We start from the raw sequence: 218,539 nt of genomic DNA, 5'->3' as shown, positions 1-218,539 counted from the left end.
CTCAACCTTGAAAAATACTATGGAAGTACCGCAGAATGAATATTCTGTGGTATTTCCATAATTTGGCTGACCGCAGAATGAATAGTCTGTGGTAACCAAAATCAAATGTCGTGTCCGATTAAATATAAGGAATCCCAGGCGGTTCTGAGTATAGAAAGGAAGATGTATGGACGCGGGAATGCTTGAAGACTACATCATTGCGGAAGACGATATCCCAAGGGACGGCGGAAAATATCCCGAATATACAGCCACCATGTTTATTGTGATCGAATGTTATTACAACAGTATAGCAAAAGGCTATCTGCAGACGTTTTACCAGGAGCAGCCGTTCCCCTTCTTTGGCCTTGACAATATGCTGATACAGCTTGAGCGCATTATGGACATGGCAGGTGTGCCGAGCAAGTGTAATGAATACAGGCATATGGTGAATATTTCTTCTGCAAGAAAAACAAAAAAAGATTTACCACACATGGAATCTGATCAAAAATTTCAGCCTGTTAAATTCAATCCCAACAACATATGCGCGGCCAAACATCTTTTTTCCATCAGAGTATATTCCAGGCGGAACGCAAGTATTCAGGGCATACTGAGAAATGCTAAAAAGCAGATGAGTTTCAGAAGCGGGATCGATGTGATCCGAGGGATCCATGAATGCATGAGCGAGGTGCTGGAGGAAGGAAATCATGTTGAATAAAGGATGGATCGATATACATGCCCATGTATTGCCTGGAGTGGATGACGGGGCGCGGGACTGGGAGGAATCCAGGGCATTGTTAAAGCTGGCATATGACCAGGGGATACGGCACATCATAGCTACCCCTCATTATACATATAAGCAGGATGTGGAAAAACTTCAGGATTTAGGCTCACGCCTGGATCTGGAAGCAAAATCCATTGCACAGGATTATGGGATCAGCCTTGGGCAGGAGATCATGTATTTTGAAAGCCTTACAGCTTATCTGGACCAGAATAAAGCACTTACCCTGGCCGGAAGCAGATATGTGCTGGTGGAATTTGAACCATCGGACAGCCTGGGCAGGATCCAAAGGGCAGTGCGCCAGTTGATACAGGCTTCCTATTTTCCTGTAATCGCCCATGTGGAGCGTTATACATCCCTTAACCATCTGGAGGATTTGGCGGAATTGGTTGAATGCGGGGCATATCTTCAGATGAATTCCCGGAGTCTGGATGGCGGATGGACGGATCAACGTGCCAGGAGGTGTAAGCGATGCTTAAGAAAAGGGATCATTCATTTCATTGCCACTGATATGCATAATCCATGGAACCGACCACCGGACATCAAAAACGCAATTTCATGGATTGAACGCAATATAGGGGGGAACACAGCGCTTCAGGTGACCATGGTAAATCCTGAATTCATTCTTCTGGACAGAATGATATAGCAAAAGAAAGTATGGAAAAGGTAACAGCAATGGAAAACAACATATATGAAGATCGGAACGAGAACGAAATTGAAATTGATGTATTGGAGTTATTGTTTGTATTTAAGAAAAAAGCATGGGTGATCATTTTGGCCGCGTTGGCGGGATGCCTCGGATCCGGTATATACAGCAAAATGATTTTAAAACCAGTGTATACGTCCACCTCCATGGTGTATGTACTGTCAAAGGAGACAACTTTGACCTCCCTGGCCGATCTGCAGATAGGAAGCCAGCTCACAAAGGATTACAGTGTAATGATCACCAGCAGGCCTGTTTTGGAACAGGTGATTGAAAATCAGGGGCTGAATCTATCATACACCCAATTAAAAAATATGATACGCATCTCCAACCCTGCCGATACAAGGATCCTAAACATGTCAGTATCAGACACTGATCCGGTAAGAGCCAAGGCCATTGTAGATGCGGTGGCCAAGGCGTCCTCAGATTATATTGGGGATATTATGGAAATGATCCCGCCTAAGATCATAGAGAACGGTGTGGTTCCCTCTGTCCCTACATCCCCTAATATAAAGAAAAACGCGGCGCTGGGAGGGCTGGCCATGATCGTGGCAGCCTGCGGTATCATATCCCTTCAGGTTATTATGAACGATACCATACGCTCTGAGGAAGATGTGTCCCGGTATCTGGGAATCAGTGTTCTGGCCGCCATACCTGAAAATGGGGAAACGGAAAATAATCCGTTGGTCCAAAAAAACAAGCGAAAGAAAAGCCGGAAAAAACAGAAGCCCATATCAAAAAATGGCTGAGAGGAGAGAGACGAGGTATGGATCAAATATTAAATCTGAAAAATACAGGGGAGAAGAATTATCATTTTGAAGAGTCCATCAAAACGCTCCGGACCAATATGCAGTTTTGCGGAAGCAGCCTGAAAACCATCATGTTCACAAGTTCACTGCCCAATGAGGGGAAAAGTGAGATTACATTTTCAGTGGCCGCCTCCCTTGGCAGCATAGGAAAAAAGGTATTGATGATCGATGCGGATATACGCAAATCTGTACTGATAAAAAGGTATGAGATCAAGGGCAATCCCAATGGGCTCTCCCAGTATCTCAGCGGACAAAAATCCCTGGATGAGATCTGTTATGCCACTGACGTGGAAAATCTTGACATCATCCTTGCTGGTCCCTATTCCCCAAATCCGGCTGAACTGTTGGAAGACTCATTGTTCCGGGAATTGTTGGAAAAAGCCAAGGAAAGGTATGACTACATCATCATTGACACACCGCCAATGGCAAATCTCATTGACGGGGCCATTATTGCTAATCAATGTGACGGGGCAGTCATTGTAATAGAGAGCGGTACTATCAGCTATCATTTGGTCCAGAAAGTAAAAGGTCAATTAGAAAAGAGCGGGTGCCGTATTTTGGGAGCTGTGTTGAACCGGGTAGACAAGGAATATGAGAATGGATATTACAAAAAATATTATGGGAAATACTATGGGAAATATTACAGAAATACTGGGGGAGGGGGTATAGAGGCATAAGTCTATGGACAGAAATGGGTAATAACATATATGAAGCAAACAGAAAACAGGAAGAATCCAAACCATAAGAATTGGAAGAAGGCGGTTGTTGCATTCCTCTCTCTGCTGACTCTGTTTTTTATTCACAACACAAGCCGGTTGTATGCTGAGAAGATGACATCGGCGGAAGATGTGGCTCAGTGGCGCCGGGAACAGGCTGAAGACAACCTGGAAAGCGAATCGCAAAAGATTGAATACCAGGGAAAAATATACCGCCGAAACGCCCATGTAAAAGCCATACTGTGTATGGGTATAGACAGGCCCCAAAACCTGAAGGAACCCACAGTTGCCGGCTCAGGAGGACAGGCTGATGCAATTTTCCTTGTTGCCCAGGACATTGCCAGGGATAAGGTGAGGATCCTTATGATACCAAGGGATACCATGACGGAGATTACGCTGACTGATTTAAGCGGAAATATTCTGGGACGGGATATTCAGCACCTGACCTTAGCCTATGCTTATGGAGACGGCCGGGAAAAGAGCTGCCGGTACATGGCGGAAGCGGTCAGCAATCTGTTGGGAGGGCTGTCCATTGACGGATACATGGCAGTCAGCATGTCCGCCCTGCCGGTGATCAATGACGGGGTTGGGGGCGTTGCCGTAACCATAGAGAATCAGGGAATGGAACAGATTGACCCTGAATTTATCTGCGGAAATACAGTCACTCTCATGGGCAGGCAGGCGGAAGCATACATCCGTTACAGGGATACCGGGAAAGCCCAAAGCGCACTGGACCGTGCGGAACGGCAGAAATCTTATATACAAGGATTCCTGCGGGCTGCCGTGGAAAAGGCTGGAAAGGGTGACAGCTTTGTGCCGGGAATCATGAACGAAATATCACCCTATATGGTAACGGATATGTCAAAAGACAGATACATGGATATGGCGCTGGCCTTTTTAGGCAGCGGGCAGGATGTGGGAGCCGCAGATATGATCACACTTCCCGGCCAGGCAAAGGAGACTCCGATCTATGACGAGTACCATCCTGATCAGGCAGGGATACAGTCTGTTATTTTGGATATGTTTTACCGGCAGGAATGAATACTAATCTGAATACTAAGCTTGTATACACCGGTAAAAAAAGATGAAAATAGGTATGTAATAAATACTTATTATAAATAGCTGATGTTAGAAAGGAAGGGAAGAAATGATGAAAAAAAGGATTGCAGCCATGGCATTAATTGCTGCACTTGCAGCGTCACAGACAGTATGCTCCTATGGAGCCAACAGCCCGGGTACAGGCCCGGTGATCGGGGATAACAGCGGAGATAGTGAGTATGACATCGGGGAGCGGGTGGATAGCGCTACGGGCGGTGGTTCCACATCAGGCAGTTCTTCTGTAACCGGATCCGGGCAGGGAGCCAATGCGGTTGAAATTGGCGTTGGGCAGACTGCAGGCGAGACAGCGGTTACCACAAACAGCAGAGGTCAGGCCGTTGTGGGAAATACGGCACTTGAGTTTGTACAGGGAGGGGGCGGCGCTGTAGCAGGTCTTCCCGAAATTGCCGTAAACGCAATCAATGGTATTAATAATGGCCAGCCTTTAAACCAGGTGGTTCCAGGTGTGGATTTGACCGGGTATAACGCACTTGTGGGAACACATGCCATCGTCACAAAGGATGCAGCAACCAATACGGAAAAGGCCGGTCTGGTGGAAGTCCCGCTGTATGTTCCAAACCTGGTTGACGGACTGGGAGAGGTGCAGGTTCTTTTTTACAATAACCTGACAGGTACCTGGACTTTGATCCAGCCAAACAGGATCGATACCGCATCCAAGATGCTTTGGTTTAATATTCCCAATTCAGGCACTCTTTCCGTAATCTACAAACGTTAAGGCCCTGTACAACGGCACAAAAGGGGATTATGAAAGTGAAAGGTAAAAATAAACTGGATTTAGAAGCGTACCTGCCCCACAGCAAGCGTGTGAGGATGAGGATACTTTGGGTATATGACATGGCAATGGTCTGGATCTGTACATGCCTTGCCCTTGGACTGCGATTTGACTTGAGTTTGTCTTTAATTCCCATTGAGTATGCCAGGGAAGTGTGGAAATACGGCTTACTTCAAATGGCAGTGGTATCCCTTGTTTTTTATGCAGGGCATCTTTATGCCATTATGTGGGGTGTATCAGGAATCCGTGAAATGCTGCAGGTGGTTTTGGCTTGTCTGGCTGCTGCCCTGGCACAGTCTGTTGGGATCCTTATGTTTGAAGTGCGCATGCCAAAAAGTTATTACATTTTGTGGTTTGTTCTGATAACATTTGCAGCCATGAGCGGACGTGCCAGTTTTCAGGTGCTTCAAAAGATAATAAACCGGATCAACCGCTTTCTTGAAAAAAACAGGCCTGCGCGGGTGATGATCGTTGGAGCAGGGCAGGCAGGGGCATTAATATTAAAGGAAATGAAAACCAGTGAAAAATTCCATGGATATCCTGTTTGCATGGTAGATGACGACAAGGACAAACTTGGACGTGTCATAGATGGCATATCCATTGCAGGCAGCCGTGAGGATATAGGAAAACTTGTCCGGGATAAGGCAATTGACGAAATCTATGTGGCGATTCCCACGGCTTCCCCGGAGGATATAAGGGATATTTTAAAGATCTGCCAGGAAACAGGATGTCAGGTTAAAATGCTTCCCGGCGTATATCAGCTTATCAATGGGGAAATTACGATTTCAAGATTTCGTAAGGTGGAGATAGAGGATCTGCTGGGCAGGGAGCCTGTCCAAACCAATCTGGATGAGATCATGGGTTATGTAAAAGGTAAGGTGGTCCTGGTCACCGGCGGCGGAGGCTCCATTGGAAGCGAACTGTGCAGACAGCTGGCAGGACATCAGGTAAAACAGCTTATCATATTTGACATATATGAAAACAATGCCTATGAGATCCAGCAGGAACTCCGGCGCATATACCCTCAGCTGGACCTGGTGGTTTTGATCGGATCTGTACGCAATACAAACAGGCTGGAAGGTCTGTTCCGTACATACAGACCTGACATTGTATATCATGCAGCTGCCCACAAGCACGTGCCTCTCATGGAGGACAGCCCCTGTGAAGCCGTTAAAAACAATGTGATGGGAACCTATAAGACGACCAGGGCCGCCATCAAATATGGAGTCAGGCGCTTTATCCTGATCTCCACAGATAAAGCGGTAAACCCCACAAATATCATGGGAGCAAGCAAACGTCTCTGCGAGATGATTATACAGATGAGCAATCAAAAGAGCAGGACCGAGTTTGTTGCAGTGCGCTTTGGAAATGTTCTGGGAAGCAACGGAAGCGTGATCCCATTATTCAAACAGCAGATAGAAAACGGCGGCCCAGTGACAGTTACCCATAAGGATATCATACGCTATTTCATGACGATTCCGGAAGCCGTAAGCCTGGTGATACAGGCCGGTGCCTACGCAAAGGGCGGGGAGATCTTTGTACTGAACATGGGGAAGCCGGTAAAAATTCTGGACATGGCTGAGAACCTGATCCGTTTATCCGGCTACGAACCGTACAAGGATATAGACATCTGCTTTACAGGGCTAAGGCCAGGTGAAAAGCTGTATGAAGAACTTCTCATGGATGAGGAAGGACTTCAGAAAACAGAAAATGAGCGGATATTGATAGGAACACCCATCCAGATGGATTATGAGCGGTTTGAAAAAGCGCTTAACCGCCTGGGGGAAGCTGCCCAGAATGAAACAGGGAATATACGGCAGATGGTTTGTGATCTGGTGCCGGAATACCATTATAAAGGTTCGGATGCGGATATTGCTGCGTCAGAAGCCGCAGCTGGTTTGGAACCCGGTGTTGCAGTGTTAAATGCGGACAGGCCTTTTATTCACAAAAGAATCGCAATGTATAACATGGGAGGCAAGTAGAGGGGAGAAAAAGGGTATGGACGCAGAATTGTCGCTTTGCCGCATTCTGGGATCATACCTGTTATATTGTTAAGCTATATCTGTGGAAAGAACATTACCTGCTTTGGTTGATCCAAGGCATCGTAATCCTGTCCATGGAATGGCGAAGCCTGCCCTATTTAATCAATGCTGTCTAATCCAGATTGAGATTTCTCAATTAGATCATGGAACATATTTGGAGGATTGGAGATGGAAAACTGGTATGCAGTACAAGTTAGAGCCGGAAGGGAAGAAGCAGTACTGCAGTTAAGTAAAAAGATAATAGATGAATCTGCTTTGAAGGAGTGTTTCATTCCATACTACGAACGTATGAAGCGCTTTCAAGGGGAATGGCATAAGGAACAATATATTTTATTTCCGGGATATATCTTTCTTGTTACAGAACAGGTGGATGTACTGTTCTGGGAATTGAAAAAAGTACCGGGATTAACAAGAATTCTTGGAGATGGAATGGAATTTGTTCCTATAAAAGAGGAAGAAAAGGTGTTTTTGCAGAAGATGGGAGGCAGTTCCCATTTAGCTGAAATGTCCAAGGGAATTATTAAAGGTGACAAGGTTATCATAATGTCTGGGCCTTTGTCAAAATTTAAAGGTAAGATTACATCTATTGACAGGCATAAAAGGCTTGCAGTGATTCAGATTGAGATGTTTGGCAGATGGATGGATGTGAAGGTAGGGTTGGAGATTGTGCATAGGGAGTAGTTAAAAATACCATATCAATCAAGAACTGGAGAGGAAACAAAATGGATACAACAAAGTGTTATGAAAAGTTTGCCAATAAGGTTTGGCTTAGTTCACCGACCATGCACGGTCCGGAATTAAAATATGTGATGGAAGCCTATGAGTCCAACTGGATGTCTACAGTAGGAGCCAACATTAATGAAGTGGAACACCTTACCTGCGAGAAGATAGGATGTAAGTATTCTGTAGCTCTTTCCACCGGAACAGCGGCATTACATATGGCGGTGAAGCTTGCAGGAGTCAAATGCGGGGATAAGGTTTTTTGTTCCGACCTAACCTTTGGCGCCACTGTAAATCCAGTTGTCTATGAAGGGGGAATTCCGGTTTTTGTTGACACAGAGTATGATACCTGGAATATGGATCCTGCTGCATTAGAGAGGGCATTTGAAATTTATCCAGATGTAAAGGTAGTGGTAGTAGCACATTTATATGGTACACCAGGCAAAATAGATGAGATCAAGTCAATATGTGACAAACATGGAGCTGTGATTGTAGAGGATGCTGCTGAATCACTTGGCGCGACATATAAAGGCATTCAAACAGGAAACTTTGGTATGTATAATTGTATTTCGTATAACGGAAATAAAATCATTACTGGTTCATCAGGGGGCATGCTGCTGACAGATGACCTTGATGCGGCAAATAGGGTGCGCAAATGGTCTACGCAGGCTAGAGAAAATGCTCCTTGGTACCAACATGAGGAATTAGGTTACAATTATCGTATGAGTAATTTAATAGCAGGCGTTGTACGTGGGCAATATCCATATTTAGAGGAACACATTAAGCAGAAAAGGGAAATTTATGAGCGGTATAAAAAGGGATTGTCAGGATTACCGGTTCGGATGAATCCGTATAATAGTGATAAATCGGAACCTAACTTCTGGCTGAGCTGTATGTTAATTGATGAGGTGGCAATGTGTAAGCAGGTCAGAGGAGAAAAAGAGGCTTTATATATCAGTCAATCCGGTAAAAGCTGTCCGACAGAGATCTTGGAAAATTTATCAAAATATAATGCCGAAGGCCGTCCAATCTGGAAACCCATGCACATGCAGCCCATATATAGAATGAATGGCTTTATCACCCGTGATGGGAACGCAAGAGCGAATACAAATGCATATATTGAAGGTAGAGACAAAGGAAAGGATGGTATGCCGTTAGATGTAGGCATGGATATCTTCCATCGGGGATTGTGTCTGCCGAGTGATAATAAGATGACGGCCCAGCAGCAGGAAACAATTATTGAGATAATTAAGAATTGTTTTGAATGAGGATTAAAAGGTGGAAAAGATAATGCATATAAAAAATAAGTATTATATCCCTCATCAAAAAGGATTCTATGAGAAATATATAAAACGTCCACAGGATTTTATCTGTGCATTATTAGCTTTAATCGTTTTATCCCCAATCCTGCTAATAATCATGATTCTTGTGCGGATTAAATTGGGAACACCTGTGTTATTCAAACAAAAGCGTCCGGGACTGAATGGGGAGATATTTACTTTATATAAGTTCCGTACAATGACGGATGAAAGGGATGCTGATGGTAATCTTTTACCGGATGAGGAACGTCTTACACCATTTGGAATGCAAATCAGACGGCTTAGTATCGATGAACTTCCAGAGATATGGAATATTCTTAATGGAACACTTAGTGTGGTTGGACCACGGCCATTGTTAGTGTCCTATCTGTCTCTTTATAATGAACAGCAGGCAAGAAGGCACGAAGTCAGGCCGGGCCTTACTGGCTATGCACAGGTGCATGGGCGAAATTCTATTACATGGGAAGATAAGTTTGATAAAGATGTCTATTATGTAGACCATATTACCTTTATAGGAGATTGGAAAATCGTATTTCAGACAGTGAAGACGGTTCTAAAACGTGAAGGAATCCATTCACAAACAGCAGCGACAATGGAGTTTTTTACAGGTACACCTAATCATATATCCGAAAAAGAAGCAAATGACTAAAAGTTTGTTCAGCAGGTGAAATACAGAAGGAGAGCAGGATGAAAATACTTTTTACCAGTGTTGGACGCCGTGTGGAATTGATGCAGGCCTTTCGCTGTGCAGCAGAGAAGTTAAAGGTTGATTTAATAATCATGGGAACAGATATAACAGAAGATGCCCCGGCATTGTATTTCTGTGATAAAACACAAATCGTATGCCGGATTGAAGATAGACAGTATATTCCAATGCTTCTTAAGCTTTGTAAAGAAGAAAAGGTAGATTGTCTGATACCGATGATTGACACAGACTTGTTGGTTTTGGCAGGGAATAAGGAACAATTTGAGGCAATTGGGACAAAAGTGTTAATTAGCGCAGCAGATAAAGTAAAACTCTGCAGAGACAAGAATTATACTGCTGATTATCTTATTTCATTAGGATTAAAATCTCCGTTACCATTTAATGATTTGGCAAAATACGAAGCTGCCTTTAAGGCTGGAGAACAGCATTTTCCCGCTTTTATAAAACCCAAGGATGGCAGTTCAAGCATGAATGCTTACAGGGTGAATAATTTAAAAGATTTAAAACGGTATGCAGAAAAGATTGAAGATTACATTATCCAGCCATTCATAAGCGGCAGGGAATATACGATTGATGTATTCTGTGATTATTATGGAAACCCGGTATATATTACTCCCAGGGAGAGATTGGCAGTCCGTGCAGGGGAAGTCCTTAAAACAAAGATTATTCAAGATGATACCATGATAGATGAAATATTGATGTTAATCAAAGATTTTAAACCTTGTGGGCAGATTACGGTACAGCTTATCCGTGATGGAGATACAGGGGAGGACTATTATATAGAGATCAATCCACGTTTTGGCGGCGGCGCACCTCTTAGTATGAAGGCAGGAGCTGACAGTGCGGAAGCAGTTATTAAAATGCTCACAGGCGGGAGAATGGAGTATGTGGAAAAAGCAGCGAGGGACGGAGAAATATATAGCCGTTTTGACCAGAGTATCTGTGTGAAAAAGGGAAAAGCCAGGATAGGTAACAGATGATTGAGATAAATCAAATAGCAGATGTACTGAACTATACAGAAGGGCTGAAAGCTGTAGTATTTGACCTGGATGATACGCTTTATGGAGAAAAGGAATATATACGAAGCGGATATCGTGCGGTAGCAAAGGTCATTCCCCAGGTGAAAAATGCAGAAAGGAAGTTGTGGCGTTTTTTTTTGGAAAAGAAGCCTGCCATAGATGAAGTCCTTTCCATGGAAGGTATATATACAGAGGAAATCCGTCAGAGATGTCTGGGGGTATATCGTTTACATGAGCCGGATATTCATTTGTATGATGGGGTCATGGAACTATTGACAAAACTAAGATGTAATGGATATAAGCTAGGTGTCATTACAGATGGCAGACCAGAAGGTCAGAGGGCGAAAATCCGGGTTTTAGGATTAGGGAAATATATGGACCATATTATTGTTACGGACGAACTTGGCGGTGTTAAATATAGAAAACCAAATGAAGCAGCATTCATTCAGATGGCAGATAAGCTAAATGTGGCTTTTACCCAGATGTGTTACGTTGGGGATAATATTAAAAAGGATTTTAGTGCCCCCCTAAAACTTGGGATGAGAGCGGTATGGTTTAGAAATCAGGATGGTTTGTATTGAGAACAGTGGTAGAAACAAAGGAAAAGCAGGTAGTCAGATGGCGTTGAAGAAACAAGTATTAATTGTATCCCAAGTGATACCGCAGTGGTATGTGGATGTATTGGCTGAGGCATTGGGAGAAGGGGTACATATAGATATCATTACTGGCAGCAATGTCAGAGGGAATGTTATTAAATCTCCCAAACATGAAGCAGACAGTTTGAAATCCAGGCTTGTATGTTGGTATAGACATTTCCGTTTTGTAAACCAGTGGATGAAAGAAAATCAAAGCGTGCACTACGATTTAATATTTGCAGTATCAAATCCACCAATCAATGCATATTTAGGTTTAAAACTTAAAAAGAAGTTTCATGTCCCTTTTATTTATATGAATTGGGACATATATCCGCAAGTGATTGAAAGTACCATAAGGAATCCGGCAGTAAAAGTTATCTGCAGACTCTGGCATGAATGGAACTCTGTAAACTATCCCAAAGTTAATCAAATGTTAACCATAGGGGAGCAGATGGCGGTATCCATAAATAATAGCCTTAGAGAAAAGATAAAGATTACCTGTATCCCGATTGCTGCGGATATAGGGCTATTACAGCCAATGGAAAAACAGGAAAATCCATTCTGCCAGGAATACGGACTATGCGATAAGTTTATTGTTCTTTATTCCGGAAAAATGGGTATGGGTCATAATATAGAGGTTATATTAGAAGCTGCAAGGGTACTTCAAAATCAGAGGAAGATTTGCTTTGTGTTTATAGGAAATGGTCCCAAATATCCAATAGTGGAACAGTTTATTAAGGAAAACCAATCGGAAAACATAAAGCTATTTCCATTGCAGCCAGATGATATATTTCCGTATTCAATGGCCTGTGGCGACATAGGGATTGTGACACAGGAAGCGAGCATGTCCCATTTGTTCATGCCGAGTAAAGTTTATAGCATGATGGCCTGTGGGGAAGCAATTGTTGGTATTTGTACTAAAAAGGATGATTTGCATTCTTTGCTGGAAAACAACCCGATAGGTATTGCGGTTACAGATGGATCAGCAGATACCCTTGCCAGGGAAATTTTACATTTATATATGGACAAAGTAACTCTTGAACGTTATAAGAAATGTGCCAGAATAACGGCGGAAGAGAAATTTAGCAGTATAACAGTTACGAAACAGTATAAAGAATTATTTAAGAGGTACATGCTGCAGGGGGAGATTGGATGAATATTAAGTTTGCCTTGGATGTTACCTGGGTTCGTCATAAAATTGTTGGAGGCACAGAATCTTTTACCCATAACCTGCTTCAGGGCTTTATGGAGACAAAGGATACGTTTTCATTGTATATTATTGCTGCGTTGGATAATGAGCAGTATTTCAGAAAATATGAAGAGGATGAAAGAATACATCTGATTATTGCGCCTGTGAATGCAGGGTCTGTACCTAAGAGGATTATATGGCAGAATTTATGCCTGAGCCGCTTTCTAAAAAAGAACAGAATAGGGCTTTGTTTGGAACCCGTTTATGCGAAACCATTTTTCAATATTAGCAGAATAAAATTTGTTACAGTTATTCATGACTTGGAAGCACTGCATTTTCCAGAAAATCATTCCTGGATGACTAATATTTGGCTTCGTTTAAGCTGGTTTAACACAGTAAGGACATCGGAGCAGGTTGTTTGTATTTCAAATTTTGTCCGTCAGGATATTTTAGATACATATCAAATATCCGGAGATAACCTGACAACCATTTATGATCCAATTACGATTGATGTATCTGATAAATGTGATTTTGCCAGAATGAGGATGCAATATGGAATTAATCCAGAGGAATATTATTATACGGTTTCCAAGTTAAATCCGCATAAGAATCTTGTGACCCTTGTTAAGGTGTTTGGGGAGATTAAGAAACAGAATATTCAGGATATTCCCTGCAAGCTGGTAATCAGTGGCGTGAATGGCGGTATGGAGGAGGAATTGCGTCAAGTGGCAAAATCCTATTCACTTGCAGATGAACTCGTTTTAACTGGCTTTGTGGAAAATAACGTCCGAAACTGTCTGTATAGCAATTGTAAGGCATTCTTGTTCCCAAGCGTTTTTGAAGGTTTTGGAATGCCCTTAGTAGAAGCAATCAGTTCAGGTGTGCCTGTTATTACTACGAACATGGTATGTATTCCGGAAATCACACAAAATGCGGCTAGCTATGTGGAGGATCCTTATTCGGTAGATGAATGGATAGGAACAATAAAAAGTGCCCATATATCAGAAATAAAGTTTGATGAAGGTATCTATAAGCCGGATTACATAGCGCGTCAATATCTGGTCGTTTTAGAAAAATGTAAAACGAAAAGGCGGGGAAGAAGATGATTTCAATAAGCGGTATCGATTGTTGTGGTAAATCAACGCAAATTGAACTTTTATGTGAAGAACTAAAAAGCAAAGGGCAAAAATGTGAGGTAATATGGAGCCGTGGCGGATATACCCCGGGAATCCAGGCGGTAAAAAGATTTTTCAGGAAAGAAAAAAATATAAGTAAAGAAGATCGCATTAAGTTTTCCGAGGAGGTAAATGGTAGCCCGATAAAGAGGAGGCTACTTTTTATTGCATCATTGATAGATTTGTGGTTGTATTATACCCTGGTTTTGCGATTAAAAGAGATTTTTGGAACAACAGTAATCTGTGATCGTTATATTTGGGATACATATATTGATTTTAAATTGAAATACCCAGAATATGATTTTGAGCATGGCTTTTGGTGGAGATTAACATTGAAAACCATGCTGAAACCAAATCCGTCAATTGTCATGTTTATACCAGCAGAGGAATCCATGCGCAGAAGTGGTTTGAAGGATGAACCATTTCCCGAGCCCATTGATGTGAGGCGGAAACGGATTGAAATGTACGATTTTTTAGCCGGGAGAAATGTGTGGCAGTGGCGTATTGAGGCAACCAATACGATTGATAAAGTCTTCGATGACATCAGAAAGGCTTGTATATGAAAATCAGTCAGATGCTTTTAAGAGAAGATTTCTATAGGATAAACGATGAAACGCTGGACAGATATTACACTGAAAAAACACAGAATACGAGGTTATATATATATCCCCAGTTAAATGCAATTGTAACTGCTAAGCCAAGCAGGAAGGTGTTGGAATATCTTTTGTGTGAGTATAGTGTCCGGAATAATGCTTTGAAAAGAATTCTTACGGGTGCATATGTGGGACTGTGTTTAAGCAGCTACGGATGTATGAGTTCAAAGAGGATAACGGTACATGCTGCGATTGACGATAATACATTAATATATCCGTGTAATAGAAAATACAGGATTTTCAACTTTTCAAAAAATACAGTAGAGGTCATACCCAAATATGGATTTCCACAAGACGATTTACAAAGAGAAATCTTTTTTCGGACCCAAAATGGATTACCAGATTTTGTGCCGCAGCTGATTTCATTTACCTCTAACCGTTATATGGAGAAAATTATAGATGGAAGGCCCCTGGCCCGTATCTCTGATGATTATGATATATATGTCAATCGGGCCTATAATATGTTTTATGAGTATGCAAAGGATAGAAAGCGTATAATCAGCGGTTCAAAATATGCAGAAGAGTTATATGCTTTGGTATGTAAACAGATAAGTGTTAAGGTGAGAAGACAAGAGACAGTGAGATGTATTGCAAGTAAGTTGGCATCAGTGGTAAGAATGGCAGACGAAATTATGCTGCTTTTTTCCCACGGGGATTTACAGACAGGAAATATTTGGGTTGAGAATAAGACAGGAAAAATTTTTATTATAGACTGGGAATCCTGGGGAGAACGAAGTATTTGGTATGATAAAGCTGTTCTGATGGAAGGACTTAGGCCAAATGGTATTGGGAGTTACTGTAAGAATGAAATATCAAAAGAGAAAGAAGCCTGTGTTCTTTTGGAAGACCTGATATTCCAGCTTAATGAACTGGAAACTTTGCCAGGTGATTTTGGATCTGACAAATTTGATGAATACCTGGCCTGTTTAGAAATGCATATGAGAGGTAAGAAGTATGGATTGTCTTGTGTATAGAATTATGGGTCAAAATGGGATTTGTGCATATCCCATTGAAAATTTTGTTTCGTTGTAAAAACAATATACAAAACGCTGTTTCCAGATTGTTTGTGGATAAACAGGAAGTATCATAGAGACAGTTATCTAAAGAATTGGCTGAAGCATGTGACATGTTTATTACGTGGTACAGGATAGGCCATGAAGCAGAAAGGATATAAAACTAAGTGGAAAAGCTGTTCAATTTTTTGGACGATGACATTTATCGGCTCATGCTCGACATGTCAAGAGAAAAACACTCTGAAGAGGAAAATCAGGATATAAAAGAACGATACGGAAAAGTAAATCAAAAGAAGCTGTTTGTGGTTTGCCGCGAACATGAACTGCATGGTGTGACTGGTGCATATGCAAAATCTATGGGACTGCCCATTCCTGATGAGTGGGAGAAAGCGTTTCTTTTAGAAAAAAGGCGGCTGGATTTTTTGAAAAACACAGCAATCCAGGTTTGTCAGCTTATGTCGGATCACGGAATACCAATGGTTATCCTAAAAAATGGCGGGATTATGATGGATATGATTCCAGAAACAGTTAAGTGTCCAATGGAGGATATTGATTCATTAATAAGAAAAACTGATTTTTATCAAGCGCATAAGCTCTTAATAGAAAATGGTTTTACCTTTAAATTTAGAAGCGAGTATGAAGCAGAGAAATTGGAAGAAGCATACAGGGATGGTTCTGCGGAGTATTTCATTACAATGCCCACCGGTGAAAAGATATGGTTTGAATTAGCATGGAGAGCAGTTGCAGGCCGTTGGATCCGTCCTGACTTAGAGCCGGATACGAATGGTTTTATTGGACGCTCCCATACAGTAGGCGATACACAGGTGCGTGTTCTTTCTCCAGAGGATAATTTGCTGCAGGTATGCATTCATACGGCAAAACATTCCTATGTCCGTGCACCGGGCATGCGGCTGCATATGGATGTGGACCGTATTGTTGCACATACGGATATTGATTGGGGGTTATTTTTGAAAAAGGTTAAGGAGGCGCATGTATGCACATCCACATACCTTTCTTTGTATATACCGTCAGTTATTCTGCATACGCAGATACCACAATGGGTGTTGGATGAATTGAGGCCCCAAAATATTAAAAAATTAGTGAAATTACTCTCAGACGCTGGACTGCCTCATCCTCATGAAAAGAAATTTTCCAAAATAGGTTTTCTGCTATTTCAGACAGCATTGTATGATAAGAAAAAGGATTTGGTTCGTGTAATTTATCCGAGTAAAGTATGGATGCAGCATCGGTACGAATATAAAGGTCATTTTGGATTGATGATGTGTATCTTTATTCGACTGTTAGATTTAGTTGGGATTAGGAAGCGGACCCCAAAAAATATTTAACTTTGAAAGAGAAAGGGATTTATATGCGTGGTAGATATGCTGAGAGCGAGAAACCTATTGGATATAAACTATACACAGTGATAATCACAATATTACCCGCAATAAATACCTACAAAAGTCCGATTCCTAATGTGGAACTCGGAACATTTTTATTATTGATACTGTTTCTGTTTATGTTTTTGAATGATAGAAAAATCTATGCGGATAATTTAATCTGGAAATGGCTTGTCATGTTATATGCGTTTTTACTTTTTACGATAATCGCATCCTTTAATCCAGGAATATTGGAGACTTCATTGTTTTCAATAACATTTAGATTTTTAAAGATATGTGCAGTTGTGCTGATTGTAATCGTTCAAGGAAGAAAGTGGTTTGATTATACGATTGCAATAAAGACATTGCGGATATTCAGTTTACTATGCGTAGCATTTATAATATTGCAAAGTATATTATATTATGGGGCAGGTATCATACTTCATGGTATTTATATTCCATTAGCTTCGGCAGAAGGATACTCAGATTACAATTTTGAATTTATGTATAGTATATTATTTAGGCCAACAAGTTTCTTCTTTGAACCATCACATTTTTGTGCGTATGCATTAGTATATTTTACTTATTTATTATCTGCTAACACTGAAAAATATAGAAGATTTCAATTAGCAGTAATGACTTTGGGAGTTGTCATGTCGACTTCTGGCACAGGTATTGTATTGATACCAATAACCGTATTAATTACTGCCATGCTTATGCTATTTAAACATAATATATCAACCACACGAAATAGTCTGCTGCTTGGTGCGATTGTTGCCATCGTAATTATTATCGCACTTAATGTTTATATAAATTCAGATGTTGGGCAGACTGTGCTACAAAGGTATATCAAGTCAGATGGATCATTGGGAACAGCTGTTTTAGGAAGATTAGATAGCGGAGCCGGTGAACTATATAAGGAATTGCCTATATTTTATAAAATAATCGGTACAGGTTTTGGAAACAGACCATCAACTGTTTATTTTTCATCTTTATATTCTATTTTATATGGTGATGGATTGGTAGGACTTATATTGTTGCTTTGGATTATAATATCTTCTTACAGAAAATGTGGGGTATTTGGTAAGCTGCTCTGTGTTGTATATATGGTTCTGATGATTGGAACAGGAGTGTTTAATTTTGCAAGTATCGGATTATATTTTTCATTCATTCATCAAGATATTTATGAGCCTATGCCGCATATAGACAAAAAGTATTATTCTTGTAAGAGGTAAATGGAATGATTTTATTTATAAGTAATTTTGTTAGTCCACATACAATACCACTGTGCAACGAGATTGTTAAACAGTATAAAGGGGATTTTTATTTCATTGAAACCAGAAAAATGACAAGTGAGAGAAGCGGACTTGGGTATGACAAATACAGGGATTTATCTTTTGTTGTTTCACATGAAGAATTCTGCTTGAAACGAACTTACTATCAAAGTTTAATTGATGAGGCAGAAGCTGTAATTGTAAGTTTTGGTTCAATTGATATAAATCTGTTAAATGAGCGGATAAACAAAAATAGACTATGTTTATTAATGTCTGAACGCCTTTTTAAAAAGGGTATTGCTAAAATTGTTGACTATAGGCTATGGAAGAATATACTTTTTTTCAAATCCGTGTACCATAGGAATGTCCATTTATTGTGTATGGGCGCATATGTTGCTAAGGACTTCCGTTTATGTGGGTTTAATCATAAACATATGTGGAAGTTTGGATATATAACGGAAACAAAAAAAGAAAGCTTGGAGGAAATCCTTTCATTAAAAGTACATGATGAAAAGCGTATTTTGTGGGTTGGACGAATGATTTGGTGGAAACGTCCTATGCAAATAATAAAAGCCACAGAAAAACTGCATAGAATGGGATACAGTTTTTCTCTGGACATTGTTGGAGATGGTAAAAAATTTAAAAAGATAAAGAGGTACGTTGAGAATAATCATATAAGACAAATTAAGGTTCACGGACTGATGAGGAATGAGGAAGTCCTCAATTTGATGATGAATGCAAATATATTTGTTGCTACAAGTAATCGGTTAGAAGGATGGGGAGCAGTTATTAATGAAGCAGAAAATTGTGCATGTGCCATTATAGCAAGCAAAGCAATGGGAGCGACAGAATATTTGGTTGAAAATGATCTAAATGGTTATTGGTATGATAATACACAGAGAGGGTTGACACGAACATTAGAAAAAGCACTTAATGATTCTAGTTTATTGGAAAAAGGTGTAACAGGATATCATTTTATTACTACGGAGTGGAGCCCTCAAAATGCTGCCTGTCGCTTACTTGAGCTTATTCGAGAACTTCTTTTAAATGATGTAGTAGAAGTGGGAAAATGCGGGCGGATACAGATATGTGAAAGGGCGTAATTACATGAGTAATAATTTAGAAATAAATAAAGCAGTTAGATGGTCTTCAACAGCAGAGTTAATGTCAAAATTGGTATCTCCTATCACCAGTATGTTATTGGCCAGACTTTTGACACCAGAAGCATTTGGCTTGATTGCATCAATTACAATGGTGACCAGTTTTTCTGATTTATTTACAGATGGTGGATGTAATAAATTTATTATTCAGCATACCTTCACAGACGAGCAAGACCTTAAACGCCATGCAACCGTTGGGTTTTGGCTTAATCTGACGATTTCTACAATAATTTGGCTGGTTATAGTTTGCTTTCGTGCGAATATTGCTACAATTATTGGCATATCAGGTTTTGAAAACGCTCTTGTGGTTGCAGCACTGGCATTGTTTATGACTGCGTTCTCAAGCATGCATATGGCATTGTTAAGAAAAAAATTGGACTTTAAGCATCTGTTTAAAATACGAACTGCTGCAACAGTGATAAATCTGGTTGTGTCAGTTGCACTGGCATTTTGGGGAGCAGGAGTTTGGGCAGTTATTTTTGGAACATTATGCAGGGACTTTACTTATGCTCTCTTATTTAATTTGAGGCCAATATGGAAACCTGCTTTCTTTTTTGATTTTTTCATACTTAAGAATATGTTTTCTTTTAGTGGCTTTACTTTGTTGGAAACTCTTATGACTTGGTTTAAATCCAATGCTGCCATTTTGATTTTATCGGGTGTATTTACTCCATTCTATTTAGGGTTGTATAAAACACCAATAACTATAGACAATTCAATAATCGGGTTATTATATTCAGCACTTATTCCTGTACTTTACTCGGGACTGTCCCGGGTAAAAAACCAAAAAAAGGAGTTTGAAAATTTATTATTCAGGATACAGCGGTTAATGGCGATGATAGCATTCCCCATGGCGATGGTTATGTTGGTGTATAGTGATATTGTTACGGGTATTCTGCTTGGTTCACAATGGTTAGAAGTATCTTGGTTTGTCGGTTTATATGGTTGTGCTATAGTTGTTGAAAATGTATTTTGTATTTTTTGCGTGGAAGCATATAGGGCCAAAGAGAAACCGCTTGTTTCAGCGTTATCTATTGCAGTCAACAATTGTATTTTATGCATTAGCATTTACACTTGTGCTGTGTACGGCTTCAAAATAGTCTGCTATGTTACGGTAATTAATTCTCTTATCTATTATATTGTTCAGATGGGAATTATGCGATTTGTACTCAAAATTTCTCCATGGGGAATGCTGAAGAATGTTTTTCCATATTTTGGACTCTCATTTTTAGTTGGAATTGTTAGTCATACAATCAAACGGTCGATGGTTAGCATGGATTTAATGCTAACATTATTATTAATGTCTGCATCAATAATTACATATACAGGAATTATACTATTAGGAACTAAATCGCGTAATGAAATTGTAGCCTTCGTAAAAAATTGAGGAGATATGGTATAGTGGAAAAAAGTCGGATAAAAAGGATTAGGAGAAAGTTTTTTCTTCCAATATTTAATTTTTTGTTTTCTAGAAAGACCCGTATGTGGGGATTAAAGCGTTTTGTTTTGAAATTAGCAAACGTTAATATTGCATCCACTACTAAAGTAGTAGGGCCATTAATTCTAGGGGATGCTGTAAATTTGACAGTTGGAGAAGGTACATGGCTAGGAACGGATTTTTCTGTTTATGGAAGTGGGACCTGTATTATAGGAGATAAATGTGATATAGGGCCTGATGTTAGTGTACTTTCCGGTTCGCATGATATTGGAGGGACAGATAGAAGGGCAGGTCAAGGAAAACACTATACAATTGTAATTGGTAATGGTGTATGGATTGGAGGAAGAAGTACGCTTTATGAGGATATTGCGGTGGGAGATTCATCAATAATTGCTGCTGGATCATTAGTAAACAAAAATGTGGTTCCCAATTGTATAGTAGGAGGTGTGCCTGCAAAAATAATACGTACACTTACAGAATAGTATTTAAAAAAACATACTATTCAGTCAATATAAAAAAATGAAAACTATAGCCAGAGGACGTTTGCATGATGCATTATGTCCTGCGGCAATTTTTTAATATGAACCTGCGGATTTAATTATCCGTAGGCTTTTTGTTTTGTGAAAAAACCAATATTATGCTAATTGCAGTTTTTAGCGTTACTTGAATGATGAAATAAATGGAGGAAAACATTATGAAAAAAGCACTTATTACAGGAATAACAGGCCAGGATGGATCCTATCTGGCGGAGTTTCTTTTAGAAAAGGGATATGACGTACATGGTATGATACGCCGTTCCAGTGTGGATTTTAGGGAACGGATTATTCACTTGGAAGGGAAAGGAAATTTCCATCTCCATTATGGGGATTTGAGTGATTCCATGAGTCTTATTGGTATCATAAACAAGGTAATGCCAGACGAATTGTATAATCTGGCGGCGCAAAGCCATGTACAGGTTTCATTTGATGTTCCTGAATATTCCGGAGAGGTAGATGCAATTGGCGTTACCCGTATTCTTGAAGCGGTACGACAGTGTGGATTAGCAGATACCTGCAGGATTTATCAGGCATCCACTTCTGAGCTTTATGGAAAGGTCGAGGAGGTTCCCCAAAACGAGAAAACTCCGTTTCATCCATATTCTCCTTATGCAGTGGCTAAACAGTATGGTTTTTGGATTACAAAAGAATATAGGGAAGCATATAACATGTTTTGCTGTTCAGGCATTCTGTTTAATCATGAGAGTGAGAGACGTGGGGAAACATTTGTCACAAGGAAAATTACGCTTGCTGCTGCAAGAATCAAGCAGGGAAAGCAGGATAAGCTGTACCTTGGCAATTTATCGAGTCTAAGGGACTGGGGCTATGCCAAGGACTATGTAGAGTGTATGTGGCTGATTCTTCAGAATAATAGACCTGAAGATTTTGTTATAGCTACCGGAACCCAGCATTCCGTTCGGGAATTCTGTCAGCTGGCATTCCATTATGTTGGTATAGAACTTCGATGGGAAGGTGAGGGGCTTGATGAGAAGGGAATTGATCAGGAAAGCGGAAAGATCCTTATTGAAGTAAGCCCGGATTTTTACAGACCAACAGACGTAGTGAATCTATGGGGGGACCCGACAAAAGCAAGGACGGAGTTAGGTTGGAATCCCACAAAAACAAGCTTTGAACAGCTTGTAAAGCTTATGGTTGACCATGATATGGAGAAAGTGGCTGTGGAGAGGGCGGAGGAACATATCTGCTGCAATTTGGCCGAGTATCTGGAAAAGGGTGTTGTTAAGTAGGGGGATAAACATACTATGATGGAAAAATATGAAAAAATATATGTGGCTGGACATAGAGGCATGGTTGGTTCAGCAATTGTAAGGGAACTTCAGCGCCAGGGGTATACAAATATTATTACGAGGACTCATCAGGAACTTAATTTGTGCCGGCAGGAAGCCGTAGAAAATTTTTTTGCAGAGGAAAAACCTGAATATGTTTTCCTTGCAGCGGCAAGAGTCGGGGGAATTGTTGCAAATGAAAGCTCTCTTGCGGATTTTATGTATGACAATATGATTCTTGAAATGAATGTGATTCATTCTGCATGGAAGAATGGCTGCAGGAAGTTGGAATTTCTGGGATCGTCCTGCATCTATCCCAGAATGGCTCCGCAGCCTATGAAGGAGAGCTGCCTGTTGACTTCTGAATTGGAAAAGACAAACGAGGCATACGCCCTTGCGAAGATTTCAGGGCTTAAATATTGTGAATTTCTGAACAGACAGTATGGCACGGATTATATAAGTGTGATGCCGACAAACTTATACGGTCCGAATGATAACTATCATCCTACCCATAGCCATGTACTCCCTGCACTGATTCGCCGTTTCCATGAGGCAAAAGCAGAGGGTAGGGAATCTGTTACCTGCTGGGGGGATGGGAGTCCATTGCGGGAATTCCTGTATGTGGATGACTTAGCAGACCTTTGTGTATTCCTTATGAATAATTATAGCGGAAACGAGACGGTTAACGCGGGCACTGGTAAAGAGCTGACCATTAAGGAATTAACTGAATTGGTAGCAAAGGTGGTGGGATACACCGGAGAAATCCTCTGGGATACTTCACGGCCCAATGGGCCCCCGAGAAAACTTTTGGATGTTAGTAAGGCGGAAGCGCTTGGCTGGAGATATAAGACCGGACTTGAGGATGGTATCCGCCTGGCTTATAAAGACTTCTTAAATAATCCTATGAGGGCTGAACGATAAAATAGAGGCTGCAAAGCTAACCGTATACCGGTTTTCTTTATTTAGGAACAGAAAGGGAGATTGGATGAATATTATCTTGTTGTCCGGTGGTTCAGGAAAAAGACTATGGCCGCTGTCTAATGATGTGCGCTCAAAACAGTTTATTAAGATATTTAGGGACGAAGAGGGAGGATACGAGTCTATGGTACAGCGTGTCTACCGCCAGATAAAAAGGATGGATGCCAAAGCTACAGTGACCATTGCAACATCCAGGTCACAGGTGTCTGCAATACATAATCAATTGGAAGGAAGTGTGGGAATCAGTGTAGAGCCCTGCCGCCGTGACACCTTCCCGGCTATTGCACTGGCAACTTCATATTTACATGACGTACAGGGCGTAAGTGAAGAGGAAACGGTTGTTGTCTGCCCAGTAGACCCTTATGTGGATGATTCTTATTTTGAAGCACTGAAACAGTTGGCAGATCAGGCGCAGAAGGGAGAAGCAAATCTCGTCCTGATGGGCATTGAACCGACTTACCCCAGTGAAAAATATGGTTATATCATCCCAATAGATGGAGACCAGACCAGTACGGTATCCATGTTTAAGGAGAAACCGGATGTAGAGACAGCAAAAGAATATATAACACAGGGGGCATTGTGGAATGGCGGTGTTTTTGCATATAAGTTGGGTTATGTACTAAAAATGACCCATGAGCGGATTGACTTCACAGACTATGATGATTTATTTTCCAAATATGACACGCTGGACAAAATCAGCTTTGACTATGCTGTAGTAGAGAAAGAAAATAAAATCCAGGTACAGCGTTTTGCCGGACAGTGGAAGGATCTTGGTACTTGGAATACGCTTACTGAGGCAATGGCGGATTCAGTTGTGGGGAATGCGATGCTTAATGATATATGTGAGAATGTCCATGTTGTTAATGAACTGGATGTTCCTGTCGTCTGCATGGGACTTAAAGACATAGTGGTATCTGCCTCTCCAGAGGGCATCCTGGTGTCTGACAAGGAACAGTCCAGTTATATCAAGCCTTTTGTAGACCAAATCAGCCAACAGATTATGTTTGCGGAGAAATCCTGGGGGAACTACAGGGTCCTTGATGTGGAGGCGGGCAGCCTGACAATCAAGGTTACATTGAATCCAGGACATCGGATGAACTATCACAGCCATGCAAGACGGGATGAGGTTTGGAATATTATCTCCGGAGAGGGGAGTGTGATTGTGGATGGAAAGGAATGGCCGGTCAAGGCCGGGGATGTGGTCTCGATGCAGGCAGGCTGCCGTCACACAATCATTGCTAGAACAGAAGTAAAAGTGATTGAGGTACAGATGGGTATGGAGATTAGTGTACACGACAAGCAGAAATTTGAACTGGAAGAGTTGGCATGAAGTGAGGGAGTGGCACATGGAAATAGAAAAAATCACGGAACAATACCAAAGGTGGTGTAAAAATGTCACATTAGATAAGGATTTGGTTCAGGAATTAAGGAATATGGCCCATACCCCAGCCCAAATAGAGGATGCTTTCTATTGTGACCTGGAATTTGGCACAGGGGGATTGCGGGGAGTGATTGGTGCAGGAACAAACCGGATGAATACATATACCGTTGCAAAAGCCTCCCAGGGAATTGCTGACTATATAAAGAAAAACTTTGCACCGGTGAAATGGAGGATTGCAATTTCATATGACAGCCGCATTAAATCAGATGTTTTTTCAAAAAAAGCCGCAGAAGTTTTTTCAGCAAATGGAATTTACGTATCAATTTATAATGAATTGATGCCTACACCGTGTTTGTCCTATGCTGTGCGAAGGCTGGGATGTGCTGCAGGAATTATGGTCACTGCCTCTCACAATCCGTCCAAATATAATGGCTATAAAGTATATGGCGCTGATGGGTGTCAGATTACGACAAAAGCCGCAGAGGATATCTTTGCGGAAATCCAGAAGCTGGATATTTTTAATGACGTTAAGGTAATAGACTTTAACAGAGGCATGAATATAGGGCTGATTTCGTGGATCGGTGAGGAAGTCTATATAGATTTTATTGAGGCAGTAAAAAAGCAGTCAGTACTATTTGGGGATGAAGTGGATAAAAGTGTTTCAATTGTATATTCTCCTTTAAATGGCACTGGTTTGAAACCTGTCCTGCACATCCTGAAAGAAAGTGGGTATTCCAATATTTGTGTAGTTAGCGAGCAGGAACAGCCGGATGGCCATTTCCCTACGTGCCCTTATCCGAATCCTGAAATGAGGGAGGCAATGTCATTGGGAATGGAATACGCTTCCCGGTGTGGCGCTGAACTGCTATTGGCAACTGACCCGGATTGTGACCGTGTTGGAATTGCGGTTAAGGATGCTGGTGGTGAAATGATTTTACTTTCTGGAAATGAGACTGGTATACTGCTTTTGGATTTTATCTGCAGCCAACGCTTAAAGCATCACGCCATGCCGGATAATCCTGTCATGGTGAAAACGATTGTTACCATTGATATGGCGGAACGCATTGCAAAAAAATACGGTGTAAGGACAATCAATGTCTTGACAGGTTTCAAATTTATTGGCGAACAGATTGGAAAATTAGAAAACAGGGGAAAAGAAAGTTCCTTTATTTTTGGTTTTGAGGAGAGTTATGGCTATTTATCTGGGGAATATGTACGTGATAAGGATGCTGTGGGGGGAGCATTTTTAATTTGTGAGATGTTTGCTTATTATAAATCCCGGGGTATCAGTCTTTTGGATAGACTAAATGCAATCTATTCAGAGTATGGCTACTGCTTGAATACGCTTCATAGTTATGAGTTTGAGGGGAGTATCGGATTTGAAAGGATGCGGAGTATTATGGCAGGGTTCCGCAGCGGCATCACTCATATTGGGTTCAGTAAAGTCGAGGAAGAATGTGACTACTTGAAAGGGCTTGATGACCTGCCGGCATCGAATGTACTGAAGTTTCTGTTGGATGGAAATTGTTCAGTTATAATACGGCCAAGCGGAACTGAACCAAAGCTAAAAGTATATATTTCCGTAAACGCAGATAGCCGGGCGGAAGCTATGAGGATAGAAGCAGAAATTTCAGAGGCAATGTGCAGATGTATAGGAGATGATGGGAAATAGACTGTATCGGCAGTTTAAGAGCGGGAAACAGGAATGCACTTAAGTGTCTTAAAGGAAAAGAGGAAGAAGTATTTGGATTTATATCAAATTATCATTAAACACAATAGGACATGGACGGTTCGTGAACTAATCTTTTTTTTGATTTCCTTCATTATAATCGTGATATATGTCTGTAACCTGTTATCGAAAAAACGTATTATGCTATCACAGGCTGTAGCTGGCCTGCTTCTTTTTTTATTTCTGGGAGTCGTATTTGGTTCCACTGTATTTACCCGGATACCAGGCGAACGACAGTATAAGCTGGAGCTGTTCTGGTCGTGGAAAAGGATTCTGAATGGAGACAGTGGACTGCTGAAAGAAAACTTATTAAATTGTATCCTCTTGATACCTATGGGGATGCTGCTGCCGATTACGTTAAGTCACAACGTAAGATGGTGGAAAGCACTGCTGATTGGAATTGCCACATCTGCAGTAATTGAAACATGTCAGTTAGTATTCTGCAGAGGTTTATTTGAATGGGATGATATGATCCACAATGGAGTAGGATGCATGATTGGGTGTGTGATAATGGAAATATGGAGATTCTCTGTATTACCAAGAACAAGAACAGCCCAAAGCAGTAAGGGATACCCTGAACCCCAGGATCAAAGACAATCAGAACACACTGGCTGATTTAGAAATGAAGAATGAGGAAATTCAAGGCTTAAGGAAGGATCCGGATGGTTGAATGCGGTTCCGCCTATCATGTGCGTATGAGTGCAAAATACATTTTTGAACAGGAAGATACAATATGATTTTTATTCAGACATTTTGCGGATTTGATGTTTTTATTAATAATCAGATGATATACTTTCCCAGCAAAAAAGCAAAGGAGCTTCTGGCTATCCTTGTGGATAAACGAGGGGGCAGTGTAACCATTTCCCAGCTTGCATATATGTTGTATGAAGAAGTTCCGGAGATCACAGCCAAAAAGAATATACGGGTACTTGCCCACCGCCTGCGGAAAACATTAAAAGAGCATGAATGCGAGGAACTTCTGATTCACCGGCGCGGCATATATTCAGTCAATACCCAATCATTTACCTGTGATCTATACGAATTGTTAAGTGGGAATAAAACATATATGGCGGCTTACACAGGAAACTATATGTCGGAATATGTATGGGCAGCTCAAACAGTTCCCTATTTAAATGTGGTATACGGCAATTATTATGACAAGGAGACGCCTCCTGGGAATCAATAAAATGGTGTTTCATTTGCTGGGGTATCTATTACAAAAATATATGGAGCGCTTTCATAAGGAGCATAATCAATGAAAAGAGAAAAACTCATAAGAATTATCACGTGCACGGCCGCCTTTTTTGCCGTTTCAACCATCCCGGTATTGGGAGCAGACGGATGGCAGCAGGACTCTGTCCATCAGTGGGTTTACATGGAAAATGATAAAAAATTAGTGAACCAGTGGCTTCCATGGACGGATGGAACCATGAGATATGTGGGAGGAAATGGACAGATTGTAACAGACAATTGGGTAACAATAGGTGAAAACCGCTTTCGTGTCCGGTCGGATGGATCCAGGTATGAAAATGAGTGGTTCAGCCTTACATCCAAACCATCATTGCCATCCGGTAATCCTGGTACCACCTGGTATTACGCAGGGGTTGATGGGAATATACTAAAAAATGGCTGGTATGATTTGAATGGAAAATTGTATTATTTTTACCCGGGAGGAAATTCACCCAGAAATTCTTTTTTTAACCTGGAGGATAAACGATATTATGTAGATGAGATGGGGGCCAGAAAGAATCCCGGATGGTTCTCTATTGATAACGTAAACAGTAAGGGGATCTCCTACACCACTTGGTATTATGTTACGGAAGATGGCTTCCTCTTGCGGGATGGCTGGCATGAACTGGAAGGTATAACCTGTTATTTTGACACCAATGGCAGCGCCTACCGCAACAGATGGTTTAACTTGAATGATGACCGATACTATGTGGACGAGAACGGAAATCGGCAAAATGGTTGGTTCTCTGTTACAAGTACCAATGCCAATGGTCAGGAATATACCAACTGGTATCGTGCGGATTCAAATGGTGTATTATGGCGCAATGGGTGGAGGGAGTCAGATGGAAACTGGTACTTCTTTGATGCCAATGGTTTGAATTACAGGAAGCGCTGGTACACAGATGAATCCGGGAACCGATACTATCTGGATGAGAATGGAATCCTTCAGGATGATGGCTGGTTTAAGATTGAAAATATTAACAGCAACACCGGTATTGTGTCTGAAAGTTGGTATTATGCATCTGAATCCGGTGCAGTGCTCAAAGGCGGTTTTAGGGAGCTGGAGGGAAAAAAATACTACTTTGACGCCAATGGCCTTAATTACCGGAAACGATGGCTGACCGAGGAAAACGGTAAAAAGCGTTACATAGGGGATGAGGGATATTTATATCAGAGCCAGTGGTTTGTCATCAGTGGTCTGGATTCCAGGAATTCAGATTACAACAACTGGTATTATGGTGATAGTAACGGATATGTGCGTATGGATGGATGGTACAAAATCGATGGGAAATATTATTGTTTTAACTCTTCCGGTGTCATGCGGACAGGCTGGCTGACCGAAACAGCGGATGATGAGGAAGACGAGAATGCCTATTATTACTGCGGGCAAGACGGAGCCAGGGTTACAGGATGGCAGTGGCTGGAAATCCCGCAGAGCTGGATGGATAACTCTGATGTGGTGGATTATGTACAGGAGCATGGAGAATATGCCTACTTTTATTTCAGCAAATCTTCAGGAAATAAAAAACGTTCTTCGGGAGGCAAAAAAGAAGTTAATGTGGATGGTATAACCTACTGCATTGATGGTAATGGAATTATGTATCCCGGCTGGGTAAAACTTAGCAGCACCACACCGGAGATCAAAGGCTATCGTTACTTTTATCAGCCGACATCAGATCAGGATAAGACTCTCGCCGAAGGGGAGCGGGTCGAAGGAATGTGGTTAAAGCTGGACGGCCCTCCAGACCTTAACAGTTCAGGACAAAAAGAATGGTATTATTTCGACCGGTCTGGAAAACCTAAATTTGGAGAAGAAAACAGCTATCATGTGGAAAAAATTCATGACAGCTATTATGTTTTTGATATGTATGGAGTTGCACAATACGGTCTGATTGAATTGAACGGTGAATTTTATTACTGTAAAGGACCAGACGATGACAGAAAATGTGTTACTGGTAAAACAATGCTAAATGATGGTATAGGCTCATCCCGGGCTCAATATTGCTTTGATCTTAAAGGAAAAGGAATCACAGGCATAAAAGACGGAAATTTTTATTATAAAGGTAAACTCCAAAAGGCAGATTCTGCTGCCCGATACGAAGTATTTGATATTCCGGAAGAAGGAAAGCGTTTGATCAATTCCAGCGGGAAAATCATGAAGAATACAAAAGTAACAGACGGAAACGATCAAAAATGGACGTTAGGCTCAGGAGGTAAGATCTTAACTTATGGTTCAAATGAAGTGGCGGAAATTCTTGCGCCAGAGGCTACGGTTTCCTATTAACAGTTCAAGGAATTATAAACTTTCTATAAATTCCAACCCCCATTCTTGACATCCATCTGCTTGTGTGTTATATTACATATAGAACATAGATAACAAAACATACAAAGCAATTAATGATGGAAAAGGAGAGATGACCTATGTTAATGCCTAGTATATTCAGAGACAACTTATTGGATGACTTTTTTGATTTCCCATTTGACAGGTACGGCACCGGCAGCCTTATGAACACGGACATTAAGGATACGGATAACGGCTATGAAGTTACCATCAACATGCCCGGGGTAAAGAAGGAGGATGTAAAGGCTGAACTGAGGGACGGGTATCTGACCATCCAGGCATCCACTGATTCTAACAAGGAAGAGAAGGATTCCAATGGCAGGTATATCCGCAGGGAACGTTACAGCGGTTCCTGCAGCAGAAGCTTTTATGTAGGAGATGCCGTAACCCAGGAGGATATCAAGGCTAAATTTGAGGACGGCACCCTGAAACTGCTGATTCCTAAAAAGGAAGCAGTGCCGGAAGTGGAAGAGAGGAAGTACATTGCCATTGAGGGATAATCCCCCGTGGCTATCCTGACCATAATGAATAATATCCATACCCCGAAAGCCCCTGAGCACAGTCTCAGGGGCTTTTTAAGTTGAGAAGTTGGATCTTTCGTGGTAAACTAGACGGGAAAGCAACGTAAAACCATAATCCTATCCTGAGTGAGGTATCATATGCCGCATAATCCTTTGCTGTTTAGCTCGCCTTTGCTTGTCATGATCACAGATACAATGGGGAGGATCATCTTTATACATGAAAATATGAAACAATTCCTGGGACATCCTGTGTCTGATTACATGGGAATGGATATAGAGTCTGTTGTCGGTGAGATTACAAAAAAGAATCCATTTACAACATCCCGGTATCCCGACCTGAAAATGATTTTTCCGTTCCGGGGAGATAATTACTGCCTTTCTTTCCAAAAAGTACTGCTGGATGAACATGTGGAGGTAACCATGGCCCTTTTGCAGCGAAGCGGGGACATGGAACGGCAGACGGTTTACCATTTTGCATCCATTCTCAACAGCGGTATCTGCATTTTACAGTACACGGAGACCCTTACGATCGTCAGCGCCAATGAGGCCTGCTATCGTGTATATGGTTATACTCCAAAACAGTTTGCCGAAGAGAAGAACAACAGCCCAGTCTCTTTGATCCACCCGGACGACCGCATGGGTATCCGGGAAAAGCTGAACCAATCCATTGCAAGGGGCGAACACTATGTGAGCTTTGAGATGCGCTGCTTTTGCAGGGATGGTTCCATGATATGGGTGGAGGTCAAATCCACCCTTTTAAGGGAAAATGATATGGATATCCTGGTCTGCCTGATCTGGGATATCACGGAAAAGAAACAGCTGGAACACGAGATCTCCCTGAATGTCCAGCGCTATAAGATCGCCCTTTCCAAAAGCCATAATCTCATTTGGGAATATCACATGGACGAAGACTGGGCCTGTATTGAGAATACCACGGATTCGCCCTTCCGGGAAGCTGAGATCATCCGTGATTTTAGTAAACAGACCTTTGAGAGTGCCCGTCTGGACCAGGAATACCTGCCCGCCTTTCGCCAGATGTTCCGGGACCTTAAAGACGGCAGGACTATGACCAGTGCCGTCATACGTGCGACCCCGGGGAACGGAGAAGAAAAATGGTACAGGATCACCCATACGCTCCTGAGCCACGGCAGCCGGCCGGGCAATGTTGCCATCGGTGTTGCCGAGGATATAAGCAGGGAGCATCAGGAACAGGAACGGTACCAACAGGAGGAGAAATACCGTCAGGCCCTGGTTGGCGGTGCCCTGGCCAGTTATGAGATCGATATTGATGATGATCGGATCATGGAGATGATTACTGAGAAAAATAAGGACATGCTGGCATCTGTGGGCCTGTCTGAAAATTGCAGCTACAGCCGTTTTTTAGACCGATGGTCTGAGCAGAATGTGCATCCCCAAGACCGGGGCCTATTCCTGCGGGAACTGAATCCCCAATACCTGCGCAGACAGTATGAAAACGGCCGCCAGGAAGTGGTTTGTGAATACCGCAGCCTGAACGCGGATGAGAAGATGGTCTGGTGCAACACTACGATCTATCTGATCCTGTCAGGCGGACATCTCAGCGGTTTTGTCTATGTCCGCAACATTGAAGAGAAAAAGCATAAGGAACTTGAACTTCTGCGCCAGTCACGGATCGATCCCCTGACAGGCCTTTTAAACCGTGCGGCCTGTCTTCAGGAGATCAACCGTATGCTGAAGGATCAAGCAGGCGCCTTAAGCGCGCTGCTGATGATTGATGTGGATAATTTTAAGGCGGTCAATGACAATTACGGCCACATGTACGGAGACAAAGTACTGGCAGGAATTGCCTATAAATTAAAAAGTATATTTGAAGATAACGCCGTCCTGGGCCGGCTGGGCGGAGATGAGTTTGTTGCCTTCATGCCTGATATCCCCAATGATGCCGCCGCATGTAACAAGGCACAGATCATTGCCAGGGAACTTCAGAGTGCCCAGGAGCAGGGAGAGGATCAGATGGGAATCAGCAACTCCATTGGAATCGCCTTCTGCCCCAGACATGGGAATAAGTTTGATGAACTTTACATCAAGGCTGATGCCGCACTGCGGTACGCAAAACAGGCAGGGAAATCCTGTTACAGTGTATTTGGGAGCAAAACCTCCCAGGTTGCACCGCTGCAGTATGTAAACCGGGAGTGGCTGATCGATGAGCTGGAGGAGATTGTCTATATCAGCGATATCCAGGACCATTCCCTGATCTATCTCAACAGGGCGGGACGGGAGCTCACCGGTCTTAAGATGGAGGAGTTTGAGACTTGTAAATGTTATGAGGTGCTTCAGGGAAGGGACAGCCCATGCCCCTTTTGTACCAATACAAAGCTCAGCACAGAAGAGTATTATGTGTGGGAATATGAGAATCCTTATTTAAGGAAGAATTTCATTGTAAAGGACAAGCTGGTGGAGTGGAACGGCCGCCTGGTACGCATGGAGATTGCGGTGGATGTGGGGAGCAAGGTGCTCATTGATTCCAATATAACCTCCAAATACCATATGGAGACCGTTATGCTGGAAAGTCTCCGTGCCCTGAATTCAGCCGGCAGCCTGGAGGAGGCCATTGACAGGGTACTGTCCCTTATCGCTGATTTTTATGATGGGGAGCGCGCCTATATTGCGGAGATCGACCGGAAGCGCGGGGTTATAAGCAATACGTATGAGTGGTGCCGCAAGGGCATTTCGCCGCAGAAATCCATGCTTCAGAATGTGCCTGTGGAAAAGATCCCATATATCTATGAAACCATTCATAACAAACAGCATCTGATCATTGCCCGCGCAGATGAGCTGAAGCATACCTATCCAAGTGAGTATCAATATCTGTCTTCCAGAGGAGCGCACAGCTTGTTTGCCGTACCGTTTGAGGATGAGGCCATGGTCAGCGGATATATCGGGGTGGATAATCCCACCATTAATCAGGATACCATCCGGCTGTTGGATTCCATAGCCCTGAACATATCCGGTGAGATGAAAAAGCGGCGCCTGTACCACCGCCTGGAATATGAAGCCTCCCACGATGCACTGAGCGGGCTTCTGAACCGCGGAAGCTTTGTCCAGTACCAGGAAAAACTGGACAGGTCCATGGACCGTTCCTGCGGGATCGTGGCTGCGGATATCAATGGCTTAAAACAGCTGAACCGGGATTATGGCCACAGCCTGGGGGATCAGGTCATTGTGACTGCAAGCGCTGTTATGAGAGCCTGTTTCCCGGAGAGCCGGATTTTCCGGCTCAGCGGAGATGAGTTTGTGATCATTGTCCTGGGAATGGATTATGACGGGTTTATGGAACAGGTAAAGCAGATGGGCAATGATCTGGACATGGAGACACCCAACGGTGTTTCCCTGGGATGTACCTGGGTGGAGCATCTGACTGACTTTAACACCACCCTTCACCATGCGGAAGAATTGATGATCGTCAATAAACAGATCTATTACAAGATCAGCGATGATGTGCGGAAACATTATTCACCGGAAAACGCAAAAAAGCTATTTTCCGATATGGAACACGGGTACTACAAAATCTATCTGCAGCCCAAGCTGGATTCAGCCACCGGCGGACTGCGCTCCGTGGAGGCTCTGGCCCGGTATCATGACCCCGGGCAGGAGGTGAAGCCGCCCGGCAAGTTCGTGCCCCTTCTTGAAAAGGTAAAGCTGATCCGGTATCTGGATTTTTACATGCTGGAGCAGGTACTGAAGCTCCTTTGCGGATGGAAAGAAAAGGGCAGGCCCCTGGTGCCTGTTTCCGTGAACTTTTCAAGGATTACTCTGCTGGAAAGCGATCTGTTCCGGATCCTGAGGGAAATAAAAAGCAGGTATGATATACCCAGCGGCCTGGTTATGATAGAGATAACAGAGAGCATTGGAGACATTGAACATAAAGTCATAGAATCCATCGGCTCCCGGCTTAGGCAAGCCGGATTTAAGCTTTCACTGGATGATTTCGGCTCCAATTACGCCAATATGTCCATTCTTTCCATCATACATTTTGATGAGGTAAAGCTGGACAAATCCCTGATCGACAACCTGGCGGAAAATGAGACCAACCAGACAGTTGTAAAATGCATTGTCAATATGTGCCGCAGCCTGGATGTGGAATGTGTGGCTGAGGGAGTGGAGACCAGGGAACAGCTGGAGCTTCTCAAATCTTTTGGGTGCAGGACCATCCAGGGATACTATTTCAGCAAACCGGTGGAAGCTGGACAATTTGAAACAAACGACTATAAGGAGGTCCTGACATGAAACAATGTATGGATTCTGAAAATTTACACCGCCGCCTGAAGAAGATCATCGGACAGGTCCAGGCCATTGACAGGATGGTGGATGAGGATGTTCCCTGCGAGGATGTCCTTGCACAGATCAATGCGGCCAAGTCCGCTCTTCACAAGGTGGGCCAGGTGGTGTTGGAAGGCCACATCAAACACTGTGTGCGGGACGGGATCGAACACGGGGATGCGGATCAGACCATTGCCAGCTTTACAAAGGCAGTGGAGCGCTTTGCCAATATGATCTAGGTCAGGACAGGAGATATGACCCATGCATGAGATCAGCGTAAAATCCATTTTATCAGCCAAAATCGGTATGAACCCGTACCGCGGCTGGATCCCTACACACCGCCGGAGCAGGAACTTTGCATTATTTCCCCGGCGGCCTGGAGACAGATATCGGCCGCCTTTTTTCCTTTATGAATGAATTTGAAGATAAGCAGGAAGGAGAGCAGATGAGCATGACGGATCTCCTTTCCTGAATAAAACTATTCCCACCTGAAGAAGCGAAGGCTGATACAGCTGCAAAGAAGGAACACGCCCGTGATGACAGCCATGGGAATCCAGACGGTAACCGGCTCCTGATCCAATGAGACTGCCTTTAGCAGCTTGATCCCCTGTGTAAGGGGCATCAGGCCGGCTGCCTTTTGCATGGGCTCAGGCATCACCTCATAGGGCAGGGTGGCCCCGGAAAAGATCAGCATTGGGAAATACAGGACAGATGCCGCCACACTGGCTGATTTCATATCAGGCGCAATGCCTCCCACCATCATGCCTATGCTGAACATGGACAGCATAACCAGAATATAGCACAAAAGGAAGGCTGCCGGAGAGCCCTGCATGCGGTAACCGAACAAAAGGGCTGCGCTTGCGTAGACCAGTACCAGGGACACAAGGGAATAGGCTGCATAGATGGTGACATGCACGGCCAATATCATGGCCGGGCTTACAGGTGTTACCTGAAAACGTTTCAGGATGTGTTTCTGCCTGTAATCAGACACCAGAAGGGGCAGACCCATGACACCGCCTGCGCAGACTGCAATGGTGGAAAGCGCTCCAAAGGACTGTTCTAAAAATGTATAGGGCGCTCCCTGGTATGCGGGCCTGTCCCCGAATATGATACCCAGGATAAAAACCATGACCACCGGCATGCACAGGGCAAAGATCACCATGTCCATTCCCCGGACAGAGAGCCTGGATTCGATCTTAAGCATTGTCTTAAATGTTCTCATTTTCTTCCTCCTCTGTAAACCACAGATATGCTTCCTCCAGTGTACAATATGGGCTGGCATCCACAGCCTCCTGTACCGTACCGCAAAAGACGGTCCTGCCTCTTTTTAATATGGCGACCCGGTCGCACAGGGCATTTACCTCATCCATGAAGTGGGAGGTGAGAAGGATCGTCATGCCTTCCTTTTTAAGATGCTCCAGATACCTCCATACCTCCCTTCTGGCCTTTACATCAAGCCCGGTGGTCAGCTCGTCCAGGAACATCACTTCCGGTCCGGGGATCAGAGCTAATACAATAAACAGGCGCTGTCTCTGTCCGCCGGACAGATCGCTGACCGGACTGTGAGATTTTTCCTCCAGTCCGAATTGGCGCAGCAGCTTTTTATAATCCTCCGGTTCCCTGTAAAGGGACATGGTTTCCTCACAGAGCTCGCCCACCCGTATTTTATCCGGATAGCTGGATTCCTGGAACTGCACCCCTGCTTTTTGGAACAGCTGCCTGCGCCCGGATATGGGATCCATACCCAGAACGGACGCGGTGCCGCTGTCCGCCTGCCTGGTCCCCAGGATACACTCTATGGATGTGCTTTTGCCCGCTCCGTTAGCGCCCAGAAGCCCAAAGACTTCCCCTCGTTGCACCTCAAAGGTTAAACCGCAAATTGCCGGACGGCCATGATAGGACTTGCTCAGTCCCCTTACCTGAATCACTGCGTTCATGATAATTACCTCCTTTTCCACTAAAGGATAACACCAGTCAAAAGACTGGTGTGAAAGTGGAGGGTTATTAATTTTTTATGAATATTTTTCCTTCATGCAGCACAGCCGTTTATGGATAAGGGCGGCATTCTTTCCGGCATGGGAAAGGGAGGAGAGCAGGCTGTCACAAGCCGTGATGATCTCATCATCCGGGGTGTCGATGGCTGTCCGTAGATCCGCATCCGGGTCAAGAGATACGGCCCGGAGCATTCTCAAGATGGACGCCAGGGAATAATTGGCGCAGCGCAGGGCCCGTATGATCTTCAGCCGTTTGATATCCGCGTCCCGGTAAACGCGGTAACCGTTTTGTCTGCGTTTTATTTTCATCAGTCCGTTCATTTCCCAATTGCGCAGCGTGTCAATGGTAATTCCCAGATAATCAGCCGCCTGGTTCCTGGTAAGCTGCAGATCCCCGTCCTCCTCATCCATTCCGGACAGAAGGGCCTTTGTGATCCTGATCGCTTCCTCGGCCCCGGCCATCTCAGTCTCTACCCGGGCCATATACTGGTTGACCAGCCGGATAGCCCGGGTGAAATCCTGATCCGCAGCCGCCCTGATCACATCAACGGCCAGGCTTCGCAGTCCGTTTTGAAGGATCTCCACCTGAAAGGCAAGGCGCGCATTGATAAACTGGTCTACCTGCAGTTCTGTAAAGACCCTGTAGCCGTTATCCTTTCGCTTCGGGGGAGTGATCAGATGCAGCTCCTCATACAAACGCACGGTGTTTGGATGGATCCCTATGATCCCGGCAATCTCCGATGTGGAATATGTTCGTCCCAATTTGATACCTCCTGCTTTGACCGCAACATAATTTGATCGTAATATAAGTATTACCTTCTGCTTTGATTGTAACATAAGTTTCAAGCCTGGTGTTATAGTGGAGGCTTGACATACCCGCAGCTGTGTGATAATATGGGGCTGCATTTGTAAAAGGAGAATCATCATGAGCTTTTATTTGTCGGACCAGTTTAAAAAGAAACTCAACTCTGTACAATCCATACCGGTGAAACATTGTGCAGAGTATAGCGTATAGAACCACGCTTTAAGATTTCACCGGGAAATGAAGCGGATAACCGTAACGTCATACCGTCCTGTTTTTTACAGGGCGTATTCGGTTCATGCACATTTCCCGGGATTTTAAGCAGTCAAAGGCTATGGACAATGTTTTGTCCGTGGCCTTTTGTTGTTTAAAGAAATCAGAAAAAGTGAGGATATACGATTATGAGTTTATTAACTATTACCGGGTTATCCCATTCCTACGGCGATCACGTGCTGTACCGGAATGCGGAGTTTACACTGAACAAAGGAGAGCACATAGGGATCGTGGGTCAGAACGGAACCGGGAAAAGCACACTGATAAAAATATGCACGGAGCAGGTCATCCCGGACCAGGGCCGTATTGTACGACAGCCCGGGATCACGGTGGGATATCTGGACCAGTATGCAGAGCTGGAAGAATACCTGACCGTTAAGGAATTCCTGCGTTCCGCCTTTTCACATCTGTATAAGACGGAAGAAAAAATGAACCGGCTCTATGAGGGAGCGGCAAAAGGGGAAGATGGAATGCTGGTCCGGGCCGCCCGTTACCAGGAATATCTGGAGCAATGTGATTTTTATTCCGTGGAGACCCGGATCAGGCAGGTTGCGTCAGGCCTTGGCCTGACCGGCATGGGATTAGACCGTCTGGTCAGCCATATGAGCGGAGGGCAGAGGGCAAAGGTGATCCTGGCCAAGCTCATATTAGAGCGGCCGGATGTACTTCTTTTAGATGAACCAACAAACTTTCTGGATCAGGAGCAGGTTACATGGCTGGGGGAATATCTGACCGGAATTGAGAACGCCTTTTTGCTGGTATCCCATGACGATCATTTTCTGGAAGTGACGTCCAACCGTATCTGTGATATTGACAATGATACAATAACCAAATACCATGGCACCTATTCTGAGTTTGTTCAAAAGAAAACACGGCTGAGAGATGATTACCAGCGCCAGTATGCAGCCCAGCAAAAGGAGATCAAAAAGACCGAGGAATTTATCCGGAAGAATATTGCGGGGCGGAATGCAAGGATGGCCAGGGGGAGGCAAAAGCAGCTGGACCGCTTAGAACGCATGGACGCGTTGGAAAACAGGGAGATCAAGCCCGCCTTTCCTTTTGTCTGCCTTCCGTTTACAGACACGGAGCATCTCACCGTGGGACATCTCACCGTGGGGTATCAGGAGCCGGTATTAGAGGATATCAGTTTTTCCGTCAAAGGCGGGCAAAAGGCAGTCATCACCGGATTTAACGGAGTTGGGAAATCCACCCTTCTGAAAACGATCATGGGGCAGATCCCCGCTCTGGGCGGAAGGGTCCGTCTGTCTGCCCAGGTAACTGCGGCCTACTTTGAACAGGAGCTTGTCTGGACGGACCAGACCATGACGCCCATTCAGGTCATATCGGATCTTTTTCCGGATATGACAGTGAGGGAGGTAAGACAACATCTTGCTTACTGCGGCATTTCCGCTAAACAGGCATTGCAGCCCATCGGCACCTTAAGCGGAGGGGAGCAGACAAAGGTGAAGCTGTGTATCCTGACACTTATACCCTGTAATCTGATGATCATGGATGAGCCCACCAACCATCTGGATATCCAGGCCAAGGATGCCCTGAAAAAATCCCTGTCCCAATTTCCGGGAACCGTCCTCCTTGTTTCCCATGAGGAATCCTTTTACCGCGGCTGGGCCCAGCGGGTTATTGAGATTTCATGAGCCGGAACTGGTTTTTGTAATAATCCAGGATGCCATCCGCCTTCATCCTGGACAGTTCCCTGGACAGAGCGCTGCGGTCAATGTTCAGGTATTCAGCCATGGCGCTGCGATCCATTGGAATAGTAAAGGAGCTGCTTTCCTTTTCCCTGGATATACAGTTGAGATAGGTGAGGATCTTTTCCCTGGCCGTGGGTTTGAGCAGACAGTCGATCCGTTCATGGAGCACCAGCCCTTTTTGCGCCACTATGCCCATAAAATTCTGCAGCAGCTGTTTGTGGCAGGGACAGTTTTTGCAGCAGCTGCCAGTCAGGCTGGTGTAGGATATGAAAAGAATGGAGGAACCCTCCGATACCTCCACTGAAACCGGGCTTTTGCACTCCCGGCTGGCGGCCAGAAGCACGCCTATTTCGCTGCCCTCACGGAGCAGGGTAATGGTTATGGTGCGGCCTGAGGGATCTGTCCGGTAGGAACGTCCCTGCCCGTTGAGAAGCACACCAAAGCGCCTCACACAGCTGCCCTCCTCGATCACGGTAGCTGCCGCGGTATATTTCCACACCTGTGTATCCAGGCAGGACAGCAGATGCTCAGCGTCCCGGTGGGATATCCCGGCAAAAAGTCCGGTTTTGCATAAGTCCTGAATCGCGCTTGTTTCCATTCCTCTATCCGGTCTTCTTAAAGGCCGTCCTCCTGGCTTTATTCTATAATATAAGGGGAAGGGATTGCAATAGTAACCTTAATAACCTTTGGATTGCCGAACAGGTAACGGTGGTTTATAATGGAACAGGCGCCTGCCACCATACTGATTGTCAACACCCTGGGACTTGGCCTGTCCGCACCACTGCCCCCGGAAGAACGGATCTATGAGATCTGCAACTACCAGTCTATCGGAGCCGCCATTGAAAACATGACGCTGGAGGCAGCAAAACTGGGCCTGGGAAGCCTGTGGATCTGCGATATCTTTTTTGCGTACAGGGAACTAAAGGAATGGATGAATGCAGAGGGGGAACTGGCTGCCGCGCTTTCCATCGGGTATGGGGACGAGACCCCGGCTCCCAGGCCCAGGAGACCTCTTAAGGAGGTGACAACATGGAGGAACTGATGCCTGTTCCCTGTCTTGGCTCCTTCTGAAAGAGCCGGATCCGCATGGTTTTGGTACGGGAGGGGAACCATATTTTTACTCCCCCCGCATTTCAAAAAACAGGATAAAAAACATATTGATTTATAGAATGATATCTAGTATATTATAAGTTGTATGCAGGACCGAAAGGAGAGTCAGTATGATTAAAGTAGCGGTAGATGCCATGGGCGGAGACTTTGCGCCGGGCGAGATGGTGGCAGGAGCAGTGGAAGCTGTGAATGCGAAGCCGGGGATCCGGGTATTGCTTGTTGGCCAGGAGCAGACAGTTGCTTCGGAATTAGGCAGATACACTTACAACAAGGACCAGATCCAGGTGGTGAACGCCACAGAGGTGATCGCGACCGAGGAGCCGCCGGTTAACGCTATTAGAAAGAAGAAGGACTCTTCTATAGTGGTAGGTATGAACCTTGTGAAAAAGGGGGAGGCTGATGCCTTTGTTTCTGCAGGAAGTTCAGGGGCCATCCTGGTGGGTGGACAGGTAATCGTGGGGCGTATCAAGGGCGTGGAACGACCGCCTTTAGCGCCGCTTATTCCAACAGAAAAAGGCGTATCACTTTTGATCGACTGCGGAGCTAACGTGGATGCCCGTGCATCTCATCTGGTGCAGTTTGCCCAGATGGGCTCCATCTATATGGAGCATGTGATGGGGATCCGGAATCCAAGAGTCGCAATCGTCAATATCGGTGCGGAGGAAGAAAAGGGCAATGCGCTGGTGAAGGAAACATTTCCATTGTTAAAGGAATGTGAGGGAATCAATTTCATCGGAAGCATTGAAGCCAGGGAAATTCCCCATGGCGCAGCGGATGTCATTGTCTGCGAAGCATTTGTGGGCAATGTCATTTTAAAGCTTTATGAGGGTGTCGGGGCCACTCTGATCAGCATGGTTAAGGGAGGGATGATGTCCACCTTAAGAAGCAAGATAGGAGCACTACTTGTGAAACCGGCGCTGAAGCAGACACTGAAGGCCTTTGACGGCAGCCAATACGGAGGGGCACCGCTTCTTGGCCTGAATGGCCTGGTGGTTAAGACCCATGGCAACTCCAAGCGCACGGAAGTGCGTAATTCCATTATTCAATGTGTCACGTTCAAGGAGCAGGAGATCAATGAAAAGATCCGGGAATCCTTAGGAGCAAAAGGCACAGAATAAGTCCGAAGGACGAACGTAAAAACAAGATTGTAAGAAAGAGGAGCTAAGAGATGGAATTTGAGAAATTACAGGGAATTATCGCAGAAGTGTTGAACATTGAACCGGAGGAAGTGACAATGGCAGCTACGTTCGTAGATGACCTGGGTGCAGACTCGCTGGACATTTTCCAGATCATTATGGGAATTGAAGAGGAGTTTGATATTGAGATTCCAAATGAAGCTGCAGAACAGATTGTGACTGTGGGAGACGCAGTAGAGCAGATTAAGAACGCATTAAATTAATGATGGCACAGGGGCTGTGAGCACAGCCCTTTTTGTGCGTTTTAGGCAGGTCACTAATAGAAAGAAGGATATATATGAACGGCCATTTGAAAGAATTAGAAGAAAGGATTTCTTACCAGTTTAAAAATCCAAACCTGTTTTCCCAGGCCCTGACACACAGTTCTTATGCCAATGAGCACCGCCTGGACCACAATCGCTGCAATGAACGCCTGGAGTTTCTGGGAGACGCTGTCCTGGAGATCGTCACCAGTGATTTTCTTTACCACAAATACGAATCACTGCCGGAAGGTGATCTGACTAAAATACGGGCCAGCATTGTCTGCGAACCAACCCTGGCTTACTGTGCGGGGGATATCCGTCTGGGGGACTACCTGCTCTTGGGCAAGGGGGAGGACGCCACCGGAGGACGCTGCCGCAATTCCGTGGTAAGCGATGCCATGGAGGCACTTATAGGCGCAATCTATCTGGACGGTGGTTTTGCTAATGCAAAAGAGTTCATACATCGTTTTATCCTCAACGATATTGAACACAAGCAGCTCTTTTATGATAGCAAGACTATCTTACAGGAAATGGTCCAGAGCCGCCAGGCGGCCGCCCTGTCCTACGAAATTCTCAGGGAAGATGGACCGGACCACAACAAGTCCTTTGAAGTCTGCGCCAAAATCGGAAGCGAGGAGATCGGGCGCGGCGTGGGACGCACCAAAAAGGCCGCGGAACAGGTGGCAGCATACAACGGCATCCTGAAGCTGAAGGCGGAAGACGTATAACAAGGGGATGCCTGAAACCCGCCGACACAGAAAATAAGCAGGTGAAGCATGTATCTAAAGAGTATTGAAATTCAGGGTTTTAAATCCTTTGCCAACAAATTACTGTTTGAATTCCACAACGGCATTACCGGAATCGTAGGACCAAACGGCAGCGGCAAAAGCAATGTGGCCGATGCGGTGCGCTGGGTCCTGGGAGAGCAGAGAATCAAACAGCTCAGAGGCGCCAGCATGCAGGATGTGATCTTTGCCGGCACCGAGATGAGAAAGCCCCAGGGCTTTGCCTATGTTGCCATTACACTGGACAACAGCGACCATCAGCTGACCATTGACTATGATGAGGTCACTGTGTCCCGCCGTCTGTACCGCTCCGGCGAGAGCGAGTACATGATCAACGGAAGCTCCTGCAGGCTGAAGGATATCAATGAACTGTTCTACGACACCGGTATCGGTAAGGAGGGATACTCCATTATCGGGCAGGGTCAGATCGATAAGATATTAAGCGGAAAGCCGGAAGAACGGCGCGAACTATTTGACGAGGCGGCCGGAATCGTTAAATTCAAACGGAGAAAAGCCATTGCCCAGAAAAAGCTGGAGGATGAACAGGCAAATCTGGTGCGTGTCAGCGATATCCTGTCGGAACTGGAAAAACAGGTGGGGCCTTTGGAACGACAGTCCAGGGCTGCCAGGGAATACCTGCAGTTAAAGGACGAACTGAAGATCTGCGATGCCAACCTGTTCCTTATGGACACGGAGGCGATCGGCCGGCAGCTGCAGGAGGTGGAAAAAAACTGCAGCCTGTTATCCGGCGACATGGATGATACCAGAAAAGAATCAGAACGCCTGAAAACAGAGTATGAAAAGCTGGAGCAGGACCTGACCGGCCTGGAGACCCAGATCACGGCGGACAGGGAAACCTTAAACCGTGAGACGGTTTCACGGGGAAGCCTGGAAGGCCAGATCAATGTCCTGAACGAACAGATACATACGGAGGAGATGAACGAAGAACATCTCTCCAGCCGGAGGACCGTCATCACCGGTGAACTGGAAGTTAAAAAAGGACAGCTGTCCTCCTATGAGGAAGAATACTCCCTCATGGATGCACAAGTATCGGATGCCAGGGAGCGCCAGAACATGGCCCAGGGGCAGCTGGACCGCCAGGACGAGCTGATCCGCACACTGGATGATTCCATAGAAGCAGCCAAGGCTGCGGTGATCCAGTCCCTCAATGAAAAGGCATCCCTTACCGCCAGGCAGCAGCGTTATGAGACCATGCTGGAGCAGGTAAATCTGCGGCGCAGCGAGGTAACGCAGAAACTGCTTAAGTATAAAAGTGATGAGTCTGTTCAGGATGAACTCATCCATAAGGAACAGACAGCCCTGGACCAGGTGCGGGAACTGATGGAGAACAAGCAGTTCCTGGCCCAGGAAACAGAAGATGCCATGACAGAGGCCGAGGGAGAGGTCAGGCGTCTCACACGCAACCAAAACGATACCCAGCAGGAATACCACATGGCTTACACCAAGCTGGAATCCCTGAAGAACCTGGCTGAGCGCTACGATGGATACGGCAACAGCATCCGCCGTGTCATGGAAGTGAGGGACCGGGTCCATGGGATCCACGGCGTTGTGGCGGATATTATTTCCACGGAACAAAAATATGAGACAGCCATTGAGACAGCCCTGGGAGGGAGCATACAGAATATTGTAACAGACTCCGAGGCAACTGCCAAACAGCTGATCGAATATCTGAAAAAGAATAAGTACGGCAGGGCCACATTCCTGCCTCTCACCAGCATTAATGGAAACCAGCATTTCCCACAGCCGGCGGCCCTAAAGGAAAAAGGCGTGCTGGGTCTGGCAAACACCCTGGTGCAGGCGGCCAAACAGTACGAAGGCCTGGCCGGATATCTTTTGGGGCGGGTGGTGGTGGTGGATACCATTGACAACGCCATTGCCCTGGCAAGGAAATACAGATACAGCCTGCGCATTGTGACCCTGGAGGGCGAACTTCTCAGCGCCGGCGGTTCCATGACAGGCGGCGCCTTTAAAAACAGCAGCAATCTGCTGGGACGGCGCAGGGAGATCGAAGAACTGGAGGAGGCCTGCGGCAAGGCGCTGGTCCAGATTGAGAAGATCCAGAATGAACTGGCTCTGAAGGAGAGCCTGGCCCAGGAGAAAAAGGCGGAGCTGGAGCAGTTAAAAGCAGAGATCCAGTCCCTTGCCATCAAAGAGAATACCATCCGCATGAATATTTCCCAGCTGGAGGACAAGAAGGCTGAGATCGCGGATTCCTCCAGCGACCTTGTAAGGGAACACGGACAGCTTGAGGAACAGGTAAAGGAGATCAACCAGAGCCGGACGGCCCTGGAGGAGGACACCAAAGGACTGGAGTCCAAGAACACCCAGGCCAACCAGGAGATCGAGGAAAAGACCACGCTCCTGGAAAATGCCCGCAAAGAGCGGGAGGTGGCTGCCGCGGCCCTGTCCGCTGTCCAGATGGAAACTGCCAACCTGGTCCAGAAGCAGGACTTTATAAAAGAAAATACAAACCGTGTGGCCGGTGAGATCCGGAAACTGGAGGAAGAATTTAAGTTCCTGGAAGCCGGCACCGGTAACGCACAGCAGGTCATCCTGGGCAAGCAGCAGGAAATTGAACGCCTGAAGGCGCTGATCGCGGACGGCGATACGCGGATGAGGGAGCTGGAAGCAATCATCGCGGAGCGGGCTGCCCGCAGGGAGACAATGACCAAAGGGCAGAAAGCTTTTTTTGCCAGGCGGGAGGAACTGACCGGCCGTCTGGCCGACCTGGACAAGGACATGTTCCGTATCCAGGCACAGCAGGAAAAGCTGGAAGAAAAGCTGGAGCATTCCACATCCTATATGTGGACCGAATATGAGATGACCTATTCCACAGCCCTGGAGTTAAAAAAGGAGGAATACCAATCCTCCTCAGAGGTGAAAAAGCGGATCGATGAGCTGAAATCCAGGATCAGGGGACTGGGCAACATCAATGTGAACGCCATTGAGGACTATAAGGAAGTATCTGAGCGGTATGAATTCCTGAAAACCCAGTATGATGACCTGACCCAGGCCCAGGCGGAGCTGGAAAAGATCATCGAGGAACTGGACACTGGTATGAGACGCCAGTTTGAAGAAAAGTTTTCCCAGATCCGCGCGGAATTCGACAAGGTGTTCAAGGAATTGTTCGGAGGCGGCCGGGGTACACTGGAACTGATGGAGGATGAAGATATCCTGGAAGCGGGAATCCAGATCATCGCCCAGCCTCCGGGCAAGAAGCTTCAGAATATGATGCAGCTGTCCGGCGGCGAGAAGGCGCTGACAGCCATTTCCCTGCTCTTTGCCATCCAGAACCTGAAGCCCTCCCCCTTCTGCCTGCTGGATGAGATCGAGGCAGCCCTGGACGATTCCAACGTGGACCGTTTTGCGGGATACCTACACAAGCTGATCAAGAACACCCAGTTTATCGTCATTACCCACAGAAGGGGAACCATGGTGGCGGCGGACCGCCTGTACGGTATCACCATGCAGGAAAAGGGCGTATCCACCCTGGTTTCCGTTAACCTGATAGAGGATGACCTGGATAAATAACAGGAACTGTGATATGATTATTGATAAATGTAAATGACAATTAAGGAGTGAAGGTTTATGTCTGAGGGAAAGAAGGGATTTTTCGGTCGTCTGGTAGAAGGGCTTGCCAAGACCCGCAACAACATCGTATCCGGCATTGATTCCATCTTCAGTGGGTTTTCCGCCATTGATGATGATTTCTACGAGGAGATAGAGGAGACACTGATCATGGGCGATCTGGGGATCCAGACCACCATGTCCATTGTGGAGGATCTGAGGGCCAAGGTCAAGGAGCAGCACATCAAGGAGCCGGAGGAGTGCAAGGAACTGCTGGTGAGCAGCATCAAGGCACAGATGGACCTGGGTGAGAATGCCTATGAGTTTGAACACAAAAAGTCCGTGGTCCTTGTCATCGGGGTCAACGGCGTGGGCAAGACCACGTCCGTGGGCAAGCTGGCGGGACAGCTTAAGGATTCCGGCCACAAGGTGATACTGGCAGCGGCGGATACATTCCGCGCCGCTGCCATTGAACAGCTGACGGAATGGGCCGGCAGGGCGGGAGTGGATATTATCGCACAGCAGGAAGGCTCCGACCCGGCGGCTGTGATCTATGACGCCGTGGCTGCCGCCAAGTCCAGGAAGGCGGATGTGCTGATCTGTGACACGGCCGGCCGGCTCCATAATAAGAAGAACCTGATGGAGGAGCTTAAAAAGATCAACCGTATTATTGACAAAGAATACGCCGATGCCTACAGGGAGACCCTGGTGGTGCTGGACGGCACCACGGGCCAGAATGCACTGGCCCAGGCGCGCCAGTTTATGGAGGTTGCCGATATTACGGGGATCATCCTCACCAAGCTGGACGGCACGGCCAAGGGCGGTATCGCGGTGGCCATCCAGTCTGAATTAGGGCTTCCCGTCAAATATATTGGCATTGGTGAGCAGATTGATGATCTGCAGAAATTTAATGCGGATGATTTTGTCAATGCACTTTTCAATGTACAAAGGAATTCTTGAATTCAGCACTGTAACGTGATATAGTAGAAGACAAACGATGGAAAGAAGGACCCAATTATGGAAGAATTGACATTAGAGTGTTTTGAAGAAGCTTCTGATCTTGTAAAAGAAGTGACCACGGAGACAAAGCTTGTATACAGCGAGTATTTCTCTGCCCAGACCGGCAACAAGGTGTATTTTAAACCGGAGAACATGCAGTATACCGGCGCTTACAAGGTGAGAGGCGCTTACTATAAGATCAGCACCCTTAGTGATGAGGAAAAATCCAAAGGCCTGATCACCGCATCAGCGGGCAACCATGCCCAGGGCGTTGCCTATGCAGCCAAGCTGGCCGGTGTGAAGGCCACCGTTGTTATGCCCACCACCACGCCCCTGATGAAGGTAAACCGCACCAAGGGATATGGCGCCGAGGTGGTGCTGGAGGGCGATGTGTTCGATGAAGCATGTGATTATGCCTATAAGCTGGCGGAGGAACACGGATATACCTTTGTACATCCATTTGACGATCTGGCCGTGGCAACAGGACAGGGCACCATTGCCATGGAGATCATAAAGGAACTGCCCACCGTGGATTACATATTGGTTCCCGTTGGCGGAGGCGGACTGTGTACAGGCGTTTCCACCCTGGCAAAGCTTCTTAATCCCAAGATCAAGGTGATCGGCGTGGAGCCGGCGGGCGCCAACTGTATGCAGGAATCCCTGCGCCAGGGACAGGTGACCACCCTTCCCGAAGTGAACACCATTGCGGACGGCACCGCGGTCAAGAGACCGGGAGAAAAGCTTTTCCCCTATATCCAGCAGAATGTGGATGATATCATCACCATTGAGGACAGCGAGCTGATCGTTTCATTCCTGGACATGGTGGAGAACCACAAAATGATCGTGGAGAACTCCGGTCTTCTCACCGTTGCCGCATTAAAGCATCTGAATGTACAGAAAAAGAAGATCGTTTCCATCTTAAGCGGCGGCAATATGGACGTGATCACCATGTCCTCTATTGTGCAGCACGGACTGATCCAGAGGGACCGCGTGTTCACGGTTTCCGTACTTCTTCCTGATAAGCCGGGTGAACTTGCCAGGGTATCATCCCTTTTGGCAAAGGAACAGGGCAACATCATCAAGCTGGAGCACAACCAGTTTATCAGCATCAACCGCAACGCTGCCGTGGAGCTCCGCATCACCATGGAGGCATTTGGAACAGACCACAAGAATCAGATCGTGGCGGCGCTCACAGGTGCGGGCTACCGTCCGAAGCTTGTTAAATTCAAGGGAACCTACAGCGAGATGTAATGGAAAGTGTAAGAAAGGGCTTTCAAAGTGATTTGAAACAGGGGGGTATATATGATGCGGCCGGAAGAACATACGGTTACTCATACGATTAACCGTTACCGGAGTTTTCGCTATGAGTTAATATTAGAAGGAGTGATAGTGGGGGCCATTGCAGGCGCCGTGGTGGTGGCGTTCCGGTATTTGATCGGATACGCGGACACATTGCTGCATTCCATTTTGGATTTTGGTCAGAGCCATCCATGGTTCATACCTGTGTGGTTCCTGATCTTGGCAGCGGCGGCCTTTATTGTGGCATGGCTTCTCAAATGGGAATCCCTGATCTCCGGAAGCGGCATCCCGCAGATCGAGGGCGAGATCATGGGTGAGATCGATGAATGCTGGTGGCGGGTGCTGTTAGCCAAGCTGGGGGGCGGCATCCTGTCACTGGGATGCGGCCTTTCCCTGGGCCGTGAAGGTCCCAGCATCCAGTTGGGCGCCATGGCGGCCAAAGGTTTTTCAAGGGTCACTAAGCGTGTTAAGACTGAGGAAAAGCTGCTGATCACATGCGGTGCCAGCGCCGGATTGTCGGCTGCCTTTAACGCTCCCATCGCGGGTATCCTGTTTTCCCTGGAGGAGGTACATAAGCATTTTTCACCGGAGCTTCTCCTATCCTCCATGGCGGCCTCCATCACATCGGACTTTGTTTCCAGAAATGTGTTTGGACTGAAACCTGTTTTTACATTTACCATTACCCACATGATGCCCTTATCCACTTACGGGCATGTGCTGTTTTTGGGAGTTATAATCGGAGCAATGGGGGTTGTCTACAACACCACACTTTCCAAGACCCAGGACCTGTATGAGAGGATCCCCTGGCGCCTTGTAAAGATCCTGATCCCCTTTATGCTGGCCGGAGTGTTCGGCTTTTTATACAGGGGAGTCCTGGGCGGAGGCCACGCCCTGGTGGAGGAGTTGTCTGCCGGGGATATGGTGTTGGGATCCCTGTGCCTGCTTTTGGTGGTCAAGTTCTGCTTTTCCATGGTCAGCTTTGGCTCAGGCGCTCCGGGCGGCATTTTTCTTCCCCTGCTTGTGCTGGGGGCTATTATCGGAAGTATTTATTACCGTGTAGCGGAGCATATGAGCCCTTCTCTGTCAGGACTTCTGGTGAATTTTATCATTCTTGGCATGGCGGGATACTTTTCAGCCATTGTCAGGGCGCCCATAACAGGAATTATCCTGATCAGCGAGATGGCAGGCTCTTTTTCTCACCTGCTCACACTGTCCATGGTATCCCTGGCCGCTTACCTGGTGCCCGATATGCTCCACTGCGCACCTGTTTATGACCAGCTGCTCCACAGACTGCTGCGAAAGCAGAATCCGGACAAACAAGCCACTCTGACCGGTGAAAAGGTCCTGGTGGAGGGGATGATCTTCCATGGAAGCGCTGCCGAAGGCAAAAAGGTATCCGCCATTGCCTGGCCAAGGACCTGTCTGGTGGTGTCCCTGATGCGGGGGGATGCCGAGTTTGTGCCAAGGGGGGATACCATGCTTTTGGCGGGAGATAAGATCGTGGTGCTGTGTGATGAGACGTCCGAGGGACAGCTCCACAGGACCCTGCAGGAATATTGCCAGACCGTTGGCCTCAGGCCTGAGGAGTGATGGAATAACGTATGGCAGATTGGAAAAGGGAGAATATATATGGATCATTATGGAAAAATCTTAAGGAACTCATTGCTGGTTTTTGCTGTAACAGCCGCCTCTGTGCTGGGCGGATGTGCCAAGGAACCCGCTCCGCCTGCCCAGACCACCGCGGCCCAGACCACTGCGGCCACACAGACGGAATCCCAGGGCATGCCTAACCCCATGAAGGAGGCGGACAGTGTCCTGGACTTTGAGGCCATAGGCGTTCACATGGTGCTGCCAAAGGAAGCAGAGTCCCCTTCCTATTATATCATCAATGGAGAAGTGGCGGATGTGCAGTTCACCTTTGACGGCACTGAGTACACCTACCGGGCCTCCGACACAGCCCAGGATTTCGCAGGCATTTTTGAACGTTTTAAAGAGGGTGTGCTCACAGAGACAGCAGGAAGCAACGGACAGGAGACCGAGGTTCAGGTCAAGACCACGGAAAGCGGCGGCCGCCTGGCTTCCTGGGAATGGGGCAGTACCAAATATACCCTTTATACATCCGGCGAGGTGGAGGATACCGCCATCGCAGGTCTGGCCGTAACACTGGCCGAGTTAAGTGAAAACGAAAAATAAGCAGGTGCCGTCATGTTGGAATTAAAAGATTTCATGCCTATTAATTTCCTGAAAAAGGAAAAATTCACTGGAAGCCACAAGGGAATGCGTTTCCAAATGGAAAAGGTGGAGGCGGAAGGGGAAGAAAAGCCTAAACTGGGTGTTACCGTATGGCCGGAGCCATATGGATATGACGCTACCCCGGACAGTGAAAAGGAGAAGGTCCTGTTTGACTTTAATGCGGACGGTCTGGCCCAAGGAGTGGACTGGGTAAACCAACAGTTTGAGGCCCAGGCCGGGCGCTGGAAGGCCGCCAGTCTGCGATAAAAATCTGACCTTTAACATTTTGCTGAAAATAATTGGTGTTTTATTCTTTTTTTATAATTTATTAACGAAAACTTAATTGGTGGTTGACTTTTAAAAGTCAGCACACTATAATAAGGCACATAAAGAAAAGCGCTGGTGCTTATAACCGGCGCTTTTTCTGTTCTTACGTAAGCAACAGTGTGCACAATGGGGTGTATTGCAATCGCCAGGTACCGGCGGCAATACACCCTTTTGTTGTTCCAGTGCCATCCGGCACCGTCATCCCCATCAAAAACAAACCTCAAGGAGGAACGTATTATGGATTATTCAGCAGTTAATACTATCTGGGTCCTGCTAGGCGCAGCTCTGGTGTTTTTTATGCAGGCAGGTTTTGCAATGGTAGAGACCGGGTTCACAAGGGCTAAAAATGCAGGAAACATCATCATGAAAAACCTGATGGACTTTGCCATCGGTACCCCGCTGTTCTGGCTTACAGGCTTTGGCATCATGTTTGGGGGCACAGGCGCACTGGTGGGAGGATTGGATCCGCTGGTAAGAGGCGACTACAGCGCGGTCCTTCCTTCAGGGGTGCCCCTTCCCGCCTTTCTGATCTTCCAGACTGTTTTCTGCGCAACGGCTGCAACCATTGTGTCGGGAGCCATGGCAGAGAGGACAAAATTTATTTCCTACTGTATCTACAGCGCAGTGATCAGCGCAGTGGTATATCCTGTATCCGGCCATTGGATCTGGGGCGGCGGCTGGCTGGCCCAGATGGGATTCCACGATTTTGCAGGTTCCACTGCGGTCCACATGTGCGGCGGAGTAGCTGCCCTCATAGGGGCAAAGATCCTGGGGCCCCGTATCGGGAAATATGACAAGGACGGGAATCCAAAGGCGATCCTGGGCCACAGCCTTACACTTGGAGCCCTGGGAGTGTTCATTCTCTGGTTCTGCTGGTTTGGCTTTAACGGCTGTTCCACGGTTGCCATGGACAGCGATGCTGCCGTGTATTCAGCGGGCAATATCTTTGTAACCACCAACCTGGCAGCGGCCACGGCCACGGTAGCCACCATGGTCATTACCTGGATCCGCTACAAAAAACCGGATATTTCCATGACATTGAACGGTTCCCTGGCAGGCCTGGTTGCCATTACGGCCGGATGTGACCTTGTAACCCCTGTGGGAGCCTTTTTCATTGGCCTGATCGCCGCTTTTGTTGTGGTATTCGGCATTGAGTTCATTGACAAGGTGTGTAAGATCGATGATCCTGTGGGGGCCATTGGGGTCCATGGAATGTGTGGTGCTGCGGGAACTCTGCTTACCGGGGTATTTGCTGCCGAGGGCGGCCTGGTATATGGCGGCGGCGCAGGATTTCTGATGATCCAGTTCATCGGCGTGATCGCTGTCATTGCATGGGTTACCGTAACCATGTTCGTCACCTTTAATGTCTTAAAGCACACCATCGGTCTTCGGGCCAGCTGGGAAGAGGAGACTAAGGGGCTGGATGCTACCGAACACAACCTGACCAGTTCCTATGCGGATTTTATGCCCATGGTATTCATGGGCAAAACACAGGAATCAGAGCCTTCCCAAGGGATCTCCATGGAAAAATCCGTTACCGTGGAACATTTCCCCGAATCCAAACCGGCTTCCACAACAGCCAAGCTGACAAAAATAGTCATGGTATTTAACCAGGCCAGATTTGTGGCCCTCAAGGATGCCCTTTCCCAGCTGGGAGTGACCGGCATGACCATTACCCAGGTCATGGGCTGCGGCACCCAGAAGGGCCATGCCAATTACTACAGAGGCATAAAGATAGAGGAAGTGGCCCTTCTTCCCAAGATCAAACTGGAAGTAGTGGTGAGCAGGGTTCCGGTGGAGGACGTGATCGCCACGGCAAAAAAAGTCCTGTACACAGGAAATATCGGAGATGGAAAACTGTTTGTATATGATGTGGAAAATGTGATCAAGGTGCGTACCGGCGAGCAGGGATTTGACGCACTGCAGGGTGAATAAGAGGTCCGGTGATCACACATCCAGACCGCTTAGATTAGACCGTTCAGATTAGACCGCTCAGATCACACGGACCAGATGATCCTGTTGTCCTGTACGTATGCCTGCAGGAGCCCCGTATCCTTCAGCCAGGCCAGGTAGGAGCGTATGGTGGAGCCTACCAGCACATGCTGCTGGAAGTTCATGGTCAGGCCGTAGTAATCAAAAACAGCTTTTAAAACCGACTCAAAGGTCTGCGGGGCAGCGCACAGCTCCAGCAATTTGGCCGCGATTTCATGGACGCACTGTTTATTGTACTCGGCCAGACTGCGGATGCTGTCGGTCGCCTCCGCATGGGCGGGAACAAAAAGGGCGGCCTCCATGGTCATGACTTTGTCAAGGGTCTCCAGATAGGAAGCCACATCATATATAAACGATACCTTGTATTTGTCCAGGGTAGCGCGGCTGCTCAGGCAGTCAGCCAGGAATAGGGTGCCATCAGGGATGCGCACCCCCACCATCTGGAAAAAATGGCCCGGAAGAGGAATGATCTCCAGTTCTCTCAGGGCCTCGTCTTCATACAGGGAATCCATGTCGCTCACCTGGCTGCTTGGGGCCATAAGAAATTTGTGGCGCAGATCCGCAAAGGGATAACCTCCGTAAAGAAATGCTGGTTCCAGTTCCGGGTAAGCGGTAAAGGCAGCCTCCACACCTTTTGCATACACCTTGCAGCCTGTCTGCTGCTGGAGATACCGGTTGCCTCCAATGTGGTCTGCATTGGAATGGGTGTTGATGATGGCGTGAAGCTGCCAGCCCTCCCGTTCCAGAATCTGGCGGACCTTTCGGCCGGCATCCTTGTCATTTCCGCTGTCAATGAGACAGACCTGAGTATCGTCTATTTTAAAAACACCTATTTTAGCAGGACAATTAATATAGAAGCTTCTGGGTCCCGCCTGGATCAGCTCATACATGATGTTACCTCCTTGCATTCTCAGCATTACATTCTTTGCATTACATTCTTTGCGTTACATAATCAGGGTTACATTTTTAGTGTTGGTTTCCAGCATAAATTAGCACTATGATACCACATAAAAGCTGAAAAAGAAATAAGATGACTTTATATTTTACTTGAATTTCCCCATAATTCATGTATAATTGTTGAAAGAAATCGACAGGAGGAAATACATGTGCTTTTAAACGGTATCAGAGGGTTCTGCATGGCCATGGCGGACAGCGTTCCGGGGGTATCTGGGGGAACCATTGCCTTTTTGCTTGGGTTTTATGATGAGTTTATCAATTCGCTTAATGATCTGATGGGAAAGGATAATGCCAGGCGAAAACAGGCATTTATCTTCCTTTTTAAGTTGGGCATCGGGTGGATTCTGGGTTTTTGCCTGTCCGTCCTGGTACTTTCAGGCCTGTTTCAGGATTATATTTATGAAATCAGTTCCGTCTTTATGGGACTGACCCTGTTTGCGATCCCCATGGTCATCAGGGAGGAAAGGCATTCCATGAAGGGAAGATACGGCAATCTGATCTTTACCTTTGCAGGGATGGCTTTGGTATTCTGCATTTCGTATTTTAACCCCGCCGGCGGGCAGGGGATCAATGTTTCAGTGGAACATCTGTCCCTGGGACTGGTCGTCTATGTGTTCATCACCGCCATGGTGGCCATCACCGCCATGGTGCTTCCGGGAATTTCCGGTTCCACACTGCTTCTGATTTTTGGTATCTATGTACCCATCATAGGGGCTGTAAAAGAATTTCTTCATATGAACCTAAATTACGTGCCCATTCTGGCGGTGTTTGGTCTGGGTGTCATCACAGGCATTGTGGGGATCATTAAACTGATCAAGCTGTGCCTTGAGCGCTACCGCTCCCAGGCCATCTATACCATCATAGGCCTGATGATAGGCTCACTTTATGCCATTACCATGGGACCCACAACCTTGGACGTGCCCAGGGATCCCATGGGTCTTGACACGTTCAGGATCCTGTTCTTCCTTCTGGGCGGCCTGATCCTGGCCGGACTGGAGTTTATGAAGACAAGACTGGAGAAGCAGTAGAGGAGGACTTATGGGGAAAATCGTTCTTCTGGTGCCCAGGGAGGAAATGCTTTACCAGGCCCACAATATCCTGCAGGAAAAGAAATACGCCATCAGTGACATGCGGATGATCCAGACAGAGAACGCAGTGGTGGAGGCCAGAAGCGCCATTGCTGCCGGGGCTACCATCATCATTGCCAGGGGACTCCAGGCTTCCATTATCAAGCAGTACACGGATATCCCTGTGGTGGAGATCGTGGCAACCGCCCAGGAGATGGCCCTTTTGGTGGTCAAGGCAAAGCAGATCGTGGGTAAGACAAAACCGATCATTGCCGTGGTAGGTGTGAAGAATATGTTCTGTGATATGACGTATTTTGAGACCATCTATGACATCAAGCTGCGCACTTACTTTGCATCCAACGGGGCTGGACTGGAAGAACAGGCCAAGCTGGCCATGGAGGAAGGCGCCGACCTGATGATCGGCGGGGATGTGGCTGTGGCCACGGCAAAGGAAGCCGGTTTTCCCTCCCTGTTTCTTTCCATGACCGAGGATTCCCTGCGCATGGCATTTGCCATGGCGGAAAGCATGGACTTTGCCATGGGCGCTGAAAAGAGGAGCAATGCCCAGATCGAAGCGCTTTTGGATTATTCCTTTAACGGTGTGGTAAACATGGACAGGAATGGTGTCATTACCACGGTCAATCCTGTGATGAGGGATATCCTGGGACCCGAGGGCGAGCAGATCATAGGCCGGAGGATGGAGCAGGTATTCCAGGATATCGACCAGGGAAAACTGGTCCGGGTGCTGGAAGGGCGGGATGAAAGCTATTCCTCCTTTATGCAGGCTAACGGCACCCCTGTGTTTGCCATCCTTGCACCTGTCAGGGTGGGGGATGAGGTGGAAGGCGCCATCCTTACCTGTCACAAGGTAAAGCGCCAGAGACCGGTAAAAGAGCGGGATCACGCGGACGGAAACCATTTGAAGCATCACGGTCTGATCGCCAGGGGCAGCTTTTCATCCCTGGTCCAGAACTCCAGGCCCATGCAGGACTGTATCCATCTGGCAAGGCTTTACTCCCAATCCCAGCAGCCGGTGCTGATCCTGGGGGAGACCGGAAGCGAACTGCGCCTCATGGCAGAGAGTATGCACAATGCCGGCCTGTATAATGACGGGGCGTTTTTTTCCCTCACCTGCAACGGCCTTTCCGGGGAAGAGCAGCATGATATGATCTTTGGTGATAAGGGAGCGGTGTTTCTGGCCAATGAGGGAACCATTTACATGGAAGATGTGGAACATCTCTCCCTGTCCAGCCAGTATGGGCTGTACCAGCTGATCCGCTACAAAACAGGGAGCAGCAGGGACGTTGCGGGAACGGTGCATTTTCACATCCGCATCATGGCATCCAGCACCCTGCCTTATACCAGGCTTTGGGAGATGGTGGAGGAAGGCAGGTTCAGAAGGGACCTGTTCTATCTGCTGTCTGGACTTAAACTTCAGGTGCCCCCTCTCAGGGAGCGCCCCGAGGATCTGGAACAGCTGATCGAAGACCTTTTAAAAGAGTCCTGCGACCAATATTCCAGATATCACGTGCTGACAAAGGGGGCACGCCAGTGCCTGAAGGAATATGGCTGGCCCGGCAACAGGATCCAGCTGGATTCCTACATGAACCGTCTGGTGCTCACCGCTGGAAAAAGAAGCATTGACGAGATCCTGGTGCGTGCCATGTTGGAAGAGTTGTATCCCCCGAAAGAAATCTCCCCTCCCGGTGAGTATGAAAAGGAAGATCGGCCGGCAGGTCTTATAAAACCTGTGCAGAGCGAGGAGGAGAGACAGATCCGGACCGCATTGGCAAAATGCAGCGGAAACAGGGAACGCACTGCAAAAAGCCTGAAAATCAGCAAGGCCACTCTTTGGAGGAAGATGAAGAAGTATAATATCGAGTAAGTATGATATGGGACTGAAATGAAATAAAATTAAAATATATTTGAAACTACTATTTCATAATTGAATCATTTTTTGAAAGACTGGACGGCTTGTATATAAAAAGCCGTCTTTTTTATTTACAATGTCAATTGTAGAAAAAGAAACGGTCAGATATAATGTGGTCATAGGTCAGGGATATCCTCAGCAGCAAGGGCACACACGCCTTCTTGTCCGCCAAGGGTATGAATGGCCAAATTGAATGAAAGGTGAGGTAATGAAATGAAAGTAGGTTTTATCGGATTAGGCATTATGGGAAAGCCAATGAGCAAGAATTTATTAAAAGCTGGTTATGAGCTGGTTATTTTTGATTTTAACAAGGACGCAGTGAACGAGGTGGTAGGCTGCGGCGCTGTAGCTGCCGCCAACGGCAAGGAGGTTGCCGAACAGTGTGAGGTAGTGATCACCATGGTTCCCAACTCCCCTCATGTACGTGCTGCCGTACTGGGTGAAAACGGTGTTGCAGAAGGCGCAAAGCCAGGAACAGTTGTAATTGACATGAGCTCCATTGACCCAACTGAGAGCAAGGCCATCGGCGCTGAACTGGCCAAGCTGGGAATCGATATGCTGGATGCACCTGTTTCCGGCGGAGAGCCAAAGGCCATTGACGGTACCCTGTCCGTTATGGTGGGCGGCAAAAAGGAACTCTTTGACAAGTATTACGACATGCTCATGGTTATGGCCGGCTCTGTTGTATATGTGGGTGAGCTGGGTTCAGGCAATGTTGCCAAGCTGGCTAACCAGATCGTGGTTGCCGTCAATATCGCTGCCGTATCTGAAGCCCTTACCTTTGCAAAAAAGGCTGGAACAGATCCTGAGTTAGTATACCAGGCGATCAGAGGCGGACTGGCAGGCTCCACTGTTATGGATGCAAAGGCACCTATGATGTTGAGCAGAAACTTCAAACCCGGCTTCCGCATTGAACTGCACATTAAGGACCTGAACAACGCGCTGAACGCAGCCCATGCCATCAGTTCCCCGGTTCCCTTAACAGGACAGCTGATGGAGATCATGCAGGGCTTAAAGGCTGACGGCTACGAGAAGGAAGACCACTCCAGTATTGTTAAGTACTACGAGAAGATCGCCAATACCACAGTTGAGTCATAATCACCCCTAAAGGAGAAGCGTCATGAATACAGATTTTATCAAGGGTGTCATTGTCCCCATTCTCACTCCTGTCAATGAAAATGAGTTTATTGACGAGGCAAAGCTGAGAGATCAGGTTAACTATGTGATCGAGGGAGGCGTACTGGGTATCCTGGCATTTGGCAGTAACGGAGAGTTCTATGTCATTGAGGAAGATGAGATGGAGCGCGGATTAAAGATTATGATCGACCAGGCGGCCGGCCGTGTACCTGTATATTTTGGAATCGGTGCGATCAGCACCAAAAAGTGCTGCCGCCTTGCTCAGATGGCGGTGCGGTGCGGTGCGGCAGGCATTTCCGTGCTGCAGCCCATGTTCTTAAAGCCAACTGAGGATGAGCTGTATCTGCATTTTAAGACCATTGCCGAAACAGTGCCTGAGACACCCGTACTGCTGTACAACAATCCGGGCCGGGTAAACTATACCATGTCCGGCAAGCTGGTGGAGCGCCTTGCCCATGAAGTTCCCAATATTGTGGGAATGAAGGATACCAGCGGCGACATCACCCAGACCTCTGAGTTCATCAGGCGGACAAGGGATGTGGGCTTTAAGGTGTTTGGCGGAAAGGACACCCTGTTATACGCATCCATGTGTCATGGCGCAGTGGGCGGCGTGTGCACGGCGGCCAACTTCATGCCTGAACTGATCGTGGATGTTTACAATAAGTATGTGGCCGGCGACCTTCAGGGTTCCCTGGAAGCACAGTTTAAGCTGAATCCCGTAAGACTGTCCATGGACGGAGCCAGCTTCCCCGTGGCGGCAAAGGATATGGCCAATCTGAGGGGAAGGGACATCGGTCTTCCCTATAAGCCCAATCTGGCAACACCGGAAGGTCCTGTATTAGACAGGATCAAGGCTGAAATGAAAGCTGCCGGCCTGATCTAAAGGCTGCTTCACAAGGGCTTTGCAATGCCCGCTTTATATTATAGTCGGCAAGGTTTACTGTGTGGCCGTTATCTTGTCCCCCCACTGCTCCTTCATCAGATCGATGAAGCTGCGGGCCGGGCGGCTGAGGTAGCGGCCCTTTTTGTAACTGGCCGTAAACTGCCAGGTTGGGCGGGAGGGCAGGTGGAAACAGCAGAAATCCTGATCCAGGTCCTTTACATAGTAGTAGGGCAGGATGCCGCAGCACATGTTGGCCCGTATCATGGAAATAATGGTATGGTTATTGCCTGTCTCAAACAATACCTGGGGGCTGAAGCCCGCTTCCGCGAAAATGCGGTTGAGCATGGTACTCATGGTAGAGCGGCGGTCCATGAGCACAAAGGGTTCGTACTCAAGCCTGCGGATATCCATGGTGGCATAGTCCTCCCCATCTTCGGGCCGGGTGCCGGCCAAGGGATGTCCTGCCGGGATCACCAGGAACAGCTCCTCGTCATAGATCGGTTCATACAGATCATCGCTCCTGTCCTTGTCCGTTAATGTGAGAAACGCAAGATCCAGATCTCCCATGGAGATCAGTTTCTGGAGCTGCTTGACAATGCCCTCCACCGGTTCAATGATCACATTGGGATAGAGCTGGTGAAAGGTTCCGTACACCCGGGTAAACATATTGATCCCCCTTCCGGCCGTAAAGCCCACGGCCAGGTGGCCGCATCTTCCGTCTGACAGATCGTGGATGGTCTGATACGTTTCCCGCTTCAGGCGCATGATCTCCTTGGCGTTCCTGATATAGATCTCACCGGCTTCTGTCAGGTGCCAGTTGGTACGGGAACGGTGGAAGAGGGGGGTTCCCAATTCATTCTCCAGCTTGATCAGCTGCTGGTTTAAGGCGGACTGGGTGATAAAAAGCTTGGCTGCTGCGTGGGTAATGTTATTTTCTTCCGCTATCTTCAATATATATTCAATCTGTCTTGTGTCCATATGATCTCCTTTTATGAGAGCAGGATGGTATCCTGCACAAATATCCTTTTGCGTCAGTTTCATTTTACATCAGTTGATCAAGGCGGGCAACAGGTAATAGTAATTTTTTTAAGAGTAAACTTAAATCTAATAATTTTACTTATGAGTGATCCGTTGCTATAATGAAATTAATTCATAAGTGTACTCCGGGAGTGCACATAAACTAAAGGAGGAAAAAAATGAGCGTTCCCTTATACATTAAAATCAGCGGCAAAGACAATGTGGCTATTGCAGTCAATGACATTCCGGCCGGAACCCAGGTCATGGACGGTGTGGTTGCGGAGCAGGATATCCCCCAGGCCCATAAGATCGCCCTGTGCGATATCCCCAAAAACGGCAGGATCGTCCGCTACGGGGTGGTGCTGGGCTATGCCATCGACCCCATAAAAAAGGGCCAGTGGATCAATGAAACCATGCTTAAGCTGCCCACCCCGCCATCCGTGGACGAGATGACCTTTGCCACCAACCTGGTAACGGACCTTCCTGATCCGCCGGTCGTGACATGGGAAGGGTATGTAAATCCCAACGGAGGGTACGGGGGCACCAGGAACATTCTTGGGATCAGCACAACGGTGCAGTGTGTGACAGGAGTCCTGAACGTGGCTGTGGAGCGGATGAAGCGGGAGCTTCTGCCCAAATATCCCAATGTGGATGATATTGTCCCCATCAACCATGCCTACGGCTGCGGCGTTGCCATTGGCGCACCTGAGGCCAAGGTTCCCATACGCGCCCTGAGAAACCTTGCAAAGCATCCCAACTTCGGCGGGGAGCTGATGGTGGTCGGCCTGGGATGTGAAAAGTTCACAGTGGAAATGCTGCTGGATGAGGCTGACATTTCCCCGGAAAACGTGATCATCCTCCAGGAAAAAAAGGGATTTGACGACATGATCAGCTCCCTGATGGAAATGGCTGAGAAAAAGCTGGCAAAATTAAACCGGAGAACCCGCCAGACCCTTCCACTCAGCGACCTGCTTATTGGTATGCAGTGCGGGGGCAGTGATGCTTTTTCCGGAGTCACCGCCAATCCTTCTGCCGGATACGCGGCAGATATGCTGGTAAAAGGCGGCGCCACGGTTCTCTTCTCTGAAGTCACGGAAGTCAGGGACGGAGTCTATCTTCTGGGTGAGCGCTGCGTCAACAGCGAGGTTGGCAAAAAGCTGGCTGACGAGATGAAGTGGTATGACCGATATCTGGAAAACGGACAGGTGGACCGAAGCGCCAACCCCACTCCCGGAAACAAAAAGGGAGGGTTGTCCAACATTGTGGAAAAGGCCATGGGCTCCATTGCCAAGTCAGGCACGTCCCCCATTGTGGAGGTGCTGTCGCCGGCGGAAAAACCATCCAAAAAGGGACTGATCTATGCGGCCACACCGGCCAGCGATATCGTGTGCGGCCCCTGCCAGCTGGCCAGCGGGATCGGCCTTCAGGTGTTCATGACAGGCCGCGGAACCCCCTATGGCCTGGCGGTCGCTCCTGTGATCAAGGTATGTTCAAGAAACGACATGAAGATGCAGTGGCAGGATCTCATTGATGTGAACGCAGGCCCCATTGCCACCGGTGAAGCTACCATCCAGGAGATCGGAACACAGTTGTTCCACGAGATCATTGACGTGGCCAGCGGCAGAAAGCAGAGCTTTGCCGAGAAATATAAATTATATAATGACTTCTGTATTTTTAATCCCGCGCCCATCACCTGATAAAAACATATTCATATAACCAAAAGCCCTGAGCGTAAGGAACACACTCAGGGCTTTTTAGTGCGTGGACATCCGTTACAAAAGCAGCATCAGAAGCGGTATGGTAACCAGGGACAGAAGGGTGGTTGTCACAATACATCTGGAGGCATAATCCTCGTCCGCCCCATATTTAGCGGCCAGAAGAGCGCTGGTGCTTCCCGCAGGCATGCCTGTAAGGATCAGGGAGACCCCGGCCAGCATGGGTTCCACCCGGATCAGGTTCAGAATAACCAGAGCCACCAGGGGAAGGGCGATCAGACGTACAAATGCCAGATAAAACAGGCTGGGCTCCAACAGCTTTTTCCAGGGCACGCCAATGAGCATGGTCCCGATCACCATCATGGAAAGGGGTGAGGTGACGGCGCCTATATTGGCAATGGCAGTGTCCAGAAAGCCGGGAACCGGAAACCCGCTCATCCGCCGTGCCAATCCCAAAAATACAGTGATGATACATGGATTCAGCAGGATATTGCGGCATTTTGTCTTAAGATCAGCGGTGGTGAACACGGACAGCCCTGCGGTCCACATGAAGATACGGTTGGGGATAATAAAAATGGAGGCTGCAAATAATCCGTCATTTCCGTAAACCGAAGCGACCATGGGCATTCCCAGAAATCCTGAGTTGTTGACCAGAGTACAGTACTGGAGGATGCTTTTCTTTTCCAGGGGATACCGGTTGTAGATCACCTTTCCCAGAAAAAAAGAGAGGATGGAAATACAGAAGGCCACCACCAGGATCAGAGCCGTCTGCATCAGGACCTCCGGTGTCAGCGGCTTGTTAAAGGAGTTGAAGATCATACAGGGAAGGGTGATCTTAAGGATCAGGTCCACCAGTTTCTTTTTCGTCTCCTGGTTGATGATATGTACCTTCATACAGTACATCCCCACTGCCATATAAATCAGAAGAATCAGCTGAGCATTCAGCATTTTAGTAAAATTTTCCATGCCACAAGACCTCCGGTGCGTCAATGTACGGTACACAGGCATTGCATACCAAGTATAAGTATACCTCAGATACGGTTGGATGGCTAATTAGTTTTTTAAAGAGAGAGAATAAGAAATTTTAATTCATTGACAGCGGCCCCTTATTAAAATATAATCATGTGTAGACTGTTTTATTAAGAGAGTAAAAGAAGAGGTACATATGCATCGTTTATCATACATTATCGTAAGTCTCGTCATGGTGTTATCTTTGTCGACCGTAACCGCGTTTGCAAAGCCGGACTGGCCCACTGACACAGGGGTACAGTCGGAGGCCGGCATTGTCATGGACATGGATTCCGGAGCGGTCCTGTTTGCCCAGAACATACATGAACAAAAGATCCCGGCCAGTATCACCAAACTGCTCACCGCCCTGGTGGTCATTGAAAACTGTGACAACCTGGACGCTCCTGTGACCTTTTCTCACGATGCGGTGTACAACATAGAATCAGGCAGCGGCAATAAACTGGCGTTGGAGGAGGGGGATGTGCTCAGCGTAAAGGACTGCCTTTACGTCATGCTCCTGCAGTCTTCCAATCAGGCCAGCAATGCTCTGGCCGAGTACATCGGAGGCAGCCGGTCCGGGTTTGTGGATATGATGAACCGCAAAGTGGCTGAGCTTGGATGTCAGGAAAGCCATTTTGCCAACCCCTCGGGGCTGAACGATGACACCCAGCGCACCTCCGCCTACGACATGGCTCTGATTGCAAGGGAGGCATTTAAGAATCCCACCCTTCTGGAGATCAGCTCCACAAAAAAGGCTTCCATCCCGGCAACCATCAACAACCCGGACGGAAGGACGTTTTCCATGGAACACAAGCTTGTTATAACCGAGGACGAGAGCAGCGAGGAGTATTATCCCGATGCGGTTGCCGGTAAAACCGGGTGGACCTCCCAGGCCGGCCAGACCCTTGTCACATACGCCAGGCGAGATGGCCGCAGCCAGATCGCGGTTACTTTAAGGAGTACCCAAAAGACCCATTATTCCGACACTAAGACAATCATGGATTTCGGGTTTGCAAGATTTAAGAATGTCGGCATAGCTGACAATGAAACAGACTATGTAACAGGGGATGCATTGGTCACCATCGGTTCCGAGACCTATGAACCCGGCCAGCTCTATATTGACAAGGCAGCCGTGATCACCCTTCCCAATGATGCCCAGTTTGTGGACGCACAAAAGCAGCTGGTCACCGACCTGCCGTCCGACCATCCCGAAGGCGCTGTGGCTAAACTGTCTTATACATACAATGAACGAAAGATCGGGGATGCCTGGCTTTTCACCACCAGGGAGCAATCCGTAAACACGGCCGCCCCACTTCCTTCCCAGGAAGAGCCGCAGACCCAGGATCCCCAGGTTCCCGACAGCAGCGGTGTTAAGATCCCCACCCCGGTGTTTATTGTGGGCGGCGTGATCCTTGTCCTGGCAGCGCTTGCAGCCATCGGCTTTTTCTGGATCAAAAAGCGGCAGGAGGCGGAACGCCAGCGCCAGCTCAGACTCCGTGAAAAGCGCAGGCAGAGACTGGCTGATATCGGATTCACGGAAGAAGATTTTGAGCGCATCCTGGAGGAGCGGAGAAAGCAGCGCGACATGGATTAATACAAGTGTATGACGCTACCAAATGAGATGCGGACAGCATGGACCAACTTCTGTCTGCGTCTCATTCAATGTCTTTGCAGGAAGCGGGACAGGAGACAGATATGGGATTGATGGAGGAGGTAAGGAAATGGCATATTTTCCGTTTTTTGCAGATATAGAGGGAAAGAAATGGCTGATCGCCGGAGGAGGCGGGGTATCCCTGCGCAAGGTCAGGGACCTGCTGCCCTATGGCGCCATCATACGGGTGGTGTCCACAGACCTGTCCGCCGGTCTGTTGGAACTGGGTGCGGATCCTGTTTACAGGGGCAGGCTTACCCTGTCCCGCCGGGCATTTGAGGACGGGGATCTGCTGGATGCTGACTTTGTCATAGCGGCTACCAGCGACCAAGCACTGAACAGCCATATATCCGCTGTCTGTCATAGACAGCGGATTCCGGTCAATGTGGTGGACGTAAAGGAGGAGTGTTCCTTTATCTTTCCCTCCATTGTGCGGGACGGCCCCGTGGTGGTGGGCATTTCCACCGGAGGCGCAAGCCCTGTGATCGCCAGATATCTGAAGGCGCGGATCAGCCGGATCCTTCCGGACAATTTGGGGGATCTTGCACAGCAGCTGAGCGGATACAGGGGGCGGATCAAGGCCCTGTTCCCCCATTCCCCAGAGGTACGGTCCGGTCTGTTCTATGAACTGGCGGAGAAAGGCTTGGAAAACGGCTGCAGGCTGACACCGGAGCAGGCAGAAATCATTATTAACAGAAAGTTGGAGCAAGAACATGAGTAAAGTCGTCCGCATCGGCACAAGGAAGAGCGCGCTGGCCCTGATCCAGACACAGCTGGTGGCAGAGGAGCTGAAGCAAGCCTGTCCGGGGCTTGAGATAGAGGTGGTTACAAAGGACACGCTGGGAGACAGGATCTTAGACAGGCCTCTCCAGGAATTTGGCGGAAAAGGTGTGTTTGTGTCAGAATTTGAGCAGGCCATAAAGGCGGGTACCATTGACCTGGCCGTACACAGCGCAAAGGATCTTCCCATGGAGCTGGCGCCCGGACTTTGCATTGCCGCCGTCTCTCACCGCGAGGACCCCAGGGATGTGCTGGTAACCATGAAAGGGGCCATGGAGACAGGAAAAAAAATCATAGGAATCGGTACCTCCAGCCCCAGAAGGCAGCTGGAAGCCATGGAAAACCATGAGATTTTATGGCCTGGTTCAAAGGGAGTGCAGTGCGGCATTCTCAGGGGAAATGTACACACGCGGTTAAAGCGCCTGAAGGAAGGCTCCTTTGACGGGATCATACTGGCGGCCGCGGGTCTAAAGCGCCTGGATCTGCTTGGGCATGACGGATACGATTTCCGTTTCCTGCGGCCGGATCTGTTCATACCTGCCGGCGGCCAGGGGCTGATGGCCGTGGAAGCCAGGGAGGGAAGCGAAGCAGCCGCTCTGTGCCAAGCCATGGATCACCGGGAGGGGAGGCTGTGTCTGACCCTGGAGAGGGCAGTCCTCCAGCTTTTAGAGGCCGGCTGTCATGAGCCGGTGGGAATCTTCTCACAGCTGTCCGGGGAAAGAATGAAGGTTTGGGGAATCAGCCGCAAGAACAATATCACAAAACGCGCCTGCCTGGAGGGGGGCATTACTCCCCGGGAGATACGGCAAATGGCGGAACAGGCCGGAAAGGAGCTTGGCTGATATGAAGAAACAGGGAATAGTGTACCTGGTAGGGGCCGGACCGGGAGATCCGGGCCTTATGACCATAAAGGGCCGGGAACTTCTGGCTTCCTGCGATGCCGTGGTTTACGACCACCTGGCCTCAGAGCATTTCCTTGGCTGGATCCCCGGGACATGCCGGAAACTTTATGTAGGAAAGCAGGCGGGACGTCACTCCATGAAACAGGAGGAGATCAATGAACTGCTTGTAACGCTGGCCTTATCCGGGCTGACGGTGGTAAGGCTTAAGGGCGGCGATCCCTTTGTGTTCGGCAGAGGCGGGGAGGAGATCCTGGCCCTTGAAGCCCATAAGATCCCCTATGTGGTTGTCCCCGGCGTCACCTCAGCCGTGGCAGTCCCTGAGTGTGCGGGAATTCCTGTCACCCACCGGGCGGTAAGCCGCAGCTTTCATGTGATAACCGGACATATGAGGGAGGGCGGGGAGTGCCTGCCCCCCGACTTTGAGAACTATGGCTCCCTTCCCGGCACCCTGGTATTCCTTATGGGTCTGGGGCAGCTGCCCGCCATCACACAGCGTCTGATCACCGGGGGCAAATCGCCGGATACACCGGCCGCCGTTATTGAGAGGGGAACCCTTCCCGGCCAGCGCGTGGTCCGGGCCGCCCTGTCCCGCCTCCACGATGCGGTCCAAAGAGAGGGTATCCGCACCCCTGCCGTTATTGTGGTGGGGGAGACGGCAGCCTATGATATGAAGTGCAGCGCATTAAGGCCCCTTTCCGGGATCCGGGTCGGTATCACCGGCACGGAACAGTTTGCAGGCAGGCTGACCCGCGCACTTGAAGCCCAGGGCGCCCAGGTTTCATGGGTTCTGGACATGAAGGTGATCTCCCATGCCGAAAGCGCTCCCATGAAGGATGCCTACAAAAACCTGGAGCAATATACATGGATCGTGTTTACCAGCGCCAATGGAGTAAGGTTGTTTTTCCTGGGTCTGCGGGCTGCGGGCAGGGATTACAGAAGCCTGGGGCATGTCAAATTCGCCGTCATCGGGGAGGGGACCGGCCGGGAGCTGGAGAGGTACGGGTTCCAGGAGGATTATATGCCGGATTCCTATTGCGCCGAAGCGCTGGGACAGGGGCTCTGCGGCATCCTCACACCAGCGGACCGGCTTCTCATCGCACGTTCAAAGGGAGGTTCCCCTGTGCTGACCCGGCTGCTGGGCCAGGCGGGGATCCTGTTTGACGACATCCCATTGTACGAGGTAAAGGGCAGTTCTGTAAATGACAGTTCTGTAAATAACAGCCCTGCAAATGACAGCCCTGCAGATAAAACCGAAACGCTGGACTACCTTACATTTGCCAGCGCTTCCGGGGTCAGGGCTTATTTTGAACGCATGGACTCCATTGGCATGCCATCCTGGCTGCCGGATGCAAAGATGGTCTGTATCGGTGATATCACAGCCCGGGAGCTGGAACGATCCGGACATAAGGCCCACATCACGGCTTCCAGCTACCACATCGGCGGACTGGTGCAGGCGATCATTGACCATGCGGCTCTCTCATCATCTAAATCGTAATAAATATTAAGGTTAGGATAAAGACTTTGTCCATTTAAGCTGATATAATTTTTATATCTGGTTTTACGGGGGAATAAGGACATGAATACAGTAAAAAGGACAAAGTTAAAGGGAAAACATACTGCCTGGATCCTCGTTTTAGCGCTGGCCTGTATCCTAACAGCCGCTGCAATTTGGATGACCCATAGGGGAAAGGGCGGGATCCAGATTGCCGGTGATGCTTATTATGCCGGCAGTTTTCCGTTAGAAGGGTATTTTGATTACCATCAGATGGATAAAAAGTGGGCCGGGAACCCCCTTGGGGAGGCCAGGGACACCATGGGTTCCTCAGGCTGCCTGACCTGCTGCATCGCGGCATCCCTAAAGGGACAGGGCATTTACGATTACACGCCGGGACAGTTAAACCAGCTGTTCAATGACCACGGGGTCTATAATGAAAGCGGCGCCATTATCTGGAAAAACCTGGAGGAAGCCCTTCCAGGCGTAACCGTGGACCTGGACGGCCAAATGTCAAGTGCGTTCATCAACCGTATGATAGAACAGGGGAAATACCCCATTGTAAAGGTAAGGCGCAAAAGCGGCGCCGTACATTGGATCATGCTCACGGGAACAGAGGAAGATTCCTATGACATCACTGCCATGGATCCCATTGACGGATATGTCCACTTAAGCGATTACGCAAACACAATTTACAGTGTCCGTGTGGTAACAGGAGGATTTTACTGATTGTCACATAGGCTGTTTCCTGCTATAATAGTACGGAAAACCGCTGTCAAAGGCAGGTTGTTACCGGAGGATTAAGATGATACTTATGAATGAAATACCGGACCGGTTTTGGAGCTTATTCCGCTCTATAAACCGGTCTACTTATATTGAAGCGCTATTAAAGATCAATGAGGAATATGAGTACAGCAACTACTTTCTCAGCAGGGAAATGTGCATCCAGCTTCTCAGCGAATATTTTTCCAGAAAAAAGTATGTCCTATGGCAGGACGAGACGGAAGATGACTGGGATACCCTTGAGCCCCCAGCCACCAGGGTCCTGAACTGGCTTTTGAGAAACGGCTGGCTGAGGAAAGTGGATGATTATGCCAATATGACCGTGAATATTGTCATCCCCGATTATGCGGCTGTTATGATCGAAGCATTTGCAAGGCTTGCAAGGGATGAGGAAGATGAGACGGAAATTTATATCCAGAATGTCTATGCCATTCTATTTTCTCTGAAAAATGATCCCCGGTCCAGTATAACCCTTCTCAACACCGCGCTGGTCAATACAAAGAAGCTGAATAAGTCTCTGCAGGATATGCTCCATAATATGGACAAATTCTTCGGCAGCCTTTTGGAGCAGAAAAATTATGAGAGCCTGCTTAAAGAGCATCTGGACCGCTATGTGGAAGAAATTGTAAACAGAAAATACCATATCCTTAAGACTTCCGATAACTTTTATCTGTATAAAACAGATATCAAACGCTGGATCACAGCCATGCGCCAGGACGAGGAATGGATCGGGCAGATGTGCGCAAGGCCCGCTGGTTTCTTTGTGCGGAAACCCTCCAATGTAACCGAGGCAGAAGTCATGGAAAAGCTGGATCAGCTGGAACGCGGGTTTGACGACATAGAGCACCGCATTGCCAACATGGACAAGGAACACACCCGCTATGTGCGGGCCACGGTTACCAGGCTCAACTATCTCCTGAACCAGGAGGATAACATGAAGGGACTGGTGGTGCAGCTGCTGAACCATTTATCGGAATATGACTGTCCCCAGGAGGATGTATCATCCATTGGGGCCAGGATGAACCTGTCCCAGGTAAGTATTTTATCGGAACGATCCCTGTACAAAAAGCGCAGGACAAAGACGGATTTTAAAGAACAGTTAAAGGACGAGGCCCTGTCCAGGGAGCTGTCCATGGAGGAGGTCCTGAACCTGAACAAGGTAAAGAACCGCTACAGCAGAAAAGAGATCGAAGGCTTTATTGAAACCCATATGGAGAACGGGATCATGGCAGTGGACAAGGATACTGTTTCCAATGACGAGGAGTTTGAAAAGCTGATCCTGGCTTACGATTATTCCACCCGCTTAAAAAGCGCCTATGAGGTGGAGAACCAGGAACCGGAGATGATACACAACGGCAGATACACCTACCCGGGCTTTGTATTTGCAAGGAGGAAAAATAATGCCATTTGACATACCCTATTATGACGGCCTGATGCAGGAAGAACAGGCCCAGGTCACAGGATCCATACGCCTTTTGCTCCACCAGACATTTATCCTGGAGCGCAAATTTGACAGGCGCACCGGGCGTTTCCAGTATAACCAGGAGTTCCGCGCCTGCAACAAGCATCTGGAATTTATCAGGAACTATTTTGCGGTCAGCGGGGTCGAAGTTCAGGAGAACAGCCAGCTGGGCCTTATCTATATCCAGGGAGAAAATCTCATCGGAGATAAGCTGCCCAAGCTGGCCACTCTCTATCTGCTGGTGCTGAAGCTGATCTACGATGAGCAGATGGAGAGCGTGTCCACCAGCGTCAATATCTACACTACCCTGAGGGAGATCCATGAAAAGCTGGGCAGCTACCGTCTCTTTAAAAAGCAGCCCTCCCCCACGGACATCCGCAGGACAGTCACACTTCTCAAAAAATATCAGATACTGGAGCCACTGGACCTGCTGGAGGACTTAAACAGCGACAGCCGCATGATCATCTATCCCTGCATCAACGTGGTGCTTATGGGGGATGATGCCAGACAGCTGCTGGCATCCTTTGATGAGCGGCAGGAGGATGAGGGCGTACAGGGAAAAGCGGACCTTCCGCTTGAGGAACCTGATGTGACGGAAGAAAGCGAATTGGAAGAAAATGAACTTGAGGAAAATGAACCCGAAGAAAATGAACCCGAGGAAAAGAACATAGAGGAGAAAGGAGCGTCAGACAATGGAATTGACTGAAATAAACCGGACAGCCCAGGAACATTCCCCTGCTCCACAGGAAGGGACCCCAGGAAAAAGCCGCTTCCTTGCCCTTTCCAGGATCTGTCTGAATAACTGGCACTATATCAGCAGGCGCACCCTCTCCTTTAATGAAAATATCAACTTTTTCACCGGCCATTCGGGAAGCGGCAAATCCACGGTCATTGACGCCATGCAGATCCTTCTGTACGCCAACACGGACGGGCGTGGGTTTTTTAATAAAGCGGCGGCTGATGACTCGGACCGAAGCCTGATCGAGTACCTGAGAGGCATGGTCAACATTGGGGACAACAATGAGTTCTCCTATTTGAGGAACCAGAACTTCAGCTCCACCATTGTGCTGGAGCTGAAGCGCAGTGATACAGGTGAATGCCAGTGCGTGGGGATCGTATTTGACGTGGAGACAGCCACCAATGATATCTCGCGGCGTTTTTTCTGGCATAAAGGCCCTGTTTGGGAAAATGAATACCGCACCGGAAAAAGGACCATGTCCATTGCGGAAGTGGAGTCATACCTTCAGTCCCACTACAACAAAGAGGAGTGCTTTGCAACCTCCCACAATGAACGGTTTCGCAGGATCCTTTACGATACCTATCTGGGCGGGCTGGATCCTGAGAAATTTCCTCTTCTGTTCAAACGCGCCATTCCCTTTCGCATGAATATCAAGCTGGAGGATTTTGTGAAAGAATATATCTGCATGGAAATGGATATCCACATTGAGGATATGCAGGAGAGTGTGATGCAGTACGGGCGCATGAGGAAGAAGATCGAGGATACCTGTGTGGAAATACGGGACCTGGAGGAGATCCGCCAGGCCTTTGCGTCCTATGAGGAAAAGGAAAACCAGATCAAGAAATGCACCTATTTTGTGAAAAAGCTGGAGATTCTGGACCTCCAGACCCAGGTCAGAACTCTGGCCGACAAGCTGAATCTTGCCAAAACAGACCTGCTGCGCCAGGAGGAGGCAAGGGCGGGCGTGGAAACACAGATCGCTGACCTGACGGAACAAAGCGATGACCTGCTGCGCCGGATTGCATCCACCGGGTACGAGGACCTGAAGCAGCAGGCGGAGAGCCTGAACGAGCTGCTGGAGCGCCTGGGAAAAAGTGAAGCCAGGTGGCAGCAGACCACACAGGCGTTAAAATGCTGGGAGGAGGAGGATATCACCTCCAATCAAACCCTTTGGGATATTGAGGAATTTGAAAACCGCACCATTGATGAACACACTCTTTGCCGGTTAAAGGAGTCCATTGGCTCCATGTGCACCGACACGGAAAAGCAGCGCCAGGAAGCGTCCTCTGTGATCCGGGACCTGAAAAACAAAGAAAAGCAGACTAAGGATGAGCTGGAGAAACTGCGCTCCGGAAGCAAGGCATATCCCAAATATCTGGAAAACGCCAGAACCTTCCTGCAGCGCCGTCTGCTGGAGGAGACGGGAAAGGGCGTGGATGTCCATGTTCTGGCCGACCTTTTGGAGGTTAAAAATGCCCAGTGGCGCAATGCGGTGGAGGGCTATCTGGGCAGCCAGAAGCTGAGTCTTGTGGTGGCCCCGGGGTATGCCAGGGCTGCCCTGAAGATCTACGGGGAACTGGACAAAAAAGAATATCACAGCGTGGCCGTGCTGGATACGGAAAAGATTTCGGGAAGCCAGCACGCGGTGCTGCCCAATGCGTTGTCCCGGGAGGTAACGGTCAGGGAGTCCTACATACAGCCCTACATGGATCTGCTCCTGGGCAAGGTCATCAAGTGCCAGACCATAGAGGACCTGCGTGAGTGCCGCATCGGCATTACGCCGGACTGCATGCTGTATCACAGCTACCGGCTGCAGTATATCAATCCGGATCAATACAGCAAATTTGCCTACATTGGCAAGGACAGCATGAGACGGCGCATCCGCCTTCTGGAGCAGGAACTGGAATCCCTGGGCGTCCAGAGAAAGCCCCATGAAGAGGTGGTCAGGGAATGCCAGCGCATCCTCACCCTGGAGCAGCTATCACTGGAGCCTGGAGAGTACATGGAGTGGCTTAAGGATATCGGTTCCTGGAATGAAAAACAGCGCGAGAAAAAGCGGATCCTTCAGAAACTGGAGAAACTGAAGGTTCAGAACGTGGACCAGCTGGAGCAGGAGAGAAAGGCTGTGGTCAGCCTGTGCGATGGCAAAAAGAGGGAGCGGGATGAGCTGCTGAATATGATAAGGGATAAGGAAAATGAGATCAGCCGTTATCAGAATGCGGCCATTGCCCTGAACGTGACCCTGACGGACCAGGAACGGGGATGGGAGACAAACCACGATTTCGAGTCCCAGCTGGCCGGATACCTCTCGTCCAAGGACCACCCCAGATATGACAGGGAAAGGGAGAGTTATGCCGCCAGATGTGTTAAACTTACGGAGAGCAGGGACACGGCCTTCCAAAACCTGATGACCGTACGGACCGATTACCTGAGGCGCTATCCCAACCGAAACTTCCCGGTCAACACAAAGGACAACCAGGCCTATGACCACCTGCTAAAGAGCCTGTCCTGCGACCACCTGGACGAGTACAGAAAAAAGGCGGCCGAACAGGCCAGGGCAGCGGTGGAGCATTTTAAAAATGACTTTATGTACAAGATCCGAAGCGCGATCCGTGAAGCCATGCTGCGAAAGGACGAGCTGAACCGTATCATCAGCCGCCTGGATTTTGGAAAGGATAAATACCAGTTTGTCATTGGACGCAACAGGGGGGCGGACGGCCGGTACTATGATATGTTCATGGACGAGTCCCTGGAGGTAAACCCCTCCGAGCTGGCGGATTCCTTTGATCATCAGATGGACCTGTTCACCGCACAGCACGAGAACCGGTACGGGGAGCTTATGGGAGAACTCATAAGCATATTCATCCCTCCGGAAAACGCCAATCCCCAGCAGATGGAGGAAGCCAAGCGGAACATGGACAAATATGCCGATTACCGCACTTACCTTTCCTTTGACATGCAGCAGCTGATCCAAAACGAGGATGAGGTCATCAAAATACGCCTGAGCCGGATGATCAAGAAGAATTCAGGCGGAGAGGGCCAGAATCCGTTATATGTAGCTCTTCTTGCCAGCTTTGCCCAGGCCTACCGCATCAATCTCTCCCCTAAGATGGAACGCAATCCCACCATCCGCCTGGTGGTGCTGGATGAAGCGTTCTCCAAAATGGATGCGGAGAAGGTGGCCAGCTGTATTGAACTCATCCGCGGTCTGGGATTCCAGGCCATCATAAGCGCCACCAATGACAAAATCCAGAATTATGTGGAGAACGTGGACAAGACCTTTGTGTTTGCAAATCCCAACAAAAAGTCCATCTCCATCCAGGAATTTGAGAGGGAGCGTTTCCCGGAGCTGATAAAAGATTTGGAAGAGGAATAGGAAAGTATTGCAATAATTTCCAAAATATATTAAAATAGTACTATTACTGATTTTACAGGAGGATACTATATCGAAAACGGAAGGAGACGATTTGCATGATTCAGACAAAGGAATTTTTGGACAATGTGGGTCAGTGGGCAGATATCTGCCTGAATGATGAGAGGATTGATTTAGGGCTCTACGAAAAGTACGAGGTGAAACGTGGGCTTCGTGACAAGAATGGAAACGGCGTGGTTGCCGGATTGACAAAAGTGTCCAAAATTGAGTCCAATAAGGTTGTGGATGGGGTAAAGGTTCCCTGTGAGGGCAAGCTATTCTACCGCGGCTATAATATTTATGATCTCATAGGCGGAGTAGTGAGAGACAACCGGTTTGGTTTTGAGGAGATTGCTTATCTGCTGCTTTTCGGGGAGCTCCCCAATGACGTGGAGCTGTCTAAGTTCAGGGACAGCCTGGCATACAGCCGCACCCTGCCCACCAATTTTGTCCGGGACGTGGTTATGAAAGCGCCGTCCAAGGATATGATGGTTTCCCTGAGCAAGAGTATCCTTACTCTGGCATCCTATGATGACAAGGCATGGGATATCTCCATTCCCAATGTCCTGAGGCAGAGTATGATGCTGATCAGCGTCATGCCCATGCTGGCCGCATACAGCTACCATGCCTTTAACCATTATGAGCGGGATGGGAGCATGTACATCCACCGTCCGGATGAGAACCTGTCCACGGCTGAAAACCTGCTGCGCCTGCTGCGTCCTGATATGAAGTATTCCCAGGTGGAAGCCCATGTACTGGATCTGGCGCTGATCCTTCATATGGAGCATGGCGGAGGAAACAACTCCACCTTTACCACCCATGTGGTCACCTCTTCAGGAACCGATACATATTCCGTTGTCTCTGCAGCCCTTGCCTCCTTAAAGGGGCCCAAGCACGGCGGCGCCAACATCAAGGTAGTGGAGATGATGGCAGACCTGAGACAGAATGTAAAGGATTTAAAGGACAGGGATGAGGTGGAATCCTATCTGAAGAAGCTTCTTCACAAGGAAGCATTTGACAGAAAGGGCCTTATCTATGGTATGGGCCATGCGGTCTACTCCAAGTCCGACCCGCGTGCCGAGATCTTTAAGCGCTTTGTCAAGCAGCTTTCAGAGGAGAAGGGACGCATTGACGACTTTGAGCTTTACTCCATGATCGAGGAACTGGGTCCCAAGGTGATCACGGAGGAGCGCAAGATCTATAAGGGCGTCAGCGCCAATGTTGACTTTTACAGCGGCTTTGTATACAGCATGCTGGATATTCCCGAGGAGATGTTCACCCCTATTTTTGCCATTGCCAGGATCGTTGGCTGGAGTGCTCACCGCATTGAGGAACTGATCAACATGGATAAGATCATCCGCCCTGCTTATACCAGCGTAATGCAGGAAGAGGATTACAAACCATTGTCACTGCGCTGATTTAAAAATCCGGTTTTTGCCGATCAATGATCCGGCTTGTGCAGAAAACATAAAAAGTACACAGGGCTATACAGGATAGATGAGTGGTCACCTATTCTGTATAGCCCTGTTTTTGTGCTGCGGCAAATTATCACCCATATTTTTACAATCATAAAACTATAAATATTTTTAAGAGTAAAAATAAAATTAAGTAATTTGACTAAGTGTAAATATTCCTTTAAAATGAAGATAACAACAAGGAACAGGGATCAGAACTTATCAAACAAAAGGAGAGTAACGAATATGACAACACCTGTAATCACAAAAATGGAAGTGTATCCGGTAGCAGGAAAGGACTGTATGGAGCTGAACCTGAGCGGTGCCCATGCTCCTTATTTCACAAGGAATGTGGTGGTCCTTTACGCGGACAACGGCGAGATGGGCGTGGGCGAGGTCCCGGGAGGCAAAAAGATCACCAATGCCCTGGAGGAATGTATTCCGCTGGTGGAGGGTACAAAGGTCGCCGAGTACAAAAGCACCCTGTTAAAGGTAAAAAAACATCTGGATTCCAAGGGTGAGGAGGATGTGAGAGGCAACCAGACCTTTGATCTGAGGACCGGGGTCCATGTGATCACTGCCATCGAAGCGCCCTGCCTGGATCTGTTAGGAAAGCACCTGGGTGTTCCCGTATGTGAACTGCTGGGAGAGGGACAGCAGAGGGACAAGGTACGGATGCTGGGCTACCTGTTCTTTGTGGGGGACCGCAACAAGACCGATCTGGCTTACGATGCTGAACCGGACGCAGACTGTGAATGGTACAGGATCCGCCATGAGGAGGCCCTTACAGCGGACAAGATCGTGGCCTTTGCCAAAGCTGCCAAGGAAAAATACGGGTTCCAGGATTTCAAGTTAAAAGGCGGCGTCCTTGCGGGTAACGAAGAGATGGATGTGATCCGGGCCTTAAAGAAAGAGTTCCCGGACGCAAGGATCGACCTGGATCCCAACGGAGGATGGCTCCTTGAGGAGGCGGTTGAGTATGTAAAGGGGATGCAGGGCATCCTGACCTATTGCGAGGATCCCTGCGGAGCTGAAGGCGTTTATTCAGGCCGGGAGATCATGAGTGAATTCCGCCGCCGGACCGGATTCCCCACAGCCACCAACATGATCGCCACAGACTGGCGTGAGGTGGGCCATTCCCTGGAATCCCAGGCCGTGGACATTATTTTAGCCGATCCCCATTTCTGGACCATGAACGGTTCCGTGAGGGTGGCCCAGATGTGCCATGATTTCGGATATACATGGGGAAGCCATTCCAACAACCACTTTGACATTTCACTGGCCATGTTTACCCAGGTGGGCGCAGCCGTGCCCGGCGAATACAATGCCCTGGACACCCACTGGATCTGGCAGGAGGGGATGGAACGCCTGACCAAGGAACCATTACAGATCGTGGACGGCTGTGTGGCCGTTCCCAGGAAACCGGGACTTGGCATAGAGGTGGACATGGAACAGGTAAAAAAAGCCCATCAGCTGTACCTGGATCACTGCCTGGGCGGCAGGGATGACTCTGTTGTAATGCAGTATCTGATCCCGGGATGGAAGTTCAATTCCAAGAAGCCCTGTCTTGTCCGTTAATGTTATTTTCCCGCCGTCCTGAACTGTTACAATCACACAAAAGAATAGGAGTCAAACCGTTATGACGAATGAAACACAAATGCTTCTGGGACTGTTTTTAGGCATTGCCGTTATGATATTTCTTGTCATGAAAACAAAGACCCATACATTCATTGCACTGCTCCTGGCAGCACTGATCACAGGTATTGTGGGACATATGAGCCCATCTGAGGCCATTGATGCCATCCAAAACGGCTTTGGAAGCACACTTAAGAGCACCGGCATCATCATCGGCCTTGGGGTTATGATGGGCGGTATCCTGGAAAAGACAGGCGCTGCAGAACGCCTTGCCTACACGTTCATCCGCCTGATCGGCAAGGGAAAGGAGGAGTGGGCACTGGGGATCACGGGATGGTTGGTTTCCATTCCCGTCTTCGCGGACTCTGCCATCGTGATCTTTGCCCCCTTGTGTAAAGCCATGTCCAGGGTCACCGGCAAGTCCGTGGTCGGGCTGGCGCTGGCACTGGCCTGCGGCCTGCAGTGCACCCATGTAATGGTTCCCCCCACACCGGGTCCGCTGACAGCCGCCGGCATGCTGGGAATTGACGTAGGACAGATGATCCTGGCAGGAAGCGGCATGTCCATCCTGATCTTTGTTGCAGCTATCCTGTATGCCAAATGGGTGGGACGCAAGATTTACCAGATCCCCCATGAGGACGGTACATTTGAGCGCATGGAATACAAAAAAGAATACTTAAAGACCATGGACCAGCTGGAGGAGATCATGAATGCCAGGGAACTTCCCGGTCTGGCTCCGTCCCTTGCCCCAATTCTTATCCCCCTGGTGCTGATCCTCTCCAAGACCATAGCTGACTTTGCAGGTATGCCGGAGGGAACCGCATATACCATCATCAGCCTGCTAGGTTCCCCCATCGTAGCCCTGGGTATCGGAACCACCCTGGCTGTCTATGGCCTGGGCGCCAAGATCGACAAGGACAAACTCCTGGGCATCATGAACGACAGCATCAAGGACACCGGAATGATCATGCTGATCACAGGTGCCGGCGGTTCCCTGGGCAATGTAATCAAGGTCAGCGGGATCGGTGACGTGCTGGGCGCCACCGTAGTGTCATGGCCCATACCGGCCATCCTCATTCCCCTGATCATCGGCGCCCTTATGCGTCTGGCCCTGGGGTCTGCAACCGTGGCCATCACCACGGCCGCATCTCTGACAGCCCCACTGGTCAGCGTTTTGGGAGTGAACCCCATTCTCCTGGCGCAGTCATGTTGTATCGGCGCCATTGCATTCAGCTATTTCAATGACAGCGGATTCTGGGTATTCAACGGAATGTTCGGCCTGACGGACTTAAAGGACCAGTTAAAATGTAAGACGGCCGTATCCATGATCATGACAGGGGTGGGGATAGCAGAACTGCTGGTGCTCAATATGGTTATGTAGAGAAATCAGGAATGATTCCTGAATCTATATACAATCTTTATACGCCCCTTTGAAATTCCAATAGCATCTTTATGAATCATTCTCTTATAATGAAGGCAAATATCAAAAGAGAAAGAGCTGTTATTATGGGGAAATTTGACTATAAATTTGTGGAGGTCCCATTTGACGGGAATTTAAAAACAGGCAATCTGGAGACCTTTGAGCGTTGTAAAGAGATCATTATGAATGAAGCGGCCGATGGATGGAGGCTGATCCAGATCATCAGCCCTGCAGGTGAAAAGAAGTCGCTTAGCGGAAGCTGCAGTTATGAAATCGTGCTGGAAAAAGAGAACTGAACATTTAATACCGGAAATCTCCGGAAACCTGTGTCCGATCAACAGGCTTCCGGGGATTTTTTACGTTCCGTGAAAGGGGACCGTGGCCGGACCACGGCGCCCGAAGAGGGTATAATTCCCCCTCCCCGTGCAATTTTATCTGTGTGTAATTTTTATATTGACAAACATGGAAAAACATACTAATATTAGCTGTGTTAATAATAAGAATGCTCAATATGAGAAAAAACAATAAATACACAAAGGAGAATGCGGGGAAATGAAGATGGACGCAAAAACAGCAAGGGTTAAGATTTGGGAAGAGTTACTTAAAGTTGCAAGGCCGGATTCCAAATTCAGCTGGGAATTTTCAGAGTTTATAGCAGATTACGAGGGCAGTGACAAGGGCGCCGCTCTGCTGGCCTCCACAGATATGTATAAAAATGCAAAGGTGATCTTCATCACCCCTGACAATAACCTGGAAAAACTGCGTGAAACAGCATTCCGGGATAAAAAGACCGTGGTCATGACAAACTACGGGATCACCCGGGGATTTTTCCTCATCAAACCCGAGTTTATCCCCGAAGGAAAAGAGGAGGTCGCATCTTTGTTGGACGGCGTTTCCCGTTACTGGAAGCACCAGACACTGGAGCAGTTAAAGGAATCCGTGGGCCACATCGATATGCTGGTCACAGGCGCTTCCGCCATCACCCCCAGCGGCATCCGTTTTGGCAAGGGACACGGCTACTTTGATCTGGAATGGGCCATGCTGTACACCATGGGCATTGTGGATGAAACTTCCGTTATCGTTGGCGCCGGACATGACTGCCAGGTTGCTGACGTGGATGTTACGGTGGAGGAGTATGATACAGCCATTGACTATATCGTAACCCCTACGCGCATCATTGAGACACGCCACGAATTTCCCAGACCGGTGAAAGGCATTATATGGTGCCGCCTTGCCCCGGGTATGAGGGAGCAGATCCCGCCGGTACAGGAACTGTGGTGCAAAGTACATTGCAAATAAACAGGAGAACATCCATGGACAACCAGACTCCATTACTGGAATTAAAAGGTATTACAAAAACATTCGGCAGCTTTACAGCCAATGAGGACATAAATCTTACCGTATATCCCGGAGAAGTCCATGCCCTTCTAGGCGAAAACGGCGCCGGCAAAAGTACCTTGATGAATGTGATCTATGGGATCTATAAGCCGGACAGGGGAGAAATCCGCCGTTTTGGCAGCCCGGTGAAGATCCAGTCCCCCAAGGACGCCCTGCGTCATGGAATCGGCATGGTCCATCAGCACTTTATGCTGGTGGACGTGTTCTCGGCCATTGAGAACATAGGTCTGATGGGGGATGCGGGGACCTTCTCTATTACAAACCGCAAGAAGATAGAAGAGAACCTGGAACATCTGAAGGAAAAATACGGGATCGATGTGGATCTTCACAGCCCTGTGGAGCAGCTGAGCATCGGCATGCAGCAAAAAGTCGAGATCCTCAAGCTTTTGTACACAGGTGCGGACCTGCTTATATTTGACGAGCCCACGGCGGTTCTCCTGCCCCAGGAATGCGATGGCCTGTTTGAGATCATTTCCAATCTGGTCAGCGAGGGCAAAGGGGTGATCTTTATCAGCCATAAGCTGGACGAAGTCCTGAAGATCAGCAAACGTATCACAGTGCTCACCAAAGGGCGCGTCACAGGTCAGATCGATACCAGGGATGCGGATAAATCCACCATTGTGCGAATGATGGTGGGAGAGGAAGTGAATCCGCCTGAATTTGACAAAAAACAGACCTGCCATGAAAACCAGGTGCCTGTAATCTGCGCCGAGAACCTGGAGGCGGAGGATGACCGAAAAGTCAAAACCCTGAACGGCGTGTCCTTGTCCGTGTACCCGGGAGAGGTGGTAGGAATCGCCAGTGTGGAGGGTAACGGACAGGTGGAACTGGCCGAAGTGCTGGCAGGGGTCCGCAAAGCCCTGGGCGGCACGGTGCGGATCAATGGTGAGGAGGTTTCCACCAGAAATGCAAAGAACTTTATTGATAAAGGCATTGCATATGTCCCTGCTGACCGTAACTATGTGGGCAGTGTGCCTGATTTCCCTCTCTATGAAAACTGGATCTTAAGGAACAGGAAACCTCCTAAAAAAGGGTGGTTCCTGGATTACCGCTTTATAAAAACCCAGGCAGCCAAAGCCATGGTCGACTTTGATGTAAGGGCCAGGGGGATCACTGACAGGAGCGCCAACCTGTCAGGCGGAAACCTGCAGAAGTTTATTTTGGCAAGGGCGCTGAGCAAACACCCCAAAGCCATGATCTGTGCATATCCCACCAGAGGGCTGGATATCAAAGCCACCTGGTTTATCCGTGAAAAGATCCTTAAGGCACGGGAAGACGGAATGGGGCTCCTTCTCCTGTCCGGGGATTTTGAGGAGCTGTTTGCCCTTTCGGACCGCATTGTGGTCCTTTACCGGGGCAGGATCGTGGGAGAGGTGGTTCCTGAAAAGACCACGGTCCGGGAAGTAGGTATGATGATGATGGGGGTGACGGCAGATGAAACTACTTGATTCCATGCAGGAAGCCGGGACAGCGGTCAAATGTCTCATTACCCTGGCCGCCGTGCTGGCCGCCCTTTTGATCGGAGGCATTTTTATCGCCATCCTCCGCGTTGACCCTTTGGAGGCCTATTATTACCTTCTGGTACGGCCCTTCCGCTCCTTTAGAAGCATTGGAGAAATTTCCGTAAAGCTGGTGCCCATCCTGATCGTGGGACTGGGAGTATCCTTTACGTTCCAGGCCAAGCTGAGCAATCTGGGCGGGGAGGGGCAGATTTGCCTGGGCGCCATCGGCATGACCATTGTGGGGATCTCCCCTCTTGCAAAAAGCCTGGGGCCCGTGTGGCTTCCCCTGGGAATCCTGACCGCAGCCGTATTCGGCGCACTGTGGGCCGGGATCGCAGGCTTTTTTAAGACACAGTTCGGGGCCAGTGAGATCATTACAACACTGCTCCTGAATTACATAGCAGTGCAGTTTTTAAGCTACTGCGTCTATTATCCTCTTAGGGATTCCAAGGGAAATATCCCCCAGTCCGCCAAGGTGGCTTCCACACTGCCAAAGCTCTTTGAAGGTTCCCGTATGAATGCGGGTATCCTCATTGCCCTGGCCGGTTTTGTGATCTACTGGATCGTCATCAAAAAGACCAGCTTCGGATACCGACTGAGGGTCCTGGGCGGCAGCATCAAGGCCGCTGCCTTTGGAGGCATCAGCCAGAAAAAATATTATCTGTCAGCCATGCTGGTCAGCGGTGCGTTTGCAGGAGTGGCCGGAGCCATTGAGATCGCAGGCACCCAGACCCGTCTGCTGGAAGGCCTGGCCGGCTCCTACGGATTTGACGGAGTGGTGGCGGCGCTGTTGGGAATGCTCCACCCTGTGGGGGTCCTGGTATCATCCATTCTTCTGGCAGCCCTTTCCTCGGGCGCGGAGACCATGCAGGTAAAAACAGGTGTTTCCTCCCTGTTCCTCAATGTGCTCCAGGCCCTGATCGTACTGTTCATCCTGCTGGGCTTCAGCTTTTTCGGAGTAGCGGGAAAAAAGAAACAGTCTGACAAAAGAATAGGAGAGGTGAAAAAATGAGTGAGATCTTAACAGCGGCATTTTTGGTTCCTCTTTTTACAGCAGGCGTGCGCATGAGCGTACCGTTGATATTCGGTTCAGTGGGTGACGTGGTGTCAGAGCGTTCCGGTGTGATGAACATCGGCCTGGAAGGTGAGATGCTGGTAAGCGCCCTCATATCCTTTATGGCAGCTTACCATTCATCCAGTATAGTCATCGGCATCCTGGCCGGAGGACTGGCAGGAATGTGCGGGGCCCTGCTCATCGCATTCTGGGGCGTCAGCCGCAAGCAGGACCAGTCCGTGGTGGGCATCATGTTCAATATCTTTGCCCTTGGCTTTACTAACTTCCTGTACAGGGCCGTGTATGGCGTGAGTACGGATAAGATCAAAGTGGACATATTAAAGAATATTGAGATCCCTGTTCTGTCCCGCATCCCGTTTATCGGTGACATTTTCTTCAAACACAATGTACTTGTGTACATTGCGCTCATAGCCGCTGCCCTTGTATGGTTCCTGCTAAAATATACCAACCTGGGACTTAAAGTGGATGCTGCAGGGGAAAATCCCAGGGCCGCGGCCGCGGCCGGCATCAATGTGGTGAAGATCAGATACAGCACCTATATGTTCAGCGGCTTTATGGCAGGCATCGGAGGCGCATTCCTTTCCTGCGGCATAGTGGGGACATTTACGGAAAATATGTCCTCGGGCCGCGGCTTTATCTGTCTGGCCATCACCATCCTTGCCAGGTGGAACCCTGTGTTTGCGGTATGCGCCGCATTCATGTTCGGTACGGTGGAAGCTTTGCAGCTGCGGCTCCAGGCGCTGGGGTCCCCCCTTCCGTACCAGTTTTTTGTGGCCCTTCCTTATGCGGTGACGCTCATCAGTCTTGTGATATTCGGACGCAATATCCATGCTCCCCGGTATCTGGGACAAATATATAATAAGGAAAGCCGGTAACCGGCCTATTTACCTGCTTGGCAGGATTAATATAATACAAAAGGAGACGTAATTATGAAAAAGAGCAAACAAGTAGTATCCCTTCTTCTGTGTGCCGCCATGGCAGCATCTGTGATCACAGGCTGCGGCAGCAAAGCAGAAGAAACCACCAAGGCAGCTGAAGCAGAAAAAACAGAGGCAGCCCAGGAACAAGGTGAAAAAGCCGCTGCCGGGGAAGTATCCAAGATTGCTATCCTTCTCCCAGGCTTTATCACGGACAAATCCTGGAACCAGGGCGCTTATGAGGGCCTTAAGGAACTGGAATCCCAGGGCTATGAGATCGCCTATACAGAGGATGTGCAGGCAGCTGACATGGAGTCCACCTTCAGAAGCTACTGCGAGGAGGATTATGACTTTGTGATCGGACACGGCGTGCAGTACGGAGACGCCTGCGTCCGCGTGGCTGAGGATTATCCTGAAAAATATTTCTTCATCACAGGAAACCCGCCTGAAGGCGAAGAAGCCCCATCCAACATTGCTTTCTATGATTACAAGGAGTATGAGGGCGCATACGTGTGCGGCGTGCTGGCAGCAGTGCAGAGCCAGAGCGGCGTGATCGGCTACATCGGCGGCGGAGACAACAGCACGCAGGCTTCCGATAAAAACGCATTTGTGGAAGGCGCAAAGGCAGCCAGACCTGACGTGGAAGTAAAAACAGTGATCACCGGCACCTTTAATGATTCCTCCAAGGGAAAAGAAACCGCCCTGGCCATGATCGAGCAGGGTGTTGACGTGATCCTTCAGACCTGCGATGAGACAGGGCTTGGAGCATTTGAGGCATGTGAGGAAAAGGGTGTGTTCTGTATCGGATATACCTCCGACCAGGCATCCCTGGTAAAGGACGACCTGTGCCTTACCTCCCTTATGGTAAGTATCCCCACCATGATCACCTCCCAGATCGACATCATCAATGCAGGCACCTTCGGCGGACTTGAAAACCCCGGTTTAAAGGAAGGCGTTATCAGTATCGCCCCTTACAGCAGCAAGGCGACTGATGAGGCAAAGGCAGCAGCTGACGAGGCAAAGGAAAAGATCATCAGCGGAGAGATCGTTCTGACCCCCAACTACAACAGCAACTAAATATTCCATAATTTTACAGTCCGGGGTGGAATGATCCGCTTCGGGCTGCTTTTTATGGCTATCACAAGGGATTATAAAAATTTCTCTATCATTTCCCCATTATTTCCAAAAATATACTTGACTGTACAGTTCCTGTATAGTTTACAATCAATGTATCCCAGGAAAGGAGGGTGCGTTGTATGAAGATGAAAGAAGCAGAAGCCAGAACCGGGCTGGACCGAAAAAACATCCGGTACTATGAAAGCGAAGAACTGCTGGAGCCCGGGCGCACGGAAGGAAACCGGTACAGGGATTACAGCGAGGAGGACATTGTACGGCTTTTGGAGATCAAGCTTTTCAGGCAGCTTGGCATTCCCATAAAAGATATACGCGGCTATTATGAGGGACGCATAGGATTGGGGGAAATGATGCGGATGCGCCGCAGCCAGATCGATGGAGAGGTGGAGCAGCTAAAAAAGATGGGGCAGATGTGCACCCGTCTGGAAGAGAGAATACAGCTGAGCCCCGTGGAGATCGGTCAGTGTCTTAAGGAGATCCATGAGGATGAAAAACAGGGCTTCCTGTTCCAGAACATCAAAAAAGACTGGATTTTGTTTAAAAAGGAACTTCATGGCCAGTACATTTATTTTGAACCCCAGGAAGAGATCCTGAACCCCACTGACTTTGCACGGGAAACCGCTATCTATGCCCAAAGGAACCATCTTGACTATGAAACGATCAGACTGGAGAAAACTTATGCCCTGATCCGGCTGGAGGGGATCGCGTACCAGGCTTCATTTACCTTTGGTCCCTGTTTCCGTCTCGCAAGGCTGCCGCTCGTCAAGCTGACCCGCTGCAACCCCCCGAAAAATGTAATGTCCACGGGCAAATACCTGTTCTTCTCCCTGGTTCCCATCATGGTTGCCATGTTTGGGATCGGGTTCAGCCTGATCGGATCCCAGTTTTATCCGGGCCATGGCCAGCTGTACCGTTCCGTAACAGTCATCTGTCTCCTGGCCGCTATTTTTATCTATGCTGGCTGTAAAAATGTACATTATAACGGGTAAATAAAAATTTATAAAAACTTTCAGGGAATGTCAAGTAAAAATGCTTGACATTCTTTCTGCCATCGTGTATGATATCACAGGTGGTTGAAATGGAAAAGATTGTGGAACAAGGTTTACTGTATGATTTTTATGGAGAACTGCTGACAGAACACCAGCGCAAAGTGTATGAGGACGTGGTGTTTAATGATCTTTCTCCCAGCGAGATAGCAGGAGAACTGGGGATCAGCCGTCAGGGTGTCCATGATCTGATGAAACGATGTGACAAGATACTGGAAGAATATGAGGCCAAGCTTCATCTGGTGGCCAAATTCATGAAAATCCGGGATATGGCCAGGGAAGTGGAACACCTGGCAGACGAATGTGCCCGAACCGGAGATATGGCCCTGATCGGCCGGATCCGCAGATTGTCGGGAGAAATCACCGGCACCCTGTAACCCGCAGCGGTGCGGCCCTTAGGAGGTATTCATGGCTTTTGAAAGCTTATCCGATAAATTACAGAATGTATTCAAAAACCTGCGCGGCAAGGGCAGACTGACAGAGGCAGATGTAAAAGCTGCTTTAAAGGAAGTTAAGATGGCCCTGCTTGAGGCAGATGTGAGTTTCAAGGTAGTAAAGCAGTTTGTCAGCTCGGTTCAGGATCGGGCGGTTGGGGAAGATGTATTCGGCAGTCTGACCCCCGGACAGACGGTTATCAAGATCGTAACGGAAGAGCTGGTAAAGCTCATGGGTTCCGAAACCACGGAGATTGCCCTGAAACCGGGCAACGAGATCACCATCATTATGATGGCAGGCCTTCAGGGTGCTGGTAAGACCACCACCACGGCCAAGATCGCGGGCAAGATGAAAGCCAAAGGCAAAAAGCCTCTTCTTGCAGCCTGCGATGTATATCGTCCTGCGGCCATTAAACAGCTGCAGATCAACGGAGAGAAAGTCGGCGTCCCTGTCTTCACCATGGGGGACAGGAATAAACCGGTGGACATTGCCAAAGCCGCTGTGGAGCATGCGGCTAAGAACGGAATGAACCTGGTCATACTGGATACTGCCGGCCGCCTTCACATAGACGAAGGCATGATGGAAGAACTGGTGGAGATTAAGGATCATGTGGACGTATACCAGACCATACTGGTGGTAGACGCCATGACCGGACAGGATGCGGTCAACGTATCCGGCACATTTAATGAAAAAATTGGTATTGACGGTGTCATCCTCACAAAGCTGGATGGCGATACCCGAGGCGGTGCGGCGCTTTCCATCCGCGCTGTCACAGGGAAACCGATCCTATATGTTGGTATGGGCGAGAAGTTGTCCGATCTGGAGCAGTTCTATCCGGACCGCATGGCTTCCAGGATCCTGGGAATGGGAGATATCCAGTCCCTGATTGAAAAAGCAACGGCCGAGGTAGATGAAGAGCAGGCCAGGGAACTGAGCCAGAAGCTGCGCAAAGCGGAATTTGACTATAATGATTTCCTGACCCAGATGCAGCAGATCAAAAAGATGGGTGGTATGGGAAGTATCCTCTCCATGATGCCGGGCATGGGCAGCCAGCTCTCCGGTGTGGATATGGATGAGGGCGAGAAATCCATGCGCAGGGTGGAATCCATTATCCTTTCCATGACCAAGGAGGAAAGGGACAATCCCAACCTGATGAACCCCTCCAGAAAGCAGCGCATTGCCAAGGGCGCAGGCGTGGAGGTCAGTGAAGTCAACCGCCTGGTCAAACAGTTCGACCAGATGAAGAAGATGATGAAACAGATGCCCGGCCTTATGGGCGGCGGCAAAAAGCGGGGCGGCTTCGGCGGTCTTGGCGGACTTATGGGCGGTAAGATGAAATTTCCATTTTAAGGCCCAGGTAACACAATACATTAAGCTAGTCAAACAGGATATCCTGTATGTCTAATATAAGAACAAATCACAAGGAGGTGAAAATCACATGGCAGTAAAGATGAGATTAAAAAGAATGGGACAGAAGAAGGCTCCTTTCTATAGAATCGTAGTTGCTGATTCCAGATCCCCAAGAGATGGAAAGTTCATCGAGGAGATCGGTTATTATGATCCAACCAGAGAACCAAGCGTAATCAAGTTTGACGAGGAAGCGACTAAGAAGTGGATCGCAACAGGCGCACAGCCTACTGAGACTGTTGGAAAACTCTTAAAGATCGCCGGCATTCAGTAAGACTCAAATGAGGTGGAGAGATGAAGGAATTAGTCGAAGTGATTGCGAAAGCACTGGTCGATAACCCAGATGAAGTTGTCGTTACCGAATCAATGAAGGGCGAAGATACATTGATCGAACTTAAGGTGTCTCCTGCCGATATGGGCAAGGTCATTGGCAAACAGGGCAGGATCGCAAAAGCAATCCGTTCCGTAGTCAAGGCCGCTGCATCCAAAGAAGACAAGAAAGTAATTGTTGAGATTCAGTAATTGATGGACCGCCGGCCCCTGGGCTGGCGGTTTGTTTCTTGCTAGGTGAGAAAGGTTATATATCATATGGAAGACATGCTCAGAGTAGGCGTTATCACATCTACCCATGGAGTGAGGGGAGAGGTAAAGGTATTTCCCACAACAGATGACCCCAAACGCTTTAACGAATTAAAAGAAGTTATACTTGACACAGGAAAAGAACAGATACCTCTTGAGATTGAACAGGTGAAGTATTTTAAAAACATGGTCATTCTCAAATTCAAGGGATATGACAATATAAATGATATCGAAAAATACAAATCCAAAGACCTGCTCATTACCAGGGACCATGCGGTGGAGCTGGGACCGGATGAATACTTTATCACAGACCTCATAGGGCTTCAGGTGCTTACAGAGGACGGGGAAGCCCTTGGCGGCCTGAAGGACGTACTGGAAACAGGCGCCAATGACGTGTATGTGGTAGAGATGAAAAACGGCAGGGAGCTGTTAATACCCGCCATCAAGGACTGCATCCTGGATGTGGATACGGAACAGGGGACCATGACTGTACATCTTCTGGAAGGTTTGATGGATTTGTAAAACGAAAGGCAGTGAAGTGGGTACGGGTCAGAAAGTTCACCCCTGCAAAAACGAATGATTAAGGAGCCGGCCCTCCAGTAACTTGGGGCCGGCGTTTTTAGGGTTACGTACACTACAAACCCATATAACATACAAAAGCATTGACGGAAAGGATACCATATGGCCAACATTACTGTATTAGATCAAAGCACCATTAACAAAATAGCGGCAGGAGAGGTAATCGAACGGCCGGCTTCCGTGGTAAAGGAACTTCTTGAAAATGCCATTGATGCCCAGGCCACTGCCGTGACCATAGAGATTAAGGACGGGGGCTGTTCCATGGTCCGGGTGACGGACAATGGCTGCGGTATCCCCAGGGACCAGATCGCCCTGGCCTTTCTGCGCCACGCCACCAGCAAGATCAGATCCGTGGAGGACCTTTTCACTGTTTCCTCCCTTGGTTTCAGAGGTGAGGCTCTTGCCAGCATTGCCGCAGTGGCCCAGGTAGAACTGATCTCAAAAACAAGCGACAGCCTGACAGGCTCGCGTTACCAAATTGAGGGAGGAGCGGAACGTGGGCTGGAGGAGATCGGAGCGCCGGAAGGAACCACCATCATTGCCCGCAATCTGTTCTATAACACCCCGGCCAGGAAAAAATTCCTAAAGACCCCCATGACAGAAGGGGCCCATGTGGCTGCCGTGGTGGAAAAGATCGCCCTGTCCCACCCTGATATCTCCATCCGTTTTATACAAAACAATCAGAACAAGCTCTACACCTCAGGAAACCATAATTTAAAAGACCTGATCTACACCGTGTTCGGACGTGAGATCACATCCAATCTTCTGGCCGTAAACGCCCAGGAGGGCGATATCCAAGTGTCTGGATTTATCGGAAAGCCGGTGATCGCCAGATCCAACCGCAACTATGAAAACTACTTTATCAACGGACGCTATATCCGCAGCAGCGTGATTTCAAAAGCCATAGAAGAGGCATATAAGCCCTTTATGATGCAGCACAAATATCCCTTCACCATGCTGCATTTTACCATACAGCAGGACACTCTGGACGTGAATGTCCACCCCACCAAGATGGAACTGCGCTTTTCTGACGGAGAAGCTGTCTACCGCGCAGTGGTCAAGGCGGTGGCGGATGCCCTGGCCCACAAGGAACTGATACCCGAGGTGAGCCTCGCCGAAAAAAAGGAGAAGGAGGCCGCGGACCTGGCCCAGCGGCTGTCACCCAGGCCCGAGCCGTTTGAGGTAAAAAGACGCGAGTCCATGAACCGCGCCGCCCAGCCCGCAGCCCAGGACAAGGCTTCCTCATCTGCCAGTTATGCCCGGACACCTCCGCCCAAGCCATCCTATGTGAATGAACTGATGCCGGAATGGCTGAAAGTGCGAAAACGGGAGCAGGAGGCTGCTGCCAATGCCATGAAGGATTCAAACGCCACTCAGAATACTGCCTCCACTTTTTCTGAGAAATCACAGGATATCAACAAAACAGACTCCACTTCAAACAAATATATTGGAGATAAACAGGATCAAGTCCCCACTTTAGCAGAAGATCAGTCCAATGCCCCGGCGCCAAAGGAGCCGGAGCAGCTGGACCTGTTTGACGGAAAGCTTTTGGATCCCAAGGCCAGACTGAGGCATAAACTCATTGGCCAGCTGTTTGACACCTACTGGATGGTGGAGTACAATGAGCAGCTTTTTATTATTGACCAGCACGCGGCCCATGAAAAGGTACTCTATGAAAAAACCATAAAGACCTTAAAAACAAGGCAATACGACACACAGATGGTGGAACCGCCTATTATCCTCACACTGAATATGAACGAGGAGGTCCTGTTAAGCAGATACATGAGTTATTTTACAGGAATGGGATTTGAGATAGAACCCTTTGGAGGCCGGGAATATGCAGTGCGCGGCGTTCCTGCCAACCTGTTTTCCATTGCCCAGAAGGAACTTTTGATCGAAATGATAGACGGGCTTTCCGATGATATCTCGGTGCACAATCCTGATATCATCTACGAGAGGGTGGCTTCCATGTCCTGTAAGGCTGCGGTCAAGGGCCATCACTCCCTGTCCGCCGCGGAGGCCAATGAACTTATTGACCAGCTGCTGCAGCTGGACAATCCCTACGCATGCCCCCACGGCAGGCCCACCATTATTTCCATGACAAAATATGAACTGGAAAAGAAGTTCAAGCGAATTGTGTAGACTGACAACGAAAGGAGCTGCGGAAAATGAAACAGCTGCAAATGAAACAGCCAATGAAACAGCCTCTCATTATTCTCACCGGTCCCACCGCTGTGGGGAAAACAGCCCTATCCATTCAGCTGGCCAAGGCCATTGGCGGGGAGATCATCAGCGCTGATTCCATGCAGGTGTACCGCCGCATGGATATCGGTTCAGCCAAGATCACGCCAGATGAGATGGATGGGATTCCCCATTATCTGATCGATGTGCTGGATCCGGACCAGGACTTTAACGTGGTTACATTTCAGCACTTGGCCAAAGAGGCGCTGACGGAAATCTACAGCCACGGACATGTGCCCATTGTTGCAGGAGGCACGGGCTTTTACATCCAGGCCCTCCTATATGATATCGACTTTCGGGAAAATGACGAAGCAAGCCCTGTCCGCAGTGAACTGGAAGCCCTGGCAGAAGAAGCAGGAGAGGCGGCGCCGGATCTTCTCCACAGCATGCTGCAGGAGGTGGATCCTGAGGCGGCCGGCCAGATCCATGCCAACAATTTAAAGCGTGTCATACGGGCCATAGAGTATTTCAGGATCACCGGGGAAAAGATATCCCTTCACAACGAGCAGGAACGTAAGAGGGAATCCCCCTATAACTTCCTATACTATGTAGTGAATACGGACCGTTCCCTGCTCTATGAACGCATTGACCGCAGAGTGGACCAGATGATGGAAAACGGTCTTATTGAAGAAGTAAACAAGCTCAGGGACTTGGGGTGCCGCCGTGGACAGACCTCCATGCAGGGACTTGGCTATAAAGAGATCCTGGATTACCTGGAAGGCCGCGTAAGCCTGGATGAGGCTGTGTATATACTAAAACGCGATACCAGACATTTTGCCAAGCGCCAGCTGACCTGGTTTAAGCGGGAGAGGGATGTGCGGTGGCTGAACCTGCCTGAATTTGAAAACAATACTTCCCGGCTGCTGGATCAGATAATAGAGGATTGCAGGGCGAAGGGGATTGTGATATAATGACAAACTGGCGCGGGAGAAAACGCTTATAAATAATAACAGCCGGATCAGACGGATTGGAGATAAGATATAAAATGGACATAAAAAGTTTACAAGGGATGTATAAGGAACTGGGCATCAGCCCCCAGGTAATGGAGTTTGGCAGGGAAGTGGAAGCCGGACTGAAGGAGCGGTTTGAAGGGATTGACGCCATTGCCGAGTATAACCAGATGAAGGTTATCAAGGGAATGCAGGATAACCGGGTCAGCGACATTCACTTTGCCGCGACCACCGGATACGGATACAATGACCTGGGCCGTGACACCCTGGAGGATGTATATGCCAGCGTATTTCATGGAGAAAGCGCACTGGTGCGCCCCCAGCTGATCAGCGGTACCCATGCGCTGCACGTGGCTTTATCAGGCAACCTCCGCCCCGGAGATGAGCTTTTATCCCCGGTGGGCAAACCATATGACACCCTGGAGGAAGTGATCGGCATCCGCGATTCCGTGGGATCCCTTAAGGAATACGGGGTGACCTACAGGCAGGTGGACCTTCTTGAGGACGGAAGCTTTGACTTTGCCGGGATCGCAAAGGCAATGAATCCCAGGACAAAGCTGGTAACCATCCAGCGTTCCAAAGGATATGCCACACGTCCCACCCTTTCCGTGGACAGGATCGGTGAACTGATCTCCTTTGTCAAAGAGATCAGGCCGGATGTGATCTGCATGGTAGATAACTGCTATGGAGAGTTTGTGGAGGAAAAAGAGCCTACGGATGTGGGAGCCGACATGATCGTGGGATCCCTGATCAAGAATCCGGGCGGAGGCCTGGCCCCCATCGGCGGCTATATTGTGGGAACAAAGGAATGTGTGGACAGGGCATCCTACCGTCTCAGCGCTCCCGGACTTGGAAAAGAGGTGGGCGCCAGCCTGGGGATCAACCAGCAGCTTTACCAGGGCCTGTTCCTTTCCCCCACGGTTGTTGCAGGCGCCTTAAAGGGCGCTGTATTTGCCGCCAATATCTATGAACGCCTGGGATTTCAGGTGGTTCCTGACAGCAATGAGTCCCGCCATGACATTATCCAGGCCATTACCTTTGGCACACCGGAAGGTGTCATTGCCTTCTGCAAGGGGATCCAGGCAGCCGCGCCCGTGGACAGCTATGTAACGCCGGAGCCATGGGATATGCCGGGATATGACAGCCAGGTCATTATGGCTGCCGGAGCGTTTGTCCAGGGATCCTCCATTGAGCTTTCCGCGGACGGTCCCATTAAGCCGCCCTATGCTGTATATTTCCAGGGAGGACTGACCTGGTACCATGCAAAGCTGGGAATCCTTAAATCTTTGCAGCAATTATTGGATGACGGTGTTTTGAAAATTTTAAGATGACACTTTAAAGGACTTATGGTAATATATACTAATTAGGTAGACCGGAGGACAAGGTACATGCATTACAAGAATTTCTGGATACTTTTGATCATGCTCCTGGCAGGTATTGTGCTGGGCGGCTTTATGGGACAGCTGGCCGAGGGGGTGCCCTGGCTTGAATGGCTGAATTTCGGACAATCCTTTGGACTGGATTCCCCGTTGGTCATCAATTTCGGGATTCTGGTCATCACCTTTGGACTTACCATCAAGATCACCATGGCCAGCATAATCGGAATCGCTGTGGCCCTGATCATTTACCGGTTTATTTAAACAGCTCTATTTTCTTAACTTTGTACTTGGAGAGGTGCGTAGTTAGGAGAGAGATGGAAAGAATAAGAATGAAGGATCTGCCCAGTATGGACCGTCCCTATGAAAAATGTCTTTGCCATGGCCCGGAGGGCCTGACAGATGCAGAGCTTCTGGCAGTTATCATACGCACAGGCAGCAGGGACCAGTCTTCCCTGGCCCTGTCAGAAAAGCTTCTGGCCCTTGGCAGTCCCGGTGACGGATTGCTGGGGCTTTTGCATCATTCCCTGAATGATTTTATGAAGATCAAAGGCGTGGGGAAAGTGAAGGGGGTACAGCTTTTATGTATCGGCGAGCTTTCCAGACGGATCTGGAAGAGAAGAGCCCGGGTCAATCCCATTTCCTTTGGGAACCCCCAGGAGATTTCCGATTATTATATGGAAGATATGCGCCACCTGGAGCAGGAGGAAATAAGGGTCATGTTCCTGAACACCAAACAGGTTCTGATCAAAGACCATCTTATTTCCAGGGGAACCGTGAACGCATCGGTCACCACTCCCCGTGAGATCCTCATAGAAGCGCTCCGCTGCTGCGCGGTGTCCATGGTGCTGGTGCACAATCATCCCAGCGGAGACCCGGCGCCAAGCAGAGCAGACCGGATGCTCACCGGGCGTGTAAAGGAAGCAGGAGCCCTGATCGGTATTACCCTTATCGACCATATCGTCATCGGAGACAGGTGTTACCTCAGTTTCCGCGAACAGAAAATATTGTAAGAGGAAGTTAATCCATGGAATCTAAACACAGCAAATATATACTTACGGGACTCACGGTACTGTGCGTGCTGATGATCTGCATCACCTCCCTGAAAGACGGTATCATGGAACCGCTGCGGACAGGAGTGGGATATTTCCTTATTCCCATCCAGTCCGGGGTCAATGCAGTGGGCACCGGAATCTATAACGAAATAAGGGATTACGGTTCGCTGAAGGATGCACTGGCGGAAAACGAAGAATTAAAAAGTCAGGTGGCCCAGCTCACAGAGGACAACAACCGTCTTCAGGCTGAGCAGTTTGAACTGGACCGCTTACGGCAGCTGTATGAGCTGGACCAGGAATATATGCAGTATGAGAAAATCGGAGCCAGGGTCATTGCCAGGGATTCAGAAAAATGGTTCCAGGTTTTCCGCATCAACAAAGGCTCCAAGGATGGAGTGGCTGTGGATATGAACGTGGTGGCTGACGGAGGACTGGTGGGGATCGTCACGGATGTGGGGGCTAATTATGCCACGGTCCGTTCCATTATTGATGATTCCAGCCGCGTGGGAGCCATGAAGCTGGATTCCTCCTATACCTGTATCGTGGCAGGGGATCTGACCCTGTACGAGGAGGGGAAGCTGAAGCTCACCGATTTTTCAAAGGATGCCCAGCTGCGGGACGGGGACCAGATTATCACCTCCAATATCAGTTCCAAGTTCCTGCCCGGAATCCTTATTGGGTATGCAACAGATGTAACCATTGACCCGGACCACCTGACCCAGTCAGGCTATCTGATTCCCATTGCGGATTTTGACAATCTGCAGGAGGTATTGATCATCACGGATATCAAAGATACAGGAGAGGCGGCTGCCCAGTGATTCATGCAAAGGTAAAACAGGTTCTTATCAATATATTGTTTATTGTGCTGGCATTTACGGTGCAGAACTGCGTATTCCCTTTACTTCCGTTTTTGTCCGCAACGCCTAATCTGCTTTTGATCCTCACATTCTCCTTTGGGTTTATCCATGGAAAGAATGCGGGGATGCTTTACGGCATTTTATCAGGACTGCTGTTAGACCTTTTTTACAGCGGCCCCTTTGGGTTCTATACCCTGATCTATATTTATATCGGATATGTGAACGGTATTTTCACCAAATATTACTATGAGGACTACATTACCCTGCCCCTGATCTTAAGTATTGTGAACGGGCTGTGGTACAGCATGTACGTTTATGTATTCCGTTTCCTGATACGGGGAAGGCTGAACCTTCCCTATTATTTCAGGAATATCATGCTGCCCGAGATCATTTTCACGGCGGTGACCACCCTTTTGATTTACCGGCTGTTCTTATCTGCCAGCAGACGCGTGGAAGATATAGGAAAAAGGAGAGACAAGAATCTTGTTTGAAGAACTTTTGGAGATCGTACAGGAATTTTTTAAAAAGCTGTTCAGTTCCAGGCTTTTTGCCCTTTCTGTCATATTTACCGTAATGTTTGCGGGCCTGGTGGGGAAACTGTTTCGGATGCAGATCCTGGACGGAAGCGACTACCAGGAAAAATATATGCAGAAGACGGAGAGAAGCGTGGATACCCCAGGCACCCGGGGTAAGATTTATGACTGCAACGGATATGAGCTGGCTTACAATGAACTGGCATATTCCGTAGTCATCCAGGACACGGGAGATTACTCCAGGCCTGCTGACCGCAATAAGATGCTGTACCGTCTTGTAACCATACTGGAACGGCGGGGAGAAACCGTGGAGGGCAAGTTTGAGGTGGCCATGGACCAGAACGGAGAGATGATCTTTACTTCCACCTCCGAGTCTGCCAAGACCAGGTTCCTCCTGAACTTTTACGGCCGTTCATCCAGCGCGGAGCTGGACGACCCCAAGGGGAAATATCCCAGGAATATCACGGCCAGGGAGGCATTTGAGACAAAAAAGCACAGCTATGAACTGGACAAGATGAAGGATGATAAGGGAAATGCCCTGATCCTTCCGGATAAGATCGCCCTTGACATGGTCAACATCATTTACACCATGAAACTGACCGAATACCAGAAATACGAGACCACCACGGTGGCTGTGGGCATCAGCAATGAAACCATGACCGAGATCAATGAAAACATTGCCGACTTAAAGGGTGTTTCCGTGGAACAGTCCTCTGTCCGCAAATACAACGACAGTCTGTTCTTTGCCCCCATCATTGGCTATACAGGCAAGGTCCAGGAAGACCAGCTGGACGAACTCAACGAACAGTGGCGCCACACCGATGAGGCCGCCGGGCTTCCCCAGGACTCTAAGAAATATGACCTGAACGATATTGTGGGGCGTACGGGGATTGAAAAATCCATGGAGCTGGAGCTTCAGGGTGAAAAGGGATACTCCAGGATGTATGTGGATAATATGGGACGCCCCCGTGAGATCATTGAAAAAACAGATGCCAAGGCTGGGGATGATGTCTATCTCACCATTGACAGGGACCTTCAGATCGCCACCTACAAGCTGATCGAACAGCAGCTGGCCGGTATCATCACCTACTGGCTGAGGAATGAGGACGTGGACCCGCTGACCACAGCGGACTCCTCCAAGAAAAAGATACCTGTAAAGGATGCGTATTATCAGCTGATCAACAACAATGTCCTGTCCCTTCCGGATATGGCCAGGGAGGATGCCTCGGACATTGAAAAGGAAATATACAGCACCTATGTGACATCCAGGGACCAGATCCTGACCAATATCCGCAACGAGCTTATGAGTGCACACGCCATGGCCATGAACGACCTGCCAAAGGATATGTCCACTTACATGAACTATATCTATACATTTTTGTCGGATTCTTCCATCGGTATCATCCAAAAGGACAGGATCGACCAGTCCTCGCCGGAGTATCAGGCATGGAAAGAGGGGAACATCAGCTTAAGGGATTATATCTACAGCGGAATTGCCGGCAGCTGGGTGGATACCACACGGCTGGATGTATCCAGCAAGTATTCCGATGCGGACGATATCTTTGGCCAGCTGGTGGATTATGTGATCGAGTCCCTGAAAACTGACAACAAGTTTACCAAGCGTATGTTCCGCTATCTTGTAAATGACGAGGTGATCACCGGCAACCAGCTGTGCCTGGCCCTCTTTTCACAGGGCGTGCTGGAGAACAATCCCCAGGAGATAGCGGCCCTCAGGACAGGAGACAGCACCTATGCGTTCCAGTTTATCCGGGAAAAGATCTCTAACCTGGACCTGACGCCGGCCCAGCTGGCCTTGGACCCCTGTACGGCCGGGGTCGTGGTCACGGATGTTCGGACAGGGGAGGTAAAAGCCCTTGTAACTTATCCCAGTTATGATAATAACCTGATGTCGGGCAGCGTGGATGCCGTGTACTTTGCCCAGCTCCAGGATGATATGTCCAAACCATTGTACAACAATGCCACCCAGGCCCAGAAGGCCCCGGGTTCCACATTTAAGCCCATCACTGCGGTGGCTGCCCTGGAGGAAGGTGTGATCGGACTTCAGGATACCGTTGAGTGTACCGGTATTTACGACCAGGTTTCCAATCCCATCAAGTGCTGGATTTATCCGGGACGGCATGGCGGCGAGAACATAGAGGAGGGCATACAGAACTCCTGTAACTATTTCTTTGCGGAACTGGCCCACAGGCTCTGTATCAAACCTGACGGCACCTATTCACCGGAGCAGGGACTGGATACCCTGCACAAATATGCGGCCATGTTTGGACTGGACCACACCTCGGGAGTGGAGATCCCGGAAAATGAACCTCAGATCTCCACGGAGGACCCTGAGCGTTCCGCCATGGGACAGGGCACCCATTCCTACACCAACGTGCAGCTGTCCCGCTATGTGGCGGCCATTGCCAACAGAGGGACCGTATTTGAACTGAGCCTTCTGGATAAGCTCACGGACTCCAACGGCAACCTGATCACGGATTACGCGCCCACTGCAAGTTCCCACATTGAGGCTTCGGACTCCACATGGAACGCGGTCCAGACCGGTATGCGCCGGGTGATCACGGACAGCTCTGCCAAGAGCATTTTCTCAGACCTCCCGGTGGAGGTTGCAGGCAAAACAGGTACTGCCCAGGAGGACAGGACCAGATCCAACCATGCCTTCTTTGTATCCTTTGCACCTTACAGCCATCCCGAGATTGCTGTTACAGTAAATATTCCTTACGGTTATGCAGGAACCAACGCGGCAACCCTTGGCAAAAAGGTGTATGAGTATTATTATAGATATACGACCCTGGATCAGATCCTTGATTCCGGAGCCTTAGGTGTATCAAATGTAAATATTGGTGACTAAACCAGCAAAAGAGGTGATTGTATGCACAATGCGGTAGTAATCAAAAGCAGTAAGGCGGGCATGACCGTGATCCTGGACCCGGACCTTCCCTTTGGCGAGTTAGTGGAAGCCATCGGGAAGAAATTCAGCGAAAGCGCCAGGTTCTGGGGTTCAGTCCAGATGACCCTTACATTGGAAGGGCGTATCCTTACTGCGGCGGAGGAATTCGAGATTGTTGATACGATTACGAGAAACTCACAGATCGAGGTGCTCTGTCTTCTGGACACGGATGCGGAGCGGATTGAACGTTGTGAGAAAGCACTGAATGATAAGCTGATGGAGCTGAGCTCCCAGACCGGGCAGTTTTACCGCGGAACACTGCGAAGGGGAGACTGCCTGGAATCAGAAGCCAGCATCATCATCATTGGCGATGTGGACCATGGGGCACGGGTGACTGCCAAAGGCAATGTCATTATCCTGGGTGATCTAAGGGGTACCGTGACAGCCGGAGTGGCGGGCAATCTGGACGCCGTGATCATGGCCTTTGAGATGGCGCCGCTGCAGATACGCATCAGCGATATCAGCAGCCGTTTCAATGAGCGGAACAAGCGTTTAGGAAGAGGACCGATGCTTGCTTTTGTGGAGAATGGAGAGATCCAGGTTCGCCCGCTCAAAAAAACATTCCTAAACAATATGTTAAATTTTGCTTAATGCCAAAAAAATACTGGTAAATTTACGAAATTTAATGTACAATAGGAAGGTAAAGTAATTTTCAGGAGGATTTCATTATGAGTGAGGTCATTGTGATTACTTCTGGAAAAGGCGGGGTAGGCAAAACGACTACTTCTGCCAATGTGGGAACAGGACTGGCTATACTGGGTAAACGTGTAGTGCTGATCGATACTGATATCGGCCTGCGCAACCTGGATGTGGTCATGGGACTGGAGAACCGCATTGTCTACAATCTTGTAGACGTGGTGGAAGGCAACTGCCGTATGAAGCAGGCCCTGATAAGAGACAAAAGATATCCAAACCTTTACTTGCTGCCATCTGCGCAGACAAGGGATAAGACTGCTGTGAACCCGGAGCAGATGATTAAGCTGGTGGACGACCTGAGGGAAGAGTTTGATTACATACTGCTTGATTGTCCGGCCGGTATCGAACAGGGATTTTACAACGCCATCGCCGGCGCGGACCGCGCCCTGGTGGTAACCACCCCCGAGGTATCCGCGATCCGCGATGCAGACCGTATCATTGGTCTTCTGGAACATGCGGAGCTGGATGAAGTGGATCTGATCGTCAACCGGATACGGTCTGACATGGTCCGGAGGGGGGACATGATGTCCCTTAGCGATGTGACGGACATTCTGGCAGTAAACATTATCGGAGCAGTTCCTGATGACGAGAATATCGTTGTATCGACCAACCAGGGAGAACCGTTAGTGGGTATGGGCTCCTCGGCCGGACAGGCTTACCTGGACATCTGCCGAAGGCTGTTGGGAGAGAGTGTTCCTATGACCAATCCCGGACAGGCTGAGACTATATTTGCCAGACTGCGCAGTATATTAAGGCGTGCTTAGAAGGGATGGTGTCAAGGTGAGATGGTTCTTAAGGTTTCACACCCGGCGTTCCGGAGAGACAGCTAAGATGCGGCTTAAGCTTTTGCTGGTATCCGACAAGGCAGGCTGCTCACCGGAGATGATACTGATGATAAAAAATGATGTGATTCACGTCATTTCAAAATATATGGAGATAGAAAAGGACAACGTCCAGATACAGATGGAAACAGACAGTCCTCTTTCCGGCAGCGGCCGGACCCTGCCTGTGCTTCATGCCAACATACCGATTCGTTCCATATCGAATAAGGGGCTATATTAGATGTTTTTGGATTATGATTTTAGACATTTTAACTTTCGGCTGATATTTTACATGATTGCGCTTAACGTCATCGGCATACTTGTCATAAGAAGTGCCACTAATCTGGACGCAGACGCAGTCAACAAGCAGCTGATGGGGGTCCTGGTGGGACTCGCAGTGGCTATAGGGTTGTCACTCATTGATTACCATAAGATATTAAATTTCAGCATAGCTATTTACGGCGTATGTATCGCCAGTCTGGTGGCTGTGCTGATATGGGGCAAAGTAGTCAACAATGCAAAACGCTGGATTGAAGTGCCGGTACTCGGCCAGTTACAACCATCGGAATTTGTAAAGATTGGCCTGATTGTGACTTTTTCCTGGTATTTCATGAAATATCAGGAAAAGATCAATCAGGTCAGTACTGTTGTGATTGCTGCCGTCCTGTTCGCAGCTCCGGCAGCACTCATATTTCAGCAGCCGAATCTGTCTACCTGTCTTGTGATCATGGTGATGATACTGGGAATTGTATTTGCCAGCGGCATCAGTTATAAGTGGATCATGGGAACCCTTGCTGTAACCATTCCCATGGTTGCTACGTTCATTTACCTGCTGCTCCATGGAATGATCCCTTTTATTAAGGAATATCAGGCAGGCCGTATCCTGGCATGGTTCTATCCGGATCAGTATGGTGAGGCCCGCTACCAGCAGAACAATTCCATTATTGCCATCGGCTCCGGTCAGTTAAAAGGCAAGGGGCTGTTTAATACTACGATTGCTTCTGTAAAAAATGGTAATTTCCTGTCAGAAGAGCAGACGGATTTCATTTTCGCCGTAATAGGTGAGGAGTTGGGATTCATAGGCTGTGTGATAGTGATCGTACTGTTTTTACTGATAGTATATGAATGTCTTATGTTGGCTGGCCGGGCAAGGGATCTATCCGGCAGGCTTCTGTGTGTGGGCATGGCAACGCTGATCGCGTTCCAGGCATTTGCCAACATTGCGGTTGCCACTGGTATCTTCCCTAACACGGGGCTTCCGCTTCCTTTTATCAGTTTTGGAAGCAGTTCCCTGATCAGTATCTTCATCGGTATGGGGCTGGTGCTGAACGTAGGACTTCAAAGAGAGACAAGACATTTCTAATCCAAGGAGGGTTATATAATATGACAATTGGTTTGATTGCACATGACGCAAAAAAGAAACTGATGCAGAATTTCTGCATCGCCTACAGGGGGATTCTCAGCAAGAACACCCTGTACGCCACAGGCACCACGGGAAGACTGATCGAGGAGGTTGCCAATCTGAATATCCACAAGTATCTTGCCGGCCATTTAGGCGGTATGCAGCAGATGGCTGCCCAGATTGAGCACAACGAGATGGATCTGGTCATCTTTTTAAGGGATCCCAACAATCCAAAACCTCATGAGCCGGATGTAAACAATGTGGTACGTCTGTGTGATATCTATAATATTCCCCTGGCCACCAACCTGGCATCCGCGGAGCTTTTGATCAAGGCTCTGGACAGAGGTGACATGGAATGGCGGGAGGTTGCCAGGTAATGACGGTTTGGGGCAGATTAAAAGGCAGAAGACGGGCATCTGCCCTTTTGTGTACGCTTTTTTTAGGTGTATCTGTCTGTGTAAGCGGATGTTCTGCCGGATATGAAGATGCCTATGTTCTGGAGGAGCGTATTCCGGCCCTGGATGAGGGAGCGGCGCCCGCGCGTTTTGCGGATGCGTTTGCATCCGACCTGTGCGTGGTTACGGACGAGAGCGGGTTTGATGCTGATTTTGCCACATCCGAGGCAGCGGCCCTGTTCGATATCAGCGACAGGAAAGTCCTGTACAGCAAAGAGGCATTTGAAAAGCTGTATCCGGCCAGCGTTACCAAGGTGATGACAGCATTGGTGGCAATCAAGGAAGGTGACCTGAATTCCCGCGTCCATGTGACGGAGGAGGCCGTGATCACAGAATCCGGCGCCACCCTGTGCGGTATAGAGCCGGGCGATACCCTGACATTGGAACAGCTGCTCTATGGGCTTATGCTTCCCTCCGGAAATGATGCGGGGGCAGCCATAGCAGTCCATATTGCGGGAAGTATTGATGCCTTTGCGGACATGATGAATGAGGAGGCTCTGCGCCTTGGCGCCACAGGCACCCATTTTGTCAATCCACACGGGCTGAATGACCCGGATCATTACACGACCGCATACGATCTGTATCTTATTTTCAACGAGGCGCTGAAGTATCCTGCATTTCGCCAGATTGTGGGTACTACGGCCTATACGGCCAATTACCACAATAAGAACAGCGAGCCTGTAACAAAAACCTGGAAGGGCGGAAACTGGTTCATGACAGGCGAGAGGGAGACGCCTGACGGCCTCAAAGTATTTGGGGGAAAAACAGGCACCACCAAGGCGGCAGGGTATTGCCTGATTATGGCTTCACGGGATGACTCTGACAAGGAGTATATATCGGTTGTATTGAAGGCGGACAGCCGTCCGCATCTTTATGACAATATGGCAAATATAATTTCTAAAATCGTCAAATAGTGATTGCGCTTTCTATGAAGTTATACTATAATTAGAGTAATCTTAATTGATTTTTTATACAACATATATAACTCAAGGAGGAGATTCGTATGGTTCAGATTATTGCAGGAAAAAAGGGTAAAGGCAAGACCAAACATCTGTTAGATATGGCCAATGCAGCAATCAAGGGGGCCAACGGCACTGTCGTATATCTGGATAAAAGTGCCCAGCATATGTATGAGTTAAATAATAAGATTCGTCTCATTAATGTCAATGAATTCCCAATTACAAACAATGAAGGATTTTTAGGTTTTATCTGCGGTATCATTTCCCAAGATCACGATTTGGAAACCATGTACCTGGATAGCTTTTTAAAGCTGTCATGCCTGGAGGGGGCTGACATATCCGATACATATATGACATTGAAAAATATCGGTGAAAAGTATCATGTAACTTTCGTACTGAGTATTTCCTTGGATGCAGAAGAGCTTCCGGAATGCGCCAAAGGTGATGTGATTATTTCATTGTAATGATACATTTTTTGTGATAAGATAGGTGACAGGAGTGATAGGGCTGCCTGCCGTGCCGGGACATACATGCCTGGTATGGCGGGCAGTTGTTTGTTATTTTTTATTCTTTGATTCAGAAAAGGAGTGGCCTTGTTCCATGGCTAAGAAGAACAAGAAGGTTGTCCGCTACAAGCGGCCTCTGAATATCAATGTGGGCATGATCATTTTTGCGATTATTTTCCTCTACCTGGTGTTCAGTGTATATACATATCTGAAAAGAGAAAAAATCCAGTTTTATGAAGTAGTTGACGGAGGCATTGTCAGCAACCGGATGTACACAGGGCTGATTCTCAGGGAGGAGCAGGTAAGGAATGCGGACCGTTCAGGCTACATTAATTATTATCTCAGGGAAGGCAAGCGGGCATCGGTGGGCAGCAGGATCTATTCCCTGGATGAAACCGGAAGTCTGGAAGAGCTGCTAAAGGACAATGCGGAGGCCGGCAATTCCCTGTCTGATGACAGTCTTTCTGACCTGAAAAAGCAGCTGACTTCCTTTGTACTGTCTTTCAGGGATCAGGACTTTTCTTCCATTTACGATGCAAGATATTCTCTGGAAGCTTCCGTCATGGAATATTCCAGTTTCAGCGCCCTGGATCAGCTGGACAAGCTGGCTCAGGAGTCCGGCGCAGTCTTTGAACAGGTACGGACCGATGTGTCCGGGGTTGTGTCTTATGGCTTTGACAATTATGAGACAGTGACCACCGCTGATATCGAAGCGGCCAGTTTTAACAGGGATACCTATGTAAAGACCCTTAATAAGTCAGGAAAGCTTATTGACAGCGGCTCCCCTGCCTATAAGATCATCACCTCTGAGAATTGGTCCATTGTTTTCCCCCTCACAGAGGAGGACGCTTCCCTATATTCGGATAAGACCACTTTGCGGGTTATCTTCAGGGATTACTCCATGAGCACACCGGCTTCCTATTCCACCTTTACCGGTAAGGACGGGGCCTCCTATGGCAAACTGGACTTCACCAAATATATGGAACAGTTTATATCAGACCGGTTTATTGATTTTGAGATCAAGACAGAACAGACGGACGGCCTTAAGATACCGGCCAGCGCTGTGACTGAAAAAAGCTTTTACCTGATCCCCATAGATTATATGACCCAGGGAGGCGATTCTTCAGAAAGCGGTTTTAATAAGGAAGTGTACACGGAAAACGGATCCTCTGTTGTGTTTGTGCCGACCACCATCTATTATTCAGATGATGAATTCTTCTATGTGGATATGAATGAGGAGGAAGGATTCAAGGCCGGGGATTACGTTGTCAAGCCATCGTCCTCTGAACGGTATCAGATCGGGCGCACGGCTTCCCTAAAAGGTGTTTACAACATAAATAAGGGCTATACAATTTTCAAACAAATTGATATACTGGATTCCAACAATGAATTTTATACCATAAGGCGGAATATGACCTATGGGTTGTCCGTTTATGACCATATTGTGCTGGATGCTTCCATGGTGGAAGAGGGACAGCTTCTGTATCAATAAGAAGGCTAAGGCCGGCAAGGAGGAACGAGTAAATGATAAAAGAAAATCTGGATCAGGTAAGGGAAACCATCAATGCAGCATGTATCAGGGCGGGCAGGAGACCGGAGGAAGTCACTCTGATCGCCGTGAGCAAGACAAAACCGGTTCCCATGCTGGAGGAGGCATATGCTGCAGGAACCAGGGACTTTGGAGAGAATAAGGTCCAGGAGATCCTGGCCAAGAAGCCGGAACTGCCCCAGGACATCCGCTGGCATATGATCGGCCATCTTCAGCGCAACAAGGTCAGCCAGGTGATCGGCAACGCGGTGATGATCCATTCCGTGGACTCCCTGCGCCTGGCCCGGCAGATTGAAGCGGAAGCAGCAAAAAAAGAGGTGGATGTGGACATTCTTCTGGAGGTCAATGTAGCCAGGGAGGAGAGCAAATACGGGTTCATGCTGGAGGAAGTTGAGGATGCCGTCATGGCCATAAAGGATTTTCCCCACGTGCACATAAAAGGACTTATGACAATTGCGCCATTTGTAGACAATCCAGAAGAAAATCGTGGAATTTTTAAAAAATTATTTGAATTTGCTGTTGACATAGGTAGGAAAAACATTGATAATGTTACTATGGGTGTGCTCTCAATGGGAATGACTGGGGATTATGAGGTTGCTGTTGAGGAAGGCGCAACCATGGTTAGGGTCGGTACCGGTATTTTCGGTATACGATAAGGTGTTTCCGCCAGTGAGCTGATTGCTGGAACCAGTGTCTGGACACGCTTAAGGGGACACTTCATATAGAGATTGGAGAGTGTAAGATGAGTCTGTTAGGTAAGTTAATGGATACCATGAGATTAAGTCCTGAAGAGGAAGATGATGATTACTACCTGGACGATGACTTTGAAGAGGAAGCTCCCCGCAAGGGGCTGTTTACAAAGAAAAGTACGGAATATGAAGATGAGGAAGAACAGGACAAGCCAAGATTTTTAGGAAGATCGAATCCCAAAGTAGTGCCCATGCGGCGCAGCATGGAAGTAACCATGATAAAGCCAACCTCTATGGAGGACTCCAGGGACATCTGTGATTATCTCCTGGCAGGCAAGGCAGTGGTACTTAATATGGAGGGTATACATACAGAGGTAGCTCAGAGGATCATTGATTTTACATCAGGGGCAACCTATTCCATGAACGGTAATCTTCAGAAGATATCCAACTATATCTTTATTGCAACTCCTGATTCCGTTGAACTATCCGGTGATTTCCAGGACATCCTGGCCGCAGGCGGCGCTATGGGAATGGATGTGTCAGGACTCAATATCCGTTTATAATGCATTTGGATGAGAAAGACGATATGGAAGTGAATGCGGCAGACCACGAGCGTCTGCCGATTTGTTGTTATAAGTACATAAAGGAGGAAACTGGTATGGCAGACAGAATGAACGTGTGCAGGGATGGACAGCCTATTTATGACATTGTAATGGACACATCCTTTTCACGACTAAAGGATGAGGCAATGGGCCTTTCCCTGAAAGACCATAAGATATGTATTGTGACGGATTCCAATGTGGCAAAGCTGTACCTGGAGGAGGTGACAGCCATCCTTTCAGAGTGCTGCAAAAAGGTCTCCGTGTATGTGTTTTCCGCCGGTGAGGAAAATAAAAACCTGGATACAGTCAAGAGACTGTATGAGCACCTGATCCTGGAACATTTTGACCGCAGGGATATGCTTGCCGCACTGGGAGGCGGTGTGGTTGGGGATCTGTGCGGTTTTGCTGCAGCCACTTACCTGAGAGGCGTGGGATTTTTCCAAATTCCCACAACTCTTTTATCCCAGGTGGATTCCAGCATCGGAGGTAAGACCGGTGTGGATTTTGACGCCTACAAAAACATGGTGGGAGCATTCCATATGCCACGTTTTGTGTACACCAACCTCAGTACCCTGCTGACGCTGTCCAATGAGCAGTTTTCCTCAGGCATGGGGGAAGTGATCAAACATGGTTTGATCAAGGATAAGGAGTATTACCAGTGGCTTAAGGACAACCGGGAGGGAATCGGGGCCCGGGATCTGACGCTGTGCCAGAAAATGGTCTTTGAGAGCAACCGCATCAAAAAGCAGGTGGTGGAAATGGATCCCACTGAGCAGGGAGAGCGGGCGCTTTTAAACTTTGGCCACACCCTGGGCCACGCGGTTGAGAAGTTAAAGGATTTTACCATGCTTCATGGCCACTGTGTGGGCCTTGGATGTATTGCAGCCGGATATATTTCCTATAAAAGGGGAATGATTACAGAGGAGGAGTTTAGGGATCTGAGGTCTGTCTTTGATGCTTACGGACTTCCCGTAACCGTGGACGGGCTCACCTGGGATGAGGTCCACACAGCTGCAAAAAGTGATAAAAAGATGGACGCCGGCGTGGTCAAGTTCATTCTTCTCCGGTCCATGGGGAATGCTTATGTGGACAGGACCGTGAGCAGTGACGAGATGAAAGAAGGATTTGACTGCATAGGAGGACATAAAGAATGACAAAACAGAAAAAGTCCATTCTGATCAGTTTTATGATCGGATTTGTGATTCTGGTGGGACTGGACCAATGGACTAAAGGACTGGTGGTCGCACATTTAAAGGGGCATACGCCCTTTGTGGTCTGGGATGGGGTTTTTGAATTTTATTACTCGGAAAACAGGGGAGCGGCCTTTGGCATGATGCAGGAAAAACAGCTTTTCTTTTTCCTGATCGCACTGTTGGTACTTGGCGCAGTGGCATATTTGATGGTGAAAATGCCCACTGACAGGAAATACCGTCCCATGTCCGTGTGTCTGATGATGGTTAGCGCCGGTGCGGTAGGCAATATGATCGACCGGATCAGCCAGGGTTACGTGGTGGATTTCCTGTATTTTAAGCTGATCAATTTCCCTATATTTAATGTGGCGGATTGTTATGTTACCATTGCGGCGGCCTGCCTTGTGATCCTTATCATGTTCTATTACAAGGACGAGGACATGGCTTGTTTTGCCATCAAAAAACACGGCAATGCCGAAAAGGAGTAAGCCACTTGAAACAGGAATTTTATCCAACGGACATGGAATCCGATATGAGGATCGATAAATATCTGTCTGAATCCTGCCCCGAATTAAGCCGTTCCTATATCCAGAAGCTGCTTAAATCAGGGCAGGTTCTGGTTAACAAAAAAGGCGTAAAGGCCAGCTATGTGGTGTCTGAGGATGACCATATCGAGCTGGAGGTCCCCGCGGCCGTGGAGCCGGAGATTGAGGCCGAGGCCATGGACCTGGATATCCTTTATGAAGACCAGGACATCATTCTGATTAACAAGCCCAAAGGCATGGTGGTCCATCCGGCTGCCGGCCATTACAGCCATACCCTGGTCAATGGCCTCATGTACCACTGCAAAGACCAGCTTTCGGGTATAAACGGGGTTATGAGACCGGGAATCGTCCACAGGATCGATATGGATACCACAGGCGTGCTCATTGCCTGTAAGAATGATATGGCGCACAATTCCATTGCCGCCCAGCTCAAGGAACATTCCATCACCAGACGGTATCAGGCCATTGTCCATGGTGTCATAAAAGAGGAGGAGGGGACCGTGGTTGCCCCCATTGGGCGCCACCAGACCGAGCGCAAGAAAATGTGCATCAACTACAGCAATGGACGCGGCGCCATTACCCACTATCGGGTATTACAGCGTTTTAGCCAGTTTACCTATGTGGAATGCCGCCTGGAGACAGGACGGACCCACCAGATCCGAGTGCATATGGCCAGCCTTCACCATCCACTGCTGGGTGACCATGTTTACGGCCCGGCCAAATGCCCGGTCCCCGGATTGACCGGGCAGACCCTTCACGCCGGAATCCTGGGAATCGTGCATCCACGCACAGAGGAGTACATGGAATTCACAGCCCCCCTGCCAGAATACTTTGATAAACTGCTCCGGACTTTGCGATAAAAGCATATTTATAAGAGACAGTATAAGACAAGTTGTCACTTTTGTCGAAATCCTTTGGGTTATTTTATATCTTTTTGTACATTTCTATATACTTTTCTGAATTTTTGAGTTATAATACTTAATAGATAAAATATGATACATTCATAACATGACATAGAGAGCAGAAAGGGGAATGTAGAATGACAAATAATCTTATTATCACAATTGGCAGACAGTGTGGAAGCGGAGGCAAATTAATCGGCGAGATGCTGGCCGAGAAGATGGGGATTAAGTGTTACGACAAGGAACTGTTATCCATGGCAGCAAAGCACAGCGGACTTTGCGAAGAACTGTTTGAAAAGCACGATGAAAGACCCACCAGCAGTTTCCTGTACTCCCTGGTAATGGATTCTTATTCCATGGGATACACGGCTTCCGGATATTCCGACATGCCTATTAACCATAAGATATTCCTTGCGCAGTTTGATACCATCAAGAAGCTGGCAGAGGAAGCCTCCTGCGTAATCGTTGGACGGTGCGCGGATTATGCACTGGAGGATTACCCCAATGTAGTCAGCGTGTTCATCACAGGAGATGACAAGGATAAGCTGAAACGCCTTCAGGAGCTTTATAAGGTGGATGAATCCAAGGCAAAGGATATTATGATCAAAACAGATAAGCAGCGTTCCAGCTACTATAATTATTACTCCAATAAGAAGTGGAGCGACCCGCGCAGCTATGACCTGTGCCTTAACAGCAGCGTCACCGGGCCGGAAGGTGCGGTGGACGTGATCATGAATTTCGCAAAGGTAAAACAGCAGTACAAAAAACAGCAGTAAAGCCCGTAATTAAAACAGCCGCCCGCCAGTTGATTTTGGCGGGCGGCGGCTTTGTTTTCGGCGGTTTTGTTTTCAGCTTTTTATTCCACTGTCACTGATTTTGCCAAATTGCGGGGCTGATCCACATCCAGGTTCTTGCCAATGGATGCATAGTAGGCAATGAGCTGAAGGGCAACGGCTATGGGGAACACGGTGAACCGGTCCTCAAGGTCAGGTATCCTAAGTTCCACATCCGACACCCCATCCTCTATGGCTGCCTGCTCCTTGGCCAGGAGGATGACATAGGCTCCTCTTGCCTTAACTTCCCTGATATTCGAGATGGTTTTGGCAAATACGTGATCCTGGGTGGCAATGGCAATAACCGGGACATTGTCATAGATCAGTGCAATGGTTCCGTGCTTTAGCTCCCCGGCAGCGTATGCCTCTGCGTGAATGTATGATATTTCCTTCAGCTTGAGGGCGCCTTCCAGGGAAAACGCATAGTCCAGCCCTCTGCCGATAAAGAAGGTATCCCTCTCACGGATCAGATGGCGTACAAAGGACTTAATATGGGAGGACTGGCCGATCATGGATTCCATGGCCGGGATCACCGCCAGCAGATCCTCCATAAATTCCTTTGCATCCGCCTCACTGCATCGTTCTCTTGAAAGGGCCATGCGGCAGCAGAGCATATATAATGCAGCCAGCTGGACGGAATAGGCCTTGGTGCTGGCCACAGCGATCTCAGGGCCGGCATGGGTGTAAAGCACATGGTCGCTTTCCCTGGCAATGGTTGATCCCTTTACATTGACAATGGACAGCGTGCGGGAGCCCAGGGACTTTGCCAGTCTCATGGCTGCCAGGGTATCGATGGTCTCACCGGATTGGGAGATTACGATCACCAGTGTGTTTTTATCTATAAGGGGATCCTCATATCGAAATTCTGAGGCAATGGACACGGTAACAGGAATCCTGAGCAGCGGTTCCATCAGCGCTTTTGCCACCATACCTGCATGCATGGCCGTTCCGCAGGCAATGATGCGGATCTGGCCGCAGTCTGTAAATAATTCATCCGGGATCCCATCTGACGTAAAATCAGGAAGTCCTCCCGCCAGACGGGGAAGGATGGTATTCTTTAACGCTTCCGGCTGTTCATGGATCTCCTTCAGCATAAAATGGGGAAATCCATTTTTCATGGCAGCATCCATATTCCAGTTCACTTCCAGCATTTCAGGCTGTATCCTGGCACAGTCCATATCATATACCCGGATCTTGTAAGGGGTCAGGCGCAGGATATGATGTTCGGGAACCACAAAATACTCCTTTGTAAAAGAGATAAGGGCAGTGAGATCCGAGGCCACCATTGCCCCTGACTGCGTGTAGGAGGCCACCAGCGGGCTGACGCTGCGCACCGCATATATTTCCCCGGGCCGGTCGTCAAAAAGGATACAAAAGCCGTAGGAGCCCTCCAGCTTTTTTACGAACGTCCCAATGGCGATCAGGGGATCATGGCTGTATTCCTCGTACACTGCATCAAGTACCCAGGCAGCCACCTCACTGTCGGTCTGGGACACCAGTCTGTCCCGGATTCCATATTCTTCTGTCAGCTGATGATAATTTTCAATGATACCGTTGTGGATCAGGGTCACCCGCCCGGCGCGGTGGGGATGGGCGTTTTCATCTGTGACACCTCCATGGGTTGCCCATCGTGTATGGCCGATTCCGCAGTGGGATATATCCCCTGTCTTTTTAACACACTCCCTGAGAGCAGCCACCTTTCCTACCTTTTTGATGACCTTTACCTGTGAGGCCGTATTAAAATAGGCAATTCCGGCGCTGTCGTAACCTCGGTACTCCAGCCCCGACAGTCCATTTAAAAGCAGATCCTTGGCCTCAAGAGGGCCTGTATATCCAATAATCCCGCACATAATTTTTACCTCTCTTTTTTCCACCACATGGATGCTCTAAAAATGGCCATAAAAAATAAGCTGTCACTGTATGCCAGATTTTTAACAATGCCAGTTGTGGGGGTTTTTATTTGATTTTTCCATTGATCCCTGTCCGGTTATACCGCTTCTGTTTTGCAGTTACCCGCATATTTAACGGTATATCACACGCCCGGACCGCATGGGAGAGTATCCGCCGAATGTTTCGATTATCTCTCCTCCTCGTTAACCTTCTCACCGGCAGCAGCTGTTCTGCTGTTCACGTTCCCGGTAAAAGGTGCATGGCGCTTAGCTTTGCTATTGGATTCTATTCCTCCTTAAATAGAATGAAAATATTATATCTCACTCTATTTTATGCGTCAACCATATTTTGGGTGAGGTCCCATTATTAATGATTACTTAAGAGATTTGTTCTGTTTTTTCCCCAGGCATTGTGTTATAATGGGGAGCGATATAAGCGCAGTATTACTGACACTGCCGGGATTACTCTTTATGTGCAGGGACACTTGTTCCCTTATCCGCTGAGAGTAGGATAACCCCATAAGACGATACCCATAGGATAAACTAAGATGAACCATGATAAGAACCATGATCTGATCCAGACAGCCCGCAAGCTGTATCAAACTTATAAACATCACATACTGAAAGGAACCGTCCTGATCCTGGTCTTAAGTACAGGCTGTTACATATCATACAGGGCAGGGCAGCATTCACAGAGGCCTTCAGACCAGGTTTCAGCTGCCCCTGACGGGGAAATGAAAGACAGTGCGGTCCAGGAGATGCTTAAGGGAGAGCCTTCTTTTGCTTTTCCGCCTTATGCTTCTTATTCTGAGGCCACCCCTGCCAATGCAGAGATTATGAGTCCCTATATCCTAAACCTGGCTTATCTGTATGAAGGGACTGAGGATGCCGCCGATGCCACCTACAGTTATGCAGGCCGCCTATACAGCATGCTTTCAAGCATGGACGCCAGGTGGTCCTCGGGACTTTATGACCTGTACAGCTATACGCCGGAGCGGCTGTCTGCCCAGATGGGTCTGCCGGTCCAGGCTGTCACTGCCGCATCAGGAGTCATACCGCAATTTAAAAATATCAGCATGAGTTTTCTGGATGGAGACGGACAGGCAACCAGCCGTACATCCAATGCCCGCGATATCATTTCCATGGCAAATACGCTTTATTATCACGGTGTTTTAAGCAGTATGGACCAGCTGGAGGAATACGCGGCAAACATGTGGAACAATTCCCATCAATATTCACTGCAGATGGGTGACATCTACTACTGTGACGGCAGCTGCCTGAAAGAGGCTGCAGCCATAACCGGGCAGACGGAAGCCCCTGCTGACGGACAGACACCCCCTGCCGCAGCTTCCGTCAGCGGTGAAAAACGGGTGGGCCCCGGTGAAACAGCTGTCTCTACAGCTACGGAATCGGAACCTTCCCTGGCCTCTGAATCCTCCTGTCCCGGACATATAGACCTTTCCATCACCATAGTGGTGACAGGTGCGTCTGAGTCAAATGGACTGTTTCCGGCGGATTCTTATGCATCTGCTTCATCCGCTGAAGTCTCATCCTCATGGAAAGGGTGGGATGAGTCCGCTATGGAAGGGGTCAGGACATTGATCGCTCAGGACTGGTATGAGGAATATGGCCTGAATACCACGGATCTTTTCCTGCGAAATCCCCTGACCTCTGGGGAGATCGATCTATATATGAGCATGGTTCCTGAGAACACCAGCCAGATGAAACGGGATTTTGTAAAATATGCGCTTACCTCGGTTGGAAAAGTCCCCTATTACTGGGGCGGGAAACCATCTTCTCCCGGATATACAGGGAACAATTTCGGTTCCATTGTCACGCCGGACGAGGACGGGCGATTCCTTAAGGGCCTGGACTGTTCGGGCTGGATCAACTGGCTATACTGGTCCGTATCAGGACGCGGTCTGGGCGCGGAGAGCACCGGCACCTTGATTTCCAGCGGAACAGCCGTCACAAAGGAACAGCTGGTTCCCGGGGATATCTGCATACGCACCGGACCCCAGGCCCATGTGGTCATATTCCTTGGCTGGGCAGCGGACGGTCAGATGCTGTGCATCCAGGAGACAAGCGGAAACATCAATAATGTGGAGGTTGGCATCACCACGGGAGAATGGCAGAGCTACCGGCGCATTATAGAATAGATAATACCATGTTACAGCATTTTAAATTAAATGATAAATGAGGTGTTTTACCATGAATTACAATGATAATGATGATGAATTGGAACGCATGCGGGCCAGAAGCACCAGAGGACCAAGGCGCTCCACCGGAAGACCGAACCCTTCCGCGGGCAGGTCTAACCCATCTGTCGGGAGATCCGGCTTATCCTCAGCCCGTCCGGCTTCCCCTGATCGGTCCGCTGCAGGAGCCGGCTTACGGGACAATTATGATGATGAATATTATTTTGATGAGGAGTTTGGCGAGGAGGAATATGGAGGGCGGAACCGGCGGCAGGGGGATTTTGACGTTACCAACAGCCGCGGGGGATATGAAAATGATGAGTACGGTTACTTGGATGATGAGTTTTATGATGCATCTGAGGGCAGAACCGGAAACAGCAGAACCGGAAACAGCAGGAACGGGAACAACAGGACAGGAAATACCAGGGCGGGAGGACAGGCCGGTGCCGCTTCCAAAGCCCATTCGGCGCACACGGGAAGAAGGCCTTCCGGCAGCCCTTCCTCCAAGACACAAAAACAATCACGGAAAACATCTCAATCCTCCAAATCCGGACAGCGGACCCGTTACCAGGATGAGGATGACTTTTATGCAGACAGCAACGGAAGGAACAGAGACGCCTCCAGGCGTCCAGGTCAGGGACAGATGGCAAAAAGACGTAAAAAGAAAAGCTGGAAGGGAATCCTGCTCATACTGCTTGCAGCAGTCATTGGCTATGGAGCATGGCTTTTCCTCCACAGACCCACAGGGATTTGGAATGTGGCTGTATTTGGCGTGGACAGCAGGGACGGCAATACAAAAAACGCCCTGGCGGACGTGCAGATGATCTGCAGCATCAACCGCTCCACCGGAGAGATCAAGCTGGTCAGTGTGTACAGGGATACCTATCTCAAGATCAATTCAGAGGGCACTTATCATAAGATCAATGAGGCATATTTTAAAGGGGGACAGAAGCAGGCGGTCGCTGCCTTGGAAGAAAATCTGGATCTTAAGATCGATGACTATGCCACCTTTAACTGGAAGTCCGTGGCTGAGGCCATCAATATACTGGGCGGCGTGGATATCGATATCACCGATGCGGAGTTCAAATACATCAACGGCTTTATCACGGAAACGGTCAATTCCACCGGAATCGGTTCTGTCCAGCTCTCAGCGCCCGGCCCCAATCATCTGGACGGGGTACAGGCAGTTGCTTACAGCCGCCTCCGCCTGATGGACACGGATTTCCAGAGAACCGAACGCCAGAGAAAAGTTGTGATGCTGGCCCTTGAAAAGGCAAAGCAGGCTGATGTATCCACCCTTACCTCCCTTGCCACCTATCTGATCCCGCAGATTTCCACCAGCGTGGGGCCGGATGACGTACTTCCCCTGGTAAAGGATATCAACAAATACCATATTGGCGAAACAGCAGGCTTCCCCTTCTCCAGGCAGACCAAACGTGTAGGGAAAATGGACTGCGTCATCCCCACTACCCTGGAGAGCAACGTTGTCCTGCTCCATAAGTTCCTGTACGGAGAGGAGACAAGCTATAGCCCATCCTCAGCAGTAAAGAAGATCAGCGCACATATCTCCGAGGAGACAGGCCTCTATGAAGAGGGTAAGGCTGCACCTTCCGGCGGCAGTTCAGGCGGTTCCTCCGGCGGACAGACACCGGCTCAGACAGCACCGGCTCAGACGCCTGCACCGGAGACAACAGCTCCCGAGGAAAGTACCCAGGAGAGCGTGGAGGAGACAACGCAGGAGGAGACAGAACCCACGGAAGAAGAAACAGAGGAAACCCAGGAGATCGGTCCGGGGATCACTAAGCCGCACCAGGAGCCGGACAGAGACAATGAAGAGACAAAGGAATCCGACAAAGGCCCGGGAGCCGGGGAGCATACAAAACCGGCTGAAAAGCCAACCTCCGCCCCCACCACAGAAGCGCCCGATACGCCGGGTCCGGGAACCGGCGGTCCGGGCTCTGCACCTTCTGATCCCGGTACAACAGGTCCGGGAGAAGCAGGCCCGGGAGTCTGATAACTTCCACAGTGAGCCCATCATAAATCATAAAACCGGCCTCAGGCATTATTTCAACGCCTGGGGCCATCCTTTTATATTCCCGTCCAAAATGGCATGGAACAGGCAATCCTTCAGATGGGGATTGTCCTGCTGCAGGTCCTGAATCAGCTCCTTAACATACTGCCTTTTGGTATATCCGTCCATGGGGCAGGGATTCTTGCACACGGGAAGCTGGTACTTATTCCGGAACCCGATCACATCCGCTTCCGTCACAAACAAAAGCGGCCTGATCACGGTCAGATCCATCCGATCCAGATATGTATAAGGGGAAAAGGAGTGGAAACGGCCCTCATAAAACAATGACATCAGCATTGTCTCGATCACATCATCCCTGTGGTGTGCGTATGCGATCTTATTGCAGCCCAGCTCCTTGGCCTTTTCATTAAACGCACCTTTGCGCATCTTGGCGCAGAGAGAGCAGGGATTGGACTCTTTGCGTATCTCAAACAGTACTTTTCCAATCTCCGTGGGAATCACAGTATAGGGGATCCCAAACTCCCGGCATAATTCCCTGACCGGCTCCAAATTCATGTTTCCCAGTCCCAAATCCACGGTAATGGCCTGCAGTTCATATTTCTTTGGGTAAAACCTCTGCAAATGGTGAAGTGCATACAACAGAGTCAGGCTGTCCTTTCCACCGGACACGCCCACGGCGATCCGATCCCCATCCTGAATCAGTCCATATTGGTCCAGCGCCTGCCTGGTCAGGCTCAGCAATCTTTGAAGTTTCATTCTATTAGTTTCCTTCCATCATCTAAATTCCAATGATAGTATTTTAACCATCTACACACCCGGTTGTCAAGAAATCTTAACTATGTTAAAATGGGGGGAGGAATAAACAAAGGATGATGATGATATGATAAGCTATAAATACGTTGTTTCAGACAAACAGGGACTTCATGCAACCAATGCCATGAGCCTGTGCAGGGCTGCCTCCGACTATGAGAGCAGCATAACCCTGAAAGGGGAACGAAAGAGTGCCGACTGCAAGAATGTACTTGCGCTGATGAGTCTGGGCGCCCGTCAGGGAGAGTGCCTGGAGTTACTGGTGGAGGGACCGGACGAAGATCAGGCGGCCGGTTTTCTGCAGGGACTGATGCGTACGATTTTATGATCCACGCACACGATTTTGTGATTTCCTAACTGCTAGGAAATATCTTTACCCCTTTTTTCCATATGGATGGGTTATATTGATAACAGCATATTGGATCCGGCTGCAGGACAGCCAACTTAATGAAAGAGGGGTATATATTTATGGCAAGATTAGGTATCTCCGTTTATCCGGAGCATTCCACAGCGGAACGCGACCAGGCGTATATAAGAAAGGCAGGGAGTCTTGGGTACAAGAGGATCTTCACCTGCCTGTTAAGCGTGGGAGATAAGAGCAGGGAACAGGTAGTCAGTGAATTCCGTCTTCTGGCGGATACGGCCCATGAGTGCGGCATGGAGATCATCCCTGACGTAAGCCCGGCGGTATTTTCCAAAATGGGGATCTCCTATGAGGATCTGTCTGTCTTCCAGGACATGCATGTGGATGGGATCCGTCTGGACGAGGGTTTTGACGGCATGAAGGAAAGCCTGATGACCTATAATCCCCAGGGGCTGAAGATTGAATTGAATGCCAGCACCCAGCTGGTTTACGTGGAAAACATCATGGACCACCACCCTGACCGGTCCAAACTGGTCACATGCCACAATTTCTATCCCCAGCAATATTCCGGACTGAGTCTGGAACATTTTAACAAATGCAATGAAAAGATGAAATCCATGTATCTTCCGGTTGCCGCCTTTATTTCCAGCAACAATGAAGGCACCTATGGTCCCTGGCCGGTCAATGAAGGGCTCTGTACGCTGGAGATGCACCGCGGCCTGCCCATCGGCTTCCAGGCCCGCCACCTGTTTGCCACAGGAATGGTGGATGATGTCCTTATTGCCAATGCATACGCCTCGGCTGAGGAGCTTGAGGCATGCGCGGCCGTGAATCCCAGCATCCTCACATTCGGGCTGGTTTTAGAAAAGGAACTGACCCGGACAGAGCAGAAGATCCTGGACTACGAGCCAAAGCACGTGGTCCGCGGTGATATGAGCGAATATATGATACGCTCTACCTGGCCCAGGGTAACCTTTGCGGATGAGTCCATCCCGGCTGCCAACACACGGGATTTAAAGCGGGGTGATGTGGTCATCCTCAATGACGGCTACCTGAAATATAAGGGGGAACTGCACATTGTATTAAAAGATATGCCCAATGACGGACGTAAAAATGTCATCGGCCACCTGCCGGAATATGAGCATGTCCTGCTGAATTATGTGGAGCCTTGGAAGGTGTTTGCTTTCTGTAAGGCATGACAAGAAAAACAGATAAGGAGTTAAACCATGCAGAACAAAAGACAGGAACAGCTGCTATCCATACTTTCTGAACGGGGGGACTGGATGACCAGCCGGCAGCTGGCCGGCCTTCTGCAGGTTTCAGACAGGACCATCCGCTCTGATGTGGAGTCCATCAATAAACGGATAACCCCGGCGCCCATTGAATCCAATGTGCGCCAGGGTTATCGTGTTATGGAGGGAGCACAAGACTGCCTGCCTGAAGCAGATAAACAAGGCCATGAATCAGACGTCCCCCAGACACCCGGGGCACGATGTGTATACATCATACAAAAACTGCTGTTTGATACAAAGGAATTGAACCTGGTATCTCTCCAGGATCAGATCTTTGTCAGCGGTTATTCCATTGACAATGACCTAAAGCGCATACGGAAAATGCTGGAGCCCTATTCAAACCTGAAACTGGTCCGGAACAAGGAATGCATTTCCCTGAAAGGGGACGAGGCCAGCAAACGGCGTTTTTACCGCGACCTGCTGGTAGCTGAGGTCCAGGAGAATTTTCTCAACATGAACCTGCTGGCCGGTCTTTACAAAAGCTTTGACCTTCTTGCGGTCAAGGATATATTCGTGGATGTGCTGGAGGAGTATGACTACTCCATCCATGAGTCCATGTTTCCCATGGTCATGCTGCATGCGGGCACCAGCCTTGAACGCATGAACTGTTCCAACTATGTGAATATGGAAAATGGAAACCAGGGGCTTAAGGATACCATTGAATACCAGATCTCCCAGACCTTCTTTGACCGCATATCCAAACGGCTCCACATAACGGTCCACGATGGGGAGGTGGGCATGTTTGCCCTGGTCATCATGGGTAAGCGGGCTTCCAACTACACCAGTGATTTTGTAAACTTTGAGGGGAAATGGCTGAATACAAAGAAGCTGGTCACCGAAGCCCTGGAGGGGATCTATTCCCTGTTCGGCCTGGACTTTCGGGAGGACGGAGACCTGATCGCCGGGCTTAAAATGCATATCCACGGCCTCATAGACCGCGTAAAGGCCAAAGCCCATATGCAGGATGTGTTTGTGGAGGAGATCAAGCGCAAGTATCCCCTGGTATTTGACATGGGTATCTATGTGGTGGAACAGCTGGAAGAAAAACTGGGCGCCCCCATATCCGAGGTGGAATCCTGTTACATTGCCCTTCACCTGGGGGCTGCCAGCGAGCGCATCAACAGTGCGGGAAAGTACAGGACCATCATGATCATCCCACACAACCAGTCATTTTCTGATATGTGTGTGAAGAAGATATCGGAAATGTTCCGGGAGAGGATGGAAGTGGTGGGGATTTTCCGCTATTTTGAAGAAGAGACAGCTTCCTCCCTGGACCCTGACCTGATACTGACCACATTTCCGCTGGAGCACAAACTGGATGTGCCAACAGTCCCCATCAACCTGTTTGTGGATTCAGAGACGGAATCCAGTATCCTCCAGGCTATCAATAAGCTGGACAAAAAACGGTTTCAGCTGGAATTCACATCCCATATCGGCAGCCTGATACGCAAGGAACATTTTCATGAAAATGTAACACTTGAGACACCGGAGGAAATTATATGCCTATTGTGCCGCGGCCTGGAAAAGGAAGGCATTGTGGAACCGGATTTTAAGGATATCGTTCTTAAAAGGGAGCAGATGTCACCGACTTCCTTTGTGAATGCCTTTGCAATTCCTCATGCTTTTGGGGCATTTGCCAGCAATTCCACCATTGCGGTAGCCCAGCTTAGGAACACGGTGCGCTGGGGGAACTTTGACGTGGGCCTGGTCATGCTTTTTGCCATCAATGAAGGAGATGAGAGGATGATCAAGATCTTCTTTGACTGGGTCAGCAATGTGGTGAATCATCCCGAGGAGCTGGCAAAATTAGTGTCATCCTGCACCTATGAGGAATTTATTGACAAAATAATGGGTTGAATTTCCTAACAGCTAGGAAATCCGATTAATGAAAAAAACTGAATAAAGGCCTTATAATAAAGGCAACTTAATAAGAGATGCAGCAAACAGACCGTTTTGTTGCATTTTCTCATTTACGATTTTAAGCAAAACAGCAAACAGGAGGTAGCACTATGGTAGAGGGATTAGAGATGACATGCTTTCAGATCATATCCAATGTGGGAGCGGCGCGTTCCAGTTACATTGAAGGGATCCAGAAAGCAAAAGCAGGGGATTTTGACGGGGCAAGGAAATGCATCGAGGAAGGGCAGAAGCTGTTCCTGGTGGGACATGAAGCACATTTTGAACTGATACAAAAGGAAGCCCAGGGCGTGGAGGTAGGCGGCTCACTGATCCTGGTCCATGCGGAAGACCAGCTGATGAGTGCGGAAAGCTTTAAGATCATTGCCGAGGAAATGATTGCAAGCTACGAGCGCATCATTGAACTGGAAAACAAGCTGGAAAATAAATAATCATTAAAAACAAAAAAACAACCATAATAAAGAATGAGAACATAAGGAGGATTTTACAATGAAACGTGTATATTTATTCTGCAGCGCAGGTATGTCGACCAGTATGCTGGCAAGCAAAATGCAGGGTGTTGCCAACTCCCATGACCTTCCCATCGAGGTAGAGGCATTTCCGGACGGCAAGATTGGTCAGATCATTGACGAGAAGCACCCTGACGTCATCCTGTTAGGGCCCCAGGTTAAATACCGCTATGCGGAGATCGTTGAAAAATACGGCAGCTCAGGTATCCCCATCCAAGTGATCGACCAGACAGATTATGGAATGATGAACGGCGAAAAAGTTCTCAAATCAGCGATCAAGCTGATGAAGTCAGCGAAATAGAGAATAGCAGAGCGCCCAGGCGTATTGAACAAAATATCTGATATGGGGGAAATAGAAAATGTTAAGTAAGTTAGAGTCCGTACTCATGCCTTTGGCAGAGAAAATCGGTAAGAACAAGTATCTGATCGCTGTCCGTGACGGCTTCCTGTTATCCATGCCACTGTTGATTGTAGGTTCCTTCTTCCTGCTGATCGCCAACTTCCCAATCCCGGGCTGGAGCAGCTTCTGGGCCAGGTTCTTTGGAGAGAACTGGACCTCCTACTTCTCAAAGCCAACAGACGCCACCTTTACCATTATGGCAATCCTGGCCGTGATCGGTATCGGCTATTCCTTTGCGGAACAGATGAACGTGGATAAACTGTTCGGCGCAGCGATCGCCATGGTGTGCTGGTTCCTGATCATGCCTTACGAGATACTGTCCGGCGACACAACAGTAACCGGCATCCCTCTGGGATGGGTTGGTTCCAAGGGAATCTTCGTAGGCATCATTGTAGCCTTCCTTTCCGTGCATATCTATGCATGGGTTAATAAAAAGGGCTGGGTCATTAAAATGCCGGACGGAGTGCCGCCCACCGTTTCCAAGTCCTTCTCAGCCCTGATCCCCGCCGGTGTGGCAGTCCTGGTGTTCTTTGTCATCAACATTGTATTTGCCATGACTCCATATGGGGATGCATTTACCTTTATCTTTACCATCCTTCAGACACCGTTACTGAGACTGGGGAACACGCTTCCGGCCATGGTGATCGCTTATATATTCCTGCATTTTTTCTGGTTCTTTGGAGTAAACGGCGGTTCCGTAGTAGGCGCTGTGTTCAACCCGATCCTGCAGACCCTGTCCGCAGACAACCTGGCGGCCTTCCAGGCAGGCCAGCCGCTGCCAAATATTATTTCCCAGCAGTTCCAGGACCTGTTCGCCACCTTTGGCGGCTGCGGTTCCACCTTGTCACTGCTCATCGCCATGCTGTTATTCTGCCACTCCAAACGTATTAAAGAGCTTGGCAAGCTGGCATTTATCCCCGGTGTGTTCGGTATCAATGAACCCATTGTATTCGGCCTTCCCATTGTGCTGAACCCCATGATCCTCATTCCGTTCATGCTGGTGCCGACCATTAACATTGTTATTTCCTATGTCTGCATGAGCATCGGCCTGGTTCCTCTCTGTTCCGGCGTTGCAATCCCCTGGACCATGCCGGTTGTGCTTTCCGGTTTCCTGGCAACAGGATGGCAGGGCGCCGTGCTCCAGCTGCTGCTTCTGATCCTGGGCGTATTCATCTACATGCCGTTTATTAAAATGATGGATAAACAGTATCTGGCTGATGAAGCCAAAGCTGCTGAAAGCAAAGATGATGATGATATTGATTTTGACGACCTTTCCTTTGATGACCTGTAAAACCAGCGGGGCCTGTACCTTTTGTGCAGGCCCATTATAAAAACAAGAGGTGTATAATATGAAGATAATTATGATATATGATCAGATCCAGTCAGGACTTGGAACAAAGGACGATACCATGGTTCCCCTTACAGGGAAAAAGGAACCCATCGGCCCGGCGGTCATGATGGAACCCTTCTTAAAGCAGGTGGACGGACACGTGGCAGCATGCCTGTGCTGCGGCAACGGCACCTATCTTGCCAATCCGGAGGAAGTGAGCCGCAAGCTCTGCGCCATGGTAAATAAACTTCAGCCGGATGTGGTCATGTGCGGACCGGCATTCAATTATGCGGACTACGCGGCCATGTGTGCAAAGGTTGCCTGTGACATCAACGCAACCACCAATGCAAAGGCCTTTGCAGCCATGTCAGCGGAAAACGCGGACACCATTGCGGCATATAAGGATAAGGTGGCCATTGTGGAAACGCCAAAAAAGGGCGGAATGGGCTTAAACGATGCCTTGAAAAACATGTGCGCCATGGCCAAGGCCCTGGCTGACGGGGAAGACATAACCGGACTTAAGAATACATTCTGTTTTAAATAATTCATTGGATAAGGAGGAATCTGTCATGTGGGGAATGATCGCAACCTGGCGTATGGCCGTGGAAGGGATTACAAAGGGCGCCCAGCTTTTAAAGGACGGAAAGGACGCGGGGGATGCCATTGAGACAGCCATCCGTGAGGTGGAGGATTTTCCATACTATAAGTCCGTGGGATATGGAGGACTTCCAAACGAGGAGATGGAAGTGGAGATGGACGCCGCGTTTATGGACGGGGACACACTGGATATCGGTGCAGTGGCGGCGATCAAGGATTTTGCCAACCCTGTTTCCATTGCAAGGCGTTTAAGCCATGAAAAGGTCAACAGCCTGCTGGTGGCTGAGGGCGCTGAGAAGTTTGCCCACAAGGAAGGCTTTGAGCGCAAGAACATGCTGACCGACCGCGCCAAGGCACACTACCGCAAGCGGGTCAAGGAAGTGGCCGCCATGGAGATCAAACCTTACTCCGGACACGACACCGTGGGAATGGCCTGCCTGGATACCACAGGCAAAATGACTGCCGCCACCTCCACCAGCGGTCTTTTTATGAAGAAAAAGGGGCGGGTGGGAGATTCCCCTATCTCAGGCTCCGGATTTTATGCGGACAGCAAGCGGGGGGCTGCCAGCGCAACCGGACTGGGGGAAGACCTGATGAAGGGCTGCATTTCCTATGAGATCGTAAGGCTCATGGGTGAGGGCATGCATCCCCAGGAGGCATGTGAGACAGCTGTGAATAAGCTGGACGCGGAGCTGAAGGAGAGAAGGGGCCAGGCCGGAGACCTATCCCTGATCGCCATGAATCCCAAGGGTGAATGGGGCGTTGCCACCAACATTGAGGGATTTTCCTTTGCGGTCGTCACGGAAAACCAGGAACCCACCGTTTATCTGGTGACCCGGGGCCAGGACGGACACTGTACCTTTGAAACCGCTTCCCAGGAGTGGATGGAACATTACATGAAGACGCGTATGGCGCCTGTCGAGGAATAAAACATGGGGTTGAATTTAGGCTTGGATCAGAGTATTATAGAAGCCGTGGACAGCTTTAAGGATGAAATGATCCAAAGTATCCTTGAGCTGGTACGGATCGACAGCGTGGAGGGGGAGGCATCAGAGGATGCCCCTTTCGGCCACGGCGTAAAGCAGGCGCTTTTAAGGGCGCTGGATATCGGCGGACGCCTGGGCTTTGACACTGTGAATCTTGACAACCGCATCGGCTATGCCCAGTATGGCAGGGGAGAAGACAGTTACGTCTGCGCCATAGGGCATGTGGATGTGGTTCCGGCGGGGGAGGGCTGGAAGCAGCCGCCCTTTAGCGGATACATGGAGAACGGAACCATTTACAGCAGGGGAGTATTGGATAATAAAGGGCCTGTGCTGGCCTGCCTTTACGGTCTGGCAGCCCTTAAAAAGCTGGGTCTCACGCTAAAGCATCCGGTGAGGATCATCTTTGGCTGTGACGAAGAAACAGGCTTTGAGGATTTAAAGTATTACCTCACAAAGGAAAATCCCCCCATCTATGGATTTACACCGGATTGCAAATATCCGGTGGTATACAGTGAACGGGGACGGGCCGTTGTCCGGATCTTAGGTAAAAAAGACTGTCTGCAGCCATTTTTTAAATTTGTGAACCAGTATTTTATCGGGGCGAAAAATACAGGGGACCGGCTGGGCATTGACTTTTTCCACGAGGAATATGGGACCATGGAAATGCGCGGTTATAAGCTGGGATGCGCGGATGAAACGGTCAGCTTTGACGTGACACTCAGCTATCCGGGCGGTTTTTCCATTGGACAGGTCATGGAAAAAATCGGAGAGAAAGTGTCGGACTCAGGGCTTCACACAGAGCTGTTGACCAACTATGATCCGGTTATATTTGAAAAGGACAGCCCTATGGTAAAGGCGCTTCAGGAAAGCTACGAGATCGTAACAGGCCGGGACGGTACGCCGGTCACCACCACAGGCGGGACCTATGCAAAGGGGATGCCGGGGATCGTGCCCTTTGGTCCAAGCTTTCCGGGACAAAAGGGGATCGGCCATAATCCCAATGAATGGATGACCGTGGAGGACCTGATCTCTAATGCCAGGATATATGCATTGGCACTGTACCGTCTGGGACAGCTGTAAGAGGCCGCCATACCAATGAATCAGATTCAGATGGAAAGGAACAGAAACTATGTTGGAAATATGCTGCGGCAGCTACTATGATGCGGTTCAGGCCGCTTGTGGGGGCGCCAAGAGGATTGAGTTAAACAGCGGGCTGCATCTGGGCGGGCTTACCCCTTCCCTGGGCACCCTGGAGCTTGTGAAGGAGCACTGCGCTGTGAAAACAGTGGCAATGGTACGTCCCAGAGGCGGCGGATTCTGCTACTGCAGAGAGGACTTTGAAGTAATGGAAATGGATACCGGTCTTCTGGTCCGCCATGGCGCGGACGGGATTGCCTTCGGCTGTCTGAACCCGGATGGCACCATTAACCGGGCACAGAATGAACGGCTGATCTCCATCATCCATGAATACGGGAAGGAGGCCGTGTTCCACAGGGCCTTTGACTGTACGGAAGATCCCTACCAATCCATGGAGATCCTCATTGACATGGGGGTTGACCGGGTGCTTACCAGCGGACTTAAGGCCAAGGCAGCAGAGGGGGCAGCTCTTTTAAAGGAACTGCAGGCCATGTACGGAGACAGGATTGAGATCCTGGCAGGCAGCGGCATCAATGCAGGCAATGCCAGAAAACTGATGGAGGATACCGGCCTCACCCAGGTGCACAGTTCCTGTAAGGACTGGGTAAAAGATCCTACCACCATTGTGAACAATGTTTCCTATGCCTTTGGACCCGCGCCCAACGAGGACGCCTATGACGTGGTTTCAAAAGAGCTGGTGCGCAAACTGCTCATAAGTATAGGAGAGGCAGAGGAGACAGTGCTATGATTGCCAAATACAAGAAAAACATCATGGTGCGCAGGCTTATAACCATTGCGGCGGTTGTTGTCTCCGCACTGCTTCAGACCTATGTGATACAGGCATTTATCCGGCCTGCCAACCTTTTGTCCAGCGGTTTTACCGGCGTGGCAATCCTGATTGACAGGATTGCCTCTTTATATGGGCATAATATCTCCACATCCCTTGGAATGCTGGTCCTCAACATACCGGTGGCTTTTTTGTGCAGCAAAAGCATCAGTATGCGTTTCACCTTTTATTCTATGCTGCAGGTATTCCTTGCCAGTTTTTTCCTGAAGGTATGCCACTTTGAACCACTGTTTAACGATGTGCTTCTGGATGTGGTGTTCGGCGGCTTCCTGTACGGGCTCGCCATTGCCATTGCACTGCGCGGAAATGCCTCCACCGGCGGCACTGACTTTATTGCACTTTATGTGTCCAACAAGACCGGGAAATCCATTTGGGAGTATGTGTTTGCAGGCAACTGCGTTATCCTGTGCATTTTCGGGTATATGTTCGGATGGCTTTATGCCGGGTATTCCATCCTGTTCCAGTTTGTCTCCACCAAGGCCATTTCCGCCTTCCATCACAGGTATGAGCGGGTAACCCTGCAGATCACCACCACCCATGCGGAGGATGTGATCAAGGCTTACGTAAAAGAGTACAGGCACGGCATATCCTGTGTGGACGCTGTGGGAGGCTACAGCCACAGCAAAATGTATCTGCTCCACACAGTGGTTTCCTCCTATGAAGTGAATGATATCGTTCATCTGATGCGGGAGCAGGATCCGCATGTGATCGTAAATATGATCAAGACCGAGAATTTCTACGGCGGGTTTTACCAGGCGCCTATTGAATAAGGATGAATTGTTTCAATCCATTTTTTGACCTTTTTTTCATTCCACCTTTCCGGCAGCAATCCTTTTAATTTCTAATTCACTGCTCTTAAACATCTTTGTGATTGCTGCTGAGATAATTCTATCATTTCAAAGTGTATTTCTACAGAGTTTCCCAATCATTTATTTGATCCCATTTTATTGATTCCTCTTGCCATATGGAGTACAAAATGTTATCATACTATTTAGAGTACATATTGTAATCCAATTTGGAGGTGGGATGCAATGCAGCAGATATCAAATTGTGAATTAGAACTTATGAAAATAATCTGGGGCAGCAAAGGAAAAGCTTTGTACGCGGACCTTGTAAAAGCACTGGAGGAGAAGGGCACTCCCTGGACTAAAAACACGATCATCACCTTATGCTCAAGGTTAGTTGACAAGGGATTTTTGAAAACGAATAAGATAGGGCGCAGGAATGAATACACGTCTGTTATTTCCGAGGCAGAGTATCAAGCCACACAGACCCAGGATTTTCTCGAAAAGATCTATGAAGGCGATGCAAAAGGACTTGTAGCCACTCTGTTGCAAAAGGACTTGCTTTCCTGTGAGGAATACGAGGACTTAAAGCGTCATTGGGAAAGGAGCGGAGGCAGCAAATGAACGACATGCTAAAACTATGCTTGTCCCTATCCCTTTCCGGATCGATCCTTATTCTTGTCCTTTTTCTCTGCAGGCCTTTATTCAAATCAAATATGAGCAAGGTATGGCAGTATTATATTTGGCTCATTGTGATCGCCAGGCTGCTGCTCCCCTTTGCGCCGGAACACAGCCTTGTGGGAAATTTTTTTAGAAACCATGACCGCGCTGTTTTACGATCAGAAGGATCAAGGCTGCCCGGATTACATTTTGTGCCGCAAGCAGGAGATGAAGCTGCTCCAAATGATCTCCCCACTGACCCCCCAGCAGAAGAGGAGAGCTATTTCCCGTTGCGGATCATACAAGGCTGTCTTTTAACATTGGCACAAAACAGAGGCATAATCTGGCTGGCGGCCGCCCTTATGCTTCTGATCCGAAAGATCACCATTTACCAGAGTTTTATAAAATACATAAAAGCCGGTCGTTCTCCGGTTGACGACCTCCGCCTTTTAGAACAACTGGGACAGGCGGCAGAAGAAGCAAAGATCCATGGGGCGGTGGAACTATATATTAACCCCCTTATATCCTCCCCGCTGCTTATTGGCTTTTTTCACCCCTGCATCGTGCTGCCGGGAACAGATTATCCGGATTTGGACCTCCAATATACGATCAAACATGAACTGACTCACCACAAGCGGAAAGATATGTTTTACAAATGGCTTATGCAAACAACAATATGCCTGCATTGGTTTAACCCGCTTGTATATCTAATGGCGCAGGATGTCAACCGCCTATGTGAATTATCATGTGATGAAATGATCATCCGGCATTTGGACAAAAGCGCAATGAGGGACTATGGGAACACTTTGCTGGGTGCCGTAAAGACCAAAGGAAACTATCAAAACCCACTGGCTTCTGTTACATTAAATGAAAGCAGGGAATTATTAAAGGAAAGGTTGGACGCTATCATGAATTTTAAAAGACCATCTAAAATGAAAAAGATATTATCATTCCTCCTGACACTTACCATTTGTTTCGGCGGAGTATTTACCGGCGCTTACGCCGCAGTTCCTGATCAGTTACAGGGAAATGTCTCCGGACAGGAAGCTCAGTTACCGGGAAATGTCTCCGGACAGGAAGCCTCTGCAGAGGAGGCCGCCCAAAAGGAAGCCGGGGATGTAGTCATAAATTTATCCAGTAATGGACAAAACGCCATCACCAAATCAGGCAGTTTCGAGGTAAACCACAATCAGGCCTTAACTCTTGTCATCCAGTCTGATATCAAGGGAGGCACCGTTGATTTATTCCTCTTTTCACCTGACAACAAGGAACAGCGCATTACCCTTGGCGGCTCAGACGAGACTAAAACCATCGATCTTTCAGCCGGCAGATGGGCTTATAATTGCACCGGATTTTTTGAGAGCGGCAGGATCACCATTATAGGCGAAATAAAATAACCGGCAAAAAACAGGGTTATGCCGAAAAGTTAACATAAAATATTTATGTCAACTTTTTGGCGTTCCTTTATCTATCAATCCCATCTTAATGCTTTTATCTGTCATCTCACCTTTCACCTTCTACTCATTCATTTTCTGCTACATTTTACCAAATCTTCTTGACAATCAAATGGAAAGCATATATGATGTTAGTAACGAATTGTTATTAACATATTATTACTATCATTTCATCATTACCATCGCATTACTAACACCATATTACTATTACATCTATCCCGCATAATCCAAAGGAGGAGAGCGACATGGTTTACTCATTGGAAGATTTGAAAAAAGCATATAACAAAGGCCAACATTATAAATTCCTGTTTTTCTGGGGGCATACACCGGATCCCAGGGGAAGGATCACCGAGACCTGCCTGAGCCAGTGGTGGATGGCACGTTTTGAGATAGAAGGAATCACGTATTCCTGCGCGGAGCAGTTCATGATGGCGGAAAAGGCCAGGATGTTCCATGACAAGGAGATGCTTTCCCTGATCCTGGGCGCCAAACATCCCAAGGCCATGAAAGCCTATGGCCGCAGCGTCCGCAATTTTAATCAGGAAATATGGGAGAATTCGTGTTACGATATTGTGAAAAAAGCAAGCATGGCAAAATTTTCCCAGAACCGGGAACTGTGGGAATTTCTCCGTTCCACTAAAAACAGGATACTGGTGGAGGCCAGCCCAAGGGACCGCATCTGGGGTATTGGCATGGGAAAGAGTAATCCGGATGCCAAATGCCCTGTAAAGTGGAAAGGCAGCAACCTTCTGGGTTTTGCCCTGACCGAGGCCAGGGACATCCTGATGGAACAGGAAAAGGAGGGGTGACAGGAATGGGCAAAGACATTGGAATACTTGACCGGAACGGTCTGACGGAAGCCGAATTTTTAAAATCCTATGATCCCGGCCGCTATGAACGGCCTTCCGTGGCAGCGGACATGGCTATTTTCACGGTTTTGGAAGAAACAGAAGATAATTACAGGAAGCTTCCTGAGAAGGAACTGGGCATACTGCTGGTTCAGAGAGGGGTCCATCCCTATCTGGGCTCCTGGGCCCTGCCCGGCGGCTTTGTAAGGCCGGATGAGACCACGGAACAGGCTGCCAGAAGGGAACTTAGGGAAGAAACCGGGCTGGACCATGTGTATATGGAACAGCTGTATACCTTCAGTGATCCCGGGCGCGATCCCCGCACCTGGGTTATGAGCTGTTCCTATATGGCGCTGATCGACAGCTCCAAAGTCTTTATAACAGCAGGGGATGATGCGGACAATGCCCGCTGGTTCCACATATCCTTCCATCTGATGGATGAACATACGGATTATCCCGTTCCCGCGGATACGGAGGCGCCCAGAGTGATCCGTGTCCAGCATTATAAGCTGGAATTAACCGGAGGCAGTACCTGTCTTTCTTCTATCATTGAGAAATGCATTACCAAAACAGAGAACGATACCATCATTGACTACAGGATAACAGAAAACAACGGCCTGGCCTTTGACCATGCCAGGATCATCACCTATGCCCTGGAACGGCTCCGGGGAAAGGTGGAGTACAGCGGACTGGCCCTCCACCTGATGCCCTCTGAATTTACATTGACACAGCTGCAGCAGGTATATGAAGTGATTCTGGGGAAACGCCTATTAAAGGCAGCGTTCCGCAGAAAAGCAGCCTCCCTGGTGGAGGAGACGGATTCCTACACGGGGAACGAAGGCCACCGTCCATCCAGGCTGTACAGGAAAAAATGGAAGGAGATTTAAATGGACAGAAAAGCAATTGCCAGAGAAACACTGGAGATCATGAAACGGGGAACCTACGAAGCCCACGGAACGACAATTGATATTATAAAACAGCACAGGGCATCTGTTGACAACAGCCTCCTATTCACCCCGGAGCAGGCAGAGACCCTTGCAGCAACCTATGTGAAGCGGGAGCCGCCCGGCAGATTACCGGTGATGAGGACCATGAACTGCTCCACTGTGGATGCCGTTCTCCGGCTGTCACGGGAAGGGGCTGTGACCCCGGGGGTACTGAACTTTGCCAGTGCCAAGAATCCCGGAGGAGGGTTCCTAAACGGGGCAATGGCACAGGAAGAAAGCATCGCTGCTTCCAGCGGACTTTACCAGACCCTGACCAGGCACCCGGAATACTATCAGAACAACCGGAACTGCCCATCCATGATATACACCAATCACGCCATCTATTCACCTGAAGTGGTGTTTTTCCGCGATGGCCGGTTTGAACTGTTGGAGGAGCCTGTGACAGCTTCCGTGCTCACACTGCCGGCTGTCAACATGGGACAGGTAATGCAAAAGGGAGAAGATATACATAAAGGGGAAACCGCCATGTATGAACGGATGAAACTGGCCCTGGCCCTGTTCGTGCAGATGGACCACCGTCATCTCATTCTTGGGGCTTACGGGTGCGGCGTATTCCGCAATGATCCGCACAAAATAGCCTGCTGGTGGAAAGAACTGCTTATAGAATATTTTGCAGATACCTTTGACAGTGTGGTGTTTGCAGTTATGGACCGCTCTAAAAAGGGAGAGTGTCTGCGGGCATTTGAGGATATGTTTGGAGCGGATGGATCAGGCAGACCGTATGGAACACACTGACCCCGCAGTAAAACGCGATGGAGAGAGGAACTGCTATATGAAGCCCAAATTGACAGCGGCCCTGTGTCTGGCCGCGTTATTACCAGCGGCCGCAGTCACCATAGGGGCCGCAGCCATGATGGCTGCCGTTGATCACACGGCGGAAACCAATATTATTTCATGGTTTGTTGCGGATATGGACAATGATTCACTTGAAGAGCTTCTGGTTGTGGTCGGCAATGATCCAAATATGGTCCTGGATACAGGCGAAGCATACGGTGATCAAATAAAAATATATTCCGATTTTGAGATCACAGATCATAAACCAGTCGTAAAGGGAGAACCGGATCTGTCATTTGACCTCTCCGATATTAAGCCCATGAAGATACAGGCTGGGGATATCAATGGTGACGGCGTGGTGGAGATTGCCGTCTGCGTCTATAAAACTACAAAATTCCATCCGGTCCCGGCAAAACGGCCTTTTTTCTATGATCTTGCGGACGGCGGTTTGGAGCCGGTCTGGCTGGGTTCCCGGCTTTCAAGGCCCTTTGACCAATACATACTCCATGACATGGATGGGGATGGAGCGGATGAGATCATCTCCATAGAGAGGACGGAGCAAGGGGATATCTTATTTGCAGCGTACGACTGGAAGGGGTTTGGTTTTGAGGTAACAGCGGTTTCGGATGAAGTAAAGGAAGAAGCGTTTTTTTCAAATCATATAAACCATAAAGAGAAAAACATATCCGTAGCAATAGCAGGGGAGAGCTATATGCTCCGGCTGGAAAATGAAACACTTATATTAACCCAGGAGTGAGAGGAGATGAGAGGATGAATAAAAAAGCTTTATTGGTGCTGAGCATTGGAATGATACTGATATCTGTAGGCGCCTGTGCAGCTCATGAAACCAGTGAGCGGCTGAACAAAGAACCGGAACCTTCTGTGGTGGAAGAGAGCCTTCCTGAAAAGGATGGAAATGCGGACATACCCTCTGCCCCCGATCCCCAGCCCAAGGGCTCCCGGCAAGTGAAAATGAATCTGGATTTCAAACCCGGCTTTCATATTTCCAGTGAGGAATATAAACCTTTAACCATTGAGGCCAAGGTTCCCGCCTACTCACTTAATGCCGATCTGTCCAATATTGAGAACATGGACCAGTTTTCCAATCTGACCCAGGAGCAGAGGGCAATGATTTCAAAGAATGGTTTTGTGGTAACACCCACGGATTCTCAGCAGCTGTTCTACATCTATGAGGATAATACCTACAAAAAAATCCCCGGTTTTGTGACCGCGGATTCCGTTTTACAGCTCTATCACATCTTCTATGACTACTCGCTGCGTAATCTGGAAACCGAATTTTTGTGTGACGACCTGAACCGGCTTAACGAAAGCATGATAAGGGAGCTGACAAACGAATACCAGGATGCGGATAATATAGAGGTAAAGGATAGTATCCGCAAAATGCTGGGATATTTCGGAGTAGCCGGCCTGGCTCTTGGTCAAGAGCTGCCGGAGGATTTTCCGGCAGAGGCCGCAGATCTTGCAAGACAGGAATATGATCTGGTCCAGGCCGCGTCCGGGAAAGCTGCCTCCCCCATGTTCGGCTTTGATATTGAATATTCCCTTTTTAAGATAAGGGGGCACTATACCAGAAGCGATGAATTGGGGAAATACTTCCGGGCCATGAGCTGGTACGGCATTGTACCCATGCCGTTCTATGATGAAAAAGGGCAGAGGGATGAGGAATCCGCCATAAGGGCCATTGTGACCGTGATGGCTCTGTGCAAAGCACCTGCCGACAGCGGTGTGAAGCTGTGGGAAAATATCTACAGCACCACCAGCTTTTTTGCAGGAGAATCCGATGACATAACCCCTTATGAAGTTGCCCAGGCAGTCCAAACAGTCTATACAAATGAACCTGATATGAATCAAATCCCCAATAAGCTGGAGGATTTTTACCGCGAAGTGGAGCAGATGAGAAATGCGGATATCTTATGGAAGATGGAGGGGATCGTCACCCAGCCCCAGATGCGTTTTATGGGGCAGAGGTATATTCCTGATTCGGAAATCCTGCAAGAGCTGACAGAACCATACAAACGTCCCTTCCCATGTGGAATGGATGTATTTGCCGTATTCGGCTCGGAGCGTGCTGAGGAGATACTGGATGAAATCTACCAGCCGAAACAGCAGTGGGACAAATACGAGGAAAATTTCCGTAAGTTGGCGGACCAATTCCGTTCCCAGACCGTGGAGGAACAGACCGGCAATCTTTACAACGGCTGGCTGTACTGTCTGAAAAGCCTGACATCCAGAGTGGACAGCGGCTACCCCTTGTTTATGAGAAATACAGCCTGGGAGGACAAATCCCTGTCCACCGCCCTTGGAAGCTGGGCGGAAATACGTCACGATACCATACTTTACGGAAAACAGTCGGGAACAGAGTGCGGTGGTGACGAACCGCCGGAGATACTGGGATATGTGGAACCGAATCCTGAATTTTTCAACCGCCTCCTTTGGCTTACAACAGTTACAAGGGAAAATCTGTCCGACAGGGGACTTCTAAGCGACAGCATGAAGTATAAAATGCTGGACTTTGAGGATATGCTGGATTTCCTTAAAACTTGTGCCTGGAAGGAACTGAACGGTGAGGACCTGAGCCTGGAAGAACACTATTCCCTGCTGACCTACGGCGGCACGCTGGAGTATCTCAGCAGTTCCATAGCAGAGGCCAGCGACTGGTATCTGGTGGAGTCGGACACGGACAAACATATGGCCGTGATCGCTGATGTCCATACCAGTGACAGCGCCTATCTTGAGGCAGGTGTGGGAACTGCGGCTGAGATTTATGTGGCTGTGTCGCAGTATGGGAAAATTTATCTTACCAGGGGAGCTGTGTTTGATTATTATGAGTTCGTGTCCGGGGAACGGCTGACCGATGAAGAATGGCAGGAACAGCTCAAACAAAATCCGCCCCAGAGACCGCCTTTTACGGATTCATTTATGGATAAGACTTCCGGCGGGGAAGTTCCCGTGCCGGATGAACCGTATTCCACGGGATGTTAAAGCGCAGACGTTTATATTTCACACTGTTTGCCCTAATCATGGGAATGGGAGCCTTCATCCGGTTTAAGGCGGAACCGGATGAGGTCACCATTTCTATTGTGGGGGATATCATGCTTTCCAGGGGCGTACAGAAATACCTGGATGAATACGGCTATGACTATCCCTATGGAGATGTACGCCAGTGGTTTTTGAAGGATGACCTGACCATCGCAAACCTGGAGTGTCCCATTACAGAGAATGAAAATGCAGCCAACAAGGCCCGGCGTTTCCTGTTCAGGGCGGACCGGGAAAATGCCGCTTCTTTAAAACAGGCCGGATTCGACTGTATAAATCTGGCTAACAACCATTCCATGGACTACATGAGCGCCGGGCTTCATGACACCATGAAGTATCTGGATGACAGCGGCCTGGCCTATGTGGGAGCATCGGAAAATGCTTCCCTGAAACAGCCTTATATTTTTGAAAAAAACGGGATCCGGGTAGGTGTTCTGGCCTACAGCGCCCTTCCCCCGGAAGGTTTTTTCTTTCACGAGGAAAAACCCACGGTCCAATATATCAGTACCATGGATTTTTCCGGGCTGGAAGAAGATATCGCCGCTGTCCAATGTGATTTTTTAATCGTGTATTTTCACTGGGGGATTGAATACCAGCGGTATAAAAGCGATATGCAGGAACGGATTGCCAAGAAGGCCATTGACCTTGGGGCGGACTTTGTAGTGGGCGCCCATCCCCATGTGTTGCAGGAGCCGGAAATCTATAAGGACAGGTATATTTATTACAGTCTGGGAAATTTCGTGTTTGACAAACAGATTCCGCCGGGAACGGATGAAACCATGATCTTACAGATAACCGTGGGACGCCAGGGGCTGACGGGGGTAGAGGAGATCCCGCTGGTAATCCGGGAGGGGAAACCGGTATCCGGGTTACAGGGAACCTAAACCATTGACAGGCCCGCGGCCTTGCCTTACAGATATTTTTATATTATAATAAGATACATCAAACAAATGGAGAAACGGATCATGAACGCAGGTGAATTTTTTTCAAAGCTATTTGAGAATCCGGTCAATACAGTCATTACCGTACTTACCGTAGTGATCATCATTGAACTGATCAAGTATTTTAGCAACCGTAAGTAAACGAACGGCCTTAACGGCGGTATATGTACGACAGCAGAAGGGGCGGATCCATGCCGTCTTTGACTGGATACCGCCGTATTACGGTTTTTGATACCTTAACTTATCGCTATTTTGAAACAAAATAGTTGACATTTTCCATATTTCCCATTATAGTAAATTTTAGAATCAAGAAGATTTATGATCTTCATAAGCAAAGGAGTGGTTGTTATGTTGGCAAATCAGATGAATCAGGTGAAAACAAGATAACAGTGTAGATCAGACAGGGACTGGCGTACCATATGTTTTTTTACGCACGGCTTGTTGTCGTGTTTTTTTGTACCCTTTTTTACCTGTCAGCTTATGAAGGAGAATTAAGATTTGAATCAGGAAAATTGTATATTGATCAGCAGTGAGAAGAACTGGGTGGAGCAGGCGGCCAAGGACCAGCTCTGCGGCGTGGGCAGGCTGCCCGGTGTTATAAAGGCAGTGGGGCTGCCTGACCTGCATCCCGGCAAGATACCGGTTGGAATGGCTGTACTCAGCCAGGGAAGATTTTATCCCCATCTGATCGGGAATGATATTGGCTGTGGAATGAGCCTTTTTCAGTCGGAGGTCAGACAAAAGAAATTCAGAATGGATAAGTGGGTAACACGTTTAAACTCCATACGGGAGTTGGGAGACATCCCCTGTGATATTCCCTATGAGGAAAAATGCCCCTTCCGGGATTTCGGGACCATTGGCACAGGCAATCATTTTGCTGAATTCCAGTGCCTGGACCAGGTGTATGACGAAACTGCAGCAGGTAAACTGGGACTTATGGACGGAAAAGTCCTTCTCCTCATCCATTCCGGTTCCAGGGGCTATGGACAGGATATCCTTTCACGCTTTTATTCACCAGAAGGGCTGGAGGATGGGACCCCGGAGGCGGAAGCCTATCTGGCGGAACATAACAACGCTCTTTTATGGGCAGAGCGCAACCGGCTGGCGGTAGCGGCCAAGCTTTTGGATCATCTGGGTGTGGACAGCCAGGTAAAACTGTTAATGGACAGCTGCCACAATTATGTGGAGCAGACCAAAGAGGGATGGCTTCACAGGAAGGGCAGCGTATCAGCCGGACACCGGGCCGTGGTTATTCCAGGTTCCAGGGGAAGCCTGACCTACGTGTGTGTACCCGGAAAGGACACAGGCCTATCCCTGAACTCCCTTTCCCATGGAGCAGGGCGCAAATGGGCACGCAGTATCTGCAAAAGCAGGATTGACCGAATGTATGACCGCAATTCTATACGAAGCACAAAGTATAAAAGCCAGGTGGTGTGCCATGACACCAATCTATTGTTTGCAGAGGCGCCCGAGGCGTATAAGAACGTGGAACAGGTGATCGGATCACTGCAGGAATACGGACTGATCCATGTGGCAGCCACACTGCGTCCCCTGATCACATTTAAAGGGTAGGTGAGGGTATGAGAGTACAGATCAGTTCCGGGCAGGGCCCGGCGGAATGTGAGCTTGCAGTGGGATTATTGTTCAAACAGCTTCAAAGGGAGAGAACGGATATCCGCCTGATCCAAAGTGTCCGGGGACGCAATGCAGGTGGGTATTCTTCCATTCTGTTCGAGACAGAAGAAGATGTGCGGGAGTTGGAGGGCAGCGTACTTTGGGTATGCAAAAGCCCATTCCGCCCCGAGCACAAGCGGAAGAATTGGTATATTGACGTGAGCATGCTGGAACAGCTGCCGGATGTGGCAGAGGATATGCAGCTTTGCTTTGAAACCTTCCGCAGCGGAGGAAAGGGCGGACAGCATGTGAATAAGGTGGAGACAGGGGTGCGCGTTATCCATATCCCCACCGGGATATCGGTTGTGTCCACAGAGGCCCGGAGCCAGCACATGAATAAAAAGCTGGCCATAAACCGCCTGTGTGATATCCTTTCAGAAAAGAACCTGGAAAACAGGCAGAAGGAAAAGGAACTGGCGTGGCTGGAACACACCCGCCTGGAACGTGGAAATCCGGTGCGCATTTACGAAGGCATGAAGTTCATCAGGAGGAAGTGATCAGGTCTCTGTAAGCCCCATACCCCTCTGCCTCCATCCGGCTTAAGGGAATAAAACAAAGGGAGGCGCTGTTGATGCAGTATCGCAGTCCTCCCGATTCAATGGGACCATCGGAAAACACATGGCCCAGGTGGGAACCGCCTTCACGGCTTCGGATCTCCACACGGGTCATTCCATGGCTGTCATCATGGTGTTCCGTAACCGCCCCGGGATGGATGGGCCTTGTAAAGCTGGGCCAGCCGCAGCCTGAGTCAAACTTGTCATCGGAAACAAAGAGCGGCTCTCCGGTCACTACGTCCACGTAGATGCCCGGCTCCCTGGTTTCCCAATATTGACCGGAAAAGGGACGCTCTGTGGCTGAATTCTGGGTCACATCATACTGTTCCCGGGTCAATTTTTGTTTCAGGTCATTTACATCTGTGCGAATGCCCACTGTACCGTCCCGGCGCACCTTTAGGCGGTCAAGGCTGCTGAAATCAATATGGCAGTAGCCGTTGGGGTGGGCCTTGAGGTAGTCCTGGTGATCATCCTCCGCGGGATAAAAGCTTTTAAGAGTTTCAAACTCCACTGCCAGGGGTTTTTCATAATCCTTCTGCACCGCGGCTATGACGGTCAGGATTTCCGACATGTCCTCCTCGTCCGTATAATAGATGCCTGTCCTGTACTGGGTTCCCCTGTCATTTCCCTGCCTGTCCACACTTACAGGGTCAATGATCTTAAAAAACAACTGTGTCAGTATACGCAGTGTGACCACTGCAGGGTCATACACCACATGGACTGTTTCCGCAAATCCCGTCCTGCCGGAACACACATCTTCATAGGTGGGATCCTTCGTATTCCCATTGGCATAGCCGGAGATTGTATTAAGGACACCTGGAACCCTGGAAAAATATTCCTCCACACCCCAGAAGCATCCTCCTGCATAATATATTTCTTTTGGTACATTCATTGACCATTCCCCGCTTTCTTTGTGCTGGTGGATCCTATCATATAACGTAAGTGTCTCCATCTCCGCCGGTTATTATAACACAAGCGGCAAAGATGAAGTCAAACGTGTTTCCAGCGCTTACAGGAATCATTCCATTGACGCTCGGGGGTGGGCGGATCCCTATGTGACGGAAGATGAGATCAAGGAAAAGGTCTTAATCCGGTACTTCCCCCATATGGGAAGGATCCGGTAAACGCCGGATCCGGTAAAAGATAGACCCGCAAACAATCCGTTCTCATCCAAACCAGCCGCGGATTACGGTAAAGATACCGGCTGACTGTAAAAACAATACCGTCATCATGACAGGTGTCACATAGCGTATCATAAATGCGTACATTTTCTTGCGCTTAAAAACATTTCCATTTACTTCCATCTCCTCATTGATCCAGGATGGTTTAATGATCCAGCCCACAAAGATGCAGGTCAAAAGTGAGATAAAGGGCATCAGGAAGCTGTTGCTGATATAGTCCATCAGATCCAGCAGCTGGGCGGTCTGGCCGTTTGGCAGAGGCATTTCAAAGTAAAATACATTGTATCCCATACAGATGACCGCGGCAGCGCCCGCGAACAGGATGCCGATGATCAGGCTCATCTGCCGGCGGGATCTGTGAAACAGTTCCATGCAGTTGGCAACCAATGTCTCCATTATGGAGATACAGGAGGTCAGGGCGGCAAATGCCACCATGATAAAGAACACAAGACCGATCAGGGAACCGGCCTTTCCCATGGCGTCAAAGACCTTTGGAAGAGAAACAAACATCAGACTGGGGCCGGAAGCCATGCCTTCGGTGCCGGAGAACACGAACACGGCTGGAATGATCATAAGTCCTGCCAGGAACGCAACTCCTGTGTCGAAGAATTCAATCTGGCTTAGGGAACGGTTCAGATTAACCTCTTTTTTCACATAGGAGCCATATGTGATCATGATGCCCATGGAAACACTCAATGAAAAGAACAGCTGGCTCATGGCATCCAGAAGGATCTCCAGGAAACGCTTAAAAGTGATCCCTTCCAGATTGGGGATGATATACACCCCCAGCCCCTGAAGACCCGTACGTGTGACTCCGTTTCCATCCGTATATTTAAGGGTAAGGGAGAAAAACGCAATGCCCATGATCATGAAGATCAGTCCAGGCATGATGATCCTGGAAAACTGTTCAATTCCTTTTTCCACGCCCCGGTACACGATAAAGGCAGTGGCTGCCAAAAAGATCAGCATAAAAACCACCGGTGATGCCTTGGACGTGATAAAGGAAGTAAAATAACCGTCCTGTGCCGCTTCTGAACCGCTGGCAGTGAGATAAGCCACAATATACTTTGTGACCCACCCACCAATCACGGAATAGTAGGTCATAATCAGTGCCGGCACAAGAAAGGTAAGATATCCCAGGAAGTTCCATTTTTTGTTGATGGTGCCAAATGCCTTGAGGGCATTCTGCTTTGTCTTTCTTCCAATGGCCACATCTGTGGTAAGAAGGGTAAATCCAAAGGTCAGTACCAGCACAAAATATATGATAAGGAACAGCCCGCCCCCGTCCTTTGCGGCCAGGTAAGGAAAGCGCCATATATTTCCAACGCCCACCGCACTTCCTGCCGCAGATAATACAAATCCGATCGAACCGCTGAAACTGCTTTTCTTTTTGGTGTCCATAAAACTCCCCCATTTTTCATATGTTATAAAATTCAAACATGCTATAGTCTATCAGAAATGTCCCATAAATCAAACAGAAGAATGTTTCGCTAAAATAAACTTTTCAGGCAAAAAGTTTATTCTTAGTAGAATTTTAATGAAAGATGATGTATGATATTGTATTGGATATGTAAAATATACAAAAGTGTGTATTTTAAAGAAACTTTTAGGAGATCACAGGAGGTACTATGAACAAGATCAGTTTGCATATAGGCGACAGGATACGCATGTACCGGAAGGCCCGGGGACTGACCCTGCAGCAGCTGGCGGACATGATCCACAAAAGCCGTGCAAGTGTGAGCAAATACGAAAACGGGGAGATCACACTGGATGTTGAGACCCTGTGTGAGATAGCTCGGGTGCTGATGCTCAGCCCCGGGCAGCTGATGGATATCCAGCCCGCTCTTCCCAAAACAGCGGAGACAGCATTTCATATCCCTGCTAAAAGTCCCTTTTTTCAGGCGAAGCGGCTGTATTTTTATTTTTATGACGGCAGGTACAAACGTCTGAAGGATGGGATCATTGATATATATGAAAGGGAAAATGCCCCGGGCAACTATGAGGCCACCTTGTCCATCAGCGCTGTAACCCCTGCCGGAAGGAGCAGTGAGATCTATTACACCGGAAAGGTGGTTTACAGTGATATGCTCATCCGGTTCTCCTTTGTAAACCAGTGCAATGCCCTGGAGGAGGACCTGCTTTATATATTCAACCCATTGGAGATCAGGGATTCCACCGTGGGGCTGCTGTGCGGTATATCCAGCGCGGACCTGATGCCCTGCGCCTTTAAGTGCCTTGTGACCCTGACGCCCCAGGAACACACGGAGAATTTTAAGCAGCAGCTTCTGATCACCAAAAAGGAACTTCAGAAATGGCAAAAGCTGAATATGCTCATTGTGGACAACCGGGAACTGTAGTCCCTTTCGTTCCTGAATTGTAAAACTACCATGCAGAAATCTCAATAAAAACTTAAAGCTTGGCCTCTGTAAATATAGTATAATTGTAACAGTTCAAGGCGGCTTGCCTTCTTGACCGAAAAAACCACCCCAAAGGAGGAACAGGAATTGCAATCCCTCAGACAGATAAAACGCTCGCGTCTCATAGCCGCGGCCCTCATTGCCCTGGCTGCGCTTTTTGTCATATGGAACTTATATGACACGGAATTCCATTATACGAATACAGAGGAGGGCAGGCTGTCGGCCCTACAGGATTACATCCCCGGTACTGATTCCCAAACCGGGAAGGTCGGCCCTGATGATCCCCTTCAGGTGATCGCCTGGCAGACTGCCAACAACCGGCTGTTTATTTTCTATGCCGCAAAAAACAGGGACAATGTACACGGGATCCTGCACCTTCAAAAGGGGATAAACGGCAAATACAGGCCTGTGAACGCAAGCATAACGCCTTTTCCTTTTACCTCCGGTGTGTACAGTGAAACCCTGTGGGTGAAAGGAACGGACTGGAGTCCTGTGATACTGGCCGGGGACGGCTGTGAAACCATTGATTCATTCCAAGTGGAATATGGGGCAGGGATCGCGGAGGACGGGATCCAGGACACCGTTACAGCCAGTATGACCTATCCGGTGGAACAGGGGGATTTCCTCTGGCTGCTGGACAGGAAGGAACTGCTGGAACAGCTGGGGCTTGCAGGGAAGGACCCTGTCCGGATCTCAGTGAACACCATCCGCCTTCTGGATACGGATGGCGGGGACGTCACCGGCCAGTACACGGATGATCTTGTCAATGACAGCTGGAGCAGCAGCAAGGGGACTGCAGAGATGGGCATGGTGTATGTGTTTATAGGGATCACCGCAATATTGGGAGTGATCGTTGTCCGGTATTTTTTAACAAATGATAAAATAAAATCAAAAAGGGACAGGAATTGAGGTATCGTATGCGAAGCAGAAGAAAGAGAAAGAACAAGGGCAGGGCAGCAGCCATTGTCATAGCTGTCCTGGCTGTTGCCGCCGGTTTGGCCGGTGGTTCCTATTACTATATACAGGGCCTGAAAAAGGCGGAAATTCCTGCCCCGGATGAGTTGTTTGCCCAATACACCTCCTACCTGGCCCATGGCAGATACGAAGATATGTACGATATGCTGGATGAGCAGAGCAGGCAGGAGATCAGCCTGGAGGATTTTGTCATCCGCAACAAAAACATATATGAAGGCATCGAGGCCGGTAATATCCAGTCACAGATCAGTGCAGTGGAGGAGCCAAAGGAACATGTGGCAATTGTCAGTTACCAGATGAGCCTGGACACAATTGCAGGACCGGTTTCCTTTCCCAACCAGGTAACCTTTGTGAAAAGCCGGGAGGACAATCTTTACCGGATGGCCTGGAGTGACCGTGTGATCTTTCCTGAATTCGGGAGTACGGACAAGGTGCGGGTGTTTACGGAAAAGGCGGAGAGGGGACAGATCTACGACAGGAACGGAACACTTCTGGCAGGAAAGGGAACCGCCTCCCTGGTGGGCCTTGTTCCCGGTAAAATGCAGGAGGACCCATCCTCCGATTTGGAGCGGCTGTCTGAACTTTTAGGCATTTCCACTGAAAGCATAGAAAAAAAGCTGAGCGCCGGATGGGTCAAAGATGACTCTCTGGTCCCCATTAAAACCCTGAAAAAGGTGGATGAACTGAATCTTCAGTCCCAGTATCCCACTGAATCCAATGTGCAAAACCGTGGGCTTCAGGATACACTTCTTGCCATTCCCGGGGTGATGATCACCGACACCCAGGTGCGCACATATCCCCTGGGCGAGCAGGCCGCCCATCTGGTGGGGTATGTGCAGAATGTCACTGCAGAGGATCTGGAAAAACATCCGGGAGAGGGGTATCTGACCGACAGCGTGATCGGACGGAGCGGAATGGAGGCATTGTTTGAAAAGGAGCTAAAGGGGACCAATGGCTGTACGGTGGCCATCATACGGTCCGATGGTTCCCTGAACCGGAATCTGGCATCCATTCCCAAACAGGATGGGACGGATATCACGCTGACCATTGACAGTGATCTTCAGCGCATAATTTATCAGGCATTTGAGACAGATAAAAGCTGTACCGTGGCCATGGATCCATGGACCGGTGAAGTCCTTGCCCTGGTAAGCACTCCGTCCTATGATAACAACGACTTTATCCTGGGGATGTCCCAGGATAAATGGGCCGCCTTAAATGAGGATTCCCGCAATCCTCTGTTAAACCGTTTCAGGCAGAAGTTCGCCCCCGGCTCCTCCTTTAAACCCATCACAGCAGCCATTGGACTGGCTTCTGAGACCCTGGATCCAAATGAGGATTATGGGAATGAGGGCCTGAGCTGGCAGAAGGACCGGAGCTGGGGGAGCTATTACGTTACCACCCTCCATGAAACCGATCCGGCCAACCTGGAAAACGCCCTGGTGCTTTCCGATAACATTTATTTCGCAAAGGCGGCCCTGAATATCGGCTATGACACCTTTGCAAAGTCTATGGACCGGCTGGGCTTTGGTCAGGAGCTTCCCTTTGAGATCGCTGTGGCCAAGTCCCAGTACTCCAATACCGAAACCATTGAGACGGAGATCCAGCTGGCGGACAGCGGATACGGGCAGGGACAGGTATTGGTAAATCCCATTCATCTGGCCTCCCTGTATACCATGTTCCCCAATCAGGGCACCGTCATAAAGCCCCGGCTGGTATACGAAGCCGGAATGGAAGCCGAACCATGGCTGGACCGTGTATTTACGCCGGAGATAACAGACCGCATTGCAGAGGGCATGAAAAAGGTTGTTTCCTCTGAACACGGCACCGGGCGCGCCGCCTTTCGCTCTGACCTGGAGCTGGCGGGAAAGACGGGAACAGCGGAGATCAAAGCGTCCAAATCAGATACCTCCGGTACAGAGCTGGGCTGGTTTGCCGTATATACCACGGATCCCGGACTCACAACCCCGGTGCTCCTGGTAAGCATGGTGGAGGATGTAAAAAACGCGGGCGGAAGCGGACTTGTGGTGAGAAAGGATAAGGCGGTGCTGGATGCCTATATTCCTTCAAACTAAGGCTAAATGAAACTCAAAATGAATCCAGAAACTTCCTGACCAGTGAAATAGCTGCCCCAGGGGCTGCGGAATCCTCTGTAAAAACACTGCGGCGCAGATATACGGGGGAGGATTTAAAGGGGCATTCCTCATTGACATACCGGGTCAGAAGGGAAAAATCCTGATCCTCCATGAATCTCTGCAAATATCCTCCGATCACATATTCGCAGTCCAGCAGCATACGGATATTGCTGATGGCAAGTGCAAGGTCATGGAGGTAATGGTCCCAGATTACGGCGCGTTCCCTGCTGCCTGCGCGAAGGGCAGAAAAGAACCCTTTAAGGGCTTCCCCTGCCTGAAGCTGCAGTGCATAGGCGGAACAGTAGGCTTCAATACAGCCTTTCTTTCCACAGTAGCAGGAACGTCCTCCCGGGTACAGTCTCATATGTTCAATGACGTTGCTGCTGAGCGCGTGGCCGCGGTGCACCTGGCCGTTGATGATCAGCGCTCCTCCAAAATTGCGGGTCAGCAGCAGGAGCACGGCATCCTTCAGATCCTTTTGGGCCCAGACCTCTGCAGTGGCTGAAGCTTCCGTATCGTGGATCATGGTGCAGGGATATGGGATATGCCTTTTGATCTCCTCCAAGGTCAGATCCGTACAGTCCAGGATCTCTCCATAGATAACCGCGGTCCCGTCAGCGGATACAAGCCCCTGCAGGGCAATGGACACCCCAAGGACCTGATCCTGCCGGTAGGGCGTGAGGGAGACAAACTCCCGGACCGATGTGCCCAGCTGCTCAAAGTACGCAGATGTGCGGGCAAAGGGAATGGGAAATTCCTCCGCCTTTAAGATCTTGCCATACAGATCCGCCATAACAATTCCATATGATTCTTTTAGCAGGATGACTCCAACGGAAATACGCGCATCCGATACAAAGCAGTATATCTGCGCCTTGCGCCCACCGGTGGATTCATAAAGCCCCCTGCGTTCAATTAATCCCAGGTTTTCAAATTCCTTCAGGTTCTGTGTCACTGTGGGCAGGCTCATGGAGAGCTTACGGCTGATATCCTGCTTGGAGATCTCTTTGTGCTCATAAACAATCCGCAGGACCCTGCGGCGGTTGGTAACACGCAGCTCTGAGGAAGTCACCGATGAAGTTTCAGCTGACATCATTTAATACACTCCTTTTGCAATTCACTTTTATAAAAGTTGACATTCTTATTTTACCTGTAAATGTCCCCAAAGTAAAGCAGTAAGATGCCCCGTACACCAAGAATACGCCCCAGTTCCCACGCCCCTGTTCCCATGTCCCAGTTCCCATCTCCCAGTTCCCACGCAAAAAGAGATTGACATTACATCCCTCCCGTGTTATTGTTAATTCAGATAAGCAAAGTACTTTTGTATAAGTTATTTTTCAAACTGTTTTATGATGAAAACAGGGAAAGGAATGTTTGGATGAAGGGAAATTACTTTTTAGGGGACAAAAAGTTCCGGCTGGATGAGATCCCTGTACCGGAAACAGGGGAACATGATGTGCTGATCCGCGTTGCCGCCTGCGGTATCTGCGGCACGGACGTACATATTTATCACGGGAGCAAAGGTTCGGCCGAAGTGCATCCTCCGGTGATCCTTGGACATGAACTGGCCGGGGTTGTGGAAAAGACAGGCAGCGCCGTCACCACGGTAAAGCCGGGAGACCATGTCACTGTGGATCCCAACAGCTATTGCAGCAAATGCCATTACTGCAAGATTGGGAAAAAACAGGTCTGTGAAAGCCTCTACGCAGTGGGCGTCAACAGGGACGGCGGTTTTGCCCAGTACTGTGCCGTACCGGAGACGCAGTGCTATCAGCTTGACAAAGAAATCCCCTTAAAGTACGGCGCCATGACAGAGCCTTTGGCCTGCTGTATCCACGGGATTGACCGGATCGGTCTGGTGCCCGGCAACACTGTCTGCGTTATCGGGGGCGGTGCCATCGGACTTATAATGGTTCAGCTGGCAAAACTGTCAGGCGCTTCCAAGGTGGTTTTAAGCGAGCCGGTGTCCATGAGGCGTGAGATCGGAATGAAAGTGGGTGCGGACGCGGTCATTGACCCGGTGCACGAGGAGATCGGACAGCGGCTGACAGAGATCCTGGGAACGCCGGGAGCTGACGTTGTCATCGAGTGCGTGGGAATACCGGCCGCAGCGGAACAGGCGTTTAAAGCAGCGGGTAAAGGGGCTGTCATTCTGCTTTTCAGCGTACCCAGTCCCGGTTCCACCTACGCCATGCATCTGGAGGAGATCTTCCAAAAGGAACTGACCATTGTGGGGTCCATCATTAATCCGGATACCCACGGCCGCGCTGTCGCCCTTATTAACAGCAATGCCATTCAGCTGGAGCCTCTGATCACCCATTCATTTCCGCTGGACCAGCTGGAACAGGCGATCCTGGCACAGCAAAGTTCAGAATCCATTAAGGTGATCGTTGAACCATAACATATAATCGAACAGAAATCCACTTGGTCAAAGGACCTCCGCTTTCCCATATCTGCACCCATACGCAGACATGGGAAAGCGGAGGTCCTTTTATATTTATCCTATCCCGCCTTATACGGTGTATATAGTTTATAAAATATTCAGAAATCCTTCATTGACATTGCAGTCAGTGCTATGATAGTATAGTCCACACAGTGAATAGTAAAATATACGGACTAATTGAGGAGGATAACCTATGAACCATCCAAGCGTGAGAGAGCAGTTACGACAGTTTTTTGATATTATGGATTCCATTGAAGACCTGTATGAAACCTACGCCAAATCAGTGGGGCTGACCTATGCCGGCCTTCTTGTGCTGGATATCATATATGACACGCCTGAAAACTGCACCCAGAAATTCATCTGCGAACAGCTCCATTTTCCAAAGCAGAGCGTCAACCAACTCATACGCGGACTGTTGGACAACGGTTACGTGGAGATGAAGGAAATGGACTTTGACCGGCGCAATAAGGTTATCAAGTTTACCCCATCCGGCCAGGAGTACGCAGACCAGGTAATGGGGCGCCTGATGGAGGCGGAAGAGGCTGCCATGGGTCAGCTTTCCTTTGAACAGAGACAGGGGCTGCTCCAATTGCTGCAGATCATGAAACATGGTTTTGAGAAAAATATATAAAGGAGAATTATTTAATGCTAAAACTAATGGTTTTTTTGAAACCATACAAAAAATGGACTGTTTTTATGTTCCTGCTCCTGTTCATTCAGGTATTGGGAACCCTGTATATTCCAACCCTTACCGCAGGTATTGTTAACAGCGGGATCGTGGCAGGCGATCTGAACTATGTGCGTGAAACCGGGGTTTTTATGCTGGTTGTCGCCTTATTCACTGCAGGCGTGTCCATTGGAGGCACCTACATTTCCACCTATATTGCAACCGGGATGGGAAGTGATATACGCAAACGCTTATTTTTCAAAGTCCAGTCATTTTCCGCAAATGATTTTAACCGGTTTGGTGCAGCTTCCATGATCACCCGCAGTACCAGTGATGTGGTCCAGATCCAGCAGGCATTTTCAGCCCTGGTCCAGATGCTGCTTCCCGCTCCCTTCATGACCATTGCCGGGCTGATCCTGGCTTTTTCCAAGAACAGGCTCCTGGCCTTCATCATATTGGGGCTTATGATGTTCCTGATCGCTTTTTCCGCAATTGTGATCACCAGGGTAACCCCTATGTTTGAACATCTCCAGACCCTGATGGATAAGATCAACCGTACGGTCAGGGACAATATCATCGGCGTAAGGGTGATCCGGGCCTTTAACCGTACCGGCCATGAAAAGGCAAGGGTGGATCAGTCTTTTGCAGATTACGCCAAAATTGCCATAAGAGCCAACAAGTTTTTTGCCTGCGTACTTCCCATGGTCATGGGTGTAATGAGCCTGTGCACCCTGCTGATCCTGTGGTTTGGCGGGAAACAGGTGGCTGCCGGAAACATGCAGATCGGTGATATCATGGCGATCATTGAGTATGCAGTGCTGATCCTCATGTATCTGATCATGGGGGTTGCCGTATTTGCCATGGTGCCCAGGGCCCAGGCCTGTGCACAGCGCATCAATGCGGTTCTTGATATGGAGCCCGAAATCTCAGACAACGTTGTTTCAGGCAAGGTCGTGAAATTAGAGGATCCCGTTTCCCATGGGGAAGTGGAGTTTAGAAATGTCACATTCCGCTATGAACACGCGGAGGAGGATGTACTCCATGGTATCAGTTTTTCCGTCCGCAAAGGCCAGACCACCGCAATCATCGGGGGGACCGGCTCCGGCAAGTCCACCATTGCCAGCCTGCTGATGCGTTTTTATGATATACAGGAAGGCAATATACTGATCAAAGGAAGAGACATACGGGAGTACGGTCAGCGGGAACTGAGGGATATGATCGGCTATGTGCCCCAGAAAGCGTTCCTGTTCAGCGGGACCATTGCCGATAACCTGCGCCATGGAAAAAAAGATGCCACGGACCTGGAAATGCACCATGCAGCCGCCATTGCCCAGATTGATGATTTTATCCGTGAACATAAAAAGGGCCTGGATGCTCCCGTATCACAGGGGGGCGGCAATTTTTCCGGCGGACAAAAACAGCGTCTGTCCATTGCAAGGGCTGTTATAAAAGAACCGGATATCTTCCTGTTTGACGACAGCTTTTCCGCCCTTGATTTTAAGACGGATGCAAAGCTTCGCAAAGCGTTAAAGCAGGAAGTAAAGGAGAGTGCTGTTATCATTGTGGCACAGAGGATCAGTACCATTACCGATGCGGACCAGATCATTGTTCTGGATGAGGGCCGGATCGTTGGAAAGGGTACCCATGAAACATTGATGGCAGACTGTTCCGTGTACCAAAACATTGCCCAATCCCAATTAAGTCAGGAGGAATCCGCATGAGTGAGGAAAAAGACATCCTGGAAAGCCAGAGTTCCATTGAATTGTTTGGGGATGAAATGTCGGCTGACCGGGCCCAAAATATCAAAGGCACGGCAAAACGTTTTTTCAGGGATCTGATGAAACAGAGAGCCAAGATACTGGCAGTGGTTCTCTGCATCATAGCCGCCGCCGTGTTTAATATCATCACGCCTGCCCTGATCGGCCAGGCCATCAACCAGATTTATGACGGCATAAAGAATGCCGTATCCCAGGGCACCGCCTTCCAGGTCAACGTGTCCACCATGGGTAAGATCATATGGGTGATCGCAGTGCTTTACCTGTTCAGCGCCCTGTTCAGTTTTCTTGAACAGTATATCATGGCCAGCATTTCCCAGGACATCTCCCTGTCCATGCGCAGGTCCATCAGTGAAAAACTGAACCGGCTGCCTCTTTGTTACTATGATACCCACAAGAAAGGAGATATCCTGAGCCGTGTCACCAGTGACCTGGAAAAGGTGGCGGACACATTGCAGGAAGGCTTAAGCCAGCTGATCACATCCGTGGTGACCATTGCGGGGGCATTTATCATGATGATGGTGATCAGCCCCTCACTGACCATGATCGCCCTGGGCAGCATTGTGGTAAGCGTGGTCACAGCAGCCCTGATCTCCCTTAAAACCAACCGGTATTATGCAGCGAACCAGGCTGCTCTGGGGGAGTTGAACGCCAGCATTGAGGAGGCATTTACGGGAAATGCCATTATTAAAGCATTTAACCTGCAGGATGAAATGGTAAAAACCAATGACGAACTCAATGACAAGCTGCAGAAGGAATCCACAAAGGCACAGTTCATCACCTACGCCATCACGCCCCTGGTGCGTTTTCTGGGGCAGATCGGCTATGTCATCATTGCTGTGCGCGGCGCTGTATCCGTTATCAGCGGCACTATTACAATCGGTGAAATCCAGGCCATCTTCCAGTATATCAATCAGATTACCGAGCCGGTTACCCAGCTGTCCTATATAATAAACCGACTGCAGGGTGCAATCGCATCAGCGGAGCGGGTTTACCAGATACAGGATGAACTGGAGGAGATACCGGACACTGCCAAAGAACAGCTGCTGCCGCAGCCAAAGGGAAATGTTTCCTTTGAACATGTACGGTTCGGATATCACAGGGACAGGATTTTAATGGAGGATATCAATATCTCGGTCCGGGCAGGAAGCAAGGTGGCCATTGTGGGGCCAACCGGAGCAGGCAAGACCACCCTGGTAAATCTGCTGATGCGCTTTTATGAACTGCAGGGAGGTAAAATAACCATTGACAATGTCAATATCAATGAAATGAGCCGCAGGGAGCTGCGTTCCATCCTGGGTATGGTTTTGCAGGACACATGGCTTTTTAACGGAACCATTGCGGAGAATATCGCATACGGGCGAAGCGGGGCAACCGGTCCGGAGATCCGCCAGGCAGCAAAAGCAGCCAGGATCGACCACTTTATCCGTACCCTGCCCCAGGGTTACCAGACCATGGTGGATGATGAGCTCCTTGGCATGTCCGTGGGACAAAAGCAGCTCCTTACCATTGCAAGAGCCATACTCGCGGACCCGTCCATCCTGATCCTGGATGAGGCCACCTCCAGCGTGGATACCAGGACAGAGATCGAGATACAAAAGGCAATGGGGAACCTGATGAAGGGGCGGACCAGTTTTGTCATCGCCCACAGACTTTCCACCATACGGGATGCGGATCTGATCCTGGTCATGCGGGAGGGCACCATCATTGAACACGGTACCCATGACGGCCTAATCAGGCAAAGAGGGTTTTACGCGGACTTGTACAACAGCCAGTTTGCTGCAAAAGCTTCGTAAGTTTTAAGAGAATTACCCCTTTTCACAGAAGCTGCAAAATGATAAGATAATGTAAAAAAGGAGTTTTGCATGTTTCCAGTGAGTACCTATGAGGAAATCGTTAAAAAAGAACGGGAATTAAACGAAAAACATATTATTGTCCTGCTGTTTGTCCGTCCCAGCCTTCCGGGAGCCCGGGAAATCGTGGAGGAGTTCAGCTATCTTTATTATAACTCCAGCAGGTACTGCTCCATCTATGCTGTGGGATATACCAATGACCCGGAGACAGGCGGCGGCTACCGGAAGGTCTATGAGATCGGCAGCAGTGCGTGGTATTACAGCGACAGGGTATTTGTGGATTTTAAAAGGCAGCTGGAGCGGCGCCTGAAGTGGAGGTACAGCGGGGAGATCGAGGCTATCATCCTTCAAAGCAACCCGGATGGGAGAGAGATCCTGAATTTTCAAAATTATGTGGCCATTGACGTGAACTACGGGATCAGGAACGGGTATCTGGATTCATTCTCACGTTTTATGGAATCCCTGGTGCGGTATTCCGAGGTGCAGGTAGAAGCCGCCCAGGTGGTAAAGGATCTCAGGAAACAGACATTTCATCTGGGTGATATGATGGGGGAGGCCATTGAGGAAAGCAAGCGGATTCCGGGCCCCTTAAAACGGATTCTAAAGGACCGCTTGTTTTACCGGACCTCCCGGTCTTATTAATCCGTGTACGCTCGGATTGATCCGTGTACGCTCGGGAGCTTACCGGCCCCCATCTTTGCATCTGATCTTGCCGGAGTACACACCCATGTTTGGAGGAAGCATGTATCATATATTGATCGTAGAAGATGACAACACCATAACCAATGTTCTGAAACGCACACTGGAAAAGTGGAATTACCAGGTGGCGGCAGTCACTGACTTCAGCCGCGTCCTGGAACAGTTTGAACAGACAGCGCCGGATCTGGTCCTGCTCGATATTTCGCTTCCCTTTTTTGACGGCTACTACTGGTGCGGCCAGATCCGCAGACTAAGCCAGGTGCCTATCATTTTCATATCCTCTGCCTCGGATGATATGAACCTGGTGATGGCAGTAAATCTGGGGGCGGATGATTTCCTGGCCAAGCCCTTTAAACTGGAAGTGGTTTTGGCGAAAATACAGGCGCTGCTGCGCAGGACCTATACATTTAATGAACAAAAGACCGTACTGAGAGCGGGTGCTGCTGTCCTTAACATAGGAGACGGATCCCTGGCCTCAGGCAGTGGAAAACTGGATCTGACCAAGAATGAACTGCGGATCATGAAATGTCTGATGGAGCAGAAAGGCCGGGTGGTATCCCGGGACAGCATCATCCGGTATTTGTGGGAGAGCGAACATTTTATCGATGATAATACCCTTACCGTTAATATGACGCGTCTTCGCAAAAAACTGGAAAGCATCGGGTTAAAGGGACTGATTGAGACAAAAAAGGGACTTGGGTATCTTCTGTCTGAAGCAGGAATCTGCAACGAGGCAGCTATGAGGCAAGAGGAGGTAAGGTCATGATCTCCCTCTTTTTTTCGTATTGTAAAGAACGCACACCCTTTCGTTTTCCAATGATCCTTCTCCTTCTAGTCACTGTAATCTGGTGGCTGCAGGACCTTCCGTGGCAATCCATGACATATATCCTCCTGCTCAGTTCAGCCTGTGTACTCACCTGCACGATCCTGGATTTCTTAACCGATCTGCGAACCTGCCGCAGGATCCGGGAGCTGACGCTTCAGGCGGAGAATGGACTATTTCTGCCTCCGCTGCCTGCTAAAGATGAAGATGGCAGGAATGAAGAGAAGAAAAATGAAGGGGACAAAAATAAAGGGGGCCTTGAACAAACAGGAGTCCCTGCCGGTGGAAAAGATGAACAATGGATCCATCTGGTCCGTCTCTGGCAGCAGCGCTGCAAGGAGGAAAAGGAGAGGAGCAGGGAAGAAAAGCAAAAGAACAGCCGATATTATACTCTATGGTCCCACCAGATCAAAACACCGGTCTCCGCCATGAATCTGCTGCTTCAGGAGGATCAGGTGGACCGCCAGGCAATGGAGCAGGAGCTGCTGAAGGCTGAACAGTATGTGGATATGGCGCTGCAGTACCAGCGTCTGGACCAGGCCGGCCGTGACCTGGTATTAAAGGAATACAGCCTGGATTCCCTGGTCAAAAAAGCAGTCCGGCAATGCGCCCCCATTTTCATCTATAACAAGACCGCGGTCCATCTAGAGCCGTTAAAGGGAGCCGTGCTCACTGACGAAAAATGGTTCCTGTTTGTCCTGGAACAGATTCTGTGCAATGCCATAAAATACACCCGGCAGGGGGACATACGCATCTATGTAACCGGATCTGAGCATATGGCTGCCTCCGGCGATTGGGCCGGGTCTGAACTGGTGATCGAGGACAATGGCATAGGTATACGCAGGGAAGACATCCCCAGAGTGTTTGAATGGGGGTATACCGGATATAACGGACGGCAGGAAAAACGTTCAACAGGCATTGGCCTGTTCCTCTGCCGCCAGGCCATGGAAATGCTTGGACAGACCATCCGCATCGATTCCCGGGAAGGAGAGGGGACGCGGGTATATCTCGGCTTATCCGGAAGCCTTTCAAAAATGTAAGGTTCAAAGGGAAAAATGTAAGCTGCTTCTATGGCAGCTTTTTTCCATGCTTTCTATAATAGGAGACACAATACAGATACAGGAAAGATTGGAGGTAACTATGTCTCTTTTGGAAGTCAGACACTTAAAGAAAGTATATACCGCCCATTTCGGCGGTGTGAAGGCAGTGGCCCTGGCAGATATTGAGTTTTCCGTGGACCGCGGGGAATACGTGGCCATCATGGGAGAATCCGGTTCCGGAAAGACCACCCTGTTAAATATTCTGGCAGCCCTGGATAAACCCACTTCAGGCAGCATCATGCTGGATGGAAAGGATATGTCAAAGATCCCGGACAGCCGTATGGCCGCTTACCGCCGGGATAACCTGGGATTTGTGTTCCAGGATTTTAACCTGCTGGACACGTTTTCAATCAAGGATAATATTTTCCTTCCCATGGTTCTGGCAAGAAAGGATTACCATGAAATGGAGGAACGCCTTGCGCCTCTTGCAAAGCAGCTTGAAATTGAGGACCTTTTGGAAAAATTCCCTTACGAGGTATCCGGCGGACAGAAGCAGAGGGCGGCAGTGGCCCGCGCTTTGATCACAAAGCCGCGGCTGCTTCTGGCAGATGAGCCCACCGGAGCCCTGGACTCCCGGGCAGCAGACGGACTCCTGCGCATTTTTAAGGCAGTGAACCGTTCCGGACAAACCGTATTCATGGTAACCCACAGCACCAGGGCAGCCAGCCATGCTGGCCGTGTACTCTTTATCAAAGATGGGATCATCTTCCATCAGCTCTACCGCGGAACCTGCACCAATGAGGAAATGTACCAGAAGATATCCGACACATTAACGGTTCTGGCCACCCGCAAAAGAGGGGAGGAACGTGATGAACAGCGTGCATAACTTCCTTTTCTATCCAAGGCTGGCCCTCACCAATATGAAAAAAAACGCAAGTATCTACAGACCCTACCTGCTGGCTGGCGGCCTGCTGGCCGGGCTTTTATATGTTCTGGATTCCGTGGGGGTCATGGTGGAAAAAAGTCAGATGGCCGGCAAGGATATTATGCAGGTGATTGTTGAAATCTGTGGAAATATCTGTATGTTATTTGTTTTCCTGATCCTGTTTTATATCAACAGCTTTGTGATGAAACGAAGAAAAAAAGAATTCGGCCTGTTCTGCGTCCTCGGCATGGAGAAAAAGCACCTTGGCTTTGTTCTGTTCTGGGAAGTGCTGATCGGATTGACCGCCAGTCTTTTGTCAGGTATCATAATAGGCGCCTTGTTCTCCCAGGCCATGTTCCTGCTTTTGCTAAAGCTGGTGGAACTGCCCGGAAAACTGATGTTTACCATCCCATTCCAGTCGGTGGGCAGGACCTGCCTGATCTATGGGACTGCATTTTCCATTGTCTTGGTGTATGATCTGATCAGCGTGTCCAGGGCAAATCCCATCCAACTTTTAAAAAGCAGCGAAACGGGAGAGCGGGAGCCAAAAACCAGATGGTTTATGGCAGCTTCCGGCACAGCAGCCCTGGCGGCAGGGTATGGGATCGCCATCCACACCCGGACTGCTTCCGGTGCGCTCCATTTCTTTTTTCCCTCCGTCATACTGGTCATGGCCGGGACCTATTGCCTGTTCCAGGCGGGCAGTGTGGCAATCCTGAAAACCCTGCGCAAAAAGAAGGATTTTTACTACAAACCGGAAAACTTTGTGGCTGTATCCGGTATGATCTACCGCATGAAGCAGAATGCGGCAGGCCTTTCCGGCATCTGTATCCTGTCCGCCGCAGTACTCATTACCCTTTCCACCTGCGCAAGCTTATATGTTGGGGAGGAGGATATATTAAGGAACCAGTATCCCAGGGAAATCTCCCTGTATGCAGGGGCAGAGAACGCTGAATCTTTGCCTTCCGGCGTTTTGGATCATGAAAACGCCCATCAGCCCCAACAGGTACCGGAAGCCATCCGGTCAGCGGCCCGCAGCCTGGCCCTTGAACATAACTGTGAACTTGAAAACATGATGGATTTCTATCAGCTTTCCTTTAATGCAGACTACAATGGGAACCGGATCAGGGCAGTCCGCGGCTATGATCCGGGCACGCTTATGGTTTACGTCCTGACCCTTTCGGATTATAACCGGAACAATGACGGAAATGCGATCCTGGCTCCCGGTGAGGCAATGTACTACGCGCCTGCCGTGACCCTTGGAGATTCGGTGGATCTCTGCGGCCTGGGTTACCGGATTGCCGGGCGTTTGGAGGAATTTGATATAACTCAGCTGCCGGGTTTTGCAACTCCCAGAGATCTGGTGCTTTTGATACTGCCGGAGTTTGCCGACTTACAGGATCTTGCCCGTTCAAGCCGCGGGATTCTGGGAGAGGAGGACGGAAACCGCATCCAGGTCAGCTATCACTGTTTTTTTGACCTGAAGGGGCCGGCCCAGGGACAGGCCGGATTCCAGGCGGAGTTTAAGGACAGGATTCCAGGCATCACCAGAGGAATTGCAAGGGACCAGATACGGACAGAGTTCTACCAGCTGTACGGAAGCATCCTGTTTGTGGGCATATTCTTTATTGCGCTGTTCCTTACCGCCACGGTAATGATCATCTACTATAAACAGATAACAGAAGGCTACGATGACAGGGAGCGGTTTCAGATCATGGAAAAAGTGGGCATGAGCACTGCTGAGGTGAAGAACACCATCACAAGGCAGGTCATGATGGTATTTTTTCTTCCCCTGGGTATGGCGGTTATCCATATTATCGTAGCATTTCCCGCCATGTGCAGCCTGCTGTCCATCTTCAGCATGTATAATACACGGTTGTTTGCTGCATTTACGGTCGGCTCCGTGCTTGTGTTCGGGGCAGTATACCTGTTTGTTTACCGGTTGACAGCAAGGACTTACTTTAAGATTGTACAGGAATAGGTTTTGTGGCTGCCTGCTGCTAAAAAAGGGGATTTTCATTTAAAAAAAAGGATTTTCATTTCACACTTGTGATTTGAGAATCCCCTTTTTGCGGTAAAATAAAACTGCAATTACATTTACACTGTTGGCCTTTCCAAAAAAGTAATTGTTTTATTAGGACAATTCCTACTTTTCCCGAAGCCTTACTTTATTGCGGGCGCTGCGTCTGCGTTCATCCTCCAGAGCAGCGTAATGGCGCTTGGTCGTATTTACATCCGAATGTCCAAGCACATCTGCCACCAGATAGATATCACCGGTCTCACGGTACAGATTTGTTCCATAAGTACTGCGCAGCTTATGAGGGGTTATGGGTTTTAAAGGTGACACGGTCCTGGCGTATTTCTTTACCAAATTTTCCACACTCCTCACAGCCATCCGTTTACGCTGGAGGGAGAGGAAGAGAGCATCCTCGTGCCCCGCTTCCGGAATAATGCGGTCCCGTTCCTCCAGATAATCCAGCAGTGCATCCTCCACCTCTGTGCCGAAATATACAGTAACCTCTTTCCCGCCTTTCCTGTAAATACGGATACCGCCGTTTTTAAAATCAATATCAGAAATATTGAGCCCCACACATTCGGACACGCGGATACCGGTTCCCAGCAAAAGAGTCAATAATGCCAGATCCCTTACTTTTGTCTTCAGGTGGTAACTTTTCTGCTTGTCTGTGAGCTTATCCCCCTGTTCCACCTCATCCAAAAGAAGAGCAACCTCATCCACATCAAGGCGGATGATCTCTTTTTCATGAAGTTTGGGAAGCTGCACCAGGGCGGCCGGATTATTTTTAATCCGCTCATTTCGGTAATAATAATTATAGAAGCTTTTCAAAGAGGAGATTTTACGCATGATCCCCCTTTCTTTATTCATAACCTCCTGGTTTTTTTCATTAAATCGATACTTAAGGTATTCCATATACTCTTCAAAATCCGTCACGGAAAGCTGATCTAAATGTTCAAGGGTAATATCCATGATCTCTTTTTTGGCAAGAACGGGATTTTCCTTGTGGAGGAAATCAAAAAAAACATGCAGGTCATAGGCATATGCGATACGTGTCCTGGATGAAGTCCTTGGCTCGATCCCCCGGAAAAAATCCCCGCAAAAGGGCGGTAAGTCCTTAATCAAATGGCGAAGCTTTAATATATTTTCCCTGTCTATCTGTTCATGATAGGATAAATTACTCATATTATAAGAACCTCCTTTCACCAGGAACGATTATCTGACATTACTGGTCTGTTTTATATTCTAGCCTTATAAATCATTGATTGTCAATTATTATTTAGAATATAATATTAAATGTTGGTTTGTTGAGGGCAGGAGAGGAGAATGGATTGATTTTTCGTGGTTTGATTTACATAAATATTTTATGTAAACTGTTGTATGAAATCTGTTGTATGAAATCTGTTGTATGAAATTGTCAACAATCATGAATGAAGGGCGGAAGAGAAGGAGTTTGATTAATTGTGATAGGGTATATTATGGATTTTATCAATTATGCCCTTGATTCAATTACGATTTGGTTCCTATGAGAGTAAAAGAGAAATTGCAGCCGGCCATATAACTACATTGATTTGTTAATTATTTAACATATTTGAAAATATAATTATTTCTATACACAAAAACCTTATATAAAAAGCATAAAGCTTGTACAATAAGGAATCGATCAGAAACCAGGAGATATTGAAGATGCTCCTGGATATAATTATAATGGATATAATATATAAAAGGAAATACTCAGCGATACCTGGCCAAGTTCCAATGGATACCTGGCAGGATTGTGTTTCGGATGCTGTATGGGCAAGTGTTAGGGGAAGAGACTATTTATTATTGTACATATGGCGATTCGGCTGAAATGACTGTAATTTAAGATGTTATCGGGATATCGTTGCGTTTATGCGAGATTGCGGCATTATTCCTTCCAACTATTCGTTAAACTAGACTTTCGCGAATAGTTGGAGGTGTACCCCATGTCTGTTACAAAGCTGCGTAAAATCCTTTCATTGAGTTTTTCCCTGGTTATTGTCCTTTTATTTCCTCTGACCATTTATGCGTCAACCGCTACTTCTTCTGAAGCACGACCCTTAGGGATCCATTTGGTTTTTTCAGATAATACTGCTGTAAAAACTCACCATATGGTCCGCTTCTTCGGACAAAGGCGGTTTCCGCATTACAGGCAAGTGTATTGCGCCTGTTTCATATCCTCCCCGTAGACCGCATCAATCTCCTTCACAAATATGGACTCCTTCCCCTTTAAAGTCACAACAATTCAGGGCAAACACGGCACAGATTTCAATGGAAAGCTGGTTATACATTCTGGATTCAATGATTGATTTGCGGGCAGGCAGCCTGGATTGACATTTACTTCCAAATGTGTAATGATATAAATTAACCGGAAAGGCAGGAAAGAAATCAAATGAGAACTGAACAGGAAATGCTTGATTTGATAATAGGTACCGCAAAAAATGATGAACGAATACGGGCCGTTTATATGAACGGCTCCAGAACAAATAAGAATATTAAGAAAGACATTTTTCAAGATTATGATATTGTATATGTGGTTCATCAGACAAAGCCTTTTTATGAAGACAAAAACTGGATTGACCTATTCGGAGAAAGGCTGTTTATGCAATGTCCGGAAGAAGTTGACATATGTATGGGGATGGAGGTTGATCTTAATAAGTGCTTCGGGTGGCTGATACAGTTCAAAGACGGAAACAGACTTGATCTGCATGTTATTCCCATTGAAGAAGTAAATATTGGGGAAGATAAATTATGTATGATCCTGTTGGATAAAGATGGTATTTTACCAAAAATCCCTGAACCGTCAGATGAGGATTACCGGATCAGGAAACCAAGCCAAGATGAATTTTGGGCCTGCTGTAATGAGTTTTGGTGGTGCCTGAATAATATCGCCAAAGGCTTGTGGCGTGAAGAAATACCCTATGTACATAAAATGTTTTATGATGGCAGCCATCCACAGTTAGTAAAATTGTTAAATTGGAAAGTGGGTTATGAAACAAATTTCCAGGTTTCAACAGGAAAGGCGTCAAAAAACTTAAAAGCATATTTACCGGAAGAAATATGGGATAGATTTTTAAAAACATATATCAATGGCAACATAGATGATATTTGGCGTTCTGTGTTCATAATGTGCGACCTGTTTCATGATACTGCATTTGAGTTAGAGACAAAGTGGGGACACACCTATCATGTAGAAGAAGCAAACGCAAGTTACGGTTTCTTAAAGCATATACAGTCTCTTCCCAAAAATGCAACAACAATTTTTGACAAAGTTTAACCAATCGGGGCTGAATGCGCAGTATCGAGCAGGGCTGCCGCTCTATGACGAGAAATTAATCATTTTGCTGCAGCCCCTTTAAGGCCCTTAACCGCACATATCCATTACTCCAATGTATCATCCCTCAGTGCCTCAGACAGACTGCACTTCATGACTTTCTTCCCCCCAAGATAATAGGCCAGTGCCACAAAACCAGCCATTATCAGACAGAAGGCCAGAATGGGACCAACGGGGGCTTTGGCTATAAACTCCATCGGGTCCAGATAGCTTGCTTTTATCATAACCCCCACTGCTGCAACAGTAAGGGGAATGGTAATAAGAATTGGGCGTCCTGCAATCACCGCTGCCTCAATACAGAATATCTTTCTGATTCCTGCCGGAGTCATGCCTATGGATATATACTGGGCAAATTCCCGCTTTCTTTGGCGCAGAAAACCTAAGGTGTTGGAAAACACATTGGCGATTCCGATCAATGCAAGGATGAAACACAGCCCGCCTATGACAAGCTGATATCCGAATATCATGATATCATTTGTAATCTTTTCCTGGATCCGGTTCTCAATTTCAATATCATATATGCCGCCCAGCAGGCAGAGTACGTCCTCTTCCAGGGCGTCCAGTTCCTCCAGCGAAGCTCCCTCTTCAGATAATATACGGATCCATGTATCCTGCTGTGTCCCCTCTATGTCCCCGGATATCTCTTTCCATAAAGACAAAGGGATAAACTGTACTAATGCATAGTCATCGTACTCTTCCCTCAGATCAGGCGCTTTTTGAGTATAAGCTGTCACAGGGACCTCTGCTTTACTCTCCTCCCCTGCGCTTTCCAGGAGAATCCTGCTGCGGTCTTCTGCAATATAGGGAACATATCTGGGATACCGGAAATTGCTGTTTAGGCTGTCCCATATCCTGTTTAAAATAATGGTTCCGTCAAGTCTGGGCAAAACACCAATCTGTTTGCAGTAATCTGTAAATCCTGCGTCATCCAGCACAACAATTGGGGCCTTTACGGTCCATGGACCCTGCTGGCCGGTAACCGCACTAAGACCTCCTATTGCAGCCAGTTCCGGACTTTGATTCCCTTCAGAAACAGAGCAGAAAGCCTCTGATTTCTGATACACGATCAGATCACGCACTCCTTTAAGACTGCGCAGTTGGCCGGACAGTCCAAAGGTTTCAATCTCCGTATCCTTTAAAGTGACCATAATATCCCAGTCATCCTGGTATCTCTCAAAATAAGTATATTCCGTGCTGATATTTGAAAGGGCAAAAAAACACAGGATCAATGTAAAGCCCAAAAAAGAAAGGGTAAGGGATATTGTGGAGGTATACATGGATCTCCTCCTGGCTTTCAGGGAATTTCCTGCAAGTTCTCCCTCTATTCCGAACAAAAAACGCAGGACAGGGGAATGTATCTCCTTTCTGGGTTTCAATTCTCCCGTATATCGGATGGCTTCCAATGGGGTCAGCCTGCTCAACTTTCTTGCCGGCAGCCAGGCTGAGCATAACACAGTCATAACAGATGACAGGATCGTCCATGCAAATACAAGAGGATGATATTGAAAGGCAGATTCATGCCTGCCCGGAAGATCTGCCCCTATCCATTGAATCGCCTGACTCGCCCCGTAGCTTAGGCCGGTTCCCGCCAGGCTGCCAAGCAGGATTGGTATCAGGCTAAGCGTCATTGCTTCCTGTATCAGACAGGTCCGTATCTGTTCCGGTGTTGCCCCAATGCTGGAAAAGATACCAAGCTGATGGATCCTTCCATTCATGGAAATTGCAAAAGAATTACGGATGATCAGTATCAGGGAAACGGACACAAGCAGGAGGATAACCAGGTAAAATGTCATTAAAAGCGGCGGGTTCCTCTCCTGGGGATCATGGATCAGATATCTGGACAAAAGCAGTTCATGAAAGGAAGCCACATCCTCCTCCAGACCTAGCTTTTCTGTGATCAGGGGCATATCCTTATAAATATTTCTTACATTTTCAAAGTAAATGTCAACAACCGTCTCCTGTTCCCCGGACAATCCATTATTAATAACCGCTGTTTTAACATTGCTGAAATTCTGAATGGTGATCAGATCCTCCTCATTGATCCCGGCAGTAATGCGGCCCTGCCAATCCCCTTCTTCCAGGATGATCCCCTCAACCTCGTATACCCAAAAGCCATAAAACAGGCTGCACAGAAACGAAAGGAATAACGCGGCAATAAAAGCAGCCGCAATAATGGATATGCTGGAAGCACGATTGTTCTTAATATAACTCCTTGAGTAATCCTTCCACATATTCCTATCCCCTCCTCCGGTCGCTGATAACACGCCCGTCCTCAATGGTTATGACGCGTCCGGCTTCCAGCGCAATCCCCTCATCATGGGTAATCAACAAAATAGTCTGGTTCAGGCTGCGGTTGGATCGCTTAAGCATGTCCATGATTTCTTTGGAGTTCTTCCTATCCAGATTGCCCGTTGGCTCATCAGCCAGCAACAGAGCCGGGCGGTAGATCAAGGAACGGGCAATGGCGGTCCTCTGCTGCTGCCCTCCGGATAATTGGACAGGCAGTGATTCCAATTGATCCGATATGCCCAATGCGTTTACTACCTGTTCAAAATGCTCCTGGTTTGGTTTCCTTTTGTCCAACAGAAGGGGCATCAAAATATTCTGTCTGACGGTCAGGGTTGGGATCAGATTATAAAACTGATAAACCAACCCCACCTTTCTGCGCCGGAACATGGCGGATTGGGTGGGATTCAGAGTGGAAATATCAATCCCCTCGATCATTATTCTTCCCTCGGAAGGTTTATCTACACTTCCAATCAGATGCAGCAGCGTGGATTTACCTGAACCGGATGCGCCTACAATAGCGACAAACTCCCCTTTGTTTACTGAGAGGTCAATCCTGTCCAGGGCAATTACCTTGTTACTGCCATAACCATATATCTTGCTTAAATTCTCACATTTTAGGATTTCCAAAGGGCTCGCTCCTTTTCCTGTTATTTTTCTTCCATTATAACAGGCCAAAGTGACTGGTCAGTGACTGTAGAACCGGATTTCAAACATTCCTCCGGCCCCTGGATGATTGCCAGCCCGGATCGTTCCATTCTGGCGTTGGATGATCTCTTTAGACAGGGCAAGGCCAAGGCCGATTCCGCCTTTTGCTGCATTTTTCCCCTGATAAAACCGTTCAAAAAGATGAGGCGTGTCCTCTGCGGCAAATCCATCGCCTTCATCCCATATCATAATTTCCGTGTACAGCAGATTTTGTGAATAGGTACAGTAAACACTTCCCCCAACAGGCGTATACTCAGCGCAGTTCTTTATCAGGTTCATAATCGCTTCCATGGTCCAGTCCAGATCAGCGGTAATCTCCATTTTGCCGTTTTCAGGAATTTGAACAGAGACTTCTGATTCTCTTAATACCTCCTGTAAATTATCGGCAGCAAGATTAAGCAAAGTAAAGACATCCACTGATTCCTTTTCCAATGAAAGGGTGCCTGCGTCAAGGCGTGCCAGGAGAAGCAGCGCCTCCTCCAGATGAACCAGCCGGCTCAGTTGCTTTTGTATCTGATCCGGCTGATCCATGGACGGATGCTTTTTCATCATCTGGGCGGACAGGGAAATGGCTGTCACCGGTGTTTTAAGCTGATGGGCAATATTGGACAGATTATCTGCAAAAGCTGCCTTCTCCTGAATGGCGGCTCCCCTTGTCTGATACAGCATAGTCACTGTCTTATATAGTTCATCCTGCAATTGAGAAAATCCGTCCTCCCTTGCTTCCAGTGCAAGGCATGAATTTCCCGTATTCACCCTCTCAAGATACTCTGTCAATGCTTTTATGCGCAAAGACTCCTTACGGCGCCAGTGCCAGGCGGCAAACAGGAACAGACCACCGGAGACCGCAAAGCCGGTAACGGAAAACAATATGCCGTATTGATATTCACTGCTCAGAAAATCCCATGACCTGTAGCCATAATCCAACAGTACATTTCCATCCTCCTCTGGTCCGGAATGCATTTTAAATTTTTTCAGGGATGACAGTACAGCCTTCTCCATCTCCGGATGTGCCCTTAGGATTTCACTGCAGACACTGCTTAAAACATGAAATTGGATGCGGCTATACATCCCTGTCATCAGCACGGCGGTGACCGATGATGCAAAAAGGCTGACCGCAAGGACAATTGCAGGGAACATTCCTCCACTCTTCCGGCGGCTCATATGGTGTCCTCCATGCGGTATCCAAAGCTTCTCACCGTCTTCAGGCAGGAGGGCTGATTTAGTTTTTCTCGCAGGCGTTTAATGGTAACCGTAAGCGTATTATCATTTACATAGCTTCCATTGATATCCCACACCTGCTCCAACAATTTATCCCTGGGAACAGTCCTCCCTCTATTCTGCATTAAAAGCAATAATACCTGGTATTCCTGCTGGCTTAGGGCAATTTCCTCACCCCTGCAAAAAACCCTCATGCCATTCCTGTCAATTGAAATATCATCACAGGACAGATACTGCGCTGATACATTTCCCGCTCTGCGCAGCAGGGCACATATACGGGAATACAAAACATCCAGATCAAAGGGCTTCACAACATAATCATCAGCGCCGTTTTGGAAACCGGAGATCATGTTATGAGAACCACCGCGGACAGTGAGAAACATCACCGGCAGGTTCTCCCACCTGGAACGGATCCAGCGGCAAAGAACATCCCCCTGGCCATCCGGCATATTCCAGTCTAACAGAATCAGCGATGGCACATGTTTCATAAGCGCCTGCCTGGCCGCTTCCACTGTTGTATAAATCAAGACATGAAAGCTTTGTTCCTCCAGATATTCCTTAACCGTGTTCCCAATGAACTCATCATCTTCCACATAATAAACTTCAATCATCCCTGTCTTCTCCCACTAAAACCAACATCCAATCTATCAATGTATTCCTCAACCAATCCCAAGTATTTCCAGTAATTCATCATGGGGACGATCTGCCTCTGCCTGGAACACCGCAATATGATTCAGGTCCCCGCTCCTGTCTGTAAATGCAGGAAATAAAAAACCGCATTCCGGCTTTATTGGTTCATACTCTCCTGCCATCGGACAAACAGCACAGATCATATATTCAAACACCTCCTCGGATTCCCATAGCCGTTCCCTGTCCGATGTCTTAGCAGGGATATCATAACGGTCATGGAAGACCAGGATGGCGTAGGCTGAATTTGTTTTATAATTTTCCATGACAACATCATAAAATGTATCCATCAGGGCGTCATTCTTTAAGCCGCATTCATTCATCGCCATGAGCAGCTGCCACATGCTCCCGGGCTTTCGAGAGCCTTCACGGAATTCATATTTTTTCAGGTTCACATTTGTTGGTGAAAAAGGGATCTCCTTTGCCAGCTTCAGTTTTTTCGTTCTCTCAGGTGCAGACAGTTTCAGGAAATTCGTATTAAAACTCCCCTCAAAATCCCCATCCCTGTCCACATAACATCCTGCAATCCTTGTAAATGATGTCCGTGAAAGGGTCATCCGCCTTGTCAGCTCCAGCATATCCTCTCTGTTTATCATTGTCTGTCATTTACCTTTCTGTGATTTTATCAGTTTTCCATTGGAATGCTCCATTCAAACCGTTTTGCCTTTGGAAATACCATGAAACATTATAACAAATACAGCTACAAATACAATATTAAAAAAATACAGTATTATAAATCCAATACCAAAAAGAATCCGGCCCTCCCAAAACCATAAGGTTCCATGAGACAGCTGGATTCTCCTCTGCTTTCATTTATGCGGTATTGGTTGATCACAGATCATAATACCGCTGGAATTCTGCCGGATGGGGGATCAGGGACAGTTCCCCGCTCTCCTCCCGTTTGTTCTTAAGCCATATCCAGATCAGACGTTCCGGGAACACCCCGCCGGCTGTCAGATACCCATGGTCCGCCTCCAGGGCATCCAGCGCCTCATCCAATGTTTTGGGCAGGGATTGGATCTTTGATTTTTCCTCCTCGGACAGCTCATAAAGATTACAGTCAAAGGGCCCCCAGCCGTTGGCCTGGGGATCAATCTGATTCTTGATCCCGTCAAGGCCGGCCATCAGGATCGCCGCATAGGCATAATATGGATTCGCTGTTGCGTCCGGATTCCTCAGTTCAAACCGTTTTGCCTTGGGTGTTTTGGCATATGCCGGAATCCTGATCACAGCGCTTCGGTTGGATGTGGCGTATCCAATGGTCACCGGCGCCTCGTATCCGGGCACAAGGCGTTTGAATGAGTTTGTGGAAGGATTGGTAAATGCACAGAGGGACGGGACATGCTTTAACAAACCTCCCATAAAATAATGGGCTGTTCTGCTCAGGCCGGAATATCCATTCTCATCATAAAAAACCGGCTCCCCGTCTTTCATCAGCAGCATGTGCACATGCATTCCGTTGCCCGCCTCTTTATAAATGGGTTTCGGCATAAAGGTGGCTGTCCTTCCATCCTGGACAGCCGCGTTGTGGACCACGTACTTGATGATCATGGTCTTATCCGCCATGTCTACCATATCGCCCAGCTCCACCTCGATTTCCATCTGTCCTGAGCCGCCCACTTCATGGTGATGATATTTTACATCCACGCCCCAGTCCTGGAGCATCATGCACATCCTGCTCCTTAAGTTATAAGCCACATCCTGAGGCGCCGCAATATGGTATCCTCCGCTCCCGGGAACCTGAAAGCCCTTGTTGTCAAACGTCTCCTTCCCGCTGTTCCAGGCCGCCTGTCTGGTATCCACGGTAAAGGCCATACGCTGCGGTTCCACCATATAGCTGACATTGTCAAACAGATGGAATTCAAATTCCGGCCCGATCAGCATCCGATCCGCAATCCCCTGTTCCTTCATGTACTCAATGGCTCTCAGGCTTACATTTCTGGGATACTGGTCAAACGGGCGGTTTTCCTTACCGATGACACATGCATCCCCGCACATGGTCAGGGTAGGAATCTCTGTAAATGGATCCACCACCGCGGTATCCGGGTCCGGTATGAACACCATATCACTCTTTTCCACCGGAGCATATCCATAATTGGATCCGTCAAACCCAATTCCCTGTGTAAAGATCTCCTCGTCAAACCGTTCCACCGGGATCGTGATGTGCCTCCACCGTCCATTTAGGTCCGTCATCTTGAAATCAATCATCTTGATTCCCTTTTCTTTGCAAATACGCAATACCTCTGCACTCCTTGACATGTTTTCCCCTCTCAATTACTGCCCTCATTAAAAAGGCATGATAACAAATTTACTTTGTTATGTAGATTCTACCATATTTTTGAAAAATAATCGCCATTAAAATGTTTATTTCTGCAGAATATCCCAGGATCAGGGTTCAATCCCCAGAAATTGTCACGCAATTATCTGTTGCGCAGAGATAAAAGAAGCACCAGCCTTTGCGGCTGGTGCAGTGTAAAGCAAACGGTGTAAGGCAAACCTTATCTAAATCCCTGTTTTTATTTGAGGAGGTCCTCTTTTTTATTAAGGATGGCTTCCACCGCTGCGCAGGCCGGACAATCACAAAACTTTGCCCCGACAGCCTTGATCTCCTTTGCATGTGCTGCAACATCCTTCGCTTTATCAGACCCAAAAACCTGGCTGCCTGCATCAGATTCCGCAAAACCAATCAGACCGTCAATAGGCATGATATCCGCTTCCAGCTCATCTATGTATTTCTTTGTTTCTGCAGCTTCATTTTCAGTTCCAACAGCATCCAACCAGGCTTTAGCCGCTGCCTTTGTCTCACTGTTACATGTTGGCGCATCAATTAATTCGTGTGTCTTTTCAACAACATAGCTTAATACTTCTTTACCCATAATTGGCATACCCTCTTTCTTCTGAAATTTACCTATATTTTACCATAATTATCAGGCTTTTGCAATTTGAAACGCAGAATAATCATATATAATACAGAAGGGTTCTCACATTGGTTTCAGGTTTTTGTTAAGCCGGTCCACCATCCATGCCATCCTCTTCTCACGTCCGGCATCTGTTTTCGCATCAAAGTAGGCCCTGGTATATGTTTTCTTAACCGACTGTGACATGGCAAGAAAATTAGTATAGGCAGGCTCATATCCCTTTAACAGGTCTGTCACCGCAGCGATCTGATCCTCTGTGACAGCCGGGGGCTTTGGGGCATCCCACTGGCCGTTTTTTCTGGCTTCTTCTATTTTTTTCCTGCCATGGTCAGTCATGATCCCCTGTTTTTCAAGCTTTTCCGCCAATGCTTTATTTTTCTCCGACCACTTGCTGTTTTCCCTGCGCAGGGAGAAGTATTTTTTATAGGTTTTGTCATCCATACTCTGCATCTGTCCATCGATCCATCCAAAACAGAGCGCTTCCTCAAGGGCCTCACCTGCCTTCAGCGTCTTTGGTCCGCCTGCTTTTCCAAAGAGCAGCCAGACCCCTTCATTTGACAGGCAGTTTTCATGCAGCCATGCACGAAACTCCTCCCTGTCTGAAAACACCATCATATCATTCACTTTGTTTTCCTCCTCTGCCCTTTCATCTCCCTTTATTGTCCAAGGGTACCATAAAAACAGTACAAAAATGGACGCCTTACAGGCCGTCTTCAGTCCAACAACCGTGTCCGTAAGCTGCGTCCATTCATTCTTAATTTCACCTTAGAAGCGGGAGGATCCCCCTCAGGACATGGAAGCCTTAAGAGCCAGATCCAGATCCTCTATAATATCGTCTATGTTTTCCAGTCCCACGGAAAAACGGATCATTCCCCCATTAATTCCGGCAGCAGCCAGCTGTTTATCGGTCAGCTGCCTGTGTGTCTCGCTGGCTGGGTGAAGGACACAGGTCCTTATGTCCGCCACATGCACTTCGTTGGAAGCCAGTTTCAGGGAATCCATGAATTTTGCCGCCGCAGGCCTGCCGCCCTTCATGATAAATGAAATAACACCGCTGCATCCCTTTAAGTATTTCTTTGCAAGCTCGTAATCGCGGTTGCCGGGAAGTCCCGGATACAGAACACTTTCCACGGCATCGGACTCCTCCAGGTGCTTTGCCACTGTCATTGCATTCTCACAATACTGTTTCATGCGCACAGGCAGTGTCTCAAGGCCAAGATTCAGCAAAAACGCGGAATGGGCGGCCGGATATACGCCAAAGTCCCTCATAAGCTGCATCCGTGCCTTGATGATATACGCCATATTTCCATAACTGTCCGTGTAGGAGATCCCATGGTAGGATTCATCCGGCTCAGTGAGTTCCGGGAACTTGCCGTTTTTCCAGTCAAATTTGCCGCTGTCAACAATCACTCCGCCGATCTGCACAGCATGTCCATCCATATACTTGCTTGTGGAGTGGATCACAATGTCGGCGCCAAACTCAAAGGGCTTGCACAGGATAGGGGTGGCAAAGGTATTATCCACGATCAAAGGAACCCCCATCTCATGGGCAATGTTTGCAAACTTTTCAATATCAAATACCTTTAATGCCGGATTGGCAATGGTCTCGCCAAACACAAGTTTGGTATTGGGCTTAAAGGCAGCCTTGATCTCTTCATCCGAAGCATCATTGTTAACATAGATGCACTCAATTCCCAGCTTTTTAAGGGTAAAGGAGAACAGGTTAATGGTGCCTCCGTAAATCGTGGGAGTGCTGATGATGCTGTCCCCAACCGTACAGATATTGAGAATACTGAGAAGCGTGGCCGCCTGACCTGATGTGGTGCACATTGCCCCCACTCCGCCTTCCAGTTCAGCGATCTTCTGTTCCACTGCCATCACTGTGGGATTGCCAAACCGTGAATAGCAAAGTCCTTTGGTGGGATCATCAAAAATAGCAGCTACCTCTGCAGCAGAATCATATACATACGTGGTGCTCTGCACAATGGGCAGCACACGTGGCTCCCCATTTCCCGGGGTATAACCTGCATGTAAACACTTAGTTTCGTCTTTCATTTTACGTTTCTCCTTCTGTTGAACATATTAGTAAGCTTTAAACCTCAATACACATTATACAGTCTTTGCTGTCCGGATACAAGTTTTCCTGTTTCGGAACCTGTCCCGGAACCCGTTTCAGGATTAATATCAGATCCTGTACATGACCCTGTTCCTAAATTCCTGGGCTTTGCCGTCATTCCAGTCATGGACCGGCCTGTAATATCCGGCGATCCTGCTGTAGATATCTGCTTGGGCGCCGCATTTGGGACACACCTTCTGTCTGCCGGGCAGGTAACCGCAGGACTGGCAGATCGTATAAATGGGCGACAGCGTACAGTAAGGAATCGTATGCTCCGTGATCCCATGAAAGACCACATCCCTTGCCTTTCTCCAATCCTCAAGCTCCTGCTCCACATAGATGTGGAAAACAGTCCCCGTGGTGTAAAGGGGCTGTACCTCATCCTGGTTTGCCAGCGCCTCCTCCAATGGAATATCATGGTCTGCGGGAAGCTTTGTGCTGTTGGTGTAATACGGTGCGTTCCCTTCCCGGCCCCCTGTCCTGATCTCAGGGAAACGCTCCCTGTCAAGCCTGGCAAAACGGAACGTAGCCGACTCTGCCGGAGTTGCCTCCAGACCATAAAGGGTTCCGTATTCCAGCTGGTATCCGATCAGTTTTTCCCTCATATGGTTTAACACAGAGACAGCAAACTGTCTTGTCTTCTCCGACTCCATCCCTGCCCGCAGCCATGGGGCATTCAAACCTGCTTCATTCATGCCGATCACGCCAATGGATGAAAAATGGCTGTCAAAATCAGACAGGTAGCAGGCTGTATAAGGATAAAGGCCGTTCTTTAACAGATTGGAGACCACCCTTCTCTTTGTATCCAGGGAACGTGCTGCCAGATCCATCAGATGGTCCAGTCTTTCATAAAATTCTTCCCCACTCCCGGACTGGAAAGCGATCCTTGGAAGGTTGATTGTCACCACGCCAATGGCTCCCGTGTGCTCCCCGTATCCGAAGAATCCTCCGGCCTTCCTGTGCAGCACATGGAGATCCGGCCGGGTTTCCTGGCAGGAGATCCTCACATCCTCCGGTACCAGGCCGCTTCTGGTATAGTTGATAAAATACGGTGTGCCGTATCGGGATGCCAGTGAAAACAAAAGCCGGTTCTGTTCCGTTTCGGACCAGTCAAAATCAGACGTCACCCCATAGGCCGGGATCGGATACTGGAACCCCTGGCCATTGGCATCGCCCTCCAGCATTGTTTCCAGAAAGGCTTTATTGACCATGTCCATTTCTTCCTGGCAGTCCCCGTATGTAAAATCCATCTGTTTCCCGCCTACAATGGCCCGTTCTCCCGCCATGTCCTTTGGCACCTTCAGATCCATGGAAATATGGGAAAACGGCGCCTGGGTCCCCCATCTGCTGGGGGTATTGACCCCGAAAACAAATGCTTCCATGCATTTTTTCACTTTATCATATGACAGGTTGTCTGATTTTACAAAAGGTGCCAGATAGGTATCAAAGGAGGAAAATGACTGGGAAGCCGCCCATTCATTCTGCATAATACCCAGGAAATTAACCATCTGGTTGCACAGGGTGGCCAGGTGTTTGGCCGGGGAGGCTGTGATCTTTCCCGTAATTCCCCCAAGGCCGTCCAGCAGCAGTTTTTTTAATGACCATCCGCAGCTGTAGCTGGTCAGCATGGACAGGTCATGGATATGGATATCCCCGTTGAGATGCGCATCGGAAACCTCTTTGTCATATATCTCCGTAAGCCAGTAATTCGCTGTCACCGCTCCTGAATTGTTCAGGATCAGCCCGCCCACGGAGTATGTTATGGTGGAGTTTTCTTTCACTCTCCAGTCCTCCACCTTCACATAGTTATCCACCACATCCTTATAATCCAAAGTGGTCTTTTCCAGATTCCTGATCTTCTCCCTCTGCTTTCTGTAAAGTATGTAAGCCTTTGCCACGTCCGTGTATCCCGCTTCCTCCAGGACCTTCTCCACACTGTCCTGGATATCCTCCACCGGGATCCGGCCGTCCTTCATCTTTCCCTGGAAATCGGAGGTCACCCGAATGGACAGCAGTTCAATGATATCATCCGTATATGATTTGCCGGTTGCCTTAAATGCCTTCTTGATCGCCACAGTGATCTTCTCCAACTGAAACTCCACGATTTCTCCGTCCCGCTTAACTACAAAAAACATATCCTGTTCCCTCCTCAAAAAGTTGTCCCTGTCCCGCCCCATTCATCATTCAAATGGCTGTATATAAAAATTCCCCATCACATCGCTGGAATTTATGACATTCACAAATGTGTCGGGATACTGCTCCCGGATCCTCTTTTTCATTTTCCGCACATCATTGTCCGACAGCACGGTATAGATCATATACTTCTTATGGGCCGTATATGAGCCGAATCCCTTCAATATGGTACTGCTGTGGTTTGTAAGCTCAAGCAGGTCGGCTGATACGTCCGCCGGATGGTCCGTGACAATGAGCAGAGTCTTCTTCTTATATTTTTTATAAAAGGTATTGATGATCTGTGTATTACAAAATTGGAAAATAATAGAATATAATGCTTTGTCCATGCCAAAGATTGCTCCTGAAACCAGGATGATCACCGCGCTGAACAACAGCATATAGTTAAATGTGGACACCTTATACTTGACGGACAAGGACATGGCTATAAAATCCGTCCCCCCTCCGCTGGCATTATGGTTAAGGATAAGGCTCATTCCCAATCCGTTGAGGATCCCTCCAAAAACAGAGATCAGCAGGATATCTCCCGTGATGGGTATGACCGGCAGCTCATCCACCAGAACCGACACTGTAAGCAGGCTGATGCAGGACAGGATTGTAAATTTCCTGCCCACCAGCCGGTAGGCAAATACAGCCGGTATTGCATTAAACAATACATTGAGCACAGTAAATGAGATCTTCACATCATAAAAAGTCAGGCCCACCCTCTGGATCAGTTTTGCCAACCCTGAGAAGCCTCCGGGCACCAGTTTTCCCTGCTCCACAAATGTATTCATGTTGACGGCCACAATCAGGCTCCCCAGCAGAATACACAGGAATGCGCCTGCATCCCTCCACTGCTTGTTTCGATCCGTCTTTTTCAGCTTTCCCTGAGTAAAATCTGAAACAATGTTATTCTCTTCCATGCATATCTCCTGCCCTGTTATCTGCCCTGTTATTTGTCTTGTTCCAGCTCATGCAGCAACCCCACTTTTTTCAGGGCTTCAAAACTCTCCTCACTGATGGCATGCTCCAGCCTCCCGGCGTCAATATGCGCCTGTTCATGGGATATACCGGCATCCATGAGTACCTGCTCAAAAAAGCAGTGCATCTCAAACACCAGCTCGGCTTCCGCCTTGCCGCTGTCTGTCAGCTCAATCAAACCGGCAGGATCCTTTTTAATATATCCCTGCTCCTCCAGCTGCTTAACCGCAATGCAAACACTTGGTTTGGAAATTCCCATGTGCTGTGCGATGTCAATGGAGCGGACCGTGCCCTTATTGTTCTTTAAAATATAAATAACCTTTAGATATTCCTCTCGTGATGTGCTCAGTTTCATATAACCCCCCGCCTCCCTAATTAAATATGAACAGATCGATCAAGGATTGCTTTTATCCATTCTCTTTCTCCTCCCATAATTGTATCATATTACCACAACTGTTCAATCACTTTCTTCCTTGTTTTTACAGAAAAGCATCTGTGAATTGCATGAAAGTCCTTCGTGTGATACAATACCAAAGGATATTTTTAAGTCTGTTTAACCTGCGGACCAATACGGATTGAACAGACAATAATGGATTGATGGGAGATTTAACATGAAAAAACGGGAAGCGGTCTGGGAGTTCATCATGATTACATTTGCCACTGTTATTGTAGCTGCGGCAGTCTTCTTTTTTCTGATACCCAGCCATGTATCAGTGGGAAGCATATCCGGTCTGGCAATCGTGCTTGGGAATTTTATTCCCCTGAAGATTTCCGCCATCACCTTTGTACTGAACATTTTTCTTCTGATTCTGGGCTTCCTGTTCATCGGAAAAGAATTCGGCTCAAAAACCGTATACACCTCCTTCCTGCTTCCGGTTGTGCTGGCTGTGTTTGAACTGATGTTTCCGGACAACCAGTCCGTTACCAATGACGCGTTTCTGGACATGCTCTGCTATATTTTTGTGGTGAGCATCGGTCTTGCCATGCTGTTTAACCGGAACGCCTCCTCAGGGGGACTGGACATAGTGGCAAAATTCCTGAACAAGTATCTGCACATGGAACTGGGCAAGGCCATGTCACTGGCCGGCATGTGCGTGGCCCTGTCCTCCGCCCTAGTTTATGATAAAAAGATCGTGGTGCTGAGTGTATTGGGAACTTATTTAAACGGAATTGCCCTGGACCATTTTATTTTTGGCTTTAATATCAGGAAACGTGTATGCATCATCTCCGAACACGAGGAAGAGATCAGGGAATTCATCCTCCATCATCTCCACAGCGGCGCGACCATCTATGAAGCCATTGGCGCCTATGACAAAAAGCCCAGAAGAGAGATCATTACAATTGTTGATAAAAGCGAGTACTCCATGCTGATGACATTTGTCTTAAAGACGGATAAGGATGCATTTGTGACAGTCTATACGGTAAATGAGATCATATACAGGCCCAAATGCTGATAAACGGCGCAGATATTCCCTTATCCGCTAAAGGTAGTTCCTCTTGTGTCACAGTTTCGCACTGCAGGCACTGCAAGGCAGAGGAATGAAGCCAGCAAAACCAGCGCTCCTGCAATCAGGAACCACTTTTCAACCCCGTATGTTTCCGCAAATACTCCTGAAACAGCCAAGCCCACCGGGCCGCTGATCAACTGTATGCTGCTGGACAATGACAGCACACGTCCCAGGTATCTTGCCTCAAAATTGCTTTGCAGCAGCGGTGTATAGATTCCCCAATAAAAAGGTCCGGACACCCCCATCAGACAGGAACAGACAACAAACAGGGAAAATCCCCCTGGCGGAAGGACCCCTGAGACAAACAAGCTGAAACTCATCAACAGGAAGGAACCAATAATGGTATGGATCCTGTTTTTTGTTCCTCCCCACCTGGACAGGATCAGGGAGCCAAACAAAAGCCCCAGTGAAAACACGACCTCAACCAAACTTGCATGGGTGCTGGTCCCGTTAAAATAGGACATACTCATCAGAGGAAACAATGCGCTGGCGGGCATCAGCGCCAGTGTATAAAGAGTACCGATCAGAACCAAGCCCAGCATCCCCTTGTTAGTGAGGAGGATCTGGAATCCTTCTTTTGCCTCCCGCAGCACCTGCACCTTTCCCCGGCTCCCGTCCCCGGGCAGTTCCGGTATGCTGGTGATCCCCAGGGTAAACACTGCGGTCAGGGCACCTATAACATCCAGGAAAATGATCCCGCTTAAACTCCATGAACTATAAAAAACAGCAGCCAGAACCGGGCTTAATATCTGTGAAACAGACCCAAGGGCCTGGGAATATCCGGCGCATCTGGTCAGCTGGTCCTCAGGTACGATCTGGGGCGTAACCGCCTGCAGGCAGGGGGTATGGAATGCCGAACCCACAGAGCGGCACAGCAGGACCGCAAGTATCAGCTCAGTGGACAGCACGCCCATCCATCCTGCGATCACCATGACAAAGCTGGCTGCAGAGATCAAAAGGTCGGATATGATCATGATCCGCTTCCGGTTGTATCGGTCAATAAACACGCCTATAAACGGCCCCAAAACTCCCTGGGGCAGAAATCCCATCATCATGGCTGCTGACAGCACAAGGGCGGATCCAGTCTGATCCGTAAGATACCACACAATGGCAAACTGAAGGACAGAGCTGGAAAACTGAGACAATGCCTGCCCTGCCCATATTGTAAAAAAGTTTTGTTTCCAATTTGATATTGATCCGTTCATTCCAACGCTCCCAATCAGTGATTAAAATTATATTATAGATAGTATATGGGATAAAATCAATATGATCAGTGATTTCTTTATGAGTATATGGATCCTGCTCTGAGTTGACATATTTTTCATATATGGTATAAATGAGTCATAACAACAGATGGGGAGGACCGGACCATGGAGAAAAAATACGCATTTCACCCCAAAGATTATGAGATTGGTGAGACTGAACAATTCTATACAGATATGGCGGCCAAGGGATGGCGGCTTACAAAGCGCGGGGCGATCCTCAGCCGCTTTTCCCCTGACGGTAACTGCGCCATGCAGTACAGGGTCGATACAGCGTCCCCAAAAGAACTGGAAAAAAGAAAAGCCGGATTTAAGGAACAGGGATGGGAATATGTGACCGGCCACGGCTGCATCCATATCTTTTGTGTTCCAAAAAGCCGCGGGGTCACTGCATTATATCCCCAGCCGCGGAAGCAGGCAGATACACTAAAACCCCTTAGAAAACAGTATGTCAGCGCACTGCTCCAGCCGCTGATATGCGTTTTCTTCCTGATCCTTTTATGGAACGTATCCTACGCAGTAGTCGGGCAGGGGCATTTTCACGTGGAGTTTTACCGCATCTGGCTGGAGGAAACCGCTTTGTCGGCCGGGTTTGCGTCCTTTCTTTTGTGGAGCGTGTACAGTAACATACGGGGGATATGGCATATTGGCCGCCTGCGCCGGTACATGGAAAGGGGAATCTCACCGGATCATCCATCCGTTCCCGCTCACCCCATTCTCCGGTTCACGGACCGAACATTGATCCTGTGTACCGTGATGCTGGGAGGCCTGGCATTATTCCAGAGAATCGGCCGCCTCACCTATGACATGCCCTCTCAGTCGGATGGTCCGTATATCCTGCTCTCCGACATGGGGGTCACAGGTCAAAGGAACCAAAGCTTTGTGACAAATAGAAGCAGTCAGGTGGTTTATGACCAGTCACTTCTCGCGGAACACTGGGACACATTTGAAACGGTTGAAGCTGACGGCAAAGAATTGTGGATGTATCAGGACGTTTACCATCTTAAATATGGCGGCATGGCAATACCGCTGATGAATTCCCTGATGATGGACGCCACCTTTGCCAAACTACCCGCGGACTTTATTGCCCAGGATATTCCGGGACTGGACTATGCCTGGACCGGCCAGCGACTGGAGTGTATTGCCGTGTCAGGCGATATGGTCTATTATGTAACTTATCCCTTTCACGACCATGGTGAAATGATATCAGCCCTAAACGCCATTGCCGTCAAATGCAGTTACCTTCCCCGCCCCATGGAGGGATCATAGACCTGATAGCGGCTTTTTCCCTTATCCTTTGCAGCATACATTGCCAGATCCGCCCGTTGGAACAGGGTTGTAAAATCCAGTCCGTCATTGGGATGGAATGCAGCGCCTATGCTGCAGGTGGGGTGGAATATGATCCCCTTTTGCGTGAACATTTCCTGAATGGATGCAAGGACCATGGACATGCGTTTCCTGACCGTGTCCACATCCGGAACACAGGTCATAAAGATCAGGAATTCATCGCCCCCGATCCTGGACAGGATATCCTCCCCGCGAAACTGCCGGTTCAGCACATCCGCAACATTTCGCAGCACCATGTCCCCGAACATATGGCCCCTGTTGTCATTGATCTGTTTAAAATTATCCACATCCAGGATCAGGAGCGCATTGAGACTGCCGTGAAGCGGCTTTTCCAGCATGGCATCGATTAGTTTTCTGGCCTGGCGGCGGTTATAAAGCCGGGTCAGTTCATCCCGTTCCGCCTGGTACTGAAGGGCCTCTGCCGTCCTTCTCTGCTCATCTACATCAGCCAGCATGCCGATCACACGGCTGACCTGGCCCAGGGCGTCAAACTGGGAGGAGGCCCTCAGCCGGAACCATTTATACCGTCCCTCCCCATCTGACAGCCTGAATTCCATCTCTTTATAGGGCAGTCCTTTTTTTAACTCCTCCAAATCTTCCAGGAACAGCGGTAGATCGGCCGGGTAGATATGGGATATCAGACGCACCTTGCGGGTGAATTCTTCCCGGATGGGCACATACCCTAACTTTTTTCCAAAATTAGATGAATAATTTACGGTATCCTTTCCAATGTCCCACTCGATGAGGATATCCTCCGCCTGTTCCATGATGATCCTGTGGCGCTCCAGGGACAGACGCAGCTCCTCCTGAGCCTGTTTGGTGGCTGTGATCTCCATCAGTGCGCACACCAGATGTTCCGTGTTGTCGGATCCGGTCACCACCTGGCATTTTTCCAGAACCCACAGGATCTCCCCTTCCTTTGTCTCCAAACGGTATTCCAACTCCGCTGATCTGCCTTCACTAAGCTGCCTGGCCGTCTCTTCCACGACCCTGCCCTGATCCGGGGCATAGATCATTCTAAGATACTTATTATCAAAGCGTTCCCTGATCTCCTCATCGCTGTACCCCAAAAATTCATTCAGGCCCCCATTGGTCTTAACAAGGGTGAATTCCCTGTCATTGAGACAGCTCTGGACACTCCCTATCATGCGGCTGAGGGCAGCGTCATTGAACATCCGAAGCTCCATGGCACTGGAAACAGGCAGTTCTCCTTCATCCGGCTCCAGTTCGCTCCATATGAGCAGGGCTTTTTTCTGATAAGGATTGCCTGTATTGACCCGCAGCATGGTGGCCCGGCACCATCGGTATACCTGGTATACACGGTCATAGATCCTGTAACTCCGGCTTTTCTTGTTAAAGCCCTTATCCATAAAATCATGCTGGTATTCCCCCAGAAGCTTGATCGCAACAGATCTGTCATCCGGGTGAATGGCGGTCCGGGCAAAATTGCCAAAAGCTTCCTCAAAACAGCTGCTGGACTTTAGCAGATCGAAATCATGGCTTGCCAGATACACAACATGGAAGAAACCTGTGTTAAAATCCACTTCCACCACAGTGGAATCAATATACTTCAGCAATGTCAGATATTTATGCTGACCCGTATGCTGGCTTTCCTGGTTCTCACCATAGCGGCTTACCGCCTCGTCTGCGGTGAGCATTGAAACCTTCATGGTCTTCCCGTCCTGATATTCATTGGATAATCCGGCAAACGTATCCTTGACATTCTTAAAACACTCCAACAGCCTGGGAGAAAATACTCCGCATTCCCCGTTCAGGATCATATTGATCGCCCGGGCCGGGGGGATAGCCTTTTTGTAAACGCGGTCGGAGGTCAGTGCGTCATAGCAGTCACAAATCCCCACTACCTGGGCACAGATGGGTATATTGTCCCCGTGAAGCCCATCCGGGTATCCTTTTCCGTCCCATCTTTCATGATGATACCTGCAGATGTTATAGGCATACCGGAGATACTCCTTATCCCCCATGCGGTCCAGGTTCTCCAGCATCTCACAGCCTTTTGTGGTGTGGGTTTTCATGATTCCAAATTCTTCCTGAGTAAGCCTTCCCGGCTTGTTAAGGATGGAATCCGGGATGGCGATCTTCCCAATATCATGCATGGAGGAAGCGCTGGCTATGATATCGATCTGTCTTTTGTCAAATCCTATTTCCGGAAAATGATTGGATACCTCCTCCAGCAGCACCTTTGTAAACATACGGATCCGCTGTATATGCTGTCCTGTCTCCACGCTCCGGTACTCAATAATGGCGGACAGGGCATCGATCATCACCGCATTGGACTCCAGAAGCCTGGCAGCCTGCTCATCGATCCGTTCCTGAAGATTCTGCTGGTTCTGGCAGAGGGCAATACTGTTTTGTACGCGGCGTTTCACCACCACCGGCTCAAACGGTTTCATCACAATGTCGGAAGCGCCAAGGTCAAAGGCTTTAACCGTATTATCCGGCGAATCCTCGGAGGTGATCACAATGACCGGACACTCAGCAAGCATATCCAGATCATTCATCTCTGTCAGCACCTGAAACCCATCCTTTTGAGGCATGACCAGATCCAGGAGCACAGCAGCGATCTGCCTGTGATACTGTTTTAAAAAAAGCATTGCCTGGTCGCCATTTTCAGCCTCCAACAGATTGTAATCCTTCTCGAAAATCCCCCTGAGGATGATCCGGTTCACCTCTATATCATCTACAATAAGAACGGTATCCCGGCCTCCGTATTCCCTTTCCCCTTCCTTTCCCAACTCCAATTTTTCTTCCAGCACCTTGTCCGTTCCCCTTCTTTCTTCTGCTGTCACAACAGACAAAAGCTGCATAGCAGAAACTTTATTTCTATCCTATACCATAACATTTTAAAAAGGAAAATGCAATTTTTTTACCTTTTATAACAGAAAGATCCCCCGGTCTCTATTTCCCGGAGGATCGTTCCTATCCCTTACCCTATTGTTTTCATAACCCGTCACCTATGACGGACCGGACAGGGCGATGTATTCTATGCCAGCAGTCCTGCCAATGATTTTCCCAGTTCCCTGCACTGACTCAGGGCATCCTCATCCGGAACCTCCTGGGCGATCACACCCTGGCCCCCTACCAGAACAGCCCCGGCATTCTGAACGCGCTCCTCCCAGTCACGCATCCACTGGCCGTCTCCCCATCCATAAGAGCCAAACAGACCGATCTGTTTCCCGCCCGCAAATGCCTCAACAGCCTCCATAAAGGGCTCCATCTCATCCTCCTCAAGGACTTCCGCCCCCATGGCCGGACAACCCAGTGCAAATACAGGCGCATCCTTCAGCACATCCGCGGATACGGACGAGACTTCCGCAACCGTACACTCCTTACCGGCTTCCTTCACACCTTCCGCCACTGCATTGGCCATTGCCTCCGTGTTGCCGGTCTGGGACCAATATACTACCATAATCTGATTCATGTTTTCATCCTCCTATTGTCATTGATTTATATTGTTTTAAACCATAAATCTCAAGAATATCCGCAATATCCATGCCGTGTGATACCATATGGATCACATGCTCCCTGGCATGATTATACCGCCTGAAAATGGACCTGCACTCATTGAGATTGGAGTATACCTTCCAATATCCAACGCACAGGAAATTCTTTCCGTTATTCTCAATAAATCCGATCACATCCTCCGGGGGATATCCCAACAGCACGCCGATCTCATGAGGAAAGCCGCGTCCCCCTTCCATATGGGCTTTATATCGCCGGGACACAAGCCTGAGTATGGAAACCGGATCCTGGCAGCCGTATCCAAACCGCTCCATCAGCTGCTTGATCTGCGGCTGGTCAAGATAAGACTCCAGCTTCTGTTTCCTGTAAAGGAGAAATGTGGTCTTTTCCCCGGATTCGTACAGTACATAGCACGAGATGGACGTTCTTCTGAAGGTTCTCAATACTTCCTGCTTTTTCCTGCTGCCGACAGTGAGAAGATTGGATATCTTCATCCCGGTGAGAAGCGGGGCACACTGCATGGCAATCTGTGTTTCCAGATTGTCATGGTTCATGGTCATCAACAGATGCAGGGTTTCTTTGCTCATATAGGGCACCTCCTGGGGCAGATGATAATTCGTTTTAGGCGCTATCTAACTGTTATATAAGGTTAGTTCTAGCTAACTTCTGTTCTATATTCTATCAGCTGCATCAGGAATTTGCAAGATAGGTAATTGGGAATGTTTCTCACTACAGGGATCTGAACCTGATTTTGGGCTTCAAGGCAGGGATGCTGTTGCGCGGAATCTTTGTGAGTTTTTTTCTCATTCATTGCTTATGACATTTTTCCATCAAATTCAATCATATTTGCGCGATAGACTCTCGCGTGTTTTTTTCTCTTCGTTTTTATCTCATGTATTTTAACCATATATCCGGCCGCTGACACCAGACCCGACTGTCGTCAACTGTAACTAACTGCAAATAACAGTTTTTTATATTCTGAATGCAAATTCCGGGGAAATGTTATATAATGAACCCTGGGGTCTGTTTGAGGATTCATATCCGCTATGCGGCAAAAAGCAATTTTCAAACATACTCCGGACCAATGATAGATAAGTAGAGGTAAGTTATGGAATTATTACAATTGCGTTATTTTTTGACAGCAGCCGAATACCAGCATATGACAAAGGCTGCTGAGCATCTTCAGATAGCACAGCCCGCCCTTTCACAGGCCATCCACAGGTTGGAGGCGGAACTTGGCATCCCTCTGTTTGAGAGGAAAAGCAGGAGCATCGAGTTGAACGAAGCAGGACGTCTGCTCCAGAAGCGTCTGATCCCCCTTATAAGCGCCCTGGACCGTATCCCGGGAGAGCTGCGTGCCGGACAGTACCGTTCCAGCCATACCATCCACCTAAAGCTTCTTGCAGCGTCCACTTTGATCACCAACCGCATTATCGCCTATCGTTCCCTGCGGCCGGATGTAAATTTCCAGCTGAACCAATCTGACGCCACCACGGATTATGACCTTTGTGTATCTGCCATCCGCTCCGATGTTAAAAGCGATGAGTACTCCGACTACATGGTCATGCTGGAGGAGGACCTGTACCTGGCCGTGCCCACCCATTCCCCATATGGGGACAAGGACTCCATCTGCCTGGCTGATACCAATAATGCAGGCTACATATGCCTGGCCGGTTCCCGCCCCATACGCCAGATCTGCAACAGCTACTTTTCAGAAGCCAGTTTTACACCTAAGATCATATTTGAAAGCGACACCACCGAGTCCGTGCGCAATCTGATCGCGGCAGGTCTGGGCATTGGTTTCTGGCCCCAGTATTCCTGGGGGCCCCTGTCAGCGGAGTGGGGTCCTCTGGCCCCTCAATCGCCGGTCAAGCTCCTTCCCATCAAAGACCAGGTCTGCCGCAGACAGATCATCCTGATGTGCTCTCCCCATGGCAAGGAGAACCCCATTGTCAGGGATTTCTGTGATTTTCTGATCCAGAACTCAAAATGGCTGTAGGAAATCCCTACAGCCAACTTTTTGTTCCAAACCATATTTTATTATAATTCCTTCAGATGACTTCCCTTAAGCCTTGTCAAGGCCCTGGCCATGGATGCCTGGGACATTCTGAACTCCCTCAGGCTCTGCTTCTGGCGCATCTGCTCCTCCGCCCGTTCCAGGGCTTCCTTGGCTCTGACCGCGTCAATATCCTCCGGGCGTTCCGCCGTGTCCACGATCATGGTCACACGGTTATTGACCACCTGGACAATCCCACGCCCCACAACCGCTTCCTTCCACTGCCCCTCTCCGGGTATCCTAAACCGCAGTTCGCCCTCCTGGGTAGCCAGGATCATGGCTTCGTGATGGGGAAGAATACCAAACTCTCCGTCATGGGCGGGAACGACCAGTGTTTCACAGTTTCCATTATAAAAAATATGGTCGCTGGCCACTATCTTCAGCCAAAATGTAGACATATCCGGGCTCCTTTCCGTGAATCAGCCATATGCTTACCCTTCACCGTGTTCCATGATTTCGGCTTTTTTTACAACCTCATCAATGGTGCCCACATTAAAGAATGCAGCCTCAGGATACTGATCCATCTCTCCGTCAATGATCGCCTTAAAACCACGGATCGTCTCTTTCACAGGAACGTACTTTCCAGGCACGCCTGTAAAATTCTCCGCCACATGGAACGGCTGTGACAGGAACCTTTGGATCTTCCTGGCCCGGTTAACAGTCAGCTTATCCTCTTCCGACAATTCCTCCATGCCAAGGATTGCAATGATGTCCTGAAGCTCCTTATATTTCTGAAGCATCTGCTGTACCTTGCCTGCAACCTCATAATGCTCTTTACCCACCACATCCTCCTCCAGGATACGTGAGGTGGATTCCAGCGGATCCACTGCTGGGTAAATCCCCTGTTCCACAATCTTTCTGGAAAGGACCGTGGTGGCGTCCAGATGGGCAAAGGTGGTGGCCGGAGCCGGATCCGTCAGGTCATCCGCCGGCACATAGACTGCCTGTACCGAGGTAACTGAACCATTCTTTGTGGAAGCGATCCTCTCCTGAAGCTCGCCTACCTCTGTTGCCAGGGTGGGCTGGTAGCCAACCGCGGAAGGCATACGCCCAAGCAGGGCGGATACCTCAGAACCGGCCTGCACAAAACGGAATATATTATCAATGAACAAAAGTACGTTCTGGTGCTCCACGTCCCTGAAATACTCAGCCATGGTAAGCCCTGTCTCAGCCACGCGCATACGTGCCCCGGGCGGCTCATTCATCTGTCCGAATACCAGGGCCGTCTTATCCAGAACCCCGGACTCGCCCATCTCTGTCCAAAGGTCATTTCCCTCACGGGAACGCTCACCCACGCCGGTGAATATGGAATATCCGCCGTGCTCAGTGGCAATATTGGTGATCAGTTCCTGGATCAGTACGGTCTTGCCCACGCCGGCTCCGCCGAACAGGCCGATCTTTCCGCCCTTTGCATAGGGAGCCAGCAAATCAATTACCTTGATGCCTGTCTCCAGCATCTCCACCACCGGGCTCTGGTCCTCAAAGGAGGGCGGGTCCCTGTGGATCACCCATTTATCTTCATGATCCAGGCTCTCTCCGCCGTCAATCGTCTCCCCAAGGACATTAAATAGCCGTCCCAGGGTTTTCTTGCCTACGGGCACCTGGATACCGGATCCCGTGGGCTCTACCTCCATATCCTTGCACAGCCCGTCACTGGAAGCCAGCATGATACAGCGGACCACATCGCCGCCAATATGCTGTGCCACCTCCATGACACACCGCTTTCCCTGGTTATCTACTGCCAGGGCATCCTTGATATGGGGAAGGTGCTCATCTTCAAACGCCACGTCAACCACAGGTCCCATAACCTGTATGATCTTTCCCTTGCTCATGGCTGCCTCCTTCTAAATTACGTAGTATGTTTCTTTTTCTGTGCCTTGGCACCGCTGATCACCTCAGTTATCTCCTGGGTAATGGCAGCCTGCCTTACACGGTTATATTCAATGGACAGTTCGCTCAAAATCTCATTGGCATTGTCGCTTGCCGACTGCATTGCCATCATTCTGGCATTCTGCTCACTGCAAAAGGACTCTACCAGGGCGCCGAACACAAATCCTGTCACATAGTTGGGTACCACATTGTCCATGACAGCACTGGGGGAGGGAACCATCTGTATCTCCTCCTGTATGATGTCGGCCGGGATCACAATGTTGCTGAAATCCTCCCGTTTAAGGGGAAGCAGCTGTACGATCTGGGCCTCCATCTTCATGCTGTTGATCATCTGGGTGTAGAGGATCCACACCTCATCCAATCTGCCTTCCTCATAATCATCCAGCACCGTGGACGCGATCATCCGCGCCCTGTGCATGGTAGGATTCTGCACCGTATAATGGAACTGCTCCTCCACAGGAACATGCTTTGCGCTGAAATAATGACGTCCCAGCTCTCCCACCACATAGAGGCGGTGGTTGCTTCCCTGGTTCATCCACTCATGAGCCATCTTCAGCACATTATGGTTGTAAGCGCCTGCCAGGCCCTTGTCGCCCGTGATAACGATCAGGCCCTTCATCCTGTCCTGTTCCTTGATCTCTTTCCTGGGATTGAAGTAAAAATGCTCCACTTCCGGCATATGGCGCAGGATACGGCGTATCAAATCCTGTAATGTATAGAAGTAAGGCTCTGTCTCCTCCAGCAGTTTTTTGCTTTTCTTAAGCTTTGTGGAGGAGATCAGGTACATGGCATTGGTTATCTTCCTGGTATCCTGGACGCTTTTCATACGGCCCAGGATTTCTCTTGCATTTGCCATACTATCTCCTTCTTCCCTGTCAGATGGATGCCTTGTACTGGTTGGCGCTGTCCAGAATCTTCTGTACCAGCTCTTCGGTGAGATTCCCGGCTTCATCGATCTCTTTACCGATCTCCGGATGCTTTTCATCAAACCAGGCCAGCATGTTCATCTGAAATTCCTTAATCTTATCCACATCCACGCTAAGCATTACCTTGTGGGTGGCTGTACAGAGGGTAATGACCTGCTCATGCAGGCTGAGAGGCCTTCCCAAAGGCTGTTTGAGAAGTTCCATCAGACGCTTGCCGTAAGCCAGCTGCTCTTTTGTGGATTCATCCAGGTCTGAGCTGAACTGGGTAAATACTTCCATCTCGCGGTATTGGGCCAGATCGATCCTTATGCTTCCGGACGCCTTTTTCATGGCCTTTGTCTGGGCAGCACCGCCCACGCGTGATACGGAAAGGCCGACATTCACAGCCGGTCTCATTCCTGAAAAGAACAGATCACTTTCCAGGAAAATCTGTCCGTCTGTAATGGAAATGACATTGGTGGGAATGTATGCGGACACGTCCCCTGCCTGCGTCTCAATAATGGGCAGTGCCGTGATGGATCCGCCTCCCTTTGCATCGCTCAGCCTGCTGGAACGCTCCAGAAGGCGTGAGTGCAGGTAAAACACATCCCCCGGATATGCTTCACGTCCCGGGGAGCGCTCCAGCAGCAGGGACAGGGCGCGGTATGCAACCGCATGCTTAGACAGATCATCATATACGATCAGAACATCCTTTCCCTGGTACATAAAGAACTCCGCCATGGCTGTTCCTGAATAGGGAGCTATGTACTGCAGGGGCGCTGCCTCGCTGGCCGTGGAGGCCATTACAATGGTATAGTCCATGGCGCCGCTCTTTTTAAGGGTGGATACCAGCTTTGCCACCGTGGATGCCTTTTGCCCGATCGCCACATAGATACAGATCACATCCTTCCCCTTCTGGTTCAGTATGGTATCTATAGCAATGGAGGTCTTTCCGGTCTGGCGGTCGCCGATGATCAGCTCACGCTGTCCGCGGCCAATGGGAAACATGGAGTCAATGGCCAATATACCCGTCTCCATGGGAACCCCTACCGACTTCCTGTCCACGATTCCCGGCGCTTCCTCTTCCACCGGCCGGTAATCCTCCTCCTTCACAGGGCCAAGTCCGTCAATGGGATCTCCCAATGCGTTCACAACCCGGCCTAAAAATCCGCTTCCCACAGGCACCCCGGCCCTCTTCTTTGTGCGGACCACCTTTGTACCCTGGGATATCTCCGTATCCTTGCCAAACAGGATAACACCGATCTCATCCTTACGGATATCCTGGACCATTCCCCGGACACCGTTTTCAAATATTACAATCTCTCCGTACATGGCATGTTCCATGCCGTATACAATTGCGATACCATCGCCTATCCAGATAACAGAACCTGTCTCCTGTTCCTGGCCGGCATGGGTATCATAATCCTCAATCTCACTTTTGATAATGGAGATGATTTCCTGGGAACTGATTGTGCTCATATCAATACTCCTATCTTACTACTGCCCGGCACAGCTGGTTCAGCTGTCCCTTCAGGCTGTAATCATATTCTGTATCCCCGGCTTTCAGGACAAATCCGCCCACCAGGTCAGGCTGCATTACCAGTCGGAGATCTATATCCTTTTTATGGTATCTGCTGCACAAAAACTGTTTCATTCCTGCAATCTGGGCCGCACCCGGCATGGTCACATAGTGGAGTTCCGCCTCCATCACGCCTTCCATCCTGAGGGAGTAGGATTGCCATGCATCTGCAATATCCCCCATCTGTCCGATGCACCCCGCATCGCAAGCCTTTTTCAGGAAACGCACCATCAGACCGGAATATTCCGGTTCTCTGAATACCTTTTCTATGACGGCATGCTTACTTCCCATGGGAACCACAGGACTTGTAAGTACCCTGTTCAGTTCAGGGTTTTCCTTAATCACATCCGCAGCGTTTTTTACCATTTGCCCCGGTATTTCTAATTCATACAAAACAATCGCATATCTCCTGGCCGTCTCAGTCATTTCGATCACCTGATTCTGCTAAAAAGCGGTTGTAAAGGTTCCTGTCATTCTCAGGTCCGCTCTGCTCGCTTAAAAGTTTTGCAGCAGCACTCATGGCCAGTCCGGCAACGGAGACCTTCAGGTCATTCATGGCCTTCTCCCTTTCCAGGGCGATGGTCTTATCAGCATCCTCCATCTTCTTTGCAGCGTCTTCCCTGGCCTGGGCAATGATACGGTTGTATTCATCCCCTGCTCTGGACTTGGCGCTCTCAATGATCCGCGATGCCTCCTCCTCGGCCTTGCCCATGGAAACCTCATAGCTGGCTTTCATCTGTTCCGCCTCTGTTCTGGTATTCTTTGCATCGTCCAGATCACGTTCAATCATCTGCTTCCTTTCATCCAGTATCTTACGTACCGGGCCAATAAGGAAATGCTTCATGAATATGTAGAGCACCAGAAGGTTAATGACCGTAAAGGCTATATTCCAAATGTTTATATTTAACATATTCAAACGCCTTCCTGCTTGTTTTTATTTTAAGAACAGAATAATCAAAAGACCGATCACAAATCCATAAATAGCGGTTGCCTCGGCAAGGGCACATCCCAGCAGCAGGGCCTTTGTGATCTTACCGTCTGCCTCGGGCTGCCTTGCGATGGCATCCACTGCCTTGGAGGTAGCCAGACCAATTCCAATTCCCGCACCAACACCTGTAACTACTGCAACACCTGCACCTAAAGCAATTAATCCTGTCATAATATGATTCTCCTTTTTCTCTTAAATTTTCTCATATACTGTTAATGGTTAATCTTCGATTGCCTCTTTTATATATAGTGACGTGAGGAACACAAACACATAGGCCTGGATCACTCCGTCAAATATATCAAAGTAAAAACTGAACGGCAGCGGCACGATCAACGGAAGGAGATGCTTGATCAATGCCATGACCACAATGGCGCCCAGAACATTGCCGAACAATCGCATACACAGCGAAAGCGGCCTGATAAACAGTTCCAGCACGTTAATGGGCGCTATAATGGCAATGGGCTCCGCAAAACTCTTGACCCAGCCCTTTACTCCCTTTTTCCTGATTCCGGCAGCTTCCACCAGCACAATGCTCATAACGGCCAGGGATACCGTCACATTCAGATCCTTGGTGGGCGACTTGAATCCAAAAAGGCCGATCATGTTGGCAATCCCAATGTAAAGCACCACGGTGATCAGGTAGGGAATATAATCCCGGCCATCCTTACCCAAAAGACCCTCAAAGAAGTCATAGATAAAAGAAAGGCCACTTTCCAGCGCGGCCTGCTTGTTGTTGATCTGCCTTACCTTAAGGCCATGGACAAGAAGCAGGGAACCTGCCATCATCACTGCCATGATGATCCAGGTGACCACAACTGATTCCAGCACATCGATCCCTCCAAACAGCGGTATGGTAAACACCACATTGCAGTTCAGTTCGTCCATCAGCGATTCCACTAAACCATCCATATCTTCCAACCCCCCTTTCTCTTCTTTTGCTTTGCCTAATTATAGTCACTGTGTTTTATAATTTCAAATACATATTATTTATAAATTGATAATATAAAAGTTATGAAACTAAAATATATACAATATACACTAAAAACAATATTGATTTTTGTTTATATTTTTATTGACCACCTTTGGTTTCTTTACACGGATTTTACATAGACCTAAAAATTTGCAAGTATTTATACAAAAAAATTCAGGAAATTATATGCAAGAATACATGCGGCAAAAAAATGCAGAAAACCCCTGAAGACATGCCGCTAAGGCTGTCTCCAGGGGATGTTAACGGATTCATCTTTCCCTCAGGCAAAATTCCCGCTTCTTTAGACGGTGAGCAGTAATAAATTTATCATAGAGGGAATCTGGTCACGGCAGAAACCTGGTCATGGCAGGAATCTCAGTTCCATGACAAAGCCTCCGTCTGATTCCTTAAGATGCGCTGATGCATTATAACACGCTAGGCATGGCCTGCGCCTCACAGGTATCTGAGATGTGCTTGACACTATATTATATATAAGGAACTATTCAAAATATACCACTGTAAGATACTGTCCTGCATGGATCGTGTCCTTCTTCAGATTGTTCATCTGGATCAAACGGTCCACATATTCATGAGTGCTCATGGAACTTCCCTCTTTATACTGGTCAGCTATCTTCCACAGGCTGTCCCCTTCCCGGATCTGGATACTCTTATAATACGGCGCAGCCGTAGTCTCCTCTTTCGCCATGGAGGTGAACATAGCACGCCCCATAAACATGGTGACTAACAACAGCACTGCAAAACAGGTAACTATTAACTTTCTCATATGCAACCTCCCTAAGGCGGTTCCTTCATGCGCACTCCAGAACGTGTGTTCTTTTGTATATATATAATATAGCACCCGAACACACGTTTGTCAATGGTTTTAGCCGAAAAAACCGAACAAAGGTTTGCATTTTTACCGAACATATGTTACTATAGATTTAGAAAATGCAGGAGGTTGAATATGGCTCAGGATAAAATTACTTCTAAACAGCAGGAGATATTAGAATACATAAAAGACACTATACTTAAGAAGGGGTATCCCCCGGCTGTGCGTGAGATATGTGAGGCGGTTCATTTAAAGTCCACTTCCTCTGTCCACTCCCATCTGTCGGCCCTGGAGGATAAAGGCTATATCCACCGCGACCCCACTAAGCCCAGGGCAATCGAGATCCTGGATGACACCTTTAACTTTAATCGCAGGGAGATGGTGAACATTCCCCTGATCGGTACGGTTGCTGCAGGAGAGCCCATCCTGGCAGAGGAACGGATCGAGGATTACTTCCCATTTCCAGCCGAGGCGCTTCCCAACGCAGAGACCTTTATGCTGAAGGTAAAGGGAGAAAGTATGATAGGCGCCGGAATCCTGCCCGGCGACCAGCTGATCGTGGAGCAGCGCCCTACTGCTGACAACGGCGAGATTGTTGTGGCCCTGGTAGATGACTCCGCCACCGTGAAGCGTTTCTATAAGGAAAAGGGCCATTACCGCCTGCAGCCCGAGAATGATGCCATGGATCCCATCATAACGGACCACGTGGAGATTCTTGGCAAGGTGATCGGCCTGATCCGTATGATGTAGTCCGCAGAACATGCAAAGTCAAACCTATAATATAAAACGTGCGGTCACCGGAATACATGTCTTATCCCGGTGACCGCACGTTTTAGCATATTATAACTCGTCTATATCCACGAAGGTCTTTCCGTCCCTCCAGATCCGCTCCAGATCATAGAACAGCCTGTCTTCCTTGCAGAATATATGGACGATCACATCCTTATAATCCATAAGGATCCAATTGGCGTTCTGATATCCCTCGATCTGCTTGCACTCGCAGCCCTCCCTGCCCAGGACTTCCTCCACATTGTCAGCCATGGCCTGAACCTGATTGGGGTTGCTTCCATGGGCAATGATAAAGTAGTCGGCCAGAACAGACACGGACTGGATATCGATGATCTTAATGTCCTCGCCCTTTTTATCACTGAGGGCATTGTAAGCCAGCTTAACCATTTCCTTTGAGTTCATTGCTGTCTCCTTTCATCTCCTTAAAATATTCATATGCTTCAACTGTCATAGGGTCAATACTTCCGCCTTTTTTATCAAGATATTCCAGGGTTCCCGATAATATGGCATACATGGTTTCATCAAGGTTCTCATATGCCAGCCTGCGGATCAACGGCAGATTCTCAGCCTTAAAGCGTCTGGGCTCAATGTAATCCGCAATATAGAGAATTTTATCCAGAACCGTCATGTCCGGTTTTCCCGTTGTATGGCATCCAATGGCATCCAGGATCTCCCTGTCCGTAATCTGGTACTTGTGCTCTGCCAGCCACGCCCCGTATTTTGCATGGAGCACTGGCAGGGCATTCAACTCCGCTTCCGTAACCTCAATGCCATGCTTGATGCATTTCTTCAGGATAATGTCATCCGAATAGCGTTTTCCGCAATCGTGCATCAGCCCGGCCAGTTCAGCCTTATCCAGGTCATATCCGTAGCGCATGGCCAGGTTCATACAGGTAAAGGAAACACTGAGGGAATGCTCGTAACGCATGGGAGCCAGCTTTGAACTGAGTTTTTTTCTCAGTATCATGATTTGACTGCATTGATTTTCCATATGCTCATCCTCCTAACATGTCTTTTTCCCACCGTCATAGCCTCCGGCTGCATTTTCCCTATACAGGCCGTGGACCCTGATATATTCTTCCACCGGTTCCGGGACTGCGTCCCGTATTGGCCGCCCTTCCGCCACTGCCTTCCTGATCCCCTCTGATGATATGTCCATCTCAGGACAGTGGATGGGATAGATCCTGGCGCCGTACCTAAGGGACAAACGGGCGATCTGTTCCTCCATATTCCTGTGGGGATGTCTGTAAGCACGGCCTGCCACCAGGAGCACGGCCTGCCCCATCACCGCCTCGGGATGATACCAATGTTCAATCTCATACAGGGAATCTGCTCCTATAATAAAATAAAATTCATCCTCCGGACGCTCCCTGTGCAAAAGGGTCAGTGTCTGCGCCGTATAGGTATCGCCTTTGCGCTTTAATTCAAAATCAGAATACAGAAAACAGGGGGTATCTGCAATTGCCAGTTTTACCATATCCCTGCGCATCTTACCCTCTGTGATCCTGTGGTCCTTTTTATGGGGCGGCACTCCGGATGGCATGAACCATATGCTCTCCAGTTCAAATTCCTCATATGCCCGCTTTCCCAGCCGCAGATGGCCATTGTGGATGGGGTCAAATGTTCCGCCCAGAATTCCTATCCTTGCCATAGAAATCCTCTCCCTTATTTTTCAGGCAGTACGATTTTTCTCTTTGTCTCATCCTTTGCCGGCCGGTAAAGAACGATCTTTCTTCCAATCACCTGCACCACCTGGGAATGGGTGCGCTCTGCCAAAACCTCCGCAATGGAGCGGCCGTCATCCAGGCAGTTTTTCAGCACAGTGATCTTGATCAGTTCTCTGGCTTCCAGGGCCTCATCCACGGCCTGGGTGATCTCAGGCGTAAGGCTGGATTTCCCAATCTGGAATACAGGAACAATGTTCATGGCCAATCCCTTGAGATATGCTCTCTGCTTACTTGTCATATTATCTCCTTTTACTTATAGTAATCAAACTCCAGCCCGCACATACGGACCGTATCCCCTTCTTCAATGCCGGCTTTTTCCAGGTCGTTGAGGATCCCGGTACTCTTAAGGAACTTCTGGAAGAAATCAAAGCCTTTTTCAGAATCCAGATTGGTGTATCCCAGCATTTTCTCGATCCTGGGGCCCTCTACCACGTAGACTCCGTCTTCTGCCTTGGAAACAGTATACGGCAGGTTCCGGTCGCCCTCATACCCAACCTCGAATTCCTTTTCAAATATGACAGGCGCATCATCCACGGTCTTTAACAGATCATTGATATAATAGAGCAGTTCTTTCACGCCCTGTCTGCTCACAGCCGAGATGGCAAACACCCGGATGCCCTGGGGTTCAAACTCTGCCCGCAGTTTGTCCAAAAGTTCACTTGCCTCCTCCTCCGTGTAAAATGCGTCCATTTTGTTGGCCGCAATCACCTGGGGGCGCTTTAACAGGTCCGGATTATACGCTTCCAGTTCCCGGTTGATAGTACGGATATCCTCCAGCGGATCACGGCCCTCCACGGATGCACCGTCCACCACATGGACCAGTACCTTGGTGCGTTCAATGTGCCTGAGGAAGGAATGTCCCAGGCCCACGCCCTCGGAAGCTCCCTCTATCAGTCCCGGGATATCGGCCATAACAAAGCCAGCCCCATCTCCCAGGTCCACCACGCCCAAATGGGGATTTAATGTGGTGAAATGGTAATTGGCAATTTCCGGTTTTGCATTGCTGACAACGGACAGCAGGGTGGACTTTCCAACATTAGGAAATCCTACCAGTCCCACATCCGCGATCACTTTAAGCTCCAGCTGTACCCACAGCTCTGCTCCCGGCTGTCCGGGCTGTGCATATTTGGGCACCTGCATGGTCGATGTTGCAAAATGCATATTGCCAAGGCCGCCCCTGCCGCCTCTGAGGATCACTTCACGCTGATGGTCACCCGACATATCCGCGATCACCTTGCCGGATTCAAAATCCTTGATCACGGTCCCCTCAGGCACCTTGACGATCAGATCATCGGCATCCGCGCCGTGACAGCGCTTTTTGCCGCCTTCCTCGCCATCCCTTGCAACATACTTGCGGATATGGCGGAAATCCACCAGGGTATTCTTTCCTTTGTCAACCTGAAAAATGACATCGCCGCCCCGGCCTCCGTCACCTCCGTCAGGACCGCCGTTGGGGACGTAAAGCTCCCGCCTGAACGACACATGGCCGTCTCCGCCCTTGCCGGATTTAATAAATACTTTTGCACTATCGGCAAACATACATAGCACCTCCTGTGGTGTGGTTCTTCAACAAAAACGCAGTTGAAGAAAAAAGGACTCCATACGCTAAGTATGGAGCCCTTCGAAATTATTCGTTGATTGCCCTTGGGTAAACAGAAACCTGCTTTCTGTCTCTTCCCTTTCTTTCAAACTTAACAACTCCGTCTACTAAAGCAAATAAGGTATCATCGCCACCCTTGCCTACGTTGTTGCCAGGATGAATGTGGGTTCCGCGCTGTCTGTACAGAATGTTGCCAGCCAGCACGAACTGTCCGTCAGCCCTCTTGGCACCAAGTCTCTTGGCCTCAGAGTCTCTACCGTTCTTGGTAGAACCAACACCTTTCTTATGAGCGAATAACTGAAGGTTCATCTTTAACATGTCTTACACCTCCTTATACTTAACATTAATATATGATTTCCCATAATCCTTCTCAATATTCCGAAGACCCAGAATAAGAGAATTCATAAGGAGCTTTGATTCAGGACTTATCTCTGAAGTGAAGCGGAACTCAAACTGCATGTTCTCCTGTCCTGCCCCGCCTTCAAATTCATCTTCCGTAAATGTCTCCACTGAGTTGAAAAAGTTCAGAGCTAATGCAGATACTGCAGCGCAGATGATATCCTCACCTTCCTCTGCATACTCAGCATGTCCCTCCATCATGATCCCTCTGTAGATGACATTGCCTGAATCCGTGGAATCTTTTAATACGGTTGCTTTAATCATCTCATTTACAATTAAGCGTTGATCTTGTCAATCTTAACCTGGGTATAAAGCTGTCTGTGGCCGTTCTTCTTGTGGTAGCCAGTTTTCCTCTTATACTTGTAAACGATAACTTTCTTAGCCTTACCTTCCTTCTCAACTGTTGCTGTAACAGTTGCTCCGGAAACGGTCGGGCATCCAATCTGCAGTTCGCCGTTGTTCACAACCAGCACCTGGTCAAAAGTTACGGTCTCGCCTGCGCCTGCGCCCAGTCTCTCTACCTTAATGACATCGCCTTCTGCTACTTTGTACTGCTTTCCGCCTGTTGCAATAATCGCGTACATGAAAGGCACCTCCTATAATCATTACTCGCCAGCTGCGGTGTTTCACGCCTCTTCTCCTCAAGGAAAATGGGCAGAATCTTAGAACCTCGCTGTGCGGCATACTTGATTATAATAGCATTTCCATTTCCCGATGTCAACAGAAATTTCCACTATTTTGAATATTTTTTAATCGATCTTCTCCACAGAACTGACGTCCATCAGTTCGATATACTGCCCTTCCTCCAGGGTCACGGTCACCGGCTCAAAAAAGGTCTGGTAGTCATCCATATAATCATAGTAATACCGGACATCATTATACAGGGCATAATGGGCGCCATCTGATGTAAGAGGCGTGAGCCTGTAAGTTCCCGGCTCCATGTCCCGGCCCGCCTTATACATTCCTGTGGTTCCGGCCGAAATATCAGCCTGATCCGCCGGGACCGCATATCCCCTGCTCAGGATCAGATGCTGACCATTGTACAGGGTGATCAGCCCGTGGTGCTGGAAACGGAACGTACCGATCTTTTTTTCGTCCCTGTCATTCTTATATAAGGTAAAGGTACAGGAGGAAAATGCATGATTCTCCGATGTGTCCTCTGTAAAAACAGCATATTCCCCAGCCGGCATGTCCACTCCGATCACGTAGCTCCCCCGGCCGTAAATCTCCTGGTCCGTTTTCCCATATCCTTCCTCAGCAGTCTGGTATGTCTCCTGTCCGCGGTCCTGGTTTTCCGCCAGCGCCGTATGGCTGCTCAGTGCAGCTGCCAATATGGCGCTGCCCAGGATACAAGTGAATCTCTTCATATCCGTTCCTCCTCGTTATGAGCACTTGGCGCCTGTCTCTCAGGCGCTTACGTGCGATACATGCCGCTGGCACTTAGTGAGGTCTCTCACGAACTTAGTGCAGGGGCTCGTTATGAGCACTTGGCGCCTGTCCTCTCAGGCGCTTACGTGCGATACATGCCGCTGGCACTTAGTGAGGTCTTTTACGAACTTAGTGCAGGGGCTCGTTATGGATAGAAAGAGCATATCATTTTTCAAAGTCCGCCGTCAAGCCAGGTCACAGATTGTTCACCGGCATTTCACATTTTATTTATCAAATGCCGGATGCCAAACTGCATCTGGCGCAGGCGCTGCCAGGCGGGCATCAATTGCGTTTCCAGGTGCCTGGTGACAGGAGCACCAGCATGGGGAACAGCTCCAGCCTTCCGGCCAGCATATCGAAAATAAGCACGGTCTTGCTCAGGTAGGACATCATGGAATAGTTGGATGCAGGTCCCACCACCGACATGCCTGGCCCGATATTATTCAGATTAGCTGCCACGGCTGAAAAGGAAGTCATAAAGTCATAGTTGTCCAGACTTACGATCAGGGTGGAGATAGCAAATATCATAAAATATACAATAATATAGGCATTGAGGGAACGAAGGGTATTGTGTTCCAATGGTTTCCCCTCAAACTTCAGCACCTTCACGCTGCGCGGATGGATCACCGATGCCATCTCCTTTTTGATCTCCTTAAAGGCGATCATGATACGTGATACCTTCATGCCGCCGCCGGTACTGCCCGCGCAGGCGCCAATAAACATGATCAGCAGCAGAATGGCTTTGGAAAACTCCGGCCAGCTGTTATAATCAATGGTGGAATATCCCGTGGTGGTGATAATGGAGGAAACCTGGAAAGCCGCCTGGTGAAAAGCCATAAACAGGGTTGGGAACAGGTGGCGGATATTCATGGTGATGAACAGGACGGCAATGGCTACAATTGCCAGATATCCCCTCAATTCCTCACAGTGGAACGCATCCTTTGGTTTCCTGATCAGCATCAGGTAATATACATTAAAATTCACGCCAAACAGCAGCATGAACACGGTAATGACCCCCTGCTGGTAGACGGTGTAGTCGGCCTGGCCTGAATTACGGCAGGCAAATCCTCCTGTACCTGCGGCGCCAAAGCTCATGCAGATGCTGTCAAAAACAGGCATTTTCCCAACAAGGAGCAATATGACCATAACTACCGTCATACAGAAATAAATGGTATACAGCAGCTTGGCGGTGATCCTTATTTTGGGCACCAGTTTTCCCACGGAAGGCCCCGGGCTTTCCGCCCTCATGATATGCATGTTGTAATCCCCGGCCATGGGAAGGATGGCAAGGATAAATACCAGGATCCCCATACCCCCGATCCAGTGGGAAAAGCTGCGCCACATCAGGGATGCCTTGGACAGTTCCTCCACTTTGGGGATAATGCTGGATCCCGTGGTGGTAAAACCGGACACGATCTCAAACATGGCATCAATGATATGCGGGATCTCACCGCTGATCACAAAGGGCATGCACCCGAAAAAGCTCAGGATGATCCAGCCCAGGGAAACGGTTACAAACCCCTCCCTGGCAAAAAACATCTTTGTCTTTGGTTTCTTCCTGGTCCATGCAAATCCCAGAAGGCCGCACACAACGGCCACCCCCAGGTAGATATAACCAATGTTTTCTTTATAAACAGCAGCTGTCAGAACAGGCAGCAGCATAAACAGGGCTTCAATATTCATGATCCAGCCCAGCATATAAATAATGATACTCCGATTCATATCCTGCCCGCCTTATCCCAAAATGTCCTTTAAGTCATTAAGCCCTGTGTGTGTGGTCACAATGATGACCGAGTCACCAATCTGGATCACATCCTTGCCGCGGGGCGTGATAAACTTTCCATTCCTGCTAATACAGGCAACCAGCAGATTGCTCTTAAGTTTCAGTGTTTCCAGCGGGATCCCCACTGCCGGCGAGTGCTCCCTCACCCTGAATTCCAGGGCCTCGGCCTTGTCCGCAACGATCTTGTAAAGTGTCTCTATGTTACTTCCCATGGAATTCTGCATGGCGCGGACATACTGGAGAATGATATCCGCGGTCAGCATCTTGGGATAGATCACACTTCCCAGGTTCAGGGAATTGATCACATTTTCAAAGGCGATCTTATTGACCTTTGTGATCAGCTTTGCCCGGGACTGGCTGGCCGCGTACAGGGAGAGCATGATATTTTCCTCGTCAAAACCGGTCAGGGATGCAAATGCCTCTGTCTGGCGGATCCCCTCCTCCAAAAGGAGCTGCTGGTCGGAGCCATCCCCGTGAATGATCATGGCTTCCGGAAGCAGTTCACTTAAGAGCCTGCACCGTTCCTCATCCCTCTCAATAATCTTTATCTTGATCTTGGCCCCGGTCAACGCCTTGGCCAGATACACCGTAAGTCTTCCCCCGCCCACAAACATGGCTGAGTTCACCGTATTATTCTCAATACCGGCCTTGCGGAAGAATTCGGCAGAGTCCGAATGGGGCGCGATAAAGGAGATCTTGTCCCCTCCCAGCATTACAAAATTACCATCCGGGATCACCACGTCCTCACCGCGCTCAACCGCGCAGATCAGCACATTGCTCTTTAGCTTGCTCACCACTTCCAAAACCTTCATCTGGTCCAGACAGGAGCCCTTTGGGATCTGGAATTTAAGCAGCTCGATCCTTCCCTTTGCGAACGGCTCGATCTTGATCGCGCTGGGGAAACGCAGCAGCCTGGCAATCTCCCTTGCAGCCGCAAGTTCCGGATTAATGGCCAGGGACAAGTTCAGTTCCTCACGGATATAATTGATCTCTGCCGAGTATTCAGGGTTGCGGATACGGGCAATGGTGTGGCAGTTACCTGCCTTTTTGGCAATCAGGCAGCAGAGCATGTTCAGCTCATCGGAATTGGTGGTGGCGATCAGAAGATCCGCCTCCTTGATCCCGGCCTCCATCTGGACCTGGTATACGGCTCCATTTCCCGTGACGCACATGACGTCAATGCTGTCAGCCACTGCTTGCAGCGCCTCGCCGTCTGAGTCGATCAAAGTGATATCGTGATGCTCCCTGTTCAGCTGCTCGGCCAGGGTGGTTCCCACCTTGCCGCAGCCAACAATTATAATCTTCATTTCCTTCCCCTTTAACTCCCTTATGTGATATTCTTATGTGATATTCTAACGCGATCCGTTTTATTGTGTTTTGTCAGAAGGCGGAAGGACCTGCTCGTAAAGCGGTTTCCTCACCTTTTTCCTGGTAACCTCTACAAGATTCAGCCTGGTCATATCCACTACGGTTGTCTTTACCGGATCCTTTGAGACCACTTCTCCCAGATGGCGCATCAGCATCTCCCGGTCCTCCTCCTGTTCCATGTCAATGAAATCAATGAGAATGATCCCTGAGAGATTTCTCAGCCTGAGCTGGCGGCCGATCTCCTCTGCCGCCTCCATATTGATCCTGCATATGGTTTCCCGCATATTTTTCTTTCCCGCGTATTTGCCCGTGTTGACATCGATCACCACCATGGCTTCCGTGGGTTCGATCACCAGATATCCCCCGGATTTCAGCCATACATGTTTGCCAAGGGCGCGTTCCACTGCAGTGTCAATGCTGTACAGCTTGGTCAGTGGCAGCAGCTTGTCCTCATAAAACGACAGCTTCCCCGCATCCTCGGCCTGATACTGCTCCAGATACGCCTTCAGCTCTCTGTGATATTCCGGTATGTCCGTAATGATCCCATCCAGGGTACCGCTGTAGGAATCCCTGATCGCGCTGATATATCCGGGTACTGCCCTGTAGATACAGCTGTAACAGGTCCTGCAGGACGCCTCGGCAGCCAGTTTGCAATACAGGCCTTTCAAGTGTTCATATTCCTTTAGGAGCACTTCGTCCGCCACGCCGGCCCCATTGGTCCGCACAATAACGCCAAAACTCTCCTCTTCCCCGGAAAGCACTTCTTTTAACACTGCCTTGATCCTGGCCTTATATCCATTATCCCCTATTTTGGCAGAAAAGCCAACCCCTGTTTTTCCAACTGTCAGGACACAGTACCTTCCGGTAAATGCCAGCTTTCCTGTAAGGACAGGCGCTTTGGTCTTCACCGCATCCCGGCTCACCTGGACCACGATCTCGTCTCCGGCCTTCAGCTTTCCGGTGGATTGTGAGACAAAGATATGTTCCTTATTCTCATCCAGGCTGTAATAACCGGTCCTGCCGTCTCCGATGTCCACAAATGCGGCATTGATATTGCCCACCACCTTCTGGACCTTTCCAATATAGATATTGTTAAGCAAAGAGGAGGAATCCTCCGGTTCCATCATGATCTGGGTGATCCCGCTCTTTGAGGAAACAGCCGTACAGACCTTTCCCCTCCACTGTGTTACGATCAGTTTATCCATTACAATATTTCCTGTCCCAGCTCTTCCAGCGGTATAAATGTGTGGTTTCCTTTTTCCTTTTGGTCCGTATCCCCAAGGTCCGCATAGACCTCTTCCCTCTGTATCAGGAAAGCAAATGCGGTCCGCTCCTGACCGAGATGGCCGTAATACGCATCCAATACCAGTTCAGGCTTTAAGTTAGATGAACTGCCCGTTGAGATCTTCATAAACAGCGCCGTGTTCCCATCCTCTCCCCGGGTCAGTCTCAGGTCATAGATCAGGGGTTTGATATCCAGTTCCGCCTGTCCCCGTTTGGTCTTTTTCGTTACCACCACTTCCGGCTGCTCATAAAAAGCCAGCAGTCCGCCAAACCACTCCTCCACGCTCATATCCTTTGGCTCGTATCCGGGCCTGAAGGCTACGGTGTAATCGGCGGCAGCCACTATGGACATGGCATTGCCGGCCGTGTCCGGAAGTTCCCTGAAGCTGATGATCTCAAACCCTTCCGACATCACCTGGTTCAGCCGGTTGATCATGGTCCTGGAATCCTCTGTGCCGGACACTTCTATATCCACATACTCCCCATTGCTTGTGATTCCAACTCCCAGGGGTGCTGCAAAAGACATGATCTGGTGAGGACTGAATCCCCCGCTGTAACAGATTTCCACATCTGAACGGCGGATCGCTTTTTGGAAATACCGCATCACATCCAGATGACCAATGAATTTCATGGTTCCATATTTTTTGAATTTTATCCGAATTTTCATATACTCTATTCCTTTACCGTTTCATAGCACACACCGGTGCCAAAATACCTGGCACCGCAGCCAGAACATGTTTGGCGGCAGTTTGGCGTTACCTGTTCCTTCACAGCCGTGTTCCACTCGCGGATCAGGAACTCTTTGGTCACTCCCGCATTGATGAAATCCCAAGGGAACACCTCCTCCAGGCTGCGCTCCCTGGTGGTGTAAAATCCAATATCCACGTTGCAGGTCTCAAACGCTTTCATCCAGATGTCATTGTTAAAATACTCGGACCAGGAATCATAGATCGCACCGGTCCTGTAAGCCTCCTCGATCACCGCGCCCACACGGCGGTCGCCTCTGGCCAGCACACCTTCCAAAACGGTCAGCTCCGCCTCATGCCAGTTATATTTCAGGCTCTTATAATTTCTCATTTCCCTGAACTTGCCGCGTACAATATTGGCCCGCTGGATAAACTCCTCTTTGGTGCACATCCTGGCCCACTGGAACGGTGTGAAGGGCTTTGGAACAAAGAAGGAGGAGCTTGCCACGATCTGTACCTTTCCGTTTCTTTGATCCTTGGGTATCTCATAGTATTCTTCCGCTATTTTTTCTGAGAGAAGAGCGATCCCCTCCATGTCCTCCACGGTTTCTGTGGGAAGCCCCAGCATAAAGTACAGCTTCACCCGGTTCCATCCGGCCTCAAAGGCGTCCTTTGCGCCTTTTAAGATGGTTTCCTCTGTCAGGCCCTTGTTGATCACATCCCTTAAGCGCTGGGAACCGGCTTCCGGCGCAAAGGTCAGGCTGCTCTTTTTAATATCCTGGACCTTGCTCATAACATCCAGTGAAAATGCATCAATCCTCAGGGACGGCAGGGAAATGTTGACCCCCTTGCCCTTGAACTCATCAATAAGGAAATTCACCAGCCCTTCCAGCTGGCTGTAATCACTGGAGCTTAAAGAACTCAGGGAAATCTCATCATTACCCGTGCTCTTTAGCATGTCCCGCGCATACTTTTTCAGGTATTCCAGGCTGTGCTCCCTCAGGGGCCTGTACACATCACCGGCCTGGCAGAAACGGCAGCCCCGGATACATCCCCGCTGGATTTCCAGCACCACCCGGTCCTGGGTCACCTTCATAAATGGAACAAGGGGTGTTTCAATATATCCCACGTCATCCATGTTCCTGACCACCTGCTTTGTGATCACGGGCATGGCATGGCTGTTGTTGGGAAGAAAGCTTTCAATGGTCCCATCCTCTTTGTACGTAACATCATAAAATGCCGGCACATAGATACCGGGTATCTCTGCCGCCAGCTCCAAGAACCTGCGTCTGCCGCCGCCGGCCTTTTTGTTCTCCTTATACCGGTCCATCAGATCAAAATAGACCGTCTCGCCTTCTCCTATATAAAAGATATCGAAGAAGTCCGCCAGCGGTTCCGGATTATAAGCACAGGGGCCTCCTCCCACAACAATGGGATCTTCCTCAGTTCTGTCACATGCGTGAAGAGGGATCCCGGACAGGTCCAGTATTTGCAGCACATTGGTGTAACACATCTCATACTGCAGGGTAATGCCCAGAAAATCAAAATTTTTCACCGGCTCCTGGGTCTCCAGGGTAAAAAGCGGAATGTGCTTTTCCCTGAGCACAGGGTCCAGATCCATCCAGGGCGAATAGACACGCTCACAGTAAATATCATCCCGTTTGTTAAACATGGAGTATAGGATCTGGATGCCCAGATGGGACATTCCGATCTCGTAGACGTCCGGAAAACACATGGCAAAGCGGATGTCCACCTTGGATGCGTCCTTATTTGTCATGTTTACCTCCCCGCCAATGTATCGGGCAGGTTGCTGGATACTTAGTAATATTTCATCAGGTAACGCTAATTTTCTCATAAAATATCGTCCTTATTTTGGTAGTATTGCACAAAATCTTGTGCTTGTTTTTTTCTGTTTCAGGCATTGAAAAAAACTAAAAATTCCACTTTTTATGCTCCCATTTCGGCTGAAAACACCGGCTTTTCAAGAGGTTTTTGTCCCTTTTACGACAACTTTAAATTTTCGGACAAAACAAAACAATTCAACACCATGCATAATTATAGATGATAAATCGGTATTAAGCAATACATTTCACGTAAGCTCTTTAAGAACCTCTTTAAGAAGCCGCCTTTTTTAGCAATTCCTGCGTAAGGCTTTCGGTGAGAAATGCGTTGAGTCCTTCACAGAAAATCATTTCTGCCTCGTCCTTTGGAACCAGTACATTGTTGCTGGTTACTTGGCCGATCCAGCGCTGCGTCTGCAGTTGGGAAATCATATCAGAAGTTTAAACCCGGACTTTTTCACTCAGACCGGTCTGGGATTGTAACTGTTCAGGATATCCGATGTGAAAATTGGTGCAAAAACGGACTTATAAGCATGCTTAACGCCTGCATTTACAGCTATTTTCCCGCCATCCCGAACTGTTACTTTTAATTCATGCATTTGGTTAGTATTCGCTAACCATTATTTAAAAAAATAGGGATTAAATCCCCAAAAACAGTTTGCCTGCCATTCGTCTTCCTCCAGATCATTTCTGCTTCAGTTCATCAGTTCTTGCCTTTTCAAAATGCCTTTTTACAGATACAGAGTAGATTTCGGAAACAGCCGCCACCACTGGTTCTGCCAAAGCGCCGAACAACGCCTCCTTATCATCAAAATGATGATAGAAGGCTCCATTGGTCACATGGGCGTCCTTGCATATTTCCCGGATGCCGGCCCGTTCAAACCCATATTTTATTAGTTCTTTGAAATATCATAGTAATACACACAAGTCTGATACGCCGGATTCTCATAAACGCCGCTGATCCTATTGCTTATAACATAATTCTGCATCATATCATATGCAAAGATCATATAGCATTCGTCCATTATGGTTTCCTGCATCTGTATATACAGCCTTTTCGCGGCATCCCTGTCCGTTGCTGTCAGCTCCACCGCTTCTTTATTCACAGACTCAAATATCCGGTCATCCAAATAGCAGAAATTGTAGCCAACAGAATCCCTGGCATTTACAAGCAGCGCTGAAAACCAGCTGGCAGGATCCGCATAATCAGGCCACCACTGCATTAACATGATATCCTGGCAGTCATCCGGGTCCGCGCTCCCTGCCAGCGCCCTCTGGGCATCCCAGTCCATGCCAAGAAGCTTCAGCGTCACTCCTATGCGTGCAAGATTATCCTTGTAGATCTCCAGCATCTTACTGTAAGACGTATTGCTCCTCATGTAAGAAACCGTCACCGTAACATCTGTGAGGCCGGACCTTTTAACGTATTCTCCTGCCTTTTCCAGGTCACAATCATAGCGCATCAGATCATCGCTATGTCCCCAAAGGCCGGCAGGAATCATACCATGAGACCGCGCGCCGTATCCTGCCAAAACCTCATCCACTGTTTCTTCATATGGAAACGCATATGCCAATGCTTTCCGAAAATCTTTGTTGTTACAGGGAGCGCTCTTTGTGTTTAACATCAGGATCACATTGGTAAATGTATTGGCATGGAGAACGGAAAACTTATCATCCTCCCCCAATGCCTTTAAATCTTCAATTGAAAAATCTGAGGCAAGCTGGGATTCACCTTTTTCAAGCAGTTCTCGGCGGGTACCGGAATCAGGAACCTCCTGTATATAAACGTATTGATACTGGTTGTCCTCCCAGCCGCCGCGATAGCCTTCATAGGCTGCCAGAGTGACTGCCCTTGCCGAAGCTGTGGAAATGGTATAAGGACCGCTTCCACCGTCATTCCCATCATTAAACCATTCCACATCTTTATCAAGAACATTGGGGCTCATGATATAGGCAGCATAGCCTGCTGACGCAATGAGGGGGATTGACGCACTGTAGCTGAGATGGAATGTTACTTCGTACTCTCCGGTTACTTCAATGGAATCCACGCTGTTCCAGATGTAAGCGGCCCCCTTGCCAAGATTAATGGTCCTGTCAATGGATTTTTTGACTGCTTCTGCATTCATTTTTTCTCCATCATGAAAGGTGACATCCTCTCTCAGCCGGAAAACCCACTGGGTGCCATCTTCATTGGATATCCAATTGGTGGCAAGCAATGGTTCAACCTCATCGGTCCGGTCATTGTAGCGGGTCAGGGTTTCATATACATTGTGAAGTATTTTCACACCGTTAGACTGCTCCGTACTTGGATCTAATGTCACATATGGTTCTGAATAATAAGAATGATACAGTACATCCGTGTCCTCACTGCCCTTCTCCCTGCTCTCCCGGCATCCGGTAAGCAGGGAGACAGTAAGCAGAGAAACAGTAAGCAGAGAAACAGTAACCAGGGAAGCAGCAAGCACTGACCCCATCAGAACGGATAATCCTCTTTTCATCCGACTTCACCTCTCCTTTTATTGGCAAGCCCTGCGTCTTTAAGTTCTCCGAAAAGCTTTTTCATATCAATTGGCTTTGCAGCATGGCCATTCATTCCTGCTTCCAGACAAGCCTGTATATCCTCAGCAAAAGCATCCGCAGTCATGGCAATGATGGGAATATTTCGTTTTACCTTATCAGGGAGAGCCCGAATGGCCCTGGAGGCATCACGGCCGTTCATAACAGGCATCTGGATATCCATCAGAACCGCGTCATACGTATCTGCTTCGGAATCACATAAAAGTTCTACACAGATCTGTCCATTCTCTGCCCTGACGGTACTGATATCGTAGTATTTCAGCATTTCCTCTATAATCTCCCAGTTTAAGTCATTGTCCTCTGCAACCAGAAGCCTCAGCCCCTGCAGTCCGCCTGCGTCTTCATCCGCGGATGCGGTTTCAACCTTAGAAAAATGCAGGAACTCGTTCATTTTATCATAGATCACAGACTTAAACATCGGTTTATTGATAAAAGCATGAACCCCTGCCGCCTTAGCTGCATCTTCTATCTCCGTCCAGTCATATGCACTGATGATAATGATCAGAGCTTCATCTCCAACCTTGGCCCGAATGGCTGCCGCAGTCTCAATACCGCCCATATCCGGCATCTTAAAGTCAACAAGCACAACCCTATATCCCTGGCCGGCTTCATGCCTTGCTGCGGCCATTTCAACTGCCGTCCGCCCATTGTCTGCCTTATCAACCGTTACCCCCATAGATACCAGGGTATCCTCCGCGGTTTCAAGGAACACTTCATCATCATCCACAAGCAGCAGCTTAAGGGGCGGCAATACTAAATCATCCGTGGTGGTTTCAGCAATTGGAAGTGTCAGAGTGACAGTGAATTTAGTTCCTTTTCCAATCTCACTTTCACAGTCAATGGTGCCGCCCATAAGATCAGTCAGCTGCTTGGTAATGGCAAGTCCGAGGCCGGAACCCTGTACCTTATCAATACGGGTATCCACCGCGCGGGTAAAGTTCCGGTACATATCACTCATAAATTCCCGGGTCATGCCGATCCCGGTATCCTGAACCGTATAGGTCAGGATCACTTTGCCGCTGTCTTCAGGCAAACGTGTCTGCGCAAGTGTTAAGACGACTTTTCCCCCTGGATCTGTATACTTTACCGCGTTGGACAAAAGGTTGATGAATATCTGGTTGATCCGAAGTTCATCCGCATACAGGTATTCATATGTTATATGGTGCAGGCGGACCTCAAACATCAATCCCTTTTCCTTGATCTGGGGCCTTACGATGTTCACAAGATTTGTACCCGATTCAGCAAGGGAAAACACTACCGGGTGGAGGGTCATTTTTCCTGATTCAACGATTGAAATATCCAACACGTCATTGACCAGAGTAAGTAAATGGTTGCTGGCCAACGTGATCTTTTCAAGGCATCCCAGTACCTGCGGGGGATCATCAATATTTTTTCTTGCAATCGCGGTCATCCCAATGATGGCATTCATCGGCGTACGGATATCATGGGACATGGAGGAGAGAAACCTGGTTTTTGCCATGTTGGCATTCTGCGTCTCCTCCACGCTCTTTTTAAGCTGCCTGTTAATGGACATGATATGGCTTCCATCCAGCAGCAGGAGAAGGAGAAAGCCGATGGTTACATAAAAAAGCATATGCCAGTCAAACCCTATGTCAACCAGCGCTTTGGACTGGATATAACCTACAAACGTGCAGTTTAGTGTGTTCTCTATCTGGCTGCTGACATAATACGCATCTTCACCGGCCTGATCCTTCAGTTCCACCAGGCACTTGTCTTCTTTCTGGAAGGAGCTTTGGAATCGGCCTATATCCACATAGGAAAGACCATTGTTTTGTTTAATAAATGTCCAGAAGGTATCACCGCTCATGGAACCGGACTGAATGATATACCGTCCATTTATGTCTATCAGGGAAACCTCCGCCTCGCGGTAGGCACCTGGGAAAAGCCACTGGGAATGGAGCACATTGACAGGAATCGTTTTTACAAGTATGGCTTTTGCATCTCCTCCTCTGTCATCTCTGACAGTCAGCAAGCTGCAAAATCCAATACTATTGATCCCATCCACCGGATTAATATACGCGGAGGATATGTAGACAGTTCCCTCTCCCCTGGTTCCGTTTATCATTAAAGGAAGTATGTATGTAAATGACTCTGCCACCTGGGAGTAATCAACCTTGTTCCCATTGTTTCCGGAACCGGTAGATAAACCGGACAATGTATCATAATATAATATGTGTACAGAAACATCACTATTTATATTAACTTCCTTCAGATATTCAACGGCTTCTTCCGCCGAATACCCATGGTTCTCTATGTAGGCAGCCCAGCTGTCACACTCATTCTGCAGGCTGCTCATATACCCATAAGATAGTTGGGCGGTGGATTCCACGGCAGCAGTAAACGCATCCCGAGCCGCCCTTTCTTTATCACTTCGTACATTTTGGGAATAGCCCACGCAAAGGATCAATACAAAAACAGCGATTGCAATATTGCTGAGAGCAAGCGCAATGAATCTGTCCTTTCCTCGTTTGGTTTTCATACGCTTTCTCCTCTCTGGGCTTTCCGGGACCGCTATTCATCTTTATGGAATGACAATTTATCACCTCAAAAACATTTTATCATTAGATGGACCGGCAAACAAGAGAATAAAAGATTCCTGCATCATTTTTTCATAGGGAAAACGTTCAGGCAGTCGGCAAGCATATCCGGCATCTCTTTTCACACAAAAAACAACAGCACCGCAAAACCGGACTTTTCCGCTCCTGCAGCACTGCCGCCTATCCATTCCCTATCCCATAAACACGCTCTAAGAAACCTCAATCCCATACAAGCGCGATGCATTTCTCCATAGAATATTTTCCTTATCATCCCCTGAAAGATCCATCCCTCTCACGAAACCGGCTCCCTCTGTCAGCCATTCCGTCCGCACGGGATAGGAGGAACCGTAGATGATATGGTCGGAGCCCAGCACCCGGACCGCACATTCCAGCGATTCCCTGCCCCACGGCTGGGCGTGGCTGGTCTCGAAAAATATATTTTCGGAAAGATACCGGGCCAGCTGCTCCCCGTTATCGTCAAACCGTTTGACCTGGTCCGCTCCCGCAGACCTTGTGGGAACCATCATTTCCTTGAATGCAAAGAAGCCGCCGCCCAGCATGGAATGTACCATCCTGACATGGGGATAGCGCTCAAACATGCCGCTCATCATTTCCCTGCACACAGCCGTCATCTGATCCACACAGCGTCCATAGGACCTGCGCAGGTTGTTGTAGGCGAGCAGGGAACCATGGTCCACCGGCACCGGGGTGTGGTGCACGTAGACGGTCATCCGGTACTCTTCCAGCTTTTCAAACAGAGGGGCAAACGCCTCGTCATCCAGATATAGGTTCCCGTAGTGGGCGCTCATCTGTACCCCCCTCATCCCCAGCTCTCTGTGGCAGCGTTCCAGCTCCGCAAAAGCCGCCTGCCCGCCGAACGGAGGTATGACTGCCAGCGGAATGAGGCGTCCGTTGCTGCGGCGGGCATAATCCGCCATCCCATCGTTAAAAAGCTTTGCCATAGAAAGTCCCAGCCATTCATGGCAGCATGGCACCTTCATAACCCCTTTGTCGATTCCCGCCAGGTCCATGTCATGCAGCTGCTTTTCCAGCTCATAATCTCCCTCTGCATAATTCACTCCGGGACAGCCTGCCGGGCGTTCGATGACAATCTCTTTTCTTTTGTCCCTGTCAAGAACCCGGCCCGCGGTCCCGTAAGCCCGGGGAATGTCCGCCAGGAACAGGGAAAGCAGTTTGTCATCTTTGAAAACCTGCTCCGGGAACCAATATACGTTTGCATCTATTACCATGTCCGATACCTCTTTTTCTTCATACTTAGTTTTAGAGCGTGTTCCGCCGGGAGTACTTGCGGTTTCCCGCAGAAAACCTTATAATACTTCTGGAAGGTATTATTACATCAGGGGAGAATATTAATGGATATTGATTACATTCACGAATTTGTTGTTCTGGCCGATACCGGCAATTATATGGAAGCCGCCGATAAGCTTTTTCTTACGCAGTCATCCCTTACCAGGCATATCCAGAAGCTGGAAGCCGACCTGGGCGTCCTCCTGTTTGACCGCTCCACCAGACACATTGAGCTTAATAAATACGGGAATCTGTTCATGCCCTATGCCCGGCAGATCTCTCAGCTTCAGAAGGAATATACCACCACATTCTGCAATGAACTGAACCGGGAACGCGGCACGATCCGGATCGGAGCCATACCTGTGATGGCCCAGTACCAGATCACGGATATCCTGGCGCGGTTCCAGCAGGAGAACCGGAATTTTATGCTGGATATCCAGGAAGCGGATTCCCTGAAGCTGATCCAGATGCTGCGCGATGAGGAGATTGATTTTGCAGTGATCCGTGAATCCGATGATGCTTCCAGCGCGTTTTGCAAAATCCCCATCACCCAGGATACGCTGGCGGCCCTGATGCCGGCCGGCCATCCCCTGGCAGTAAAGGACCACATTGAATTAAAGCAGCTTTACCGCGACTCTTTCCTGCTCCTGGGCCGGGACACTTTCATGTATTCCCTCTGTGTCCGCGAGTGCCGCAGCGCGGGATTTGAACCCCACATAGCATTTACCAGCAACCGGGTGGACAACATCATCGGCCTGGTCAGCAAGGGCATGGGCGTGGGCCTTCTCACCAAACGGCCCGTCATGTCCGCCAACCATTCGGAGATTGCAGTGGTGGACATCCTGCCTGCCATTACCACCACCATCAGCCTGGCCTACCTGCCCGGCAAAAAGCTGACCGCTCCCCAGCAGCAGCTGGTTAAAATTTTTGAGAGCCTGTGATGTGCAGGCTCTTTTCCATTGAATCCTTTTGGCCTTTCACCCCATATACATCCCGCCGTTTAACCGCAGCACCTGCCCGGTCATAAACCCGGCCTCCTCGCTGGCCAGATAACACACGGCCGCTCCAAAGTCCCGGGGCGTTCCGTTGCGCCCTGCGGGAATCCTTGGAATCAGCGTTTTATTGTCCAGCTCATCCTCCCACTCCACGGGGTGGTCGTTTTCCATGCCGCCCTTCGCAATACAGTTGACCGTAATCCCCTGCCCGGCCAGGGCCTGGGCGAGATACCGCGTCATGGAAATCACTCCGCCTCTGGCCGCACAGTCGGGCAGCCCTTCCTCCTGCATCCCGTTCTCCGCGCTGATGCCCGCCATCAGGATGATGCGGCCCGCCCGGCTCTTTGCCAGATAGGGGAGTGCTTTCTGCACCATGGTAAAGCTGCCTGTAATCTGGTGGTGAAGTTTCTGGTCCAGCTCCTGCTCCGTGATATCGGAAAGCCCTTTTAAGCGGGCCGGCGCGCCCTGGTTGGGGATAATCACATCCACGGAACCGAATCTTTGGCACACCTCCCCGTAGACCGCTCCGTCCCCATTTTCATTGCTCAGGGCAATACAGGTTCCCGGATGATGTTCTACCTCGGCGATCAGCCGCCTGGCATCCTCCATGTTGTGGGTCACCATAACCACGTTCATTCCTGCCTCTGTCAGCATGTGCACGGCCCCGGCCCCCACATGGCCCGTGGCCCCGGCAATCACTGCCGTACGTCCTTTTAATGTATACATATTCCTCTCCATCTGTCCGGCGTTCCGAAGCATATTTAATAATGCTTTAGATAAACCGCCCGTTCTGGTCAATCCACGAGTCCACAAAATCAAACAGCACCTTCACCGTATCGCCGAACTGTCCCGGATAGCTCTCCGCCTCGTAAGCCGGCGTAAAGTTATGCCCGGCGCCTTCCATAAAGCCCAGGGTCTTATCCGTGCTCCCGGCCCGCTCATAGATCACCTCGGATGCAAGGTATTCATAGCTGCCGGTCATGCCCACGGCAAGCATGGGAACATGGATTCCCGTCACATTGCCCGGAGGGCAGCAGTAGGACGAATCCCAGTCAACTCCGTACACTCCGTCCTCACCCACATGGAATTCCTCTGTGGTCCTGACCGCCTGGGACCGGAGAAATGTTTTCACCGTGGTCATAACGGCTCCGCTTCGCAGGGAACCCGTATTCTGCTGTCCGGGACGCGATACCCGGACGCTTGGCACCACCTGAAGGGTGATACTTCCGTCCCCGTGCAGCAGAGGCCATTCCTTCTTTGTGTGGGACAGCAGACTCAAATCCTGGGGAAACAGCTTGTTATTGGGCGCAATCTGGTTGGCCCCCGGAATCACCATGGGTTCATCATCCAGATAGTTTCCCCGGCCCTCCCCGATCTCCTTAAGACGGAGCAGCGCATGGCCGATCAGCCGGTTGCCCCTGGCGCCTTGGGCGCGGTAGAATTCCCGCTTGAATGTCTCGCTGTAATTGGAACCGTCCGGGTGAAACCCATGATCCATGTTAAAAAGATCCAGCTTTGGATTGCGCCTGGTTCCATTGAATTCTTCCTCGATTGCAGGATCCAGGCTGAACAGGGTCATTGCTCCGTTTCCAAAATTGGAATCCAGGAACATGACGCCGTCCGCCGCGGTCAGCTCCTCAGCCAGGCCGCAGGGAATCAGCTTTTCCGGTCCCTGAAAGACCTTTGCCCCATTCTCCGCCACGCACTGGTAAGCGCTCATCAGGGTAGCGCCCCCGCTGTGTCCCAACAGCAGCACCTTCTCAATGCCCGGATACGACTTCAGGAAATCCACCGCCCGCTTTACGTCCAGCATCTTGTCGTCCAGCGTGGATTTGTCATCCGCAACCACCGCGGTCAGAACACGGTATCCCCTCTTTGCCAGCTCCGGCGCGGGCAGAAAACCCAGATAGCTCTCATCCGAGTGCATCAGCACGATACCGATCTTGCTTTTCCTGCCCAGAAGATCCGGCTCATAGAGCAGGCCCGGCACCCGGTCCGGAAGCGGTACAAATGCGATTTTATAATTATCCGACATAATAATTCCTCTCTTTACTTCTTTTCTCTTTACCCATTGATCTCCGACACGCGGCAGCAGGACACAAAATGGCGGCCCGATACCTCGGTCAGCTCCTGGGGCTGTCTGCACGCCTCGGCCGCATAGGGGCATCTGGAATAGAACCGGCAGCCCGGCTTGGGGTTAATGGGCGAGGTGATCTCCCCTTTTAGCGGAAGCCGCTTCATGGGATGCAGGATATCGGTGGACGGAATGGCGGACAGCAGCGCTTTTGTATATGGATGCAGGGTATGTGCAAACAATTCAGCGCTGGGCGCCTTCTCCACCAGCTGTCCCAGGTACATCACGCAGATATTGTCCGAAATATGGCGTACCACGGACAGGTCGTGTGTGACAAACATATAGGCAGCGCCGCTTTTCTCCTGAAGGTCCATCAGCAGGTTCAGCACCTGTGCCTGGATGGATACGTCCAGGGCGCTGACCGGCTCGTCACAGACGATAAATTCGGGATTCAGCGCCAGGGCCCGGGCGATTCCCACCCTCTGGCGGCGTCCTCCGTCCAGCTCATGGGGATAGGAACGGCGCAGGCGCTCATCCACCCCCACCAGGTCCATCAGGCGGCTGGCCTCATCCCGCAGCTCCGACCTGGAACGGAACCTTCCCGAGCGTTTCAGCGGCTCCATGATGGTGGATTCGATCCGCATCCGCGGGTTCAGGCTTGAGTACGGGTCCTGGAACACGATCTGCATCTGTTCCCGTACCGTTCTCAGTTCCCCTCCCCGGACATGGGTGATGTCCGTTCCGTTTAACAGAATCTCACCTTCCGTGGCCTCCTGCAGACGGATGAGGGTGCGTCCAAGGGTGGATTTCCCACACCCCGACTCTCCCACCACGCCCAGGGTCTCTCCTTTTTCAATTGAAAATGACACGTCATCCACCGCGTGATTGATTCCCGCAGGCACTTTGAAGTATTTTTTCAAATGTTTCACTTCGATCAGGGACGGCATATACTAATCCTCCTTTTGTTTGAGACCGCATCTGCAAAAATGGCCGGGTGCAATTTCTCTGAATTCGATTTTCCCCTTGCTGCATCCGCCCTTTGCATGGGGACAGCGCGGTGCAAACGCACAGCCCTCCGGCAGGTCGGTGGGGTCCGGCGGCGAACCGGTAATGGGCTTTAGCCGCCTGGCCTGGCTGTTCATGCCGGGCAGGGAGTGAAACAGGCCAACGGTGTACGGGTGGGACGGATGCAGGAAAATGTCTTCCCTGCTGCCGTATTCCAGTATCTCCCCTGCATAGATCACGGCCACCCGGTCGCTGGTCTCGGCCACCACGCCCAGGTCATGGGTGATCAGCAGCATGGAGGTGTTGTATTTAACCTTTAAGTCCTTGATGAGGTCCAGCACCTGGGCCTGGATGGTCACGTCCAGGGCCGTGGTCGGTTCATCCGCAAGCAGCAGGTCCGGGCTGCAGGCCAGAGCCATGGCAATCACCACGCGCTGTTTCATACCGCCGGAGAACTCAAAGGGGTATTCGGCAAACCGCTCCGCCGGAATCCCCACCAGCTCCAGCATTTTCCCGGCCTCCTCCTCCGCTTCCTTCCTGGTATAGTCGTTGTGCAGCAGCAGTCCCTCCACGATCTGCTCCCCCACCGCCATAATGGGGTTGAGAGCCGTCATGGGGTCCTGGAAGATCATGGCGATCTTCCCGCCGCGGATTTTCAGCATTTCCTCCGCCGGCTTTTTGAGCAGGTCCTCGCCTTCCAGAATAATCCGCCCCTGCTTCAGCCTGGCCGGCGGATTGGGCAGGATTCCAAGGATCGCCTTGGCAATGGTCGTCTTGCCGGCTCCCGTCTCACCCACCAGGGCCAGCGTCTCCCCCTTATCCATATCAAAGGAAATGCCGTTAACCGCATGGACCGTCTTCCTGCCGGATGTGTAGATCACCTCCAGGTCCCGCACCGAAAGAAATTTCTGTGTAGTTTCATCCATTTTCTTAAACACTCCTTTCAACTGCGAAGCTTCGGGTCCATGGCATCGCGCAGTCCGTCACCGATCAGATTGATAGCCAGCACGGTAAGCGCAATGACAATTCCGGGGAACATGATCAAATGCGGGTAATTCAGTATATGGGTTCTGGCATCCGCCAGCATGGCGCCCCATTCCGGCGTGGGCGGCTGGACTCCCAGGCCGATGTAGGACAGGGCCGCCGCCATGGTGATGTTCATGCCGATATTCATGGTGGCGTCCACGATCACCGGGGATACCACGTTTGGCAGGATGTGGCGGAACATAATGCTTAGATGGGAACAGTTGATGGACTGGGCCGCCTCCAGGTAATCCTTGGAGCGCTCCGAGAGAATCTGCCCCCGGATCAGGCGCACGTCAATGGGCACATTTCCAATGGCCAGGGCCAGCACCGTATGGAAGAATCCCGCGCCCAGCACAGCTGAAATGAGGATGCACAACAGCATACTCGGAAGGCTGGACCAGATGTCCAGAAAACGCATGATCAGAGTCTCCGTCCTGCCGCCGAAATATCCGGCGATACAGCCGATCAGGCATCCCAGCACCGCGCTGAACACTGCGGCGCAGATTCCCAGGGCCAGGGAATACCTTCCCCCGTAGAGAAGGCGGCTGAACAGGTCGCGTCCCATTGCGTCTGTCCCGAATATATGCTTAAGGGACGGCGTCCCAAACATACCCGCCAGATCCATTTCATTTACGCCGTAAGGCGCGATCATGGATGCGGCTGCACATGACAGGACAATGAGGGCCAGCAGGACCATTCCCACCCTGGAACCCTTATTTTTCCAGATTCTTGTAAATGTCTCTGCAAAAAGTGATGATTCGCCTGTTTGATTCATTTTCATGCCTTGACCGCCTTTCTCTTTTTCACGCCCGAATACTGAGCCTTGATTCTCGGGTCAATGAGTGCATAAATCAGGTCCACCGCCAGCATAACCAGGGCTGTGAAGACCGCAAAGAACAGTACGCAGGCCCTGACTACCGGAAAATCCCGCATGTTGATCGCATTCAGCATATAAAGTCCCACGCCGGGAACGGAAAACACGCTTTCTATCACAGCGGACCCGGCCACGATTCTTGCAAACCCGGCGCCGATGGATGTGATGATGGGCATCAGCGCATTGGGAAGCATGTGCTTTAAAACGACCATTTTCTCATGCTGGCCCTTGGCCCTTGCCGTGGTAATGTAATCCTCGCGGAATACCCCCAGCATACTGGCCCTGGTCTGGCGCGCATTGACCGCGATTCCGCCCAGGGCGCTGCATATGATAGGCATTACATAATACTGGGGGCCTCCGATTCCGTAGGAGGGAAGCCAGCCCAGCTTTGCCGAGAACAGAAGGATCATCATCAGAGCCACCCAGAAATCCGGGCAGGAGATGAAAATCATGGCAATGGCCATGGTCAGGGAATCCTGCCATCTGCCCTCGTGGGTCGCCGCAAAGATCCCAAGATACAGGCCCAGTCCCAGGTTCAGCACCATGGCGCTGACGCCGATCAGGATGGTACGCGGCAGGCGCACCAGCATTTCCTGGTAAACAGGTTTGTCGTAAACCCAGGAATTCCCGAAATCCATCCGGATAAATGTATTGTAGAAATAGCTTCCCAGCTGTGCCGGATACGGCCGGTCGATCCCCATCTTTGTCCGCATGAGAGCGATATCGGACGCGGAGGCATTTCCTCCGGCGATCACAACAGCAGGGTCGCCGGGGGTAAAATACAGGATAGTAAATATGATAAATGCCGTTCCAAGCACAATTACGATCATCCAGAGCAGTCTCTTTAATATATATTTTCCCATATGATTCACTCCGATTTTTACAGGTTAATCCAAATAATAGTCGCATGCTCCCGGAAGAAGGAATTCACTCTCGCGGTACACCAGGTTTGCAAACTCTTTGCTGTACACCGCGTTCATCTTCGGCATGCACAGCGCATGATAATACGCGTTCTCCACAATGTAATCATGGACCTTGGCCATGTTTTCCTTGTTGTGTCCCTCTGCCGTGTTGGCTGTCTCAAACAGCTCCTGCAGTGTATCATCATGTAAAAATGCCATATTGAAACCGGTTCCGAACTCATTGTAATTGATGGGCCGGTTCCACTCTCCCACCTGTGTGCCGCCGCCGGGATTCCACAGCAGCAGATCCCAGGCTTTTGGATTATTCACATCGGACTGCACCAGCGCGCTTTCCTTGGAATTGATCTCCACATTGATTCCGGCCTGTAAAAGCAGGGCCTGGATCATGGTCATGATGCTCTTTAAGTCTTCCCGGTTAAATCCTTCCAGGGAGATGGTTTCCCCGTTATAGCCGGACTTGCCCAGATATTCCTTGGCCTTCTCCAGGTCATATGTATTCATGTATGTCTCCGTGTTCTCCCATGCCGGATCGTAATCGTCAAAGAACGGGGTTCCGAACGCCTTGGCCGCAATACATGTGCCGGTAGCTGCCGCGATCGCATTGTTGTCCAGTGCATAGAAAATGGCCTTTCTCAGGTTGACATCGCTCATAAGACCGCCTTCCGTACAGTTGGGAATCAGTACGTACATCTCAGATCCCTGGGTTACAAACACACCGTAACGGTCCGCATACTGCCCTCCCTCTGCAAAGTCGGCCAGGTTCTCTGCAGGAACTGCCTGTGAATACTGGATCTGGTCCGTACTGAGAGCAATGACATGCTGGGACGCCTCGGCAATAATATCATACTCAATGGTCTGTACATTTGCCTTGTGGTTCGCGTCTCTAAGTTCTTCAGACTGCCAGTATTTGTCATTGGCCACCAGGGTCAGATGGGAACCGGATACATACTCGCTGACCGTGTACGGACCAGTGCCGACAGGCTTGTCCGCAAAGCCTCCGATCTCCTCGTAGGATTTCTGCGAAACGATCATGGTGCGGCACCACGGCCACTCCAAAGCTCCCACCTGCTTAACAGGACCTGTCCATGTATACTCCACAGTATAGTCATCGACTGCCTTTACACTGTCAAAGATATCATATTTTACTGCATTTCCCGAATCCACGATCAGCCCAACGGAAAAAACCACGTCCTGGGCCTTGATCTGGTTGCCGGCTGCATCGTAGATGTTGTCATACAGCGTCACCCTGGTGTGGGTCTCATCCACGTTCTCATACTCCTTTGCCATGATCGAAACATACTCGCCTCCCCTGAAATCAAAGAGCGCCTCGTAAATATTGTAGTAAATATACTGTTTGCTGTGATCCCCGGCCCATGTATACGGCGCAAGGTCCTGAGGATCACTGGAAAGCGCAACCGTCACCTTTTCGTAGCGCCCGTCCGAGTCAGCCGTTGTCCTCCGCCCCGCTTCCGCCGTGGGGGCTTCGGACGAAGCCGCGGCCGCCTGCTCCTTGTTATCTTCTGGAGCACTTCCCGCCTCTGACGTCTTCGCCGCGGCTCCCCCGCCGCCACAGGCTGCCAGAGAAACTGCCATGGATGCCGCCAATGTCACTGCCATTACACGCTTTAACAAATTTCCGCCCCATCTTTTCTGCATTTCTTGTACCTCCCAATCAATTTGTGTGATTTTATTTTAGTATATTTGTCAATAATGAACAAACCGATTTTGGAAGTGATTTATGCAGTTTGTGCAATTAGTATGTTCTTGAGCAAGGTCCGGGCCTTGATACCCGTTGTTTCCCAAGGCCCTGCTATAGGCCTCCGGGAAGGGGGCATAGTGTCTGTTTTTATCAGATATCCCTTTGCGGGAAAAAGGGAATAGATATTGTGGGTCTTATAATAGATGGCTACAACAATGCGCTCCCCCCCCCCCCCC

197 protein-coding genes and 1 pseudogene are annotated in these 218,539 nt (G+C 48.9%); 134 read left to right on the top strand and 64 right to left on the bottom strand.

From position 1 onward, the window contains the following. Window positions 1-166 precede the first annotated feature (166 nt). From CLFS41_RS10505 to CLFS41_RS10355, 31 genes are all read left to right on the top strand, one after another. Window positions 167-694, top strand: coding sequence for a hypothetical protein (locus tag CLFS41_RS10505; protein WP_007871021.1), 528 nt, complete (start codon window positions 167-169; stop codon window positions 692-694). Further along, window positions 684-1,403, top strand: a complete 720-nt coding sequence (locus CLFS41_RS10500) for a CpsB/CapC family capsule biosynthesis tyrosine phosphatase (RefSeq protein ID WP_045092240.1) — start codon at window positions 684-686, stop codon at window positions 1,401-1,403. The genes CLFS41_RS10505 and CLFS41_RS10500 overlap by 11 nt, the downstream gene beginning before the upstream one ends. An 11-nt stretch (window positions 1,404-1,414) precedes the next feature. Next, window positions 1,415-2,209 carry a Wzz/FepE/Etk N-terminal domain-containing protein gene (locus CLFS41_RS10495; RefSeq protein ID WP_347468104.1) on the top strand — a complete coding sequence of 265 codons (795 nt, stop codon included), beginning with the start codon at window positions 1,415-1,417 and terminating at the stop codon, window positions 2,207-2,209. A gap of 17 nt (window positions 2,210-2,226) precedes the next feature. Next, window positions 2,227-2,946: a CpsD/CapB family tyrosine-protein kinase gene (locus tag CLFS41_RS10490; protein ID WP_045092239.1), complete on the top strand. Its 720-nt coding sequence runs from the start codon at window positions 2,227-2,229 to the stop codon at window positions 2,944-2,946. Between the two features lie 30 nt (window positions 2,947-2,976). Further along, a complete protein-coding gene (locus CLFS41_RS10485; protein WP_045092238.1) occupies window positions 2,977-4,026 on the top strand; it encodes an LCP family protein in 1,050 nt (349 codons plus the stop codon). 106 nt (window positions 4,027-4,132) lie between these two features. Continuing rightward, the gene (locus tag CLFS41_RS10480) at window positions 4,133-4,819 is read left to right on the top strand and encodes a hypothetical protein (protein ID WP_347468103.1); all 687 of its coding nucleotides are present in this window, start codon (window positions 4,133-4,135) and stop codon (window positions 4,817-4,819) included. A 95-nt stretch (window positions 4,820-4,914) separates the two neighbouring features. After that, window positions 4,915-6,858 (top strand): nucleoside-diphosphate sugar epimerase/dehydratase, encoded by a 1,944-nt coding sequence (locus CLFS41_RS10475; protein ID WP_045092254.1) that lies wholly within the window; start codon window positions 4,915-4,917, stop codon window positions 6,856-6,858. A 228-nt stretch (window positions 6,859-7,086) separates the two neighbouring features. Beyond that, window positions 7,087-7,599: an antiterminator LoaP gene (gene loaP / locus CLFS41_RS10470; RefSeq protein WP_045092237.1), complete on the top strand. Its 513-nt coding sequence runs from the start codon at window positions 7,087-7,089 to the stop codon at window positions 7,597-7,599. Window positions 7,600-7,640: 41 nt separating this feature from the next. Continuing rightward, a complete protein-coding gene (locus tag CLFS41_RS10465) occupies window positions 7,641-8,906 on the top strand; it encodes a DegT/DnrJ/EryC1/StrS family aminotransferase (protein ID WP_045092236.1) in 1,266 nt (421 codons plus the stop codon). 22 nt (window positions 8,907-8,928) lie between these two features. Next, window positions 8,929-9,606 carry a sugar transferase gene (locus CLFS41_RS10460; RefSeq protein WP_045092235.1) on the top strand — a complete coding sequence of 226 codons (678 nt, stop codon included), beginning with the start codon at window positions 8,929-8,931 and terminating at the stop codon, window positions 9,604-9,606. Window positions 9,607-9,644: 38 nt separating this feature from the next. Beyond that, window positions 9,645-10,643 carry an ATP-grasp domain-containing protein gene (locus CLFS41_RS10455; protein WP_045092234.1) on the top strand — a complete coding sequence of 333 codons (999 nt, stop codon included), beginning with the start codon at window positions 9,645-9,647 and terminating at the stop codon, window positions 10,641-10,643. After that, entirely contained in the window at window positions 10,640-11,263 is a 624-nt protein-coding gene (locus tag CLFS41_RS10450; protein ID WP_045092233.1) for an HAD family hydrolase, read from the top strand. The genes CLFS41_RS10455 and CLFS41_RS10450 overlap by 4 nt, the downstream gene beginning before the upstream one ends. A 37-nt stretch (window positions 11,264-11,300) precedes the next feature. Continuing rightward, window positions 11,301-12,473: a glycosyltransferase family 4 protein gene (locus tag CLFS41_RS10445; protein ID WP_045092232.1), complete on the top strand. Its 1,173-nt coding sequence runs from the start codon at window positions 11,301-11,303 to the stop codon at window positions 12,471-12,473. Next, window positions 12,470-13,612, top strand: coding sequence for a glycosyltransferase family 1 protein (locus CLFS41_RS10440; RefSeq protein WP_045092231.1), 1,143 nt, complete (start codon window positions 12,470-12,472; stop codon window positions 13,610-13,612). Before CLFS41_RS10445 ends, CLFS41_RS10440 begins: the two co-directional genes overlap by 4 nt. Next, on the top strand, window positions 13,609-14,244 hold the full coding sequence (locus CLFS41_RS10435) for a hypothetical protein (protein WP_045092230.1): 636 nt from the start codon (window positions 13,609-13,611) through the stop codon (window positions 14,242-14,244). The genes CLFS41_RS10440 and CLFS41_RS10435 overlap by 4 nt, the downstream gene beginning before the upstream one ends. Beyond that, entirely contained in the window at window positions 14,241-15,308 is a 1,068-nt protein-coding gene (locus tag CLFS41_RS10430) for a hypothetical protein (protein ID WP_045092229.1), read from the top strand. The genes CLFS41_RS10435 and CLFS41_RS10430 overlap by 4 nt, the downstream gene beginning before the upstream one ends. 206 nt (window positions 15,309-15,514) lie before the next feature. Further along, entirely contained in the window at window positions 15,515-16,693 is a 1,179-nt protein-coding gene (locus CLFS41_RS10425; RefSeq protein WP_045092228.1) for a nucleotidyltransferase family protein, read from the top strand. 23 nt (window positions 16,694-16,716) lie between these two features. Then, a complete protein-coding gene (locus CLFS41_RS10420; protein ID WP_152649031.1) occupies window positions 16,717-17,961 on the top strand; it encodes a hypothetical protein in 1,245 nt (414 codons plus the stop codon). Window positions 17,962-17,966: 5 nt separating this feature from the next. Continuing rightward, on the top strand, window positions 17,967-19,103 hold the full coding sequence (locus CLFS41_RS10415; protein WP_045092226.1) for a glycosyltransferase: 1,137 nt from the start codon (window positions 17,967-17,969) through the stop codon (window positions 19,101-19,103). A gap of 4 nt (window positions 19,104-19,107) precedes the next feature. Then, the gene (locus CLFS41_RS10410) at window positions 19,108-20,547 is read left to right on the top strand and encodes an oligosaccharide flippase family protein (RefSeq protein WP_082082553.1); all 1,440 of its coding nucleotides are present in this window, start codon (window positions 19,108-19,110) and stop codon (window positions 20,545-20,547) included. A gap of 14 nt (window positions 20,548-20,561) precedes the next feature. After that, window positions 20,562-21,080, top strand: coding sequence for an acyltransferase (locus tag CLFS41_RS10405; protein WP_048930436.1), 519 nt, complete (start codon window positions 20,562-20,564; stop codon window positions 21,078-21,080). Window positions 21,081-21,292: 212 nt separating this feature from the next. Then, window positions 21,293-22,381, top strand: coding sequence for a GDP-mannose 4,6-dehydratase (gene gmd / locus CLFS41_RS10400; RefSeq protein ID WP_082082552.1), 1,089 nt, complete (start codon window positions 21,293-21,295; stop codon window positions 22,379-22,381). Window positions 22,382-22,396: 15 nt separating this feature from the next. Further along, a complete protein-coding gene (locus tag CLFS41_RS10395; RefSeq protein WP_045092225.1) occupies window positions 22,397-23,341 on the top strand; it encodes a GDP-L-fucose synthase in 945 nt (314 codons plus the stop codon). A 64-nt stretch (window positions 23,342-23,405) separates the two neighbouring features. Then, window positions 23,406-24,728 carry a sugar phosphate nucleotidyltransferase gene (locus tag CLFS41_RS10390; protein ID WP_045092224.1) on the top strand — a complete coding sequence of 441 codons (1,323 nt, stop codon included), beginning with the start codon at window positions 23,406-23,408 and terminating at the stop codon, window positions 24,726-24,728. A gap of 16 nt (window positions 24,729-24,744) precedes the next feature. Next, the gene (locus CLFS41_RS10385) at window positions 24,745-26,451 is read left to right on the top strand and encodes a phospho-sugar mutase (RefSeq protein WP_045092223.1); all 1,707 of its coding nucleotides are present in this window, start codon (window positions 24,745-24,747) and stop codon (window positions 26,449-26,451) included. A 33-nt stretch (window positions 26,452-26,484) separates the two neighbouring features. Next, window positions 26,485-27,123, top strand: a complete 639-nt coding sequence (locus CLFS41_RS10380; RefSeq protein WP_143111248.1) for a VanZ family protein — start codon at window positions 26,485-26,487, stop codon at window positions 27,121-27,123. 118 nt (window positions 27,124-27,241) lie between these two features. Then, on the top strand, window positions 27,242-27,694 hold the full coding sequence (locus CLFS41_RS10375) for a helix-turn-helix domain-containing protein (protein ID WP_007865099.1): 453 nt from the start codon (window positions 27,242-27,244) through the stop codon (window positions 27,692-27,694). A 69-nt stretch (window positions 27,695-27,763) separates the two neighbouring features. Next, window positions 27,764-30,022, top strand: a complete 2,259-nt coding sequence (locus CLFS41_RS10370) for a hypothetical protein (protein WP_045092222.1) — start codon at window positions 27,764-27,766, stop codon at window positions 30,020-30,022. Between the two features lie 137 nt (window positions 30,023-30,159). Continuing rightward, complete coding sequence (locus CLFS41_RS10365; RefSeq protein WP_007865094.1) at window positions 30,160-30,579, top strand: Hsp20/alpha crystallin family protein; 420 nt, start codon at window positions 30,160-30,162, stop codon at window positions 30,577-30,579. 159 nt (window positions 30,580-30,738) lie between these two features. Beyond that, a complete protein-coding gene (locus tag CLFS41_RS29415; RefSeq protein ID WP_082082551.1) occupies window positions 30,739-34,866 on the top strand; it encodes an EAL domain-containing protein in 4,128 nt (1,375 codons plus the stop codon). Next, complete coding sequence (locus CLFS41_RS10355) at window positions 34,863-35,138, top strand: metal-sensing transcriptional repressor (protein ID WP_007865091.1); 276 nt, start codon at window positions 34,863-34,865, stop codon at window positions 35,136-35,138. The genes CLFS41_RS29415 and CLFS41_RS10355 overlap by 4 nt, the downstream gene beginning before the upstream one ends. A 239-nt stretch (window positions 35,139-35,377) precedes the next feature. Here the strand turns inward: CLFS41_RS10355 and CLFS41_RS10350 are convergent, their stop codons facing one another. The 3 genes from CLFS41_RS10350 to CLFS41_RS10340 all read right to left on the bottom strand — a co-directional run bounded on the left by CLFS41_RS10350 (window position 35,378) and on the right by CLFS41_RS10340 (window position 37,655). Next, window positions 35,378-36,121, bottom strand: a complete 744-nt coding sequence (locus CLFS41_RS10350) for an ABC transporter permease (RefSeq protein ID WP_007865088.1) — start codon at window positions 36,119-36,121, stop codon at window positions 35,378-35,380. Then, complete coding sequence (locus tag CLFS41_RS10345) at window positions 36,108-36,836, bottom strand: ABC transporter ATP-binding protein (protein ID WP_045092221.1); 729 nt, start codon at window positions 36,834-36,836, stop codon at window positions 36,108-36,110. The genes CLFS41_RS10350 and CLFS41_RS10345 overlap by 14 nt, the downstream gene beginning before the upstream one ends. 75 nt (window positions 36,837-36,911) lie before the next feature. After that, on the bottom strand, window positions 36,912-37,655 hold the full coding sequence (locus tag CLFS41_RS10340) for a MerR family transcriptional regulator (RefSeq protein WP_045092220.1): 744 nt from the start codon (window positions 37,653-37,655) through the stop codon (window positions 36,912-36,914). Window positions 37,656-38,096: 441 nt separating this feature from the next. Here CLFS41_RS10340 and CLFS41_RS10335 point away from each other — a divergent pair, with 441 nt between their 5' ends. Continuing rightward, complete coding sequence (locus tag CLFS41_RS10335) at window positions 38,097-39,623, top strand: ABC-F family ATP-binding cassette domain-containing protein (protein WP_045092219.1); 1,527 nt, start codon at window positions 38,097-38,099, stop codon at window positions 39,621-39,623. On the opposite strand, the gene CLFS41_RS10330 is transcribed toward CLFS41_RS10335, so the two are convergent. Continuing rightward, complete coding sequence (locus CLFS41_RS10330) at window positions 39,607-40,278, bottom strand: Crp/Fnr family transcriptional regulator (protein WP_007865078.1); 672 nt, start codon at window positions 40,276-40,278, stop codon at window positions 39,607-39,609. The two genes, CLFS41_RS10335 and CLFS41_RS10330, sit on opposite strands and share 17 nt — an antisense overlap. A 120-nt stretch (window positions 40,279-40,398) precedes the next feature. Between CLFS41_RS10330 and CLFS41_RS10325 the strand changes: the two genes are divergently transcribed. From CLFS41_RS10325 to CLFS41_RS10275, 11 genes are all read left to right on the top strand, one after another. Further along, window positions 40,399-40,722, top strand: coding sequence for a nitroreductase family protein (locus tag CLFS41_RS10325; RefSeq protein WP_052665696.1), 324 nt, complete (start codon window positions 40,399-40,401; stop codon window positions 40,720-40,722). A gap of 178 nt (window positions 40,723-40,900) precedes the next feature. After that, on the top strand, window positions 40,901-41,908 hold the full coding sequence (gene plsX / locus CLFS41_RS10320; RefSeq protein WP_007865063.1) for a phosphate acyltransferase PlsX: 1,008 nt from the start codon (window positions 40,901-40,903) through the stop codon (window positions 41,906-41,908). Between the two features lie 50 nt (window positions 41,909-41,958). Continuing rightward, window positions 41,959-42,189 carry an acyl carrier protein gene (gene acpP / locus CLFS41_RS10315; protein ID WP_002564308.1) on the top strand — a complete coding sequence of 77 codons (231 nt, stop codon included), beginning with the start codon at window positions 41,959-41,961 and terminating at the stop codon, window positions 42,187-42,189. Window positions 42,190-42,263: 74 nt separating this feature from the next. Then, window positions 42,264-42,956: a ribonuclease III gene (gene rnc / locus CLFS41_RS10310; protein WP_007865052.1), complete on the top strand. Its 693-nt coding sequence runs from the start codon at window positions 42,264-42,266 to the stop codon at window positions 42,954-42,956. Between the two features lie 48 nt (window positions 42,957-43,004). Beyond that, window positions 43,005-46,565, top strand: a complete 3,561-nt coding sequence (smc, locus tag CLFS41_RS10305) for a chromosome segregation protein SMC (RefSeq protein ID WP_045092218.1) — start codon at window positions 43,005-43,007, stop codon at window positions 46,563-46,565. Window positions 46,566-46,622: 57 nt separating this feature from the next. Further along, window positions 46,623-47,561 (top strand): signal recognition particle-docking protein FtsY, encoded by a 939-nt coding sequence (gene ftsY, locus CLFS41_RS10300; protein WP_007865050.1) that lies wholly within the window; start codon window positions 46,623-46,625, stop codon window positions 47,559-47,561. A gap of 57 nt (window positions 47,562-47,618) precedes the next feature. Continuing rightward, window positions 47,619-48,851: a threonine ammonia-lyase gene (ilvA, locus tag CLFS41_RS10295; RefSeq protein WP_007865049.1), complete on the top strand. Its 1,233-nt coding sequence runs from the start codon at window positions 47,619-47,621 to the stop codon at window positions 48,849-48,851. 51 nt (window positions 48,852-48,902) lie between these two features. Continuing rightward, window positions 48,903-50,489 carry a ClC family H(+)/Cl(-) exchange transporter gene (locus CLFS41_RS10290; protein ID WP_007865046.1) on the top strand — a complete coding sequence of 529 codons (1,587 nt, stop codon included), beginning with the start codon at window positions 48,903-48,905 and terminating at the stop codon, window positions 50,487-50,489. Between the two features lie 39 nt (window positions 50,490-50,528). Beyond that, complete coding sequence (locus CLFS41_RS10285; protein WP_045092217.1) at window positions 50,529-51,092, top strand: hypothetical protein; 564 nt, start codon at window positions 50,529-50,531, stop codon at window positions 51,090-51,092. Window positions 51,093-51,104: 12 nt separating this feature from the next. Then, on the top strand, window positions 51,105-51,398 hold the full coding sequence (locus tag CLFS41_RS10280; RefSeq protein WP_007865039.1) for a hypothetical protein: 294 nt from the start codon (window positions 51,105-51,107) through the stop codon (window positions 51,396-51,398). A 294-nt stretch (window positions 51,399-51,692) separates the two neighbouring features. Then, a complete protein-coding gene (locus tag CLFS41_RS10275) occupies window positions 51,693-53,393 on the top strand; it encodes an ammonium transporter (RefSeq protein WP_347468108.1) in 1,701 nt (566 codons plus the stop codon). Between the two features lie 62 nt (window positions 53,394-53,455). On the opposite strand, the gene CLFS41_RS10270 is transcribed toward CLFS41_RS10275, so the two are convergent. Then, window positions 53,456-54,340: an MBL fold metallo-hydrolase gene (locus CLFS41_RS10270; RefSeq protein WP_007865033.1), complete on the bottom strand. Its 885-nt coding sequence runs from the start codon at window positions 54,338-54,340 to the stop codon at window positions 53,456-53,458. A 246-nt stretch (window positions 54,341-54,586) separates the two neighbouring features. On the opposite strand from CLFS41_RS10270, the gene CLFS41_RS10265 reads away from it, so the two are divergent. The 4 genes from CLFS41_RS10265 to CLFS41_RS10250 all read left to right on the top strand — a co-directional run bounded on the left by CLFS41_RS10265 (window position 54,587) and on the right by CLFS41_RS10250 (window position 59,424). Next, entirely contained in the window at window positions 54,587-55,435 is an 849-nt protein-coding gene (locus CLFS41_RS10265) for a DUF368 domain-containing protein (protein ID WP_040416846.1), read from the top strand. 10 nt (window positions 55,436-55,445) lie between these two features. Next, window positions 55,446-57,359: a sigma-54-dependent Fis family transcriptional regulator gene (locus tag CLFS41_RS10260; RefSeq protein WP_045092215.1), complete on the top strand. Its 1,914-nt coding sequence runs from the start codon at window positions 55,446-55,448 to the stop codon at window positions 57,357-57,359. Between the two features lie 258 nt (window positions 57,360-57,617). After that, window positions 57,618-58,502 carry a 2-hydroxy-3-oxopropionate reductase gene (garR, locus tag CLFS41_RS10255; protein ID WP_045092214.1) on the top strand — a complete coding sequence of 295 codons (885 nt, stop codon included), beginning with the start codon at window positions 57,618-57,620 and terminating at the stop codon, window positions 58,500-58,502. A 22-nt stretch (window positions 58,503-58,524) separates the two neighbouring features. Then, window positions 58,525-59,424, top strand: coding sequence for a dihydrodipicolinate synthase family protein (locus CLFS41_RS10250; protein WP_007865020.1), 900 nt, complete (start codon window positions 58,525-58,527; stop codon window positions 59,422-59,424). Between the two features lie 54 nt (window positions 59,425-59,478). On the opposite strand, the gene CLFS41_RS10245 is transcribed toward CLFS41_RS10250, so the two are convergent. Then, entirely contained in the window at window positions 59,479-60,402 is a 924-nt protein-coding gene (locus tag CLFS41_RS10245; protein WP_045092213.1) for a LysR family transcriptional regulator, read from the bottom strand. Window positions 60,403-60,620: 218 nt separating this feature from the next. On the opposite strand from CLFS41_RS10245, the gene garD reads away from it, so the two are divergent. Then, window positions 60,621-62,138: a galactarate dehydratase gene (garD, locus tag CLFS41_RS10240; RefSeq protein ID WP_007864968.1), complete on the top strand. Its 1,518-nt coding sequence runs from the start codon at window positions 60,621-60,623 to the stop codon at window positions 62,136-62,138. 75 nt (window positions 62,139-62,213) lie between these two features. On the opposite strand, the gene CLFS41_RS10235 is transcribed toward garD, so the two are convergent. Beyond that, the gene (locus CLFS41_RS10235; RefSeq protein ID WP_007864965.1) at window positions 62,214-63,122 is read right to left on the bottom strand and encodes an AEC family transporter; all 909 of its coding nucleotides are present in this window, start codon (window positions 63,120-63,122) and stop codon (window positions 62,214-62,216) included. Between the two features lie 199 nt (window positions 63,123-63,321). Here CLFS41_RS10235 and CLFS41_RS10230 point away from each other — a divergent pair, with 199 nt between their 5' ends. The 45 genes from CLFS41_RS10230 (at window position 63,322) to CLFS41_RS10010 (ending at window position 110,038) form a co-directional block, all read left to right on the top strand. Beyond that, complete coding sequence (locus tag CLFS41_RS10230; RefSeq protein WP_045092212.1) at window positions 63,322-64,758, top strand: D-alanyl-D-alanine carboxypeptidase family protein; 1,437 nt, start codon at window positions 63,322-63,324, stop codon at window positions 64,756-64,758. A gap of 127 nt (window positions 64,759-64,885) precedes the next feature. Beyond that, window positions 64,886-65,536, top strand: coding sequence for a bifunctional precorrin-2 dehydrogenase/sirohydrochlorin ferrochelatase (locus CLFS41_RS10225; protein WP_045092211.1), 651 nt, complete (start codon window positions 64,886-64,888; stop codon window positions 65,534-65,536). Then, window positions 65,529-66,437, top strand: a complete 909-nt coding sequence (gene hemC / locus CLFS41_RS10220) for a hydroxymethylbilane synthase (protein WP_045092210.1) — start codon at window positions 65,529-65,531, stop codon at window positions 66,435-66,437. The genes CLFS41_RS10225 and hemC overlap by 8 nt, the downstream gene beginning before the upstream one ends. 1 nt (window position 66,438) lies before the next feature. Then, entirely contained in the window at window positions 66,439-67,992 is a 1,554-nt protein-coding gene (cobA, locus tag CLFS41_RS10215) for a uroporphyrinogen-III C-methyltransferase (RefSeq protein ID WP_045092209.1), read from the top strand. Between the two features lie 81 nt (window positions 67,993-68,073). Then, entirely contained in the window at window positions 68,074-68,718 is a 645-nt protein-coding gene (locus CLFS41_RS10210) for a hypothetical protein (RefSeq protein ID WP_082082550.1), read from the top strand. Window positions 68,719-68,794: 76 nt separating this feature from the next. Beyond that, window positions 68,795-70,183 carry a Wadjet anti-phage system protein JetA family protein gene (locus CLFS41_RS10205; protein WP_045092208.1) on the top strand — a complete coding sequence of 463 codons (1,389 nt, stop codon included), beginning with the start codon at window positions 68,795-68,797 and terminating at the stop codon, window positions 70,181-70,183. Further along, on the top strand, window positions 70,173-70,940 hold the full coding sequence (locus CLFS41_RS10200) for a DUF4194 domain-containing protein (protein WP_045092207.1): 768 nt from the start codon (window positions 70,173-70,175) through the stop codon (window positions 70,938-70,940). Before CLFS41_RS10205 ends, CLFS41_RS10200 begins: the two co-directional genes overlap by 11 nt. Next, the gene (locus CLFS41_RS10195) at window positions 70,927-74,349 is read left to right on the top strand and encodes an SbcC/MukB-like Walker B domain-containing protein (RefSeq protein ID WP_007864947.1); all 3,423 of its coding nucleotides are present in this window, start codon (window positions 70,927-70,929) and stop codon (window positions 74,347-74,349) included. The genes CLFS41_RS10200 and CLFS41_RS10195 overlap by 14 nt, the downstream gene beginning before the upstream one ends. A gap of 95 nt (window positions 74,350-74,444) precedes the next feature. Then, the gene (locus tag CLFS41_RS10190; RefSeq protein WP_045092206.1) at window positions 74,445-75,803 is read left to right on the top strand and encodes a citrate/2-methylcitrate synthase; all 1,359 of its coding nucleotides are present in this window, start codon (window positions 74,445-74,447) and stop codon (window positions 75,801-75,803) included. 282 nt (window positions 75,804-76,085) lie between these two features. After that, window positions 76,086-77,417, top strand: a complete 1,332-nt coding sequence (locus CLFS41_RS10185; protein WP_045092205.1) for an enolase C-terminal domain-like protein — start codon at window positions 76,086-76,088, stop codon at window positions 77,415-77,417. Between the two features lie 61 nt (window positions 77,418-77,478). Then, window positions 77,479-78,855, top strand: a complete 1,377-nt coding sequence (locus CLFS41_RS10180; RefSeq protein WP_045092204.1) for a gluconate:H+ symporter — start codon at window positions 77,479-77,481, stop codon at window positions 78,853-78,855. Between the two features lie 125 nt (window positions 78,856-78,980). Beyond that, window positions 78,981-79,190, top strand: a complete 210-nt coding sequence (locus CLFS41_RS10175) for a DUF4177 domain-containing protein (protein WP_007864926.1) — start codon at window positions 78,981-78,983, stop codon at window positions 79,188-79,190. Between the two features lie 256 nt (window positions 79,191-79,446). Next, window positions 79,447-80,193: a 5-formyltetrahydrofolate cyclo-ligase gene (locus CLFS41_RS10170; protein ID WP_007864923.1), complete on the top strand. Its 747-nt coding sequence runs from the start codon at window positions 79,447-79,449 to the stop codon at window positions 80,191-80,193. Window positions 80,194-80,207: 14 nt separating this feature from the next. Beyond that, window positions 80,208-81,740 carry an ABC transporter ATP-binding protein gene (locus tag CLFS41_RS10165; protein WP_045092203.1) on the top strand — a complete coding sequence of 511 codons (1,533 nt, stop codon included), beginning with the start codon at window positions 80,208-80,210 and terminating at the stop codon, window positions 81,738-81,740. Continuing rightward, window positions 81,727-82,806, top strand: coding sequence for an ABC transporter permease (locus CLFS41_RS10160; RefSeq protein ID WP_045092202.1), 1,080 nt, complete (start codon window positions 81,727-81,729; stop codon window positions 82,804-82,806). Before CLFS41_RS10165 ends, CLFS41_RS10160 begins: the two co-directional genes overlap by 14 nt. Beyond that, the gene (locus CLFS41_RS10155) at window positions 82,803-83,744 is read left to right on the top strand and encodes an ABC transporter permease (RefSeq protein ID WP_007864916.1); all 942 of its coding nucleotides are present in this window, start codon (window positions 82,803-82,805) and stop codon (window positions 83,742-83,744) included. Before CLFS41_RS10160 ends, CLFS41_RS10155 begins: the two co-directional genes overlap by 4 nt. Before the next feature lie 54 nt (window positions 83,745-83,798). Beyond that, complete coding sequence (locus tag CLFS41_RS10150) at window positions 83,799-84,863, top strand: BMP family protein (protein ID WP_045092201.1); 1,065 nt, start codon at window positions 83,799-83,801, stop codon at window positions 84,861-84,863. Between the two features lie 179 nt (window positions 84,864-85,042). Beyond that, on the top strand, window positions 85,043-85,909 hold the full coding sequence (locus tag CLFS41_RS30995) for a MerR family transcriptional regulator (protein ID WP_007864911.1): 867 nt from the start codon (window positions 85,043-85,045) through the stop codon (window positions 85,907-85,909). Window positions 85,910-85,998: 89 nt separating this feature from the next. Continuing rightward, a complete protein-coding gene (gene ylxM, locus CLFS41_RS10140; RefSeq protein ID WP_007864908.1) occupies window positions 85,999-86,343 on the top strand; it encodes a YlxM family DNA-binding protein in 345 nt (114 codons plus the stop codon). Between the two features lie 31 nt (window positions 86,344-86,374). Next, on the top strand, window positions 86,375-87,751 hold the full coding sequence (ffh, locus tag CLFS41_RS10135; protein ID WP_007864905.1) for a signal recognition particle protein: 1,377 nt from the start codon (window positions 86,375-86,377) through the stop codon (window positions 87,749-87,751). An 88-nt stretch (window positions 87,752-87,839) separates the two neighbouring features. Further along, window positions 87,840-88,082: a 30S ribosomal protein S16 gene (rpsP, locus tag CLFS41_RS10130; RefSeq protein WP_007864902.1), complete on the top strand. Its 243-nt coding sequence runs from the start codon at window positions 87,840-87,842 to the stop codon at window positions 88,080-88,082. Between the two features lie 20 nt (window positions 88,083-88,102). Then, window positions 88,103-88,330, top strand: a complete 228-nt coding sequence (locus tag CLFS41_RS10125) for a KH domain-containing protein (RefSeq protein WP_007864899.1) — start codon at window positions 88,103-88,105, stop codon at window positions 88,328-88,330. Between the two features lie 66 nt (window positions 88,331-88,396). After that, window positions 88,397-88,909, top strand: a complete 513-nt coding sequence (gene rimM, locus CLFS41_RS10120; protein WP_045092200.1) for a ribosome maturation factor RimM — start codon at window positions 88,397-88,399, stop codon at window positions 88,907-88,909. 159 nt (window positions 88,910-89,068) lie between these two features. After that, a complete protein-coding gene (mutL, locus tag CLFS41_RS10115) occupies window positions 89,069-91,108 on the top strand; it encodes a DNA mismatch repair endonuclease MutL (RefSeq protein ID WP_045092199.1) in 2,040 nt (679 codons plus the stop codon). Between the two features lie 53 nt (window positions 91,109-91,161). Further along, entirely contained in the window at window positions 91,162-92,118 is a 957-nt protein-coding gene (gene miaA / locus CLFS41_RS10110; RefSeq protein WP_040416839.1) for a tRNA (adenosine(37)-N6)-dimethylallyltransferase MiaA, read from the top strand. 74 nt (window positions 92,119-92,192) lie between these two features. Continuing rightward, on the top strand, window positions 92,193-93,488 hold the full coding sequence (locus tag CLFS41_RS10105; protein WP_007864889.1) for a methionine gamma-lyase family protein: 1,296 nt from the start codon (window positions 92,193-92,195) through the stop codon (window positions 93,486-93,488). Between the two features lie 57 nt (window positions 93,489-93,545). After that, the gene (locus tag CLFS41_RS10100) at window positions 93,546-93,797 is read left to right on the top strand and encodes a DUF4321 domain-containing protein (protein ID WP_007864887.1); all 252 of its coding nucleotides are present in this window, start codon (window positions 93,546-93,548) and stop codon (window positions 93,795-93,797) included. A 53-nt stretch (window positions 93,798-93,850) separates the two neighbouring features. Next, a complete protein-coding gene (gene radC, locus CLFS41_RS10095) occupies window positions 93,851-94,546 on the top strand; it encodes a DNA repair protein RadC (protein ID WP_040416777.1) in 696 nt (231 codons plus the stop codon). Between the two features lie 14 nt (window positions 94,547-94,560). Then, window positions 94,561-95,406: a rod shape-determining protein MreC gene (gene mreC, locus CLFS41_RS10090; RefSeq protein WP_007864883.1), complete on the top strand. Its 846-nt coding sequence runs from the start codon at window positions 94,561-94,563 to the stop codon at window positions 95,404-95,406. Further along, window positions 95,403-95,936: a rod shape-determining protein MreD gene (gene mreD / locus CLFS41_RS10085; RefSeq protein WP_007864882.1), complete on the top strand. Its 534-nt coding sequence runs from the start codon at window positions 95,403-95,405 to the stop codon at window positions 95,934-95,936. The genes mreC and mreD overlap by 4 nt, the downstream gene beginning before the upstream one ends. Next, complete coding sequence (locus CLFS41_RS10080; RefSeq protein ID WP_045092198.1) at window positions 95,929-98,847, top strand: penicillin-binding transpeptidase domain-containing protein; 2,919 nt, start codon at window positions 95,929-95,931, stop codon at window positions 98,845-98,847. Before mreD ends, CLFS41_RS10080 begins: the two co-directional genes overlap by 8 nt. A gap of 21 nt (window positions 98,848-98,868) precedes the next feature. Continuing rightward, window positions 98,869-99,537 (top strand): septum site-determining protein MinC, encoded by a 669-nt coding sequence (locus tag CLFS41_RS10075; RefSeq protein ID WP_007864878.1) that lies wholly within the window; start codon window positions 98,869-98,871, stop codon window positions 99,535-99,537. A 77-nt stretch (window positions 99,538-99,614) separates the two neighbouring features. After that, entirely contained in the window at window positions 99,615-100,406 is a 792-nt protein-coding gene (minD, locus tag CLFS41_RS10070) for a septum site-determining protein MinD (protein ID WP_007864875.1), read from the top strand. Between the two features lie 16 nt (window positions 100,407-100,422). Then, window positions 100,423-100,704: a cell division topological specificity factor MinE gene (minE, locus tag CLFS41_RS10065; protein WP_007864872.1), complete on the top strand. Its 282-nt coding sequence runs from the start codon at window positions 100,423-100,425 to the stop codon at window positions 100,702-100,704. Further along, the gene (locus CLFS41_RS10060; protein ID WP_007864869.1) at window positions 100,705-101,826 is read left to right on the top strand and encodes an FtsW/RodA/SpoVE family cell cycle protein; all 1,122 of its coding nucleotides are present in this window, start codon (window positions 100,705-100,707) and stop codon (window positions 101,824-101,826) included. A gap of 20 nt (window positions 101,827-101,846) precedes the next feature. After that, window positions 101,847-102,242: a methylglyoxal synthase gene (gene mgsA, locus CLFS41_RS10055; RefSeq protein ID WP_007864855.1), complete on the top strand. Its 396-nt coding sequence runs from the start codon at window positions 101,847-101,849 to the stop codon at window positions 102,240-102,242. Beyond that, a complete protein-coding gene (locus tag CLFS41_RS10050; RefSeq protein WP_330583357.1) occupies window positions 102,221-103,234 on the top strand; it encodes a D-alanyl-D-alanine carboxypeptidase family protein in 1,014 nt (337 codons plus the stop codon). The genes mgsA and CLFS41_RS10050 overlap by 22 nt, the downstream gene beginning before the upstream one ends. Before the next feature lie 89 nt (window positions 103,235-103,323). Next, on the top strand, window positions 103,324-103,743 hold the full coding sequence (locus CLFS41_RS10045) for a hypothetical protein (RefSeq protein WP_007864849.1): 420 nt from the start codon (window positions 103,324-103,326) through the stop codon (window positions 103,741-103,743). A gap of 136 nt (window positions 103,744-103,879) precedes the next feature. Continuing rightward, on the top strand, window positions 103,880-105,277 hold the full coding sequence (locus tag CLFS41_RS10040; RefSeq protein ID WP_007864846.1) for an HlyD family efflux transporter periplasmic adaptor subunit: 1,398 nt from the start codon (window positions 103,880-103,882) through the stop codon (window positions 105,275-105,277). A gap of 32 nt (window positions 105,278-105,309) precedes the next feature. Beyond that, on the top strand, window positions 105,310-105,990 hold the full coding sequence (locus CLFS41_RS10035) for a YggS family pyridoxal phosphate-dependent enzyme (RefSeq protein ID WP_007864844.1): 681 nt from the start codon (window positions 105,310-105,312) through the stop codon (window positions 105,988-105,990). 86 nt (window positions 105,991-106,076) lie between these two features. Then, on the top strand, window positions 106,077-106,586 hold the full coding sequence (locus CLFS41_RS10030) for a cell division protein SepF (protein ID WP_007864841.1): 510 nt from the start codon (window positions 106,077-106,079) through the stop codon (window positions 106,584-106,586). 95 nt (window positions 106,587-106,681) lie between these two features. After that, window positions 106,682-107,779 (top strand): 3-dehydroquinate synthase, encoded by a 1,098-nt coding sequence (gene aroB / locus CLFS41_RS10025; RefSeq protein ID WP_040416772.1) that lies wholly within the window; start codon window positions 106,682-106,684, stop codon window positions 107,777-107,779. After that, on the top strand, window positions 107,776-108,303 hold the full coding sequence (gene lspA, locus CLFS41_RS10020) for a signal peptidase II (protein ID WP_007864837.1): 528 nt from the start codon (window positions 107,776-107,778) through the stop codon (window positions 108,301-108,303). Before aroB ends, lspA begins: the two co-directional genes overlap by 4 nt. A 32-nt stretch (window positions 108,304-108,335) precedes the next feature. Next, on the top strand, window positions 108,336-109,220 hold the full coding sequence (locus CLFS41_RS10015) for an RluA family pseudouridine synthase (protein ID WP_347468105.1): 885 nt from the start codon (window positions 108,336-108,338) through the stop codon (window positions 109,218-109,220). 179 nt (window positions 109,221-109,399) lie between these two features. Beyond that, window positions 109,400-110,038, top strand: coding sequence for a cytidylate kinase-like family protein (locus CLFS41_RS10010; protein WP_007864832.1), 639 nt, complete (start codon window positions 109,400-109,402; stop codon window positions 110,036-110,038). A gap of 80 nt (window positions 110,039-110,118) precedes the next feature. On the opposite strand, the gene glmS is transcribed toward CLFS41_RS10010, so the two are convergent. Further along, the gene (gene glmS / locus CLFS41_RS10005; RefSeq protein ID WP_045092195.1) at window positions 110,119-111,945 is read right to left on the bottom strand and encodes a glutamine--fructose-6-phosphate transaminase (isomerizing); all 1,827 of its coding nucleotides are present in this window, start codon (window positions 111,943-111,945) and stop codon (window positions 110,119-110,121) included. 587 nt (window positions 111,946-112,532) lie between these two features. On the opposite strand from glmS, the gene CLFS41_RS10000 reads away from it, so the two are divergent. Then, window positions 112,533-114,143, top strand: coding sequence for an NlpC/P60 family protein (locus CLFS41_RS10000; RefSeq protein ID WP_045092194.1), 1,611 nt, complete (start codon window positions 112,533-112,535; stop codon window positions 114,141-114,143). Between the two features lie 52 nt (window positions 114,144-114,195). Beyond that, window positions 114,196-116,196: an LCP family protein gene (locus tag CLFS41_RS09995; RefSeq protein ID WP_045092193.1), complete on the top strand. Its 2,001-nt coding sequence runs from the start codon at window positions 114,196-114,198 to the stop codon at window positions 116,194-116,196. Between the two features lie 48 nt (window positions 116,197-116,244). On the opposite strand, the gene CLFS41_RS09990 is transcribed toward CLFS41_RS09995, so the two are convergent. After that, window positions 116,245-116,970 (bottom strand): tRNA 2-thiocytidine biosynthesis TtcA family protein, encoded by a 726-nt coding sequence (locus CLFS41_RS09990; protein ID WP_007864824.1) that lies wholly within the window; start codon window positions 116,968-116,970, stop codon window positions 116,245-116,247. A gap of 124 nt (window positions 116,971-117,094) precedes the next feature. On the opposite strand from CLFS41_RS09990, the gene CLFS41_RS09985 reads away from it, so the two are divergent. The 21 genes from CLFS41_RS09985 to prfH all read left to right on the top strand — a co-directional run bounded on the left by CLFS41_RS09985 (window position 117,095) and on the right by prfH (window position 138,100). Continuing rightward, window positions 117,095-117,352, top strand: a complete 258-nt coding sequence (locus tag CLFS41_RS09985; RefSeq protein WP_007864823.1) for an HPr family phosphocarrier protein — start codon at window positions 117,095-117,097, stop codon at window positions 117,350-117,352. Between the two features lie 140 nt (window positions 117,353-117,492). Then, window positions 117,493-118,587, top strand: coding sequence for a MupG family TIM beta-alpha barrel fold protein (locus CLFS41_RS09980; protein ID WP_040416836.1), 1,095 nt, complete (start codon window positions 117,493-117,495; stop codon window positions 118,585-118,587). Window positions 118,588-118,614: 27 nt separating this feature from the next. Then, the gene (locus CLFS41_RS09975) at window positions 118,615-120,537 is read left to right on the top strand and encodes a BglG family transcription antiterminator (RefSeq protein ID WP_045092192.1); all 1,923 of its coding nucleotides are present in this window, start codon (window positions 118,615-118,617) and stop codon (window positions 120,535-120,537) included. A gap of 152 nt (window positions 120,538-120,689) precedes the next feature. After that, window positions 120,690-121,028: a PTS lactose/cellobiose transporter subunit IIA gene (locus CLFS41_RS09970; RefSeq protein WP_007864815.1), complete on the top strand. Its 339-nt coding sequence runs from the start codon at window positions 120,690-120,692 to the stop codon at window positions 121,026-121,028. Window positions 121,029-121,086: 58 nt separating this feature from the next. Then, window positions 121,087-121,407, top strand: a complete 321-nt coding sequence (locus CLFS41_RS09965; RefSeq protein WP_045092191.1) for a PTS sugar transporter subunit IIB — start codon at window positions 121,087-121,089, stop codon at window positions 121,405-121,407. A gap of 58 nt (window positions 121,408-121,465) precedes the next feature. Continuing rightward, entirely contained in the window at window positions 121,466-122,797 is a 1,332-nt protein-coding gene (celB, locus tag CLFS41_RS09960) for a PTS cellobiose transporter subunit IIC (protein WP_007864808.1), read from the top strand. Between the two features lie 58 nt (window positions 122,798-122,855). Then, window positions 122,856-123,380, top strand: a complete 525-nt coding sequence (locus CLFS41_RS09955; RefSeq protein ID WP_007864805.1) for a GrdB-related putative oxidoreductase — start codon at window positions 122,856-122,858, stop codon at window positions 123,378-123,380. A gap of 25 nt (window positions 123,381-123,405) precedes the next feature. Beyond that, window positions 123,406-124,362 carry a N(4)-(beta-N-acetylglucosaminyl)-L-asparaginase gene (locus tag CLFS41_RS09950; RefSeq protein ID WP_007864803.1) on the top strand — a complete coding sequence of 319 codons (957 nt, stop codon included), beginning with the start codon at window positions 123,406-123,408 and terminating at the stop codon, window positions 124,360-124,362. Between the two features lie 3 nt (window positions 124,363-124,365). Further along, window positions 124,366-125,499 (top strand): Sapep family Mn(2+)-dependent dipeptidase, encoded by a 1,134-nt coding sequence (locus CLFS41_RS09945; protein ID WP_045092190.1) that lies wholly within the window; start codon window positions 124,366-124,368, stop codon window positions 125,497-125,499. A gap of 49 nt (window positions 125,500-125,548) precedes the next feature. Then, window positions 125,549-126,304, top strand: coding sequence for a copper homeostasis protein CutC (locus CLFS41_RS09940; protein ID WP_007864798.1), 756 nt, complete (start codon window positions 125,549-125,551; stop codon window positions 126,302-126,304). Continuing rightward, complete coding sequence (locus CLFS41_RS09935; RefSeq protein ID WP_007864795.1) at window positions 126,301-127,173, top strand: YitT family protein; 873 nt, start codon at window positions 126,301-126,303, stop codon at window positions 127,171-127,173. The genes CLFS41_RS09940 and CLFS41_RS09935 overlap by 4 nt, the downstream gene beginning before the upstream one ends. 261 nt (window positions 127,174-127,434) lie before the next feature. Next, window positions 127,435-127,812: a BlaI/MecI/CopY family transcriptional regulator gene (locus tag CLFS41_RS09930; RefSeq protein ID WP_045092189.1), complete on the top strand. Its 378-nt coding sequence runs from the start codon at window positions 127,435-127,437 to the stop codon at window positions 127,810-127,812. Then, a complete protein-coding gene (locus CLFS41_RS09925; RefSeq protein ID WP_045092188.1) occupies window positions 127,809-129,245 on the top strand; it encodes a M56 family metallopeptidase in 1,437 nt (478 codons plus the stop codon). Before CLFS41_RS09930 ends, CLFS41_RS09925 begins: the two co-directional genes overlap by 4 nt. Window positions 129,246-129,547: 302 nt before the next feature. Next, window positions 129,548-130,111 (top strand): NADAR family protein, encoded by a 564-nt coding sequence (locus CLFS41_RS09920; RefSeq protein ID WP_007864787.1) that lies wholly within the window; start codon window positions 129,548-129,550, stop codon window positions 130,109-130,111. Window positions 130,112-130,116: 5 nt separating this feature from the next. Further along, window positions 130,117-131,037 carry an NUDIX domain-containing protein gene (locus tag CLFS41_RS09915; RefSeq protein ID WP_045092187.1) on the top strand — a complete coding sequence of 307 codons (921 nt, stop codon included), beginning with the start codon at window positions 130,117-130,119 and terminating at the stop codon, window positions 131,035-131,037. Then, window positions 131,038-131,892: a TIGR02452 family protein gene (locus CLFS41_RS09910; protein ID WP_045092186.1), complete on the top strand. Its 855-nt coding sequence runs from the start codon at window positions 131,038-131,040 to the stop codon at window positions 131,890-131,892. A 37-nt stretch (window positions 131,893-131,929) separates the two neighbouring features. Beyond that, the gene (locus tag CLFS41_RS09905; protein ID WP_045092245.1) at window positions 131,930-132,688 is read left to right on the top strand and encodes a hypothetical protein; all 759 of its coding nucleotides are present in this window, start codon (window positions 131,930-131,932) and stop codon (window positions 132,686-132,688) included. A 14-nt stretch (window positions 132,689-132,702) separates the two neighbouring features. Continuing rightward, entirely contained in the window at window positions 132,703-134,934 is a 2,232-nt protein-coding gene (locus tag CLFS41_RS09900) for a DUF3160 domain-containing protein (protein ID WP_045092185.1), read from the top strand. Continuing rightward, window positions 134,928-135,872 carry a CapA family protein gene (locus CLFS41_RS09895; RefSeq protein WP_045092184.1) on the top strand — a complete coding sequence of 315 codons (945 nt, stop codon included), beginning with the start codon at window positions 134,928-134,930 and terminating at the stop codon, window positions 135,870-135,872. The genes CLFS41_RS09900 and CLFS41_RS09895 overlap by 7 nt, the downstream gene beginning before the upstream one ends. Window positions 135,873-136,427: 555 nt before the next feature. Next, complete coding sequence (locus CLFS41_RS09890; protein ID WP_045092183.1) at window positions 136,428-137,501, top strand: RNA ligase RtcB family protein; 1,074 nt, start codon at window positions 136,428-136,430, stop codon at window positions 137,499-137,501. A gap of 8 nt (window positions 137,502-137,509) precedes the next feature. Then, window positions 137,510-138,100, top strand: a complete 591-nt coding sequence (gene prfH / locus CLFS41_RS09885; RefSeq protein ID WP_045092182.1) for a peptide chain release factor H — start codon at window positions 137,510-137,512, stop codon at window positions 138,098-138,100. On the opposite strand, the gene msrB is transcribed toward prfH, so the two are convergent. After that, window positions 138,087-139,049 (bottom strand): peptide-methionine (R)-S-oxide reductase MsrB, encoded by a 963-nt coding sequence (msrB, locus tag CLFS41_RS09880; protein WP_045092181.1) that lies wholly within the window; start codon window positions 139,047-139,049, stop codon window positions 138,087-138,089. The genes prfH and msrB overlap by 14 nt on opposite strands. 274 nt (window positions 139,050-139,323) lie before the next feature. Further along, entirely contained in the window at window positions 139,324-140,739 is a 1,416-nt protein-coding gene (locus CLFS41_RS09875; protein ID WP_045092180.1) for a sodium-dependent transporter, read from the bottom strand. A 227-nt stretch (window positions 140,740-140,966) separates the two neighbouring features. Between CLFS41_RS09875 and CLFS41_RS09870 the strand changes: the two genes are divergently transcribed. The 3 genes from CLFS41_RS09870 to CLFS41_RS09860 all read left to right on the top strand — a co-directional run bounded on the left by CLFS41_RS09870 (window position 140,967) and on the right by CLFS41_RS09860 (window position 144,802). After that, complete coding sequence (locus CLFS41_RS09870; RefSeq protein ID WP_045092179.1) at window positions 140,967-141,695, top strand: helix-turn-helix transcriptional regulator; 729 nt, start codon at window positions 140,967-140,969, stop codon at window positions 141,693-141,695. 111 nt (window positions 141,696-141,806) lie between these two features. After that, window positions 141,807-142,664 (top strand): hypothetical protein, encoded by an 858-nt coding sequence (locus CLFS41_RS28960; protein WP_052665693.1) that lies wholly within the window; start codon window positions 141,807-141,809, stop codon window positions 142,662-142,664. A gap of 8 nt (window positions 142,665-142,672) precedes the next feature. Continuing rightward, window positions 142,673-144,802, top strand: a complete 2,130-nt coding sequence (locus tag CLFS41_RS09860) for a penicillin-binding transpeptidase domain-containing protein (protein WP_045092178.1) — start codon at window positions 142,673-142,675, stop codon at window positions 144,800-144,802. A gap of 13 nt (window positions 144,803-144,815) precedes the next feature. Here CLFS41_RS09860 and CLFS41_RS09855 read toward each other — a convergent pair whose 3' ends face one another. Beyond that, window positions 144,816-145,955, bottom strand: coding sequence for an ROK family transcriptional regulator (locus CLFS41_RS09855; RefSeq protein WP_052665692.1), 1,140 nt, complete (start codon window positions 145,953-145,955; stop codon window positions 144,816-144,818). 282 nt (window positions 145,956-146,237) lie between these two features. Here CLFS41_RS09855 and CLFS41_RS09850 point away from each other — a divergent pair, with 282 nt between their 5' ends. The 9 genes from CLFS41_RS09850 (at window position 146,238) to CLFS41_RS09810 (ending at window position 157,065) form a co-directional block, all read left to right on the top strand. Continuing rightward, entirely contained in the window at window positions 146,238-147,260 is a 1,023-nt protein-coding gene (locus tag CLFS41_RS09850; RefSeq protein WP_045092242.1) for a zinc-dependent alcohol dehydrogenase family protein, read from the top strand. A gap of 235 nt (window positions 147,261-147,495) precedes the next feature. Continuing rightward, on the top strand, window positions 147,496-147,933 hold the full coding sequence (locus CLFS41_RS09845; protein ID WP_007864737.1) for a MarR family transcriptional regulator: 438 nt from the start codon (window positions 147,496-147,498) through the stop codon (window positions 147,931-147,933). 14 nt (window positions 147,934-147,947) lie between these two features. Next, window positions 147,948-149,690, top strand: coding sequence for an ABC transporter ATP-binding protein (locus CLFS41_RS09840; protein WP_045092177.1), 1,743 nt, complete (start codon window positions 147,948-147,950; stop codon window positions 149,688-149,690). Beyond that, window positions 149,687-151,540: an ABC transporter ATP-binding protein gene (locus CLFS41_RS09835; RefSeq protein WP_007864731.1), complete on the top strand. Its 1,854-nt coding sequence runs from the start codon at window positions 149,687-149,689 to the stop codon at window positions 151,538-151,540. Before CLFS41_RS09840 ends, CLFS41_RS09835 begins: the two co-directional genes overlap by 4 nt. Before the next feature lie 69 nt (window positions 151,541-151,609). Further along, window positions 151,610-152,239 carry a hypothetical protein gene (locus CLFS41_RS09830; RefSeq protein WP_007864728.1) on the top strand — a complete coding sequence of 210 codons (630 nt, stop codon included), beginning with the start codon at window positions 151,610-151,612 and terminating at the stop codon, window positions 152,237-152,239. Window positions 152,240-152,339: 100 nt separating this feature from the next. Beyond that, window positions 152,340-153,062, top strand: coding sequence for a response regulator transcription factor (locus CLFS41_RS09825; RefSeq protein ID WP_045092241.1), 723 nt, complete (start codon window positions 152,340-152,342; stop codon window positions 153,060-153,062). 110 nt (window positions 153,063-153,172) lie between these two features. Then, window positions 153,173-154,159 carry an ATP-binding protein gene (locus CLFS41_RS09820; RefSeq protein WP_227161334.1) on the top strand — a complete coding sequence of 329 codons (987 nt, stop codon included), beginning with the start codon at window positions 153,173-153,175 and terminating at the stop codon, window positions 154,157-154,159. Window positions 154,160-154,259: 100 nt separating this feature from the next. Then, the gene (locus CLFS41_RS09815; RefSeq protein WP_007864718.1) at window positions 154,260-155,045 is read left to right on the top strand and encodes an ABC transporter ATP-binding protein; all 786 of its coding nucleotides are present in this window, start codon (window positions 154,260-154,262) and stop codon (window positions 155,043-155,045) included. Continuing rightward, window positions 155,029-157,065, top strand: a complete 2,037-nt coding sequence (locus tag CLFS41_RS09810) for an ABC transporter permease (RefSeq protein ID WP_045092175.1) — start codon at window positions 155,029-155,031, stop codon at window positions 157,063-157,065. Before CLFS41_RS09815 ends, CLFS41_RS09810 begins: the two co-directional genes overlap by 17 nt. A 165-nt stretch (window positions 157,066-157,230) precedes the next feature. Here the strand turns inward: CLFS41_RS09810 and CLFS41_RS09805 are convergent, their stop codons facing one another. After that, window positions 157,231-158,283, bottom strand: a complete 1,053-nt coding sequence (locus CLFS41_RS09805) for a tyrosine-type recombinase/integrase (RefSeq protein WP_007864713.1) — start codon at window positions 158,281-158,283, stop codon at window positions 157,231-157,233. Between the two features lie 1,228 nt (window positions 158,284-159,511). On the opposite strand from CLFS41_RS09805, the gene CLFS41_RS09800 reads away from it, so the two are divergent. Further along, window positions 159,512-160,396 carry an aminoglycoside 6-adenylyltransferase gene (locus CLFS41_RS09800; protein WP_007864674.1) on the top strand — a complete coding sequence of 295 codons (885 nt, stop codon included), beginning with the start codon at window positions 159,512-159,514 and terminating at the stop codon, window positions 160,394-160,396. A gap of 104 nt (window positions 160,397-160,500) precedes the next feature. Here the strand turns inward: CLFS41_RS09800 and CLFS41_RS09795 are convergent, their stop codons facing one another. From CLFS41_RS09795 to CLFS41_RS09740, 12 genes are all read right to left on the bottom strand, one after another. Beyond that, a complete protein-coding gene (locus CLFS41_RS09795) occupies window positions 160,501-162,684 on the bottom strand; it encodes an ABC transporter permease (protein WP_045092174.1) in 2,184 nt (727 codons plus the stop codon). A 4-nt stretch (window positions 162,685-162,688) separates the two neighbouring features. Further along, window positions 162,689-163,369 (bottom strand): ABC transporter ATP-binding protein, encoded by a 681-nt coding sequence (locus CLFS41_RS09790; RefSeq protein WP_045092173.1) that lies wholly within the window; start codon window positions 163,367-163,369, stop codon window positions 162,689-162,691. A 57-nt stretch (window positions 163,370-163,426) separates the two neighbouring features. Further along, window positions 163,427-164,611: a HAMP domain-containing sensor histidine kinase gene (locus CLFS41_RS09785; protein ID WP_045092172.1), complete on the bottom strand. Its 1,185-nt coding sequence runs from the start codon at window positions 164,609-164,611 to the stop codon at window positions 163,427-163,429. Next, entirely contained in the window at window positions 164,608-165,279 is a 672-nt protein-coding gene (locus CLFS41_RS09780) for a response regulator transcription factor (RefSeq protein WP_045092171.1), read from the bottom strand. The genes CLFS41_RS09785 and CLFS41_RS09780 overlap by 4 nt, the downstream gene beginning before the upstream one ends. A 48-nt stretch (window positions 165,280-165,327) precedes the next feature. After that, window positions 165,328-165,951 carry a DUF4317 family protein gene (locus CLFS41_RS09775; RefSeq protein WP_045092170.1) on the bottom strand — a complete coding sequence of 208 codons (624 nt, stop codon included), beginning with the start codon at window positions 165,949-165,951 and terminating at the stop codon, window positions 165,328-165,330. Window positions 165,952-166,186: 235 nt separating this feature from the next. Further along, a complete protein-coding gene (gene glnA / locus CLFS41_RS09770; protein WP_045092169.1) occupies window positions 166,187-167,614 on the bottom strand; it encodes a type I glutamate--ammonia ligase in 1,428 nt (475 codons plus the stop codon). 257 nt (window positions 167,615-167,871) lie between these two features. Continuing rightward, window positions 167,872-168,231 carry a hypothetical protein gene (locus CLFS41_RS09765; RefSeq protein ID WP_045092168.1) on the bottom strand — a complete coding sequence of 120 codons (360 nt, stop codon included), beginning with the start codon at window positions 168,229-168,231 and terminating at the stop codon, window positions 167,872-167,874. Between the two features lie 105 nt (window positions 168,232-168,336). Beyond that, on the bottom strand, window positions 168,337-168,897 hold the full coding sequence (locus tag CLFS41_RS09760; protein WP_045092167.1) for a YdeI/OmpD-associated family protein: 561 nt from the start codon (window positions 168,895-168,897) through the stop codon (window positions 168,337-168,339). A gap of 162 nt (window positions 168,898-169,059) precedes the next feature. Next, the gene (locus tag CLFS41_RS09755) at window positions 169,060-170,328 is read right to left on the bottom strand and encodes an O-acetylhomoserine aminocarboxypropyltransferase/cysteine synthase family protein (RefSeq protein ID WP_045092166.1); all 1,269 of its coding nucleotides are present in this window, start codon (window positions 170,326-170,328) and stop codon (window positions 169,060-169,062) included. Between the two features lie 129 nt (window positions 170,329-170,457). After that, on the bottom strand, window positions 170,458-172,524 hold the full coding sequence (locus CLFS41_RS09750) for a ribonucleoside triphosphate reductase (RefSeq protein ID WP_045092165.1): 2,067 nt from the start codon (window positions 172,522-172,524) through the stop codon (window positions 170,458-170,460). Window positions 172,525-172,569: 45 nt separating this feature from the next. Next, on the bottom strand, window positions 172,570-173,484 hold the full coding sequence (locus CLFS41_RS09745) for a YitT family protein (protein ID WP_007864616.1): 915 nt from the start codon (window positions 173,482-173,484) through the stop codon (window positions 172,570-172,572). Window positions 173,485-173,513: 29 nt separating this feature from the next. Continuing rightward, window positions 173,514-173,897, bottom strand: a complete 384-nt coding sequence (locus CLFS41_RS09740) for a metal-dependent transcriptional regulator (protein ID WP_045092164.1) — start codon at window positions 173,895-173,897, stop codon at window positions 173,514-173,516. A 256-nt stretch (window positions 173,898-174,153) separates the two neighbouring features. On the opposite strand from CLFS41_RS09740, the gene CLFS41_RS09735 reads away from it, so the two are divergent. Beyond that, window positions 174,154-174,996: a YitT family protein gene (locus tag CLFS41_RS09735; protein WP_007864612.1), complete on the top strand. Its 843-nt coding sequence runs from the start codon at window positions 174,154-174,156 to the stop codon at window positions 174,994-174,996. A 20-nt stretch (window positions 174,997-175,016) separates the two neighbouring features. On the opposite strand, the gene CLFS41_RS09730 is transcribed toward CLFS41_RS09735, so the two are convergent. Next, window positions 175,017-176,255, bottom strand: coding sequence for an MFS transporter (locus CLFS41_RS09730; protein ID WP_045092163.1), 1,239 nt, complete (start codon window positions 176,253-176,255; stop codon window positions 175,017-175,019). 165 nt (window positions 176,256-176,420) lie between these two features. On the opposite strand from CLFS41_RS09730, the gene CLFS41_RS09725 reads away from it, so the two are divergent. Then, complete coding sequence (locus tag CLFS41_RS09725) at window positions 176,421-177,581, top strand: DUF2812 domain-containing protein (RefSeq protein WP_045092162.1); 1,161 nt, start codon at window positions 176,421-176,423, stop codon at window positions 177,579-177,581. On the opposite strand, the gene CLFS41_RS09720 is transcribed toward CLFS41_RS09725, so the two are convergent. From CLFS41_RS09720 to CLFS41_RS09710, 3 genes are all read right to left on the bottom strand, one after another. Then, window positions 177,551-180,436, bottom strand: coding sequence for a diguanylate cyclase (locus tag CLFS41_RS09720; protein WP_242827924.1), 2,886 nt, complete (start codon window positions 180,434-180,436; stop codon window positions 177,551-177,553). The two genes, CLFS41_RS09725 and CLFS41_RS09720, sit on opposite strands and share 31 nt — an antisense overlap. 227 nt (window positions 180,437-180,663) lie before the next feature. After that, entirely contained in the window at window positions 180,664-181,101 is a 438-nt protein-coding gene (locus CLFS41_RS09715; RefSeq protein ID WP_007864590.1) for a flavodoxin, read from the bottom strand. 4 nt (window positions 181,102-181,105) lie between these two features. Then, entirely contained in the window at window positions 181,106-181,729 is a 624-nt protein-coding gene (locus tag CLFS41_RS09710; RefSeq protein ID WP_007864587.1) for a DUF3793 family protein, read from the bottom strand. A gap of 521 nt (window positions 181,730-182,250) precedes the next feature. Between CLFS41_RS09710 and CLFS41_RS09705 the strand changes: the two genes are divergently transcribed. Continuing rightward, window positions 182,251-183,141, top strand: coding sequence for a LysR family transcriptional regulator (locus CLFS41_RS09705; RefSeq protein WP_007864585.1), 891 nt, complete (start codon window positions 182,251-182,253; stop codon window positions 183,139-183,141). Between the two features lie 41 nt (window positions 183,142-183,182). Here CLFS41_RS09705 and atpC read toward each other — a convergent pair whose 3' ends face one another. From atpC to CLFS41_RS09660, 9 genes are all read right to left on the bottom strand, one after another. Next, window positions 183,183-183,596 carry an ATP synthase F1 subunit epsilon gene (atpC, locus tag CLFS41_RS09700; RefSeq protein ID WP_007864583.1) on the bottom strand — a complete coding sequence of 138 codons (414 nt, stop codon included), beginning with the start codon at window positions 183,594-183,596 and terminating at the stop codon, window positions 183,183-183,185. 33 nt (window positions 183,597-183,629) lie between these two features. Next, complete coding sequence (gene atpD, locus CLFS41_RS09695) at window positions 183,630-185,030, bottom strand: F0F1 ATP synthase subunit beta (protein WP_045092161.1); 1,401 nt, start codon at window positions 185,028-185,030, stop codon at window positions 183,630-183,632. A 17-nt stretch (window positions 185,031-185,047) separates the two neighbouring features. Continuing rightward, complete coding sequence (gene atpG / locus CLFS41_RS09690; RefSeq protein ID WP_007864578.1) at window positions 185,048-185,944, bottom strand: ATP synthase F1 subunit gamma; 897 nt, start codon at window positions 185,942-185,944, stop codon at window positions 185,048-185,050. A 19-nt stretch (window positions 185,945-185,963) separates the two neighbouring features. Next, window positions 185,964-187,472 (bottom strand): F0F1 ATP synthase subunit alpha, encoded by a 1,509-nt coding sequence (gene atpA, locus CLFS41_RS09685; RefSeq protein ID WP_045092160.1) that lies wholly within the window; start codon window positions 187,470-187,472, stop codon window positions 185,964-185,966. 10 nt (window positions 187,473-187,482) lie between these two features. Continuing rightward, window positions 187,483-187,965 (bottom strand): ATP synthase F1 subunit delta, encoded by a 483-nt coding sequence (atpH, locus tag CLFS41_RS09680; RefSeq protein WP_227161307.1) that lies wholly within the window; start codon window positions 187,963-187,965, stop codon window positions 187,483-187,485. Between the two features lie 25 nt (window positions 187,966-187,990). Next, window positions 187,991-188,482, bottom strand: coding sequence for a F0F1 ATP synthase subunit B (atpF, locus tag CLFS41_RS09675; protein WP_007864568.1), 492 nt, complete (start codon window positions 188,480-188,482; stop codon window positions 187,991-187,993). Between the two features lie 24 nt (window positions 188,483-188,506). Next, window positions 188,507-188,731 carry an ATP synthase F0 subunit C gene (gene atpE, locus CLFS41_RS09670; RefSeq protein WP_007864555.1) on the bottom strand — a complete coding sequence of 75 codons (225 nt, stop codon included), beginning with the start codon at window positions 188,729-188,731 and terminating at the stop codon, window positions 188,507-188,509. 48 nt (window positions 188,732-188,779) lie between these two features. Continuing rightward, window positions 188,780-189,469 (bottom strand): F0F1 ATP synthase subunit A, encoded by a 690-nt coding sequence (locus tag CLFS41_RS09665; RefSeq protein WP_045092159.1) that lies wholly within the window; start codon window positions 189,467-189,469, stop codon window positions 188,780-188,782. A 560-nt stretch (window positions 189,470-190,029) separates the two neighbouring features. Next, on the bottom strand, window positions 190,030-190,314 hold the full coding sequence (locus tag CLFS41_RS09660; protein ID WP_007864531.1) for a LysM peptidoglycan-binding domain-containing protein: 285 nt from the start codon (window positions 190,312-190,314) through the stop codon (window positions 190,030-190,032). A gap of 180 nt (window positions 190,315-190,494) precedes the next feature. Between CLFS41_RS09660 and lexA the strand changes: the two genes are divergently transcribed. Beyond that, window positions 190,495-191,109, top strand: coding sequence for a transcriptional repressor LexA (gene lexA / locus CLFS41_RS09655; protein WP_007864529.1), 615 nt, complete (start codon window positions 190,495-190,497; stop codon window positions 191,107-191,109). A gap of 90 nt (window positions 191,110-191,199) precedes the next feature. Here lexA and rsfS read toward each other — a convergent pair whose 3' ends face one another. The 18 genes and pseudogenes from rsfS to CLFS41_RS09570 all read right to left on the bottom strand — a co-directional run bounded on the left by rsfS (window position 191,200) and on the right by CLFS41_RS09570 (window position 209,649). After that, on the bottom strand, window positions 191,200-191,550 hold the full coding sequence (gene rsfS, locus CLFS41_RS09650; protein WP_007864527.1) for a ribosome silencing factor: 351 nt from the start codon (window positions 191,548-191,550) through the stop codon (window positions 191,200-191,202). Further along, window positions 191,528-192,139: a bis(5'-nucleosyl)-tetraphosphatase (symmetrical) YqeK gene (gene yqeK, locus CLFS41_RS09645; protein ID WP_007864526.1), complete on the bottom strand. Its 612-nt coding sequence runs from the start codon at window positions 192,137-192,139 to the stop codon at window positions 191,528-191,530. Before yqeK ends, rsfS begins: the two co-directional genes overlap by 23 nt. A gap of 12 nt (window positions 192,140-192,151) precedes the next feature. Further along, window positions 192,152-192,799, bottom strand: a complete 648-nt coding sequence (nadD, locus tag CLFS41_RS09640; RefSeq protein ID WP_045092158.1) for a nicotinate-nucleotide adenylyltransferase — start codon at window positions 192,797-192,799, stop codon at window positions 192,152-192,154. Window positions 192,800-192,813: 14 nt separating this feature from the next. Continuing rightward, window positions 192,814-193,113: a ribosome assembly RNA-binding protein YhbY gene (gene yhbY / locus CLFS41_RS09635; RefSeq protein WP_007864524.1), complete on the bottom strand. Its 300-nt coding sequence runs from the start codon at window positions 193,111-193,113 to the stop codon at window positions 192,814-192,816. A gap of 11 nt (window positions 193,114-193,124) precedes the next feature. After that, the gene (gene obgE / locus CLFS41_RS09630; RefSeq protein ID WP_045092157.1) at window positions 193,125-194,414 is read right to left on the bottom strand and encodes a GTPase ObgE; all 1,290 of its coding nucleotides are present in this window, start codon (window positions 194,412-194,414) and stop codon (window positions 193,125-193,127) included. Between the two features lie 88 nt (window positions 194,415-194,502). After that, window positions 194,503-194,793 carry a 50S ribosomal protein L27 gene (rpmA, locus tag CLFS41_RS09625; RefSeq protein WP_007864521.1) on the bottom strand — a complete coding sequence of 97 codons (291 nt, stop codon included), beginning with the start codon at window positions 194,791-194,793 and terminating at the stop codon, window positions 194,503-194,505. Window positions 194,794-194,796: 3 nt separating this feature from the next. Beyond that, window positions 194,797-195,138, bottom strand: coding sequence for a ribosomal-processing cysteine protease Prp (locus tag CLFS41_RS09620; RefSeq protein WP_045092156.1), 342 nt, complete (start codon window positions 195,136-195,138; stop codon window positions 194,797-194,799). Window positions 195,139-195,149: 11 nt separating this feature from the next. Then, entirely contained in the window at window positions 195,150-195,458 is a 309-nt protein-coding gene (gene rplU, locus CLFS41_RS09615) for a 50S ribosomal protein L21 (protein WP_007864499.1), read from the bottom strand. A gap of 165 nt (window positions 195,459-195,623) precedes the next feature. After that, window positions 195,624-196,241, bottom strand: a complete 618-nt coding sequence (locus tag CLFS41_RS09610; protein WP_007864497.1) for a hypothetical protein — start codon at window positions 196,239-196,241, stop codon at window positions 195,624-195,626. 343 nt (window positions 196,242-196,584) lie between these two features. Continuing rightward, window positions 196,585-198,024, bottom strand: coding sequence for a TrkH family potassium uptake protein (locus tag CLFS41_RS09605; protein ID WP_045092155.1), 1,440 nt, complete (start codon window positions 198,022-198,024; stop codon window positions 196,585-196,587). Window positions 198,025-198,036: 12 nt separating this feature from the next. Further along, the gene (gene trkA / locus CLFS41_RS09600) at window positions 198,037-199,392 is read right to left on the bottom strand and encodes a Trk system potassium transporter TrkA (protein WP_007864492.1); all 1,356 of its coding nucleotides are present in this window, start codon (window positions 199,390-199,392) and stop codon (window positions 198,037-198,039) included. A gap of 60 nt (window positions 199,393-199,452) precedes the next feature. Beyond that, window positions 199,453-200,658 (bottom strand): ribonuclease E/G, encoded by a 1,206-nt coding sequence (locus CLFS41_RS09595; protein ID WP_045092154.1) that lies wholly within the window; start codon window positions 200,656-200,658, stop codon window positions 199,453-199,455. Beyond that, the gene (locus CLFS41_RS09590; RefSeq protein ID WP_007864487.1) at window positions 200,658-201,404 is read right to left on the bottom strand and encodes a TIGR03936 family radical SAM-associated protein; all 747 of its coding nucleotides are present in this window, start codon (window positions 201,402-201,404) and stop codon (window positions 200,658-200,660) included. The genes CLFS41_RS09595 and CLFS41_RS09590 overlap by 1 nt, the downstream gene beginning before the upstream one ends. Window positions 201,405-201,409: 5 nt before the next feature. Further along, window positions 201,410-203,278, bottom strand: coding sequence for a TIGR03960 family B12-binding radical SAM protein (locus CLFS41_RS09585; protein ID WP_045092153.1), 1,869 nt, complete (start codon window positions 203,276-203,278; stop codon window positions 201,410-201,412). A 751-nt stretch (window positions 203,279-204,029) separates the two neighbouring features. Continuing rightward, a pseudogene (locus CLFS41_RS31145) lies at window positions 204,030-204,158 on the bottom strand (helix-turn-helix domain-containing protein); the annotation flags it as partial. Beyond that, a complete protein-coding gene (locus CLFS41_RS09580) occupies window positions 204,158-205,762 on the bottom strand; it encodes an ABC transporter substrate-binding protein (RefSeq protein ID WP_045092152.1) in 1,605 nt (534 codons plus the stop codon). The pseudogene CLFS41_RS31145 and the gene CLFS41_RS09580, both read right to left, overlap by 1 nt. Further along, entirely contained in the window at window positions 205,759-208,341 is a 2,583-nt protein-coding gene (locus tag CLFS41_RS09575) for a response regulator (RefSeq protein ID WP_045092151.1), read from the bottom strand. Before CLFS41_RS09575 ends, CLFS41_RS09580 begins: the two co-directional genes overlap by 4 nt. 267 nt (window positions 208,342-208,608) lie before the next feature. Then, complete coding sequence (locus tag CLFS41_RS09570; protein WP_007864476.1) at window positions 208,609-209,649, bottom strand: amidohydrolase family protein; 1,041 nt, start codon at window positions 209,647-209,649, stop codon at window positions 208,609-208,611. Window positions 209,650-209,772: 123 nt separating this feature from the next. On the opposite strand from CLFS41_RS09570, the gene CLFS41_RS09565 reads away from it, so the two are divergent. Beyond that, on the top strand, window positions 209,773-210,648 hold the full coding sequence (locus tag CLFS41_RS09565; protein WP_007864473.1) for a LysR family transcriptional regulator: 876 nt from the start codon (window positions 209,773-209,775) through the stop codon (window positions 210,646-210,648). A 36-nt stretch (window positions 210,649-210,684) separates the two neighbouring features. Here CLFS41_RS09565 and CLFS41_RS09560 read toward each other — a convergent pair whose 3' ends face one another. From CLFS41_RS09560 to CLFS41_RS30575, 8 genes are all read right to left on the bottom strand, one after another. After that, entirely contained in the window at window positions 210,685-211,428 is a 744-nt protein-coding gene (locus CLFS41_RS09560) for an SDR family oxidoreductase (protein ID WP_007864470.1), read from the bottom strand. A 46-nt stretch (window positions 211,429-211,474) separates the two neighbouring features. Next, complete coding sequence (locus CLFS41_RS09555; RefSeq protein ID WP_007864467.1) at window positions 211,475-212,737, bottom strand: alpha/beta hydrolase; 1,263 nt, start codon at window positions 212,735-212,737, stop codon at window positions 211,475-211,477. 29 nt (window positions 212,738-212,766) lie between these two features. Then, window positions 212,767-213,723: an ABC transporter ATP-binding protein gene (locus CLFS41_RS09550; RefSeq protein WP_007864464.1), complete on the bottom strand. Its 957-nt coding sequence runs from the start codon at window positions 213,721-213,723 to the stop codon at window positions 212,767-212,769. Window positions 213,724-213,726: 3 nt separating this feature from the next. Then, window positions 213,727-214,707 (bottom strand): ABC transporter ATP-binding protein, encoded by a 981-nt coding sequence (locus CLFS41_RS09545; RefSeq protein WP_045092150.1) that lies wholly within the window; start codon window positions 214,705-214,707, stop codon window positions 213,727-213,729. 17 nt (window positions 214,708-214,724) lie between these two features. Further along, entirely contained in the window at window positions 214,725-215,588 is an 864-nt protein-coding gene (locus CLFS41_RS09540) for an ABC transporter permease (protein WP_007864462.1), read from the bottom strand. Further along, window positions 215,585-216,544 carry an ABC transporter permease gene (locus CLFS41_RS09535; protein ID WP_045092149.1) on the bottom strand — a complete coding sequence of 320 codons (960 nt, stop codon included), beginning with the start codon at window positions 216,542-216,544 and terminating at the stop codon, window positions 215,585-215,587. The genes CLFS41_RS09540 and CLFS41_RS09535 overlap by 4 nt, the downstream gene beginning before the upstream one ends. Window positions 216,545-216,568: 24 nt before the next feature. After that, the gene (locus tag CLFS41_RS09530; protein ID WP_045092148.1) at window positions 216,569-218,260 is read right to left on the bottom strand and encodes an ABC transporter substrate-binding protein; all 1,692 of its coding nucleotides are present in this window, start codon (window positions 218,258-218,260) and stop codon (window positions 216,569-216,571) included. Window positions 218,261-218,340: 80 nt separating this feature from the next. Further along, the coding region (locus tag CLFS41_RS30575) for a hypothetical protein (protein ID WP_045092147.1) at window positions 218,341-218,539 on the bottom strand (199 nt) is incomplete at its 5' end.

Source organism: Clostridium sp. FS41 (genome assembly GCF_000954015.1).
Lineage (GTDB): Bacteria > Bacillota > Clostridia > Lachnospirales > Lachnospiraceae > Enterocloster > Enterocloster citroniae.
Note: the sequence above shows the minus strand (reverse complement) of the source record. Positions and strands in the feature narration are given on the sequence as shown.

Bases quoted from the DNA above. Each gene is read 5' to 3' on its own strand.
- CLFS41_RS10505 (WP_007871021.1), top strand. From the start codon at position 167: ATGGACGCGGGAATGCTTGAAGACTACATCATTGCGGAAGACGATATC.
- CLFS41_RS10500 (WP_045092240.1), top strand. From the start codon at position 684: ATGTTGAATAAAGGATGGATCGATATACATGCCCATGTATTGCCTGGA.
- CLFS41_RS10495 (WP_347468104.1), top strand. From the start codon at position 1,415: ATGGAAAAGGTAACAGCAATGGAAAACAACATATATGAAGATCGGAAC.
- CLFS41_RS10490 (WP_045092239.1), top strand. From the start codon at position 2,227: ATGGATCAAATATTAAATCTGAAAAATACAGGGGAGAAGAATTATCAT.
- CLFS41_RS10485 (WP_045092238.1), top strand. From the start codon at position 2,977: ATGAAGCAAACAGAAAACAGGAAGAATCCAAACCATAAGAATTGGAAG.
- CLFS41_RS10480 (WP_347468103.1), top strand. From the start codon at position 4,133: ATGATGAAAAAAAGGATTGCAGCCATGGCATTAATTGCTGCACTTGCA.
- CLFS41_RS10475 (WP_045092254.1), top strand. From the start codon at position 4,915: ATGAGGATACTTTGGGTATATGACATGGCAATGGTCTGGATCTGTACA.
- loaP (WP_045092237.1), top strand. From the start codon at position 7,087: ATGGAAAACTGGTATGCAGTACAAGTTAGAGCCGGAAGGGAAGAAGCA.
- CLFS41_RS10465 (WP_045092236.1), top strand. From the start codon at position 7,641: ATGGATACAACAAAGTGTTATGAAAAGTTTGCCAATAAGGTTTGGCTT.
- CLFS41_RS10460 (WP_045092235.1), top strand. From the start codon at position 8,929: ATGCATATAAAAAATAAGTATTATATCCCTCATCAAAAAGGATTCTAT.
- CLFS41_RS10455 (WP_045092234.1), top strand. From the start codon at position 9,645: ATGAAAATACTTTTTACCAGTGTTGGACGCCGTGTGGAATTGATGCAG.
- CLFS41_RS10450 (WP_045092233.1), top strand. From the start codon at position 10,640: ATGATTGAGATAAATCAAATAGCAGATGTACTGAACTATACAGAAGGG.
- CLFS41_RS10445 (WP_045092232.1), top strand. From the start codon at position 11,301: ATGGCGTTGAAGAAACAAGTATTAATTGTATCCCAAGTGATACCGCAG.
- CLFS41_RS10440 (WP_045092231.1), top strand. From the start codon at position 12,470: ATGAATATTAAGTTTGCCTTGGATGTTACCTGGGTTCGTCATAAAATT.
- CLFS41_RS10435 (WP_045092230.1), top strand. From the start codon at position 13,609: ATGATTTCAATAAGCGGTATCGATTGTTGTGGTAAATCAACGCAAATT.
- CLFS41_RS10430 (WP_045092229.1), top strand. From the start codon at position 14,241: ATGAAAATCAGTCAGATGCTTTTAAGAGAAGATTTCTATAGGATAAAC.
- CLFS41_RS10420 (WP_152649031.1), top strand. From the start codon at position 16,717: ATGCGTGGTAGATATGCTGAGAGCGAGAAACCTATTGGATATAAACTA.
- CLFS41_RS10415 (WP_045092226.1), top strand. From the start codon at position 17,967: ATGATTTTATTTATAAGTAATTTTGTTAGTCCACATACAATACCACTG.
- CLFS41_RS10410 (WP_082082553.1), top strand. From the start codon at position 19,108: ATGAGTAATAATTTAGAAATAAATAAAGCAGTTAGATGGTCTTCAACA.
- gmd (WP_082082552.1), top strand. From the start codon at position 21,293: ATGAAAAAAGCACTTATTACAGGAATAACAGGCCAGGATGGATCCTAT.
- CLFS41_RS10395 (WP_045092225.1), top strand. From the start codon at position 22,397: ATGATGGAAAAATATGAAAAAATATATGTGGCTGGACATAGAGGCATG.
- CLFS41_RS10390 (WP_045092224.1), top strand. From the start codon at position 23,406: ATGAATATTATCTTGTTGTCCGGTGGTTCAGGAAAAAGACTATGGCCG.
- CLFS41_RS10385 (WP_045092223.1), top strand. From the start codon at position 24,745: ATGGAAATAGAAAAAATCACGGAACAATACCAAAGGTGGTGTAAAAAT.
- CLFS41_RS10380 (WP_143111248.1), top strand. From the start codon at position 26,485: ATGCACTTAAGTGTCTTAAAGGAAAAGAGGAAGAAGTATTTGGATTTA.
- CLFS41_RS10375 (WP_007865099.1), top strand. From the start codon at position 27,242: ATGATTTTTATTCAGACATTTTGCGGATTTGATGTTTTTATTAATAAT.
- CLFS41_RS10370 (WP_045092222.1), top strand. From the start codon at position 27,764: ATGAAAAGAGAAAAACTCATAAGAATTATCACGTGCACGGCCGCCTTT.
- CLFS41_RS10365 (WP_007865094.1), top strand. From the start codon at position 30,160: ATGTTAATGCCTAGTATATTCAGAGACAACTTATTGGATGACTTTTTT.
- CLFS41_RS29415 (WP_082082551.1), top strand. From the start codon at position 30,739: ATGCCGCATAATCCTTTGCTGTTTAGCTCGCCTTTGCTTGTCATGATC.
- CLFS41_RS10355 (WP_007865091.1), top strand. From the start codon at position 34,863: ATGAAACAATGTATGGATTCTGAAAATTTACACCGCCGCCTGAAGAAG.
- CLFS41_RS10350 (WP_007865088.1), bottom strand. From the start codon at position 36,121: ATGAGAACATTTAAGACAATGCTTAAGATCGAATCCAGGCTCTCTGTC.
- CLFS41_RS10345 (WP_045092221.1), bottom strand. From the start codon at position 36,836: ATGAACGCAGTGATTCAGGTAAGGGGACTGAGCAAGTCCTATCATGGC.
- CLFS41_RS10335 (WP_045092219.1), top strand. From the start codon at position 38,097: ATGAGTTTATTAACTATTACCGGGTTATCCCATTCCTACGGCGATCAC.
- CLFS41_RS10330 (WP_007865078.1), bottom strand. From the start codon at position 40,278: ATGGAAACAAGCGCGATTCAGGACTTATGCAAAACCGGACTTTTTGCC.
- CLFS41_RS10325 (WP_052665696.1), top strand. From the start codon at position 40,399: ATGGAACAGGCGCCTGCCACCATACTGATTGTCAACACCCTGGGACTT.
- plsX (WP_007865063.1), top strand. From the start codon at position 40,901: ATGATTAAAGTAGCGGTAGATGCCATGGGCGGAGACTTTGCGCCGGGC.
- acpP (WP_002564308.1), top strand. From the start codon at position 41,959: ATGGAATTTGAGAAATTACAGGGAATTATCGCAGAAGTGTTGAACATT.
- rnc (WP_007865052.1), top strand. From the start codon at position 42,264: ATGAACGGCCATTTGAAAGAATTAGAAGAAAGGATTTCTTACCAGTTT.
- smc (WP_045092218.1), top strand. From the start codon at position 43,005: ATGTATCTAAAGAGTATTGAAATTCAGGGTTTTAAATCCTTTGCCAAC.
- ftsY (WP_007865050.1), top strand. From the start codon at position 46,623: ATGTCTGAGGGAAAGAAGGGATTTTTCGGTCGTCTGGTAGAAGGGCTT.
- ilvA (WP_007865049.1), top strand. From the start codon at position 47,619: ATGGAAGAATTGACATTAGAGTGTTTTGAAGAAGCTTCTGATCTTGTA.
- CLFS41_RS10290 (WP_007865046.1), top strand. From the start codon at position 48,903: ATGATGCGGCCGGAAGAACATACGGTTACTCATACGATTAACCGTTAC.
- CLFS41_RS10285 (WP_045092217.1), top strand. From the start codon at position 50,529: ATGGATCATTATGGAAAAATCTTAAGGAACTCATTGCTGGTTTTTGCT.
- CLFS41_RS10280 (WP_007865039.1), top strand. From the start codon at position 51,105: ATGTTGGAATTAAAAGATTTCATGCCTATTAATTTCCTGAAAAAGGAA.
- CLFS41_RS10270 (WP_007865033.1), bottom strand. From the start codon at position 54,340: ATGTATGAGCTGATCCAGGCGGGACCCAGAAGCTTCTATATTAATTGT.
- CLFS41_RS10265 (WP_040416846.1), top strand. From the start codon at position 54,587: ATGGCCATGGCGGACAGCGTTCCGGGGGTATCTGGGGGAACCATTGCC.
- CLFS41_RS10260 (WP_045092215.1), top strand. From the start codon at position 55,446: ATGGGGAAAATCGTTCTTCTGGTGCCCAGGGAGGAAATGCTTTACCAG.
- garR (WP_045092214.1), top strand. From the start codon at position 57,618: ATGAAAGTAGGTTTTATCGGATTAGGCATTATGGGAAAGCCAATGAGC.
- CLFS41_RS10250 (WP_007865020.1), top strand. From the start codon at position 58,525: ATGAATACAGATTTTATCAAGGGTGTCATTGTCCCCATTCTCACTCCT.
- CLFS41_RS10245 (WP_045092213.1), bottom strand. From the start codon at position 60,402: ATGGACACAAGACAGATTGAATATATATTGAAGATAGCGGAAGAAAAT.
- garD (WP_007864968.1), top strand. From the start codon at position 60,621: ATGAGCGTTCCCTTATACATTAAAATCAGCGGCAAAGACAATGTGGCT.
- CLFS41_RS10235 (WP_007864965.1), bottom strand. From the start codon at position 63,122: ATGGAAAATTTTACTAAAATGCTGAATGCTCAGCTGATTCTTCTGATT.
- CLFS41_RS10230 (WP_045092212.1), top strand. From the start codon at position 63,322: ATGCATCGTTTATCATACATTATCGTAAGTCTCGTCATGGTGTTATCT.
- CLFS41_RS10225 (WP_045092211.1), top strand. From the start codon at position 64,886: ATGGCATATTTTCCGTTTTTTGCAGATATAGAGGGAAAGAAATGGCTG.
- hemC (WP_045092210.1), top strand. From the start codon at position 65,529: ATGAGTAAAGTCGTCCGCATCGGCACAAGGAAGAGCGCGCTGGCCCTG.
- cobA (WP_045092209.1), top strand. From the start codon at position 66,439: ATGAAGAAACAGGGAATAGTGTACCTGGTAGGGGCCGGACCGGGAGAT.
- CLFS41_RS10210 (WP_082082550.1), top strand. From the start codon at position 68,074: ATGAATACAGTAAAAAGGACAAAGTTAAAGGGAAAACATACTGCCTGG.
- CLFS41_RS10205 (WP_045092208.1), top strand. From the start codon at position 68,795: ATGATACTTATGAATGAAATACCGGACCGGTTTTGGAGCTTATTCCGC.
- CLFS41_RS10200 (WP_045092207.1), top strand. From the start codon at position 70,173: ATGCCATTTGACATACCCTATTATGACGGCCTGATGCAGGAAGAACAG.
- CLFS41_RS10195 (WP_007864947.1), top strand. From the start codon at position 70,927: ATGGAATTGACTGAAATAAACCGGACAGCCCAGGAACATTCCCCTGCT.
- CLFS41_RS10190 (WP_045092206.1), top strand. From the start codon at position 74,445: ATGATTCAGACAAAGGAATTTTTGGACAATGTGGGTCAGTGGGCAGAT.
- CLFS41_RS10185 (WP_045092205.1), top strand. From the start codon at position 76,086: ATGACAACACCTGTAATCACAAAAATGGAAGTGTATCCGGTAGCAGGA.
- CLFS41_RS10180 (WP_045092204.1), top strand. From the start codon at position 77,479: ATGACGAATGAAACACAAATGCTTCTGGGACTGTTTTTAGGCATTGCC.
- CLFS41_RS10175 (WP_007864926.1), top strand. From the start codon at position 78,981: ATGGGGAAATTTGACTATAAATTTGTGGAGGTCCCATTTGACGGGAAT.
- CLFS41_RS10170 (WP_007864923.1), top strand. From the start codon at position 79,447: ATGAAGATGGACGCAAAAACAGCAAGGGTTAAGATTTGGGAAGAGTTA.
- CLFS41_RS10165 (WP_045092203.1), top strand. From the start codon at position 80,208: ATGGACAACCAGACTCCATTACTGGAATTAAAAGGTATTACAAAAACA.
- CLFS41_RS10160 (WP_045092202.1), top strand. From the start codon at position 81,727: ATGAAACTACTTGATTCCATGCAGGAAGCCGGGACAGCGGTCAAATGT.
- CLFS41_RS10155 (WP_007864916.1), top strand. From the start codon at position 82,803: ATGAGTGAGATCTTAACAGCGGCATTTTTGGTTCCTCTTTTTACAGCA.
- CLFS41_RS10150 (WP_045092201.1), top strand. From the start codon at position 83,799: ATGAAAAAGAGCAAACAAGTAGTATCCCTTCTTCTGTGTGCCGCCATG.
- CLFS41_RS30995 (WP_007864911.1), top strand. From the start codon at position 85,043: ATGAAGATGAAAGAAGCAGAAGCCAGAACCGGGCTGGACCGAAAAAAC.
- ylxM (WP_007864908.1), top strand. From the start codon at position 85,999: ATGGAAAAGATTGTGGAACAAGGTTTACTGTATGATTTTTATGGAGAA.
- ffh (WP_007864905.1), top strand. From the start codon at position 86,375: ATGGCTTTTGAAAGCTTATCCGATAAATTACAGAATGTATTCAAAAAC.
- rpsP (WP_007864902.1), top strand. From the start codon at position 87,840: ATGGCAGTAAAGATGAGATTAAAAAGAATGGGACAGAAGAAGGCTCCT.
- CLFS41_RS10125 (WP_007864899.1), top strand. From the start codon at position 88,103: ATGAAGGAATTAGTCGAAGTGATTGCGAAAGCACTGGTCGATAACCCA.
- rimM (WP_045092200.1), top strand. From the start codon at position 88,397: ATGGAAGACATGCTCAGAGTAGGCGTTATCACATCTACCCATGGAGTG.
- mutL (WP_045092199.1), top strand. From the start codon at position 89,069: ATGGCCAACATTACTGTATTAGATCAAAGCACCATTAACAAAATAGCG.
- miaA (WP_040416839.1), top strand. From the start codon at position 91,162: ATGAAACAGCCTCTCATTATTCTCACCGGTCCCACCGCTGTGGGGAAA.
- CLFS41_RS10105 (WP_007864889.1), top strand. From the start codon at position 92,193: ATGGACATAAAAAGTTTACAAGGGATGTATAAGGAACTGGGCATCAGC.
- CLFS41_RS10100 (WP_007864887.1), top strand. From the start codon at position 93,546: ATGCATTACAAGAATTTCTGGATACTTTTGATCATGCTCCTGGCAGGT.
- radC (WP_040416777.1), top strand. From the start codon at position 93,851: ATGGAAAGAATAAGAATGAAGGATCTGCCCAGTATGGACCGTCCCTAT.
- mreC (WP_007864883.1), top strand. From the start codon at position 94,561: ATGGAATCTAAACACAGCAAATATATACTTACGGGACTCACGGTACTG.
- CLFS41_RS10075 (WP_007864878.1), top strand. From the start codon at position 98,869: ATGCACAATGCGGTAGTAATCAAAAGCAGTAAGGCGGGCATGACCGTG.
- minD (WP_007864875.1), top strand. From the start codon at position 99,615: ATGAGTGAGGTCATTGTGATTACTTCTGGAAAAGGCGGGGTAGGCAAA.
- CLFS41_RS10060 (WP_007864869.1), top strand. From the start codon at position 100,705: ATGTTTTTGGATTATGATTTTAGACATTTTAACTTTCGGCTGATATTT.
- mgsA (WP_007864855.1), top strand. From the start codon at position 101,847: ATGACAATTGGTTTGATTGCACATGACGCAAAAAAGAAACTGATGCAG.
- CLFS41_RS10050 (WP_330583357.1), top strand. From the start codon at position 102,221: ATGGCGGGAGGTTGCCAGGTAATGACGGTTTGGGGCAGATTAAAAGGC.
- CLFS41_RS10045 (WP_007864849.1), top strand. From the start codon at position 103,324: ATGGTTCAGATTATTGCAGGAAAAAAGGGTAAAGGCAAGACCAAACAT.
- CLFS41_RS10040 (WP_007864846.1), top strand. From the start codon at position 103,880: ATGGCTAAGAAGAACAAGAAGGTTGTCCGCTACAAGCGGCCTCTGAAT.
- CLFS41_RS10035 (WP_007864844.1), top strand. From the start codon at position 105,310: ATGATAAAAGAAAATCTGGATCAGGTAAGGGAAACCATCAATGCAGCA.
- CLFS41_RS10030 (WP_007864841.1), top strand. From the start codon at position 106,077: ATGAGTCTGTTAGGTAAGTTAATGGATACCATGAGATTAAGTCCTGAA.
- aroB (WP_040416772.1), top strand. From the start codon at position 106,682: ATGGCAGACAGAATGAACGTGTGCAGGGATGGACAGCCTATTTATGAC.
- lspA (WP_007864837.1), top strand. From the start codon at position 107,776: ATGACAAAACAGAAAAAGTCCATTCTGATCAGTTTTATGATCGGATTT.
- CLFS41_RS10015 (WP_347468105.1), top strand. From the start codon at position 108,336: ATGGAATCCGATATGAGGATCGATAAATATCTGTCTGAATCCTGCCCC.
- CLFS41_RS10010 (WP_007864832.1), top strand. From the start codon at position 109,400: ATGACAAATAATCTTATTATCACAATTGGCAGACAGTGTGGAAGCGGA.
- glmS (WP_045092195.1), bottom strand. From the start codon at position 111,945: ATGTGCGGGATTATTGGATATACAGGCCCTCTTGAGGCCAAGGATCTG.
- CLFS41_RS10000 (WP_045092194.1), top strand. From the start codon at position 112,533: ATGAACCATGATAAGAACCATGATCTGATCCAGACAGCCCGCAAGCTG.
- CLFS41_RS09995 (WP_045092193.1), top strand. From the start codon at position 114,196: ATGAATTACAATGATAATGATGATGAATTGGAACGCATGCGGGCCAGA.
- CLFS41_RS09990 (WP_007864824.1), bottom strand. From the start codon at position 116,970: ATGAAACTTCAAAGATTGCTGAGCCTGACCAGGCAGGCGCTGGACCAA.
- CLFS41_RS09985 (WP_007864823.1), top strand. From the start codon at position 117,095: ATGATAAGCTATAAATACGTTGTTTCAGACAAACAGGGACTTCATGCA.
- CLFS41_RS09980 (WP_040416836.1), top strand. From the start codon at position 117,493: ATGGCAAGATTAGGTATCTCCGTTTATCCGGAGCATTCCACAGCGGAA.
- CLFS41_RS09975 (WP_045092192.1), top strand. From the start codon at position 118,615: ATGCAGAACAAAAGACAGGAACAGCTGCTATCCATACTTTCTGAACGG.
- CLFS41_RS09970 (WP_007864815.1), top strand. From the start codon at position 120,690: ATGGTAGAGGGATTAGAGATGACATGCTTTCAGATCATATCCAATGTG.
- CLFS41_RS09965 (WP_045092191.1), top strand. From the start codon at position 121,087: ATGAAACGTGTATATTTATTCTGCAGCGCAGGTATGTCGACCAGTATG.
- celB (WP_007864808.1), top strand. From the start codon at position 121,466: ATGTTAAGTAAGTTAGAGTCCGTACTCATGCCTTTGGCAGAGAAAATC.
- CLFS41_RS09955 (WP_007864805.1), top strand. From the start codon at position 122,856: ATGAAGATAATTATGATATATGATCAGATCCAGTCAGGACTTGGAACA.
- CLFS41_RS09950 (WP_007864803.1), top strand. From the start codon at position 123,406: ATGTGGGGAATGATCGCAACCTGGCGTATGGCCGTGGAAGGGATTACA.
- CLFS41_RS09945 (WP_045092190.1), top strand. From the start codon at position 124,366: ATGGGGTTGAATTTAGGCTTGGATCAGAGTATTATAGAAGCCGTGGAC.
- CLFS41_RS09940 (WP_007864798.1), top strand. From the start codon at position 125,549: ATGTTGGAAATATGCTGCGGCAGCTACTATGATGCGGTTCAGGCCGCT.
- CLFS41_RS09935 (WP_007864795.1), top strand. From the start codon at position 126,301: ATGATTGCCAAATACAAGAAAAACATCATGGTGCGCAGGCTTATAACC.
- CLFS41_RS09930 (WP_045092189.1), top strand. From the start codon at position 127,435: ATGCAGCAGATATCAAATTGTGAATTAGAACTTATGAAAATAATCTGG.
- CLFS41_RS09925 (WP_045092188.1), top strand. From the start codon at position 127,809: ATGAACGACATGCTAAAACTATGCTTGTCCCTATCCCTTTCCGGATCG.
- CLFS41_RS09920 (WP_007864787.1), top strand. From the start codon at position 129,548: ATGGTTTACTCATTGGAAGATTTGAAAAAAGCATATAACAAAGGCCAA.
- CLFS41_RS09915 (WP_045092187.1), top strand. From the start codon at position 130,117: ATGGGCAAAGACATTGGAATACTTGACCGGAACGGTCTGACGGAAGCC.
- CLFS41_RS09910 (WP_045092186.1), top strand. From the start codon at position 131,038: ATGGACAGAAAAGCAATTGCCAGAGAAACACTGGAGATCATGAAACGG.
- CLFS41_RS09905 (WP_045092245.1), top strand. From the start codon at position 131,930: ATGAAGCCCAAATTGACAGCGGCCCTGTGTCTGGCCGCGTTATTACCA.
- CLFS41_RS09900 (WP_045092185.1), top strand. From the start codon at position 132,703: ATGAATAAAAAAGCTTTATTGGTGCTGAGCATTGGAATGATACTGATA.
- CLFS41_RS09895 (WP_045092184.1), top strand. From the start codon at position 134,928: ATGTTAAAGCGCAGACGTTTATATTTCACACTGTTTGCCCTAATCATG.
- prfH (WP_045092182.1), top strand. From the start codon at position 137,510: ATGAGAGTACAGATCAGTTCCGGGCAGGGCCCGGCGGAATGTGAGCTT.
- msrB (WP_045092181.1), bottom strand. From the start codon at position 139,049: ATGAATGTACCAAAAGAAATATATTATGCAGGAGGATGCTTCTGGGGT.
- CLFS41_RS09875 (WP_045092180.1), bottom strand. From the start codon at position 140,739: ATGGACACCAAAAAGAAAAGCAGTTTCAGCGGTTCGATCGGATTTGTA.
- CLFS41_RS09870 (WP_045092179.1), top strand. From the start codon at position 140,967: ATGAACAAGATCAGTTTGCATATAGGCGACAGGATACGCATGTACCGG.
- CLFS41_RS09860 (WP_045092178.1), top strand. From the start codon at position 142,673: ATGCGAAGCAGAAGAAAGAGAAAGAACAAGGGCAGGGCAGCAGCCATT.
- CLFS41_RS09855 (WP_052665692.1), bottom strand. From the start codon at position 145,955: ATGATGTCAGCTGAAACTTCATCGGTGACTTCCTCAGAGCTGCGTGTT.
- CLFS41_RS09850 (WP_045092242.1), top strand. From the start codon at position 146,238: ATGAAGGGAAATTACTTTTTAGGGGACAAAAAGTTCCGGCTGGATGAG.
- CLFS41_RS09845 (WP_007864737.1), top strand. From the start codon at position 147,496: ATGAACCATCCAAGCGTGAGAGAGCAGTTACGACAGTTTTTTGATATT.
- CLFS41_RS09840 (WP_045092177.1), top strand. From the start codon at position 147,948: ATGCTAAAACTAATGGTTTTTTTGAAACCATACAAAAAATGGACTGTT.
- CLFS41_RS09835 (WP_007864731.1), top strand. From the start codon at position 149,687: ATGAGTGAGGAAAAAGACATCCTGGAAAGCCAGAGTTCCATTGAATTG.
- CLFS41_RS09830 (WP_007864728.1), top strand. From the start codon at position 151,610: ATGTTTCCAGTGAGTACCTATGAGGAAATCGTTAAAAAAGAACGGGAA.
- CLFS41_RS09825 (WP_045092241.1), top strand. From the start codon at position 152,340: ATGTATCATATATTGATCGTAGAAGATGACAACACCATAACCAATGTT.
- CLFS41_RS09820 (WP_227161334.1), top strand. From the start codon at position 153,173: ATGACATATATCCTCCTGCTCAGTTCAGCCTGTGTACTCACCTGCACG.
- CLFS41_RS09815 (WP_007864718.1), top strand. From the start codon at position 154,260: ATGTCTCTTTTGGAAGTCAGACACTTAAAGAAAGTATATACCGCCCAT.
- CLFS41_RS09810 (WP_045092175.1), top strand. From the start codon at position 155,029: ATGAACAGCGTGCATAACTTCCTTTTCTATCCAAGGCTGGCCCTCACC.
- CLFS41_RS09805 (WP_007864713.1), bottom strand. From the start codon at position 158,283: ATGAGTAATTTATCCTATCATGAACAGATAGACAGGGAAAATATATTA.
- CLFS41_RS09800 (WP_007864674.1), top strand. From the start codon at position 159,512: ATGAGAACTGAACAGGAAATGCTTGATTTGATAATAGGTACCGCAAAA.
- CLFS41_RS09795 (WP_045092174.1), bottom strand. From the start codon at position 162,684: ATGTGGAAGGATTACTCAAGGAGTTATATTAAGAACAATCGTGCTTCC.
- CLFS41_RS09785 (WP_045092172.1), bottom strand. From the start codon at position 164,611: ATGAGCCGCCGGAAGAGTGGAGGAATGTTCCCTGCAATTGTCCTTGCG.
- CLFS41_RS09780 (WP_045092171.1), bottom strand. From the start codon at position 165,279: ATGATTGAAGTTTATTATGTGGAAGATGATGAGTTCATTGGGAACACG.
- CLFS41_RS09775 (WP_045092170.1), bottom strand. From the start codon at position 165,951: ATGATAAACAGAGAGGATATGCTGGAGCTGACAAGGCGGATGACCCTT.
- glnA (WP_045092169.1), bottom strand. From the start codon at position 167,614: ATGTCAAGGAGTGCAGAGGTATTGCGTATTTGCAAAGAAAAGGGAATC.
- CLFS41_RS09765 (WP_045092168.1), bottom strand. From the start codon at position 168,231: ATGGGTAAAGAAGTATTAAGCTATGTTGTTGAAAAGACACACGAATTA.
- CLFS41_RS09755 (WP_045092166.1), bottom strand. From the start codon at position 170,328: ATGAAAGACGAAACTAAGTGTTTACATGCAGGTTATACCCCGGGAAAT.
- CLFS41_RS09750 (WP_045092165.1), bottom strand. From the start codon at position 172,524: ATGTTTTTTGTAGTTAAGCGGGACGGAGAAATCGTGGAGTTTCAGTTG.
- CLFS41_RS09745 (WP_007864616.1), bottom strand. From the start codon at position 173,484: ATGGAAGAGAATAACATTGTTTCAGATTTTACTCAGGGAAAGCTGAAA.
- CLFS41_RS09740 (WP_045092164.1), bottom strand. From the start codon at position 173,897: ATGAAACTGAGCACATCACGAGAGGAATATCTAAAGGTTATTTATATT.
- CLFS41_RS09735 (WP_007864612.1), top strand. From the start codon at position 174,154: ATGAAAAAACGGGAAGCGGTCTGGGAGTTCATCATGATTACATTTGCC.
- CLFS41_RS09730 (WP_045092163.1), bottom strand. From the start codon at position 176,255: ATGAACGGATCAATATCAAATTGGAAACAAAACTTTTTTACAATATGG.
- CLFS41_RS09725 (WP_045092162.1), top strand. From the start codon at position 176,421: ATGGAGAAAAAATACGCATTTCACCCCAAAGATTATGAGATTGGTGAG.
- CLFS41_RS09715 (WP_007864590.1), bottom strand. From the start codon at position 181,101: ATGAATCAGATTATGGTAGTATATTGGTCCCAGACCGGCAACACGGAG.
- CLFS41_RS09710 (WP_007864587.1), bottom strand. From the start codon at position 181,729: ATGAGCAAAGAAACCCTGCATCTGTTGATGACCATGAACCATGACAAT.
- CLFS41_RS09705 (WP_007864585.1), top strand. From the start codon at position 182,251: ATGGAATTATTACAATTGCGTTATTTTTTGACAGCAGCCGAATACCAG.
- atpC (WP_007864583.1), bottom strand. From the start codon at position 183,596: ATGTCTACATTTTGGCTGAAGATAGTGGCCAGCGACCATATTTTTTAT.
- atpD (WP_045092161.1), bottom strand. From the start codon at position 185,030: ATGAGCAAGGGAAAGATCATACAGGTTATGGGACCTGTGGTTGACGTG.
- atpG (WP_007864578.1), bottom strand. From the start codon at position 185,944: ATGGCAAATGCAAGAGAAATCCTGGGCCGTATGAAAAGCGTCCAGGAT.
- atpA (WP_045092160.1), bottom strand. From the start codon at position 187,472: ATGAGCACAATCAGTTCCCAGGAAATCATCTCCATTATCAAAAGTGAG.
- atpF (WP_007864568.1), bottom strand. From the start codon at position 188,482: ATGTTAAATATAAACATTTGGAATATAGCCTTTACGGTCATTAACCTT.
- atpE (WP_007864555.1), bottom strand. From the start codon at position 188,731: ATGACAGGATTAATTGCTTTAGGTGCAGGTGTTGCAGTAGTTACAGGT.
- CLFS41_RS09665 (WP_045092159.1), bottom strand. From the start codon at position 189,469: ATGGATGGTTTAGTGGAATCGCTGATGGACGAACTGAACTGCAATGTG.
- CLFS41_RS09660 (WP_007864531.1), bottom strand. From the start codon at position 190,314: ATGAGAAAGTTAATAGTTACCTGTTTTGCAGTGCTGTTGTTAGTCACC.
- lexA (WP_007864529.1), top strand. From the start codon at position 190,495: ATGGCTCAGGATAAAATTACTTCTAAACAGCAGGAGATATTAGAATAC.
- rsfS (WP_007864527.1), bottom strand. From the start codon at position 191,550: ATGAACTCAAAGGAAATGGTTAAGCTGGCTTACAATGCCCTCAGTGAT.
- yqeK (WP_007864526.1), bottom strand. From the start codon at position 192,139: ATGGAAAATCAATGCAGTCAAATCATGATACTGAGAAAAAAACTCAGT.
- nadD (WP_045092158.1), bottom strand. From the start codon at position 192,799: ATGGCAAGGATAGGAATTCTGGGCGGAACATTTGACCCCATCCACAAT.
- yhbY (WP_007864524.1), bottom strand. From the start codon at position 193,113: ATGACAAGTAAGCAGAGAGCATATCTCAAGGGATTGGCCATGAACATT.
- obgE (WP_045092157.1), bottom strand. From the start codon at position 194,414: ATGTTTGCCGATAGTGCAAAAGTATTTATTAAATCCGGCAAGGGCGGA.
- rpmA (WP_007864521.1), bottom strand. From the start codon at position 194,793: ATGTTAAAGATGAACCTTCAGTTATTCGCTCATAAGAAAGGTGTTGGT.
- CLFS41_RS09620 (WP_045092156.1), bottom strand. From the start codon at position 195,138: ATGATTAAAGCAACCGTATTAAAAGATTCCACGGATTCAGGCAATGTC.
- rplU (WP_007864499.1), bottom strand. From the start codon at position 195,458: ATGTACGCGATTATTGCAACAGGCGGAAAGCAGTACAAAGTAGCAGAA.
- CLFS41_RS09610 (WP_007864497.1), bottom strand. From the start codon at position 196,241: ATGAAGAGATTCACTTGTATCCTGGGCAGCGCCATATTGGCAGCTGCA.
- CLFS41_RS09605 (WP_045092155.1), bottom strand. From the start codon at position 198,024: ATGAATCGGAGTATCATTATTTATATGCTGGGCTGGATCATGAATATT.
- trkA (WP_007864492.1), bottom strand. From the start codon at position 199,392: ATGAAGATTATAATTGTTGGCTGCGGCAAGGTGGGAACCACCCTGGCC.
- CLFS41_RS09595 (WP_045092154.1), bottom strand. From the start codon at position 200,658: ATGGATAAACTGATCGTAACACAGTGGAGGGGAAAGGTCTGTACGGCT.
- CLFS41_RS09590 (WP_007864487.1), bottom strand. From the start codon at position 201,404: ATGAAAATTCGGATAAAATTCAAAAAATATGGAACCATGAAATTCATT.
- CLFS41_RS09585 (WP_045092153.1), bottom strand. From the start codon at position 203,278: ATGAGAAAATTAGCGTTACCTGATGAAATATTACTAAGTATCCAGCAA.
- CLFS41_RS09580 (WP_045092152.1), bottom strand. From the start codon at position 205,762: ATGAAAAGAGGATTATCCGTTCTGATGGGGTCAGTGCTTGCTGCTTCC.
- CLFS41_RS09575 (WP_045092151.1), bottom strand. From the start codon at position 208,341: ATGAAAACCAAACGAGGAAAGGACAGATTCATTGCGCTTGCTCTCAGC.
- CLFS41_RS09570 (WP_007864476.1), bottom strand. From the start codon at position 209,649: ATGGTAATAGATGCAAACGTATATTGGTTCCCGGAGCAGGTTTTCAAA.
- CLFS41_RS09565 (WP_007864473.1), top strand. From the start codon at position 209,773: ATGGATATTGATTACATTCACGAATTTGTTGTTCTGGCCGATACCGGC.
- CLFS41_RS09560 (WP_007864470.1), bottom strand. From the start codon at position 211,428: ATGTATACATTAAAAGGACGTACGGCAGTGATTGCCGGGGCCACGGGC.
- CLFS41_RS09555 (WP_007864467.1), bottom strand. From the start codon at position 212,737: ATGTCGGATAATTATAAAATCGCATTTGTACCGCTTCCGGACCGGGTG.
- CLFS41_RS09550 (WP_007864464.1), bottom strand. From the start codon at position 213,723: ATGCCGTCCCTGATCGAAGTGAAACATTTGAAAAAATACTTCAAAGTG.
- CLFS41_RS09545 (WP_045092150.1), bottom strand. From the start codon at position 214,707: ATGGATGAAACTACACAGAAATTTCTTTCGGTGCGGGACCTGGAGGTG.
- CLFS41_RS09540 (WP_007864462.1), bottom strand. From the start codon at position 215,588: ATGAAAATGAATCAAACAGGCGAATCATCACTTTTTGCAGAGACATTT.
- CLFS41_RS09535 (WP_045092149.1), bottom strand. From the start codon at position 216,544: ATGGGAAAATATATATTAAAGAGACTGCTCTGGATGATCGTAATTGTG.
- CLFS41_RS09530 (WP_045092148.1), bottom strand. From the start codon at position 218,260: ATGCAGAAAAGATGGGGCGGAAATTTGTTAAAGCGTGTAATGGCAGTG.